The organism is Streptomyces sp. NPDC020845, from assembly GCF_044334165.1.
In the GTDB taxonomy this organism is placed as follows: domain Bacteria; phylum Actinomycetota; class Actinomycetes; order Streptomycetales; family Streptomycetaceae; genus Streptomyces.
On the sequence record NZ_JBIRSJ010000001.1, the window covers coordinates 230687 to 461372 of the forward strand.

Below are 230686 nucleotides of genomic sequence, written 5' to 3' on the forward strand. Positions count from 1 at the left end.
CGGCGCCGCTCTTGAGCACGCCCAGCAGGGCGGTGATCAGCTGCGGGCCGCGCGGCAGAAGCACCGCCACGCGCTCCCCGCGCACCGAGCCCCGGGCGCGCAGCCGCCGGGCGAGCCGGTTGGCGTATGCGTCCAACTCCACGTAGCGCACGTGCCGTTCACCGCTGATCAGCGCGATGGAATCCGGGGTCCGGCGCGCCTGCCGCTCGAACAGGCCGTGCAGGGTGGGTGTGTCCTCGGGGGCGGGCGGCGGGTCGTCCTGGTGTCCCAGCCGGGCCAGGGTGTCGCGGTCGGCGCCGGTGACGGCGGTCAGTTCGCCGAGCGGTGCGCCGGGGGCATCGAGGGCGCGGCGCAGCGTCTGCTCCACGTAGTCCACGAATCGGCGCACGGTGCTCTCGTCGAACAGAGCCGTGTCGTACTCGACCATGAACCGCACGCCGTCGCGGTGATGCGTCAGATAGACACTGAGGTCGAACGGGGCGCGGGCACTCGGCATGTCCAGGAGCGTGGATGTCAGCCGCGGCGGATCGAAGTCCACCTCGCCCTCGTTCTCGTACTCCACCATCACCTGGAAGAGCGGATTGCGGCTGGGGTCGCGCCGCGGGTTCAGGGCGCCGACCAACTCGTCGAAGGGGACGCCGCGGTGTTCGTACGCCGCGGTGCTCCGCTGCCGTACCCGGTGCAGCAGGGTCGGGAAGTCCGGGTCGCCGGTGAGGTCCAGGCGCAGGGCGACGGTGTCGAGGAAGAGACCGACATGGTGTTCGGCGCCGGCCGGCCGGGCGGCGACCGCGGTACCGAGGACCACGTCCTGCTGGCCGCTGAACCGGCCGAGCATCGCGCCGATGGCACTGATGAGCGTCATGAAAAGGGTGGCGCGGTGCGCGGCGGCGAACGTCCGCACCCTGTCGACGAGCTCGGCGTCCAGCTCATGGGTCAGGCTCGCGCCCGCTCCCGATCTCACCGGCGGGCGTGGCCGGTCGGTGGGGAGCGAGAGCTGCGGCACGCCGCTCAGCTCCCGCCGCCAGAACGCGAGGGATTCGGTGAGCTCGGCGGGGTTCCGCCGGTCGTACGGGGGCGCCTCGGCGAGGTGCGGCAGTGCGGGCTCGCCGTGCGGCCAGGAGCGGTAGTGGGCGGCGAGGTCGTGGACCAACACCACCGTGGAGGAAGAGTCGAAGACAATGTGGTGGACCAGCAGGAAGAGCACATGCCGCTCTTCCGACAGGCGCAGCAGCCGGGCCCTGACCAGCGGGCCGGTGTTCAGGTCGAGGAGGCGGCGCCCCTCCGTCTCCAGCGTGGCGCGCAGCGCCTCTTCCTCCGTCGCCCCGCCGTGGTCCTCGACCGGACACTCGAGCCGTGTCCGGTCGAGTGTCTCGCGGTACGGCACTCCGTCGGTGACCCCGAACACCGTCCGCAGCGCGGGATGCCGCTCCGCGACCCGCCGCAGCGCCCACCGCAGCGCCTCGACGTTCAGCGGGCCGTCCAGGCGGATCGCCTTGGGCTCGTGGTACATGCTGGTGCCGGGGTGCAGCTGCTCCAGGAACCAGATGCGGCGCTGCGCCGGCGACAGCGGCATCCGCTCCGGCACCAGCGCGGCCTGCTCCCGTGCCGTGGACTGCTCCCGGCGGCGTACCCGGTCGAGCACCGGCAGCGCCGCCAGCACCTGCTGGGACGGGACACCGAAATCGACGAAACACGAGATCTCGTCCACTCCGGCGGCCACCAGCCGGCGTACCGTCGCGGCGGCGCTGCGCTCGTCGCCGATCAGGGCGCGGGAGTCGCAGTAGCGCTCGTAGGCGCGGCCGAGCAGGAACTCCACGTCCTCCTCGGGGGCGCTGTCCAGGTCGACCTCGAACCCCAGGCTGTTGGTGACCTGGTCGAAGAGGGACAGCGAAGAGCGCAGGTAGGACACGAAGGGGCGGTACGCCTCGGCGCGTGCGCGCTGTGCGTCGTCGCCGAGGTAGGTGTGCACGAGCACCACGACCCGGCCCGCCGCCGGATCGAGGCCGTGCTCGGTGCGGGTGCGCCGGTACAGGGCGATGTTCTCGGCCAGTTGCTCGACGGTCTGCGTCATCAGATTGGTGACCACACCCAGGTCCTCGGCGGCCGCCCGGCGGTAGCTGTCCGGGTTGCCCACCACGGCCACGTACAGGGGAAGCCGCTCCTGGAGCGGACGCGGGTGCAGCCGGACCTCGACCGGCTCGCCGTCGCCCGCGGTCATCGCGAGTGGCCGCCCCGACCACAGCTGCCGCAGGGTCGCCAGCTGCTCGTACATCACCTCGCGGTGTCGGCCGAAGTGCTGCGGGGCGAGCGCGAAGTCGGTGGCGTGCCAGCCACTCGCCAGGCACAGGCCGGCCCTGCCACCGGAAATGTTGTCGACGACCGACCATTCCTCGGCCACCCGGACCGGGTGGTGCAGGGGGAGCACGACCGAGCCGGCATGCAGACGTATCCGGCTGGTCCTGCCGGCGAGCGCGGCGGCGAGGACCGAGGGATTGGGAAAGAGCGCGCCGAAGGAGTTGAAGTGGCGCTCCGGGAACCACAGGGCATGGAAGCCGTGCTGGTCGGCGAACTCAGCCGCCGCCATGATCAGCGCGTACTTGTCGCGTTCGGCGTCCTCGGGGTAGTCGCCGAAGAAGTACAGACTGAAGTCGCATCCCGGGGCGGGCGCGGTGGTGGCGGGGGCCGCCGGCACGGGGCGTGGAGCCGCGGGAGATGCGGGCGGCATCGAGAGCGGGGCCACCCGGGCCGTACGCACAGGGGGCACAGGGGCCGGGGCGGCCTCGGGCGGCTCCGGCGCGGCGGCCGGCACCGTCGGTCCGGCCGCGGCCCCGGCCCCGGCCAGCTGCGCCAGACGTTCGGCCAGTCTGCGCGGTGTGTCGGCCGAGTCGAACAGCTCTCGCACCGGAACGCGTACCCCGTGCCGCTGTTCCAGCTCCGCCGTCATGCCCATCAGGGAGAGTGAGTCCGCGCCGAACTCGAAGAAGGAGTTGTCGGGCGTGACGTCCGCCACGGCCATGCCCAGTTTGTCAGCGGTCAGCGCCCGCACCTCCTCCAGGAGTTCACCCGGGACGACAGGTGCCTTCGAGGCGGAGGGCGGCGGGAGCGTTCGGGGAGCCGGCGCCGGAGCCGGGGTGGGAGCCGGAGCCGGGGTAGGAGCCGGAGCCGGGGTGGGAGCCGGGGCCGCCACCAGGCGTCTTCGTAGCGGGTGCCCTGGCAGCGACACCCGGCCTCCGCCGCGGGTGAGCGCGCGCCAGTCCAGCTCGGCTCCCCTGCGGTAGAGCGAGCCGAGCGCGGTGAGCAGCCCGTGCAGCTGTACGGCCGTCCCGTCGCCGTCACCCTGCCCGCCCGTCCAGCGGGTCTCGGGTGCGCAGTGCCGGCCGAGGCCGGCGAGGGTGTTCCCGGCCCCGATCTCCACGAAGTCCTGATACCCGTGCCCGACGGCCTCGGCCATGGCCAGGTCGAAGCGGACCGGCTGCCGGGCCTGCAGACAGAGGTAGTCCGCGTCGACGGTCCAGCCCGCGCGGCGCACCTCTCCGTCGGCCGCGGTCACCAGCGGGGTGTGCAGCGGACGGTACGCCACGCCCTCGGCATGGGCCCGGAACTCCCGCAGGGCCGGTTCCATCGCCGCCGAGTGGTAGGCCCGGTCGACGGGCAGCGCCCGCCGGCGCAGCCCCTCCTGGTCGAGCAGGCGCGCCGCCTCCTCCAGGGCCTGCCGCGAACCTGAGATCACCTGAGCGCGCGGGCCGTTGACCGCGGCCACGTCGGCCCCGGCGCTCTCGGCGATGCGCCGCGCGGTCCGGGCGTCGGCGCGGACCGCGAGCATGCCGCCCACCGGGCAGGCCCGGTGCATCAGGCGCCCGCGCCACGCGGTGAGCCGCAGCCCGTCCTCCAGCGTCAGCGCGCCCGCCACGTACAGCGCCGCGTACTCTCCGACGCTGTGGCCCAACAGCAGCGCGGGGCGGACGCCGGCGGCGCGCCACACCTCGCCGAGCGCCGCCTGGTGGGCGAACAGGGCGGCCTGGGCCGTCTCGGTGGGCCAGGTCTCGCCGTCGGCCAACGGCTCCGCCAGAAGGAGCGGCAACAGGGTTCCGCCGAACTCGCCGGCGTAGATCTCCTCGCAGCGGTCGAGTACGCGCTGGGCGGCGGGATACGCGGCGTAGAGTCCGCTCGCCATACCGAGGCGTGCGCTGCCCTGCCCAGGGAAGGCAAACGCAACCGGCCCGACGGGGCCCTGTGGCGCCCGCTGTTTCTCCAGCGCGCGGGCGAGCTCTTCGGCCGTCCGGCCGACGGCCGCGGCCCGTGCCGCGCGGTGCGGCCTGCCGAGTGCCATGGTGGCCGCCACATCCGTGGCCGTGAGCTCGGGCTGCTGTCGCAAACGGTCGCGGAGCCGACCGGTGAACTCGTCCAGGGCCTGCGTGTCGCGGGCCGACACCGGCACGAGTACGGGCAGCTCGGGCGCGGCCGTGGGGGTCGCGGGCGGTGTGGGAGGCTCCTCCAGCACGACATGGGCGTTGGTGCCGCCGACCCCGAGGGCGCTGACTCCGGCCCGGCGTGGCACACCGCGCGGTGGCGACCATGGCTTCAGCTCGGTGGCAAGCGTCAACGGGCCGCTTTCCAGGTCGAGTTCGGGGTTGGGACGGGTCAGATGCGGCGTGGGCACCAGGGTGCGGTGCCGCAGCATGAGAACCGTCTTGATCAGCCCTGCCATGCCGGCGCAACTGTCGAGGTGCCCGATGTTCGGCTTCACCGAGCCGACCGCGCAGAAGCCCGTGCGCTCGGTGCCCTCGCCGAGGGCTCGGGCGAGCGCCGCCATTTCCACCGGGTCGCCGAGCCGGGTGCCCGTCCCGTGCGCCTCCACGTACGAGACCGTGTGCGCCGGGACGGCCGCCCTGCGCAACGCCTGGCGCACCACCTCGATCTGCCCCGCGACACCGGGGGCGCTGAAGCCGACCTTGTCCGCGCCGTCGTTGTTGACCGCGGAGCCCAGGATCACCGCGTGCACGGTGTCGCCGTCGGCCAGCGCGCGGTCGAGCCGCTTGAGCAGGACGGCCGCTACGCCGTTGCCGCCGACCGTGCCGTCGGCCTCCGCGTCGAAGGCGCGGCAGCGCCCGGTGGGCGACAGGATCGACCCGGGGTGGCTGCGGTAGCCGGTCTCCTGGGGGAAGTGCACGGCCGCGGCGCCCGCCAGCGCCAGATCGGCGTCCCCGTACAGCACCGCCTGGACCGCGAGGTGCACGGCGACCAGCGAGGTGGAACAGGCCGTCTGCACACCGATGGCGGGGCCGGTGAGCCCGAGCCGGTAGGCGACCCGAGCGGCAAGGAAGTCCGGCTCCCGGCCGATGGCCGTCTGCAGGCCGGTGGCGGGGTCGGCCACGTCGTGGGGCGATCCGGTCGCCGACGGCTGCTGGTGGTCGTAGAGGTTCATGCCCGACCCCGCGAACACCCCGATCCGGGTGCCCGGTTCGGCCGCCGCGTAGCCGCCGTCCTCCAGCGCCTGGTGGCAGCACTCCAGGAACAGCCGGTGTGCGGGGTGTGTCAGCGCGGCTTCTTTGGGGGGCATTCCGAAGAAGTCCGCGTCGAACTCCGACACCCCGTCGAGGACTCCGGCGACGGGCACAAGGTCGGGGGCGCTCAGCACCTCGGGGGGCAGGCCCGCCGCGGCAAGCTCTTCCACGCCGAAGGTCCGGACGCTGTCCACGCCGTCGCGGAGATTGGCCCAGAACTGCTCCGGCGTCTCCGCGCCCGGGAAGCGAAGGGACAACCCGACGACGGCGATGCGCTGATCGGTGGTGTCGGCGGGGCCGACCCCGGTGGACGTGCGTTCGGTCCGCTTTCCGGTGGCGCCGGACAGATGTGCGGCGAGCGCGGCCGCGGTGGGGTGCTCGAAGAACGCGGTCTGGGCGATCGGTGTCCCGAGCCGCTCCTCCAGCCGGGCCCGCAGGCGCACCAGAAGCACGGAGGTCAGACCGAGTTCGTAGAACGGCAGGTCCGCGTCCACCGGACGGCCCAGCACCGCGCCGGTCTCCTCCCGCACCGTCCGCGTGATCGCGTCGGGATCCCTCCCGGCGCGCGGGCCGGTGGCCGTGGCCGCGGTGAATCCGGCGCCCGTCAGCCGGTCCCGGAGCTCGGCGCGGCGCACCTTTCCCGCGGGCGTTCTGGGGAACTCGTCCCGCGGTACGGGCAGGACATGGGCCGCGGCGAGCCGCAGCCGAGCGAACAGCGCCGCCTTCACCTCGGCCGCGATCCGTACGTCCTCGGCGGCGCCGCGGCTCACGAAGAACACGGCGAGCTCCTCCGTGCCCCGCTCCGGGTGCGGGATGCCACAGGCGGCCACCTCCCCCTGCCGGACCCCGGCGACGGCGGTGGCGGCCTCCTCGACCGCATGGCAGTAGACGTTGTGTCCGTTGAGGATGATCAGGTCCTTGCGCCGGCCGGTGATGACGACCTGGCCCGCGTCGAGGAAGGCGAGATCTCCGGTGTCCAGCCAGTCCCGCCCGGCGGGGTAGGCCGCCGCGTCCGCCTCCGGGTTCTTCACATAGCCGGGGGTGAGGCGAGCGGGCGTGTGCACCTGGAGGCGGCCGATGCCGCCCTCGGGAGCGAGTTCGCCGTGATCGTCGACGATGCGCAGTGTGACGCCGTGCGCCGGTGCTCCGGCCGCGACGAACGTGACGCAGTCCTCCTCGGGTGTTGCTTCGTCGGCCCGTATCAGCTGCCCGCCCAGACTGCTCTTGAGCAGGCGGTGCACGGTGCCGGGCCGGTCGAGGCGGCCGTAGGTCACGGCTGTGACCGTCTCGGCCATTCCCCACGCCGGGACGATGTGCCGCTCCTGGATGCCGTACGCGGCTGTGGCGTCGAGGAAGCGGGTCAGTACCGGCAGCGCGATCTGCTCGCCCCCGCAGATCAGGGACTTGACGCGGCTGAGGTCCCAGCTCCCCTCCGGCCGCTCGGCGAGCGTGTCCACGACGAGTTGATAGGCGAAGGTCGGCGCCCAGCTGTGCTGGGCGCGGTGTTCATCGAGGAGATCGAGCCAGCGCCGTGGCTCGGTGAGGACCAGCTCGGTCGGCGCGTGGACGTTGGTGCATCCGGCGAAGACCGCGAGCATGTGGTACAGCAGGAACGCGCCACTGTGGTCGACCGGCAGCCAGTTCACCATGGTGTCGTCCCGGCCGACGTCCAGAGTCCGCCGGGCGCTGGCGGCGAAGTCCGCCAGACCGGCGTGCGTCAACCGTGCGGCCTTGGGCACTCCGGTGCTGCCGGAGGACAGCATCAGCAGGGCGGTGTCGGACGCGGCCGGCTCGATGGGGTCACCCGCGGGCGGGGCGTTGAGACAGTCCCGCGCCACCACGGCGCGCAGCCCCGGAGCGGACTGTGCGAGGTCCGCCGCGCCGGCCGGGTCGGTGAGCACCAGCGGCCGGTCCAACAACTCCCAGGTCTGCAGCAGGCGTTGGAGTGTGGGCGAGGCCGGGGCGGGGTGCTCGGCAATGATGGCGGGGCGGGCGGCGCCGAGCACACAGGCCCAGAAGGCGGGGAAGAAGTCGGCCAGCGGCAGGCCGCACAGCACCACGGCGTCGCCGGGGCGCAGCCCGTGCTCGCGCAGTCCGGTGAGCACTCGCCGGGCCCGCAGCAGCAGTTCGGGGTATGGAAGAGCGGTGCTCGAACCGTCCGCGGCGACGGTGACGACGGCCCCGCCGGGCGCGGAGTCCGCGGCCGTCAGCAGCGCCTGCACGGCGTCGCGCGGATCGTCCTCGCCGCGGTCCGGCTCAGGCCCCCGGCAGATGGCTTGTCCCCGAACGCGGTCCATGCGTTTCCTCTCCCTCGTCATTCCCGTTGTCCGGTTGTCGACGGCTGCGCCGGGCCGGGCCGCGGCGGCCGGCGGTGCACATCAGCAGGACCAGTGCGCCGCACACCGCCATGCCGTGGAAGACGCCCACGACGGCCGGGGCCGGCAGCGTCTCGAGGGCCGCCGCGGCGGCCACCGTCCCCAGCGCGAACCCGGACTGCTCCGCCGTGGCCGACAGCCCGAACAGGCGGCCGCGCTGTCGGTCGGGGGCCGCCTGGAGGCGGGAGGTGTAGACGATCTCGGTCCAGCCGTCCGCGAACCCCGCCGACACGGCCGCCCCCATCAGGGCGAAGGCGGGCAGTCCGAGGAACGCCGCCACAAACGACAGCGACATCGCGCAGGTGCCGAGCGCGAACGCACGCTCGTCCCAGGCCGCCTCGCCCTGCCTGCGCTTGAGCACCAGATGAGCGAGAACGGTGCCCACCGCCCACGCGGCCCAGAACCGGGTCATGAACAGCGCGGGTTCGTCCGGGGCGGCGGAGTGTGCGACCACCGGCAGGGCGACGTTGTGCGAGGCGGACGCCAGCGCGTCGATGCCCCTGAGAAGGATCATGCCAAGGACAAGTGAGCGCACACCTGCCGCTCCGCGCCACAAGCGCAGGCCGCGGCCTGTGCGGACCGGAGATTCGGTGCCCCTGCGGGAGGCCGTGTCCGCCGGTACATCCTTCCCCTCGTCGTCCGTACGCGGCCGCAGCACCAGCAAAGCCGCGGCGGACCAGAGGAAACTCACGGCATTGACGGCGAACGCGGCGGCGTAGCCGCCGAAGGCGATGACCGGCGCGGCCGAGGCGAAGCCCAGCACCGTGGCCAGCGACCTCGCGGTGACCAGCAGGCCGTTGGCGCGGGCACGGGCCTCCTGGCCGACCATGACCGGAACCGCACTGCGCAGGGCCACGGTGAAGAAGGTGTTCCCCGCACCGAGGACCACGACCGCGACGGCGAGCAGCCACAGCGGGGTGGTCGGAGCGGTGAGCACCAGCACGGTCATGGCGGCGCCCTGGGCGACATCCGTCCAGATCATGACCGTCCGGCGGGTGACTCTCCCCGAGAGCGCCCCGGCGGCGAGCCCCGCCAGAAAGCCGGAGAACAGCCGTAACGCCATCGTCGCGCCGACACCGAGCGCGCTGCCGGTCACCTCGTAGGTGAACAGACTCAAGGCGATCAGGTTCAGGTAGTTGCCATAGGCGGACACCGCATACGCGGACACGAGAATGCGGAAGCGTCGATCGGTACGCGCCATTGAGTTCCCCCCGTGGCACTCCGGCATCGAGACGGGCGAGTTCAGGCAGCGGCCGGCTCACGCTCGGGGGTGCGGGCCACGGCCAGCCATACGCAGACCACCAGCGGCAGGACCAGCGCCGCCAGGTTCGTCCCCGTCCATCCCAACTGGGAGAACACCAGGTTGGCCGAGAACGAGGCCATGGCGCCCACACACGCGGTGCTGCCCTCGATGGTGGCCTGGACCCGCCCGCCCTTTCCCTGCGGATAGCAACGGACCGCGTAGGCGCTGCCGGAGACGTACGCCAGATTCCAGCCCACGCCCACGAGCCCCAGTGACACCATGAACGCGGACATCCCCGTGCCAAGCGAACCGATCCCGGCCCCTGTGACCAGCAGGGACGCCCCGAGCATTCCGGTCCAGCGAGGGCCCCACGCGGTGGTCAGCCGGCCGCTGAACAAGGCCGGGGCGAACATCCCCACCATGTGCCACTGGATGACCATCGCCCCTTGGGACAAGGAGTGCCCGGCGTGCTTGCTGCCGATCGGACCGACGGCCATCAGCATGGTCATCACGCCCGTGGACACCGCCAGCAGGCTGAAGGCCCTGCGGAAGTCACTGGTGTGCACGACATCGCGTACGCGCGTGGCTTGGGCCGTTTCCTCCTCCGTATCGGCCGTATCGGAATCCGTATCGGAATCCGCTTCCGTCGGACGAGGCGTTGCCGGTCGTACGGCGAGGATGACAGGCACGACGGCGAACGCCAGACAGGACACCAACAGGTAGGAGCCGGCGAACTCGGCCCCCACGAGGCCACTGCTCTGTGTCGCGGCCCAAGGGCCGACGATCGCCGCTGCCACGCCACCACAGAGAACCGTGCTCAGCGCCCTGGTCCGGGACGCCTTGGGCACCAGGTCTGCCGCGAGGAACCGGAAGTAGCCGCCCGTCGACCGGTACACCCCGACCATGCCCGTACCCGCGCACAAGGTGAAGAAGGAATCCGTCTGGACGGCGAGGGTGGAGACCAGACCACCGGTCACCGCGATGCAGGCGCCCACGGCCAGGACCGATCGGTGTCCGTATCGCGCGGAAAGCATTCCGGTCGCGTACGAGGCGATGGTTCCGGTGACCGTCATCAGGGTGAGTGGCAGCGTCGCCAGGGCGCCGGTCGGTGCCATCTCGAGACCGACGACGGCCGTCAGGGTCAGGTCGACGCTGACGCCCGCGTAATAGAGGAATTGGCAGATCGTGAGAAGGTAGACCGGTCTTCCCAGCCGGCCCGTCTTGTTGGTGGCTGGACGGGCCGCTTCTGCCACGGACTTCCCTGCACTCGTCTCGCTGTCCACTGATTCAGTTCTCTCCGTCATGCGGCCGTATGCGGGATACGGCTGCCATCGCGGGCACTTCTGGCGTGGGGGCCGCTGTGAAGAAAGAAATGGTCACGCCCTGTCCGGCGAGAGGACCACGATGGCCATGTGACGTCCCGTCAGATTTAAGTTCGCGGCCAGGGAGTTCAGTACATCCGCATAGATTCCGCCATTTAGCGCATCAGGTGCCGCAGTGCCCCGTTCGGGCAGGTATGCGAGTACCACATCCGGCGCTTCCTCGCGAGGGGCACTTCCCGGGGAATTTCGCTGCCGAGAGTTGGCGGCGGTCGACCTGAATCGATTGCCGCGGGCCGAAACCAGAAGCGACTCAAATCTTTCGCGGTCGTCTGCGGGTAGATCCAGGGCCTTTACCAGAAGGCGCAGGGTTTCCTTCCGCGGTCTGGCCACTTTCCCGCGTTCAAGGTCGCGGATGGCGCGCACGCTGAGCGTTGAGAAGTCCGCCAGTTCCTGCTGTGTCATTCCGCATGATATTCGATACTCGCGAAGAATCTCCCCGAATTGGGAAGATTTCTCGGATATGCTCACGACATCCCCTTCCATGGACATTGCCCCGCGTCAAGGGGCTAGTGCATTGGATTCAGACAGGCCGATCCCCGGCTTCTGCTCCGTGACAGGGCATCAGCGAGGGCGGGGACATGTGTGAGGTGGGGAAAAAGTCAACATACGCCAGAAAATTTCAGCATGGCGGCGCTTCCGGGGCGCGCGAAACAGTACGCGCCCGGCTAATCCTGCCTTGGGGTGTGGTTTTGTGGCCACCCGTCCCAATGTGCTGTCCCCCGTTCAGATTCGAACGCTCCCCGCGGGTCGCTCTCAGTTGCTCTCAGTTGCTCTGTATTGAGCCACTGACGGTCACACTCTGGTCATGGATCAGTATTATTGAGCGTCGTCCCGAAAGCTAAAGTGCCGCCCGCGGGGGTGTCAAGGGCTTTGGCAATAAGTGCCCGCGCTGGTCAGATCTGTGCGGGGGCAAGCTCCCGCAGCGTGGGTGTTTTCATCTGTTGCGCTCTCAACGACCGCCGCATCATGGCGAACTCGACGACGTGTTCGGCCACCAGCTCAAGGCGTTCGGCCACCTGTGGATCCTGCACCCGGCCATCGACGTCGAACGAAGTGGTCTCCGTATTGATCGTGACCCCGAGCGGAGTGGGCCACCCACGCAGCGCGTGAACGGTTGTCCGTAGCGCGGAGACCGCCGACGCCGACGCCTGCCAACCTCCGGCGACCGATATACAGCCCACGGCTCGCCCCGAGAAGTACGGTCGCCGGTCCGAGCGCAGTTCCTCCATGTAGTCGAGTGCGTTCTTCACCATTCCCGAGATCGAGCCATGGTAGGCGGGCGTGGCGATAATCAGTCCGTCCGCCGACGAGACGGCTTCGATGAGTGCTTTCGCCCGTTCGGACCGTTCTGCCGCCGCGTATTCATACAACGGCATCACCAGGTCGGGCCCACTGATCAGCTTCACTCGCGCGCCTCGGCGGACAGCCGCGGCGAGGGCGATGCGCAGGGCCTTCTCCGCAGTCGAGCCCGCCCTGTTGGACCCGCCGATTCCCACTACCTGAACCGCTTCCGGCACGTTGCCCTCCTTCTCGTCCTGCGCCACAGTTCTCTGACATCCGCCGCCCCGCGGTTTGTTCAGGCCGATACCGTTGCTCGAAGCCGCGCCGCCAGTACCGGACCGATGACCGCAAGCGCCTCGGGCCCGGTCATGGCTCCGTGTGCGACGGGTACGTCGGTCACGTCGATGGCCCCGGCTACGTAGGGGCGCCACGCATCCGGAGTCGGCCATCCGTCCCTTCTGTCCAGCGCGGCGGAGAAGAAGAGCAGATCACCACGGAAGACGCGGGCACTGATCGCCCCGGACAGGGCGACATGGGTGGCGAACACCTGCGGGAGCAGCGCGAGCGCCCGTGCCGGGAGAAGCGAGAGCGGGCTGCCCGGCTCCGCCGCGAGACTGAGAAACCGTTCCTCGTCGATGTTGATGTCGATATCGGGCGAACGGTCATCAACTGCGGCCTGCTCGGTGCCCTCGCCCGCGGCGCCTCTCGACGCCGGCAGCATGCCCACCGAGTCCAGAAGAGCGCCGAGACCGGATGTCTCGTCCGTCAGCTCCTCCGGTGTGACCGGATAGCCGTCGAGTACGGCGACAAGCCCGACCTCATCGCCTTCCGACTGCAGCCGGGCGGCGATCTCCTGCGCCACACCGCCTCCGAAGGACCAGCCGACGAGGTGGTACGGACCGGTGGACCGCACCTTCCGCATCTGCCGGATGTAGGTCTCGGCGATCTCCACGAGGCTGCTGGGGCGCTCGGTCGGGTCGGAGAGCATCGGCGACTGGAGGACGTAGAGCGGAGTGTCGGCGTCCAGATACCTCAGCAGACCCGAATAGACCCAGCCGATGCCGACCGCCGGGTGGATACAGAACACCGGAGGTTTATGACCGTCGGCGCGCAGTGGCAACATCACCGCCAGCGGATCAGCCGCCTCGATGGCGCCCGCACCGACCGTGTCGGAGTCGATGAGCGCGGCCAGCCCGGCGACTGTGGGCGTGTTGAACAGCGTACGGATGCCGAGTTCCACGGCTCGTCCGGTCCGGATGCGGCTGATCAGCCGGGCCGCGAGGAGGGAGTGGCCTCCCAGATCGAAGAAGCTCTCCTCCGCCCCGATGCGATTCGCGTCCACCCCCAGTACCTCGGCGAACAGCTGCGCCAGCCATGCTTCTGTTGGTGTGGCAGCCGTGCGGCTCGATCCGGCCACCGCGTACTCGGGTGCTGGAAGCGCCCGGCGGTCCAGTTTGCCGTTCGGTGTGAGGGGCAGCTGTTCGAGGACCATGACTACGGAGGGCACCATGAACTCCGGCAGCCGCGCGGCCAGCGTGGCCCGCACACTCTTCGCGTCGACTGCCGTGCCTGCTGCCGGCACCACATAGCCCACCAGCCGCTGGTCCCCGGGGCGGTCCTCCCGCGCCACCACCGCGGCCTGGGCCACTTCGGCGCAGGCCATCATCGCGGCCTCCACCTCACCGGGTTCGATACGGAAGCCCCGCACCTTCACCTGATCGTCGGTGCGGCCCATGTACTCCAGCACCCCATCGGCCGACCACCGGGCCAGATCGCCCGTCCGGTACATCCGCGTGCCCGCAGGCCCCCACGGACACGCGACAAAGCGTTCGGCGGACAGCCCGGCCCGCCCCAGATACCCCCGAGCCAGCTGCGCACCGGCGATATACAGCTCGCCCACGACACCCGGCAGCACCGGTCGCAACTCCGCATCCAGCACGAACATCCGCGTATTCGCCACCGGACGACCGATCGGCACCGTCGCCCCATCAGTGTGGAGCGGTGTGGACCGCCAATGCGTCACGTCCACCGATGCTTCCGTCGGCCCGTAGAGGTTGTGGAGCTCGGCACCCAGGGTTGAGTGGAACCTCCTGGCCAGGTCGCCCGACAGAGCCTCACCGCTGCAGAAGACCCGCCGCAGCCCCGTACAGCCTCGCGCCGCGTCATGCTGAAGAAAGACCTCGAGCATCGACGGTACGAAGTGGAGCGTGGTGACCGCCTTCCGCTGGATCAGCGACGCCAGGTAACCCGGGTCTTTGTGCCCCTCCGGCTTGGCCAGGACGAGCGTGGCTCCCACGGCCAGCGGCCAGAAGAACTCCCACACCGAGACGTCGAAGCTCGACGTCGTCTTCTGCAGCACTCGGTCGTCGGAGTCCAGACCGTACTGGTCCTGCATCCACACCAGTCGGTTGACGATGCCTGAATGCGGCACGACCACGCCTTTGGGACGGCCGGTTGAACCCGAGGTGTAGATGACATAAGCGAGGCTCCGCGGGTCGATCTCCCTCGGCGAGGGCAGTCGCACAGCGGCCGGCACCTGCTGTGTGCTCAGCGAGTCATACGTTCCCTCATCGATGACCAGCACTGGCTGGGCGTCTTCGAGGAGGAAGTCGATGCGGTCCTGCGGATAGGACGGGTCGATCGGCATATACGCCGCCCCCGCCTTGTGAATCGCGTAGAGCGCGACAACCAGCTCGACGGAGCGGGGCAGCTTGACCGCGACGATCCGTTCTGGGCCGACCCCTCGGAGGATGAGGCAGCGGGCGAGTTGGTTGGCCCGCTCGTCGAGTTGGCGGTAGGTGAGTGTGTGGTTGTCGTGGATGAGTGCGGTGTGTTCGGGGGTGCGGGCGGCCTGCTTCTCGAACAGTGCGGGCAGGGTGGTGGGCGGGTACGTGCGGGTGGTGTTGTTCCATGCCGCCAGCTGGGCTTGTTGCGCTGCGGGGTCGGTCAGGGGGAGGTCACTCAGGCGGAGCTCGGGTTGGGCGCTGGCGGTGTTCAGGAGCAGGGTGAAGGCTTGTGCGAGGCGGTCTGCGGTGGCTTGGTCGTAGAGGTCTGTTGCGTATTCGAGTGCTCCGTGGATGCCGGTTGGGTGGCCTTGTGGGTCGAAGGTTTCTTCCAGTTCGGCGAACAGGTCGAATTTCGCATTACGTGCGGTGATGGGTTCTGGCGCTGTGCGTATCGGGCCCAGTTCCAGTACGGGGCGTGCGTTGTTCTGGAGGACCAGCATGACCTGGAACAGCGGGTGTCGGCCCGCGGTCCGTGTCGGGTTCAGGTCTTCGACGACTCGCTCGAAGGGCACGTCCTGGTGTTCGTACGCTGCCAGGTCCACTTCGCGTACGCGGTCCAGGAGTTCGGCGAATGTCGGGTTTCCGCTCGTGTCTGTCCGTAGGACCAGGGTGTTCACGAAGAACCCGACCAGGTCCTCCAGGGACTCATCGGTGCGGCCCGCGGTCACCGAGCCCACCGGTACGTCCGTCCCGGCTCCGATGCGGGTCAGCAGGGCCACCAGTGCCGTATGCAGCACCATGAACACGCTCGCGCCCCGCTCCCGGGCCATACGCTCCACCCGCGTATGCACCTCAGCGTCGAGGGACAGTCCGACCGTCGCCCCCCGGAACGACCCCACCGCGGGCCGCGGACGATCAGACGGCAGCGCCAACTCCTCAGGAGCCCCCTCCAAGGCCTTTCGCCAATAGGCCAATTGGGAATTCACTACGCTCGCCGGATCCTCGGATGACCCCAGCAGCTCCTGCTGCCACAACGTGTAGTCCGCGTACTGGGTCGGCATCGCATCCCACCCCGGACGCTCGCCCGAGACTCTGGCTTGGTACGCCTTTCCGAGATCGCGTAGCAACGGCCCCACCGACCAGCCGTCACTGGCGATGTGGTGCAACAGCAGCACCAGCACGCACTCGCCGGATGATGCCTCTTGGAACAGCCAGGCCCGCACCGGAACCTCCGCCGCGAGATCGAAGCAGTACCCTTCTGCTTCCCTCACCGCCCCCTCAAGCTCACCGGCGGCCACTTCGACCACCGACAGTCGCGCCACCGCCTGGCCGATCTCCTGATACGGCTCTCCCGCAAACACCGGATACCGGGTCCGCAGCACCTCATGCCGGCCCGCCACGTCGGCCAGCGCGGCCCGCAGCGCGGCCTCATCCACCGCGCCGTTCAGCCGCATCCGCAGCGGAGTGTTGTACGTCGAGCTCGGCCCCTCCAGCTCCCGCAGAAACCACATCCGCCGCTGTGCGAACGACAACGGCAACCGTTCGGGACGCACCCGCCCACCCACCACCGGACGCCCACCCGAAACCCCCGCACCACCTGTCCCGGAGTCGATGAGCGCGGCCAGGCCGGCGACTGTGGGCGTGTTGAACAGCGTACGGATGCCGAGTTCCACGGCTCGTCCGGTGCGGATGCGGCTGATCAGCCGGGCCGCGAGGAGGGAGTGGCCTCCCAGATCGAAGAAGCTCTCCTCCGCCCCGATGCGATTCGCGTCCACCCCCAGTACCTCGGCGAACACTTCCGCCAGCCATGCTTCTGTTGGTGTGGCAGCCGTGCGGCTCGACCCGGCCACCGCGTACTCCGGTGCTGGAAGCGCCCGCCGGTCCAGCTTTCCGTTCGGCGTCAACGGCAGTCGCTCGAGGACCATGACCACCGACGGCACCATGAACTCCGGCAGCCGGGCGGCCAACGCGCTACGCACGCCCACCCCGTCGACCGCCACCCCCGCTGACGCCACCACGTACCCCACCAGCCGCCGGTCCCCGGGTCGGTCCTCCCGCGCTACCACCGCGGCCTGGACCACTCCGGCGCAGGCCATCAACGCGGCCTCCACCTCGCCCGGCTCGATACGGAAACCCCGCACCTTCACCTGGTCATCGGCTCGACCCACATACTCCAGCACCCCATCGGCCGACCACCGCGCCAGATCGCCCGTCCGGTACATCCGCCCACCCGCGGCCCCCCACGGACACGCCACAAAACGCTCGGCGGACAGTCCAGCCCGCCCCAGATACCCCCGAGCCAGCTGAGCACCCGCGATATACAACTCGCCCACCACACCCGGCAGCACCGGCCGCAACTCCGCATCCAGCACGAACATCCGCGTATTCGCCACCGGACGACCGATCGGGGATGCCGCGTCGGCGCTCTGCGTCCACCAAGTGCTGGCGTACACCGTCGCCTCGGTGGGGCCGTAGGCGTTCATCAGCCGACGGGCCGACAGCGCCTTTCTGATGTGGGTCGCCACCGCTGCGGGCAGCCCCTCACCAGCGAGCACAACGGTCTCCGCCGTCACATCGACATCGGAGTGCGCGATGACACCGGCCAGGGCGGACGGGACGGCGCTGATCAAGCTGACATGGCGATGTGCGTCGGAGCCACGGTCGGCGAGGTCCAACAGGTCGTGCAGGATCTCGATGGTGCCGCCGCATATGAGCGGAGCAAACATCTCGATGACCGATACGTCGAAGTTGAACGACGTGGTGAGCAGCACATGCGCCAGGCCCTCCGCACCGAATTCATCGACGGCCCAGCGCACGAAGTTGGTGGCATTGGCATGGGTGACGACAACGCCCTTGGGGCGGCCGGTGGAACCCGAGGTGTAGATGACGTAGGCAGAGTTGCCCGGCCTCAGCTCGCGCACACGGTGGGCGTCAGTCGGAGTCGTGGTCGGCCGGTCCGCGAGGGCATCGGCGAAGGCCGCGTCGTCCAGAAGCTGGATCGACGCGGACGCTCCGCGTGGGAGAGCCGAGGCTGCGCCCCGTGTCGACAGGATCAGTAATGGCCGAGTGTCTTCGAGGAGGTAGTCGATGCGGTCCTGCGGATAGGACGGGTCGATCGGCACATACGCTGCCCCCGCCTTCAGCACAGCGAACACAGCCACGATCGCCAGCTCGGTACGGGGCAGCGCGAGGGCGACACGGTCCTCCGGACCCACGCCCAGCGAGAGCAGATGATGGGCGAGTTGGTTGGCCCGCTCGTCGAGTTGGCGGTAGGTGAGTGTGTGGTTGTCGTGGATGAGTGCGGTGTGTTCGGGGGTGCGGGCGGCCTGTTCCTCGAACAGTGCGGGCAGGGTGGTGGGCGGGTACGTGCGGGTGGTGTTGTTCCATGCCGCCAGCTGGGCTTGTTGCGCTGCGGGGTCGGTCAGGGGGAGGTCACTCAGGCGGAGCTCGGGTTGGGCGCTGGCGGTGTTCAGGAGCAGGGTGAAGGCTTGTGCGAGGCGGTCTGCGGTGGCTTGGTCGTAGAGGTCTGTTGCGTATTCGAGTGCTCCGTGGATGCCGGTTGGGTGGCCTTGTGGGTCGAAGGTTTCTTCCAGTTCGGCGAACAGGTCGAATTTCGCATTACGTGCGGTGATGGGTTCGGGCGCTGTGCGTATCGGGCCCAGTTCCAGTACGGGGCGTGCGTTGTTCTGGAGGACCAGCATGACCTGGAACAGCGGGTGTCGGCCCGCGGTCCGTGTCGGGTTCAGTTCTTCGACGACTCGCTCGAAGGGCACGTCCTGGTGTTCGTACGCTGCCAGGTCCACCTCGCGTACGCGGTCCAGGAGTTCGGCGAATGTCGGGTTTCCGCTCGTGTCTGTCCGTAGGACCAGGGTGTTCACGAAGAACCCGACCAGGTCCTCCAGGGACTCATCGGTGCGGCCCGCGGTCACCGAGCCCACCGGTACGTCCGTCCCGGCTCCGATGCGGGTCAGCAGGGCCACCAGTGCCGTATGCAGCACCATGAACACGCTCGCGCCCCGCTCCCGGGCCATACGCTCCACCCGCGTATGCACCTCAGCGTCGAGGGACAGTCCGACCGTCGCCCCCCGGAACGACCCCACCGCGGGCCGCGGACGATCAGACGGCAGCGCCAACTCCTCAGGAGCCCCCTCCAACACCGCACGCCAGTAGTCAAGTTGGGTGCTGGTCATACTCGCCGCGTCATTCTGCGAGCCCAGCAGCTCCCGCTGCCACAACGTGTAATCCGCGTACTGCACCGGCAACGCGTCCCACACCGGAGGCTCGCCCGCCACCCTCGCTTGGTAGGCCCTTCCTAGGTCGCGTAGTAACGGCCCCACCGACCAGCCGTCACTGGCGATGTGGTGCAACAGGAACAGCAACACCCCTGTGCCCGACCCCGCCTCCCGGAACAGCCAGGCCCGCACCGGAACCTCCGCCGCGAGATCGAAGCAGTACCCTTCTGCCTCCCTCACCGCCCCCTCAAGCCCACCAACCGCCACCTCTACCACCGACAGTCGCGCCACCGCCTGGCCGATCTCCTGATACGGCTCTCCCGCAAACACCGGATACCGGGTCCGCAGCACCTCATGCCGGCCCGCCACGTCGGCCAGCGCGGCCCGCAGCGCGGCCTCATCCACCGCGCCGTTCAGCCGCATCCGCAGCGGAGTGTTGTACGTCGAGCTCGGCCCCTCCAGCTCCCGCAGAAACCACATCCGCCGCTGCGCGAACGACAACGGCAACCGCTCGGGACGCACCCGCCCACCCACCACCGGACGCCCACCCGAAACCCCCGCACCACCTGTCCCGGAGTCCATCAACAACGCCAGCCCAGCCACCGTCGGCGCGTTGAACAACGCACGGATGCCCAGCTCCACGCCCCGCCCGGCTCGGATACGACTGATCAACCGGGCCGCCAGCAGAGAATGTCCGCCCAGATCGAAGAAGCTCTCCTCCGCCCCGACCCGAGACGCATCGACTCCCAGCACCTCGCCGAACAACCCCGCCAGCCACACCTCCGTCGGTGTCGCAGCCCCCCGGCCCGACCTCGGCGCATACTCCGGCACCGGAAGCGCCCGCCGGTTCAGCTTCCCGTTCGGCGTCAACGGCATCCGCTCCAGCACCATGACCACCGACGGCACCATGAACTCCGGCAAGCGCGCCGCCAACGTGGCACGCACACTCGCCCGGTCGACCACCACCCCCGCCGCCGGCACCACATACCCCACCAGCCGCCGGTCCCCGGGTCGGTCCTCCCGCGCCACCACCGCGGCCTGGACCACTCCGGCGCAGGCCATCAACGCGGCCTCCACCTCACCCGGCTCGATACGGAAACCCCGCACCTTCACCTGATCATCGGCACGACCCACATACTCCAGCACCCCATCGGCCGACCACCGCGCCAGATCGCCCGTCCGGTACATCCGCCCACCCGCGGCCCCCCACGGACACGCCACAAAACGCTCCGCCGACAGCCCGGCCCGCCCCAGATACCCCCGAGCCAGCCCGACTCCGGTCGCGTACAGCTCGCCGGTCTCGCCCTTCGCGACCGGCTGGAGATCGGCGTCGAGGATCAGCACATGCTTGTTGGCGATCGGACGTCCAATGGGGAGCGAGGACGCCTGTGCGTCCTCCGGGGCCACCACATGGCAGGTGGTGAAGCCCATGCTCTCGGCCGGGCCGTAGCCGTTGACGACGCGCAGTCCCGGATATCTGCGGCCGATCTTGGTGACGTGTGCCACGGATGCCGCCTCGCCGCCGGTGAAGGCGATCCGTACGCCGTCGTACGCCTGCGGGTACTCGTCGACGAGGAAGTTGAAGAGGCTCGCGGACAGCTGGAGCATGGTGATCCCGTGCTCGGCCACGGCATCGGCGATGAGTGCGGGTTCCGCCTCGGAGCTGGGCAGCAGGACACAGCGGGCGCCGAAGAGAAGCGCGCCCCACAGTTCGAGGGCGAAGGCGTCCCAGGAGATGGACGAACACTGGAGGAACACCTGCTCGGGACCGAAGTCCGCATAGTCCTGGCCGAGGTAGGTGCCGACGAGCGCCTGGTGCGAGGAGGCGATTCCCTTCGGGGTGCCGGTCGACCCCGAGGTGAACATCACGCAGGCCACGTGTTCGGCCGACGCGGTTCGGCCCAGGTCTGCGTCCGGCTGCGCGTCGAGCGCTGCCCGTACGCCCGGGAGGTCGATCAGGACGACCTCAGGTCCCGCAGCGGGAGGGCCGGACACCAGCGGGGGCAGACCGGCGCGGCTGATCAGCAGCGCGGTCTCCGATGTGGCCAGCGCCGTACGCAGCCGCTCCTCGGGGAAACCGGGGTCCAGCAGGGTGTAGCCGCCGCCGGCCTTGAGGACGGCGAGCAGCGCCACCACCATCTCCAGCGAGCGCTCCAGGTGGATGCCGACCACCGCCCCGGGCCGCACCCCCGACCGCACGAGGTGGCGGGCCAGGCGGTTGGCCCGGCGGTTGAGTTCCGCGTAGGAGAGGGTGTCGCCGCGGTGGATCAGAGCGATGGAGTCGGGCGTCGACCGCGCCTGTTCTTCGAAGAGTTCGTGCAGGGTCTGCTCAAACGGATTCGTCATGGAGGCTTCTCTGCTCGTCATGACCGGGGCGAGCCGCCGGATCGGGCGTGGGCCAGACGTCCTCCCGCCCCACGGCCCGCGGGCTGTATTTCCCGAGCGCGCTGATCAGCAGCCGCAGTTCCAGGGCCAGACAGGCGACGAACCGCTCCAGGCCGCTCTCGGTGTCCTCGTCGACCGCGAGCAGGGCGGCCCGGCCGAGGCCGACCGCGGTGGCGCCGAGCGCGATGGCCTTGACCGCTCGGGTGCCCTCCCATATACGGCCGCTGGCCAGCAGGTCCCCGGCGGGGGACCCGATGCGGTGCAGGCATTCGACCAGTGGCAGTCCGACACCGTCGAGGAAGGCCAGGGGCGCCCAGCCGGTGCCTCCCTCCGCACCGTCGACGGTGACCGCGTCCGCCCCGGCCCGCCACGCCACCGTGGCGGCCTGCGCGACATCCCGGCCGGGGTGGAGCTTCACCCAGATCCGTGCCTGCGGATAGTTGTTGCGCAGCAGCCGGACCTGTTGGCGCAGGATCTCCTCGGTGAACGTGCCGGGGCTGCTGCTGCGCAGATACGACAGCGAGGCGCCCTCGGTATCCCCGCCCGTCGCCGTTTCCGCCGCTGTGGGGCCGGCCGCCCCGGGGCCGAACACCGCGTCGAGCTCATAGTGATCCCTGAGCTGTTCGGCGGTCGAGCGATCCACCACCGTCATCCCACCGAGACCGGGTTTCGCCCCCTGCCCGACCTTCAGCTCGAAGGCCAGCCTGCCGGTCTCGACCAGGGGCTGGGCGGCCGGGTCGCTGTAGACGAGGTTCCACACCTCGGCGTCGGCGTCCTCGGTGCACTGCTGTACGACGACACCTCCGTACCCCTCCGGAACCTCCTGGACGTAGGCGCTGATGCGGGCCAACAGCGATGCGCTGTCCGGGGTCTGCGCGAGTCGGCCGTAGCCGTTGACGGGGACGATGTTCTCGCCGATCACCATTGGCAGTCCCAGCCTGGCGGCCTGGCGGCTCAGCGGTACGCCCAGGTCGCCACTGGCCGCCCGGGTGGAGCCGAAGGCCGTGATGAACACCGGCAGCGGGGAGCGGAACCCTCCGATGGCGCTGTCGAGCGCGACGTCCTGGTAGACGGGCTCGCGGCCGAGCTCGACCAGCTTCTCCAGGCGCTGCGGCATGAAGACGGGAGGTACGAGCCGCAGCGTGTCGAGGGCGTCGTGCCCTCGGCCGGCCGTCTGCCCCGTCGCCTCCTGCCTCGTCGCCTCCTGCCTCGTCGCCTCCTGGCCCGTCGCCCCGAACAGCCGTCGCCCGTACGACGCCCGCGGCGGGAAGGCCGCCTCGCGACCGACGCGGGCACGCTCGCGGATGGCCTCCTCGGGCAGCCCCGGAGCGCTCAGCCGCGTCATGGGGCCATCACCCCGGGCAGTTTCGGGAAGGCGCTGGCCTGCCACACCGAGTGCAGTCCGGCCGCATAGCGCGTCAGGCGCTGAGCGCCGAGGCCGAAACCGGCGCTCTGCGGGATGCCGCCCTCTTTGAACGTCTTGAGATACCACTCGTACTTCGCGGGATTCTCGCCGGTCTCCCGCATCCGTTCGATGACCCGGGTGTAGTCGCCCTCGCGTTCGCTGCCGCTGCACAGTTCGCCGTAGCCCTCGGGAGCCACCAGGTCGAAGTTGCGGAGCCGGCCGGGGAGGGTACGGCTCTCGCGGTCGGGGAAGCCGCGGGAGCCCTTCGGGTAGTCGGTGATGAAGAACGGGCGGGTGTGCTGCCGTGAGATCAGCGCCTCGCCCTCCCAGTCGATCTCCCCGTCGGGATTCTGCTCATGGCCCAGCTTGTGCAGGGTCTCCACCACGTCCATATGCCGGATACTGGGGAACGACTGCTCCAGGAGATCGGTGAGGGCCCCCGGATCGCGTCCCAACTCATCGAGCACATGGGGGAGTTGCTTGATGACGCGCCGCAGCGCGCCGCGTACGACGCCCTGGCAGATCTCCAGCATCTCCTCGCGCGAGGTGTCCGCCGCCTCGACGTCGATCTGGTGGAACTCGGTCAGGTGGCGCAGGGTCGAGGAGGTCGTGAACGGCTCCAGCCGGACGCAGGGCGCGATGTAGAAGATCTTGGGATGGGCCAGCAGGGCGGCTTGTTTATAGAAGATGACGCTGGTCATCAGCTTGTAGCGGCGACCGTAGTAGTCGATGTCGACCTGTTTGGCGCCACGGCAGCCGGGGTCGGTGACCGGGCCGACGACCGGCGGCAGCAGCTCGACGAAGCCTTCGTCGCACAGGTATTCCCGGGCGCCCTGGAGCAGGGCGCTCTGGATGAGCAGCATGTTCCTGGTGGTGGCGGAGGTGAGGTGTTCATGCGGCTGCGGAGGCACGAAGGCCTGTTCCTGTCCGGCCGTGGGCGACGGGTTGAGGGGCATGTTCATTCCTTTGCGGACATGGCGGACTGGGTTGGCTGGACGGGCAGCGATTCCCGTTGCGACGCCGGGCAGTCGAACCTTCTCTGCTCCCCACTGAGGATCCTCGTGGCCAATTACGCGATAGGGACAGCAATTTCAAGAAAGTACCGGCAGCACCGCGCGGCCAAGGGGCAGTTGCAGGGGAAGATTGACCGGCAGATTCAACGCCCTTGACCGGCTGGATCGCACCGCCTAGGGTCACCTCCATGCCTTTTTCCGGCCCGCTTTCCTATGGGCAGATCTCACTGTGGCGCGACATCCAGAGACTTCCTCGATCCCGTTGGCACGAGGTCAACATTTCGGCGGTCTGGGAATTGCCCGAGGGGACCGGTCCGGCAGCCGTCAAGGATGCCCTGAAGGGGCTGGCTCACCACCATCCTTCCCTGCGTACGACATACGACCTCAGCGATCCCAACAATCCCGTTCAGCTGGTTCATGAACCGGATTCACTGTCCGGTCTCAATGTGTCGGAAGAGGCCGCTGACGATATACAGGAGACCGCCCGCCGCATGGCGGCCGCGCCCTTCGACCTGACCCGTGAGTTTGGGTGGCGAGGCCGCGTCATCCGCCGCTCCGGAGTGGCAACGCACCTCGTATTCACGCACCATCACCTGGCGGCGGACAACTGGTCCCAGGGGATCCTCAGGGAGGAATTCCAAAAGGCCCTGGCCGATCCCGGATCCCTATCCGACCGGGCGGATTCCTATAGCTTGATCACCATGGCCGAGGAGCAGCGGGGCGATGCTTTCAAGGCCCGGCGCACCGCGGCCGAACGGCACTGGGAGAAGGTACTCGCCGCCTCGGCCGAGCTCCCGGAGCCCCGCTCCACCTCGACCGAACGCCCATCTCATGTGGTGCAGGGCGCCGTTCGGTCGACAGCGGCGCAGACGGCGGCCCAGCAGCTGGCGGACCGGCTCTCCCTTCCGAAGGCGTCCGTGCTTCTGACCGCCTACACAAGGGCGGTGGCCCGGGTGTGCGGGCTGCCTTCGGTGCCACTTCGGCTCCAGTCGTCGAATCGCGGCAACGCCCGTTGGGGAAGCTATGTGACCTCGATGAACCAATGGGCCGCCGGCTGTCTGGACGCCGACCCGGGCGCCGACTTCGGGGAGCTCGCACAGGCCGTCAACAAAGCCGCGTTCCTGGCGTACCGTATGGGCATTTACGATCCCGATTCGATCCGTCTTATCAAGCAGCGATTCCCCTCCGTCAGTGTCGACCCCGAACCGGTGTGGGCATTCAACTACATGATCCGCCCGGCGGTTGGAGTGGCGGACGCGGAGGAAAGTGATGTGCCGGTGGTGAAGTGGGACCAGCAGGTCTCGGCGATCGGCCCCAAATTCCACACCCGCTTCATCGAAGACGGTTCAGCGGCACTGACCATCTGGCTCCGGGGCAGGCAGGTGGGCGAGGAGCTGGTGTCGGAATTGCTGCTGGGAATTCATGAGGTGCTGGTGTCGGAGGCGCGCGAGCTACGGAACGGGCCACGGACCGGGAAACGGTAACCCCGAGAGGGGGCGAAGCTGCCCTCCAATCTGCCGATGAAACTGCCGATCGGAGATAGGCGACTCAAGTAGCTTGCTGAGCGACAACATATCACCCTCTCACGCATATACCGGTTCACTGCTATGAATGGCATCGAGGTCCCTCAGTGAGTTCTGCTGCGTTCAACTCGGATACCTGCGCCGTGCCCGACGAGCGGTTACTGGCTGCCTGGCTGGATATGACGGAACTCCCTCCCGTCCCACGGCTCGAGGTGGAGGAACCGCGGAGCCAGGGGCTGCGGCAGGCGGTGCGGGTGGTGACCGACGCGCTTCTCGGCCGGCCCGCGCAGGAGGGGCGCCAGGTGCCGTCGGCCGGGGCCATCTATCCGTACGACGTCCTGGTGCTGGTGGACGAGGGTGACCGCCCGGGGGACTCGCCGGGGCCCGCGCTGTTCTGGATGGACCTGCTGCGCCGTACCTGTGTGCGCCTGGGCGGACCGGCCACGCGCCTGGGGCAGCTGCTGCGGCCGGCGGGGCTGCCGGACGGCGGGGAGCCGGTGGCGCATGTCATCCTCCTGGCCCGGCCCTGGTTGTCGATGCGCAAGTACGGCTCGCGCGGCTATCTCTACACGCAGCTGGACACGGGACACGCGGCCACGAACCTGCTCGGTACCGCGCTCCAGGACGGACCGGCCGTGCTGCGGCTGCACGGCCCTCGCGCCGAGATCCGGGCCGCCGTCGCACCCTGGCTGCCCCACCGCGAGGTGCACTCCATCGTCACGATCGGCCGGCCGCACACATTTGGCGAGAGCGGCGACTGGGCGACGTTCCGGATGGCGGGCGACGACGACCCCGCGGGCACCGGCCAACTGGAGGGGGTGTGCTGGTCGGGGCTTTCGGCGGCGGTGTACGACAGCTCGCAGCCGTTCGCCGCGTCCACACTGCTCCACACCGCCGCCCCCGTGGCCACCGGGCTGCGCCCTTCGGCCTCCGGGGGCATCCCGCTCGCACAGTGGCGTGAGGCATCCCGGCGCCGACAGTCCTGTAAGCGGTTCTCCGGGGACACGCCCGAACCGCACGGACTTCTGCGCACGCTGGGGGCACTGGACACCCCGCTTCCGGCCGATCTGGCCGAAGCCACGCCGGATCGGGGAGTGCGCGCGACGCTTCTGCTGCACGACGGGACCACGGCAAAGGCGTGCTCGGAAGCCCTGCGCGGCAGCCGCATCGGCGTGACCGTGCCGGACCGCTTCCGCGATCTGGACCTGCTGGTCCGCTCCTGCATGGGCCAGGCCAACGCACGGGTCGCGGCCGGGTTCGTGCTGTTCCACATCCCCCGCGACGAGCTCTTCTCCGGTGGCCCGCGCGATCTGCGCGACGCCGTGTTCCGCGCCTCGTGCGGCGCGCATCTGCTCTATCTCGGCGCCGGACGGAACTCCGTGGCCATCACCACCATCGGCGGCTACGACCCCGATCTGTGGCGCGAGTTCGCCGGCCTGTCGGCCGGGGACGAGCCCTTGTACCTGCTGGCGCTCGGCGTCGACCAGGCCGGCTCGATCAAACACGACCGCGCCCAAGTCGCGTACGCGCACGGCGAATAGGCCACCCAATCGGACCACGGACTCGGAGGAACGACATGCCCGGGGTGCTGAACCAGGTCTACACCGACCTCCTGACACAGCACGCGGACCGACTCGCCGTCGCCGACACACAGCGTCGGCTGACGTACGCCGAACTCGACACGGCCGCCGCGGAGTTCCGCACCGAGTTCGACGGCTGGTGGAGCGAGGCGGTGGCACGAGGTGGGACACGTCCGCGCGTCGTCATCCTCGCCGCCAACTCGGCCTCGTACGTCGTCGCCTATGTGGGCCTGCTGCGCGCCGGCGCCCTGCCCTTCCTGCTCGACCCCGCCCTGGCCCCGGAGGAGGTCCGTGCCGTCGTCGCCGGCTGCGGCATCGACGCGGTCGTCCACGACCGCCCCCTCCACCCGGGAATCGAACCGTCCGGCTCCGTCACCTCCGGCGGCTACGCGCTCACCCGTACGGCCCCGGGCGTGGGAGAGCCGACGGTGGATCGCCCCGAGCCGCTGGCCTCGACGGAGGTATGCCGCTTCACCTCCGGCTCGACCGGGTCGCCCAGCTGTATCGAATTCTCCGGTACGGCAGTGCACAACGCGGCCCTGTCCTGGCGCGACGCGACCGGTCTCGGCGCCGACGACCGCATTCTGTGCTTCGCCGGGCTCTTCAACGGGCTGGCGTTCAACACCTCGCTGCTGGCGGCCTTCCTCGCGGGCGCGGCGCTGTGGCTGCCGTCCGGTCTGCCCACCTCGGGACAGGTGATCCGCTTCCTGCGGGAGATACGGCCGACCCGGCTCACCGGCTTCCCCGCCCTGTACGAGTCCCTGCTGCGCCGCCCGGAGCCCATCCCCGAACTCGCCGAGCTGAAGGTCGCCCTCTCGTCGGCGGCGCCGCTCAAGCCCACGACGGCCGAGGAGCTGCGCACCCGGCACGGCCTCGCGGTGTGCAACTACTACGGTGTCGCCGAGACAGGGCCGCTGACCTTCGACCCCTTCCCGGCCCCGGCCCACGGCCAGGGCCGACCCCTGCCCGGAGTCGAGTTCGTCTTCGGCGACGGCACCGGCGCGACCGGCGAGATCCGGGTGCGCAGCACCTCCATGGGGTCGCGCTATCTGAACGCGCCCGGCGCCTTCGAGGCACGGCTGGACCGGGACGGCTTCTACGCCACCCACGACCTGGGCAGCCTGCGGGACGGCCGACTCCACCTCTCGGGCCGGGCCGGGTCCCGGCTGAACATCGGGGGGCGCAAGATCGACTCGGTGGAGGTGCGCCGCGTACTGCTCGCGTCCGGTGCCACGGAAGCGGTGGTCTTCGCCGTGGACAAGCGCAACGGCGATCCGATGCTCGCCGCCGTCGTCAGCGGCCCCGAGGGGCTGACCGAGGAGGCGCTGCGCGGCCGGTGCCTGGAACGGCTCGCTTCGTACAAGGTGCCCGAGCGTGTCGTGGTCGTGCCCGAGATCCCGACGACGGGCGTCGGCAAGCCGCGGATGAGCGCGGCGCGCGAGCTGTTCCACAAGGCCACCGATTCCGCTGTCACTTCCTGACTTCCTGAGGGAGATCACCCATGCCCGACGACCAGACCCTCGCCCGCCGCGTCGCCCAACTGGTAGAGGAGGCCAGCGAGGGCACGCTCAGCCCGGATTCCGCGCTCGCCGACGGCAAGACGCTGGCCGAGAAGGGGCTCTCCTCGCTGTCGTATCTGCGCCTGATCGACTCGATCGAGACCGAGTTCGGCATCTACGTCGATCTGGAGGGCGACACCACCTTTATGCAGACGATCCCCGGAATCGTGGAGTACATGGCCGCCGAAGGGATCGCAGGTGCCGCCTGACCAGCGGAGCGCGCCCGGGCCGGGGCTTCGGATCGGCGTGGTCGGCGCGACCGGCCGGCTCGGCTCACGGATCGTGGCCGAATGCGCCCTGCGCGACGTCCCGGTCGTGATGACCGCGCACAGTGGCGCGTGGAAGGCTGAGCAGCCGCCGACCGTGGTGATCGACGCGTCGCGGGGCGAGGTGCTTCCGCGTACGGCCGTGTACTGCCGGGAGACGGGCTCGTCGCTCATCGCCTGTGCCTCCGACATCGGTTCTGACGGCGACCCCCTGTTGGCGGAGCTCGCCGGATCGGTGACGGTGGTCCGCGCGGTCAACCTGTCGCTCGGCCACTGGCTCCAGGACCATCTGCTGGGCGTCGCGGGACGGCTCCTCCGCGCGTCGGCCATGCCGTTGCCATGCGTAAGCCTCCTGGAGCGGCACACCCGCGCCAAGCGGGACCGCCCCAGCGCGTCGGCGCGCTCCTTGGCCGCCACCTGGGAGGCGCACGCGGGTGGGGCGGCCGTGGACGAGGTGGCATCCTTCCGGGCCGGCCATCCGGTCAGCGAACACGCGGTGCAACTCGACTTCGCGCATGAGTCGTTGAGGCTGCACCACGACGTACGAGACCTGTCGGCGGCGGCACCTGGCGCGCTCGCCGTCGCCTCCTGGGCCCATGGCGCCCCTGCCGGTCTGGTCACGGTCAAGCAGGTCTACGACCGACTGTTCTTCGCGTCGACCCATGACACGGACCGCGAGCGACCGCCCGCCGTAGAACCGCCAGCCGTAGAACCGCCCGCCGCAGAATCGCCCGCCACGGAATCGCCCGCAACAGCATCGTCCTTCGCAGAAACGTGAGACATACGTGACCCAGCAAACCCCGGCCACGCTGCCGCCCCTCGCCCGTCGGCTGCGGGCCCATGTCGCCGTCGCGGCACGTTCACTGTCGCTGGGCGGCCATGACGACTTCAACCAGGGGCAGGTCTCCGCCCGGGCGCCCGGCGCGGACTACATGCTGATCAAGGGCGCGCTCAAGGGTTTCGACGAGTGCGTACCCGAAGACGTGATCGTCGCGCCGGTCGATCCCGCCGCACAGGCCCCCGCGCTGGCGCCCCCGGAGCTGGCGCTGCACCAAGCGGTGTACCGGGCGCGTCCCGATGTCAACGCGATCGTGCACAGCCACGCCCCGCACACCCTGGTGTTCGGGGCGACCGACCTGGCCCTGCGTGCCGTATCGCACGAGGGCGCCTATTTCGAGGGCCGGCTGCCCCGTTACACGCTGACCAGCAACACCATCCTCGACATTGCCACGGGGGAGCAGGTGGCCGACGCCCTCGGTGACAACCCGGCGGCACTGCTGCGCAACCACGGTGGCGTGATCGTCGGCAAGTCCATCAGACACGCGACGGTGCACGCGCACACCCTGGAGCGCGCCTGCCGCCTCCAGCTGATGGCCGAGCAGGTACCGGGCGGCTACCACTCCTCCTCACTCGAGGACGTGGACGGTAAACGGGCCTTCATCTACGCCGATCTCTCCGTCCGCTCCTACTGGGACCACGCCGTCGGACAGGTGAACCGCCGCTGGCCGGAAGCCGCCGACTGGCCGTCCCAGGCCGCCCGGGAGGCCGCGTGACCGGCCGCTCAGCCGCCGAGCAGCCCGAGGAGCAGCGGGAACTGTTCGCGCTCGTCGACGAGCTCGCCCGGGAGGAACTGGAGCCGCGGGCCGCCCGGTTCGAGGAGGACGGGCAGTTTCCCGAGGCCCTGGTGCGGCTCCTGGGGAAGCAGGGGCTGATGTCGCTGCCGTTCCCCGAGCAGTGGGGTGGCGGCGGGCAGAGCTACACCGTCTATCTGAGGGTGATCGAGCGGCTTGCCGGCAGCTGGCTGGCCGTCGCGGAGTCCGTCCACCTCCAGGTGCTGGCCTGCCACGGTCTGGCCCGGTTCGGAACGGACGGGCTGCGGGGAGAACTGCTGCCGCGCATGCTCAGCGGCGAACTCCTCGCCGCCAACTGCATGTCGGAGCCGGAAGCCGGCTCCGACCTGGGCGCCATGTCCACCAAGGCGGTCGCGGACGACGGCCACCACGTGATCTCGGGCACCAAGGCCTGGGTGAGCCACGCCGGTGTCGCCGATGTCTACAACGTGTACTGCCGCACCGGAGGATCCGCCCTGAGCGGGCTGTCCTGCTTCCTGGTCGACGCGGACTCCGAGGGCCTGCGCCCCTTGGCCCATGAGCGGAAAATGGGGGTGCGCTCACTGCCCACGGCACAGATCGCGTTCGACGGGGTACGGGTCCCCGACGAGCGCATGATCGGGCGCCGCAACCGGGGCATGCTCGTGGCCGCCCATGTCTTCGACCACGGCCGCCTCGGCATCTCGGCGTGTGCCGTGGGCCTCGCCCAGGCGGCACTCGACCACGCGGCCGCGTACGCCAAGGAACGCACCCAGTTCGGCAAGCCCGTCATCTCCTTCCAGGGCCTCTCCTTCCTGCTCGCCGACATGGCCACGCAGATCGCGGCGGCCCGCGCGCTGCTGTATTCGGTGGCCGCCCTCAAGGACCAGGGCAAACCCATCTCCGCCGAAGCCGCGAAGTGCAAGCTGTTCGCCACGGACACCGCCATGCGGGTCACGACCGACGCGGTCCAGGTGCTCGGCGGCTACGGCTACACCCAGGACTTCCCGGTCGAGCGCTGGATGCGAGAGGCGAAGCTCCTCCAGATCCTCGAGGGGACGAACCAGATCCAGCGAATCGCCATCGCCCAGTCCCTGTGACGACCTGTGAAGACCGCGACCGCCCCCTCCGTATCCTCCACATCTCAGAAGGACCATATGAACGACTTCATGCGCTTCGGCCTCTTCATGTCGCCCCTGCACCCCATCGGCGAAGACCCCAATCTGCTGATGCGCCGCGACCTCGGCTACGCCGAACTGGCCGATGAGCTCAACTACGACGAGCTGTGGGTCGGCGAACACCACTCCAACGGCTGGGCCACCATCGGCTCCCCGGAAATCCTCCTGGCCGCAGCGGCCGAGCGCACCCGGCGAATCAAACTCGCCACCGGTGTCATGGCACTGCCGTACCACCATCCGTACATGGCGGCGGCGCGCGCGGCACAGCTCGACCAGCTGACCCGGGGCCGGTTCATCCTCGGTGTGGGCGCCGGCTCGCTCGCCTCGGACATGCATATGTTGTGCGTCGACCCCGCCGAGGCGCGCCGCCGCACCCAGGAGTCCCTGGAGACCATCGTCGAACTGCTGCGGGGCGAGACGGTGACGCGCGAGACGGACTGGTTCCGGCTCCAGGACGCTCGTATCCAGCACCGCTCCTTCGAACCGGGCGGTTTCGAGATCACCGTCAGCAGCGCCTCGTCGCCCTTCGGTATGCGGCTCGCCGGCCGTCTCGGGGTGAACGCGATGTCGCACGCCGCCCCACCGTGGGGGATGGTGCGCGCCGGGCACAGCCTGGGAATGGACAAACTGGCCGAACAGTGGGGCCACTTGGAGGCCGCGGCGGCCGAGGCAGGCCATACGGCGGACCGGTCGACATGGCGGCTCACCCTGCCCGTGCATGTGGCCGAGACCCGTGAGCAGGCGCTGGAGGACATCTACGCCGGATGGCTGCGGCAGCGCAACGAATACTGGGCGGGGACGCACGGTATGCCCATGGGGCGCAGCGAGGTCGGGGCGCGCAAAGCGTTCGAGGCGACCATCGAGGCCGGGGGGATCATCGCCGGTGGTGTCGAGGACTGCGTGGCCGCGATCCACAAGCTCCGTGACATCACGGGAGGCTTCGGCTGTTTGCTCAACTCGGTGACGGACTGGGCCGGCCCCGAGCGCACCCGCAAGAGCTTCGACCTGTTCGCCCGGTATGTGGCTCCCCGATTCAAGGGCTCCACCAAGGGTCTCCAGGAGTCGCAGTCCTGGGTCGCGTCACAGGCCGCCACGTTCCAGGAGCGGTTCAACGCGGCCCGCACCAAGGCGATGGCCACGAGGGCCGAAGCGCAGAACTGACCGCGGGTGGGACACGATCCGGCGGGCCATGCCATGCGTGGCCCGCCGGATCGTATGGGACTCGGCCCGGTGGGCGGAGTCCGTGTGGTCAGAGAGAGCCGCCGATCAGCAATGTGGTGTCGACCAGACGGTTGGAGAAGCCCCACTCGTTGTCGTACCAGCCGACGACCTTCGCATGCCGACCGCCGATCACCTTGGTCAGACCGGCGTCGAAGATGCAGGAGGCGGGATCGGTGACGATATCGCTGGAGACGATGGGGTCCTCGGTGTAGCTCAGGACGCCGGCGAGCGGACCCTGCGCCGCCTTCGCGAACAGCCCGTTGATCTCCTCCGCGGTCACCTCGCGGCTGAGGGTCAAGGACAGGTCGGTGGCCGAGCCGGTGGGGATCGGGACGCGCATCGCGTAGCCGTCCAGTTTGCCAGCGAGCGCCGGGAGGACCAGCCCGATGGCCTTGGCGGCCCCGGTGCTGGTGGGCACGGTGTTGACGGCGGCGTGGCGGGCGCGGCGCAGGTCGCGGTGCGGACCGTCCAGCAGATTCTGGTCCGAGGTGTACGCGTGGACCGAGGTCATCAACCCGTACTCGATACCGATGGCGTCGTGCAGAACCTTGGCCATGGGGGCAAGGCAGTTGGTGGTGCAGGACGCGTTCGAGACGATGGTGTGACGCTCGGGGTCGTACTGGTCGTGGTTGACGCCGTAGGCCAGCGTCAGATCCTCGTTCTTCGCCGGGGCGGAGATGATGACCTTCTTGGCCCCCGCTTCGATATGGGCGCGGGCGCGGTTGGCGTCCGTGAACACACCCGTCGATTCGATGACGACATCGGCGCCGAGTGCCGCCCAGGGAAGAGCCCCGGGGTCACGCTCGGCCGATACGGCGATCCGCCTTCCCCCGATGAGGATGGCGCCGTCCACGGCGCGGACTTCCTTCCCGAACCGGCCCAATGTGCTGTCGTATGCGAAGAGATGGGCCAGCGTGGCGGTGTCGGTGAGGTCGTTGACCCCCACCACTTCCACATCGGCGCCCTGGTCGAACACCGCACGCAGATAGTTGCGGCCGATGCGGCCGAAACCATTGATGCCCACACGCACTGTCATCCGTGGAACCTCTCCTCAAATGCCGGGCCATGAAACGGGAACGGCGCCATTGCTCGGTCCCTTTCGGACGCACGCACGGGCAGCGATTTTACGCGTACGGCCGGGTTGAGACGGGCAGTTGGACAGGCAGTTTCGGCGGCAGTTTGAGCGGCGGCTCTTCTGTCAGACGTGCAGCCTCCGCGTTTCGGCGACGATGCGGTCGCGGATGCTCCAGTGGTTCCGGCGAATGTATGTGCGCTGCAACCAGCGATCACGGCCGTCGTAGCACGGCTCGAATTCTGATCGGGCGTGCAGGCCTTTCCGGTTGTTGATGAGCAGCGCCTGACCGGGGCGCAGAAAGACCTCATGCGCCACTTCCCGGCAGGTGGACTGAAGCCGCTGAAGCGCCACTTCGGCATCGCGGGAAACGGCGTGCACTCCATTGGCGGAGGAGGCGATTTCGGGGGACCAATCGGGCCCGCTGATGATGGGCACGGGGTCGGAGAGGATTTCGTCCTTTCCGGCCATCCGCGCATAACTTCCGGGAGCGTTCAGCCTGAACAGCGGCTCCCTGAGCAGCTTGAGCGAAGAGGCGTCCAAGGCCCGGCACACATCCCGGGCGTCCGCGTAGTAGGTACCCGCGACACCCTCATGGTCTGCGCGGAGGCAGTTGAGGACGAGGAAGTCCGGGTTGCTCAGGTTGTACGATCCCGCCGTGTCGTACACGATGTCGTTGTGAAAGTTAAGGAAAACGGTTGAGCTGCGATTCGTCTGAGACGTCGCTCCATCTGCGACGGGAATGACATCGTGAATCAGCTGCCCGTTCTTCTCGGTGGTGAATCCGACGGGCTCGCCCAGAATCCCGCTGAGTCCGAGGAGAACCCCTTCCGAAACATATGTGCTTTTCGTTTGGCAAGGTCCGCCGTCATCGGGTGTATCGGGAAGGTCGCGTTCGACTGGTAGATTGCCGACCCGCGCCACGCCAGGGGTGTCCGCATGCCTGCCAAAATCCAGGATGGTCTGCAGGAGATCAATCGGCAGGGCCGCGAATATTTGATGGCAGCGAGCCGTCGCGCGATCCATGTCCCGCGTCGGATCGCCCAGGTCTGCGAGTTGCTGCCCGAGAGATTCCTGCACCCCCTCGGGAATGACGAGGTCTATGAATGTGGGCGTTGACCGGAGGCCCGCATCCGCGTTCTCGGCTGCATTCATGATCTTCCTTGGTCCCCTTGAGCTCGGGCAGGTCCGAGGAGATATACCCATGCCGATACCATCCACACTGTCGGCACAGTGAGTTGCCGGTCGCTTCCGGCACAACACATCCGGCATATCTGGCAAAGAGAGAGGGATGGCCATGCGCGTCGCACTGCACTCGGTTCTCAAGGAGGGCCAGGAGGCCGGCTACGAGGAGGTGCATGCCACGGTTCCGGCGGACCTGCTGGAGGCGTTGGGCCGGGCCGGCATCACCAATTGGCAGATCTGGCGCAGCGGGCGCCATCTGTTCCACCTCGTGGACTGCGAGGACTTCTCCGCCGCGATGGCCGCGCTCGACCAGGACCCGGTCAACCACCGGTGGCAGGCGTTCATCGGCGACTACGTCGACCACTTCGAGACCACGGACGGCTCCCCGGCCGGGCCCGCGGCCGATATGGCGCTCGGGCAGGTGTGGGAGCTGCGGGCGCAGGCCGCGGCCGAGGGGTGAGGGAGGGCCGAACCGGCGGAGCTTACTCATCCGGGGCGCCTCGCGCACGGTTTTCATCACACCTTGAGTGGCCCTGAAAACACTGAACCACCACCTCCGTATGACCGGGTGACCACCGCGCAGGGACGCAGAGGAACCGACAGACCACTCCTCGCGCACCCCCCGGCGCACCCCTACTGGAGGTCAGTGAGTTGAGCCACCGACGTGTGAACAAGCGGACCGTCGTCATAGCCGGCGCCGCCGCGGCCGCCCTCGCGGGAGCGGCGGTGCTGCTTCCCAACGCCAATGCGAGCCCGGACAAGTCGGCCGAGGCCAAGACGTTCTCGTCGCAGGCCGCCGTGAAGCTCGCGACGGGCCTCGCGTCGGACCTGGGCGGCAATGCGGCGGGGTGGTACTACCAGGGCGACACCAAGCAGCTGGTGATGAACGTCCTGAACGAGGACGCGGCGAACGACGTCCGGGCCAAGGGCGCCGTGGCCAAGATCGTCGCGAACAGCTTGACGGAGCTCAAGGCCACCACCAAGACGCTGAGCGACAACGCCTCGATCCCGGGCACGGCCTGGTCGATCGACCCGAAGACCAACAAGGTCCGGGTCCTCGCTGACAGAACCGTCACGGGCACGAAGTGGGCCACGCTGACCAAGGCCGTGGACGGCTTGGCGGGTAAGGCCACCGTCCAGCGCACCAACGGCGAGTTCAAGAAGTTCGACGGGACCGACGAGAACCAGCCCGGGGCCAACGGAGGCGCGGGCCAGGGCGGTGCGGACGACGGGGCCGGTCAGGGCGCGGGCCAGGGCGGTGCGGACGATGGCGCCGGTCAGGGCGCGGGCCAGGGCGGTGTCGACGACGGGGCTGGTCAGGGCGCGGGCCAGGGCGGTGCGGACGATGGCGCCGGTCAGGGCGCGGGTGACGGTCAGGGCGCCGGCGATGGCCAGGGCGCGGGCGGTGCCGGTGAGCAGGCCGGGGCGCTGGACGGCGGCGACGCCATCTTCGGCGGTGGCGCCCGCTGCTCGCTCGGCTTCAACGTCGAGGTCGACGGCGCTCCCGCCTTCCTCACCGCGGGCCACTGCGGCAATATCTCGGAGACCTGGGCCACCGACCAGGCAGGCGCCCAGCAGGTGGGCACCACCGCCGAGTCCCAGTTCCCGGTGAGCGACTTCGCCCTGGTGACCTACGACGACCCGAACACCCAGGCGTCCAGCACGGTGGATCTGCAGGATGGCACCACCCAGCAGATCACCCAGGTCGCCGAGGCGAGCGTCGGGCTTGCGGTGAAGCGCTCCGGCAGTACGACGGGTGTCACCGACGGCACCGTCACCGGTCTGAACGCCACCGTGAACTACGGCAACGGCGACATCGTCAACGGCCTCATCCAGACCGATGTATGCGCCGAGCCCGGTGACAGCGGTGGCGCCATGTTCGCCGAGGACGCGGCCGTGGGCCTGACTTCGGGCGGCAGCGGCGACTGCACGCAGGGCGGCGAGACGTTCTTCCAGCCGGTGAGCACCGCGCTGCAGGCCACGGGCGCCGTCATCGGCGGCGACAACGGTGCCGGCGGCGCGGGTGATGGCGCCGGCCAGGGCGCCGGTGACGGCGCGGGCCAGGGTGACGGCGCCGGCCAGGGCGCCGGCGATGGCGCGGGCCAGGGTGACGGCGCGGGCGCCGGTGACGGTGTCGGCCAGGGTGCCGAGGGCGGCGCGCAGGAAGGTGGCGCGGCGAACGGCGGCGCGGCCGGTGACAACGGCGCGGCCGGCAACGGCGACAACGGTGCGGTCGGCGACGGCAGTGGCGACGCGGTCGGTGACGGCAACGCCGCGAACCACTCGTAACGGCTGACGGCTGATCGTGGCAGGACACGTCCTGCCACCCCCTGACCGAGGTCCCGGGCGCCCACCTGCCCCAGTGCCTGGGACCTCGCACCACCCCCCACCGGGCCGCCGACGACTCAACGCGTCGGCGGCCCGTCTCCGTCGGCACGGAGGGGCTGCAACCCGGCCGCCTCCGCCGCCGAGCGGAGCACGTCTTGCAGCATCGCCGGGGTGAGCCGCCCGGTGAAGGTGTTCTGCTGGCTGACGTGGTAGCAGCCGAACACCCGCAGCGGCGCCCCCGCCCCCTCCGCCCGCAGCGTGGTCCGCGCGCCGTGTGCGAACGACGGGCGCGGGCGGGGCACCTCCCAGCCGGCGGCGGCGAGCGCGGGCAGCGCCGCCTGCCAGCCGAACCCGCCCAGCACCACCACCGAGCGCAACGTCGGGCGCAGCAGCCGCAGTTCCTGGACCAGCCAGGGACGGCAGGTGTCGCGCTCCCCGGTCGTGGGCCGGTTGGCCGGCGGGGCGCAGTGCACGGGCGCGGTGACCCTGACCCCGTGCAGTTCCAGGCCGTCGCCCCGATGGGCCGCCTCGGGCTGGTTGGCCAGGCCGACCGCGTACAGCGCCGCGTACAGGAAGTCCCCGGCCCGGTCGCCGGTGAACATCCGGCCGGTGCGGTTGCCGCCGTGTGCGGCCGGGGCCAGACCGATGATGGCCAGCGCCGCGCCCTCCGGTCCGAACCCCGGCACCGGGCGGGCCCAGTAGTCCCACTCCCGATAGGCCGGGCGCTTGATACGGGCGGCCTCCTCCCGCCACCGCACCAGCCGCGGGCAAGCGCGGCAGCCGCTCACCCGCTCATCGAGCTCGCGCAGCGTGTCCGCACCCGGCGCCTGATACGCGGGGTGTGCGGGATCCTCGGGGTCTTCCGTGGTGTTCAGCCGTGCCCGTCCTTGCGATCCTTGCGATCCTTGCGCAGAAAACGCCGCAGCCGGGTCAGCGGCCAGGTGTTGATCACATCGTCGGGGGTCAGCCAGCCGCGCTGCGCCGTTCCGACACCGTAGCGCAGGGCGTCGATGTCGAGGGTGGAGTGCGCGTCGCTGTCCACCGCGAACTTCGCGCCGTGTTCCCTGGCCCGCAGGATGTTCTCGTCCGACAGGTCCAGCCGGTCCGGGTGCGCGTTGATCTCCAGCGCGGTGCCGGTGCGGGCGCATGCGGCGAACACCTCGTCCAGATCGGCGTCGATGCCCGGCCGCTTCCCGATCAGCCGGGTCGTCGGATGGCCGATGATGTTGACGTTCGGGTTCTCGCAGGCCCGCAGCAGCCGCCGGGTCATCTCGTCCCGCGCCAGGCCGAACTGCGTGTGCACCGAGGCCACGCACAGGTCGAAGCCCTCGAGGAAGTCGTCGGGCCAGTCCACGTCCCCCTGGACGTCGATGTTCAGCTCCACGCCGTGCAGCAGCCGCATCCCGCCGCGCCCCCGCCCCCGGTCCAGATCCCGGATCCGCTCGCGCTGGGCCAGGATCTTCTCGTCGGTCATCTGCTGCATATACAGCTTCGGGGCGTGGTCGGTGACGGCGTAGTACGCGTAACCGCGCCGCCGGGCCGCCGCGATCATCTCCTCCAGCGGTTCGAGGCCGTCGGTGAGGTTCGTATGGGTGTGCAGATCGCCGCGCAGATCCGACTCCGTCAACAGCGGGGGCAGCCGCCCGTTCAAGGCGGCCTCGACCTCGCCGCGGTCCTCCCGCAGCGTCGGCGGGATCCAGTCCATGCCGAGCCTGGCGTACACGTCCTCCTCGCTGCGCGAGGCGATCCGCTCCCCGCTCTTGGCGTCGAAGAGCCCGTACTCGGAGAGCTTGAGGCCGTGGCGCATCGCGATCGCGCGGACGCGGATGTTGTGGGCCTTGGACCCGGTGAAGTACAGCAACCCCGCGCCCCAGGAGTCCAGGGGCAGCACCCGCAGGTCCACCTGGAGCCCCTTGGTGGTGCGGATCGAGGTCTTCTTCTCCCCGTGTGCGATGACCTCGGCGGTGTACGGCAGCCGGGTGAACGCCTCCATGAACGGGATCGATGCGTCCGCCGCGACCAGGATGTCGATGTCGCCGACGGTCTCCTTCATCCGCCGCAGGGACCCCGCGTACTCGCAGGCCTCGCAGCCGGTCACCCGGGACAGCTCGGCAACGATGTCGTCGGCCACGCTCATGGCCACATTCAGCGGGACCCGGTCCCCGGCGGCCTGCATGAGGGCGATGCCATGGAGGATGTTCTCCTCCGTCTTGGGGCCGAAGCCCTTCAGATCGCGCAGCTTGTGGTCGTGGATCGCGTCGGAGAGCTGGTCGATGGACGCGATGTGCAACTCCTCGTACAGCAGCATGGCCTTCTTCGGCCCGAGGGCCGGGATGGCGGTCAGCTGTCGCACCCCGGCCGGGATCGCGGCGCGCACCTCGTCCACGGCGGGCACGCTGCCGGTGCGCAGATACTCCACGACCTTGTCGGCGATCGACTTGCCCACCCCGGGGATCTCCCGCAGGCCCTTCGCGCCGAGCTCGGACACATCGCGTGGATAGCCGCCGATCGCGCGAGCGGCCTTCTCGTAGGCACGCGCCCTGAACGCGTCCCCGCCGGTGATCAGAAGGAGGTCCGCGTACTCCCGAAGCAGCGCCTCGACCTCCTCGTTGGAGCGAGTCACACCGTCAATTCTAGGCGGGACAGCTCGTCGATGGCGCGCCCGGACGTGCCTGGCGCTCGACGACCGGTGGAGGGATCCTGGGGTTCAGGAACGGGGCGGGGGCTCCGGATTCCTCCGGGTGCGCCCCGGCTCTCGTGCGTTTCCCCGGGATGGGGGAGGTCATGGATGTTGGATTCCTGAAGCCGCTGTTCGACCGCCCGGGTCCCTGGGCCTGCGTCTATCTGGACACCTCGCGCGCGACCGAGGACGCGCCCACCCGGCGCAGGCTGCGTGAGCGGTTCGTCTGCGACCAGCTCGCCCGGCAGGGCGCCGACGCCGCCACGCGCGAGGCGCTGGTGCTGCGGCTGGCGGGCGAGCGGGCGGCGCGGCCGTCCGCGGGGCGGGCGCTGTTCGCGGCGGGCGGAGAGGTGGTCCTCGACCTTCCGCTGGCCACTTCGCCACGCGATGTGGACACCTCCTGGTCGCTGCTTCCCCGGGTCGCGCCGCTGACCTCGCTGCGCGGCGAGTGGCCCTCCTGCCTGGTGGCCCGCGTCGACCGCTCCGGAGCCGATCTCGAACTGCTCGACGACGCCGGCCCGCGCCCCGTAGGCCGGGCGAGCGGCGGACCGCCGCAGGGGCGCGGACACCGCTCGGTACCCGCCGACCGGTACGAGTGGCACTACCGGAACCGGGTCGAGAACACCTTGGACCAGACCGCGGACGTCGTCGCCGACGAGCTCGCGCGGCGGTGGCCGGAGAGCGACGCGCGGCTGCTGGTCCTGGCCGGCGACCCGCGTGAGCGCAGGGCCGTGCACGACCGGCTGCCCGAGCCGCTGCGCGCCAGCACGGTGCAGGCGCAGCACGGCAGCAGGGCCGCGGGGAGCTCCCGGGAACTGCTCGAAGCGGAGATCGAGCGCGCCCGCGAGGAATACGTCCGCACCCATCTGGAGGATGTCCTCGACCTCTTCCGCGCCGCGCGGGGCCGCCCGGGGGAGCCGGGGGTGGGCGGGGCCCATGACGGTTCGACGTCCGGTGGCGCGGCGGAGGGGATGCGGGCCGTGGTGGAGGCGGTACGCAGCCATCAGGCGGCCACGCTGCTGATCGGGCAGACGGGGTCGGACGCCCGCCGCGAGGTGTGGGTGGGCCCCGGTGTCGACCAGGTGGCGGTGCAGCGCGCCCAGGCCCGGGCGCTGGGGGTGGCCTCGCCGGAGCCGGCGCGCGCGGACGACGCGCTGGTGCGCGCGGCCGCGGCGGCGGACACCGAGGTGCTGATGGTGCCTGAGGGCATGACGGGACCGTCCGGAGGCCTCGGCGCGGTGCTGCGCTGGCACGGCTGAGCGGGCCGACGGGGGAAGGGGTGGTGCGGGGGCGATTCGGGTGCACGCCCGTGAGGGGTGGTGTGCTGTCACTGGTGATCCAGGCGTGCGCTCGCGCGGCGTGGTGTGCTGTCCAGGGTGGTCCGGCCGTGCGCTCGCGCGGCGCGGCGGTGTTGACATGTCGCATTCACGTCTCTAGCGTCCCCAAGACTGTTAGGAAAGTTGCCTAACCAACGCCCGGCCCTCCAGGGAGACCCCCGTGTTCCTCCGCCTGGCACCACCCCGGCGGCGGGCGACAGCCCGCGTGCGCCCCGTCCTGACCACCGCGCTCGCCGCCGGCGGGCTGCTGCTGGCGCTCTCCCTCCCGGCGGGCGCCTCCCCGCCGCTCCGTACGGCGACGGCCGCCGATCCGGCCCCGCCGCCGGTCACCCGGGTCGGGTCCGCCGCGGGCACGGCCACCGCACTGGCCGGCTTCGCCGTGCAGTCCTCGGCGAAGGTCAGCGACAGCCCCGCCGCCGTCTCGACGCCCGGCTACCCGGCCACCGGCTGGTACTCCATGGCGCCGCGGTCGACGGTGCTCGCGGGTCTGCTGGCCAAGGGCACGTACGCGGATCCGTTCTACTCGACCAACCTCAAGAAGATCCCGGCCGGCGACTTCGCCGTCCCCTGGTGGTACCGCTCCGACTTCACCGTCACCGACCCCGACGCCCGCACCTATCTGGACTTCAGCGGGGTCGTCTCCGCCGCCGACGTGTACGTCAACGGCAAGCAGATCGCCACCAAGGACCAGGTCGCCGGCGCGTACACCCGCCATGAGCTGGACATCACCGACCTGGTGAAGTCCGGCACCAACACGGTGGCCTTCAGGGTCCAGCCCAACGACCCGCGCAAGAACCTCACCATGGGCTGGATCGACTGGCTCCAGCCCCCGCCCGACGAGAACATGGGGCTGGTGCGCGACGTCCTCGTCCGCCGCGGCGGCCCGGTGGCTCTGCGCGGGGCGCATGTGACCACCGAACTGGCCGTGCCCTCGCTGTCCTCCGCCGAACTGACCGTCAAGGCCGAGGCCCGCAACGACTCCGGCGCGCCCGTCACCGCCACCGTCTCCGGGACCGTCGGCTCGGTGTCCTTCAGCCAGTCCGTGGCGCTGGCCGCACACGAGAAGAAGACCGTCACCTTCACGCCCTCGGCCTATCCGCAACTGCGCCTGGACCAGCCCCGGGTGTGGTGGCCGGCCGGGATGGGCGGCCAGCCGCTGTACGACCTCGACCTGACCGCCACCGTCTCGGGCACGGCCTCCGACACCGCCCATGAGACCTTCGGGATCCGGGACGTCAAGGCACCGCTGAACGCCGACGGTGCCCGCCAGTACTCCGTCAACGGCCGCCCGCTGCTGATCAAGGCGGGCGGCTGGTCCCCGGATGTCTTTCTGCGCTGGGACGCCCGCTACGTCGAGGACCGGCTCAAGTACGCCCTCGACCTCGGTCTGAACACCATCCGCCTCGAAGGCCATATCGAGCCGGACGAGTTCTTCGACCTCACCGACCGGTACGGCATTCTCACCCTCCCCGGCTGGGAGTGCTGCGACAAGTGGGAGGGCCAGGTCAACGGCGACGAGACCGGCGACAAGTGGTCCGCCGCCGACTACGCGGTGGCCAAGGACTCCATGGCCGCCGAGGCCGCGCGGCTGCGCGACCACCCCAGCGTCATCTCCTTCCTCATCGGCAGCGACTTCGCGCCGGACGCGACGATCGAGAAGAACTACCTCGACGCCCTGAAGGCCGCCGACTGGCCGAACCCGGTCGTCCCCGCCGCCTCCGCCAAGTCCTCACCGGTCCTCGGCAAGTCCGGGATGAAGATGACCGGCCCCTACGACTGGGTGCCCCCGAACTACTGGTACGCCAAGCGCGAGGGCGGCGCGACCGGATTCAACTCCGAGACCAGCGCCGGGCCGGACATCCCGACCCTCGACACGCTCCGGCGGATGATGTCCCCGAGCGAGCTGGAGACGATGTGGAAGGACCCGAAGGCCAAGCAGTACCACCGCTCGCCGTCGAGCACCTTCGGCGATCTGAAGCTGTTCGGCAACGCGCTCAGCGGCCGCTACGGCCCGCCGACCGGCCTCGAGGACTATGTGCGCAAGGCGCAGCTCGCGCAGTACGAGGCGGTGCGCGCCCAGTACGAGGCGTACGGCCGCAACTTCTCCGACACCTCCAAGCCGGCCACCGGCGTCGTCTACTGGATGCTGGGCAGCGGCTGGACCTCCCTGCACTGGCAGCTCTTCGACCGCTATCTCGACCAGGGCGGGGCCTACTTCGGCGCCAAGAAGGCGAATGAGCCGCTGCACATCCAGTACTCGTACGACTCGCGGACGGTGGTCGTGGTCAACAACCGGCATGACGCGGCCACCGGACTGACCGCACGGGTGAGCCTCTACGACACCAAGGGCGCGCGGAAGTACGACAAGAGCGCCACCGGCCTGACCGCGCCGGCCGACGGCGGCAAGGCCACCGCACTGACCGTGCCCGCCAGTGTCAGCGGCCTGTCGGGCACCTACCTCGCCAAGCTCGTGCTCACCGATGGCGCCGGCAAGGAAGTCAGCCGCAACGTCTACTGGCTGTCCACCGAGCCGGACGTGCTCGACTGGGACAACACCGACTGGTACTACACCCCGACCACCTCCTACGCCGATCTGACCGGGCTCAGCAAGATGGACCAGGCGCCGGTGTCCGCCACCGCGGACACCACCACCGCCCCCGACGGCACCGCGACCACGACCGTGACCCTGCGCAACACCTCGAGCGGCCAGACCCCGGCCCTGCTGGTGGACGCCCATCTGGTGACCGGCGCGGGCGCGCCCGTCCTGCCCGTGCGGTGGACGGACAATCAGGTCAGCCTGTGGCCGGGTGAGTCCACGACGCTCACCGCCACCTACCGAGCGGCGGACCTGGGCGGCTCCGAGCCGTCCGTCCGGGTCTCGGGCTGGAACACCGAGACCCGGACGGTGGCGGCGAAGCGTATGCGCTAGAGCGAATTACCGGCGGGTCCTGCGGGTTTCACAAGATCACAAGCTTGTATGCTATGAGCAGCGCAAAGGAGCCCGCAGCCAGCGGCCCGGTGACGCCCGGCGCCGACGGGCTCCCAGCGTGGACCCGCTGGTGTCCGTACGCTCACGAAAGGGGCTCCACATGCTGTCTACGCAGGATCGTCCCCCGGCGCCCAGTCGCTCCACCGGGCGGTGGCGCCGCTACGCCCGGCTCGCGGCGGCGAATTTCGTGCGCGGCGCCTCGTATGCGTGCGGCACCTCGTTCATCGGCCTGATGACCTGGTGGGTGCAGACCCACTAGCGGTACGCCGAGGGGGATCCCGGCGCCCGTCCGGGCGCCGGGATCCCACAGCTCAGCGCGGGCCCGTCACGGCGTCCGGCTCCAGGAACAGCTCGATGACCGGGACGGGCACATCGGGCTTGCGGACCGGGATCTCCAGGGTGAGGCTCCCCGCCGGAACGCCCTTGGGAGCGACGTTGCCGTTGTCCCAGGCCGGGTCGACGATCGGCCGGCGCACCTCGGAGGCGTCGTTGAGCAGCTGGGCGTAGCGCACCTTGCCCGCCAGGCCCGGCAGGTGGAGGTGGCGGTAGGGCCAGTCGAGGACATGGAGGTAGAGCCGGTCGCCGCGCTGGGTGTAGCGGCAGCCGGTGGGCGCGGTGTACGGGGAGGGACCGGCGCCGTGGATGGACCGGGAGTGCAGCCGCATCCAGGCGCCGATCTCGTGCAGGGTCTCAAGGGCCCGCGGCTCCAGTTCGCCGCGCCCGTTCGGGCCGACGTTGAGCAGCAGGTTGCCGTCCTTGGAGACGGTGTCGACGAGCAGCCGGATCAGCTGGTCGGGGGACTTCCAGTTGAGGTTGTCCCGGTCGTAGCCCCAGCTGCCGTTGAGGGTCTGGCAGGCCTCCCACACCACCGGCCGGCCGTCCTCGTCGGTCAGAGGCTCGCCGGGCTGGTGCTGCTCGGGCGTGGTGAAGTCGCCGGGCAGCTCCAGGCGGTTGTTGATGAGGATGTCCGGCTGGATCCGGCGGATCAGCGCCACCAGCTCCTCCGAGCGCCAGTCGGCCTTGCCCTTGCCGCCGGTGATGGGCTTGCCCTCGCTGATGCGGTTGGCGTACGAGAAGTCGAACCACAGCGTGTCCACCGGACCGTACCGGGTCAGCAACTCCTCGACCTGCCCGTGCAGATAGCGGGCATAGGCCGTGATGTCGCGGTCACCCGGGTCGCCACCGTCCGGCGCGTCCTCGTCCCACTGCGGATGGAGGCGGTCCAGCGGGAACCGGGGGTGGTGCCAGTCGAGCAGCGAGTGGTAGAAGCCCACCCCGAGACCCCGCTCCCGGAACGCCTCGCAGAACGGCCCGACCAGGTCCTTGCCGTACGGGGTGCCGGCCACGGTGTAGTCGGTGAGCGCCGAGTCCCACAGGCAGAAGCCGTCATGGTGCTTGGTGGTGAGCACCGTGTAGCGCATTCCGGCGTGGTGCGCGGCGTCCGCCCAGGCGCCGGGGTCGTACAGATCCGGGTCGAAGTGGTCGTAGTACGCCTGGTACTGCTCGTCGGTCAGCCGCTCACGCTGCTTCACCCACTCATGGCGGGCGGCCAGGGAGTAGATCCCCCAGTGGACGAAGAGCCCGAAGCGCTGCTCTTGGAACTCGGCGAGGCGTCGCTGATGAGGCGTTGGGGACGGGTCGGACGTCGATTCGGTCATCGGTCATCCCTTCGCTGCGAGATACATCGGATGTCGTCAAGGGTGTGAGCAGGCCCTCGATGACTATCTCACGGCGCTCTCTCAGGCTTTGCTGTGGAGGCGTCAACTCCTTGTGGTGAAGGCAAGGCCATAGATAGGATGTCTGCGTGAGTCCGGGGATTCAGCCCGAATCGGACGTGGCCTGCTCGCAGAGGTGCGAGCAGGTGCGGTTGAGCAGGCGGGAGACATGCATCTGGGAGATGCCCAGCTGCTCGGCGATGCGGCTCTGGGTCATATCGCAGAAGAAGCGCATGTAGAGGATCCGCCGCTCCCGCTCGGGCAGTCGGCACAGCCCCGACCGCACGGCCTCCCGGTCCACCACCCGGTCATAGGCGGGCTCCTGCTCGCCGAGGGTGTCCATCAGCGCGTAGCCGTCGTCGGCGCCGGTCAGCGGGGCGTCCAGGGAGAGCGGGGAGAAGCTGTCCAGGGCCGCCACGCCGGTGCGTACGTCCTCCTCGGAGAGGCCGGTGCGATCGGCGATCTCCTCGATGTCGGGCGCGCGGTCGTCCAGCGAGTGGCACAGCTCGCGATGGGCGGCCCGCACCCGGTTGCGCAACTCCTGGACCCTGCGGGGGACGTGCAGCGCCCACAGGTGGTCGCGGAAGTGGCGCTTGATCTCGCCGACCACGGTGGGCACCGCGAAGCTCTCGAACGCCGAGCCGCGCCCCGGGTCGTAGCGGTTGACGGCCTTCACCAGGCCCAGCGCGGCGACCTGCCGCAGATCCTCCAGCGACTCGCCGCGGTTGCGGTACTGCCCGGCCAGCCGGTCGGCCATCGGCATCCATGCCTCCACCACCTGCTGTCGCAGGGCCTCCTTCCGCGGTCCGTCGGGGAGTTCGGCGATCCTCTCGAACTCGGCAGAGGTGTCCGGGGCGTCGTCGTGCGGGTGGGCCGAAGAGCGGGCCTTGGGCTGCACTGCGGCGGTCGTCATGAGACACACCTCCTGCGGGTCGACTGACGGTCTGAGGGACCGTGGACACCGCGCAGGAGTCCGGGACCGAACCGGGGGCGCACCCCGAGCGGACACACTGCTCCCGCGGGGCGTGCCTCCGGTCCGAAGCACGAGTATCCGCCTGCCCGGAGTGCCGGACGGTAAACCGCCGATGACGCTCGCCCGGCTCTCCCGCAAGGGCGGCGACTACCGTATGCAGCTGATGACGGGCACCTTCGGGACCCATGACTTCGAGACCTATGACTTCGAGACCCATGACGAGGACACGCGATGAGCCAACCGGTGTTTCTCGGTATCGACATCGGCACCGGATCCTCCAAGGGGGTGGCGGTCCGCGCCGATGGCCGGGTGCTCGCCCGCGCCACCCGCCCGCACCGCACCGCCACCCCCCGCCCCGGCTGGTTCGAACACGACGCGGAGACCGTGTGGTGGGCCGACTTCATCGGCATCGTCCGGGAACTCCTCGACACCGAGGGCGTGGCCGCGCCGGCGGTGGCCGCGGTCGGAGTCTCCGGTATCGGCCCGTGTCTGCTGCCCGCCGACGCGGCCGGCCGCCCGCTGCGCCCGGCGGTCCTGTACGGGGTCGACACCCGCGCCACCGCCGAGATCGCGGAGCTGATCGCCGAACTCGGCGCGGAGGAGATCCTGGCGCGCGGCGGCTCCCCGCTCACCAGCCAGGCGGTCGGCCCGAAGCTGCGCTGGCTCGCCCGCCACGAACCGGACGTATGGCGGGCGACCCGCCGGTTCTTCATGGCCTCCAGCCTGCTGGTGCACCGGCTGACGGGGGAGTACGTACTGGACCACCACTCGGCCAGCCAGTGCGATCCGCTCTACGACCTCGACGCCCGGCGCTGGAGCGACACCTGGGCGCAGCGAGTCGCCCCCGGCCTTGAACTCCCGGCCCTGGCCTGGCCCGGCGAGGTGGTGGGGACCGTGCACGCGGACGCCGCGGCGGCCACCGGACTGCCCGAGGGGGTGCCGGTCACCGCGGGCACCATCGACGCCTGGGCGGAGGCCGCGAGCGTGGACGCGCTGGCCCCCGGCGACACCATGGTGATGTACGGCTCGACCATGTTCCTCACCGTCATGGGCGAGCGGCCGATGCGCCACCCCGCGCTGTGGGGCACCACCGGAGTGCGCCCGGACAGCTACTGCCTCGCGGCGGGCATGGCCACCTCCGGCAGCCTCACCGACTGGCTGCGCGAGCTCACCGGTTCGGACTTCGCCACGCTGCTGGCCGAGGCGGAGCGGGTGCCGCCCGGTTCGCGGGGCCTGCTGATGCTGCCGTACTTCGCCGGGGAGCGCACCCCGCTGTTCGACCCCCGGGCGCGCGGCACCGTCATCGGGCTGACGCTGGGCCACGGGCGCGCGGAGCTGTACCGGGCGGCGCTCGAGGCCACCGCCTTCGGAGTGCGCCACAACCTCGAGGCGTTCGCCGACGCCGGGGCCCGTATCGACCGTCTGGTCGCGGTGGGCGGTGGCGCCCGGAGTCTGTGGACGGCCATCGTCTCCGCCGCGATCGGCCTGCCGCAGCAGATCCCCGCCGAAACCGTCGGTGCCTGCCTCGGCGACGCGGCGCTCGCGGCCCGGGCCCTCGGCGTCGACACCTCCGGCTGGAACCCGATCGTCGCGACCGTCGAACCGGACGAGGCATGGCGCGCGGTCTACGACCGCCGGTACCCGATGTACCGGGAGCTCTACGACGCGACCCGCCGCATCAGCCACGCCCTGGCCGATGAGACGACGGTCGAGTGAGCCGCGGGAGGCCGTGGCCTCCCGCGGTCAGCTCTCCCGCTCGTCGATACCGGCCATCAGCGCCTGGTGGCTCATCCGCACGTGCTCGCGCATCACGCGCTCCGCACCGTCGCCGTCCTTGGCCAGGATCAGGTTGAGCACGCGGTGGTGCTCGCTGTCCGACTCGGTGAGCCGCCCCGGCCGCGACAGCGAGGTGCGTACCAGGCGGGCGTAGGCCAGCTGGTTCATCAGGGTGCGGTAGTGCGCCTCCAGCTTGCTGTTGTCGGCGCCCTTGACGATCAGGTCGTGGAACTCGTGGACCAGCGCCGCGTACCGCTCGGCGTCGCCCTCCCGGACCGCCTCGTCGGCCGCCCGCATATTGGCCTCGAGCAGTTCCGCCTCATGGACGCCGCCGCGGAAGGCAAGCAGCCGGGCGGCGGCGCCCTCCAGCAGCTCCTTCATCTGGAACAGCTCGGTCAGCTCGCGCCGGGACGGCACGGCCACAAAGGTCCCGACCCGCGGCCGGACCTCCACCAACCCCTCGATCTGCAGCTGCTTGAGCGCTTCGCGGATCGGCGTACGGCTGACCCCGAAGGTCTCGGACAGCGCCATCTCGGACAGGCTGGAGCGGGGCGGCAGCTCTCCGCTGATGATCATCTGCCGCAGCTCTTCGGCGACCCTCGCCTGCATGCTGGTCTGCTGAAGCCGCTTCCCTGTGGGTTGTTGCATGGTACGTGACACTAGATGTGGCCCACGCTTCCCGTCAAAGCCCTGCTCACGACCTGAGGCTCTGCTCACGACCTGAGGCTCTGCTCACGACCTGATGCTCTGCTCACGACCTGAGGATGAAGGGGTCTGCCACGGGCTCCTCGCTCGTATTGATCCACACGCTCTTCAGCCGGGTGTACTCCCGGATGACCTCCGTGCCGTGCTCGGTCCCCATGCCGCTGCTCTTGAAGCCCGCCCGGGGCGACATCGGCGACATCGAGCGATAGGTGTTGACCCACACCGTGCCGGCCTCCAGCCGGGCGGCCATCCGATGGGCGCGGTTGAGGTCCCGGGTCCACACGCCCGCCGCGAGCCCGAACGCGGAGTCGTTGGCGATCGCCAGCGCCTCCTCCTCGGACCCGAACGGCATGACCGTGGCGACCGGGCCGAAGATCTCCTCCTGGCAGACGCGCATCGAGTTGTCGGTGCCGGTGAACACGGTGGGGGAGTAGAAGTACCCGTCGAGGTCCAGCTCGGGCCGCCGCCCGCCGCAGACCACCTTTCCGCCCTCGGCCTGCCCCAGCTCGACATACGACTCGACCTTCGCCAGCTGGTCCGCGATGGCCAGCGGGCCCAGTTCGGTGGTCTCCTCCAGCGGGTCGCCGATCCGGATCGTGGCCGCCCGCGCCGTCACCCGCTCCAGAATCTCGTCGTACACCTCCCGGTGCACCAGCACCCGGCTGCCCGCCACACAGGTCTGGCCGGCGGCCGCGAAGATCCCGGCGATCACGCCCATGGCCGCCGATCCGAGGTCGGCGTCCGGGAAGATGATGTTGGGCGACTTCCCGCCGAGCTCCAAGGTGGACCGTATGAGCCGGTCGGCGCAGGTGCGGGCGATACGGCGGCCGGTCTCGGTGGAACCGGTGAACGTCACCTTCGACACGTCCGGGTGCTCGGTCAGCGGCCCGCCCGCGCCCGCGCCGAAGCCGGTGACCACATTGACCACCCCGGGCGGGAAGCCCGCCCGCTCGAAGAGCGGGGCGAGCGCCAGCAGCGAGGCCGAGGTGTGCTCGGAGGGCTTGACGACCACCGTGTTCCCGGCGGCGAGGGCCGGGGCGAGCTTGGTGGCGGTGAGCAGCAGCGGGGAGTTCCACGGGGTGATGGCGCCGACCACGCCGACGGGTTCGCGCAGCGTGTAGTTGAGCAGGGCGCGGTCGGCGCCGGGGATCACCTCGCCGTGGATCTTGTCGGCCAGTCCGGCGTAGTAGTGGAAGTACTCCGGCAGCCCGGCCATCTGCGCCCGCATCTCGCGCAGCAGCTTGCCGTTGTCGAGGGATTCGGTACGGGCCAGCTCCTCGGAATGTTCGCCGATCAGCTCGGCGAGGGCGCGCAGCAGCCGCCCGCGCCGAGTCTGGCTCAGATCGCGCCAGCGCGGATCCTCGAAGGCGGTACGGGCCGCGGCGACCGCGCGGTCCACATCGGCGGCGGTGCCGTTCGCCGCCTCGTACCAGGGCTTCGCGGTGGCCGGGTTGACGCTGGGGAAGTAGCCGCCGTCGGCGGGGGCGGTCCACTCGCCCGCGATGTAGTGGTCATGGCGCGGCAGGCGGTTCATGAGCTGTGGCACTCCTGTCCGGTGTGGCTGAGGATCACGTCGGTGAGCTCCTGCGGGTACTCCAGCGGCAGCAGATGGCGCGCGCCGGGCACGATCACCGCCCGGCCGCCGGGGATCCGCCCGGCCAGCCGGCGCGACATCTCGGGGGTCGAACCGGGGTCGTCCGACCCGGTCACCGCCAGGGTGGGGGCGCCGATCCGGGACAGCAGCGGCCACAGCCCGGCGTCGGAGCTCGCGAACACGTCGTAGCAGGCGAGGTAGGAGGCCCGGTCGTTGGCGAGCAGGGTGTCGAGCACATCCTGTGCCAGAGCGGGCTCCTGGGCCCGCCAGCCGGCCGAGAACCACCGGTCGACCGCCGCCCAGGCGGACGCCCCGAAGTCGCGCGCGGCCAGCACCCTGCGCCGCGCCACCGCCGCCCGCTCCTCCTCGGTGCGCCCGGCGACCGAGCTGACGAGGGTGAGCGAGGCGGCCAGCTCGGGCCGGACCAGCCCGAGCTGCTGGGCGACCAGGGCGCCCAGCGAGAAGCCGACGATATGCGTGGGGCCGTCCAGCAGCGCCGCGACATCCGCGGCCAGTTCGGCCAGGGACACCCCGGCTGCCGCGGCGGGGGAGGCGCCGTGGCCGCGCAGATCGACCAGGGTCACCCGGTGCCGGGCCGCGAGCCGGGGCAGGCACCGGTCCCACAGATGGCGGTCGAGCCCGACGCCGTGCAGCAGCACCAGGCCGGGTCCGTCGCCGTGTGTCTCATGGCTCAGCGCGACGGGGGCGCCCAGCGCGGCGGGGGCCAGCGGCTGTGCCTCGGGCGGCCGGTCGGGGCCGCCGCCCCCGGACGCGCGATCGACAGCCCGCGCCGTGCCCATGTCGCTCACCGCCCCTTCGCTCGCTGCCCTTTCACTCACCGCTCCGTCGCTCACTGTTCCGTGGACAGAGGGGCCAGCCGGGCCTGCGGACGCCCCTGGGCGGCGGCTGCCAGACCGATGACGATCTCGTCGGCGCGCGGCCCGTCCGGCACCCGGACCTCGATGCTCTGGTGGTGCGAGCGTATGGTCGCGTCGGTGACGTGCTTGAGCGGTATGTCGAAGACGGTGCCCGCCGCGGCCCGCTTCTCCACCGCCGGCAGCAGGGTGGTCGCCTGTGCGGCCCGGCGGAAGTGGTCGCCGAACTTGAGCGTGTGGATGAGCCCGGAGCCGTGCTCGACCTCCCCGTCCAGGCCCACGATCGCGGCCTTCCCGTACGCCTCCACCGGCGCGCCCAGCGCCTCGACCACCCGGGGGGCCAGCAGCTCGCCGAGTTTCGGCGCGACCTCGTCGATCCCGGGCAGCAGATCCGCGACGTAGCCCTGCCCCGCCCAGGGGTTCTCGATGACGGCGACCACCACCGCGGTACGGGCCGGCGGGTCGACCGGGCGGCCGCCCTCGGTGTGGATGTCCTCGGTGAAGGTGATGATCTTGCGGATGTTCACTGGGCGGTCTCCAGATCGGCGAGGCGGACGAGGGGGTCGGTGGCGCGGTCCCCGATCCGCGCGTTCGGGCGGGGGCCGGCCGCGCCGGCCGCGACCACGACGATCTCGTCCGGCCGGGGCGCGTCGGGGACGCGGATATGGCAGGTCTGGTAGTGCGAGCGGGTCGCGGCCGCGGTCTTGTGCCACAGCGGTACGGTCAGCGGCTCGCCGGCCGGGAGCCGGTCGTCGCTGAAGACGATGATCGAGGTGCCCTCGGTCAGTTCGCGGAAGACATTGCCGAAGAACGGTGTGTGGATCAGCGCCCCGCCGTGCTCGATCTCCCCGTCCAGGCCCACGATCGCGGCCTTGCCGAAGGACTCGATACGCCCGACCCCGCCCAGCGCCTCGCTCACCCGGTCGGTGAGCAGCCGTGCGAGACCCGGAGCGATCGCCTCGACCTCGGGCCCCAGATCGGCGACGAAGCCGCGCCCGGCCCAGGGGTTGCGGATCACCGCGGCCGCGGCGGCCCGGCGCACCGGTGTGGCCACCGGGCGGCCGAGCTCCAGCAGCAGCTCATCGGTTACGGTCACCACTTTGCGCAGCCCGGTCAGGCCGTTCGCGGCACTCATGAGGTGAACTCCGGCATGACCTTCTCGGCGAACAGCTCCAGGCTGCGCATTGCCTTGCGGTGCTCAAGACCGGGGTGGGTGGTCCACAGCAGCAGATGCTCGAGACCCACCTCGTCCCGCAGCTCGGCGATCTTCTCCGCGACGTACTCCGGGGTGCCGACCAGCAGATTGCGCCCGTGCAGAAAGTCGAAGGACAGCTCGTGGGCGTCGGTGAGCTCTTCGCCCGCCTCCATCAGATTGGCCAGGCCCCGCCAGTGCATGATCCACCGATAGGTGGTCATCAGCGACTCCTCGAAGTCGGCGCGGGCCTGCTCCATGGTGTCGGCGACATAGACGTCGCGGACCAGGCCGATGCCCTCGCCGAGCGCGTACTCGCGCCCCGAGGCCCGGCTCGCGGTGTCGCGGTAGAGCTCGAAGCGCTCCTTGAGCGCCGAGACCGGCGGCAGCCAGAACATGCCCTGGACGCCGTCGGCCGCGGCGGCCTGGATCGAGCGGGGGCTGTCGATGACCTGCCACAGGGGCGGGTGGGGCCGCTGTAGCGGGAAGGGTGTGACCTGCATCTTGGTGATCACCCCGGCCTCGGTGTAGTCGGGGGTGGCGGGGGAGAGCGGATGGTTCCATTTCACCCCAGGGGCGGGAAACTCGTAAAACTGTCCCTTATGGGAGAAAAACTCTCCGCTCCACGCCTTGCGCAGGATCTCCACGGTCTCCTCGTACAGCGCGCGGTTGCGCTCCTGGTCGCGCGGGTCGGCCAGGGCGTTGAGGTTGAGCGCTTCCCGCCCGTACAGACCGCGTCCGAGGCCCACCTCGACCCGACCGCCGGAGAGCTGGTCGAGCATGGCGATGTCCTCGGCGAGCCGCAGCGGATGCCAGAAGGTGGCGATGCTCGCGGCCTGGCCGATCCTGATGCGCTCGGTGCGGGCGGCGATGTCCGCGCCCATGAGGACCGGGTTCGGGGTGATCTCGATCGCCTCGTGCCCGAAGTGGTGCTCGGTGTACCAGGTGGACCAGAAACCGGCCCGCTCCGCGGCGATGGCGAACTCACGCGCCTCGTCCATGACATGGGAGTAGGAGCCGAGCCGTCCAGGCGCTCCGAGGTTGTGAAATATCGAGAACCGCATCCGATGACCCTCCAGCTCGTGCTGTGCCATGGCAGCGAGGCTAGGAGTCCGGTTCTGGCTCGTCAAGGGCTCGCTTCCAGGCAACAACATTGACCTGTGCATTTCTTGTCCAGCAGCGCCTTCGGGGTTCTTTCTGCTCAAGGTGTTGACACTGGCCTGTGTCGTTCTTAGCGTCCTCTGCCATACAAGAGCTGAGTGAGGGAACCGTCATGACGCGAACTCTTGACCGCACCGCCCGCATCCGCTCCGCCTGGCAGGCCGCATGGGATCAGGGCCGCCTCGAAGCGCTCGACGAACTGCTCAGCCCCGGCTATGTCCGGCGCCGCGGGCCCGCCGCCGCGCCACAGGACCGCGAGCAGTTCAAGGACTCCGTACGCGCCGTCCGACGGGCCTTCCCCGATCTGCGGACCGAGATCGAGGAGATCGTGGAGGACGGTGAACGGCTGGCGATCCGCTGGCGCTCCACCGGCCGTCACACCGGGGACTTCCTCGGCGTGCCGCCCACCGGCCGGCCGGTGGAAGTGTCCGGTGCGACCTTCTCCCGCTTCGACGGGGCCGCGGTGGCCGAGGAGTGGGTCACCTTCGACTCCCGTCAGCTGCTGGAGGCGCTGGGGATCGTCACCACCACCAAAGAAGCCGCGGTCGAAGCCGACCTGGTGCGCGGGGTGCACCGTAAGTTCATCACCGGGGTGACCGTCGTGACCTGCGACGACGACGGAAAGCCCAGGGGGCTCGCGGTCAACGCCTTCGCCAGCATCTCACTGGACCCGCCCATGGTCCTGGTGTGCGTCCAGCGGAGCTCCACCACCCACCCCGCGCTCCACCGCGCCACCCACCTCGGCATCAACATCCTCGCCGCCGACCAGCTGGACGTGGCCAGGACCTTCGCCTCCAAGGCCGACGACAAATTCGCCCCGCACCCCTGGACCCCCGGCGGCCATGGCTCGCCGCTGCTCGACGGGTGCTGCGCCCAGCTGGAGGTGGAGATCGGCGAACGGCTGGAGGCCGGCAGCCACACCGTCTTCACCGGCCGGGTGGTCTTCGCAAGCCACGACGACCTCGCGCCGCTGGTCTACAGCGGCGGAGGGTTCTTCGACATCTCGCAGACGGCGCCCCTGCCGTGGTGAGCCGAGCCGGTCCGCGCCCGCACACCTCTTTGTGTCCCGCCACCCCCCGACGCCCCTCTCCTCCCGTCCCCAGGAGCACCCCATGACGCACGACGCCCCGGCGCCGGTGTACGGCAGCGCTGTCACCAAGGTCGAACCCTTCGGGGTCGACCACATCCCCGACAGCGAACGGCACGGCAAGCCCAGCTCGCAGTTCTTCGTCTGGTTCGCCGCCGGTCTGAACTTCCCCATCATCCTGCTCGGATTCAGCGCGGCCTGGTTCGGGCTGAGCTTCACCGCCGCCGTGGTCGCGATCGTCCTCGGCGCCGCCCTCGGCTCGCTGCTGATGGCCGTGATGTCCAAGATGGGCGTACGGCTCGGTGTGCCGCAGCAGATCCAGGCGCGCGGTCCGCTCGGCTTCTTCGGCAACTTCCTGCCCGTGGCCTACATCAATGTCTTCGCCGGGATCGGGTGGGCGGCGGTCACCGTGATCCTGGGCGGGAAGGCGTTCGCGGAACTGACCCATCTGCCGTTCTGGCTCTGTGCCTTGGCGCTGACCGCCGTCGAACTGGTGGTGTCCGTCTACGGCTACAACATGATCAATTACCTCCAGCGGGTGCTCACTTATGTCCTCACCCCGCTGTTCGCGATGATCACCGTGGTCGCCGTGGTCCGCGGCGGAGGCACCTTCGACGCCGATCCGCACGCCAAGGGGTATATCGGTGGCACGGGCGGCTGGATCACCTTCGGCGGCTGGTTCCTGTCGTTCCTGGTCGCCTGGGCGCCGTTCGCCTCCGACTACTCGCGCTATCTGCCCGACTCGCCCCAGGTGGTGAACCGCACCGCCTGGTACACCGGGCTCGGCAACTTCGTCACCATCTGCTGGCTCGGCATCCTGGGCGTGCTGGTCGGCGGCAGCGCCACCAGTACGGACTCCATCACCGCCCTGCACGAGCTGGCCGGGCCGTTCGCGGTCCCCGCGCTGATCGCCATCACCCTGTCCGCGCTCGCGCAGAACTTCCTCAACGTCTACGGCGGCGCTATCTCCGTCCAGACGCTGAAGGTGCCGGTCACCCGCACCCAGGCGGTCGTGGTGATCTGTCTGCTGGCGTACGGCATCAGTCTGTGGGGCGAGTCCGGGACCGAGGACAAGTTCAAGGTCTTCCTCAACCTCACCGCGTACTTCATCGCCCCCTTCGCTGCCGTGCTGCTGCTCGACTACCACCTGGGAGGGCGCTCCGACCGGGCCCGGATCCCCGAGCTGTACGACCGGAGCCGGGTGCTCGACTGGGGCTTCGTCGCCTGGGCGGGCGGGGTGTTGGCCTCGGTGCCGTTCTGGCAGTCCAGCTTCTACACCGGGCCCTTCTCGGCGGCGTACCCGGGCGCGGGCGACCTGAGCATGTTCGTGGCGGCCGGCGCGTCCGTGGTGCTGTACCTGCTGACCTACCGGCTGCGGCCGCTGTGGGTGCGCGAGGACGCCGCCGCGCCCGGCGCACGCGCGGAGGAACCCGCGGCGGTGGCGGGCTCCTGACGGAGCAACACGGAGCAACACGGAGTAACGGAGTATCCGGCGGCGGGCGGCACTGCTACGGCGGTGCCGCCCGTTCGTGTCCGCGGAGGTGTCACGGCCCGGGGAACCGGGGCCCGCCTCAGCCGCTCGCCCGGTCCGTGGTCTCGTGCAGGGCGGCGCGCAGCCGGTCGCGGGCGCCGACCAGATGTGCGCGCAGGGTGGTGAGGGCGAGCTCGCGATCGCCCCGGCGGGCGGCGTCCAGCAGCGTGGCGTGGTCCTCGGCGGGGGCGTGCAGATCGACGTCCTGGGCGTTGGTGATATCGAGGACGACCGCGAACGTGGGCCGGTACTGCTCCCAGACCGCGATCAGCCGCCGATGCCCGGACAGCTCGTAGAACCGCGAGTGGAAGTCCAGATCGGCCTCGGTGAACAGCCGGGCGTCCGACCGCTCGGCGGCCCGCCGCATACGCTCCACACAGGACCGGGAGTGGGCCCAGTCGCCGTCGCTCGCCTTGTCCATGGCCAGGGTCAGGGCCAGGCTCTCCAGGGAGTCGCGCAGGGTGTAGAGCTCTTCGACGTCCTCGGCGCCCAGGCCGGTGACGTACACGCCGCGCCGCTGGGAGGCGACCAGCCCCTCCGCCTCCAGCCGGCGCAGCGCGTCCCGCACCGGGCCGCGGCTGACGTCGAAGCGCTCGGCGAGCTGGCCCTCGACCAGGTGGGTACCGGGTCGCAGCCGACCGCTGATGACCTGGACCCGCAGCTCGTGGGCGACGCGCTCGCCCAGAGAGTCCTCCCGCTTGATCGCAAGGTTCTCCACCTCGGGCACCTCTCGCTCGCTCCCCAGCCTGTTCGGTCAACGGTTGACGGGCGATCATTATCGCGGACGGCGGCCGTGCCCTCGCCGCGGGCGCCGGGAGCGGGAACACGCGACCCTGAAGAGGGGACCGGGAGCCGGCGGAGGGAAAGGCAGGGCACGCGATGGAACCCGTGGAGGCGCTGGACCGGATCGCGTTCCTCCTGGAGCGCGCCCAGGCCCCGACGTACCGTGTACGCGCCTTCCGTACCGCCGCCGAGGTGGTGTCGCGGCTGCCCGCCGAGGAGGTGGCGCGGCGGGCGGCCACCGGCGCGCTGCGGTCGCTCAAAGGAATCGGACCTACGACCTTCCAGGTGGTCCGGGAGGCGCTGGCCGGAGAGGTGCCCGGCTATCTGGCGAAGCTGGAGGAGGAGTACCAGGGCACAGGGGCGGCCGAGCGGCCGGGGGCCGCGCTGCGGGTGGCCCTGCGCGGCGACTGCCATCTGCATTCGGACTGGTCGGACGGGGGCTCGCCGATCGATCTCATGGCCCGTACCGCGGCCCGCCTCGGCCACGACTGGGCCGTGCTCACGGACCACTCGCCCCGGCTGACCGTGGCCCGCGGGCTGTCCGCGGACCGGCTGCGCGAACAGCTGGAGGTGATCGCGGAGCTGAACGGGCGACTCGCGCCGTTCCGGCTGCTCACCGGCATCGAGGTCGACGTCCTCCTCGACGGCTCCCTGGACCAGGAGCCGGAGCTGCTGGACCGGCTCGACGTGGTGGTGGCCTCGGTCCACTCGAAGCTGCGTATGGACCCCCGCCCCATGACCCGCCGGATGGTCGCGGCGATCAGCAATCCGCTGGTCGATGTGTTGGGGCACTGCACCGGGCGGCTGCTCGACGGGCGCCGCCCGGAGTCGCGGTTCGACGCCGACGAGGTGTTCGGCGCCTGCGCCGCCGCGGGCACCGCCGTGGAGATCAACTGCCGCCCGGAGCGGCTGGACCCGCCGCGCCGACTGCTGCGCCAGGCCGTCCAGGCAGGCGTCTTCTTCTCGATCGACACCGATGCGCACGCCCCGGGCCAGCTCGACTGGCAGATCGACGGATGCGCCCGGGCCGAGGAGTGCGGCGTCCCCCAGGAGCGGGTCGTCAACACCTGGACGGCCGGTCAGCTGCTGACCTGGACCCGTACCCGTCGGCCCCCGAGCCGGGGGCGCTCAGCCCATCACCGCTTATCCGTTCACCGCTCAGCCCTTCACCGCTCAGCCCTTCACCGCGCCCGAGGTCAGCCCCTGGACGATATGGCGGCTGGCGAAGGCGAACAGCACCATGGTCGGCACGATGGTGAGCACGGCCGCAGCGGACATCGAACCCCAGTCGATGTTGAAGCTGGAGATAAAGCCGTTCAGCGCCGTGGGGATGGTCTTGTTGGCGTCGCTGTTCATGAGGGTGACCGACAGGAAGAGCTCGTTCCAGCAGTTCACGAAGTTGAAGATGAACGCGGCCACGATGCCCGGCTTCATCACCGGCAGCAGCACCCGGAAGAGCGCCCCGAAGCGCGAACATCCGTCGATCATGGCCGCTTCCTCCAGCGCGTCCGGGACGTTCTCGAAGAACCCGCGGAGCATCACGGTGCTGAACGGAATACACACCGCGATATAGACGAGGATCAGCCCGAGCCGGTTGTCGACCAGGTTCAGCTGGGTCATCATCGTGTACAGCGGGCCGAGCGCGATGAAGGACGGAATCATCTGCGTGACCAGGGCGGCCATCAGCAGCGCCGTCTTGGTGCGGAATTCGAACCGCGCCAGCACATAGGCCGAGAGCACGGAGATTGCCGTCGCCACCGTGCCCGCGACCGTCGCGACGAGCAGGCTGTTGGTGAGGTAGTCACCGAATTGGGCCTTGCTGAACAGCCCGCTGTAGTTCTCGAAGGAGAAGTCCTTGGGCCAGTAGGCGAGCGGGAAGGCGAAGATGTCGCCGGGCGCCTTGAACGAGGTGATGGTGATCCAGTACAGCGGGAAGACCGTGATGACCAGCCAGATCGTCAGAAACGTGATCCGGGTCGCGCGTCCCGCGAAGGACTCCTTGCGTATCAAGACCTCGCTCCCTTCTTCTCGCGGGTGGCCATGAGGTAGAAGACGGAGAACACGAGGAGCAGCGCGACGACGATGAGCCCGAGCGCCGAGGCCTTTCCGTAGTCCCCTTGCTGGGTGATGGTGATCATCCAGGTGGTCACGATATGAGTCTCGTTGGACGGTCCGCCGCCGGTCATCCCGAAGATGATGTCGGGGAAGTTGAAGATCCAGATGACCCGGAGCAGCACGGTCAGTGCCAAGGTGGCGCGGATATACGGAATGGTGACCTGGAACAGCGTGCGGACCTTGCCCGCGCCGTCGAGTTCGGCCGCCTCGTACAGTTCGTCGGGGATGGACTGCAGCGCCGCCAGGATCATGATGGCGAAGAAGGTGACGCCGTACCAGACATTGGCGATGATGACGGCGGTCATGGCCGTTTTGGGCTCAGCCAGCCATGGAATCGGCTCGTCGATCAGCCCCACCTTTGACAGCAGGTCGTTGACGACGCCGAATTCGCTGTTGAACATCCAGCGGAAGAGAATGCCGATGAGAAATCCGGAGATGGCCCACGGGAAGAAGATCAGCGCCTGGTAGAGGCCCCGGAAGCGGAAGCGCCGGCGCAGCCACAGGGCGATCGCGAAGCCGATCACCAGCTGGGGGACGAGCGAGGCGACCACCCAGATCAGGGTGTTGTCGAGCACGGTGTAGAACACCGGGTCGTTGAAGATCGTCTGGAAGTTCTTGAACCCCACCCATGAGATGTCGGTGAGGTCGTTGAGGTTCCAGTTGCGGAACGCCATCTGACTGCCCGAGATCATCGGGTAGTAGATGAAGACCGCGACGAAGAGGGCGGCCGGAGCCATGAACCCGGCGATGCCCAGGCCCCGGCGGACGGTGAACACCGGTTTACGGGAGCGCGGGTCCGTCGTCTTGAGGGGCGCGGGCCGGGCGCCCCGCCGGGTGGGGCGCCCCGCCTGCTTGGAAGTCGACAGGCTCACGTCTGGCTCTTCCACTTCTTCGTCCAGTACGTGTCCCAGCCGGCCAGCAGCTCCTCGGGCGTCATCTTGCCCAGCAGCATCTTCTGCACCTCGGCGTCGGACTTCTGGACCCACTCGGTCCACCAGGACGCATCACGCGGCTGGGTGACGGTGAGGTAGGTGTCCGGGTTCTCGGTCATCGTCACATAGCTCGCCCAGGGCCCGGTCCGGTAGAAGGAGTCCTCGCCCGCGCCCTTGAGGATCGGCACCAGGCTGTTCTCCTTGGTGAAGGTGGTCGAGGCATCGCCCTGCGAAAGGAACTCGATCAGCTTGATGGCCTCCGCCTTGTGCTTGCTGCCGGCGGCTATGCCCCAGCCCGCGCTCGCCACCGGCTGGATGGCCTTACCGCTGGGGCCGGCCAGCAAGGGGGCCGTGGTCCACTGGCTCTCCTTGATCGACTTCGACTGGCGCACCGTGGCGATGACCTCGGGGTCCTGGAGCAGGAATGCCGTGGAGCCGTTGGAGAAGCCTTCCACCATCTCCGGGTAGCCCCAGGCGACGGACGAGGGCGGCGACGCCTTCTTGAACAGCTTGAGGTAGGTCTTCATGGCGTCGAGCGCCTCGGGCGCCGAGAAGATCGTCTTGCCGTTGGTGAGCTTGAACCCGTTCTCGCGGTCGATCTTGTCCGCGACGTACGCCTCGATGACGGCGACCGCGTTGCTGTTGGCGTTGGCCCCGCCCCGGAACGCATAGCCGTACTGGCGCTTGGAGGGGTTCTGGATCTTGCTCGCCTGGTTCAGCAGCTCGTCCCAGCTGGCCGGGGGCTGCTTGAAGCCCGCCTCCTTGATCAGGTCGGAGCGGTAGAACAGGCTCAGCCCGTAGAAGCCGTAGGGGATGTAGTACGTCCGGCCCTTGGCGTCCTTTGAGTACTTGACGGCGTTGTCGGTGAGGTCCTTCCAGCCGGACCAGCCCTTGAGGTCCTTGCTCATGTCGTAGAGCCAGCCGTTGGTCCCCCACGGCCCGGCGGTGATGTCCCGCACCTCGAGCGCGTCGACGCCGCTGCCGGACTGCAGCATCTGCTGGATCTTCTGATCCGCCTGGTCGGTCGGCGGCGAGATGAGATCGACCTTGATCTTCGGATTCTTCTTCTCGAAGTCCGCGATGAGCTTCTTCAGGACCGCGGTGCGGCTGGGGTTGGTCAGGCTCTCCACCATCTTGAGGTGCACGGAGCCGTCGCTCACCCCGGAGGTGCAGCCCGTCATGGCCGTCATGACCGTGGCGGCGGCCAGGCCGAGGGCGATGACTGCCTTCCTTCTTCTCATCCCTGTCCTCATTCTGTGGAGTTCCGTGGTATTTCCGTGGGAGTTCCGCGGGCGTCGATATGCGCCACGGGTGACGTGGCGGGTCGTGAAGGTGTGTCGTGTGTGTCGCGCGTGGTTTACGGGGCGACGCCCGGTGTGCGGGCCCATTCGGCGAGCTGCGGGACACAGCGCTCGGCGAAGTACTCGAAGTCGGTCGCGGTGTTGTACACATGGGTCGACAGCCGGAAGTAACCGACGCCGCCGAAGCTGGTGAAGGCAGCTTCCACAGCCAGCTCGCGCGCCACCCGGTCGCGTAGCGCGTCGGCCTCCAGGCGGGTGGTGCCCAGCCCCGCCGGCAGCCGCACCAGGCGCATGGCGCCCACCGGCATGCCGACGTCCACGGCCGCGCTCTCGCCCATGACCGCGGCGAAGGCCTCGCCGATGACGCGCTCGGCGTAGTCGGCCAGCTCGCTCATGTACGTACGGGCGCGCTCCCAGCCCCAGGTGGCCTCGATGAAGTCCGTCGCGGCCGACGCCGCCAGATAGCTGGTGGCGTCCACCGTCCCCTGGGTGTCGAACCGGTCGGGGAAGGGATCGGCGGCGCCCCAGGAGTCGATCAGCGGATACAGCTCCTCACGCAGCGGACCCCGGGCGACCAGGGCCGCGGTCCCGCGCGGCGCGCAGCCGAACTTGTGCAGATTGCCGATCCAGAAGTCGCAGTCGAGCCCCGCCATCGGATCGGCGAGCAGACCGGGCACATGCGCCCCGTCCACCATCAGCGGAATGCCCCGGTCCTTGGCCACCGCGGCGATCCGTTCCACCGGCATCCGACGGGCGGTCGCCGAGGTGATGTGGTCCAGCACGATCAGCCCGGTGGCCTCGCTCAGCTCGGCCACCAAGGCCGCGTAGGCCTGCTCCTCATCGGCGTCGAGCGGTACATGCGCGGTACGGATCGTGGCGCCCCGGCGCCGGGCCAGCCGCTCTGCCCCCATGGTCACCGCCCCGTACCCGTGGTCGGTCACCAGGATCTCGGCGCCGGGCCGCAGCGGCACATTCGCGTAGACGACGCTCGCCCCGCCGCTCGCGTTCGGCACCAGCGCCAGATCCTCGGGCGCGACGCGCAGAAACCCGGCCACGGCGGTCCGGGCGGCCGCGACCTTGCCCGGAAGCGTCGCGAACCACAGCACGGGTGACCGGTCCATCTCCTCGCGCAGCCGCTGCTGCTCGTGCTGCGCCACCACCGGAACCGCCCCGAAGGAGCCGTGGTTGAGATGGCGCTCCCCAGGGTGCAGGGACCACGCCTCCGCGGCGGGGCGGCCGTCGGCGAGGAGCAGGGGGCGCGGCGCTGTGCTGACGTCGGTCTCGCTCACGTGACTGGACATCTCCCGGAAATCGGGCCGACACATCAGACGCTTATCGGCGACAGGTCTGATGACTTGGCTGGTGGCTTGGCCCGGGATCCTGGCACGGCAGCAAGGATGAAGGCAATAGGTGTACGTCCCCGATAAGTCATCTGATGACTTGCCGCTGGCTCGGGGGAGAGATCTGATGACTCGATAGGGTGAGAACCTGAGCCACGGCGCCGTTCGCCGAGCCACAGGGCCGTCGCTCCACGGGGACGAGCCACGGGGAAGGGAAGCGATGTCCGCAGTCGACAAGGCATTTCATGGCCTACGGCATATGATCGCCACCGGCCGGCTGGTCGCCGGGCAACGCATTCCGCCCGAGAACGAGCTGTGCGACGAGCTGGGGGTCTCCCGGGGATCCCTCCGCGAGGCGGTGCGTATGCTGGCCGCCCTGGGCGTCATCGAGCCGCGCCACGGCTCGGGGACGTACGTCTCCCAGCTGCGCCCGGAGGACATCGTCGGCAGCCTCTCGCTGACCGTCGACCTGCTGCCCCTTGAGGGGCTGCTGGAGATGTTCGAGATCCGGCGGGTCCTGGAGTCGCACGCCGCGGCGCAGGCGGCCGCGCGGATGACACCCGAGACGATGGCCACGCTCTTCGAGCACATCGAGGCCATGGAGGCCACCGAGGATCCGACCGAGGTGTCCGAGCTCGACCACCGCTTCCACGCCGAGATCGCCCGGGTGGGCGGCAACCCCACGCTCGGCTCGCTGCTCGGGGTGTTCCGCGCGCGCTCCCGCGCTTATCAGGTGTTCACGCTGCCCGAGGGGCCCGGCATCAAGCGCGCCAGCGACGAGGACCACCGGGCGATCGCGGGAGCCATCGCCCGGCGCGACCCGGCGGCCGCCGGAAACGCAGCCGCGGCGCATGTCGCCCACACCGAGAAGTGGCTGCATGCGTTTCTGCCCGGTCGGCCCGATCCGGCCAACACCGAAGGCTCGGACGCGTAGCCGGTTGCACACCGCCCTAGGGCCTGTCGTCAAAGGGGGTGCCCTGCTCTCGATGCCGCAGTGACATCAGCCTCCCCCAGCTACCGCTGGGAGGTGCCCCCTGCGCCAGACGCCGCCCGCGGCCGGACGCCCCCTTTGACGACAGACCCTAGCCGCGCCGCTGACCAGGCATCGAGGGACGAATCGCCCTGCCGTGTAACAACTCCGTCTCGGAAATGCCATGCGGTCGAATGAGCAGGCTTTACTGGTCAGCCGTAGCGAGGACATGTCATACGGGAGACTCGAGCGAGATGGGCCGACACAGCCGCCCCACCCCTGCGCAGCAGGCGCGCGCCAACACGATCAAGGCTGCCGCCGCCCTGGGGGTGGCGGGCACCATCGCCTTCGGTCTCCACTCGTCGGTCGGTGGCGACAAGGCCGTGCAGGCGCGCTCCGACGTCAGCTCCCAGCCGGCCGGGACGCCCGACCCCACGGACCCCGCCGACCCCGCCGGCTCCGACCGGCCGAGCGGTGCGCACCGGTCCACCGACACCGACCGGCCCAGCGACGGGGGCCTCGCCCCCAGCGCCTCCGCCAAGCCGAAGCTCGTACAGGACGGCGGCGGCAGCTCCTCCCGTGACGACACCTCACGGACCCGCGAGCCGTCACACACCCCGGCGACCAGCGCCCCGACGACCGCGCCCACGAGCGACCCCGGTTCCACGGCGCCCTCGACCTCCAAGCCGGACACCGCGAAGCCGTCCTCGCCCAGCCAGGACCCCGCCACCGACCCGGCCACCTCCGGCGACGAGTCCGACGACCAGCAGTCCGGCGGACAGCAGGACACAGGCACCGGGAAGGACGAGGACCACGGGCTGGTGGGCGGTGTGATCGACGGTGTCGGAGACACGGTCGGCGGCGTGCTCGGCGGCCTCCTCGGCGGCTGAGTGTCCCCCGGGGCGCTCCAAGGGGCGGCCCAAGGGACAGTCCACGGGGCGGCCCACGAGATCGCGCGGGCATGGTGCAAATCCGGACAAATATGAAAATATGAGGTAACCGGGTCTGTGAGGGATGTCCGCGTGCACGACAGGACCAGCCGGACGGATTACGAGAGCATACGGCTCGACCGCACGGGTCAGGCCGAGGCTTTCGATGCCATCGGCGACCGCTACGACGAGGCCTTCCCGTACAAGGAAGGGCAGCTCGCCGCGGGACGGTGGCTGATCGACACCCTGCCGGCCGGCTCCCGGGTGCTCGACCTCGGCTGCGGCACCGGCCTGCCGACCGCCCGCCAGCTGGTGGACGCCGGATTCGAGGTGGTCGGCGTCGACCTCTCGTACGGAATGGTGGAGCTCGCGCGGCGCTATGTCCCCGAGGCCACGTTCCACCGGATGGACATCGCCGATCTACGGCCGGACGGCCCCCGGGACCTCGGCCGCTTCGACGCGGTCACGGCCTTCTTCTCCCTGCTGATGCTTCCCCGCGACGAGATCCCGCTCGCCCTGCGGACCGTACGCCACGTCCTGGTGCCCGGCGGTCTGTTCGCCCTGTCGATGGTGGAGGCCGACGTGGACGACTTCTCGATCCCGTTCCTCCACAGCACCATCCGGGTGTCCGGCTATCTCCGGGAGGACCTGCACGCGGTCGTCAAGGCAGCCGGATTCGAGATCGCCCAGGAGACCTCGTACACCTACGCCCCGGAGGCATCGGACGTGCCGCCGGAGGAGCAGATCTTCCTCACCTGTAGGAGGTCCGACTGAGGGCGGCGCCTCATGCGGCCGCCGCGACCCGCACCCACGACCCCGACCGAACCGACAAGCCCATGGCTCACCGCATCCCCTGTGAAGGCCCTGACCGGCCCGCCACCGGGGCCGAGCGGCCGACCGCTCCCCCCGGTCGGGTGGAGCGCGCCGCGCCCACGGACCGCGGGCGGCCGGCCGGCGGCGGCCCGGCGGCGCCCGCCCGGGACGAGGCGGTGCACGGGGCCGGGGCGCACACCGAGCGGCTGCGCTACCTCGACGAGGCGACCCGCCGGATCGCCCGCGGCATGGACCCGGAGGAGACCCTGTGCGAACTGTCCCGGGCCGTCACTCCCGCCTTCGCCGACGCGGCGTTCATCCATCTGTGCGATCCCCTGCCGGCCGGGGACGGGAAGCCCGGCGGGCCCGTGGCACTACGGCCGCACACCACCGGCCCCGGCCCCCGGGCCGCCCAGCCGTGCGCGCCCGCCGCACCCCCGGACCCAACCGACACACAGGACTCCGCGCCGGCCGCCGAACCGGCCCTGGTGTCGGATGCGGACCCCGGGCCCGAGTCCGCGCCGGTGACCGTCACCGGTCGGTTCGCCGAGGTGCTGCTGGCCGGGCGGCCGGTGTTCGGCGACGCACCGGGGATCGCCCCGACGGTGGGACGGCTGCTGTGCGGCACCGCGAGCGGCCACCGGCCCGTACCGTCGGCCCGGTGGCTGATCGTCGCCCCGCTGCGCGGCCGCCACCACGTCATCGGCGCCATCACGCTGCTGCGCGAGCCGGGCCGCCCCGCCTTCACCCCCGACGATCTGCTGGTCGCCTCCCAGCTCGCCACGCACGCCGCCCTCGGCATCGACAAGGCGGTGCGCTACGGACGCGAGGCGTCGGTCGCGGATGTGCTGCAGCGCGCCATGCTCCCCACCTCGCTGCCCGAGGCCACCGGCGTCCGTCTGGCCAGCCGCTATCTGCCCGCCTCGGAGACCGCCCGGGTCGGCGGCGACTGGTACGACGCCATCCCGCTGCCCGGCAACCGCGTCGCGCTGGTGATCGGCGACGTCATGGGCCACTCGATGACCTCCGCCGCGGTCATGGGCCAGCTGCGCACCACCGTGCAGACTCTCGCCGGGCTCGACCTGCCGCCCGAGGAGGTCCTGCACCACCTCGACGAACAGGCCCAGCGCCTGGGCAGCCAGCACATCGCCACCTGCCTCTACGCCATCTACGACCCCATCGCGCACCGGCTGCAAGTGGCCAACGCCGGCCACCCGCCCCCGCTGCTGCTGCACCCGGACGGCCGCGGGGAGGCGCTGCGGGTCCCGCCGGGGGCGCCGATCGGCGTCGGTGGCGTGGTCTTCGAATGCGTCGAGACCCACGCGCCCGCCGGAGCGACCCTGCTGCTGTACACCGACGGCCTGGTCGAGTCCCGCGAGACCGATGTGTGGACCGGGGTGGAGTCGCTGTGTGTCCGGCTGCGTGTCGCCGCGGCCCACGCCCGCGCCCCCATGCCGCCCGAGGACCTGTGCGATCTGGTCCTGGGCCCCCTCGACCCGAGAAACCAGGACGACGATGTGGCGCTGCTCGCCGCCTGCTTCGACGGCATCCCCTGGCACAACGTCGCCTACTGGTTCCTCGACCCCCAGCCGCAGACCCCGCGCCGGGCCCGTCGGCTGGCCCGCAGAACACTGCACCGCTGGAACCTCGACTCCTTGATCGAGTCCACCGAGTTCATGGTCGGCGAGGTGGTGACCAACGCGGTGCGCTACGCCACCCGTCCGCTGTCGCTGCGGCTGCTGCGTACAGACGTGCTCCGCTGCGAGGTGGGCGACGACTCGCCCCAGCTGCCCCGGATGCTCCACGCCCGGCTCGGCGACGAGGGCGGCCGCGGCCTGTTCCTGGTCAACCATCTGGCCGAGCGCTGGGGAGCGACGAGGCTGAGCACGGGCAAGGTGGTCTGGTTCGAGCAGCGCATCCCCGCCGATCAATAGAGCCGACCGATAAAACTCGCAAAGGTGATGTTTTATAGCATTGAGCATGAATCGGATCACTCTGTGAAGGGCTCCCATCTCGTAGGACTCGTAGGACTCGTAGGAGAGGAGTGCTGAGATGACCCGCGCAGTCGGGATCGACCTGGGGACGACGAACTCCGTGGTGTGTGTTCTGGAGGGTGGCGAGCCGACCGTCATCACCAACACCGAGGGCACCCGGACGACCCCTTCCGTGGTGGCCTTCGCCAAGAACGGCGAGGTGCTGGTGGGCGAGGTGGCCAAGCGTCAGGCGGTGACCAATGTGGAGCGCACCGCGCGGTCGGTCAAGCGCCACATGGGGGAGGCGCAGTGGCGCTTCCCGGCCACCGGCGAGGTGGACGGCAAGCGCTACACCGCGCAGGAGATCTCCGCGCGTGTGCTGCAGAAGCTCAAGCGCGACGCGGAGGGCTACCTCGGCGAGGACGTCACGGACGCGGTGGTCACCGTTCCGGCGTACTTCAACGACACCCAGCGCACCGCCACCAAGGAGGCGGGCGAGATCGCCGGCCTGAAGGTGCTGCGGATCATCAACGAGCCGACGGCCGCCGCCCTGGCGTATGGCCTGGACAAGGAGAACGACCAGACCATCCTGGTCTTCGACCTCGGCGGCGGCACCTTCGATGTCTCGCTGCTGGAGATCGGTGAAGGGGTCGTCGAGGTCAAGGCCACCAACGGCGACACCCACCTCGGCGGTGACGACTGGGACCAGCGGATCGTCGACCACCTCGTCACCCGGTTCAAGAGCGGGTACGGGGTCGATCTGGCCAAGGACAAGATGGCGCTCCAACGGCTGCGCGAGACGGCGGAGAAGGCGAAGATCGAGCTGTCCGCCGCGTCCGAGACCACCATCAACCTGCCCTACATCACGGCGTCCGACGAGGGCCCGCTGCACCTGGACGAGAAGCTGACCCGCGCCCAGTTCGAGCAGCTGACCGAGGATCTGCTGAACCGCTGCAAGGGGCCGTTCCACCAGGCGATCAAGGATGCCGGGATCGAGGTGTCCGGTATCGACCATGTGATCATGGTCGGCGGCTCGACCCGGATGCCTGCCGTGACCGGGCTGGTCAGGGAGTTGACCGGCAAGGACCCGCACCGGGGCGTCAACCCGGACGAGGTGGTCGCGGTCGGCGCCTCGCTCCAGGCCGGTGTCCTCAGGGGTGAGGTCAAGGACGTCCTGCTGCTGGACGTCACCCCGCTGTCCCTCGGTATCGAGACCAAGGGCGGCATCATGACCAAGCTGATCGAGCGCAACACGACCATTCCGACCAAGCGCTCGGAGATCTTCACCACGGCCGAGGACAACCAGCCGTCCGTGCAGATCCAGGTCTACCAGGGCGAGCGCGAGATCGCGGCGTACAACAAGAAGCTCGGCATGTTCGAGCTGACCGGCCTGCCGCCGGCCCCGCGCGGCGTGCCGCAGATCGAGGTCGCGTTCGACATCGACGCCAACGGCATCATGCATGTGTCGGCGAAGGACCTCGGCACCGGCAGGGAACAGCGGATGACCGTCACCGGCGGCTCCGCGCTGCCGAAGGACGACATCGACCGGATGATGCGCGAGGCCGAGCGGTACGCGGAGGAGGACCGCCGCAAGCGTGAGGCGGCCGAGACCCGCAACCAGGCCGAATCCCTTGTCTACAACACCGAGAAACTGCTCCGCGAGCAGGCGGACAAGGTGCCGCAGGACGTGCGGCAGGAGACCGAGACGGCCATCTCCGAGCTGAAGGAGACGCTGAAGGGCGAGGACTCCGGCCGGATCCGCGCGGCCACCGACAAGGCCGCCGCGGCCGCGCAGAAGATCGGCACGGCCATGTACGCCCGGGCCGGGGCCCAGGGCGAGACCGCCGGGCCGGCCAGTGGCGCGGGTGGCGACGGCGCGGGCTCGGAGCACGGGGCCGACGACGACGTCGTCGAGGCGGAGATCGTCGACGAGGACCGGCCCAAGGAGGACGGGTCCAAGGAGGACGGGGCCAAGGGGGACAGCGGATGAGCGACCCCCTGCCACCCCGGGACGGCGGCCCGGCGGGTCCGGCCGGCGGCTTATCGGACGGGAGCGGCCGGGTCGAGCCGGGCGGCGGTGCCCTGACGGCCGCCGTGGCGCTGACCGTGGCCACTGGTTCGATGGACGCCATCGCCTTTCTCGCGCTCGGCGAAGTGTTCACCAGCGTGATGACCGCGAACCTCTCGCTGCTCGGCATGTCGGCGGGGACCCGCGACCCCGCGCTCGCCGGCCACGCCGCCGTCGCGGTCGGCGGCTATGTCCTGGGCTCGCTGGTCAGCGGGCGGATCGTCAGGGGGCCCGACAAGAGGCGGCTGGCGCGCCGGGCGCTCGGTGTGGAAGTGCTCGCGCTCGGCGTGCTGTGGGCGCTGTGGGCCGCCGCCGACGGCCACCTCGACGGAGGGTGGCGGCAGGGGCTGCTGGCGCTGGCCGCCGTGGCCATGGGAGGGCAGAGCGCGTTGGTGCGTGCCGTCGCGCCGTCCGGGGTCTCCACCACGTACTTCACCGGCATGCTGACCAGTCTTTTGGCCGACCTCGTCGCCACCGGCCGGGTGCACGGGTCCAGCGTGGCGCTGCTGTCCGCCCTGGTCGCCGGGGCGGTCGGGGGAGGGGTTCTGCTGACCCTGGCGCCGTGGGCCGCGCCCGGGCTGCCGACCGGGCTGGTCGCCGCCGTCTGGCTGGGCTCCCTCGTGGGCCACGCGTGCGGAGAGCGGAGAGCCGGGGGAGTGGCGCGTCAGGGCTGAGTGTCGAGCTGGTCGGCCAGACAGGCCAGGTACAGGGCGAGCGTGGTGCGGTGGTCGCGCAGCGGGCGGCCGCTGATCTGCTCGATCTTGTTCATACGGTAGACGAGGGTGTTGCGGTGGATGTGCAGCGCCGAGGAGGCGCGGACCAAGTTGAAGCCGTTCTCGCACCAGGCCACCACGGTGTCCCGGAGCACCGGCCAGTCCGGCTGCTCGCGCAGGTCCGCGGCGGTGAGCGCCAGCAGCCGGGTGCGGGTGTGCTGGCCGGTGGCCGCGAGCAACTGGTGGGCGCGCAGATCGGAGACGAGGTGCACCGGTAACTCGGGCGCGACCCGGGACCCCAGGCGCAGTGCGTCGCACGCGTCCTGGTACGAGTCGTGCAGACCGCCGACCGAGGTGGCCGGCTCCCCGATCCCGACCCGGGCTTCGAGGCCGTGCTGGACACCCACGAGATCCGTCAGCCGCTGACAGGCCGTCATCACCCGGCTGGCCGACCGCTGTTCCGGCAGCCGGTGCAGCACCCCGATCCACCCCGGTGCCGCCCCCGCGACCACGTCCTGCGGATCGGCGAACACCTCCCGTACGGTGCGCAGCAGCTCCGAGCGGACCAGCGAGGTGTCCGGCACGGGTGGCCCGGCGCGGTGGCGGGCGCCGCTCGTCCCACCGGACGCGGACACCTCGACGACCACCGCGATCCGGCGCAGCCGCAGATCGAAGCCCACCTCGGCGGCGCGGAAGACGACGAAGTCCGGCTCGACGACCGCGGCGTCGTACGTGGCGACATCCGCCAGCAGATCCTCCAGCACCCGCTCCCTGACCACCCGTGAGCGCAGGACGGCCGATTCGCGCAGCAGTATCTCCGTCTGCCGCTTGACCACCAGACCGAAGCGCCGCACCTGGGCGGGCGTACCCGTGATGCCGACCGTGCCCACCGCGTGTCCGTCCATGACCAGCGGCAGTGTCACCCCGGCGCGCACCCCCTTGAGCTCCTGCGCCTGGGTGGCGGTGTGGATGGCGGCCTCCTGAGTGCGCATCACCTCCACGGAGGCCTCGTGGAAGGTGCCGATGCGGCTGCTGTCACCGCTGCCGATGACGACGCCCTCGCTGTCGGTGATGAGGACGTTCAAACCGATGACCGCGGAGGTGTCCCCGGCGATCTCCTGGGCGAGTGAGGGGCTGAGCACGAACTGGATCCTCCGGCCGGTGGGCTGGACGCACCGTACAGCGCCATGGCCCCGGTTCGCCACACATTCATACGGAGTGACCAATGGCCGTGCGGTTCCGCCTCTGTGACAGCTTCGCGGACGGGGCGCCGTCGGACACCACCCACTTTGGCCCGGTCATATGAAGCTCCATAAGATGCCGCGGTGATCATAAAGAAACGCCTGGCGACAGGCGCCTTCGGGCTGCTCGCGGCCGTGGTCTGCGGCGTGTTGTCCCCCGCCGCGGCCGTCGCCGACGACGAACGGGCCCGTGAGTCCCCCAAAGTCGAACTGGTCCTGGACGTCAGCGGCTCGATGCGCGCCCGCGATGTCGACGGCATGACCCGCATGGCCGCTGCCAAGCAGGCGTTCAACGAGGTGATCGACGCCGTGCCCGACGAGGTGCGGCTCGGCATACGCACCCTCGGCGCCACGTACCCCGGCCAGGACCGCAAGACCGGCTGCCTGGACAGCAAGCAGCTCTACCCCGTCGGCCGGGTGGACCGCACCGAGGCCAAGACCGCCGTCGCCACGCTGCGCCCGACCGGCTGGACGCCCATCGGACTCGCCCTGCGCGGCGCCTCCAAGGACCTCGCGGGCGGCGACGCCACCCGCCGGATCGTGCTCATCACCGACGGCGAGGACTCCTGCGGCCAGCCAGACCCGTGCGATGTGGCGCGGGAACTGGCCGCCCAGGGGACCCATCTGGTCGTCGACACGCTCGGGCTGACCCTGGACAGCAAGGTCCGGGACCAGCTCAGCTGCATCGCCGAGGCCACCGGTGGCACCTACACCGCGGTCCAGCACACCGACCAGCTGTCCACCCGCATCAAGCAGCTGGTACGGCGCGCCGCGGACACCCCGGTCCAGACCCCGACCGCGGTCGAGGGCGCCGAGGCGTGCGCCCAGGCCCCCGTTCTCGGCGCGGGCCTCTACAACGACCGGGAGGGCTTCGGCGAGCACCGCTGGTACCGGGTGAAGGTCGCCCCAGGCCAGGAGCTGCGGGCCTCGGCGACCGTGGGCGCCGACCGCGCCGTCGACCCGGACTACGGCGTGATGGTGCGGGCGGTGAACGAGCGCGGCCGCGAGCTGGTGCGCGGCAGCGAGGCGGGCAGTGGCCGCACCGATGTCCTCTCGAGCGGGCTGCGCTATCCGGTGGCCGAGGGCCGCGACGTGGAGGACAGTACGCCGCGCACGATCTGCCTCGAGGTGAGCCAGTCGTTCTCCGCGCCCGCCTCCGTCAAGCGCACCCCCGGCCTCCCCGTCGAACTGGCCGTGAACATCGTCGACGCCGGCGACCCGCCCGGTGACGTGGCCGCCTTCGGCCTCGGCCGCGGCTGGGTGCTGCTGGCCGTGCTCACCGTCACCGGGCTGCTGGTGGGCCTGGTGTGGGGCTGGCTGGCCCGTTGGCGCGTCACCGTCTGGAGGACCAACTGATGCGTGCCCTACGTACCGCGGGCGCCACGTTCGCACTCTGCGCCGCCCTGCTCGCCACCGCCCCCGTGGCGGCCGCCGACGCGTCCCCGAGCGCGAGTGCGGGCACGGACAACGGCGACGAACCCACCGAGGCGGGCACCGGCTTCCGGACCGCCACGGCGATCGAGCAGGGACAGACCGCCACCGCCTCGGCGTCGGTCGGCGACTACCTGTACTGGGTGTTCCCCGCGGCGGCCGGGCAGGTCCCCACCGTCAAGGCCACCGTCAAGCTCCCCGAGGCACAGACCCGGCACGGCAGGACCACCTGGCAGCTCGATGTCTACGACGGGCTGCGCCGCCGCCAGGCCTGCACCTCGGGCAGCCAGACCGCGACCGCGACCCAGCAGGACGCCTCCGTCGACCTCAGCTGCCGGCTGCGCCGAGTGCGGCCCTGGTCCGAGGCCTGGGCCAACGATCCGCTGCCGGGGTCGTATTACGTCCGTCTGACGGTCGTGAACCTGCCGGAACAGGACCTCGGACTGCCCTTCACCACCGAGATCACCGCCTCCACCCGGGACGTCGGCGGCAAGCACGCGGAGGGTGGCGAGCTCTCCCCGCTGACCCCGGCCGTGCGGGCCGGGGCGACCCAGGCACCGGATGCCGAGCCGAGCCCGGACGCGCCCGAGTCGTCCGCCGAGGACACCTCGTCGCACACCGCGGCCGAGCCGAACGGCGGCTGGGGGTCGGGCTGGTGGTCGGACCGCTGGGTGTGGACCGTGATCGGTGGCGCCCTGGGCGCGCTCGCGGGCGTGGGCGGCTACACGCTCACCCGCGGCCGCGGCTTCCGCCGCCCACCGGCGGCCGAGTGAGCAGCGCTGATTCGGCCACTGGCACGGACACTGTCACTGGTGAAACGCCCACTGGCTGAACGGCACGCACCGCCCCTCGCCCCGGCGAGCGGGCGGTGCGCGGGCGGTGCGCGCTGACCGGGCGCCGCCGTGAGCATACGTCGCCGTGAGCGCATGGGACGGGCATCAGTCGCGGATCCCGATCGTGATCGCCGCAAGGACGGCCGCGATCAGCAGCGTCACCACCCCGTAGATCACACGGTGGGAGCGCAGCCCGGGGATCACGGCGTCCACGGCGATCCGGCCCGGCCCGCTCAGCGCGAGCCCCGCCGCCCCCGCCCCGATGAGCAGGGGGAACCCAAAACCGGCGAAGAACCCCAACGGCCATACGACATTCACCGCGTTGGCCATCGTGCCCGCCACCGCGGCGCCCGCGAGCGGCGTGAGCAGGCCCACGGCCAGCCCCAGGCCGCCGAATGTCTCCGTGATTCCGGCCACCACCGCCATGAACTTGGGCGCGGGATAGCCGAACTTCTCAAAGGCCCGGCTCGTGTTCTCGATCCCCGGGCCGCCCCACCAGCCGAACAGATGCTGCGCGCCCCACGCGGCGACGGTCAACCCGACCGCCAGGCGTAGCACCAGCAGCCCCACGTCGTGGGCGACCAGCACATTGGGCAGGGACCGCGGTGAGGACGCGTGGTTTTGGGCAGGGGTGGGGTCGTAGGAAGACATGGCGCCCTCGTCTGGTCGAATGCGAAACTCAGATCACTCAGGCCACTCAGACCAAGCAGACAGGCGCACCGGATCCGGCAACGCGCTCAGTTCAAATATGCCCCCGATGGCGGAAGCCCTCAACTCGGAGGATGCCAGTGGCCGCGGCCCGTCAGGCGCCGTGTCCGTCAGTCGCCGTGGTCATAGACGGTGACCGGGATTCCGCTCGCCACCAACCGCTCGGATATCAGCGGCTCGATCCGCCCCCAGCGCCCACCGGCCAGCCCACACCCGATGCGCGGCATATGGACCGAGGCCCCCAGCTCGGCGGCCTTCGCCGCGACCTCGCCCAGCGCCGCGTCAATCGCCTCGTACCGCACCGGCACCCCCTTGCTGCCCGGGCGCATCCCGCGCTGGCCGACCATATTGGCCACCCACACATACCGGCTCACCTGCACGAACTGGACCGCACCCAGCCCGAAGTCATTGCGCGCCCGCTCGCGGTGCCAGCCCCGGTAAGCCGCCTCCGGCTCCGGCCAGCGCTGCGAGACGGCCAGCACAAAGCCCTTGCCCCAGCCGCCCAGGTCATTGCAGACATGGGCGATGATCTTCTTCCCTTTCCCCTGCGGCGCGGTGGCGTCCCCGCGCACATACTCGATCGCTGCCATAATCCGCAGCTTACGATCCGGCACCGACAGTCCCTTGTGAGAGCGGAGAAGATGACCACGCAGCCCCCCACCGCCGACGAGGAACTCATCCGGGCCGCGGCGCATGTCGCGCGTACGTACTGCCGGGGCGACGACCACACCATGGCCGCCGCCGCGCGCGCCGCCGACGGTCGCATCGTCACGGCGGTCAACGCATACCACTTCACCGGCGGCCCCTGCGCGGAGATGGTGGCCGTCGGGGCCGCGGCGGCCCAGGGCGCCTATGAGCTGGTCAGGATGGTGGCGGTCGGCGACCGGGAGCGCGAGGTGGTCCCGCCGTGCGGCCGCTGCCGCCAGTTCCTGTTCGACTACTTCCCCACGCTCGAAGTCATCGTCGGGACAGTGGACCACCCGCGCACCGTCCCCGTCGCCGAGCTGCTTCCCGTCGCCTACGTCTGGGCGGACCACCAGGGCGACGAGGAAGCCGGCGGCCCGGAATGAGCTGTGCTCACGGCGGTGAGATCACCAACCGGGACGGTACGGCTCGGCCAGCGGCAGTGGCTTCCGGCGGCAGGCGCAGTCCGTGGCGGCCCGGGGTGATCGAACCGAGCACGCTGGGGTGGCGGGCGCCGGTGCAGGCCGGCACCGTGCCGGCCAGCCCATGGGCGGTCAGAAAGCCGAGGACGGCGAAGGCGTACGCCTCCTTGGCCGCCGAGGGGAGCCCCAGTTCGCCCGAGGTGCGCAGCGGGACGTCCCCCAGCGCCCGGCGCAGGGCGGCCAGCAGCGTGGGGTTGCGGGTGCCGCCCCCCGAGGTGATCACCTCGCCGGCTCCGGCGGAGCGCACCGCGTCCGCCACGGTGGCGGCGGTGAGCTCGGTGACGGTGGCGACCACGTCCTCGGCGGGCACCGGGCCCAGGCCCGCGAGCGCGGCCTGGAGATAGGGCAGGTGGAAGAGCTCCTTCCCGGTCGTCTTGGGGGCGGGCCGCGCGTAGTACGGCTCGGCCAGCAGCCGGCCCAGCAGGGGGCCGTGCACCGTGCCGCGCGCCGCCATCGCGCCGTCCTCGTCGTAGTCGAGCCGACCGCCCGTCAGATGGCGCACCGCCGCGTCGATGAGCGCGTTGCCCGGCCCGGTGTCGTACGCGAGGGGTTCCCCGCCGCCGTCCGGCACCACGGTGACATTGGCGATGCCACCGAGGTTCAGCGCCACGCACCCGCCGGGCCGTCCGCGTAGCCACAGCATGTCGACGACGCTCACCAAGGGCGCCCCCTGTCCGCCCGCCGCGATATCGCGGCCGCGCAGATCGGAGACGACGGGGCGGCCGGTGGCCTCGGCGATCCACGCCGGCTGCCCCAGCTGCAGTGTGCCGTACGCCCGGCCGTCCGCCACCCAGTGGTAGACGGTCTGCCCATGCGAGCTGATGAGCTCGGCGCGCCCGTCGCACAGCTCCCGGTCGGCCCGGACGGCGAGGGCGGCGAACGCCTGGCCGATACGAGTGTCGAGCTCGCACACGGCCCCCATGGCCGTCGGCGCCGGTGGCAGCGCGGCGCTCAGCGCCTCGCGCAACTCCTCCTCGTACGGGGTGCTGACCATGCCCAGCGGGGTCAGCACCAGCCGGTCGCCGTCGAGGGTCAGATCGGCGGCCGCGGCGTCGATGGCGTCGTACGAGGTGCCCGACATCAGCCCGATCACCCGCATCGGCCGACCCCCCGCTCGTCACCCCGGCCGTCCCCGCGCCCGTCTTCCGCTCCGTCCGTCCGTGGTGTCCCGCCCTGCTCCGCCCGGTGGCCTTCGCGCAGCGGGCCGCGGTGGTCGTCCCCGCGCAGGGTGAGCAGCGCCAGAAGGCTGATGGCACAGGTCACCGTGGTGTAGTACGCGGGGATGTCCACCTCGCCTGTCCGCTCGATGGTCTTGGTGATGATGAGCCCGGCGCAGCCGGAGAACACGGCGTTCGACAGCGCGTACGCCAGGCCGAGCCCGGTGTAGCGGACCCGGGTCGGGAACATCTCGGCCAGCATGGCCGGACCGGGGCCGGCCATCAGCCCGACCGCGGCCCCGGCAGCGAACACCGCCACCCCCTTGACCAGGTTCGAACGGTCCGTCTCCTGCAACAGGTTCAGCAGCGGGATCGCCGAGACGGTCACCAACGCCGCCCCGGACAGCATCACCGGCCGTCTGCCGATCCGGTCGCTGAGCCACCCGGCCGGGATGATGGAGGCGGCGAAGCCCAGATTGGCCACCACGGTCGCGATCAGCGCCTGCCGGAAGCTGGCGCCCAATGTGCTCTGGAGATACGACGGCAGGACGACGAGGAAGGTGTAACCGGCCGCGGCCCAGCCCATGATGCGCCCGGCGCCCAGGACGATGGCCCGCGCCACCTCGGCCGCGGGCGGCGTCGGCAGTGGCGCCACCGCGCCACCGAACTGCCTATCGGTGCCCCCGGCGTCCCGGAAGGCGGGGGTCTCCTCGAGCCGCAGCCGCAGCCACAAAGCGCCCAGGCCCATCGGCAGCGTCAGTACGAAGGGCAGCCGCCAGCCCCAGTCGTTCAGCGCCTGCTCGCTCAACACCGTGGCCAGCAGCGCGGCCACCCCGGCCCCGCCCAGCAGGCCCAGCGCCACGGTGAAGGACTGCCACGCCCCGTACAGCCCGCGCCGCCCGTCGGGAGCGAACTCCGTCATGATCGAGACCGCGCCGCCGAACTCACCGCCAGCGGACAGACCCTGCAGCACCCTCAGAAAGGTGAGCAGCCACGGCGCGGCCGCGCCCACCGTGTCGTACGTGGGGAGCAGCCCGATCAGCGTGGTGGCCGCGGTCATCAGCAGCACCACGAGGATCAGGACGGGGCGGCGGCCGATCCGGTCCCCGAGGCGGCCGAAGACGGCTGCGCCGATCGGCCGGAAGAAGAAGGCGAGCGCGAAGGACGCATAGGTCTTGACCAGGCCCTCGAGGTCGTTTCCTCCTTCGGGGGTGAAGAAGTTCGCGGCGATGACCGTCGCGAAGTAGCCGTAGACGCCGAACTCGTACCACTCGATGAAGTTGCCCACCGACCCCGCCACCAGGGCGCGGCGCGTCGGGCGGACGGCCTCCCCGGTGGCCCGGGGCGGATCCGGTATGGATACGGTCACCTGTGTTCCCTCCAGCCGTCGCGGTCCTCGCACGGTCAGAAGCCGGTTTCCGTTCCTGATTCCCCGTTTCCCGGTTCTCCACCGGGGCGCCGTCGGTCACATCGCGCCCTGGCGCGGCCTCACTTCTGGGTTTCGCTCCGGTCGCCGGACCACTCGGTGTGGAAGACGCCCTCGCGGTCGGTGCGCAGGTAGGTGTGGGCGCCGAAGAAGTCCCGCAGCCCCTGGATGAGGGCGGCGGGCAGCCGGTCGGCGCGCAGTGCGTCGTAGTAGGCGAGCGCGGAGGAGAACCCGGGCGTGGGAATCCCCTGCTGGGCGGCGGTGGTCACCACGGCCCGCCATGCGTCCTGCGCCTCGCCGAGCTGACGGGCGAACCGCTCGTCGGCGAGCAGCGTGGGCAGCGCGGGGTCGGCCGCGTACGCGCTGCGGATCTCGTCCAGGAACCCGGCCCGGATGATGCAGCCGCCGCGCCAGATCTTGGCCACCGAGCCCAGGTCGATGTCCCAGCCGAACTGGTCGGCCGCGGCCTGGATCATGTTCCAGCCCTGGGCGTACGAGACGATCTTCGACGCGTACAGGGCCTGCTCGACCCGGTCGACCAGCCCGTCGGCGTCCGCCCCGGTCAGGGCGGGCCCCTGCGGCCCCGACAACTGCCGGGCGGCGGCGCGCAGCTCGGTGTGGCCGGACAGCGAGCGTGCGAAGACCGCCTCGGCGATACCGGGGACCGGCGCGCCCACGTCGAGCGCGATCTGCACGGTCCAGCGGCCGGTGCCCTTCTGCTCGGCGGCGTCGGCGACGATGTCGACGAACGGCTTGCCGGTCGCCTGGTCGGTGTGGGCGAGGACCTCGGCGGTGATCTCGATGAGGTAGGAGTTCAGCATGCCGGTGTTCCAGCGGCGGAAGATCTCCGCGAGCTGCGCGGGGGTCTGTCCCGCCGCACGCCGCAGCAGGTCGTACGCCTCGGCGATCAGCTGCATATCGGCGTACTCGATGCCGTTGTGCACCATCTTGACGAAGTGTCCGGCGCCGTCCGCGCCGATGTGGGTGCAGCACGGCTCGCCGTCGACATGTGCGCTGATCTTCTCCAGCATCGGCCCGAGCGCGGCATAAGCCTCCGCCGACCCGCCGGGCATGATGGAGGGCCCGTGCAGCGCGCCCTCCTCGCCGCCGGAGATGCCCGTCCCGACGAAGTGGATGCCGCGCTCGCGCAGCGCGGCCTCGCGGCGGCGGGTGTCCTGGAAGTGGGCGTTGCCGCCGTCGATGACGATGTCCCCGGGGTCAAGCAGCGGCACGAACTCGTCGATCACCGCGTCCGTCGGCTCACCCGCCTTCACCATCACCACCAGCCGCCGGGGCCGTTCCAGCGAGGCCACGAAGTCCGCGGGCTTCTCGGCCGGCACGAACGAGCCCTCGTGCCCGAACTCCTCGATCAGGGAGCGGGTGCGGGTGGGGGTGCGGTTGTGCACCGCGACGGTGTAGCCGTTCCGGGCGAAGTTGCGGGCGAGGTTGCTGCCCATGACGGCGAGCCCGGTGACTCCGATGGAGGCAGACGCTGACGAGGCTGACGCGGAGGGTGCCATTGCTGTTCCTCGATTCCTGGCGGGGGTCCGAGCGACATCGACGGTAGCCGGGCCGCCGGGTGTGCGCAGTGCGACACTCACATCCGGCACATCTCGCGGCGCCCGCGGGGCCGCCGGTGTCCGCCGGCCGGGCCCGTGCCTCCCGCTGGGGAACGGGCACCGCTCAGCCGAGCAGCGCCGCCACCGTGAGCAGCACCGGGGCCGCCAGTAACGTCGACAGCAGGATCGACTCGCGGGCCAGCCTCGTCGCGGTCTGGTAGCGCACGGCGTACGTGAAGAGGTTCTGCGCCGACGGGAGCGCCGAAGTGACGACGGCGGCGAACAGCGCGGCGCCGCCAAGACCGAACACCCCGGCCGCGATGGCCCACGCCACCACCGGCTGCGCGAAGGACTTGAGCGCCACCGACAGCAGCACCGGGCCGCGGTCCTCGCCGCGCCCGGGCAGCGCGCTGCCGGGCAGCGAGAGGCCGAACGCCAGCAGCACACCGGGCACCGCCATCCCGCCCAGCATCGAGACCGGCTCCATGACCGGTCCGGGGATCCGCCAGCCGGCCGCGGCCACCACCACACCGGACAGGGAGCCGACGACGATGGGATTGCGTACCGGCGTGGTGAGCTGCCGCAGCAGCGACGTCCGGCTCTCGCTGCGGCTCAGGTCGATGACCGTCAGGGCGATCGGGGACACGACGAGTTGCTGGAAGAGCAGGACCGGCGCGATCAGGGAAGCGTCCCCGAGGACGTACATGGCGACGGGGATGCCCAGGTTTCCGGCGTTCACATAGCTGGCGCACAGCGCGCCGATCGTCGTGCGGCCGACGCTCCAGCGGCGTACGGCGCCGACGGCGATGAACGTCCCCGCGACGACGAAGGTGCTTAAGCCGGTGACGAGCATCGGGACCGACAGCAGGACGGAGAGGTTGGCCCGGGAGAGCGTGGAGAACAGCAGCGCGGGGCTGGCGACCTGGAAGGCGACCGCGGTGAGCACATCGCGCCCGTGCTCGCCCAGCGAGCCGCGGCGCCCCAGGACGTAACCGGTGACGACGATGCTCGCGATGACGCCGAAACCCGAGATCACCCCGCCCATAAGAATGCACCTTACAAGCGGTTGCCCGCCGGTGGTGCACGACATCCGTGCGAAGGCGCGGTCAGGGGTCTGCGGTCATGAGCTGTCGCGGTCAGGGCCTCGTGGTCAGGCCCTCGTGGTCACGACTGCCGGTATCCGCCGAGGAACCGTCCGATCCTGCTGATGGCCGACTCGAGGTCGTCGACGTGCGGAAGGGTGAGGATGCGGAAGTGGTCGGGGCGCGGCCAGTTGAAGCCGGTGCCCTGCACCACCTGGATCTTCTCGCGCAACAGCAGGTCCAGAACGAACCGCTCGTCGTCGTGGATCCGGTGGACGCCGAGGTCGATCCGCGGAAACGCGTACAGCGCGCCCTTGGGCTTGACGCAGGACACTCCGGGGATCTCGTTGAGCTTCTCCCATGCGCGGTCGCGCTGTTCGTGCAGCCGTCCGCCGGGCAGTACGAGGTCTTCGATGGACTGCCGGCCGCCGAGGGCCGCCTGGATGGCGAACTGCGCGGGGGTGTTGGGGCACAGCCGCATCGAGGCCAGCATGGTCAGCCCCTCCAGGTAGTTCCTGGCGTGCTGCCGGGGGCCGGACACGACCACCCAGCCGGACCTGAACCCGGCCACCCGGTAGGCCTTGGACAGGCCGCTGAAGGTCAGGCACACCAGGTCGGGGGCGAGGACGGCGGGGCTGTGATGGACCTCCCCGTCGTAGAGGATCTTGTCGTAGATCTCGTCGGAGAAGACCATCAGATGGTGGCGGCGCGCCAGGTCGAGGATGCCCTCCATGATCTCGCGCGGATAGACGGCCCCGGTGGGGTTGTTCGGGCTGATGATCACCACGGCCTTCGTGCGGTCGGTGATCTTCGACGCCATGTCGTCGAGGTCCGGGTACCAGTCGGCGGACTCGTCGCACACATAGTGCACGGGTTTGCCGCCCGCCAGGGCGGTGACCGCCGTCCACAGCGGGAAGTCGGGGGCCGGGATGAGGATTTCGTCCCCGTCCTCGACCAGGGCCTGGACGGCCATGGACACCAGCTCGGACACGCCGTTGCCCAGGAAGACGTCGTCCACGCCGAGGTCGTCCAGGCCGCGCTGCTGGTAGTGCTGGACCACGGCCCGGCGGGCGGGGAGGATGCCGCGCGAATCGCTGTAGCCGTGGGCCTGCGGCAGCATGCGGATCATGTCCTGAAGGATTTCCTCCGGGGCCTCGAACCCGAACGCCGCCGGATTGCCCGTGTTGAGGCGCAGCACGCTGTGTCCGGCCTCCTCCAGCGCGTTGGCGTGCTCGATCACCGGCCCCCGGATCTCGTAGCAGACCTCGCTGAGCTTGTTCGACTGCCGGAACTCCATGTGGTGCCCTCCCGTTTCTCATCCGCCTCATCAGCCGACGACGGCTTGCTTTGTTCTACCAAGGCGCCACTTGGAAAGTCCAACTAAATGGCTAGACTGGGGCGCATGCCACGCCGAAGCTATGACCAGTACTGCGCGATCGCGCGGGCCCTCGATGCCGTCGGTGACCGGTGGACGCTGCTGATCGCGCGGGAGTTGCTGGCCGGCCCCCGCAGATACACCGACCTCCACACCGACCTGCCCGGGGTCAGCACGGACATGCTCGCCACCCGGCTGAAGGACATGGAGCGTGACGGCGTACTCGCCCGCCGGAAGCTGCCGCCGCCGGCGTCGGTCTCCGTCTACGAACTCACCCCCCACGGCCGCGCGCTGCTGCCCGTCCTCACCGCCCTCGCCGCCTGGGGCGCGCCCGCGCTGGCCGAACGGCAGCCCACCGACGCCATCCGGGCCCACTGGTTCGCCCTGCCGCTGCTCCACCGGCTCGGGCACCTCGCGGCGGGACATGAAGGGGTCGTCGATGTGGTGCTGGAGGAGGGCGGCTTCCATCTGGTGTTCGGCGCGGCCGAGCCGTCGTACGGGGACGGGCCCGCCGAGCGCCCGGACACCCGGCTCGTCGTGGACGCCGACACCTGCGTCGCCCTCGCCCAGGGCACGCTCACGGTCGCCGACGGCATCGCCGCCGGAGCCGTCGAGCTGACCGGAGCGGGCCCGCTCGCCGACGCGCTGCGCGGCGCCGGTTCCTGACGGCGTATGACGCGCATCACACGCCCGGCCCGGAACTCGACAGCACCCGGATCCGACGACTGATGCGGTGCGGCCACCGCCGTACCGCATAGTCCAGCGAACGGGAGCCGTCCATGCCCGACCGAACGACCGCCGTCACCACGGACGACGGCTCGCCGACCACGGCCGCGGGGGCCGCGGGGCCGCCTCCCGCGGCCGACACCCGTCCCCCGGGGCGGTCGGGGCGAACCCCTCCTCCCCGCTCAGTCTCGGGGCGCTTCTACGCGCGGGCTTCCCTCGTCGCTGCTCGCTCCTTCGTCACTGCGCGGCTCCTCAGTCCAGCCCGCACAGCGCCCCGAGACACGCTCATCCGGTGGACGGGACTGCGTCCGCTGGTGCTGCGGCTGCACTTCTACGCGGGCGTAGTCGTCGCCCCGTTCCTGCTGGTCGCGGCGGTGACCGGGCTGCTGTACGCGGCGTCCTTCGAGGCCGAGAAGATCGTCTACGACCATGAGCTGCGCGTCCCCGTCGGCGAGCGCGAACTCCCCGTCTCCCAGCAGATCGACGCGGCCCGCGCGGCCCACCCCGAGGGCACCATCAGCGCGGTGCGGCCCTCCCCGGAGGCGGGCGCCACGGCCCGGGTGCTGCTCTCCGGCGTCAAGGGTGTCGACCCGGATCACACGCTCGCCGTCTTCGTCGACCCGTACACCGGGAAGGTGCGCGGCGCACTGGAGCAGTACGGTTCCACCGGCGCACTGCCCCTGCGCACCTGGATCGACGAGCTCCACCGGGATCTGCACCTCGGCGAGACCGGCCGTCTCTACAGCGAGTTCGCCGCCAGCTGGCTGTGGGTGATCACCGGTGGCGGGCTGGTGCTGTGGCTCGCCCGCCGGCGCACCAAGCGCCGGCTGCGCGCCATCGCCCTGCCCGACCGCGCCGCCACCGGCCGCCGACGGACCATGTCCTTCCATGGGGCGGTTGGTGTCTGGGCCGCGGTGGGCCTGTTCTTCCTGTCGGCGACGGGCCTGACCTGGTCCACCTACGCCGGCGCGAGCATCGAGGACCTGCGCTCCGCGATCGGCCAGACCACCCCGTCGGTCTCGGCCACGCTGGACGGGCGGGAGCAGGCGGGTGGCGAGCACTCCGGCCACGGCTCCATGCCCGGCATGGACATGGGTGGTGAAGACCCGTCGTCCGCCCGCGATGCGGGCATCGACGCCGTACTGAAGGCCGCCCGGGCCGAGGGGCTGAGCAACCCGGTGGAGATCGTGCCGCCCGCCGACGCGGACGCCGCCTATGTGGTGCGGCAGATCCAGCGCAGCTGGCCGGAGAAACAGGACTCCGTCGCCGTCGACCCGGCCACCGGCGAGGTCACCGACGTACTGCGGTTCGAGGACTACCCGGTGCTGGCCAAACTCACCCGATGGGGCATCGACGCGCACACCGGAAACCTCTTCGGCCTGGTCAACCAGATCGCGCTGGGCGCCCTGGCGCTCGCGCTGATCTTCCTGATCCTGTGGGGCTACCGCATGTGGTGGCAGCGCGGCAGCGCCTCCGCGTTCGGCCGCCCCGTACCGCGCGGCGGCTGGCAACAGGTGCCGCCGTACGTCCTGGTGCCGCTGGCCGCGGCCGTCGCCGTGCTCGGCTACTTCGTCCCGCTGCTCGGCATCCCGCTCGCCGCATTCTGGGCCCTGGACATCGTCCTGGGCGAACTCGCCCACCGGCGTGGCCTGCGCACCTACCGATGAGGTCCGCCATTTTTCTTCCTGTTTCCTCCTGACCGATGAGTTCTCGCGGCCCGGCCGGTCCTAACACACACAGGTACCGGACCCCAGTCGGCAAGGAGAGCCCACCATGCAAAAGATCACGACGTTCCTGTGGTTCGACGACCAGGCCGAGGAGGCGGCCCGCCACTACACGTCCATCTTCGACGACTCCCGGGTGGTGGACATCCAGCGCTACGGGGAGGCGGGGCCGGGGGAGCCGGGCACGGTCATGACCGTCACCTTCGAGCTCGCCGGGCAGAGGTTCATCGCGCTCAACGGCGGACCCCACTTCACCTTCACCGAGGCCATCTCGCTCTCCGTCGACTGCGCGACGCAGGACGAGGTGGATGAGCTGTGGGCGCGGCTCGGTGACGGCGGGGAAGAGGGGCCCTGTGGCTGGCTGAAGGACAAGTACGGGCTGTCGTGGCAGATCGTGCCGAGCAAGCTGACCGAGCTGATGAGCGACCCCGACCCGGCCAAGTCGGCGCGTGTCACCAAGGCCATGCTCGGCATGAAGAAGATCGACATCCAGGGCTTGGTGGACGCCCACGAGCAGTGATCCGAGCAGTAACCCGTCACGTGGGCCGCCACGTGGATATGGCCGCCGTCTCACGGCGGCCATATCCACGTGGCGGCCACATCCGCGTGGCAGCCACATTCGTATCGCCAACCGGTGTTCCATTGGGCCCGGTTGCACCTCTACGCTCGGCCTTGAGGGGATTCTGACACCCAGTCGGACATTCACACGCTTGGAAACGCATGTGTTCGAAGTGGTGCGCAAGTGGATTCGATGGTGTTGTGTGGCGGTGTGGAGGGCACCGTACACATCTGAACACCAGGCATAATCGCAGCTGCGATGGGCGTAGAAAGGGTACGAAGTGGTGGTGAACGCATTGAGTGCGGACAACAGTGTGGGATCGACGATCGAGGCGCTGGAGGCAGAGCGCCCGCGACTTGAGGAACAGCAGGAGGCTCTCAAGAAGGATTTGGAATCCGTCACCAAGCGACTGGAGGCGGTCAGCGGCGCGCTGAACAGCCTTCAAGCGCTCTCCAGCCTGCCGGTACCGCAGCAGGCGCCGGAGAAGCCGGTGGCCGAAACCGCGCCGCCGGCCCCGGAGCCGGTGGCCGAAGAAACCGCGGCCACCGAGGCCACGGCGGCCGAGCCCGCCCCCGAGGCGGCACCGGAACCGGCCGCTGAGCCGGCCCCCGCCGCCGGGGCCACCGCCACCGCCACGCGGAAGGCCGCCATCGGCCGTCAGCGCAGCAAGGGCAAGGCCAAGGCCCCCGCCACCGCGCGGACTTCGAAGACCGCGGCGAAGAAGGCCACGGCCACCAAGAAGACGGCCAAGAAGGCCGCCGCGGCGCCCAAGACTGCGGCGCCCAAGGCCGCGGCGCCCAAGACCGAGCCGGCGGCCGAGCGCTCCGGCGGGCTCTCGGACAACGTGCTGGCCGCACTGCGCAAGGCGGGCCGCCCGCTGCGGGCCGCTGAGGTCAACGAGGCCCTGGGGCGCGACGAGACGCGGACGAACGTCAACTCCGTGCGTAACACTTTGGAGCGACTCCGCAAGGCGGACCGGGCCAAGAGCGCCGGGCGCGGCCTGTACGAGGCCTGACCGAGGCCCAGGGGGTCGGCGCCTGACGGGCGGACACACCGCCCATCCACCGCCCGACAGGCGCCTCCTCGAAGCACCACTGAGAACACCGGCCCCTCCTTGGTGCACCTCTGAGAACACGGGCCCTTCCCTGGTGCACCTCTGAGAGCACCAGCCCGCTCCTCGGCACGCGCCTGAGGATGCCGGCCTAATCGCCCGCCGCACCGTGGGCCGCTCCGGCCACCCGGCCGACCTCGGCCAGACAGGCCGCCGCGTCGCCGGTGAACAGGCGGCGCCCCGCGGCGATACGGCGGTCGCGCGCCGCGCCGGGCGCGGTGAGCGTGTCGAGCAGCCGTACGAGTTCCCCCGCGCCGCGCGCGTGGTCGCTCACGCCCAGCGCCGCCATGTGGCGGACACCCTCCAGCCCATGGCCCGGGATGGGGCGATAGCCGACCACGGGCACCCCGGCGGCCAGCGCCTCCAGGGCGGTCTGCCCGGCGGCGTTGTCCACCACGGCCCGCGACGCGGCGAACAGACCGGGCAGGTCCGGCTCCCAGCCGATGGCCCACACCTCCGGCGACCGCGACAGCTCGCGGCGCAGCCGCTCGTTACGGCCGCACAGCACCACCGGCAGATACCCCGCCGAGGCCAGCAGCCGCGACGTGGCGGCCAGTCGGCTGCCGGTCCCCCACGCACCCGCCGTCAGTGCCACCGGGAGCTTCCCGGACGCGCGGGCCGCGAAGCGGCACCGCCAGTCGGCCGCCCCCGGGGCGGGGGCGAAGAAGCGCCCGGCCACCACCGGACCAGTGGCCACCGCGGGCCGGCCCACGGCCCGCCGCACGGTGTCGGCCGCCTCGGCGGTGACGCACAGATGCAGATCGTTGCCCGGGTGCAGCCACTGCCGGTGCACCGCGAAGTCGGTGACGACGACGGCGCTGGGCACCGGCAGCGCCCCGCCCGCGCGGAGTCGGCCGGTGAGCTGGGCGGCGAGATGGAAGACGGGGACGACCACATCCGGCCGCCATCGCTCGACCAGGTCCAGCAGTCGGCGTTCGGCCAGTGCCGCCAGCGGGGCGCTGCCCGGCCGCGGGCCGGGGCCCGGGCGGAAGAACGCGGCGTAGATTCCCGCGTAGAGGACGGGGAGGTGGCGGATCGCCGCCCGGTATCCGGAGCGCAGCCCCAAGCCGATCCCGGCGGGCAGCAGCGCGAGGACATCGGTCCGGTCCACCCGGTGTCCCCGGGCGTTCAGGCGCCGCGCCAGCTCCCCGGCCACCGCGTCGTGACCGGAGCCCATGCTGGCGCTCACCACGAGGAAACGCCGGCTCACCGGCGCTCCTGGGGACAGCGCCCGGCGCGCTGGGCGTCGGGTGGCGGATACGCGGGAAACATCGTCACCTCCGCTGGTGTGCACGGCTGACGTGTGGCCTGTGCCGATGCGCCGTGCGGTGGGCGCGTGTGGTGCGGCGTCGCGTGTGTGCGTGCGTGGCGTGTGTGGTGCGTGGTGGAGCTGGACGTGGCTAACTGGAGGTAACCGTTCCGCGTGTCGCCAAACCATACGGCGGCCGCGCGCCCCGGCCGGCCGTCACAGGGAGTCGCCATGACCCGCCCCCTCCCGGACACAGGAACCCACCGTGGACCGGCCTGGGACGCGGAGAGCCCCGCTGCCGCGTGGCGCGGCGTCGCGCTGGTGACCGGCGCGTCCTCGGGCATCGGCGCCGCCGTCGCGGACCGGTTGGCCGCCGAGGGCGGCTGGCGGCTGCTGATCAGCGGCCGCCACCAGGAGCGGCTGGACCGCGTGGCGGCCCGGACCTCGGCCACTGCCCTCCCCGCCGACCTGGCCACCGAGGAGGGAAGCGGCCACCTGGTCCGGGAAGCGTTCCACGTGGCCGGGCGGATCGACCTGCTCGTCGCCGGGGCGGGGGTCGGCTGGGCCGGACCGTTCGGCTCGATGCCGCCCGCGGCCATCGACCAGGTGATCTCCGTCGACCTGCTCGCCGCCGTACGCCTCGCGCGCCTGGTGCTGCCGCACATGCTGGCCGAACGGCGCGGCCATATCGTGCTCATCGGATCGGTCGCGGGCAGCGTGGGCGTCAAGGGCGAGGCGGTCTACTCCGCCGCCAAGGCGGCGCTCGGCACCTTCGCCGACGCCCTCCGGTACGAGCTCCACGGGTCCGGCGTACGGGTCACCCACGTCGTCCCGGGCGTGGTGGACACCCCGTTCTTCGCCCGCCGCGGCACCCCGTACACCCGCCGCCGGCCCCGCCCGCTGCCCCCGGCCACGGTCGCCGACGCGGTCTGGGACGCCGTCGCGCGAGGCCGCGACGAGGTCTACGTACCCGCCTGGCTGCGCCTGCCCGCGCTGGTCCGCAGCGCGGCCCCGGCGCTGTACCGCCGACTGGCGTCCCGTTTCGGGTGACGCGGTGCACGACGCGCTGACGGTCCTGCTGGCGCTGTTGTCCGCCCTGGCCAACGGCGCGGCGTCGGTGCTGCAGCGACGCGCCGCGATGGAGCAGGAACAGGAGCAGGAGCTGGAACCGGAACCGGATCAGCGAGCGGGGCGGAGGGCCGGGCAGGCCCTGCTCCGGCTGGCCCGGCTGCTGCGACGCCCGTTCTGGCTGGCCGGCGGGGCGGCGATGGTGGTGTCGGCGGTGGCCCAGGTGGGCGCGCTCGCGGTCGGGCGGCTCTCCGTCGTGCAGCCACTGCTCGTGACCGAGCTGCTGTTCACCCTGGTGGTCGGCAGCCTGGTCTTCCGCCACCGCCCGGACGGCCGGACATGGCTGGCGTTCGTGACGCTCGCCGCCGGGCTGGCGATCTTCCTCGTGGCGGCCGACCCCTCGCACGGCCAGGGCGCCGCGAAGAACGGCCGCTGGCTCCCGGTGGGGCTGCTGGCGGCGCTCGCCGTGGGTGTCCTGACAGCGGCCGCCCGCGCACTGCGCGGCCCCGCCCGTGCCGCCGTCCTGGGCTGCGCCACCGCGGCGTGTTTCGCCTGCACCGCGGCGCTGATCAAGGAGTTCACGGGCCGGTTCTCCGGCGGTGTGGCCGCCGTGTTCACCAGCTGGCCGCTCTACGCGGTGTGCGGCGTCGGGCTGCTGAGCTTCCTGCTGCTGCAGAGCACCCTGCGGGCCGGCACCCTCGCGGCGTCGCAGCCCGCGCTCACCCTCGGCGACGCGCTGATGAGCATCGTGCTGGGCTGGGTGCTGTTCGGCGAGCGCATCGCCCTGGGGCCGCGCATCGTGCCCGAGGCGATCGGCGTCGCCCTGATGGCGGCCGGCATCGTCGGCCTGTCCCACTCACCCGCCGTCGCCGACGGCTGGGACACGGCCACCCGATCGACCCGTGAGTACCCTGCCCGCACGGTACGCAGGACTGAAAGCGGCGGCACGTCGTGACCGGGGCGGCGACCCGGTGTGGCTGGGAGCGGCAGCGGCCTACGGCCACGGCCACGATGGCCCTGGCGATGGCCGCGCATGTGGGCCCCGCCGGCACCTGGCTGCCGGGGGTGCGGCGCTCCCTCTTCCCTGCCCTGGCCGGTCGCGGGCGGCCCGATCACATCGCACTCACCTTCGACGACGGGCCCGACCCCGGGTCCACCCCGCAGTTCCTCGACGCCCTCGACGAGCTCGCCGTACGGGCCACGTTCTTCGTCCTCGGCGACAGCGTTCTGCGCCATCCGCGGACCGCTTACGAAATCTCCCGCCGTGGCCATGAGCTCGCCGTCCACGGCTGGGCGCACAGCCGCCCATGGCTGCCCACGGTCGCCCGGGACCTGCGCGAGGTCGGGGGCGCCGTCCGCGTCGTGCGGCGGGCCACGGGCGTGGTGCCGCGGTGGTACCGGCCGCCGTACGGGGTGCTGACCGGTGGCCGGGTGCTGGCCGCCGCGCGGGCCGGGCTCAGGCCCGTGCTGTGGACGGCGTGGGGCCGCGACTGGACCGCACGGGCCACGCCGGCCTCGGTGCTCGCCACCGTATGCCGCGATCTGCGTGGTGGCGGCACGGTGCTGCTTCACGACTCCGACCGGGCGGCCGAGCCCGGCTGCTGGCGGGCGACACTCGGTGCGCTGCCCGCCCTCGTCCGCGTATGCCGGGACGAGGGCTGGGCGGTGGGTCCGCTCGCCGACCACGGGATCGGCGGCTGAGCAGCGCCCCGGCCGGGGGATACGTCACGCCGAGACTCAGGGCAGGGGCTGCCAGACGACCGTGCCGTGCACGGTCGACAACCCCAGCACCTCACACCCCATCAACCTCGCCGCGCCCAGCACGGCCAGCCGCGCCCGCTCGCTGTCCTCCGAAGGGAACGCCGCCCGGATCTGATGGCCGTACGCCGTCTCGTACGTCACCTCCCAGCCACCCTCGACGGTGGCGAAATGATCCTGCCGCAGGCCGTCGGCCTCGGACACGAAGCCGCCCCGGTCGGCGGTCGGCGCCAGCGCCTCGCGCAGCAGACGCAGCCGCTCCGGGTAGGGCCGCTCGCCCTCTGCCAGCGTGACGTACACATGGACCAGTTCGCGCGCGGAGTCGAACCACGGAGCCAGGTCAAGGTGGCTGCCAGGCATGGCCTCCGAGACGATCCGCCCGGTGATCCACCCCTCCAGGAAGTCGGCGGTGCCGGGCACGTACTCCTCGTAGTCGTCGTCACGCGACCACACCACGACCGGCCACTCGTCCGGCGGCCCCGCGGTGCGCCAGCACAGATGGTGTCCGCTGCCCGTCACCGCCCACGCGATCAGCCCGCCCGGCTCGGGGAAGAGCGGATAGGGGAAGTTCTCGGGGAACATCTCCCGCATGCCGTCGTAGTCCTCGAGCAGATCCGCCGCGAGCCGGACCGGATTGTCCTCGCCGAACGGTGTGCGCAGGCAGATGTGGTCGCAGAACTCGCCACGCCCGTACGTCTCGACGAGCGCCTTGAAGTCCGTGGGCAGCCGCACACCCAGCACGGCCTCGGCCGCCTCCCAGTCGCCGTGGCCGTCCACCGCCTCGGCCGGGGGCGGTACGCGGCGGACGAGTTCGGACAGCGAGGCGTGCGGAAGGATCACGGGCACAGCGTAGACGCCGGTCCGGGGCCGTCTACGATCGCGCTTCGTGGCCATGACCGAGAACCCGATAGTCGCCCCGCTTGCCGACGACGACCCGATGCGGCTCGGGCCCTACCGGCTGCTCGGCGTGGTCGGCGCGGGCGGCATGGGGAAGGTCTACCTGGGGGTGGACGCGGCGGGCCGGACCGCCGCCGTGAAGGCGCTGCGGGCAACGGACGACGTCGATCCCGGGATGCTGGACCGCTTCCGGCGGGAGGCCGAGGTGGCGCGGTCGGTGCGCGGGTCCGGGGTGGCGGCGGTCCTCGGGCACGGGATGTGGGGCGAACGGCCCTGGCTCGCCTCGGAATTCCTGCCGGGGCTGACGCTGACCCGCGCCGTGGACCGGTTCGGGCCGTTCGCGGAGGCGGACGTACGGGCGCTGGGCGCGGCGCTGGCCGGAACACTGGCGGAGATCCACACGGCCGGGCTGGTGCACCGGGACCTGAAGCCGTCGAACGTGGTGCTCACGCGTGGCGGCCCGTACATCATCGACTTCGGCATCGCCCGGCCCGAGCACGGAATGACCCTCACCGGCGCCGGTTCGGCCCCCGCCACGCCCGGCTTCTCCGCCCCCGAGCAGGCGCTCGGCCGGCGCACCGGGCCACCCGGCGATGTCTTCGCGCTGGGCGCCGTGCTCGCGTTCGCCGCCATCGGGCGCCTGCCGTTCGGCGACGGTCACCCGGCGGCCGTCCAGTTCCGCACCGTTCATGAGGAGCCGGACCTGGAGGGCGTACCGCGGGCCCTGCTGGGGGTGGTGACCGACTGTCTGGCCAAGGAGCCCGCACAGCGCCCCGAGCCGCGCGAGGTGGCGCGGCGGTTGCGCACAGAACGGGGCACAGAACGGGGCACAGAACGGGGCGCAGAGCGGGGCGCAGAGCACGCCACTGAACGGGACACGGGACGGGGCGGAGAGCCGGGCAGGGTGCGCCGTACGGGATGGCTCGGGGCGCACCGGCCGCGCCTGGCCCTGCCCCAGCGCCCGCACCGCCCCGCCTGGCGCTCCGGGCCGCTCGCCGCCGAACTCGCCCGCTGCGCGGCGGTCGTCGACGATACGGTCCGCTCCGCCGCCCCCGAGGCGGCCCCGTCCCGGCGCCGGGTGACGGCCGCGGCCGCCTCTGCGGCGGCAGTCACCGTCTGTGCCGTGGGCGGCGGGGCGGGGTGGTGGCTGCTGCGCGGCGACGGCAGTGGCCCCGGCGTCCCCGCCGCCACCCCGTTGGCGCGCTACACGACGGGCACCGCGCCCGCCCCGCTGTGGACCCGAGACGGCCTCGCCACCAACGGCGTCGGCCCGCTCGCGGCCGGCGAGGTCGTGGTGGCCGGAACACCCAAGGGCCTGACCGCCTGGGCCGTGGACACCGGGCAGCGAGCGTGGACCTGGACCGACCGGGGCACGCCGCTGCCTGCCGCGGGCCTGCTGGCGGCGGGCGGTGTCGTGCTCGCCGTCACCGCGGGCGGACGGCTCACCGCCGTGGACGCCCGCGACGGACGGGAACGCTGGTCCCGGGCGGTCGGCGCGACACGGCTCCTGGCCGCCGACGCCGACACGGCGTACGTACTGGACGGCGAACGACGGCTGAGCTCACTGCCGCTGACGGGCGCTCGGGCCCGCTGGACGAGATCGGCGGCGACCGGTACGGCGAAGGGAGCCGTGGCGGCAGTGGCCAGGGGGCGGCTCGTCGTCGCCGGATCCGACGGGACGGTGACCGCGTACCGCACCGACGACCACGGCTCGGTAGCCTGGCATCAGGACACCGCCGCCGAGGTGGCCCTCGTGCCCGCCGTCGCGGGCGACACCGTGTACCTGGGCGGCGCCTCGCTGAGGGCGCTCACCCTCGCGGACGGCACACGGCGCTGGGTCAAGCCCGCGCCCGGCGGCGGCATCTGGGGCTCACCCACCCCGGCCCGGGGCTCCCTGTACGTCGCCTGGCAGGACCAGTTGATCGCGGTCGACGCCCGCAGCGGCGAGCAGACCTGGTCCCTCCTCCCCGGTACGCACGCCCTGCCCACGACCGCGCCCGTGGTCCAGGGCCGGTCCCTCTACCACCCGCTGGGCGCGGACCGGTTCGGCCCGGACGACGGAGTCGTGACCGTCGACCTGCGGAAGGCCGCGGCGGCGTGGTCGCTCGGCGGCGGGGGCGATCAGCCCTGGCGCCTGACCGGCGCGGCCAACCGGGTCTTCCTGACCCACGCCGGCACCCTGCACGCCATGCCGGTCCTGTGACCCGCGAACGCCGACGCGCCGGCCGCCCCGCCGCCGACGCCCCGCCCGTGGACGTTCGCCCATGTGAAACCTCCATGCTTGGACACCCTTAGGCTGCGGTACGTTCAGATAGCGGGGCGTGGCACATCGTGCCGGGAGGGCTGCCGACACATGCACACCTTGCACAACGCGGATCCGCGTCACCTCGGGCCGTATCGGATGCTGGCCCGGCTGGGGGAGACGGAGAGCGGCGTGCGGCTGCTGGGGCGGCGCGTCGGCGCGGGGCCGACCGTGGAGGTCACGCTGGTGCGCGCCGCGCTCGCCGACGACCAGCGGCTGCGCGCCCGGCTGCGCCGCGACGTGGCGGCGTCACGGGCCGCCGCGGGGCGCTGGGTACGCCCCGTCGAGGAGGCCGAACTCGACGCGTCGGCCCCATGGGTGGCCTACCCGTACGTCCCCGCTGTACCGCTCGCCGAAGCCGTCCGCGCCGCGCCCCGAGGGTTCGCGGAGGACGACGTACGTGTTCTGGGCGCCGCGCTCGCCGAGGCGCTGGAGCGGGTCCACGCGGCTGGAATGGTGCACGGCGGCATCTCGGCCGACGCGGTCCTGGTGGCCGGTGACGGTCCCCGGCTGACCGGGTTTCACCACGCCCGCCTGCCGCGGCAGGGAGCCCGCGGCGGGAGGGAGGCTGGCGGGAGAGAGAACGGCAGGGGAGAGGCAGCCGGGGGAGCGGACGCGTACGACAGCGACACCGGCCGGTTCGCCGGGCCGGCCCCCTTCCTGTCACCCGAACAGGCGAGGGGCCGGGCCCCGGTCCCAGCCTCCGATGTGTTCTCGCTGGGCGCGGTCCTCGCCTACGCTGCTTCCGGCCGCCCCCCGTTCGGCGACGACGCGCCGCCGCAGGTGCTGTACCGGATCGCCGCGGAACCGCCGGCCCTCGGTCATCTGTCCGACTCGCTCGCCCGGATCCTGACGGGCTGTCTGGAAAAGGACCCTGCCGGCCGTCCGGAAGCCGCCGCGCTGCGCGCGGCCTTCGGCGGCCCCGACCCGGCCGCGCCACCGCCGCCACCGAGGCTGCCGAGCGCCGTGGTCGCCCGGCTGGCCCGCGAGGCCGCGCGGGCGCTGGTGCTGGAGGAGCCCGGGGCCGCCCCCGCGCCGGCCGCCGAGGCTCCGCCCGGCGCCCGCGATGAACCGGCCGCCGAGGACGAGGCGTTCCCGGACGGCGATGTGTTCACGGCGCCCACGCGCGGCGAGGGCCGCAACCGCGCGTATCCGGTCGCCGATCCGTCACCCTCCCGTACCACGGCCACCTCCCGCCGCGCCGTGCTCACCACCGCCGCCGCGGGGGCCGCCGGGCTGCTGGCCGGGGGCGCGGCGGTGGCCGGGTGGGTGGCGGGCCGTGGCGGGCTGTCCGCGCTGACCGACCCCGGTTCGGCCCGGCGCCCCGCCACCAGCCCGGCGCCCCGCCCCCCTTCCGGCACGGCCCCTCCCGCCCGGTGGCGCTTCGACCTGACCGACGCCACCTCCGTACCGCCCCTGGTGTGGCGCGGCAAACTCGCCATCATCACCAACACCCAGGAGGCGGTCGCCCTGGACCTGCGCACCGGCCGCCCGAGCTGGCGCCGCGACGACCTGGGCACCGACGCCACCCCCGAACCCATCAGCCGCGAACTCGCCCTCGTCACCACCAACGGCAGACTCGTCGCCTTCAACGCCCGCGACGGCCACCAGCGCTGGGTGGAGTCCAAGTACTCCGGCACCGGCCTCACCTTCGACAAGATGCTCTTCGTCGACGCGGACGGCCGCCACGCCTACTTCACCGCGACCGGAACCGCGACGGGAACCGCGACCGGCTCGGGAAGCAGTAACGGAAGCGGTGGCTCCAAGCCCCCCACCTACGTGGTCGCGTACGACACCCGAACCCGCCGCGAGCGGTGGCGGAGCCGGCTGCCCGCCGCGTACGGCGATGACATCGGGGCGTTCCCCACTCGCCGCTCGCTGGTCGGCCTGGGATACCCGGGCGACGAGGTGGAGCTCATCTCGCTGCGGCTGTCCGATGGACGCCAGGAGTGGCGCAGGCGCTTCGACGGCGTCAGCGCGGGGGACAAGGTCGGCATCTCCGCCAGCCGTGGCCTGCTCTACGCCGCGCGCGGGGCCACGCTGCGCGCCGTGGACATCGACTCGGGCAGCCAGCGGTGGTCGCTGGACATCAACAGCTACGCGACGACGAAGTCCCCGCTGGGCCACCCGGTGATCCGCCAGGGGCCGGGCGGAAAGGGCGATGTGCTGTACGTGTCCGACGGCACCAAGCTGGTCTACGCGGTCGACCCGGACCGCGGCACCGAACTGTGGCGGTCCGCGCTGCCCGACGACACCGTGTGGAAGGCGACCCCCGCCCTCTCGGTCACCGACTCCGGCCGTACGGTGCTGGCCGCCGCGGCGGCGGGCGTGTTCGCGCTCGACGCCCGGACGGGCGGGGTGCGGTGGCGGTTCCAGGAGAGCAGCGGCGAACTCCTGGACGAGTACCAGGTCTATCCGGCGAGATCGTCGGCCGTCGTCGCCCACGGCGCGGCCGTGTTCATGCTTCCGGTGGAGTGAAGGGATGACCGTGAACGTGACGGCGGACGAGCCCGCCCTGCCCGTGCGGCCGCTGCTCGGCCACGACCCGGAGTCGTTCGGCCGCTACCGCCTGCTGGCCCGCCTCGGGTCCGGCGGGATGGGAACCGTCTTCCTGGCCCGCTCCGATGGCGGACGGACCGTGGCGCTCAAGGCCATCCACCGCGACCTGGCCGAGGAGAGGGAGTTCCGCGAGCGGTTCCGGCAGGAGCTCCAGGCGGCCCGTTCCCTCGGCGGAGCCGACTTCTTCCCGGCCGTCGTGGACGCCGACACCGACGGGCCGCGGCCGTGGCTGGCCTCCGAATACCTGCTCGGGCCCTCCCTGGCACAGGCCGTGGAGGCCCACGGCCCTTGGCCGTACGCCGCGTTGCGCGCCCTGGGAATCGCGCTCGCCCGGGGGCTGGCCACGGTGCACCGCCAGGGCCTGGTGCACCGCGATCTCAAGCCCTCCAACGTGCTGATCACCGCCGACGGCCCCAAACTGATCGACTTCGGGCTCGCCCGGGCCGTGGGCGCCGAGCGGCTGACCCGTACCGGCCGCCAGATGGGCACCCCCGCCTACATATCGCCCGAACAGGCGCGCCCCGTCGGCGGACAGAGCGTCGGACCGCCCGCCGACGTGTTCGCGCTGGGCGGCCTGCTGGTGTACGCGGCCACCGGAAGGGCGCCGTTCGGCGAGGGCGGGGCCAACGACGTGCTGTACCGCGTGGCGTACGCGGAGCCGGACCTCGCCGGGGTGCCGGAGGAGCTGTGGCCGCTGGTCGTCGGGTGTCTGGCCAAGGACCCCGCGGACCGGCCCGCGGCCGACCGGATCGCACGCGCCCTGACGGACACGGGCACGGGCGACGACGGCGAACGGGAGCGGGACCGGGACCATCCATGGGACGGCGAACGGCAACGGGACGGCGAACGGGAACGGTTCGCCGGTCTGCTCCCGGCGGGCGTCCTGCACGACATCGCGCTGCGCACCGCGACCGTGTGGGATGTGGCGGTACGGCGGCCCGAAGAGCCCCAGGCCCCGCCGTCCGCCACCGCCACTGCCACTGCCCCCGAGGCGACACCGTCCCAGGACGCCCCGCTCCCGGCCCGCCGCAGGCTGGTGCTGGGCGGGCTGGGGGCGCTGGCCGCCGCCGGAGTGGCGGGCGGCGTGTGGTGGGCGGTGGCCGGCCCCGGTGACGACGACACCCGCGGCGAACCCCGGCCCGGCCCCGGCGCCTCCGGCACGGACACCGCGCCGCAGCCGCTGTGGGAGTACCGCGGCCCCCTCGGGGACCTCGGCACGCCGCTGTACCACCGGGGAGTCATCGCCGTACAGGCCGACCCGGGGGCCGGCATCCTCGGCGTGGACGCCCGCCGTGGCACGCTGCGCTGGACCGCGCCCGCGGTGTCCGGGTACACGCCGATGACCTGCGGCGATCTGATCGTCATGAAGGCCACCTACGCCGACGGGGACGACCGGCTGGCGATGGTCGACCCCGCCGACGGCAGGACCTGGTACTCCGACCCGCTGGGGGTGACCTTCCGCTTCACGGACCACCCGATCAGCGCCGGGGACGCCCGTACCGCGTATGTGTTCGGCCACTCGGGCGCGCACCGCGACGGTACGCCGGACAGCCGCCGCCGGTATCTGCTCGCGTACGACATGGTGGCCCGGAAGGTGCGCTGGCGCCGGGAGCTCGAGCGCGGCTCGGCCACCCACCTCCCGGCCGTGGTGGCGGGGGGCCGGCTGGTGCTCGTCGACGACGGTTCGGTGACCGCGTACGACACGGCCGACGGCCGGCGGCGGTGGCGGGTGGCGCTGCCCGGGGACGGTCTGGTCGCGGGTGACGCCGGCGACGAGGTGCCGCGGTGGACGGTGGCGGTGGCACGCGGCACCGTGCTGATGAGCGGGCCCGGGCTGCGCACGATCGATCTGCGCACCGGCCGCGGGGGCTGGCGGCTGGACCCCGACCAACTGCCCTCCGGCACGGGCGACGAGGCGGCGTTCGGCGCCCCCGCCGTGGCGGACGGCGTCGCCTACCTCACGGTCCTGGGCACGCATGTGTTCGCCATCGATCTGGCGTCCCATCATGTGCGGTGGAGGTGGAAGGCGGACACCGACCTCGCCGCGCCGCTCGCCCGCACCGCGGTGGCCGACGGGCTGGTCTTCCCGCCGTCCTCCGACAGCCGTGCCGCCGCGGTCGCGGTGGACCGCCGCACCGGACGGACGCGGTGGACCCTGCGCGACTCGTCCGGCTCCGTACTCGGCACCACGGAGCCGCTGGTGGGCCAGGGTCGGCTCTACGTCGTACGAGGCAAGTCGATCCGGGCGCTGCCGCTGACCTGAAGCCGACGAGCACGGTCCGCGGGCACGGTCCGCGAGCGCGGCGCGCGGGCACGGTCCGCGAGCACGGTGCGCGGGCGCGGTGCGCGGGCCGAACAACATGCCGGAGCCGGTCTTCGGTTGACTTAAACCTTGGTTGATATCGGAGTCTCGGGACGCGGGCGGGCGATCCACCCGCCCCGCCGATCACAAGGACTCCGATATGTCACATACACAGCAAGCTCCCGGCGACGCTCCGCCCACCTCACCCCGGCTGGCGGTCCTCGCCGCCGTGGTCACGCTCGGCTCCATCATGTCGGTGCTGGACACCACGGTGGTGAACGTCGCCATCAACCCGCTGGCCCAGCGGTTCGACGCCCCGCTCCCCACGGTCCAGTGGGTGTCCTCCGGCTACTCCCTGGCCCTGGCCGCGGTGATCCCGGTGACGGCCTGGGCGATCCGGCGGTTCGGCACCAAGCGCGTCTACATGACGGCCATCGCGCTGTTCACCCTGGGCTCCCTGCTGGCCGGAACGGCGTGGTCGATCGAGTCGCTGGTGGCCTTCCGGATGGTGCAGGGGCTGGGCGGCGGCATGATCGTGCCGACCGGGATGACGATCATGATGCAGGCGGCCACCCCGGAGACCATGGGCCGCATCATGAGCATCATGGGGATTCCCATCCTCATCGGCCCCGTGAGCGGACCGGTGCTGGGCGGCTGGCTGGTGGACTCCTTCTCCTGGCGCTGGATGTTCACCATCAATGTGCCCGTCGGCGTCACCGCCCTGGTCGTCGCCGCCCGCGCGCTGCCACGCGCCGTGGGAGCCCCCGGCCAGCGGTTGGACATCCCGGGCCTGCTGATGCTCTCCCCGGGCCTGGCCGCGCTGATCTACGGCCTGTCCACCGGCGCGGAGCACCGGGACTTCGGCGGCGTGGGTGTGGTGCTCCCGGCGGCCGTGGGGGCGGCGCTGGTCGTGGGCTTCGTCGTACGGGCCCGTGTCTCCCCGCATCCGCTGATCGATCTGCGGCTGTACCGCGACCGGGCCTTCGCGGCGGGCGCGGGGACGCTGGGCCTGTTCGTCGTCGGCTACTTCGGCAGCATGCTGCTGCTGCCCATGTACTTCCAGGTGGTGCGGGGCGAGAGCGCCACGGCCTCCGGTCTGCTGGGCGCCCCGCTGGGGCTGGCGGCCGGGGTGACCATGCAGTTCTCCGGGCGGCTCGCGGACAAGGTCGCGCCGCGGTGGCTGGTGGCCGGCGGTGTCACCACGGCGGTGCTCGGCATGGGGCTGTTGACCCTGCAACTGTCGGACACCCTCGCCTACTGGCGGGTGGCCGTTCCGCTCCTGGTGCTGGGCATCGGCGTCGGGACAACCATGATGCCGACGATGGCCGCCGCCACCCGCGGGCTCTCGGCGGACGACGCACCCTCGGCCTCGACGGCCCTTCAGATCACCTCCCAGGTGGCCGCCGCGACCGGTGTGGCCTTCTTCTCCGTCACGCTCTCCATCAACGGCGGCGGGACCACCACCCCCACCCACGCCGGGCCGTTCGCCGACACCTATCTCTGGGCCGTGGTCCTTATGCTGGCCGCCGTCCTCCCCGCCCTGCTCCTCCCGCGCCGCCGCCCCACGGCCCCGGCGGCGGCGAACGCCCCCACCGAGGAGCGCGCTCCGCAACGCACCTGACGCCGTGTCGGCGCGCCCGCGACTTCCGGCGGCCAATCTTAACCCGGTAAATTTCGTTACCGGGTTAAGATATGCTCCCGATTCCCGCCCACGGCGGGTTCCGCTGTCCATCGATCGTCGATTCGGAGCACGTCATGCGCATCGGTGTCGCCCTGCCCACCGACTTCACCCGGCTGTCACAAGAGGTCAACTCCGTCGACACCCTGATCGGCCAGGTGAAGGAGCTGGCCGACGCCGGGCTGTCCGCCGCCTGGTTCACCCAGCGGTTCGACCACGACGCCATCACGGTGGCCGCTCTGGCGGCCCGCGAGGTCCCCGGCATCGACGTCGGCACCGCGGTCGTACCCATCTACCCGCGCCACCCCATCGCGCTGTCCATGCAGGCCCAGACCGCGCAGGCGGCCTCCCACGGGCGCTTCACGCTGGGCGTCGGGCTCTCGACCAAGTCGTTCGTCGAGCAGACCTACGGGCTCGCGCCGCACTCCAGGGTCCGCCATCTGCGCGAACACCTGGAGGCGCTGCGCTCCTTGCTGGAGACCGGATCGGTGGACTTCAACGGCGAGACACTGGTGGCCAAGACCTCGCTGTCGGCCAGTGTGCCGGGCGCCCGGCCGCGGGTGCCGGTGCTGGTCGCGGCAGCCGCCGGGGAGCATGCCCTGCGCGCCGCCGGCGAACTCGCCGACGGCGCGCTGCCGATCATGTCCGGCCCGCGCACCCTGGCCGAGTACACCGTCCCCACCCTCACGCGCCACACCGAGGCCGCCGGCCGCCCGGCGCCCCGGGTGGCCGTGATCGTCTCCGGTGTCGTGACCGCCGACGTGGCAGGCGCCCGCGCCCGCGCCGAGCAGAACATGGCCCCCTACAAGAACCTCCCCGCCTACCGCGCCGCCCTGGACCGCGAAGGCATCGACAACCCCGTCGACCTCGTCGCGATCGGCGACGAGGAGCTGCTGGCGGCCCAAGTGGCCGCGTACTTCGAGGCGGGCGCCACCGAACTCGTCTACACCCAGACCGCGATCGGCTCCCCCGAGGACGAGCGCCGCACCTGGAAACTCCTCGGCGAGCTGGCGGCGCGGGGCTGACCCCGGCCGCCGCACGGAGGTGGCGGGCAGAAAACGCTGGCGGACCCGCGCAACCCCTCGGCATCATGTCCGGATGCTGATCAGGGAAGCCACACCGCGGGACTGGCCCGCCATCTGGCCCTTCTTCCACGAGACCGTCGCCGCGGGGGAGACCTTCACCTATCCGCTCGACCTCAGCGAGGAGCAGGGCCGCGACTGGTGGCTCCTTGAGCCGCCGAACCGTACGGTCGTCGCCGTGGACGAGGCGGGCACGGTCCTCGGCACGGCGAAGATGAACAACAACCACATGGGCAACGGCGCGCACATCGCGAGCGCCAGCTACATGGTCGACCCGGCCCACTCCGGACAGGGCGTGGGCCGGGCGCTGTGCGCGTACTCACTGGACTGGGCCCGGGCGGCGGGCTTCCGCCGGATGCAGTTCAACGCGGTCGTGGAGACCAATGTGCACGCGGTGCGGCTCTACCGGTCGCTCGGCTTCGAGGTGCTGGGCACGCTCCCGGAAGGCTTCCGCCACCCGACGAACGGATACGTGGGGCTGCACATCATGCACCGCGCACTGTGAAGCGCGGGCCTTGGCCCGACGCCGTGCCGCTCAGCCGGCATCCCGCCGCTGCTGGGCCTCGATCCGGCGCAGTACGGACTCCAGATGTGCCTCGGAGGCGGCCCGGGCCGCCTCCGGGTCGCGGGCCTCGATGGCCCGCAGGATGGCCTGGTGCTCCTCGATGGTCGAGCGCCGGCGGGCGGCGGACAGCGGAGAGGAGCGCCGCCCCGGCTCGCCGATCTCGTACACCCGGTCCAGCAGGCGCAGCAGCAGGGGATTGCGGGTGTACTGCGCGATGGCGCGGTGGAAGGTGCGGTCCAGGTCGGTGAACTCCTGTCGCGACGGCTCGCGCCGCATCGCGTCGAGGAGGGCGTGGAGCTGGACGATGTCGGCGGGCGTCGCGCGCGTCGCCGCCCGTGCGGTCACCGACGGTTCGATACATGCGCGCACCTCCATGACCTGGAGGAGTTCGGCCGTGGCGTCGAGGCCCGCGGCCAGGACGTCGCCGCGCGGGGTGGCTCCAGGGTCGAGGACGACGGTGCCCGCGCCGGGGCGGCGGGCGACCAGCCCGCGGGAGGCGAGCGCGCGCAGCGCCTCGCGGACCGAGCCGCGGGAGACCCCGAGGCTCTCCGCGAGCTCCCGCTCGGGGGGAACCCGCGAGCCGGGCGGCAGCTCACCGCTGAGGATCAGCCGCTCCAGACCGACGGCCAGCGCGTCCGGCCTCGACAGGGTGGAGTGCCGCAGTTGCCGCCAGTCCATTTTTTGGTTCTCAGCCTTCTGACGATCCGGTCGGTGGTTCAGGCTCTCATATCGCGAAGAAGCCGGAGCAAGGCGATTTAACCAGGTGGTGACGGTGCGGAAACCAGGCGCCCGGGGCCGCCGCACTAGCGTCACCTGACATCGAACTTGGTCCTACCAATGGACCAATCCGCGTTTCTGCGCCATGCTGGGCCGCACCGCGCCGGCCCGTCTCACCCTCACCTCGTCTCCCCCTCGGTCCCCCTCAGTAAGGCAAGACAGCCATGCGCCCACGCCGCCTGCCCCTGTCTCTTCCACACCGGGCCGCCACCGCCCTCCTCAGCTGCGCGGTGCTCGGCGCCGCCACCGGCTGCGCCTCCCTGGCCACTCCCGCGACCGAGACCGGGCCGGACCGGATGGCCGACACCCGGCCCGTCCGCGACGGCGGCACGCTCACCGTCGCGCTCAAGTCCGACCCGGACAAACTCGACCCGACCCTGGCCAGCACCGCCGTCGGCCGGACCGTGTTCTCCGCCATGTGCGAGAAGCTGTACGACGTCGACCAGGACAACCAGGTCGTACCGCAGCTCGCCGCCGAGCTGCCGAAGACCACCGACCACGGACGCACCGTCACCATCCGGCTCCGCAAGGGCATCCGGTTCGCCGACGGCACACGCCTGGACGCACGGGCCGTCAAGACCTCCCTCGAACGGCACAAAACACTGTCCGGCTCCACCCGCGCGGGCGAACTGAAGCCCGTGACCGGTGTGAGCGCCATCGGGGACGACACGGTCCGGCTGCGGCTGAGCGAGCCGTACGTCCCCCTGCTCTCGCTGCTCGCCGACCGCTCGGGGATGGTGATGTCCCCCAAGGCGCTCAAGACCTACGGCGACCGGTTCGCGAGCCACCCCACCTGCGTCGGCCCGTTCCGCTATGCGGAGCGGGTCGTGGGCGACCGGATCGTGCTGCGGAAGGACCCGTACTACTACGACGCGAAAAAGGTCCACCTCGACCGGGTCGTCTACCGGACCATCACCGACGGCAACGTCCGGATGGCGAATCTGCTCTCCGGCGATATCCAGGTCGGCGACCAGATGGACCCGGTCCAGGTCGGCCGGGCGCTCACCGAGCCGGGGTTGCAACTGTTCCACTCGCCCTCGCTCGGCTACTACGGGCTGACCCTCAACATCGGCAACACCAAGGGCGCCGGGGAGCCGCCGGGCCGTATCGACACCCCGATCGCCCGCGACGTACGGGTGCGCGAGGCATTCGACCTGTCCCTGGACCGGGCGCTGATCAACAAGATCGTCTTCCAGGGGATGTACCGGCCCACCTGCGGCCCGCTCCCCGAGGGCACCCCCTACGCCGCCGCGGCCGACTGCCCCGCCGCCGACCCCGCGAGGGCCGGACGGCTGCTGAAACAGGCCGGGGTGTCCACCCCGGTCAAGGTGCAACTGCAGGTCAGCACCACACCGGAGGACAGCCGACTCGGCCAGGTCGTCCAGGCCATGGCCAAGGAAGCGGGCTTCGAGGTGACCCTGCGGCCGACCGAGTTCGCCACCGGACTGCAACACGCCCGCTCCGGCGACTTCCAGGCGGCCACCACCAACTGGTCCGGCCGGCTCGACCCGGCCGGAAACATCGACGCGTTCGCCGGTACGGGCGGCGCCCAGAACTACGGCGGCCTGTCCGACCCCGCCATCGACAAGCTCATCGCCGACGGACACTCCACCGCCGAGGTGACCGACCGCAAGAAGATCTACGAACGGCTCGTGGCAGCCGTCCGGGACCGGCACACCGTGCTCTATCTCATCCAGCCCAACAACTACGTCTCCGCCACCAAGGACATCGCCGGTCTGCGCGTCCTCGGCGACGGCCTGATCCGCGTCAAGGAAGCGGGCTATACGAAGGGAGACGGCTGATGTCCCGGCTGATGCCCCGCTATCTGCTGCGCCGCGTCGGCGAGTCACTGATCACCCTCTTCCTGGTCAGCATCGTGGTCTTCGCCGGCGTACGGGCCCTGCCCGGCGACACGGCCACCGCCCTGGCCGGAGAGGAGGCCACCCCCGAGGCGATCGCCGAGATCCGCCGTGCCTACGGACTCGACGACAACATCGTGGTCCAGTACCTGCGCTATGTGCGCCACGCCCTCACCGGCGACCTGGGGACCTCCTCCCGTACCGGCCTCCCGGTGCTGGACTCCGTCCTGGACGCCCTGCCCGTCACCCTGGAACTGTCCGCGCTGGCGCTGCTGCTCGCCGTCCTCGTCGGCGTCAGCGCCGGGGTCGTGGCGGCGGTGCGGCGCGGCAGGCCCGAGGAGTGGCTGGTGAACGCCCTGGCGCTGCTCGGGCTTTCGATCCCCGCCTTCTGGCTGGGCATCGTGCTCATCCTCACCTTCGCCATCGCCGTCCCCGTGTTCTCCGCCTCCGGCTTCGTCCCCTTCGGCGTCGACCCGGTGGAAAACCTGCGGCATATGGTGCTCCCGGCCATCGTCCTCGGCTCCGGCCTCGCGGCGGTCGTCATGCGGCAGACCCGCGCCGCCATGCTCGGCTCGCTGTCCGCCGACTACATCCGCACCGCACGCGCCAAGGGCCTCACCCGGCGCCAGGTGATCGGCTCGCACGCGCTGCGCAACAGCCTGGTCACCGTCGTCACCGTCCTCGGCCTGCAACTCGGCCATCTCATCTCGGGCGCGGTGGTCACCGAGCAGATCTTCGTCCTGCCCGGCTTCGGCAAGCTCACCATCGACGCGGTGTTCTCCCGGGACTACGCGATGGTCCAAGGCGTCGTGCTGTTCACCTCCGCCGCCTACATCCTGGTCAACCTGCTGGTCGACCTGGCCTATTCGCTGATCGACCCCCGCATCCGGCTCGGAGGTGCCCGGTGACCGTCGTGGACAACCCGGCCCCCACCGCCCCCGCCACCGGCGAACCCGCCACCGCGCCCGGTGCGCCGCTCTCCCCGCTCCGGCCGCTGCTCCGCAATCCGCTCGCCCTCACCGGTGCCGTCGCCGCCGCGATCCTGGTGCTGATCGCCCTGTTCGCGCCGCTGATCGCGCCGTACGACCCCACCCGGCCCGACTTTGCCACCGCTCTCGACCCGCCGAGCTGGGCACACTGGCTCGGCACCGACGACCTCGGCCGCGACCAGCTCTCCCGGGTCATTCACGGGGTGCGGGCCTCCCTCCAGATCGGGCTGCTCGCGGTGGCGCTGGCCTTTGCCGTCGGCGTGCCCCTCGGCCTCGCCGCGGGCTACTACGGACGCCTCGCCGACTCCGTGGTCTCCCGGCTCACCGACACCCTGCTCGCCTTCCCGTTCCTGGTGCTGGCGGTCGGCCTCGCCACCATCCTCGGACCCTCACTGCTCAATGCCACGATCGCCATCGGGGTGTCCCAGATCCCCGCCGTCATCCGCATCACCCGGGCGGAGACGCTGCGCCTCAAACACCTCGACTACGTCGCCGCGGCCGTCGCCAACGGCGGTGGCGACCGGACCGTGCTCTTCCGGCACATCCTGCCCAACTCCCTGTCGGCGCTCACCGTCCAGGCCACCGTCGGCATCCCCAGCGCCATCATCGGCGAGGCGCTGCTGAGCTTCCTCGGCCTCGGCGTCCAGCCCCCGTCGCCCTCGCTCGGGGTGATGCTCTCCAGCGCCCAGGCGTATATCGCCGCCGCACCCTGGATGGCCGTCTTCCCGGGCCTGGCGATCGTCGCCGCGACCCTCGCGTTCAACCTGCTCGGCGACGGGCTGCGCGACATCCTCGACCCCCGCGGAGACAGCCGATGACCATCCATCCCGCCCCCGCGCTCAGCGTCCGGGACCTGTCCGTCGTCTTCCGTACGCCCGACCGCCCGGTGCACGCGGTCGACGGTCTTTCGTACGACGTGGCCGCCGGCGAAGTCCTGGCCGTCGTCGGCGAGTCCGGCTGCGGCAAGTCCGTGACCTCCACCGCCGTCATGGGTCTGCTGCCGCCGACCGCCGAGGTCACCGGTTCGGTACGGCTCGGCGGCCGGGAACTGGTCGGGGCCACCGACAGGGAACTGCGGGACGTCCGCGGCAAGGAGATCGCGATGATCTTCCAGGAGCCGATGACCTCGCTCAACCCCGTTCTCACCATCGGCCGCCAGGTACGCGAAGTCCTCAGCCGCCACCGGGGGATGAGCCGCCGGGAGGCCCGCGACCACGCCGTCGAACTGCTCGACCTCGTCGGCATCCCCGCCCCCGGCAGCCGCGCCCGCGACTACCCCCACCAGCTCAGCGGCGGTATGCGCCAACGGGTCATGATCGCCATCGCCATCGCCTGCGACCCCGCCGTCCTGATCGCCGACGAACCCACCACCGCCCTCGACGTCACCGTCCAGGCGGGCATCCTGGAGGTCCTGCGGTCCCTGCGGGAGCGGCTCGGCACCGCGATCGTCCTGATCACCCATGACCTGGGCGTGGTCGCCGACATCGCCGACCAGGTGCTGGTGATGTACGCGGGGCGCGCCGTCGAACAGGCCCCCGTGGACGACCTGTTCGCCGATCCGCGCCACCCCTACACCCGCGGCCTCCTGGGCGCCGTGCCCGTCCGCGACCGCCCGGCCGCCCACGAGGGCAGACCACGGCTCCAGGAGATCCCCGGACTCGTCCCGAGCCTTGGCGAACAGCCCGACCGGTGCACCTTCCAGCCCCGCTGCGCGGCCGCCGACCAGCAGTGCGCCACCGCCCGGCCCGCCCTGCGGCCGCTACGGGACGGACACCACGCCGCCTGCTGGCACCCCGTACAGACGCCCACGCCCCACCGGCCCAAGGAGGCCGCCCAGTGAACACCGCAGCCGGCCTCATGACTCACCCCCCTGCTCTCGATATCCAGGGCCTCACCCGCTACTTCACCGGCGGCAACGGCACCGTCAGGGCCGTCGACGGCGTCAGCCTCACCATCGGCCGGGGCGAGATCGTCGGCCTGGTCGGCGAGTCGGGCAGCGGCAAGTCCACCGTGGGACGGTGCGCCGTACGGCTCGACCGGCCCACCGGCGGCACCGTACGGATCAACGGCCGCGACATCACCCGCCTGTCCCGGCGCGCGCTGCGCCCGCTGCGCAAGGACTTCCACCTCGTCTTCCAGGACCCGTCCTCCTCGCTTGACCCCCGGATGACCGTGGGCGCCATCGTCGCCGAACCCCTGCGGCTGCACCGCATCGCCTCCGGCGACGCCCTGCGCGAGCGGGTCGCCGCGCTGCTCGCGCAGGTGGGGCTGCGCCCCGAACACGCCCGGCGGCGCCCGCACGAGCTCTCCGGCGGCCAGCGGCAGCGCGTCTCCATCGCCCGCGCCCTGTCCGTGGACCCGCAGCTGCTGGTGGCCGACGAGCCGACCTCGGCGCTCGACGTCTCCGTCCAGGCGTCCGTGCTCAACCTGCTGGCGGACCTCCAGCGGGACCGGCGGTTCGGGTGTCTGTTCATCACCCACGACCTGGCCGCGGTCGAATACCTCGCCGACCGGATCGCCGTCATGTACCTCGGACAGCTGGTGGAGCAGGCCCCGGCCGCCGAACTGTTCGCCGACCCCAAGCACCCCTACACCCAGGCGCTGCTGTCCGCCGCCCCCGTGCCCGACCCGCCCCGGCAGCGGACCCGAGCCCGGATCCTGCTCAGTGGGGAACTGCCCAGCCCGCTGGACCCGCCGGCGGGCTGCCGCTTCCACACCCGTTGCCCGCTCGCCACCGACCGGTGCCGCACCGAGCCCCCTGCCCTGCGGGAGCTGCCCGGCGGCGCGCGGCAGGTCTCCTGCCACCTGGTGGCCGACGACGGCACCGCCCCGGACGCCTCGGCCCCGGTCCCTGCCCGCTGACCAGGGCCCGCCGATGTAAGCCCGCCTCGCCCGCACCCGCACCCAGGTGGAACGATCAAGCCGTACCGAGACCAGGAGAGCCCCGTCATGTTCACCACCCGCCCCACCCTCCAGGGCACCCACGGCATGGTGTCCTCCACCCACTGGCTGGCCTCCCAGTCCGCCATGGCCGTCCTGGAGGACGGCGGCAACGCCTTCGACGCGGCCGTGGCCGCCGGGTTCGTGCTGCATGTCGTCGAACCGCATCTGAACGGACCGGCCGGCGAGGTGCCGATCATCCTCGCCCCGGCGGGCTCCGCCCCCACCGTCCTGTGCGGACAGGGCCCCGCCCCAGCCGGGGCCACCATCGACCACTACACCTCGCTGGGCCTCGACCTGGTCCCGGGCACCGGCCCGCTCGCCGCGGCCGTGCCCGGCGCGTTCGACGCCTGGATGCTGCTGCTCCGCGACCACGGCACCAAGCAGCTCGCCGAGGTCCTGAAGTACGCGATCGGCTACGCCGAAGGCGGCCATCCCGCCGTCGAACGCGTCGGCGAGACGGTCGAGACCGTACGGGAGCTCTTCGAGACCGAGTGGACCACCTCGGCCGGGCTGTATCTGCCCGGCGGCAAGGCCCCGGCCCCCGGGCGGCTGCTGAAGAACCCCGCCCTCGCCGCGACCTGGCGGCGGCTGCTCGCCGAGGCGGAAGCCGAAGGCCCCGGCCGCGAGGCCCGGATCGACGCGGCCCGCAGGATCTGGCGCGAGGGCTTCATCGCCGAGGCGCTGGCCGAGGCCGCCGCCCGGCCCACCATGGACTCGTCCGGGGAGCGCCACGCCGGCACCCTCACCCGCGACGACCTCGCCGCCTTCTCGGCCGGCTACGAGCCCCCCGCCACCTACGACTGGAACGGCTGGACGGTGTGCAAGGCCGGGCCCTGGAGCCAGGGCCCGGTGTTCCTCCAGCAACTGGCCCTGTTGCCGCCCGGCCTGACCGCCGGCGACTACGGAACCCCCGACTATCTGCACACCCTCATCGAGGGCGGCAAACTGGCCATGGCCGACCGCGAGGCCTGGTACGGCGACGCCGCCGACGTCCCGCTCGACGACCTGTTGTCCGCCCCGTACAACGACGAGCGCCGGGCGCTCATCGGCGAGCGCGCCAGCCACGAGCTGCGGCCGGGGCGGCCCGGCGGCCGCGAGCCGCGCCTGAGCAAGCAGGCCCTGGCCGCGGTCGCGCGCGCGGCGTCGCACGCCCCCGGGCCCGCCACCGCGCCCGGCGCGGGGGAGCCCACCGTCGGCCCCGACGGCACCACCCGCGGCGACACCTGCCACCTCGATGTCGTCGACCGCTGGGGGAACATGGTCGCGGCCACCCCCAGCGGCGGCTGGCTGCAGTCCAACCCCGTGATCCCGGAGCTCGGCTTTCCGCTCGGCACCCGCCTGCAGATGACCTGGCTGGACCCCGGGCTGCCGGCCTCCCTCACCCCCGGCCGCCGCCCCCGCACCACGCTCACCCCCTCCCTCGCCCTGCGCGACGGCACCCCCGTGATGGCCTTCGGCACACCGGGCGGCGATCAGCAGGACCAGTGGAGCACCCACTTCTTCCTCGCCGTCGCCCTGCGCCCGCCCGTCCGTTCCGGGCTCGATCTGCAAGGCGCCATCGACGCGCCCAACTGGCACCAGGAGAGCTTCCCCAGCTCGTTCCACCCGCGAGCGATGGCGGCGGGGAAGGTCGTGATCGAGTCCCGGATCGGCGAGCCGGCCATCGCCGAGCTCCGCCGCCGCGGCCATGACGTCACGGTCGGCGGCGCCTGGACCGAGGGGCGGCTGTGCGCGGTCGCCCGCGACCCCGACACCGGTGTCCTCCTCGCGGCCGCCAACCCGCGCGGCGCCCAGGGGTACGCCGTGGGCCGATGACAGCGGCCCCGGGCCGGGTGAGCGGTGGCCCGGCCCGGGGCAGGAATCCGGCCGGCCCGGGCGAGGAGTGGCCTGGTCGGGGCCGGGAGCGTGCTGGCCGGGCGGGTGTCGGTGGCGTGCCTTACGGTCGTCCCATGACCACGTCCGACGATGTCCGTGCAATCGCGCTGTCGCTCCCCGAGACGACGGAGAAGACCGCCTGGTCCATGCCCACCTTCCGGGTCGCCGGGAAGATGTTCGCCACGCTCCCCGAGGACGAGACCTCGATGGCCGTCAGATGCCCCAAGGAGGAGCGCGACGAGCTGGTCCTCGCCGAGCCGGAGAAGTTCTGGATCGCCTCCCACGAGGCGAGCTTCGCCTGGGTGCGGGTGCGGCTCGCCGCGGTGGACGACAAGGACGAGCTGCGCGACATCCTCGTCGACTCCTGGCAGCAGGCCGCGCCGCCCAGGCTCCTGGAGGAGCGGGCCGGGAAGGCGCGGCGATGAGCCCTCGGCGTGGGCGGGCCGTCAGCCGATGCCGGCCAGGCCCTTCGCGGTCTGCCGGGCCCGGCCGCGGGAGACCCTGAGCGGATCCCAGTCCGGCCCGCGGTCGGGGAGCCGCGACGGGTCTCCCACGACGGCGCCCCGGTGCACCTCTCCCAGCAGCGGGCGGTCCAGCACTTGGGAGGCACATGCCATGCCGCCGGTGGCGGTGCCGCCCACCCCGCTGCCGTACCGGGTGGACTGCCCGACCACATACAGCCCTTCGACGCCGGTGCGCACATCCGGGCGCTTGCCCACGCCGCCCCAGTTGCCAATGCCGTACGGAGTGCCCCCGCTGGCCAGGATGTATCGCTCGTTGGTCAGCGGAGTGGCGGTCTCCAGATGGGTGATGCGGTCCCGGAAGGGGCCGATGACCTTCTCGGCGGTGGCCAGCATCGTGTCGGTGAGCTGCTTCTTCCGCGCCAGATAGGCGGCGTTGCGACGGTAGCGCTCGCCATCGGCCGGGCCCTTGTCCACACCCCAGAACTCAGGGCCGGGCGGGCAGACCGTCATGATCTGGAAGTTGCTGTGACCCGGCGGGCACACATTGGGCGCGCCGGCGTCCTTGACCGAGGCGAAGGAGAAGATCAGCTGAGGAACCTCCCTCATCTGCTCCTCGATCATCCTCGCGTGTGCCCGCTCCAGATCGTCGCTGTCGTGCCACCAGATGTTGGCGTTGGGGATGTCGGGCAGCTCGGTGTCCAGCGCGACGTACAGCGCGGTCAGCGAACACCGCATGGTCGCTTCCCGGGTCTGTCTGACCAGATGGGCGGGGAAGGCCGCCTCCCCGCCGCACAGGTCGAGGACGGTCCGGCGGTAGTCGGCGTTGGAGATCACCACGGGTGCCATGATGCGCTCCCCGTCGGTCAGTTCGACCCCCACCGCCGTGTCGTTCTCGATGAGGATACGAGCCACCGCGGTCCGGGTACGCAGCTCCCCGCCGTGCCCCTCCAGCGCCTCGACCAGGGTGGCCACCAGCACCTGGCCGCCGCCCTCGGGGTAGTAGGCGCCGCGCATGTAGTGGTCCATCAGGCCGGCGTGCACGGAGAAGCCGACGTCGTCGGGCAGCGCCCCGTAGTTTCCGTACTGTGCGGCCAGCAGGGTCCTGGCCTTGGGGGAGAAGCCGCAGTGGTCGAAGACCTTGCCGAGGGACCGCCGACTCCAGCGCGTCACCTCGGGGTTGGCGCGGTAGAGGTCCACGACGGGCTCGCCGAGCACACTCGCCCGGCTCAGCGCGGTCGTGCTCTTGGAGAGATCGATGAATGTGTCGATCCCGGTGGCCTCGCCGGGCAGCGCGCGCTTGAGTCTGTCGCGGTAGTTGTCCCAACCCGAGGGAACATCCAGTGTGGTGGTGGGGGTGATCACCCGGTCGAAGCCGCGCTCGTTGTCCATCGGCCGGAAGCGCACCCGGTCGTCGGCGCCGAGTCCGGAGAGGATGGCCGGAATGATCCCGTCCGTCCCGCAGTCGCCCAGGTAGTGCGTGCCGACGTCGAACTCGTATCTGCGCCGTCTGCGGAAGACGTGTGCGTTTCCGCCCGCCACGTCGTGCTGTTCCAGGACCAGCACCCGGCGGCCGTCGGCGGCGAGATAACCGCCGCACACCAGGCCGCCGATACCGCTGCCGACGATGATCGCGTCATAGCGATCCGGCCGCGCGGTCTGGTGTGAGGTCACATCGGTGGTCATCCCAGTCCCCCTGTACGATGCCGCCTGGACCTCAAGACCAACAGGGGCATATTGGTCCGGTCCAGGACTTAACGACAAGAACCACCTGTTCGTGGGTCAAGTTTGACTGCAATATAGGGCCGGAAGCGCGGGCCAATCGCGGAATCCCATATAAATGTGGGCGGTTGGCCAGACCGAACGGCCGTCGGCCCAGGTGTCGCCTCAGCGGGGTTGGGCGCTCGCTGTCCAGCATGTGGGCCAGGCCGCCGACCGGTTCAGCGCAGGCCGAAGCTGTCCGCCCAGGACATGACGTCCCACGTGGTCACATTGCCGCCGCAGACCACCAGCCCCAGCCGGGCGCCGTCGCCCACCCGCTCCAACACCCGCCGCGCGGCCGGGAGAAGGCAGCCGGCCGCGGGCTCGGCCCAGACCTTCGCGTGCTCGGCGAGGTCGAGCGTGCCCTGCACCGCCTCCGCGTCCGACACCACCAGCACCTCGGTGACCAACGCGGACACATGGTCGTAGGTGAGCTGGGAGACGGACGGCGCGCTGAGCGTGGAGACGATCGAGGAGAGCGCGACCGGCATCGGGCCGCCCGCGGCCAGCGCCTGGGACATGGCCTCGGCCCCTTCGGTCTCCACACCCCAGATCCGCACTCCGGGCCGCCGCGCGTGCAGCGCCGCCGCGACCCCGGCGATCAGCCCGCCGCCGCCGATGCTGACCAGCACATCGGTCAGCTCGGCGGTGTCGGCGGTGTCGTCGGCCAGTTCAAGGCCGACGGTGCCCTGCGCGGCGACCACCACGGGGTCGTCGTAGGGGTGCACCAGCGTCAGGCCCTCGGTCTGCAGCTGCGACATCAACGCGAACGCGCCGCCCATGTCGTCCGTCAGCCGCACCACGGCCCCCGCCTCCTCCGCGATCCGGACGGCGCGTGCGGGCGCCGACCGCGGCATCACGACGGTCGCCTTCACATGCAGGGCGCCGGCCATGACCGCGACCGCGATCCCGTGGTTGCCACCGCTCACCGCCACCACGCCCGCCGCGCGGTCGGCCTCGCTCAGCGACAGGAGCTTCGCCGTCGCCCCGCGCGCCTTGAAGGAGCCGGTGCGCTGCAGCAACTCCAGCTTGGCGGTGACCGGCGCACCGAGCAGAGCGGTGAGGCCCGGGCTCGGTACGGTCGGGGTGCGTACGACATGTCCGGCGATCAGTTCCGCGGCCGACTCGATCGCCTCGATGTCCACGATGCCCATGACGGCAACCACCTTTCCGTGACAGTGCGATCAACACCCTAACCACCCCGCCCGGGCCGTCACGGCGCGTCGCGCAACCCGGTCACCCGCATGGTGATGTTCAGCCGCCCGGTACGCAGCCCGGTGGCCGGGTCGCCGGTGCCCTCGTGGACCTTGGGCACCCCGTGATACACGTACCGCGAGGGGCCGCCGAAGACGAACAGATCGCCGGACGCCAGCTCGATGTCCGTGTACGGCTTGGTGCGGGTCGCGGTGTTGCCGACCCGGAAGACACAGGTGTCGCCGATGCTCAGCGAGACGACCGGGGCGGAGGACTTCTCGTCCTTGTCCTGGTGCATACCGAGTTTGGCCTGGCCGTCATAGAAGTTGATCAGCGCCGTATCGGGGGTGTAGTCGGCCGCGGCCGTCTCCTCCCCCTTGTTCGGGTACGCCTCCGCCAGCGCCCGGCGGCCCAGCTCCACCATCCAGCCGGGGAATTCCGCGGCCCGGGCGCCGTTCACATCGTCGGCCGTACGGCTGTACCGGTACGGCAGCCAGTGCCAGCCGACGCATACGGTCTGTACGGACATGACGCCTCCGCTGGGCAGCCTGGTGCGCCGGATCGGGACGGGCCCCTGGGCCCAGGCCCGGCAGGCGGCGACCAGCTCACGCTGTTGTTCCAGCGTGAGCCAGTCGGGCACATGCACCGCGCCCGGTGCGACCTCCCTGCGGGGGCGTGGGATCAGAGCACTCATGCCCCTCCCTCCCGCTCAGTCCTGGCGCGCTTCCACGCGCGGGCTTCCCTCGTCGCGGCGCGGCTCCTCAGTCCAGCCCGCGCAGCGCGCCAGGACACGCTCATGCGGCCTCGTGGGCCAGCAACTGCTGCTTGCGCTCCAGGCCGCCGGCGTAGCCGGTCAGCGAGCCGTTCGCGCCGATCACGCGGTGGCAGGGGCGCACCACCAGCACCGGGTTCGCGCCGAGCGCCGTGCCCAGGGCGCGCACCGCCGCGCGCGGGGCGCCGATCTGCTCGGCGAGCCGGCCGTAGGTGGTCGTGGTGCCGTACGGGACGGCGTCCAGGGCCTGCCACACCCGCTGCTGGAATGCGGTGCCTCGGGTCACGTACTCGATGTCGAACCGGGTCCGGCCGCCGTCGAAGTACGCGCGCAGCTGGGAGACGATCTCGGCGAACGCCTCCGGGGACCGCTGCCAGCCCTCCTGGACGACCGCGCCGCCCTTCTGGCCGGGCATGGACAGGGAGGCGAGCGCGGTGCCGCCCTTGGCGGTCTTCGACTCCTCGCCCACCAGCAGCAGTTCGCCCAGCGGGCTGTCGACCGTCGTGTAGACCGTCATCGGTCTTTCCTTTCGTGTTCATGCTCGTGTTCATGCTCGTGTTCGTGCTCGTCGTGCTCGTCGTGCTTGTCGTGCTTGTCGTACGTCTTGTGCGTATCGCGCTTGGTGAAGTCGCCGCGGTCCTTGGCGGCGTTCCAGAAGTGGTGCATGGCGTAGCTGCGCCAGGGCCGCCAGCCCTCGGAGTCGACCGCCGCGGCGCCCGTCGCCCGCATTCCGGCCCGTACGGCCACATCCGAGGTCAGCAGCACGTCCGGGTCGCTCAGCGCCCGCATACGGATGTAACCGGCCGTCCAGGGGCCGACGCCGCGCAGGCCCAGGAGCGCCTTTTCGGCCTCGTCCCGGTCGGCGCCGAGGTCGAGCCGGACGGCGCCGTCGGCGAGCGCCGCGCTGACGGCGCGCACGGTGTCGCGGCGCGAGTCCGGCATCCCGAGCTCGCCCAGCGCCGCCTCGGCCAGCCGCTCCGCGCTCGGGAAGAGCCGGGTCAGCCCGCCGCTCGGCGTGCGCAGCGGCTCGCCGTACGCAGCCAGCAGCGCCTCGCCGAGCCTGCGGCCTGCGGCCACCGAGACCTGCTGGCCCAGCACCGCGCGGACCGCCAGCTCATGCGGATCGGCCGCGCCGGGCGCGCGCAGCCCCGGCCGCAGGGTGACCAGCGGGGCGAGCGCGGGGTCCGCGCCCAGCCGCTCGCCGACCGCGTACGGGTCGGCGTCCAGGTCGAACAGGCGGCGCACCCGCTGGGTGGCGGTGGTCAGATCGCGCAGATCGCCCAGGTGCAGCCGGCACTCCAGCCAGCCGCCCGCGCCGGGTGCCTCGCCGACCTCCGCGATCCCGGCGCCGTTCGGCAGCCGCAGGGCGCGCCGGTAGACGCGGGCGCCTCGCTCGCCGGTGATCTCCTCGACGCCCGCGAGGGCGCGGGCGCCCAGATAGTCGAAGACCTCGGCGGAGGCGTACGGGCCGCGGAAGGCGAGCCGCAGCGGTATCCCGGCCGCGCCGTCCTGGGAGCCGACCGGACCGAAGCGCGCGCCCTGCCCGGGGCGGGCGGCGCGCAGCTCGCTGGGTGTGGCGGCGTAGATCTCGCGGATGGTGTCGTTGAACTGCCGCACGCTGGCGAACCCGGCCGCGAAGGCGATCTCGGCGGCCTGCATGGAGGTGGTCTGGAGCAGGATCCGCGCGGTGTGACCGCGCTGGGCCCGCGCGAGCGCGAGCGGGCCCGCGCCCAGCTCGGCGTTGAGCTGGCGCTGCACCTGCCGGGAGCTGTAGCCCAGCCGCCCGGCGAGCCCGGCTACGCCTTCGCGGTCGACGACGCCGTCACCGATCAGCCGCATCGCCCGGCCGACCACATCGGCCCGGGTGTTCCACTCCGCGGACCCGGGCACCGCGTCCGGGCGGCAGCGACGGCAGGCCCGGAAACCGGCGCCCTGGGCCGCGGCCGCGGTCGTGAAGAAGCGGACGTTCTTGCGCTTGGGCGTGTTCGCGGGGCAGCTCGGCCGGCAGTAGATGCCGGTCGTGGAGACGGCGAGGAAGAACTCGCCGTCGAACCGGGAGTCGCGGCTGCACACCGCCTCGTACTTGCTGTCGTCGGTCATCACCCCTCTACTGTGCGACAGGGAGCGGTGCGGTGCTGGCGGGAATCGGACATGGCACCGTGCGTGGCTGCCGGGAGCCGGCGTCTGGCCGGCGAGCAGCAGCCGCGCGTCGACGGGGGGATCCAGCGGCGGGTTGAGACCGTCCGCGAGGCCGTCGTCCCGGGCCCGCAGCAAGGTCTCGGTGAGCCCGTCGAGCAGCTGGGCCTGGGTGTCCTTCTGGATCGCGGCGAGCGAGGGAGCCGAGGCCGCGCGGGCGGCGAAGGCGACGTAGACGCGGCACTCGACGCGGCGTTCCTCGTCCAGCGGCAGCAGTTCGCTCAGGACCTGGGAGAGGTTCTGGGCGCCCCCGCCTTCCAGCCGCAGGGCGCCGATCCGGCGGAGCGTCCGGTCGACGACATGGCGGAAGGCGAACGCCGGATCGGCTGCTCCAGAAGTACGTCATCAACCCGCCGGTGCGGCTGCCGCTGCACATGGGGGTGATGCCCCTGGGCTACGCCTTGCTCGAGACGCGCGGGCGGGCGAGCGGCAAGCCGCGGCGCACCCCGGTCGGGAACGGCAAGGTCGGCATCCGCTGCGCGCGCTCAACGCCGTCGTCGTCAAGGCCATGAGCACCGACCCAGTGGTCGTCCGCGTTCAACTCGACCCCGTCGTACGGTCCGACACCGTGCCCCGCCGCCGCGCGGGTGCACGGGGGTGACCACTCAGCCGACCGGCGCGAGCCCGGCCGTCGGCCGGTAGGCGTAGCAGCGCCGCAGCCAGCGGGCCCGGTCCTCGGGGAGCGGCTGGAACGGCACCCGGCGGTGCAGCACGCGGCGGTTGTCGAAGATGTGGAACCCGCCCTCCTCGACCAGCACCGGAGTCCCCGGCAGGGCGGCAGCGTGGTGCTCGAGGTCCGCCAGCGCCTCGCGCGCCTCGTCGGTGAGGCCGGTGAGCCTGCCGGGGCCGTAGCGCAGCGCGGGGTTGCCGTCCGGGAGGGTCCAGAGCATGGGGACACCGCTGCGGCTCAGCGGCCTGCCGTCGTCGTCGGTGGTGTACGACTCGGGCGCGGTCACCGTGAAGTCGGGGCGCCGCAGCGCCTCGGCCGTCCGGGCCGGCAGCGCCTCGAGGAGGGTGTCGACGGGCAGCAGATCCGTGGGCACCTGCTCGTCGTTGCGCATGCCGATGAAGGACAGGTAGTGGGGGATGGCCTTGGCGGGGTGTGCGTCCGGCCGGTGGTCGAGTACCGAGTCGTCGGTGTGCCAGTCCAGCGGCTGTGCGTAGCCCCAGGAGGTGAGGGTGCGGGCCGATGCCGTGCGCGGCGCCACGTTTCTGATCAGGCGGCCGTCGTTCTCCCACGGGTAGGCGATCGGCGTGAGCCCGAGCAGGCGCAGGATGCCGAAGTGCACCAGGTTGGGCGTCCTCAGGAGCGATTCGTCGCAGAAGCCCTCCCGGGGTGTGGGCACGGGTTCGTGGGGGCCGGGCAGATTGGCCAGGGTGAGCCATGCGGTGGGGGAGTGCCGCCACTGCGCGAGCGCGTCCAGGATCTGCGCGGGCAGATGGTTGCGCAGCTGCTTGGCGCCGTACTCCAGATACAGGTCGAGGCCGGTGTCGGGCACGGCGTCGCCGAGTTCGGTGACCGCGTCCAGGGCGGCCCCCGCCGCGGACTTGGACGAGTCCGGGATGTGCAGGGTGTGGCTACGGCTACGGCTCTTGGTCATGATCTTGACCCTACGAACACCTCGCTCTCACGTTCGTCTTATGTGGAAGATTTGAGCGGATTCTGAGGATGCCGCTCCCCACGGCCGCCGGAGCTTCCCCACGGCCGCCGAAGCCTGCCCACGGCCGTCCGGGCGCGGCGGGGCGGGCGATGTCAGCCCCGTGAACTAACGTGAATCACGGGCGGCTTGCGGGGGGCGGCTCATATGACACCGGGTCTGCGAGCATAGGGGGAATGGTGAACGCGGCTGCTGGGGCAGGGGCGCGCTCGGCGCCGGACGGGGCGGTGCGGGTGCGCATTCTGGGCCCGGTCTCCCTGGAGGCAGACGGGCGCAGAATCGGGCTCGGCCCGCAACAGCGCGTGCTACTCGCCGCGTTGGTGCTGGCGGGCGGACAGGCCGTCAGCAAGAGCCGGCTCATCGAGATGATGTGGACGGGCGAGACGCCGGAAGGTGCCGCCGCGACCTTGCGCACCCATGTGCTGAATCTGCGGCGGCTGCTGGAGCCGACGCGGCGGGCGGGGCTCGGCTTCGAGGTGCTGGTCAGCGCGGGCGGCAGAAGCGAGGCGAGCTACGCGTTACGCCTGCGCGACGGCCAGCTCGACGCGACGCGGTTCGTCGATCTCACCCGGGACGCGCGGCGCGCCATGGCCCACGGGGATGCGCACCGGGCCCTGGCCGAGCTGGACCGGGCGCTCGCCCTGTGGGACGGCACGGCGCTGGGCGAGGTGAGCGAGCAGGACTTCGCCAGACCGGAGGCGACGCGTCTGGAGGAGCTGCGGCTGACGGCCAAGGAGGAGCGGATCGACGCGCTTCTGACGCTGGGCCGGCACGACGAGGCGATCGGCGAGCTCACGGTGCTGATCGGTGAGCACCGCATGCGGGAGCGGCTGTGGTCCCAGCTGATCCTCGCGCTCTACCGGTCGGGCAGACAGGCCGAGGCGCTTGCCGCGTACCGTGAGATCTACCGGATCCTCGACGAGGAGTTGGGGGTGGAGCCGGGGCGGTCGCTGCGCGATCTGCACCAGCGGGTCCTGCTGGCCGACCCGGGTATCGAGCGACGTGCGGAGCCCGCGGCGGCCATGCCCGTGCCGCGGCAGATCCCGGCGGACGTGGCCAGCTTCACCGGCCGCGCGGCGTATCTGCGGCTGCTGGACGCGACGTTGCCCGCGGCGGACCCGGATCCGGCCCAGACCCTGGTGATCTCCTCGGTCACCGGTACGGCGGGCGTCGGCAAGACCACGCTGGCGGTGCACTGGATGCACCGGGTGGCCGGGCGGTTCCCGGACGGCCAGCTCTATGTGAACCTGCGCGGCTATGCCTCCGGATCGCCGGTCACCGCCGACGACGCGCTGAGCCACTTCCTGCGGGCGCTGGGCGTGGCCGCCGTCCGCGTCCCGGAGGACTGCGACGCGAAGGGCGCGCTGTACCGTTCGCTGCTGGCCGGCAAGCGCATGCTGGTGCTGCTGGACAACGCGGCCGAGCTGGAGCAGGTGCGACCGCTGCTGCCGGGCTCCCCGACCTGTCTGGTGGTCGTCACCAGCCGTAACGACCTGCGCGGGCTGACCGCCTTCCACGACGCCCTCCATGTCGACCTCGATGTCTTCAGCGAGGAGGAGGCCATCACCCTGCTGACCCGCACGGTGGGCGAGGAGCGGGTGCGGGCCGAGCCCGAGGCGGCCGCCGAACTGGTCGGGCTGTGCGGCTATCTGCCGCTGGCCCTGAGGGTCTGCGCGGCCAACCTGATCGGCAGCCGCCACCGGCGGATCGCCGATCTGACGCGGGAGTTGCGGGAGGGCAACCGCCTGGCCGCGCTGAACATCGCGGGGGAGCGGCGCCCGGCGGTGCAGGGCGCCTTCGACCTGTCGTACACCGCGCTCCCCGAGGCCGAGCGCGGACTGTTCCGTCTGCTGGGCCTGGTGCCCGGCCCGGATGTGACCGCCGCGGCCGCCGGCGCGCTGATCGGCGCCGAGGAGAAGGAGGCCGAGCGGCTGCTCGACCATCTGGCCGCGCGTCACCTCGTCTCGGCCCATCAGCCGGGCCGCTACCGCCAGCACGACCTGTTGCGGGCCTACGCCCGCGACCGGGCCGACCAGGAGGACGGCGCCGAGGACCGGGACGCCGCCCTGCGCAGGCTGCTGGTGTGGTACCTGTCCACCACCGCCAGGGCGGGACGCCGGCTGTTCGGGCAGTTCTACTCCGGCTTCGTCCCCGACGAGGACGTGCTGAGCGACCCCGTGGTGCGCCCGGTCGAATTCGCCGATCTGCACGAGACCATGACATGGCTGGGCGCCGAGCGCAGCAATCTGCTGTCGGCCATGGACCACGCCGTCGAGTTCGGCCCGTCCGCCTTCACCTGGCAGCTCGCCGACGCCCTGCACGGCCATCTGATGCTCAGCGGGGAGCGCCCGGACTGGGCGCGGGCCGCGCGGGCGGGGCTGCGCGCCGCGGAGCGGGGCGGCAGCCGTTACGGCAGGGCGGCCATGCATGACAGCCTGGGCAATCTCCGCTGGGAGGAGGCCGACTTCGCGGAGGCCGTCGACCACGGCAGCGCGGCCGTGGCCCTGTACGAGGAGATCGGCTACGAGGAGAGCGGGATCGCGAGCGAATGCTGTATCGCCCTGACCATCCTCGGCGCCGCCCAGCGGGAGCTGGGCCGCCTCGACCACAGCCAGCGCTCCCTGACCCGGGCGCTGCGGGTGATCGAAGGCGGGGTGATCGAGGGCGGAGGGAAGCGCCCCCAGGCATCCCCGCTGGCCTACCTGGGCTATGTGCAGGCCGACCGGGGCCGGTTCGACGAGGCCCGTGAGAGGTTCAGCGCGGCCCTCAGCCTCGACCGGGAGACCGGCAGCTTCCTCGCCACGACCCTCGCGCTGCGCGGCCTCGGGCTGGTCCACCGCGTCCGGGGAAGGGCCGGTGAGGCCCGAGCGCACCTGATGGAGACCGTGGACGCTACGGGCACCTGGCCGCGGTTCTCCTACGCCCGGGAGACCGCGCTGGCCGAGTTCGCGGCCCTCTGCCGGGACACCGGCGACTATCAGCGGGCCCTGGAGTACGCGGAACAGGCGCTGCACATCATCCAGCGGACCAAACGCAGCACCTTCGAGGCCGAGGTGCGCAATGTCCTCGCCACGGTGGTGCGCCGGCTCGGCGACCTCCCGGCGGCGGAGGACCACCACCGCGGAGCGCTGGAGGAGGCGCTGCGCACCGGCTGCCGAAGGGAGCAGGCGGCGGCGTACACGGGGCTGGCGGCCGTCCACCGCGAGTTGGGGCGTGACGACGAGGCCCACGCCGAGGCCGAGGCGGCGGCCCGGATCGCCGTCGAGTCCGGCTTCCGGCTCCACGAGGGTGAGGCGCTGACCGTGCTCGGCGCCCTGCATCTGGGCGGCGGCGCGCCCGCCGAGGCGCGGCGGTTCGCGGAGGGCGCCCTCGCGGTCCACCGGGACATCGGATACCGCCTCGGCACGGCCCGCGCCCTGCAGATACTGGGCGACGCGTCGGCCGCCGAGGGCCAACCGCCGGACGCCCACCGGCACCGCGCGGAGGCCGAGCGCATCTGCGCGGACATCGGCGCACCGCCGGGGGAGCGGCTGTGCCCCGTATGACGTCGGCGTTCGCTCCGACGCGGGCCCACCCCCGTGGAGCCCGCGCCGACGCGGTGGTCGTTCCCCCCGTGGGCGACCGTTCCCCAGTGTCGCCGCGGGGCGTGAAAGATGCGTTGAGGCCGCATGGTCTCCCCCGGAGCGGGAAGATTTGGCGTGCACATGACCATCCGCTGCGGAGGGGCATGGAATGAAGACTCCACTGGAGCTGTCGGGGACCGGACACGCCATCGGCTCGCGGATCATACGCAACGCCGATGTCGCCACGTCTCTGGGACTGCCGCAGGACTGGTTCCAGCGGCGCACCGGGATCGTCGAAAGACGTGCCACCGACGCCCACGAGACCGTGGTGACCCTCGCCGGTGAGGCCGTCACCACGGCGCTGAAGGAAGCGCGGCTGGGCCCGGACGACATCGGGCACGAAACCGTACTCCTGCACATCCAGAACGGCCCCACCCATCTGACCCCCTCCGCGGGCGCCGTCCTCAGTGGCCACCTCGGCCTCAAACGCGTCCGAGTGCTGGGCATCGACGGCGCCTGCGCCGAGCCGGTGGCCGCCCTCGAGGTCGCCGAGACCCTGCTCGCCATGGGCCGCTGCCGCCGCGTCATCCTGTCCGCCGCCGCGGACTTCCTCTGGGCCGTCGACCCCAACGACCTCGGCACGGCCGGGCTGTTCGGGGCCGGCGCCGGGGCCGCGATCCTCTCGGCGGAACCGACCCAGGGCACGCCCATGGCCATCCGCGCCATCCGCTGGGAAACCCACTCCGACCAGTGGGAACTGGGCGTGGCGCCGATCCACGCCAAGCACCCGGAGGACTCCGCGGTGAGACTCGAGGTCGGCTACTACACCATGCAGGGCATGGCGCTGGCCCGGTTCGGCAAGAGCACCGTCCCCGGAGTCATCCGCGCCGCCATGAAGGAAGCGGGCTGGCAGCCGGAGGACGTCGATCTCGTGCTCGCCCATCAGCCCAACGTCCGGCTGCTGACGATGGTCTCCCGCGAGCTGGGCTTCCCCGCCTCCGCCGTCCCCACCCCCGTCAGCCACCTCGGCAACATGGGCCCGGCCAGCCTGCTGGTCAACCTCTCCCTGGCCCGGCACGAAGGCAGAATGCCCCCCGGCACCAAGGCCCTGCTCACCACCTTCGGCGTCGGCTTCGCCTGCGGCGCCGCCGCCATCGAGACCTGAGGGGCGGCCATGCCCACGCCACGCCGTGCGGTGGACATCAGCCAGGAGGCGGTGTCCGACCGAGAGGCCCTGAAGCGGTTGATGCGGCCGCTGCACCTGTCCGACGGCTCCCAAGTGCCCTGCGCCCGCATCGGCTCGGGGACCCCGGTCATCTGTCTCCCGATGGTCGCCGAGACCAACTTCGTCTACGCGAGGCAGATTCAGGCCCTCGCGTGCGACCATGAGTTCATCGTCTACGAGCCGAGACTGAGCCGCACCTCACGGGTGGCGGTGGCCGACCGGGCCGAGGAAGTCCAGCTGGTGCTGGACGCCTTGGAGATCGACAGCGCCCATGTGTACGCCTGGAGCGACACCGGGTCCGCGGCCTACCACCTGGCCAAGTCCCGCCCGGACCGCTGCCGTTCCCTGTGCCTGGTCGGCCTGGCCGACCGCTACACCTTCCCCGCGCCGGTGCGGTATCTGGCCAACGTCGCCTACCGCAACCCCGGCGAACGCCTCATCCCGCCGCTGCTCCTGAATCTGCTGCTCGGCTACTACCTCAGCGGCGAGCGCACCCCCGCGGGCTGGGTCCGCCGGGAAGCGCGAGCCATCCCCGGGTTCCTGCGGCTGTTCAAGCACAGCGTGCTGCCGAACCTCATCGAACACCGGCCCGTCGAGGGCGAGATCGCCGTACCCACCCTCGCCCTCTGCGGCGACCGGGACCGACTGCTGACCGTCGACCAGGCCCGCCGAATGGCCGGGCTCATCGGCCCGCACTGCGACTTCAAGGTCGTCCCGGGCGGCGAACACTTCCTTCCCTACGCCACCCCGGAGCCGGTGAACAGCGCCCTCCGCGACTTCTACGCCTCGCTGGACGGCATGGCGGGCCCGGGAGACATGGAAGGAGCGGAAGGCGCGGGCGGTGTAGACAGCGCGGGCGGCGGGCGGGCGGCCCTTCCGGATACCTGAGAGAGGTGACTTCGCCATGCCGGGCACACCGGACGCGGACCTGCTCGACGAGCTGTACCACCCGTCGAACCGGCCGGACCCGTATCCGGTGCTGCACCGGATACGGGAAGCCTCGCCGTTCCGCTTCGCGGGTGGCCGCGGCGTCGTGGTCGCACGGCACCGCGACTGCGCCAGGCTGCTGCACGACCCCCGGCTCAGCGCGGACCGGATCAGCCGGGGCGCGGATGTCATCAGCCGCCGCCCGGTCGTACCGTCCTTCCTGTCGATGGATCCCCCCGACCACACCCGACTGCGCCGGCTGGTGTCCCGGGCCTTCACCCGCAAGGCGGTGACCGCCCTGGCACCGCGCATCCGGCAGATCGCCGAGGAACTGGCCGCGGACCTCGGCGGACCGGACCGGTTCGATCTGATCTCGCAATTCGCCCACCCCCTGCCGTCCCGTGTCATCGGCGAACTGTTGGGCGTGCCCGCCGAGGACCGGGAGAAGATCCAGGACTGGGTCGACCGGCTGACCCGGGTGGCGTTCGACCCGCCGCCCCAGCAGTTCGCGGACCCGGACAACGACCGGCTGGTGCGGGCCACCGCGACCGAGTTCAACCGCTACTTCCACGCCTGGTTCGAGGAGTGCCGCCGCGCCCCGCGCCCGGGCCTGCTCTCCGAGCTCGTACATCTGGAGCACCAGGGCGACCAGCTCACCACCGACGAACTGGTCTCCACCTGCACGCTGCTCCTGACGGCCGGCTACGAGACGACGGTGAGCCTCATCGCCCACTGCTATCTGGCCCTGCTGCGCGACCCCGAGCAGATGGCCGAGGTACGGGCGGACCCCGCCCTCGCCGCGGCGGCCGTCGAGGAGACCCTGCGCTACGACCCTCCGGTCCAGCTCACCAACAGATTCCTGCTGGAACCCATGCGCATCGGTGATGTCGATCTGCCCGCGGGGAGCGAGGTGTGCTTCCAGTTGGGGGCGGCGGGCCGTGATCCGGAGGTGTTCCCGGACCCGGACCGCTTCGACATCCACCGCGGAGCCGACCACCATCTGGCCTTCGGCGCCGGCCCGCACTTCTGCCTGGGCGCGCCGCTGGCCCGGCTGGAAGCCACCACAGCCCTGGAAACACTGGTCTCCCGGCTACCCGGGGCGCGGCTGGAGGAAGACGCGCTCCGCTACAAACAGCACATCACCCTCCGCGGGCCCCGGACCATGATCATCTCGCCTGGCCGGGACCACGCCCCGTGAGGGAGCGGCTGATCGTCATCCATGACCGCTCGTGATCCGTGACCGTTCGTAATCCATGAGCGTGGACCCATTGACCCATCGCGTTCACGAGCCTAGCCTCCATCTTCATATGTAGATGTCGTGCGCATGCGTGAAGCTACTTCGGAGGCAAGGAACCCGTCCATGAGCCAGCCAACCGTCACCGCCTTCTCCGTCTACCCGGTCGCCGGCCGGGACTGCATGGAGCTCAATCTCTCCGGGGCGCACGGCCCCTACTTCACCCGCAACGTGGTCGTCCTCGAGGACTCCGAAGGACGCACGGGCCTGGGCGAGGTGCCGGGCGGCGAGAAGATCACACAGACGCTGCGGGACGCCGCCTCCCTCGTCGTCGGCGCGCGCGTGGGCGACTACAAGCGCGTGCTGCGCGAGATCGGGGCCAGGTTCGCCGACCGCGACTCCGGAGGGCGGGGGCTGCAGACCTTCGATCTGCGCACCACCGTCCACGCCGTCACCGCGGTCGAGTCGGCGCTGCTCGACCTGCTGGGACAGCACCTCGACGTCCCCGTCGCGGCGCTCCTGGGCGACGGACAGCAGCGTGACTCCGTCCGGGTCCTCGGCTATCTGTTCTACGTCGGCGACCCCGACCGCACCGACCTGGAGTACGTCCGCGAGCCGGACGCCGACGAGGAGTGGTACCGCATCCGGCACGAGGAGGCGCTGACTCCCGAGGCGATCGTCCGGCAGGCCGAGGCCACCTACGACCTGTACGGCTTCCGCGACTTCAAGCTCAAGGGCGGGGTCCTGGAGGGCCATGAGGAGGTCAAGGCCATCCGGGCGCTCAAGGAGCGCTTCCCCGAGGCCCGGATCACCCTCGACCCCAACGGCGCCTGGTCACTGCGCGAGGCCATCGAGCTGTGCCGTCCCCTGCTGGGCACCCTCGCCTACGCCGAGGACCCGTGCGGAGCCGAGGGGGGCTACTCGGGCCGCGAGATCCTGGCGGAGTTCCGCCGCGCCACCGGCCTTCCCACGGCGACCAACATGATCGCCACCGACTGGCGGCAGATGACCCACACCCTGGCGCTGCAGTCCGTGTCCATCCCGCTGGCCGACCCGCACTTCTGGACCATGCAGGGCTCCGTACGGGTGGCCCAGCTGTGCCATGAGATGGGGCTGACCTGGGGCTGTCACTCGAACAACCACTTCGACATCTCCCTGGCGATGGTGGCCCACTGCGGCGCGGCCGCGCCGGGTGAGTACAACGCCCTGGACACGCACTGGATCTGGCAGGAAGGGCTGGAACGGCTCACGGTCGAACCGCCCCGGATCGCCGACGGCCGGGTCGCCATCTCCGACCTCCCCGGCCTCGGTATCCGGCTCGACATGGACCGGCTCCTCGCCGCCCACGAGCTCTACCAGGAGAAGGCGCTCGGGGCTCGCGACGACGCGGCCGCGATGCGGTACCTCGTCCCGGACTGGACGTTCGACAACAAGCGCCCCTGCCTCGTGCGCTAGCCGCGCGCCGGCTCGACGTGGCCCGCCCGGATCCTTCGGCACTCCGAAGGACCAGGGCGGCCCCGAGCCGTACGGTGGGACCGGGCCGGCTCCGCCGGGGTACGGTCCGATCACCGGCACCCCAGGAGGAACAGTGGAACCACGCGTCACGGACAACCCGGGGCAGTCGCGCTTTGAGATCTTCGACGGCGAGAGCGGGGAGTTCGCGGGCTTCGCGGCGTATGAGCGCTCCGACGACCGGATCGCGTTCACCCACACCGAGATCGACCCCCGCTTCGAGGGCAGGGGCCTCGGCGGGCGACTGGTGCACGCGGCGCTCGACGCGGCGCGGGAGCGGGGCCTCGCGGTGCTGCCGTACTGCACCTTCGTACGGGGCTGGATCGGCAAGCACCCCGAGTACATCGCCCTGGTGCCCGAGGACCGGCGTCCGCGCTTCCACCTCTGAGCGGAGGTCCCGGCCCCCGTGGCGGACCGGGACCGGGACGGGCTCAGCCCTCGCTGGCCTCGACCGCGTGGCCGCCGAACTGGTTGCGCAGTGCGGCGATCATCTTCATCTGCGGGGAGTCGTCCTGGCGGGACGCGAACCGGGCGAAGAGCGAGGCCGTGATGGCGGGCAGCGGCACGGCGTTGTCGATGGCCGCCTCGACGGTCCAGCGGCCCTCGCCGGAGTCCTCCGCGTAGCCCCGCAGCTTCTCCAGGTGCTCGTCGTCGTCCAGGGCGTTGACCGCGAGGTCCAGCAGCCAGGAGCGGATGACGGTGCCCTCCTGCCAGGAGCGGAAGACCTCGCGGACGTCGGTGACCGAGTCCACGGCCTCCAGCAGCTCCCAGCCCTCGGCGTAGGCCTGCATCATCGCGTACTCGATGCCGTTGTGGACCATCTTGGCGAAGTGTCCGGCGCCGACCTTCCCGGCGTGTACGTAGCCGAAGTCGCCCTCCGGCTTGAGCGCGTCGAAGACGGGCTTGACGACGGCGATGTGCTCGGGGTCGCCGCCCACCATCAGGGCGTAGCCGTATCGCAGACCCCAGACGCCGCCGGAGACGCCCGCGTCGACGAAGCCTATGCCGCGCGCGGCCAGCTCTTCCGCGTGCTTCTCGTCGTCGGTCCAGCGGGAGTTGCCGCCGTCGACCACGATGTCGCCCGGGGAGAGCAGGCCGGCGAGTTCGTCGATGACGGCCTGGGTGGGGCCGCCGGCGGGGACCATGACCCACACCACGCGCGGCCCGTCGAGCGCGCCGACGAGCTCGGCGAGGCCGGCGACGTCGGAGAGGCCGGGGTCGCGGTCATAGCCGATGACGGTGTGGCCCGCGCGGCTGATGCGCTCGCGCATATTGCCGCCCATCTTGCCCAGGCCGATGAGTCCAAGCTGCATCTCAGATCTTCCTTTGCTGGTCGTGGCGCAGCGAGCGGTAGGCGGCGACCAGGGCGGCGGTGGAGGCGTCCAGACCCGGTACGGCGGCGCCCTCGGTGAGCGCCGGCTCGACCCGCTTGGCCAGGACCTTGCCGAGCTCCACGCCCCACTGGTCGAAGGAGTCGATGTTCCAGATCGCGCCCTGGACGAACACCTTGTGCTCGTACAGCGCGATCAGCTGACCCAGCACCGAGGGGGTCAGCTCGGCGGCCAGGATCGTGGTGGTGGGCTTGTTGCCGCAGAAGGTGCGGTGCGCGACCTGCTCCTCGGCGATGCCCTCGGCGCGCACCTCCTCCGCCGTCTTGCCGAACGCCAGCGCCTGGCCCTGGGCGAAGAGATTGGCCATCAGCAGATCGTGCTGGGCGGCCGGCTCGGGGCCGAGCTCCGGCACCGGCCGGGCGAAGCCGATCAGATCGGCCGGGATGAGCTTGGTGCCCTGGTGGAGCAGCTGGTAGTAGGCGTGCTGGCCGTTGGTGCCGGGGGTGCCCCAGACCACCGGGCCGGTCTGCCAGTCGACCGGATTGCCCTCGCGGTCCACCGACTTGCCGTTGGACTCCATGTCCAGCTGCTGCAGATACGCGGTGAACTTCGACAGATAGTGGCTGTACGGCAGCACCGCATGCGACTGGGCGTCGAAGAACCCGCCGTACCACACGCCCAGCAGCCCCAGCAGCAGCGGCGCGTTGGCCTCCGCGGGGGCGGTGCGGAAGTGCTCGTCGACCAGATGGAAACCGTCCAGCAGCTCGCGGAACCGCTCCGGGCCGATGGCGATCATCAGCGACAGGCCGATGGCGGAGTCGAACGAGTAGCGCCCGCCGACCCAGTCCCAGAACTCGAACATGTTGGCCGGGTCGATGCCGAACTCCGCCACCTTCTCCGCGTTGGTGGACAGCGCCACGAAGTGCCTGGCCACCGCCTCCTCGCCGGCGTCGGCGGCGAGACCGGCCAGCAGCCAGCCGCGTGCGGAGGTGGCGTTGGTGATGGTCTCGATCGTGGTGAAGGTCTTCGACGCGACGATGAACAACGTCTCGGCCGGGTCCAGGTCCCGTACGGCCTCGTGCAGATCGGCGCCGTCCACATTGGACACGAAGCGGACGTCCAACTCCCGCGCGCTGTACGGGCGCAGCGCCTCGTACGCCATCGCGGGGCCCAGGTCGGAGCCGCCGATGCCGATGTTCACGACGGTACGGATGCGCTTGCCGGTGGCGCCGGTCCACTCGCCCGAACGGACCCGCCGTGCGAAGGCCGCCATCTTGTCCAGCACCGCGTGCACGGCAGGGACCACGTTCTCGCCGTCGACCTCGATCACCGCATCGCGCGGGGCGCGCAGCGCGGTGTGCAGCACCGCCCGCTTCTCGGTGACATTGATCTTCTCGCCACGGAACATCGCGTCCCGCAGGTCAGCGACGCCACGCGGCTTCGCCAGCTCCCTCAGCAGCCGCAGCGTCTCGTCGGTCACCAGGTGCTTGGAGTAGTCGATATGCAGGTCCCCGACCCGCACCACATAGCGGTCGGCGCGTCCGGCGTCGGCGGCGAACAGATCGCGCAGATGGACCCCCGCGAGCTCCTCGCGGTGCTTGGCGAGCGCGGCCCACTCGGGAAGCCGGTCGAGACGGGCGGGGTCAGACATCCTTCTGCTCCTTCTTCGCGGAGGCTGCGTTCCCGGAGGCCGCGTTCTCAGGGGCCGCGGGCTTCGCGGAGGCTGCGGGCTGATCAGAGACCGCGGGCGCCGGCGCCGGGGCGGTGACCCGGGCGCGCAGGGCGGCGGCGTACGCCTCGTCGGGGTCGAGCCGGCGCAGCTCCTCGGCGATCAGCTCGGCGGTGCTGCGCACCTTCAGCGCGAGGGTGCGGTCGGGCTGACCCGGAATGGACAGCGTGGCCACCGGGCCGTCCGGGCGGTCGATGTGGATGTCCCCGGCGGCGGTGCGCAGCCGGACCCCGGTGACCACCGGGCCGTCGGTGACCACCTGCTCGACCGGCACCTTCAGCCGGTTGGCGAACCAGCGGGCCAGCAGCTCGGCGCTCGGGTTGTCCGCCTCGCTCTCCACCACCGCCGAGATGACCTCCGTACGGGCCTGGTCCAGCGCCGCCGCGAGCATGGCCCGCCACGGGGTGAGCCGGGTCCAGGCCAGGTCGGTGTCGCCGGGCGCGTACGAGGCGGCGCGGGCGGCCAGCTGCTCCAGCGGCTCTTCGACGGCGTAGGTGTCGGTGATCCGCCGCTGTGCGAGCGCGCCCAGCGGGTCCTGCGCGGGCCGGGCCGGGGCGTCGACCGGCCACCAGACCACGACCGGGGCGTCCGGCAGCAGCAGGGGCAGGACCACCGAGTCCGCGTAGTCCGCGAGTTCGCCGTGCAGCCGCAGGACGACGGTCTCGCCGCCCCCGGCGTCGCCGCCGACGCGCACCTCGGCGTCGAGGCGGGCGGTGCGCCGCTCGCGCGGGGAGCGGCCGGGCCGCTTGATGACCGCCAGGATGCGCGAGGGGTGTTCCCGGGAGGCGTCGGCGGCGGCCTTGAGCGCGTCGTAGTGGTTGCCCTCGTCGGTGACGACGACCAGGGTGAGCACCATGCCGACGGCAGGGCTGCCCGCCGCCCGGCGGGCCTCCACCAGGGCCGCGTTGATCTTGCTCGATGTGGTGTTGGTCAGATCGATGTTCATGGCCGGCGCCAGTTCCGTCCGTCTCGTGCGAGCATGTCGTCCGCGGCCTTCGGGCCCCAGGTGCCGGCGGTGTACTGCTCGGGCCGGCCGTGGGTGTCCCAGTAGTCCTCCACGGGATCGAGGATCTTCCAGGACTCCTCGACCTCCTCCGTGCGCGGGAACAGGTTGGCGTCGCCGAGCAGAACGTCGAGGATCAGCCGCTCGTACGCCTCCGGGCTCTCCTCCGTGAACGACTCGCCGTACGCGAAGTCCATCGTCACGTCCCGGATCTCCATGGAGGTGCCGGGCACCTTGGAGCCGAACCTGACCGTGATGCCCTCGTCCGGCTGCACCCGGATGACCAGGGCGTTCTGCCCCAGCTCCTGGGTGTCGGTGGCGTCGAAGGGGGAGTGCGGGGCGCGCTGGAAGACCACCGCGATCTCGGTCACCCGCCGCCCGAGCCGCTTACCGGTCCGCAGATAGAAGGGCACACCGGCCCAGCGGCGGTTGTCGACCTCCAGCTTGAGGGCCGCGTAGGTGTCGGTCCCGGAGTCCGAGGCGATGCCCTCTTCCTCCAGATAGCCCCGCACCAGCTCACCGCCCTGCCAGCCGGCCGCGTACTGCCCGCGCACCGAGTGCGCACCGAGGTCGGCGGGGAGCTTGACCGCCTTGAGGACCTTCAGCTTCTCGGCCACCAGCGACTCGGCGTCGAATCCGGCCGGCTCCTCCATCGCGGTCAGCGCGAGGAGCTGGAGGAGGTGGTTCTGGATGACGTCCCGGGCCGCGCCGATGCCGTCGTAGTAGCCGGCGCGCCCGCCGATGCCGATGTCCTCGGCCATGGTGATCTGCACATGGTCGACATACGACCGGTTCCAGATCGGCTCGAACATCTGGTTGGCGAAGCGCAGCGCCAGGATGTTCTGGACGGTCTCCTTGCCCAGGTAGTGGTCGATGCGGAAGACCTGGTCGGGTGCGAACACCTCGTGGACGACCTGGTTCAGCTCCTCGGCGGAGGCCAGGTCGTGTCCGAAGGGCTTCTCGATGACCGCGCGCCGCCAGGACGCCTCGGGGGCGTCGGACAGCCCGTGCCGCTTGAGCTGCCGCACGACGGTGGGGAAGAACTTCGGCGGTACGGAGAGGTAGAAGGCGAAGTTGCCGCTGGTGCCGCGCGCCGCGTCGAGCTCGTCGACGGTCTCGCGGAGCTGCTTGAACGCCCTGTCGTCGTCGAACTCACCGGGGACGAAGCGCATGCCCTCGGCGAGCTGCCGCCAGACCTCCTCGCGGAACGGGGTCCGGGCGTGTTCCCTGACCGCGTCATGGACGACCTGGGCGAAGTCCTGGTGTTCCCAGTCGCGGCGGGCGAAGCCCACGAGGGAGAAGCCCGGGGGCAGCAGACCGCGGTTGGCCAGGTCGTACACGGCGGGCATCAGCTTCTTGCGCGACAGGTCGCCGGTGACGCCGAAGATGACCAGACCGGACGGGCCCGCGGTGCGCGGCAGGCGGCGGTCCGCCGGGTCGAGCAGCGGGTTGACCCACTGGCCGGCTGTGGTTGCCGACATGGTTGTTCACGCCTCCTTGGGCGCCAGGCGCCGGAGTTCGGCTTCGGTGGAGGTGAGCAGGTCCAGCCAGGCCTGCTCGAACTTCTGGACACCCTCGTCCTCCAGCAGCCGGACCACGTCGTCGTACGAGACGCCCAGCGCGGCCAGTTCGTCGAGGACTCCCTGGGCGTCCTGGTAGGTGCCGCGGACGGTGTCGCCGGTGATCTCGCCGTGGTCGGCGGTGGCCGCCAGAGTGGCCTCGGGCATGGTGTTGACCGTGTCGGGGGCGACCAGTTCGGTGACGTAGAGGGTGTCGGGGAGGGCGGGGTCCTTGACGCCGGTCGAGGCCCACAGAGGACGCTGCCGGTTGGCGCCCGCTTCCTCCAGGGATCGCCACCGCTCGCCGCCGAAGGCCTCCTCGTACGCCTGGTAGGCGAGGCGGGCGTTGGCGAGGGCGGCCCGGCTCTTGAGGGCCTTCGCGGCCTCGGTGCCGAGCTTGTCGAGGCGCTTGTCGATCTCGGTGTCCACACGGGAGACGAAGAAGGACGCCACCGAGTGGATCTCCGACAGGTCCAGACCCGCCGCCCGGGCCTGCTCCAGACCGGCCAGATAGGCGTCGATCACGGCCTTGTAGCGGTCGAGCGAGAAGATCAGGGTGACATTCACGCTGATGCCCGCGCCGATGACCTCGGTGATCGCGGGGAGCCCGGCCTCGGTGGCCGGGATCTTGATCAGGGTGTTGGGGCGGTCGACGAGCCAGGCGAGCTGCTTGGCCTCGGCGACGGTGGCGGCGGTGCGGTGGGCGAGCCGCGGGTCGACCTCGATGGACACCCGGCCGTCCCGGCCGCCGGTGGAGTCGAACACCGGGCGCAGGACGTCCGCGGCGTCCCGTACATCGGCGGTGGTGACCATGCGGATGGCCTCCTCCACGGTCACCCCGCGGGTGGCCAGGTCGCGGAGCTGGTCCTCATAGCCGTCGCCGCCGGAGATCGCCTTCTGGAAGATCGACGGATTGGTGGTGACCCCGACCACATGGCTTCGGTCGATCAGCTCGGCCAGGTTGCCGGAGGCGATGCGCCCCCGCGACAGGTCGTCGAGCCAGATCGCGACGCCTTCGTCGGCCAGCCGCTTGAGTGCATCAGTCATTGTCTATCGGTCCGCTTCTTCCGCTGGATCGCATGCGTATGGGTCCGATCCCTTTATGTTTAGCTATGAAACATTCAACAGAACGAGGGGCCCGCCGCCCCTATTCCGGAGGCCCGTGTGATCTGACGCACTGGAGATCGTTAAGGTGATTCGCAGGGCACAGGGTCGCAGGACACGGGGGAGAACATGGTCACCGAGAACGCCACGGCGGCGCGTGCCGTCAACGCGATGACGGCGAACTGGGCGCGGGAAACGGTGCACGGGCGCGGCACGGTCCTCACCGCGGCCGGCGTCTGGCCGGCCCTCGCCCTGCTCGCCGACGGCGCCGACGGCCCGGCCCGGCGGGAGCTGGAAGAGGCCCTGGGGATCGGCGCGGACACCGCGCTCGCCCAGGGCCGGAATCTGCTCGCCGCGCTGGGCGAGCTGCCGGGTGTCGACGCGGCCCTCGGGCTGTGGACCCGTGAGGAGCTGCCGCTGCGCCCCGAGTGGCTGAGCCGGCTGCCCCTGGAGACCCACGGCGCCCTCACCGGCGATGTGGAGGCCGACCTCGAGCGGATGAACGCCTGGGCGGCGCGCCACACCGACGGCATGATCGATAAGATGCCCCCCGTGGTCGACCCGAACACGCTGCTGGTGCTGGCCACGGCCTTGGTCGTACGGACCACCTGGCGACGGCCGTTCGACCCCTCCGTGACGGTCCCGCGCCACGGCCCCTGGGCCGGGCGCACACTGGCCGGCCTGTTCCGCACCGGCCATCTGTCGGACGAGATCGCCGTCGCGCACACCCCCGACGGCCCGCTGACCGTGCTGCGGGTCGAGGGGGACAGCGGCCTGGACGTGCATCTGCTCCTCGGCGCGGAGGGCGACGCGGGCGGGCAGGTGCTGTCGGCGGGCGTGGCGTCGCTCGGCGGGGCGTACCCGGCGACGGCGGGCGAGGCGCTTTCGCTCGGCGCCCCCGGCCCCGGCCTGACCGTCGAGACCGTGGCGAGCTGGGACGGGGCGCCCGTGCTGCGCGTCGAATCGGTGCCCTTCACCGTGGACGGCGACCACGATCTGCTCGACCACGCGCCGCTGTTCGGGCTCAGCTCCGCGCAGAACGCCTCGCACGGCCACTTCCCGGGGATCAGTGCCGCGCCGCTGGCGATCTCGGCGGCGAAGCAGAGCGCGACGGCGACCTTCGGCGCCCTCGGCTTCCGGGCCGCCGCGGTGACCGCGATGGCCGCGGCGCCCGGCGGTGTGCCGCCGACACCCCCGCACCGGGCGCAACTGGTCCACGCCCGCTTCGACCGGCCCTTCGGCTTTCTCGCGGTGCACCGGGCCTCCGGCCTGGTGCTGATGGCCGGCTGGGTCGGCGAACCGGAAGAGTACCGGGACCGGCTCCTGCCGGGGATGCACATCAGCCGCTGAGCGCCCGCCGGGGTGTGCCTCACTTCCCCGAGGTCGCTTAGGTGCGGGAGGGGTCCGCGCAGGTGGCAGTATCGGGGGATGACGACACGGATCATTGCCGCGTGCGACGGGGCGTCGAAGGGCAACCCCGGGCCCGCTGCCTGGGCATGGGTCATGGCGGGCGCCGACGGCGCGGTGGCGCGGTGGGAGGCCGGGCCACTGGGCACCGCCACCAACAACGTGGCCGAACTGACCGCGCTCATGCGCCTGTTGGAGGCCACCGACCCGGCGGTGCCGCTCGAGGTGCGGATGGACTCGCAGTACGCGATGAAGGCGGTCACCACCTGGCTGCCGGGATGGCGCAGAAAGGGCTGGAAGACCGCCTCGGGCAGCCCGGTGGCCAACCGCGATCTCGTGGTGCGCATCGACGAGCTGCTGGGCGGCCGGGACGTGGAGTTCGTATACGTGGCAGCCCACCAGGTGGGCGGCGACCCGTTCAACGCGGCCGCGGACCAGGCGGCCAGCGACACGGCCCGCTCCCAGCAGGCCATCGGCAGCTCCCTCGGCTCGGCCCTGCCCGAGCCCCAGGCCCCGGCCGGAAACGGCGGCAAGCAGGCGAGCAAGGCGACCAAGGGGACCGGGACCGCGGCGCGGCGGGGGAGCGGCGCCCGCTCGGGTGGCTCCATCACGGCGAAATTCCCCGGCCGGTGCCGCTGCGGAGCCCCGTACGCGAAGGGGGAGACCATCAAGAAGAACCCCGACGGCTGGGGCCACCCCGCCTGCGCCATCGCCGCCGCGGACTGACCGGCGGCCGTCCCCTCCGCGGCCCGCGGGGCCGGTCGCGACTCCTCAGGCGTCCCCCGTCAGGCGTCTCTCGTCCAGGAGCCCAGCACCATCAGCGTCTTGGTGCCGGTGACCTGCCCCGCGCGCCGCAGCCCGTCGATGACCTGCTGCAGATGCTCGATGTCCCGCACCCGGACATGCACCAGCGCGTCGGGATCGCCCGCGATCGTGAAGACCGCCTGGACCTCGGGCACCTCGTACGCGGTGCGGACGATCTCCCCGACAGGAGTGGTGCCCGTATACGACAGCTCCACGAACGCCTCGATGCCCCGGCCCAGTTTGGCGTGATCGACCTGCACCGTGAAGCCCGTGATCACACCGCTCTCCCGCAGCCGGTCCACCCGGCGCTTGACCGCGGCCACCGACAGCCCGACCGCGGGCGCCATTTCGGAGAAGGTGCGCCGCCCGTCCTCGCGGAGCATCCGCAGCAACTGGCGGTCCACATCGTCGATCTCGGTCATCCAGTCCCCCGCTTCGGCTCGATAAAACAGCACCGCACGCGCAAGCAAAACTGTCCGAACAGCCTGCTTGTGGAAATATTTTGCGTCTTACGCCCGACTTCTCACAAGGTCCTTGTGGCGCACGGCCTCGTATTGCTGTCCTGAGCGCGCCCGTCCACCCGTACGCGCCCAGGAGCATCGTCATGACCGTCGACCGCCTGCTGCCCACCCGGGAGGCCGAGGACCTGCTGGACCTCGTCCGCGACATCGCCGACAAGGAACTCTCCCCCCGCGTCGACGGACATGAACGCGCCGAGACCTATCCCGAGGGCCTGTTCGCCCTGCTCGGCGAGGCGGGCCTGCTGGGTCTGCCCTACCCGGAGCAGTACGGCGGGGGCGAGCAGCCCTATGAGGTCTATCTCCAGGCCCTGGAGGAACTGGCCGCGCGCTGGGCGGCCGTCGCCGTCGCGGTGAGCGTCCACACCCTCGCCGCCTTCCCCCTTCTCACCTTCGGCACCGACGCCCAGCGCGGCCGCTGGGCGGACGACATCCTCAGCGGCCGACTCATCGGCGGATACAGCCTCTCCGAACCGCAGGCCGGCTCGGACGCCGCGGCTCTGACCTGCCGGGCCGACAAGGACGCGCACGGCTACCGGATCAACGGCGCCAAGGCCTGGATCACCCATGGCGGCGAAGCCGGGTTCTACGCCCTCTTCGCCCGTACCTCCCCGGGCAGCGACGGCATCTCCTGCTTCCTCGCCCCCGGCCACACCGACGGCCTCACCTTCGGCCGGCCCGAGGAGAAGATGGGCCTGCACGCCATCCCCACCACGGCCGCCTTCTGGGACAACGCCCTGCTCGACCCCGACCGGCTCATCGGACGGGAAGGGCAAGGGCTGCAGATCGCCTTCAGCGCCCTGGACTCCGGCCGGCTGGGCATCGCCGCCTGCGCCACCGGACTGGCCCAGGCCGCCCTGGACGCCGCGGTCGCCTACGCCCATGAACGCACCGCGTTCGGCCGGAAGATCATCGACCACCAGGGGCTCGGTTTCCTGCTGGCGGACATGGCCGCCGCCGTCGACTCCGCGCGCGCCACCTACCTCGACGCCGCCCGCCGCCGCGACGCGGGACGCCCGTACAGCCGGCAGGCCAGCGTGGCCAAGCTCATCGCCACCGACGCCGCCATGAAGGTCACCACCGACGCGGTCCAGGTCTTCGGCGGCTACGGATACACCCGCGACTATCCCGTCGAGCGCTATATGCGCGAGGCCAAGATCATGCAGATATTCGAGGGCACCAACCAGATCCAGCGCCTGGTCATCAGCCGCCGGCTCGCCGACTGACCCGCGCCCTCCGGCCCGCGCCGCCCCCGCCCCCGGGGCGGCGCGATCTGCGGGACGGACCGGCGCGGACTACCGTGGAGGCGATGCCTCTGACCCGGCTCGGCCTCGTCGTTCACCAGGGCCGTCCGGTCGCCGTCGCGGCGGCGCGGACCGCGCGCGAGTGGTGTGCCGCGCACGGTGTCGTCTGCGCCGACCTCGACGTATGGCAGGCGGGGGTGCCGCGGCGCGGCGGCCAGGAAGAGGCCGTGGCCGCGGGCCACCCGGGGGTGGTCATGACCTTCGGCGGCGACGGCACGTTTCTGCGCGGGGCGCGGATCGCCGCCAAGGACGGGGCGTCGGTGCTGGGGGTGAACGTGGGCCGGGTCGGTTTCCTCACCGAGATCACCACCGACCAGGTGGAGGGCGCGCTGGACGCCCTCCACCGGGACCAGACGGTCATCGAGGAGCGGATGGTGCTCACCCTCCGGGCGTCGCGCCCGCTGGATACGCCCACCGGCCTGGAGGAGCCGCTGTGCTACGGGCGCGGCCCCGCGCTGCCCGCGCCGACCGTGCGCCCCGGCGCCACGGACAAGGCCAGCTGGGGGATCCCTCTGGACGTCACCGCGGTCAACGATGTGGTCTTCGAAAAGCTCGCCCGGAACCGGCAGGTGAACCTGGCCGTGTATCTGGCCGGGCAGCTGCTGGCCTGCTACTCGGCCGACGCCGTCATCGTCGCGACCCCCACCGGCTCCACCGCCTACAGCTTCGCCGCCGGAGGCCCCGTCCTGGCTCCCGGGGCCGATGCGATCGTCTTCACCCCGGTCGCCCCGCATATGGCCTTCGACCGCACCGTGATCGCCGACGCCGACGAGATCGTCGCGGTTCGCGTACTGCCCCACTCCGGACGCGTGGCCGTCAGTATCGACGGGGAGCTGCGCGGGGTGCTGGACCCGGGGGACTGGATGGCGGCCTACCGGGCCCCGTACCGCCTGCGCCTGGCGCGGTTGACCCCCCTCCAGTTCTACCGGCGCCTGCGCGGCCGCTTTCAGCTGGCCGACGCCCCGGCGGCCACCGTCGACCAGACCCCGCCCGTCTACCGGCCCGCCACCCCGCCGCCCGAGGACCTGGCCCATCTGCACCGCCCCTGGCCGATTACGGGGTGATTTACCCTGTTATAGGAATATTGGCCGCGATGGGGGCAGGCGCCGCCGGGTACGCGGCCGTGCGGCGGGGCCGCGACGGCAGGGAGGCCTGACATGGTGTTCGACGACGCCGGATACGGGCAGGAGTCGCAGTCCCCGACGGCCTCCTCGCGCTATCTGCCGATCGCGGACCACGGACTGATCGGCGATCTGCGCACCGTCGCCCTCGTGGGGACGAACGGCACGATCGACTGGTACTGCTGCCCGCGCTTCGATGCGCCCAGCGTGTTCGGCTCGATCCTGGACGCGGAACGGGGTGGCTCCTTCGAACTGGCCACCGACGTCCCCGCGCGGACCCGCCAGTTCTACTTCCCCGACACCAATGTGCTGATCACCCGCTTCTCCGCCGCCGACGGCGCGGGGGAGATCCAGGACTTCATGCCCGTCGTCGACGACTCCCGCGACTCCGGGCGGCACCGGCTGATCAGACGGGTGCGCTGCGTACGCGGCACCCTGCCCTTCACCGCACAGGTGGCGCCCCGCTTCGGCTACGGAGCCGAGCCGCACACCGCGCGGATGCAGGGCAACAGGGTGCTCTTCGACTCCCCCTCCCTGTCCCTGGCGCTGACCGCCACCGCGCCCCTGGAGTGCGACGGCCGGGACGTACGGTCGCGCTTCAAACTGCTCGAAGGCGAGTCCGCGGTCTTCGCCCTCGACCGGGTCGACGACGAGGTCGCCCTCCTCGGCTGCGCCCGGCGCGAGGCCGGGGCCGACTTCGAGGCCACGGTCCGCTTCTGGCGCAAATGGCTCAGCGCCTCCCGCTACCACGGGCGCTGGCGGGAGATGGTCCAGCGCTCCCTGCTGACCCTGAAACTGCTCACCTACGCCCCGACCGGCGCCATCGTAGCCGCCCCGACCACCAGCCTGCCGGAGGCCATCGGCCGCGAGCGCAACTGGGACTACCGCTATATGTGGGTCCGGGACGCCGCCTTCTGCGTCTACGCCCTGCTCCGCCTGGGCTTCACCTCGGAGGCCGAGGCTTTCATGGGCTTCCTCTCCGCGCACTGCATCAACAGCGACGGCGACCAAGCCACCGGACCGCTGCAGATCATGTACGGCATCGACGGCAGCCGTGACCTCCCCGAGTTCCAGCTTTCCCATCTGGAAGGCTACTTGGGATCCGCCCCGGTCCGGGTGGGCAACGGCGCCGTGGGCCAGCTCCAGCTGGACATCTACGGAGCGCTCATCGACTCCGTCTATCTGTACGACAAGTGGGGACAGCCCATCAGCAGCGACCACTGGGACGAGGTGGGCTACCTGGTGAACTGGGTCTGCGACCACTGGGACCAGCCTGACGAAGGCATCTGGGAGAGCCGCGCGGGACGGCAGAACTTCCTGTACTCACGCCTCATGTGCTGGGTGGCCATCGAGCGGGCCATCCGCCTGGCCACCCGCCGTGGACTGCCCGCCGACCTTCCCCGCTGGCGGATCAGCCGCGACGCCATCTACCGGCAGATCATGACACGCGGCTGGTCCGCCCGGCGCGGAGCCTTCGCCCAGCGCCTGGACCAGGACATCCTGGACGCCGCGGTGCTGATGATGCCGATGGCCAAGTTCATCTCCCCGGTCGACCCCAAGTGGCTCGCGACCCTCGACGCCCTGTCGCAGGAGCTCGTATCCGACTCCCTGGTCTACCGCTACGACCCGTACCTCAGCCCGGACGGCCTGCCCGGCACCGAGGGCACCTTCTCGATCTGCTCCTTCTGGTACGTCGAGGCCCTCACCCGCGCCGGCCGGCTGGAGGAGGCCCGGCTGGCGTTCGAGAAGATGCTCACCTACTCCAACCACCTGGGCCTGTACGCCGAGGAGATCGGCCCGACCGGCGAACAACTCGGCAACTTCCCGCAGGCCTTCACCCACCTCTCCCTCATCAGCGCCGCCTTCAACCTGGACCGCGCCCTCGGCTGATCACATCAGCCGATCCAGACCACGACCGGAATCCGTATCGCCCGGACGTCGTGGTGGACGCTGTACTCGATGATCACAGGCTCGCCCGCGACCTGGATACTGAAGCGCGTGTCGCGGTCGTCCATCGGGTCGCCGGGGGGCTGCTTGCCCTTGTCGAGCGCACCGCCTGCTTCGAGGGCGAGGGCGGCGATGTAGTTGGCGACCTTCTTGGCCAGGTCCGGAGGCATCGCCACGATGGCCTCGGCCGGGGTCTCCTCGATATACGCGGCCCAGCCCGGCCGGGGACGCTCATGGTTCACCCGCCCGCTCCCTCGAGCCGGGTCATGAGGTCGTCGATGCCGACCAGGTTCCGCCCGGCGGCGGCGTTCGCGCGGCTGCGCTCCGCCAACGGCGCCTTGGCCAGCATCGCGATCTTCCACCACGAGCGCATCACCGAGGGAACGACGGGCTCCTCGGCGGCCAGGACCTCCCCGTAGAAGCGGGCTCGCTGCTCACCGCTCAAGGCTTCACCGATGGCGTTGATGGTGTGCGGGATGGCGGTGACCTTGCGGTCGACGGAGTGGTCGGGCTGTGCGCTCATGCGCACCTCCTCGCGGTCGGGGCCAGGGCCTGCTGATGACAGTACCCGCGGGCGCGCCGTTCGTGAGCCGTTGCCCGGACGCCGTTTCCGCGTGGTCGGCCGCGTGGCCGGCCGTCAGTAGACGGTGAGGCCGTAGGTGCTCAGCACCTCCTGGATGGGCTGGTAGTAGGTGGTGCCGCCGGTGGCGCAGTCCCCGGTGCCTCCGGAGAGAATGCCGATGATCTTGTCGCCCGCGTAGAGCGGACCGCCGCTGTCACCCGGCTCGGCGCAGATATTGGTCTGGATCAGCCCGTAGACGATCTCGCCGTTGCCGTAGTTGATGGTGGCGTTGAGCCCGGTGACCCGGCCGCAGTGGACACCGGTCGTGGCCCCCCGGCGGCAGACCTCCTGGCCGACGTAGGCGGTGGCGGTTCCGGTGATGTCGACGGCGCCGACCGTACCGGGGTGCGGGACGGCCGCGTTGGCGTATCGGACGACGCCGTAGTCGTCGCCGGGGAAGCTGGTGCCCGTCGTCGGGCCGACCGCGGTGGTCAGATCGGCGCCGGTGTACCAAGTCGGCAGGCCGTCAGTGCAGTGGCCGGCGGTGATGAAGTAGTAGGTGGCACCGCTTTGCACATTGACCCCGACGGAACAGCGCCAGCCCGCGGAGGCGTATGCGCCGTCACCGCCCGAGAGGAGCGTCCGCAGCGGTCCGCCGAGCCGTTCGACGGTCACGGCGCCGCCTGAGCGCGCGGCGATACGGTCGAGCCTGGCCAGGTCGTCGCCCCCGGCCGCGGAGCCGACGGACACGCGCAGCGTCCCGGAGCGTTCATCCACGGTCCAGGCGGTCCCCGGGACGTTCAGCGACTCGATGGCCGAGGCCGCCTCGGATACGGAGGCGGGGGACACCTCGGCCGCAGCGGCCGCACTCGTACCGGCTGTCGCGAGGGCAGCCGCGGTGAACAAGCTCGATACCGCGGCCATCAGCCGGGATCTTCTCCAGATACGGCGTGCCGTCTTCACCCGAACCTCCTTGAGAGGACTGTCGGTCAGGCTTGGATTGTGCCCTCGGTCCGGCCGCCGCGTAACCCAACTGCCCAGTCGTTCAAGGGAAAAGGGGCAACGGGAGGCGCGCTACGAGGCGACGGCGGCCGGGGCCAAGCGGCGAGGCAGCCGCCACGTCAGCGGGTGTGCGCCGGTGCCGCCGTCCACCCGCTGGACGGCGGGATCGGTGAGGTCGAGGCGGTAATGGTCCGGTCGGCCCGCCTGGGTCCAGCGGGCGTGGACGCTCTCCACCTCGGCCCAGATGTTCCGGGGGCCGATGCGTTCGACGACGCTGGAGCCGCCGTCGGAGCGGACGATGGCGCAGGACTCCTCGGCCGGGGCGTACAGGGACAGCCGCTCGGCGCCGGCGACCCGTACCAGACCGGGCAGCAGATGGCCGACCGCCAGCCAGAACCCGGCCTCCTCGGGTGGGGCGAGGCGGCTTGGCCGGACGGTGACCGGACCGTCGGGCATCCGGTCGGGCGCGGTGACCAGGTCCACGCCCAGGCCCGGCCGGTGCCCCGAGGCGACCGGTCGCAGCACGGCGGCCAGCGTGTCGCCGGTACGGCGGACCATCGCCTGGGCGGGCCAGCCGACCGCGCCGGTGGTGATCGGCGCCAACAGCCGCCCGCCGTCGGCCAGCTGCTCCAGCAGGGCGGGCGGCAGGCCGCGGACCGCGAACGACAGCAGGACCGCGTCGAAGCGCTCGCCGGGGCGGCCGGCCAGGCCGTCACCCCGTACGACCCGGGGCCGGTGCCCGAGGCGGGCCAGGCGCTCGCGGGCGGCCTCGGCCAGATGCGGGTCGGCCTCGATGGTGGTGACCGCGGTGTCCCCGAGGATTTCGCACAGCGCGGCCGTCACGAGCCCCGGGCCGGTGCCCGACTCCAGCACCCGGTCCCCGGCCGTCAGGCCCAGCGTCTGCAGCCCCTCGACCGCGGTGGTCATGCCGGTGGACATCCCGGTGAACCCGCCGCCGGTCACGATCTGCCCGCGCTCAGCGGCGTCAAGTGGCTCACCGCGGTGCTGGATCAGCACCGAGTCCCCGTCGTGGATCCAGGCCAGCCACTCGTCCCGGTCGCGGTGGTCGGCGCCGTCCAGGAGCTGCCAGGCCCTCGGCTGCCCGGCCGCCGTGGGGCGGCGGACATAGCAGCGGGGGAGCAGGACTTCACGCCGGACCGCGAGCAGGGCCCGCCGTAGGTCCGGGTCGGTCAGTACGCCGTCGGCCGTCAGCCGGTCGACCATCGCAGCCCGGGCCTGGGTCGCCCGCTCCCGCACGGTCAGCTCGGCCGGCGGGGCGGTCGGCTCGCCCCGCTCCAGGTGGATGACGCCGCCCGTGGCGAGGGCGTCCAGACCGGCCGCCACCCGGGCCGCCAGCCGGGCGGGCAGCCGCCGCGCGGCCTCGTCGCGGCTCATCCAGTACGCCGCGCGGATCTCCCCGTCGGGGAAGGTCAGTTGCCCGGCCTGGGCCGGGGCCAGCGGTGGTGCGGCGAAGATCATGCAGGTCACGGCGCGGCCATGCCGGGCGGCAGCCGCCGACGAGGTGTCCACCGCCAGCAGCCGTCCGACCGGAACCGTCAGCCCCAGCTCCTCCGCCAGCTCGCGCGCGGCGGCCTGCGCGGGCGACTCGTCCGCCTCGACCATGCCCCCGGGCAAGTCCAGATGGTCCTTGTAGCTCGGATCGAGCACCAGGACGCGCCCGGAGGTGTCGGTGACCAGCACAGTTGCCGCCATCATCGGCGCCGGCAGCAGCGCGTAGTAGTCGCGCCGGTGCGGCGGCGGACGGTGTCCGTCGCGCAGCACCGCGGTGTGCGAGCCGCGCTCGGCGGCGAGCGCGGCGGCCACGCGACGGCGCAGCAGCGGCGGCAGCAGCTCCAGGGCCTCGCGCTCGGGGAGGAATCGGGCGCTGCGGATCTCACCGTCCTGGGGGACCAGGGCCGACGGGGCGTGATCGCCGGGCAGATGGCCGGCGTAGACGAAGGCCAGGATGGTGCGCCCGTACACGGTGGCGGGCACGCTGTCGACGGCCAGCAGCCGCCCGACTTCCACGGTGAGGCCCAGCTCCTCGCCCAGCTCCCGGACGAGCGCGGAGGCCGGTTCCTCGTCCTCGGCCATGCCGCCGGGCAGATCCCAGCCATCCTTGTAGACCGGGTCGACCAGCAGGATCCGCCCCTGGCCGTCGCGGATCAGCGCGTCGGCGGCCGCAGCCGGGGCCGGATGCTCGGCCAGATAGCGCGCGAGCTGAGGATCCACGAGCGGGGCCCGGCCGTCGCGGGAGGGCGCTGAGGCGGGATCGGACACGGACGACCTCCTGGATCTGGCCGAAGCGGCCCGCCCATTGTGGGATGGGCAAAAGGGCCGCGACAGGGCGCGTGGGTGTGCGCCGACCGCTCCTCGCCACCGTCCCGCGCTCAGCCACCGTCCCGCGCTCAGCCGTCGTCGGTGCGGTGCGCCGTGGTGTGCCTGCCACCGGCCCCGGTAGCGTGGCGCGGATGACGGTGGGCACCACGGCGACCCGGCTGGTCGTCCTGCGAGGCAATAGCGCCTCCGGCAAGTCGAGCGTCGCGGCCGGTCTCCGCGACGGGTTCGGCCGCGGCCTGGCCCTGGTCGGCCAGGACCATCTCCGCCGCGTCGTCCTGCGCGAACACGACCGCCCCGGGGCGGCCAACATCGGGCTGATCGACACCGTCGCCCGCTACGCCCTGGACGCGGGCTACCACGTCGTGGTCGAAGGCATCCTCTACGCCGACCACTACGGCGATATGCTCGCCCGGCTGCGCGCCGACCACCGCGGCCCGACGTATGGCTTCTACCTGGACGTACCGCTCGAGGAAACCCTGGCCCGCCATGCCACCAAGCCCCAGGCGGAGGAGTACGGCGAGGCGGAGATGCGCTCCTGGTACCGGGAGCGCGACCTCCTGCCGGGCGGCATCGAGACGGTCATCGGCGTCCACAGCACCCTCGCCGAGACGGTCGAGCGCATCATGCTCGACACCGGCCTGGCGGGCCTTTCCGAACCGGAGCACTGACCGCACGGGAGCAGCGACCGTACGACTCTCAGTGCGCGAGTTTCAGCCCGGCCACGCAGCCGACGATGCCCAGGAGCAACAGAAGTTTCAGCCAGCCGACGGGCTCGCCGCCGAAGACCATGGCGTAGGTGGCGGTGAGTACCGCGCCGACGCCCACCCAGACCGCGTACCCGGTGCCCACATGCACGGTCCGCAACGCGAGGGACAGACCCGCCATGCTCAGCACCAGACCGATACCGAAGACGACGGTCGGCAGTGGCTGACTGAACCCTTCCGACCTGCTCAGCGCCGTGGCCCACACGGCTTCCAGCACCCCGGAGACCACAAGAACGACCCAGGCCATGACAGACACTCCCCGCGTCGTCTTGTCATGTCTGGGTACGGCGCACCTCGTCCAGGAGCCGGTCGGGCTCTGCCGGCCATTCTCGCACAGCGGCCCCGACGCGCCGGGTTCGCAAAGACACCGGGCAGGACCAGCGGTGTTTCCGGCACCGGTTTGCCGAACCGGCAACGGGACTCGCACCGATGCGGTACGCAACGCACCATCGCAGTACGAGTCGATCAGCAACCCGGAGGAGCCATGTCGCAACCGGACGTCACGCATCGCCTGGTCCCCACGCCCGCGGGCAGGATTCATCTGGTGGAGCAGGGGAGCGGACCGCTGGTCCTGCTGGTGCACGGCTTCCCCGAGTCCTGGTACTCATGGCGCCACCAACTGCCGGTGCTGGCCGCCGCCGGATACCGCGCGGTCGCCATCGACGTCCGCGGCTACGGGCGTTCCTCCAAGCCGGAGAGCGTGGCCGCCTACCGGATGCTCGACCTCATCGAGGACAACGCCGCCGTGGTGCACGCGCTCGGCGAGCAGACGGCCGTGATCGTCGGCCATGACTGGGGCTCGCCCATCGCCGCGAACTCCGCCCTGGTCAGGCCCGATGTCTTCCGCGCGGTCGGGCTGCTGAGCGTCCCCTACGCCCCGCGCGGAGGACCGCGGCCCAGCGAGGTCTTCGCCCGGATGGGCGGGGATGACGAGTTGTACGTCTCGTACTTCCAGGCCCCCGGCCGGGCCGAGGCCGAGATCGAGCCCGATGTGCGCGGCTGGCTCGCCGGTCTCTACGCCGCCCTGTCCGGGGACACCATGCCCGCGCCCGGCTCCCCCGACCCACACTTCATCAGCCCCGGCGGGACGATGCGCGCCAGGTTCCCCGAAGGCCACCTGCCCGCCTGGCTCAGCGAGCACGACCTCGACAGCTACGCCGCTGAGTTCGAACGGACCGGTCTCACCGGACCCCTGAACCGCTACCGCAACATGGACCGGGACTGGGAAGACCTCGCCGACTTCGACGGCGCCCCCCTCACCCAACCGTCGCTGTTCCTCGGCGGCGCCCTGGACGCCTCCACCACCTGGCTGGCCGACGCGATCAAGGCGTACCCCACCACCCTGCCCGGCCTGCGCTCCTGCCACATCCTCGACGGCTGCGGCCACTGGATTCAGCAGGAACGCCATGAGGAGGTCAACCAGCACCTGACCGACTGGCTCGGCTCCCTCCCCGCCTGAACACGGCGGACCGTTCGCAGCGCGCGTCAGCATCGCGTCAGCGTCGTCCGGTTCGCCGTCAGCATCGCGTCAGGACCCGTCCGGGAGCCGGGTGCGGCGGGCGTAGCGTGAACGGCGAGCCCGGGCCGCCTCCCTGTACCGGAGGCGCCCGGCTCAGCCCCCGCACCACCTTGGATCCTCCAGGAGGCATCCCATGGCAGAGCTCCCGTACGACGAAGACCCCGAACCCTGTGAACGGTTCCCGGCCGGGCCCTTGTACGTCCCGGTCCGGCCGGGCCCCTCACGGTGTGCCGCCAGGCTCTTCCGTACGCCCCTCGGCGAGCGTACGGCCGTCGGCTTCACGTCCGAGCGCAGGCTGACCGCGACCCTCGGCCCCGACCAGGCGTGGATCAGGCTCGCCGAGCCCGCGCTGCGCGCGCTCACCGAACCGCTCGGCGTCACCACCCTCACGGTCGACCCGCAGTTCACCGCCCCCGCGCCGACGCCCGGCGGGGACGTCGCCGACGTGCCCCAGAAGGCTCCCGCAGGCCGCTCGCGCGCCGGCGCCTGGGATCCGCGGGCGGTCGGCGCGCTCCGGGTGACCGGCGCCGCCGCCCTCGTCGCGACGCTCTCCTTGTGGATCGGCTGAGGTGCCCACGATGACCACTGTTCACGCCACCGCGACCACCGCCACCTCGGCAGACCTCTCGGTGTGGCCCGCCTCGACCAGCGAACCTCGCCGGGGCGACCTCGCCGTGGGCGGCGTACCGCTCACCGAGATCGCCGACCGCTTCGGCACCCCGGTCTATGTCCTCGACGAGGCCGAGGTCCGCGACCGCTGCCGCACCTACCGGGACGCCTTCCCCGACGCCGAGATCCTGTACGCGGCGAAGGCGTTCTTGTGCCGGGCCCTGGTCCACTGGGTGGACGAGGAGGGCCTGGGCCTCGACGTCTGCTCCGCCGGTGAACTCGAACTCGCCGTCACCACCGGCTTCCCGCCCGAGCGGATCGTGCTGCACGGCAACGCCAAGTCCCCGAGGGACCTGGAGACCGCGCTGCGCCTGGGCGTCGGCCGCATCGTTATCGACAGCCCGTCGGAGATCGCGCGGCTGGCCGCGGCCGTCGGGCCCGACGGCCACCAGAAGGTGATGGTCCGCGTGGTGCCCGGCATCAGCGCGGGCGGCCACGAGAAGATCCGCACCGGAACGGACGACCAGAAGTTCGGCCTGTCCATATCCGACGGCTACGCCCAGCACGCGATCGCCCGGATCCTGGACCAGCCCCAGCTCGAACTGACCGGGTTGCACTGCCACTTGGGGTCGCAGATCACCAGCGTCAAACCGTATCTGTCCGCCGTACGGCGCATGGTGGGGCTCATGGCCCGGCTGCACCAACAACACGGCCTCGTCCTGCCCGAACTGGACCTGGGCGGCGGCCACGGGATCGCCTACCGGCCCGGGGAGGAAGCCCTCGACCTGACCACGCTGGCCAGAAAGGTACGCATGGAGCTCGTCGAGGCGTGCGCGGCGGCCGGGCTCACCGTGCCCCGGCTGTTCATCGAACCGGGCCGTGCCGTCGTGGGCCCGGCGGGCGTCGCCCTGTACCGGGTCCTGTCGGTCAAACACACCGGTGAGCACACATACGTGGCCATCGACGGCGGTATGAGCGACAATCCGCGGCCGTCGCTGTACGGAGTGCGGTATGCGCCGCGCCTGGTCGGCCGGCACAGTACCGCCGCGCCGACCCGGGTCACCGTGGTGGGCCGGCACTGCGAGGCGGGTGACATCCTGGCCACCGCCGTCGAACTCCCCGGCGACATACGCCTCGGAGACCTGCTGGCCGTACCCGTCGCCGGCGCCTACCACCTGTCCATGGCCTCGGCCTACAACATGGTCGGCCGCCCGCCGGTGGCCGCCGTACGGGACGGCCGCGCCCGGCTCCTCGTACGCCGGGAGTCCTTCGAGGACATTCGCCATCGCGACGTGGGCCTCTAGCCCGTGCCGCGACCGGATCCGCCGCCGGGAAGGTTGCGCGCGTGACCTGCCTGGTTACGCCCGAACCGCTGACATCTGCTACTGGCGCCGTTGCCACTCCGCCCGGGTGAGCTCGTACTCGACCTCGCCGTGCTCCGAGCCCTCGATCGCATCCGGCCAGTCGCCGGTGAAGTTCCGGAGGAACGACAGCCCAGCCTTCTCCATCACACGCCGGGACCGCGTGTTCACCGCCATGGTGTTCGCCGTGACCCGCTCCACCCCGAGGTCGGTGAACCCTTTGTCGATCAGGGCCCGGGCTCCCTCCGTGGCATAGCCGCACCCCCAGGCCGCCTTGTTGAGCCGGTAGCCGAGTTCGACCACGGCGGGGCTGTGGTCGTCGAGGGGACGGAACTCGAACCAGCCCAGGAAGGTGTCGGTGGCCTTCTCCTCCACGGCCCAGTAGCCACGGGAGCCGAGGAACGGATAGTCGTGGAGGAGACGGGGCAGGGTCCGCGTCTGGACTGCCTCGCGACTCGTCGGCCGACCGCCGTTGATGAATTGCATGACGTCAGGGTCGTTGTCCAGCGTGAGCAGGTGGTCGACGTCGGCCTCGGTGAACGCGCGGAGCGCGAGCCGTTCGGTCTCCAGGAAGTTGGGCATGGCGCGATCTTCACCATCGGGGGGCCGGCGCGCCACCGAATATCAGGGCGAGACCTTGAGGCTGACGTGGGCGATTCGGCCCGCCGTATCGAAGTCGATGTCGACCGAGTCGCCGCTGGGCAGGTCGGCGGTGATGCGGTCACCGTCGGTCCGCTGTGCCATGCCGTGGTGGTCGAAGTACCCCGCCACGGCGTGGCGAGCCGAGTGACCGATCAGGGACGCCCCGGTGAGCAGCGTCCGTGGCAGGGCGACGGGGTCCAGGGCGGCGCGGGGTATCTGCGGGTCGTCGGGCAGGAAGTAGACCTGCGTGCCGGGACCGGCCGGCATGCCGATATAGCCGGGAGCCCGCACCACACCCATCCCCGTGAAGGCCAGCATCTCGGCGGCGCGCCGGGGATCGGCGAAGCCGGACAGGTCGAGGACTTCCTCGGTGAGCTCGGCGATCCGATGTGCCCTGCCGTACCGCTCGACCCCCTCGGTCAGGGACACCACTTCGGTCCCGCGCAGTCCCGGGTTCGCCCAGCCCCACATCCAGGACTGCTCCTCCATGTCGAAGGTGCCCAGCACGGCGATCCGCATCTCCAGCTCACCCTGCCGATAGGTGCAGGACGGCAGATCCGCGGTCCAGGGACCGTCGGGAACGAACGCGGTCAGGGTTTCCAGCTGTGCCGCGCCCCAGGCCGCGTGCCGCTCGGCTTCCAGCAGGAACGCGTCACTGAATTCACTCACCATGATCGCAAGCCTATGAGACCGCCTCGTCCGGGCCGTGTCCGGGGGCGGTGGGCCGGCCGGTCGTACGTCGTCGTGCAGCGGGAGGGGTCCCGCGTCCGGTGGGTTAGAAAAGCCGCGCGGGAAATGCCCCTTTTGGAGACAGGAGGTTCCATTGATGAGCACCGGTATGTGGCGGAGGGCCGCGACGGCCACGGCGACGCTGACGTTGGCGGGCACCCTGGGGTTCGGCCTGACGGCGACGGAGTCGTATGCCGCCGCCCACGGGCCGTGTTACGACGGGCGGTGCAAGACCACGGTGTCGGCGCCCAGCAGCATCAAGGTCAACAGCCACCGCTTCGGGTTCGGGAAGCTGCGGATCACGCACGTCAGTTCCCGATCCGTGAAGATGTCGGCCACCACCACCGGCGGCGGGCGCCTGAGCGGCAGCACCAGCCCGGGCGGCACCGTCAGGCTCAACAACCTGAAGATCTCGGTGAAGTCGGTCTCCGGCCATAAGGCCAAGCTGGTGCTGACGCCCACGTCCTGAGCCCGTCGCCGGCCCCGGCGCGTTCGTACCGCGCCGGGGTTACGGCTTCTCGGCCGGCGGCTCGGCGATGCCGATGTAGTTCCCGGCCACGGGCCGGATACGGACCGACCACCCCAGAGCTGTGAGGTCGTCCGTGAGTGTTCGGGCGTCGTGGAACACCTTCACGATGCGGTACTGGCTGCCGTCGTCGAGTCGGCGCAGCGCGGCCGGCGCAGGCTGGTTCGCGAGGATGTTCTCCTCCGCGGCAGCGGCGGGGCCATCGTCAATGAAGATCGCTTTGCCGCCCGGCGCGAGCGCGGCGGCCACGGTGTTCCAGAACTCGGGCAACCGCCGCGGCGGAACATGGGAGAGCCAGAAGGCGAAGAACACGGTGTCGTAGCGCCGTGGCGGCCGCCACTCGAACAGGTCGGCCTCGACGAACTGGACGGTGGGGGATGCGGTACGGGCCCGAGCGAGGGCCAGCACTTCGGCTGCCGCGTCGACCGCCGTCACCGACCGCGCCCGCGCCGCGAGCCTCGGGGTCCACTGGCCCGTGCCACAGGCCAACTCCAGCACATCCCCGGCGATCGGGAGCTCATCGACGACGGTCAGCAACTTCCGCAGCTCTTCGCGCTCCACGTAGGGCCGATCGTATTGGGCCGCGCCTGCCCTGTAGTAGGCCCTTTGCTCTGCCAGCAGGGCGTTGTCGTCCATATGCATGTCCCTCTCGTCCGGGGCTTGGTCGCCACGGACACTGTCGGCCTTCACCTTTGGGCAAGGTCAAGCGTCACGAGAGGTTGGGGGAGGACGGCGCGACCGTACGGTACAGGCCCACCGTCGCCAGCTGCGGTGTGGCGCGCGCGGCCAGGACGCGGATCCGGACCCGGTCGGTGCGCACCGGTGCGTTCAGTACCAGGATCCGGCTGTAGCCGACGGTCGTACCGCTCGCCGCCTGCACCCATCCGGTGCCGTCCCAGGTGTCCACCGCGAACTCCTCGACCCGCTGGCCCCGGGTGATGTTCTCGCGGAGCAGGATCTGGTCGAAGCTCTGCGCCCGGGGCAGGTCCAGGACCACACTGCCCGTGGTGGCCTGGCCCGCCGGGGACCAGCCGGTGGACAGGTCCTCGTCGGACAGCGCGGCGCCCGTCGCGTCCTTTCCGGGCGCCAGCAGGTTGGTGCGGTAGGTCTCGCGGACGGCCGTGCCGAAGGAGGTGAGCGAGGCGAGGTCGGCGTCGGCGATCCGCCCGTCCGTGCCGGGCGGCGCGTTGAGCAGCATCACGGCGTTGCGTCCGACGGATCGCCGGTACTTGTCGACCAGCTCGGCCGCTGACTGCGGCCGCTCGCCGGGATGGTAGAACCAGCCGGGCCTGATCGAGGAGTCCGCCTCGGCCGGGAACCACTGGAGATAGCGCACATCGGACCGGCCGAGCACCGCCCGGGAACCGATGTCCTCGGCCCATGCGCCACCGGGGATCAGCCCCTCGTTGTGCGCCGTGTCCGGGTCGCCCGTCGCCGGTACGACGCTCCACTCGCCGGTCCGCGCCACGCCCGCCTCATTGCCCACCCACCGGGTGCCCTGCGGCCCGGCGAAGACCACGGTGTCCGGCGACAGCGCCTTGATCATCGCGAACCAGGTGGTGAAGTCGTACTTCTCGCTGATCCCGGAACCGGCCCATGGATTGGCGCCGTCCAGCCACAGCTCGTCGATCGGCCCGTACTGGGTGAACAGTTCGTAGAGCTGGTTCAGGTAGTAGGCGTTGTAGTCGTCCTCGACGACCTCGAACGTCGGCAGGGTGCCCCGCGCCACCGCGCGGGCCCGGTCGTCGCCGGGGACCAGGGTCGGGATCGTACGCGCCGTGGGTGTGCTGGAGTTGCCGTACCGGCCCTGGCCGGCCGGGCTCGCGGGCGCGTCCTCCAGCGTGGCCTTCTCGGCGGTCGAGCGCGAGTCGGCCGGTTTGGCCTTGATCGCCGGGATGTAGGTGTCCTTGTGCCACGCCCGGGGCAGTTCGGCCCCGTCGGACGGCGACAGATAGACCCCCACCCGCAGCCCCGCCGCACGGGCCGCGCGGACGTACGTGCCGAGGATGTCCCCGCCCTGCCGTTCGCAGCCCGCCTCCCGGGCCCGCCAGTACGCGGAGGGGTCGGTGTCACGCTTCTGTTCGGCCGCGGCGCGGGCGGCGGCGGTCTCCCCGGCCTGGTCGCAGCCCGCGGTGCTGACCCACCAAGGGCTGGCGATCACGGAGTGGTTGCTGTAGCGGGTGGGGTAGAGCACAAAGCCGTCGTGGTGCTTGGCGGTGAAGATGACCTGCTTGGCCCCCATCGCCCGGTACGCACGCATCCACTGGTCCACATCGACGTTCGACGGGGCGAAGCGTGACTCCTTCTCCATGCCCGAGCCCCACTCGCGGTCGGTGAAGGTGTTCATCCCGAAGTGGGTGAAGCCGACGATGCCGCGCTGCTGCCAGGCCACCTGGGACGGGCGCGGCACGATGTTCGCGGCCTTCTCGACGATCCGCGCCGGACTGTCGCACTCCTCCACGGCCATGACCGGCGCCGGCGTCACAGGCTCCTGACACCCCGTTGCGCCGCTTTCCTCTTTGGCCGCGGCAGCCGTGGCGGTCGCGGGCGGCAGGGCCGTCACCCCGGTCAGTGCCGCGATCGCGGCGGCGATCATGGCGCGGTGCAGACCGCTTCTCCTCGAGCGTCGGAACAGATTCATCGGATGTGTTCGCCTCTCGATGCCGTGACACCGGTCATGGCCGACGAGAGTAGTAAGCGTGTTCGCCGCTGGGAAGTGGGTAACAACCCTCATGCCGATGGACACAGTGATCCAACGAATGCGCGCCGCGCGCGGACGCCGCCGCTGGGCCGTCTGCCTTCTGGCCGCCCTGGCCCTGTTCGTACCGCCGGCCCTGCCGGCCTCGGCGCACACCCCCGTGTCCGCCGCTGCCGCCCCCACCGCGACCACACCGGAGGTGATACCGGCGCTGACGGGGTGGACCGCCGGATCCGGCACCCTCCAGTTGCGGCAGGGCTCCCGTATCGTCGTGCCCGCGGCCAAACGGGCCCCGGTCAAACAGGCCCCGGCTGAACGGGCCCAGGCCAAAAGCGCCCAGACCGACGCGGCCACCTTCGCCGACGACCTGGCCGCCGCCACCGGCCTCAAACTGCCCGTGGTCACCGGGGGAGAGCCCCGCGCCGGCGATCTGGTCCTGCGCCTCGACCCCGGCGCCCGAGAACTCGGCGCGGAGGGATACGAACTTCTCGTCTCCGACACCGTCCGGATCACCGGAGCGACCGACGACGGGCTGTTCCTCGGCACCCGCACCGTGCTGCAGATGCTCCACGGCCAGACCACAATGCCGCGCGGCCGGACGGTCGACGTCCCCCAATACCCCGAACGCGGCGTGGGAGTGTGCGCCTGCTACATCCACATCTCGATGCCCTGGTTCGAGCGGCTGATGCGGGAGATGTCGTATCTGAAGCTCAACCAGCTGTGGATCGAGGCGAAAGTCGCCAGCGACGACTACCCGAAGACCAAGTTCTGGGGCTACTACACCAAGGACGAGATACGACAGCTCTCGGCCATGGCGAAGAAGTACCACATCACCCTCGTACCCGAGATCAACTCACCCGGACACATCGACCCCTATCTGCAGAACCACCCCGAACTGCAACTCACCGACTCCTCCGGCACCAAGTCGCCCTCGCGGCTGGACATCACCCGGCCCGAGGCCTACGCCTTCTACACCGGGCTCCTCGACGAGGCCCTGACCGTCTGGGACACCCCGTACTGGCACATGGGCGCCGACGAGTACATGCTCGGCTCCGACTACGCCGCCTACCCGCAGATAGCCGCCTACGCGAAGGCGAGATACGGCGCGTCGGCCACCCCCCAGGACGCGTTCATCGACTTCGTCAACCGCGTGAACGCCCATGTGCGGGCCGACGGCAGAACCCTGCGGATCTGGAACGACGGACTGACCGGCGATAACACCATCCCCCTCGACAAGAACATCGACGTCGAGCACTGGACCCCCGAGGCCAAGCAGCCGCCCTCCGCGCTCCTCGCCCAGGGCCACCAGGTCATGAACTCCGCCTACTCCCTCTATCTGATCCGCGGCGGCTCGAAAATGAGAACCCAGGCCCTGTACGACAGCGACTGGACACCCCTGCGCTTCGAGGGGGAGACACTGACCGGCGCCCAGCCGCAGGTCAGCGGCGCCAAGATCACCATGTGGCCCGACTTCGCGTCCGAACAGACCGAGAACGAGGTCGAGGCCGACGCGTTCATGCCGCTGCGCTTCATCTCCCAGGCCACCTGGGGCAGTCCCAAATCCGCAGCGACCTACACCGGCTTCGCCGACCTCGCCGACCGGCTCGGCCACGCCCCCGGCTGGAACAACGTGACACGCCTCCCGCTGAAGGACGGCACCTACGCCCTCACCCTCCCCGACTCGACCAAGCGGCTGACCGCGTCGGGCACCACGCAGGGAGCCCCGGCCGAACTGGCGGCCGACCCCGACGCGACCTGGGCGCTCTCGGCCACCCCCGACGGCTACTACCGCATCCGCGCGGTCCGCGGTGGCACCACCACCGGCAACTGCCTCGACATGGTCAGCGGCAGACGCTACCTCGGCGCACCACTGGAGGCGGGCGCCACCATCACCCAGCAGACCTGCTCGGACAACACCCGCACCCAGCGCTGGCAGCTGACCACCAAAGGCGACACGGTGACCCTGGTCAACGCCATCTCCCAACTCGCCCTCGCCCAGAACACTGACGGCCTGGCCGTCCAGATGCCCCCGGACACCCAGCCACCGACCGCGCTGCGCCCGGTGGCCAGGTAGGGGGAGCGCCGCACTCACGGTGGCGCCGTGCAGCACACGGTCGTTGGTCTGCTGCACGGCGCCGCGCCTCATGAGGAGTCAGTCGGGCAAGGGCACGCGGATGACGGGGTCGAAGGGGTGCTTGTTGAAACCGGTCCGCAGATTGCGGCAGCCCGGCGCCGTGCACATGAAGAACTCCTCGACGCTCTTCCGGCCTGTGCGGTTCTTGAGCCAGACCTTCTCCTCGGCGGTGAGGCGACGGTGCTGCTCATCGGATTGGCAGGTGTAGCAGTACATCTTGGGGTCAGGCACGACACCTCCTGAAAGCGGCAAACAGGCCGACGTGAGCCTATGAAGCATGTTGGGCCACGGAAAGTGCACAACCGGACAACTCGGCGTGCTCGCCAAGGATTAGCCGATGTGGACCGCGGCGACGCCCTCGGCGGGCAGGGTGAGGGCGAAGCGGGCGACATCGGTTCCGTGGTCTGCCTTGAGTTCGAGGGGCCGGCTCACGACGTCGCTCGCGTGCTCGATGTCACGCAGCTGCCGGCGGGTCGGATACTCCGGCGAGCCGAGCTCGATCCACTCCTGGTACGGGTTGGTGTGGTCCTCGTCGATCCGCCGGACCCGTGCCCGGGCCCCGGGCCGTACGCCGCGCAGAGTGACGGTGAGGGTCGCGGGCTGGGCCGGGACGGGGGCGCTGCCGTCGCCGGTGGCGAGCGCGTGGTTGTAGAGCAGAACATCAACACCGCCACCGCCACTGCCGCCACCGTGTGCGCTGCCGGTGACGGCGATGCCGCCCACCGTGGCCGGGGCGTTGGACAGGGTCAGGGGCGCGCGGCGGTCGCCCACCGTGTGCAGGAGCTGGAGCAGGCGGTAGGCGGGCTTCTTGACGCCGTGGATGGTCTGCAGCCCGAACCCGCCGTGGAACGGCTTGTCGGCCTGGCCGAGCTCTTCGAAGATGTCGGTGAACGACCAGTAGGCCAGGGCGTCGACGACCCCAGTGGTCTCGATGATCGTGCGGAGGAAACTCGCCGCCGCGTCGGACCGGTCCAGGGCGGGGTTGCCGAGGTCGGCGGCGACGTTGGTCTCGGAGATGTGGAGCGGCATGCCGGACGGCGTGTCGGCGCGGTTCTGCCGGAAGAACGACGCCGGGCCCTGTGGCCCCGTCCCCGTGTCGGTCTCGTAGCCGTGGGCGCTGCCGAAGTCGACCGGGACACCCTTCGCGGTGGCCCACTGCATGAACTCGCGGTAGTACTTCACCCCCGGCGAACGGGGCGGGCCGAAGGTCACCTGTCCGGCGGAGGTGGCCGGGCTCGCACGGCTCGAGTCGGCACCCGATCCGCGGCCTTCGGGCCGCCCGCCCGCGGCCGCGTGGCTGTTCAGGGATGTGGCACCCAATCTGACCAGGACCTTCGAGGTGCCCGCGACCATCGACAACGAATGCAACCTCGCCGCCCTCGGCGCGCTGGCGTTCGGTGCGGCACGCGGGCGGCGCCACGTGATCTATCTGAAACTGGTCACCGGAATGGGCGCCGGGCTCATCGTCAACGGGCAGCTCGTGCGCGGAGCGAACGGCCTGGCCGGCGAGTTGTCCCATCTCCATGTCGACTCGGCCGGCCCCATGTGCCGCTGCGGAGCCCGTGGATGCCTCGGCGTGGTCGCCACCACCGACCACGTCCTGGAAGCCGCCCGCCCGCTGTTCGGCCCGGACGTGAACATCTACGACACCTTCGGCCTCGCCGCGCAGGGCGAGGCGACCGTCCGCCGTGTCCTCGACGACTTCGGCCGCCTCGTCGGACGCCACCTCGCCCCCGCCTGCGTCATGCTCAACCCCGAGTTGATCGTCGTGGACGGCACACTCGGCCCCGCCGCCGCTCCCGTCATGGAGGGCCTTCACGACGGGTTGCGCCGACACATGCCCGACGGGGCCTATCGCGCGCTGACCCTCACCCTCGGCCGGCTCGCCGAAAACGCCGAACTCCTCGGAGCCGCGCATCTCGCACGAGCCCCGATATAGCCGCCGACCAGCCGTACGAGTGGGCGATCAGCCCGGGCTCGCGATCAACAGCCTCGCCCCCTGCGTCCGGTCGGATGACGGCCCGGTCTCCACGAGGAGTTCCCCCGGTTCGACGGCAAGGCCGAGGTCCCGGGTGACGGAGCCGAGGGTGTCGGCGTCGATCTCGAACACGGCGTCGGCCTCGTCCCCGGGACCCAGTTCGAGGCGGGCGAATCCACGCAGCTCGCGTATGCGGGGCCACGAGGACCCGCCCGACAGCCGCCGTACGTAGAGCTGGACCGTCTCACGCACCGGCCGCTCCCCGGTGTTGCGTACGCTGACCCGGCAGGTGAGGGCGGGATCGTCCGGGGTCACGCGGGCGCGTGACAGCCGTGGTGGCGCGTAGGCGACGGTGGTGTACGACAGACCGTGGCCGAAGGCGTATCGGGCGGTGGCGGGCTGGTCCGCATAGCCGCGGTAGCCGTGATCCTTGGCGTTGTAGAACACGGGCAGTTGGGCGGCCGAGGTCGGCACCGACACCGGCAGCCGCCCCTCGGGTTCCGCCGCGCCGAACAACACGTCGGCGACGGCCCGGCCGCCCCACGGGCCCGGGTACCAGGCACTCAGCACGGCGCCCGCGGTGCCGGGAAGGTCGGGCACGGCGTGCGGACGGCCCTGTACGAGCACCACGACGACCGGCACGCCCGTGGCCGCCACCGCGTCCATAAGCGCCAACTGCCCCTCGGGAAGGCGTAGATCGGCCAGATCGACGCCCTCTCCGCAGGTCATGTCCACTGGGTTGGCGGAGGTGACGACGGCCGCGCCGTTGGAGTCGAAGACGGTGTCGCCCGACCGGGCGCTCGACCCGCCCAGGACGAGCACCGCGATGTCCGCCGCTGCCGCCACCGCGGTCGCTTCCGGGAGACCGGAGAGGTCGCCGCCCACCAGCTCACACCCCCGCGCATAGGTGACCTCGGTGTCCGGCGGTGCGGCCGACCGGATGCCGTCCAGCACCGTGACGTGGTGGGAGCCGGGCCGCTGCGGCGCGGTGTAGTCGCCGATCTGCTGGGCGATCGAGTCGGCGTTCGGGCCGAGGACGGCGATCCGGCGGGGCGATGGTGCGATCGGCAGGACCCCTCCGTCGTTGGCGAGCAGCGTGATCGACGCGCGGGCGATGCGCTCACTCAGCTCGCTCGGACCGGAGCGCTGGTCCCCAGGCGCTTCGGCATGCGCGGAAGGCTGGTCGAAGAGGCCCAGGCGGAACTTCAGGGCCAGGACCCGGGTCACGGCGGTGTCCAGGGTCCGCTCCGCGACGAGCCCCCGCTCGACCGCCTCGGCAAGCCGCGGATAGCAGGCGTCCCAGAGGCTCAGATCGCATCCGGCGTTCAGGGCCAGGGCACCCGCGGCCACCGGGTCTCCCGCGAGCCGGACCAGACGGTCGACGGCGCAGCCGTCCGCCATGACGATCCCCTCGAACCGCCATTGATCCCGCAGGAGTTCGGTCAGCAGCGTCGGGTTGGCGACACAGGGCAGGCCGTCGAATTCGTTGTAGGCCGCCATCACCCCGGCGGCGCCGGCCCGTACGCCCGCCCGGGCCGCCGCCAGATGGATCTCGTGCAACTCGCGGGCGCTCAGCTCGGTGGCCGCGCTGTTGCGCCCGCCGACGGTGGCCCCCTGGCCGGCGAAGTGCTTGAGCACGACGGCGACCCCGGCGGTGCGCATGCCCCGTACCAACGCCTCGGTGAGCCGGGCCGCCAGATACGGGTCCTCGCCGAAGCACTCCTCCGCACGGCCCCAGCGCGGGTCGCGCACCAGGTCGAGGGCCGAGACGAGCGCCACATGGCCGCCCCGTGCCCGTAGTTCCGCGCCGGCGGCGGCCGACGCGGCCTCGTAGAGCTCGGGGTCCCAGGTGGCGCCGACGGCGAGGTTGACCGGCAACACGGTGCCGTCCAGCGCCTGGTGGCCGTGCGGGACCTCCTCGACGAGCAGCACCGGAATCCCCAGCCGGGTGTTCTCCATGACGTGACGCTGCACCGCGTCGGCCACCCGGGCCCCGTCCGCCGCCGTGATGCCGTCGGCGAAGCCGACACCGGACCACGCATCGGCCCGCTGCAGCCCGTACAGGGCTCCCATGCCGTCGTACGTGGCGACCTCGGCGTGGAAGGCGTCGGTGAGCCGGTGGCCGTCGGCCGTGCGCTCATAGGCGTCCCAGCCGTACATGCGCTGGTTGACCTGGCCGACCTTCTCGGTGAGCGTCATACGCGCCAGCAGGTCGCGGACCCGCTCCGGCACCGGTGCGGACGGGTCGCGGTAGAGGTGATCGGTCACTTTCAGCTCCAGCACTTCAGCTCAAGGACGCAGACACCGTACGGGGCGAGTGTGACACCCGCGGTCGGCGCGCCGGACGTGAGGTCGTGCAGTGTGCCGTCGGCGACGGGGCGGACGGTGAGCTCTGCGGAGCTCTGGCTGACCAGCCAGACGAAGCGGCGCCCGTCCTGGTGGACGAGGACGTCCGCACCGACGTACGGGCTGTCGACCGTCACCGGGCGCCGGACCCCGGCCACGTCGGCGAGCGCCGCGTACAGCCGGTGGGTCTCCTCCGGGTTGACGCGGGCGGTACGGGCGGCCATGTGCTCCAGGGGGTAGGTGGCCAGGACGGTGCGGCCGCGTCCGGTGTCGCGCACCAGGAGGGCGGGCCGGCCGTGTGCGTCGACCGCGACGACACGGGCATCGCGGGGGAGGACCGGCAGATACGCCCGGCTGTCCTCGTTGCCCGCGACGGGGAAGCGCAGGGTGTCTCCCGCGGTCAGCCCGCCGAAGTCGTCGGTGAAGGTCATCTCCAGGACATCGTCCTCGATGGGTTCGGCGACACCGTAGGAGAGCTGGAGCTCGACGCCGAACAGCCCGTCCAGGTCGTCGAACCACGGGCCGCGGGTGCCGGGGTGTTCGCCGGAGCAGAACGAGAGATAGACGGTGGCGCCCTCGTGGGCGCGGTGTTCGAGCTCACGCCGGGTGCGTGTGGTGAGCTGACGGGTGGCCGGCAGCAGATACAGGGCCGCGTCGCCGGGCAGGCCGTCGGCCTCCCGGGTGAAGCCCACCGGCAGGTCGGCGGCGCGGGCGGCGACATAGCTCTGGTGCAGGGAAGTGAAGATCAGCGGTCGGTCGGCGGGCCTGCTGTAGGGGTAGCCGCGCTCCAGGAAGGCGGGCACGACCAGCGCCGCTCCTGCGTCGGCGCGTCGGCAGCGCGTGAAGTCCACCGCCCCCAACACCTTGGCGAACTCGGCGAGTTCGAGCAGCGGAGCTTTCGGGGCCCCGGTGCTGTCGGTGATGCCGAAGTGCATCTCGAAGGGGTGGTGGTCGTACGGCGAGCGGTCCCACAGATCGTCGTAGTCGGTGTTGTTCCAGGCGACCCAGCCCGTCGCTCCGCCGAGCAGCGAGTTGTGCAGGGTCTGCCGGTAGTGGACCGCCGCGTTCTCGGCGGACACCGTGTCCGTGGAGAGGCCGAACTCCTCCAGGACGACGGGGTGTCCGGTGACCGAGGCCAGTTCGCATTCGAAGGCGGCGCGCAGATGCTGACGGGGCCGGTCGGTGTCGGAGCGGTACACATGCGGGCCGACGAAGTCGATGTACTCGGCGGTTTCGAGCAGCGAGAAGCCGTTGTCGCGGCCGGTGACCTCGATGCCCCACGCGCCGTCGCCGAGGGAGACGGGCTGGGTGCCACCGGCGGCCCGTACGGCGTTGCACATGGCCTGCGCCCAGGCGGTCACCACCTCGGAGGAGGGCGGATCCACCTGGTAGACGCGGCCGTATCCCGGCATCTCATTGGTGATGAGCCAGCCCGTGACCGCCGGGTGGTCCTTGAAGCGGCGGGTCATCTGGGATACGAACCACGCCTGGCGGCCGACCATCCACACGTCCTCGTACAGATCGCGGCCCCCGCGCCAGGCCGGGTCCCAGTTCTCGCCCGACATGTGTCCGACGATGAAGGTGGGCACCGTCCCCATGCCCGTCTCGCTGTGGGCGTCGAGGAAGTCACGGAAGTGTTCGCACAGGGCCTCGTCGATGCGGTGCGGTTGCGGATGGAAATCGGGCCAGTAGAAGAACGACCGGGTCATGGTCAGGCCGTGCTCGTGCAGCACCCGCAGTTCCGCGCGGACCGTCTTGGGATCGTAGTCGCGCCACATCAGGGGCCCGCCGGTGCGGGACCAGAAGTTGGCGCCGAGCCAGGGCAGGACGGCGGGGTGGTGGGTGAGCTGGGCGCTGTGGCGTCGCATGGTCCTTCTCGGATCTCGTGGTGCGGTGTGGGGGATGCTCGTGGATCTGTCGGGTGTCAGTGGCGCCGAGGGCATCAGGAGGAAGAGACGGGGGAGACGGGGACGGGCCCGGTGGACTCGCGGACGACCAGACGCGGTCGGTCGTCGAGCACGGACTCCTCGACGTCCTCGCCGCAGCGGGCCAGGAGCAGCCGGGCGGCGGCCGCGCCGACCCGCTGCACCTGCTGGTCGACCGTGGTCAGCCGCGGGTGCAGCCAGCGGCCGAGCGGCAGGTTGTCATAGCCGACCACCGACAGGTCGTCGGGGACGCGCAGACCGTCGCGCTGGGCGGCGCCGATGCCGCATACCGCCATGGAGTCGTTGGCGTAGACGATCGCCGTGGCACGGTCGGGGGTGTCCAGCAGCGCCCGGGTCGCGGCCACGGCGGACACCTCGGTGAAGTCGGTGTGCAGCACCGCGTACGGCCGCAGACCGGCCGCCTTGAGCGCCGTCTCGAAGAAACCGCGCCGCAGCCGGGTGTGCTGGAGATCGGCGGGGCCCGCCACATAGGCGATGCGCCGGTGTCCGAGGTCGAGAAGGTGGCGGACGACCTCCTCGACGGCGGCGCCCTGGTGGCCGAGGCCGACGCTCGGCACCCCGCCGGCCCGGTCGGGCGGACCGAGCAGTACGGCGGGCAGGCCGAGGCGGGCCAGCAGTGCGGGGCGCGGGTCGTTTGTGCGCGCGTCCGTCAGCACGGCTCCGTCGACCCGGCCTTCGGCCGTGAGCTGCCGGTAGAGGGCGTTCTCCTCCTGTGCTCCGGCGACCAGATGCAGCAGCAGACCGTAGCCGCGGGGCGCCAGTTCGCCCTCGATACCGGTGATCAGCTCGCTGAAGTGCGGGTCGGCGCCGAGCACATCGGTGGGGCGCCGTACGACGAGCGCGAGGGTGCGGGTGCGGGCGTTGCGCAGGGCGGCCGCGGGGGCGCTCGGCGACCAGCCGAGCTCTCCCGCGGTGTCCAGGATGCGCTGCCTGGTCGGCTCCGACAGCCGGCCCTTGCCGTGGAATGCCTGGGACACGGCCGCCGTCGACACCCCGGCGGCGGCCGCCACCGCCTTGATGGTGGGCCGACGGCCCTGCTTCCCGGTGGGCGCGTTCCCGGTGGCCGCGTTCCCGGTGGGCGCGCTCACATCTTCACCGCGCCGCTGATGAGCGCCTGCTGCATACGCTTCTGCAGCACCGTGTAGACGATCCATACGGGGATGAGGGTCAGTACGGTGCCCGCGGTGAGGACACCGTAGTCGGTGCCGGTGATCGCCTTGAGTGTGGGCAGGGCCGACTGGACGGTGCGCTGGTCGGGGTCGGGGCCGATGATGACGAGCGAGTACAGGTACTCGTTCCAGAACGTCAGGAAGTTCAGGAGGATCACGGTGGCGATGCCGGGCAGACACATCGGCGTGTAGATGTGGCGCAGCACCGTGTAGGTCGACGCTCCGTCGATCCGGGCGGCCTCCTCCATCTCCCTCGGGATGGTGCGCATGAACTGCACCAGGATCACCACCGACAGCGGCATCGCGGTCGCGGGCAGGAAGAGGACCATGAAGAGCTGCGTATGGAACAGCCCGGTGGCCGCGGCGAGCAGGAACGTGGGAAAGAGCGCGGCGAACGTCGGGATCAGAAAGCCGAGCGAGAACACCTTCTCCATCGCCGAGGCCAGCCGCCCGGTCGACCGGGCGAGCGCGAACGACGCGGGCAGCGCAAGCAGCAGGGTCAGCGCCAGGGAAAGGACCGTCACCAGCGCCGAGTTGACGATGGCCTGGCCCAGGGATGCGCTGTCGTACGCCGTCCGGAAGTTGTCGAAGCCGAGCGAGTCCGGCAGCGCGAAGGGATGGGCGAAGATCTCCTCGTTGCTCTTGAACGCGGAGGCGAGGAAGTAGTAGAGCGGCACGATCAGCAGCACCGCGTAGGTCCACACCAGAAGGTGTGCGGGCAGCCAGCGTTTGCTGAGTTTCATGGTGACCGCTCCGATCAGTAGTTCTGGCGAAACGCACGGCGGATGGCGAGCAGCCCGACGAGCCCGGCCAGAAAGAGGATGACGCCGACGGTCTGGCTGTAACCCAGGTCGGCCGCGATGAACGCCTTCTGGTACACGAGGAACGACAGCGTTGTCGACGAGCTGCCGGGACCGCCCTGGGTGAGCAGCAGAACGTGCTGTGCCGAGCCGAAGAGGGTCCACAGGAACTGCAGCATGGCGACGACGCCGACGTAGTCGCGGATCACGGGGAAGTGGATGCGCCACATGGTCCGCCAGTGTCCGGCCCCGTCCAGCTGCGCCGCCTCGCCGAGTTCGTCCGGGACGCTGTCGAGCCGGGCGGCGAACAGGACGGCGGTGAAGCCGATCCCGCTCCATATGTCCAGGGCGATGAGACAGGCCAGGGCCGTCGACGGTGAGGCGAGCCAGGCATCGGTGAGCGAACCGAGCCCCGCGGACTGCAGTGCGCCGTTGACCAGCCCGTCCGGGGACAGCGCCGCGTAGAACACCATGGCCTTGGCGGGGGTGGAGATCAGACCGGGGATGAACAGCAGATAGCGGATGACACGGTGCCCGGGGGGCTTCTGCGCGACGTAGTAGCCCAGCATATAGGCGCATACGATCATGATCGGCAGCGCCACGGCCAGCTGGACGGCGGTGTTGTTCACCGCGTCCCAGAACACAGGGTCGTCGAAGACCGTGCGGACGTTGTCGAGACCGGCGAAGGACACCGGCTGAAGCATCCCCGGCCAGTGCAGGGCGGCGATCACAAAGATGGCGATCACCGGACCGATCATGAAGATCGCGTACCAGATCAGCGCGGGGACGGCGAGGATCGTGCCGCCCTGCCGGGCGTTGCGCGAACCGGTTGTGGCGGAGGGCGGAGCGGGGTGGCGGATCGTGGCCCCGCCCGGGGTCGACGTCAGCGTCGTCATGAGGTGGCTTCCGTGAGGTGGGCTTAAGGAACTGAGTGAGCGGGCGGGCGGGTCACGCGGAGCGGTACGCGGTTTCGAGTGCGGCTCGGACCTTCGCGGCGCTGGTGCCTCGGGTGAAGGATGTGCTGGTCGCGGTGATCAGCGGCTGGGTGGCGGCGGGCGGGACGTATACGTCGGGCAGCAGCACCTGGCTCACCCTGGAGCCCAGCCGCTGCGCGGCGGCGACCAGGGGGAAGTCCGTGCTGACGGTGTCGGAGCGCAGCGCCATGTCTCGGCCGCTCTCCTTGATGAACCGGGAGACGGTGTCGGGGTGGTACATGAAGCGCAGGAACTTCTCGACGGCGTCGATCTTCTTGACACCGTTCGGGCTGATCCAGAACCCGATCAGGGTGTACGTCCGCAGGATGGTGGGTTTGTCGTGCGCGGCGCCGTCGGTCAGTGGCCAGCCGCCGACCTCGGTGTGCCGGGCCACCTCCTCGTCCACCTTCGCCAGCGCCGAAGACATCGCCGACTCGATGGCCGCGGACTGTGTGTTGAACTGCGTGGTCATCAAGTCCGAGGTGAGGCCCTGCGCCTTGTCGGCGAAGACGCCCGCGTCCCGCAGCGTTACGAAGTAGTCGATCCCCTCCCGGGCGCCCCGGCTGCCGAAGTCCCCGGTGGAGTAGGCGTGCCGGGCCTCGTCCTCGGTCAGAAAGGTCTGAATGATCTGGGCCAGCAGCTTCTGCCCCGTCCAGTCGTTGCCACCGACGGTCACGGGCGCGATCCCCTTGGCGCGCAGCTTGCGGGACGCGGCGATCAGCTCGTCACCCGTGGTGGGTATCGCGTCGACGCCCGCCCGGTCCAGCAGCGCCCTGTTGTAGGCGATCGGCCAGTTGGTGGCGAAGTAGGGGAAGGCCCGCAGCCTGCCCTTGGCGTCGGTCCACGCGGCCAGGGCCTCCGGGCGCACCCGCTCGCGCAGCCCCCAGTCGTTCATATAGCCCTTGACGTCGACGGTGGCGCCGACGTCCGTCCAAGCCAGCGTCTTGTCATAGAGGTTGACCATCACCACGTCCGGCTCCTTGCGGGCCAGCCGTGAGGTCTCGTAGACCTGCGCGAGGTCGTCGCCGTTGATGAGGTTCTTGACCTTGAGCCCCGGATTCTCCCTGCGGAAACGGTCCAGGGACGCGAGGTAGGTGGGCGATCCCGGTGCGGTGGTGCCCAGCTGGCTGTGCACGACGAGCGTGTCGGGATCGGAGTCCGCCGCGGCCACCAGGGAGCAGCCGGACAGGGCAGGCAGGACGGTCGTGGCGGCGAGGCCGGAACCGGCGGCGAGGAGGCCGCGCCTAGTCAGCGGTGAGTGCACTGCGGGGTGTCTCCAACCAGGCGGTTAACGAGTGGTTAATCGATTTACCTCGAGGGTGTGAGGAATGTAGGAGCCGCTTCGCCTCCGGTCAAGCCTTTGGATGTGGCATCTTCCTCGGGCGTGGCCCGCGTGACGCAGTGCACACTCCGTAAAATGCGCATGGCAGATGCAACATTGCTAGGGTGTGGGCGTGAGGCTGACCAGGTACACGGATCTCGCGCTTCGGGCAGTGATGCGCCTGGCCGTCGTGGACGGCGAGGAACTGCTGACCACGAGGCTCATCGCCGATTCCATGAACGTCCCCTATACGCATATGGCGAAGACGATCGCCCATCTGCAACACCTGGGGGTCGTCGAGGCGCGGCGCGGGCGCAACGGCGGGCTGATGCTCACCGACGCGGGCCGGAGCACGCGGGTGGGTGAGCTGATCCGGGTGCTGGAGGGGGACCGTGAGGCCGTGGTGTGCGAGGGGGAGGCCCCCTGCCCGCTGGCCGGTGCCTGTCGATTGCGGCGGGCGCTGCGTGAGGCGCAGGAGGCGTTCTACGCCTCGCTGGACCATGTGACCGTGGCCGATCTGGTGGCCTCGCCGACGGGGCCGGTACTGCTGACGCTGGGTACCGCCCCGGGGTGACCGGCCACGGCCACCGGCCTCGGTGTCCGATGTGGTTCACCACGCCATGCGTGGTGTCTTCGCGGCCAAAAATGCGAATCTTAAATGCAGATTAGAGGTGTGTGTCTGATGCTTTCAACGCAGGCGGTCCCGGTCGTGCGGGCGACGCTTCCCGCGGTGGGGGCCTCCCTGAACACGATCACGGAGCGGTTCTACCAGCGGATGTTCGAGGAGCGTCCGGAGCTGCTGCGGCATCTGTTCAACCGGGCCAACCAGGTCAGCGGCGCGCAGCGCGAGGCGCTGGCCGGTTCGGTGGCCGCCTTCGCCACCCTGCTGGTCGAACGTCCCGACGAACGTCCCGACGCCATCTTGTCGCGCATCGCGCACAAGCACGTCTCGCTGGGCATCACCGCCGACAAGTACACCCTGGTCGGCCGCCATCTGCTGGCAGCGATCGCCGAGGTCCTCGGCGACGCCGTCACCCCCCAGGTCGCCGCGGCCTGGGACGAGGTCTATTGGCTGATGGCCAACTCCCTGATCGCCTTGGAAGCCCGTCTGTACGCGCAGGCGTCGGTCCAAGACGGCGATGTGTGGCGGCAGATGGAAGTAGCCGAGCGCCACCAGGAGTCCCCCGACGCCGTCTCCCTGGTCCTGCGCCGCCCCGACGCCCTGCCCGCCACCGCCTTCCTGCCGGGGCAATACGTCAGCGTCCGCGTCGAACTGCCGGACGGCGGCCACCAGATCCGCCAGTACAGCCTGTCCACCGCCCCCGGACAGAAGACCTGGCGCATCACCGTCAAGCGTGAGAAGTCCGCCGATGGCACCGCCCCCGACGGCGAGGTCTCCTCCTGGCTCCACGCCCATGCCCGCCCCGGACGCACCCTCGAGGTGTCCATGCCCGCCGGTGATCTCGTCCTGCCCGACGCCGACACTCCGCTCCTCCTCGCCTCCGCCGGCATCGGCATCACCCCCATGCTCTCGATGCTCGACCACCTCGCCCTGGCCGGCTCCGCCCGCCCGGTCACCGTCATCCACGCCGACCGCACACCTGCCGACCACGTTCACCGCGACGAGCAGGCCGAACTCGTGGACCGCCTGCCCAATGCCACTCTGCACCTGTGGTACGAGAACAACGCCCACCAGCACCCCGCCCCCAACGTGTCACCCGGCCGGGCCACCCTCGACAACCTCACCCTGCCGAAGGACACCACCGCCTACCTGTGCGGCCCGCTGCCCTTCATGCGCGCGGTACGAGGCGATCTGCTCCACCAGGGGCTGCGCCCCTCCGCCGTCCACTACGAGGTCTTCGGCCCCGACCTCTGGCTCGGCAAGTAGCAGACCAGCACACTTCACGCCGCACACTTCACGCCTCTGACCAGCGGTGACGCTGAACCGCGCCCGGATTACTAGGATTGCCACGAGCACGGAGTGGGTCGGTCCAGCAGCGGAGGCATTGGCGGCATGAACAGGTCAGACGAGCCCACCCCTGACTCGCTCGACGAGGCGGCAGAGACCTTCCTGCAGCTGCGACCCCGTCTGTTCGGCATCGCCTACCGCATCCTGGGCAGCGTGGACGAGGCGGAGGACGTCGTCCAGGACGCCTGGCTGCGCTGGCAGGGCACCGACCGGAGTGTCGTGGAGAATCCCGGGGCCTTTCTGGCGACGGCGACCACCCGGCTGGCCATCAATGTGGCCCAGTCGGCGCGGGTGCGGCGCGAGTCGCATGTGGGCTCGTGGCTGCCCGAGCCGATCGACACCAGCATGGATCCGCACGTCGGTGCCGAGCGCGGCGAGGCCCTTGAGCTGGCCGTGCTGTTCCTCCTGGAGAAACTGAACCCCGTGGAGCGGGCGGCCTATGTGCTGCGCGAGGCATTCGAGTACCCGTACGACCAGATCGCGAACATTCTGCAGCTGAGCCAGGCCAACACCCGGCAGATCGTCAGCCGGTCCCGTAAGCGACTGTCGGCCGAGCGCCGTGAGCCAATCGACACGGCGGAGCTCCGGCGCCTGCTGGAAGCCTTCCTCGCCGCCGCGGCGACCGGCGACATCGACGCCCTTGAGGAGCTGCTGTCGGCCGACGTCGTCGCCCACGCGGACGGCAACGGCATGCGGGGAGTGGCACGGGTCGCGGTCACGGGAGCCCTGCGTGTGGCCAGGATCAGCACATTCGCCAAGAAGTTCATCCCCTGGGACGAGTACCGCATCGTCGAGGTCAATGGCCTTCCCGCTCTGCTGACCGCCAAGGAGGGTGTCGCCACCGCGCTGGTGACCATCACGGTGGGACCGGACGGGATCGACGGGTTCTACTGGATCTTGACGCCGGAGAAGCTCCGGGCGTACGAGCGGTCGTCCCACCGAGCTGTTCCGCGCCAGCAGTAGCGCAAGCCGTAGCGGCGGCCGGGCCAACTGCCGCTCGGGCGTCGCCACCAGGCTGGCACGCAGTGCTAAGCAACTGTCGCCCCCTGCGCATGACATTCGCTCGGCCCGATCGGCAGGATCTTCCATATCGGGCCGATGGTGTCGGCCCGGGAAGAAAGGGGCGAACCTGATATGAGGCAGCAGATGCGGCTTGGGCTGGGCGCGGGGGCCATGGCGGTCGCCGGCGCGTTTCTCCTGGCGCCGACGGCGGGCGCCAGCCCCGCCGCACCGGACCACGCGCGCGGTGCCGCGACCGCTGCGGCGGCGTGCCCCGCGCCGCTGCACGCGTACCAGTACACGAACTACACCGGTGGCTACAAGAAGTTCTGCAAGTCGGACATGAAGCTTTCCGACAACCGGTTCAACAATGGGGGAAAGGTCAACGACCATATCCGCTCGGTGAAGAACCTCACCCGCGGCTGCTACTGGACCCTGTGGACGGACTACTGGAACCGCGGCCGGAAAACCCAGATGGATCCGTGGAGCTGGGACGCCAATCTGGCCAACAACCGGGTCGGGTACAAGACCAGCTCGCTCTACAAGTGGTGTAACTGACACCTGATTTCCGCCGGGGTGCCCCACGTGCCACGCAATGTGGGGCTCCCCGGCTCCCCAGGGAGCTGATGTGATGCACGCTCGCCCGGCCGCCGTGGCAGCCGTGGCCGCCGTGTGCCTGGTCGCCACCGGCTGCTCCAGCGGCGAAGCCGACCCAGCGGGCAGCAGCCCCGCGCAGCACACGTCCCGGCCCCCGGCCCCCACACGGGAGGTGAGAAACCTCGTCCTTCCCTTCGACGCCTACACCCTCGACAGCCCTCAGGTGGCACGCATCGCGGTGGCGCAGGACCGTCTGATCGGATCCTGCATGGCGCGCAGCGGATTCCACTGGCTCCGGCTGCCCGAGCGTCGCACCGAGTCCTGGCCGAACCGCGGTCGGTACGGACTGATCGAAGCGGAGCCCGCGAAGCGGTACGGATACCACCCCCTGCCCGATCCCCGCTCCGAGGCCGCCGAGGCATGGATCGCCCGGCGCGAGCAGGGACTTACCCCGAAGGAGCGGACAGCCGCCTACGGCAGGGACGGCACGTCGGGCTGCGAGAAGGAGGCGCACAGCGAGCTGCTGCGCAACGTGCCCAAAGTCGACTTCGGCCGCTTGGACCGGATCTCGGCCGACACCTACGAGCGCGCCAAACGCCATCCGGACGTGGTGAAGGCGTTCGCCCGCTGGAGCGCCTGTATGCGTGCCGAGGGCTTCCACTACCCGGACCCGATGGCCGCCAACAACGACCCCCGGTGGACGGGGGATTCCCCCTCGCAAGTCGAAATCGCCACGGCCCGGGCCGATGTCGCCTGCAAGCGCCGCACATCGTTGGTGCGCATCTGGTGGCGAACCGAGGCCGACTACCAGGCACAGCAGATCCGGCAGCACGCGAAGTGGTTCGCCCAGATCCGTCTCGCGCGGACGCGATACCTGACGAACGTCGACGCTCACGACGACGCCTGACGACTGAGACCGACTTCGCGAGAGCCGACTTCGGACAGATCACGCTCACGCGTCCGGCAGCACTCCGGGCCGGAACTTCTCAACGCCGACCACACGGTGGACGTGGTACGGCTCGATGTAGACCGCCACTCTCACCTCGCCGGGGGCCAGCCAGGGAAACGTCTCCGTGCCGAGGTACTTCTGCGCGAGCCGGTCCATGACCCGCACGGCCGGCTCTCCCGCCACGAAGCGGACCGCGCGCCCCCGGATCTCCACCCGGTGGTACGGGTTCTCGGTGTCCATGCAGCACAGCGACACCCGGGGGTCACGCCGCAGGTTCTCCTCCTTGATGCGGCCGACCGAGGTGTTGATGACTACCAGGCCGTCCTCCAGGTCGGCCCACATCGGTGTCAGCTGCGGCGAACCGTCCGCGTTCAAGGTGGCCATCTGCCAGAACCTGGGCTCCTGAAGCCAAGCGCGTGTGATCTCGTCCAGTGCGGCTGCCATGCGATCGCTCCTTACTCAACTGCTCAAGCGATTCAACGCATTGGTGATCACCAGGGTTCCGGACAGGGCGCGGCGCGGTCGCTTCACACGGGCCGCGCAGCCACCCGCGCCGTCGCCGTTCACATACGGCGACGGCGCGGGTGGCCGTGGTCGCTCCGCCGACAGGCCCGCCCGGCTATGGGCACGGCGCCACATCAGCCTCCGCCTCTCATGGCGACCTCCGCAACAGCACCTGGCACGTCGTCAACCCCACCGGCTGTATTGCGGTTCCGCTGGAAGACAACAGGTTCCACGTGTACAACTCCACCAACGAATACGCTCTCGCTTACGAGAACGCCAACTGCACCGGTCCCGTCATCGACGTGATCCCGCCCGGCGGTCGCTCCGCGGGAGGCGCCATCGCCATTCTGGGCCGAGCCGTCTGGGTCGACTGATGAACACCAGGTCCGGCTTCTGAACCAGGCCCGGCCGGGCGGTTTGAGGTCAGGCGCGGATCGCCGCGCGGATCGCCTTGGCCTTCTCCTCGGTGAACACACCGCTCTCCAGAAGGGAGAGGGTGGACAGGGCGCTACCGCCCGAACCCCAGCTGTGTCGGTCGGCAGGCGCCCGCCGATGGCCAACGGGCGGTACAGGGCATCGGGGCCGCGGCGCTGAGCCCGGCCTCGCTGGCGCTGCTCGCCGCCGCGTATCCGGTTCCGCAGGAACGGGTCAAGGCGATCGGGTTGTGGGCCGGATTCAGCGGAATCGGCCTGGCTGCCGGACCGCTGGCCGGTGGCATTCTGGTGGATGCCTTCGGCTGGCCCGCCATCTTCCTCGTCAATGTGCCCATTGGCGCCGTCCTGCTGCTTGCCGGACTGCGCGTCCTGAGCGAGTCCCGTAATCCGAGCGCGCCGGCGATCGACATCCCGGGGACGGTCCTGTCCGTCCTGGGCGTGGGGGCGCTGGCCTACGGGCTGATCGAGGGCGGTTCCCGTGGCTGGACCTCGCCGTTGATCCTTGGCAACTTCACCGCCGCGGTGGTGATCCTCGCCGTCTTCGTCGCCGTCGAAGCACGCAGCGCGACGCCGATGCTGCCGTTGCGGCTGTTCCGGCAGCAACTGTTCACGGTGTCCAACACGGCCATGGTCGTGGTGGGTTTCGCGCTCATGGGTTCGTCCTTCTTCTTCTCCCAGTTCTTCGTGTACGTCCAGGGCAGTTCGATTCTGCGCGCCGGCCTGCAGGCCCTGCCCGCCTCCCTCGCCATGGTGATCGTCAGCCCGTATGCGGGCCGCCTCGCCGCGAAGTACGGCTTCCGGATCGTGGTCACCACGGGCCTGGCCCTGGCCGGTCTTGGGCTGCTGGCGCTGGGCTTTGTGCACGCGGACACCGGCTACGGGAATGTGTGGTGGCGGCTGGCGGTCGTCGGCATCGGTTTCGCTCTCACCATGTCCCCGCTCACCGGCGCCGCCATCCAGGCGGTCAGCCCGCGGGAGGGCGGCCTCGCGTCGGGCATCAGCAGCACCACCCGGCAGATCGGCGCGGTGCTCGGCGTGGCCGTGCTCGGAGCCATCGTGCGCACCCGGGAGTCCGGTGGCGCGTCCTTCGAGGCCGGCCTCAACAGCGCCTTCGTCGCGGCGGGCGCCGTCACCTTGGCCAGTGCGGTGTTCACCGGTCTTTGGCTGCTGAAGTCCGAGCCAAGCCCTGTGCCCAGTCCGACAGCAGGGCGAAGTCCTCTGCCGTCAGACCGGTCCGAGGGTCGACACGGTGGAGCAGAGCCTGACCCGCGTGGTGTTCTCGAGTCCACACGCGATCCGCGTCCGTGATCTCGTCGTCGACCCACGCGAACGGCCGGCCCCGCGCCCAGGCGACGATCGAGGGAGTCTTCCAGAACACACCGTTCTCCGGCTCGGTCCGCGGTTCGGGCCAGGGGATGAACGGCAGGGTGGGCAGGCCCAAGAGGGGGGCGAGGAAGTCGTTGGCCTCCTCTTCCCATGTCGTCGCCCAGACCAGGTCATACGGGAGCGAGGCCAGCGCCGGCCCGTGGTCCGGGTTGAGCCAGACCCGCAGTGGCCTGACCTGTTTGTCGGGCAGTCCCCACTCGTTGAGCCGACGCCGCTCGGCAGCGTGCCACCGCGGTGTCAGCAGCCGGTGCGTCTCGTAGCCTTCGGGACGCCTGTGCGGCCTCGCCGCGTACGGATTCAGCGGTCCGTCGACATCCACCAGCAGCACCGGCCGCACCAGCCCACCCCCCCCGTGAGGTCGTCCCCGCACGCTATCGGCCGATACCGGGGAGCCACCAGCGGTTTCGAGGGCCGCCGCCTGGCCGGGTGAGCGGCCCGGCGGCCGTGCGTCACGGATTCGGGACGGTGTCGGTGTCGGTGTCGTCGGCGAGGGCCGCGGCCCACAGAGCGGCCGCGAGGCGGACGACGGGTTCGGCCGGCGGCTGGGGAAGCCGGGCCAGAAGCAGACGCCGCAGCTCCTGCGGCCCGCCGCGCACCGGGAGGATCCGTACGCCGGGCGGCGCCGCGTGGGCCAGTGCGCAGGACACGGTGGTCAGCCCGCAGCCCGCGGCCACCAGATGGAGCTTCGCCAGCCAGTCGCGGGCGGTGTGCACGATCTCGGGCCGCTCGTCCAGGCCCGGCCACACCCCCATGAGCCGGTCCGCGCCGGACGACGAACCGGCGATCCACCGCTGTCCGCGCAGATCGGCCACATCGACGAAATCCCCGCGGGCCAGCGGGTGCGCCGCGGGCACGGCCAGGCAGAGGGCGCGCTCGGTGAGCGTCTGCAACTCCAACGGGGGCGACTCGTCGTCCGGTGCGCGAAACGGCGGCGCCGACGACAGCAGTGCGAGATCGATGCTGCCAGCCCGCAGGGCGCGCACCAGCGCCGGGGTGCCGCCTTCGCGGCTGACGACATGCACACCCGGATCGCTGCGCCGCAGCGCGGCCAGGGCGTGCGGCACCAGGGTCGTGCCAGCGCTGGGCACCCAGCCGAGGCGGGCGGTGCCGCCCTGTTCCGGCAGGCCGGACAGCTCGCGGGCGGTCGCGTCGATCGCGTCGAGCACGACGGTGGCGCGGCGCATGACGACCCGCCCGGCCGCGGTCAGCCGCACCCCGCCGCGCCGCCGTTCCAGCAGTTCCGCGCCCGCGACCCGCTCGATCGAGGCGATCTGCCGGGACACCGCCGACTGTGTGTACCCCAGCGACGCCGCGGCCGCGGTGAACGTCCCCTGCTCGGCCACCGCGCGGAACACCCGCAGCGCGGTCAGCGAAACATCCGTGAAGTCCATGACGTTTACGCATATTACCCGTGCGAAAGTTTCGTTGGACTCATGAACCGGGGCGTTCCTACCGTTGCGGCATGAACGCTCCCCGCATCGCCCTCGTCACGGGCGCCAACCAGGGCCTCGGACAGCCAGGCCCAACCGCCCTCCCAGGCGGCCGAGGCCGTGCTCGACCTCGTGTTCGCCGAGCACGTCGACCCCGCCCTGTACGGCGAGCGATTCCTCGCCCCAACTGACGTTTCTTGACAGGGAGTTCACCGATGACCGCCATCACCACGCCCTTCGGCTTCTCCAGTACGGCCGCAGAGGTCGCGCAGGGCATTGACCTCACCGGCCGCCGCGCGCTGGTCACCGGCGCATCCTCCGGTCTCGGCACGGAAACGGCCCGCGCCCTGGCCGGTACGGGGGCGGCCGTCACCCTGGCCGTACGCGAGGTGGCGGCGGGCGAGCGCGTCGCCAAGGACATCGCCGAAGCGACCGGAAACCAGGACCTGCACGTCGCCCACCTGGACCTCGCCGATCCGGCGTCCATCACCGCCTTCACCACGGCCTGGCAGGGCCCGCTGCACATCCTGGTCAACAACGCCGGTGTCATGGCCTGCCCCGAGCAGTACACCGGACAGGGCTGGGAGTGGCAGTTCGCCACCAACCACCTCGGCCACTTCGCCCTTGCCACGGGCCTGCACGACGCGCTCGCCGCCGATGGCGCCGCCCGTATCGTCGCCGTCAGCTCCACCGGCCATCAGCAGTCCCCGATCGTGTGGGACGACATCCACTTCGCCTTCCGCCGCTACGACCCATGGCTCGCCTACGGCCAGTCCAAGACCGCCAACGTCCTCTTCGCGGTGGAGGCCACCCGCCGCTGGGCCGCCGACAACATCACCGCCAATGCCCTGATGCCCGGCGCCATCCACACCAACCTCCAGCGCCACATCGGTGACCGCGGCAGCGGCAGGGTCCCGGCCGAGCTCATCAAGACGGTCGAGCAGGGCGCCGCCACGTCCGTATTCCTGGCCACCTCACCCCTGCTGGAAGGCATCGGCGGCCGCTACTTCTCCGACTGCAACGAGACCGAGATCGTCGACCGCCGCACCGGCGCCCTGCACGGCGTGGCCCGCTATGCCATCGACCCGGACAACGCCCGGCGGCTGTGGACGCTCTCGCAGGAGCAGCTCGCGGCCGCGAGCTGAACCGCCGGGCGCCCGGCCCGCTGCTGTTCCTGAGCGAGTAATCAGCCTCTGACCAGGCAGAAAGGATGCCCGGCCGGATCGGTGAGGACCCGCCACCGATCCGCATTCGGCTGGTGGTCCGGTTTGCCCGCGCCCAGTTCCAGCAGCCGGGCCTCGGCCTCGTCCAGGTCGTCGACCGCGAAGTCGAGGTGGAACTGCTGGGGAACGGTCTGATCGGGCCAGCGCGGAGCCCGATAGTCGTCGACGCGCTGAAAGCCGATGAAGAGCCCGTCCTCAGACGTGAGACCAGCGAAGTCGGCGTCGGATTTCGGGTGCGGTTCGAGCCCGGTGGCCTGCTGATAGAACGCCGCCAGAGCCAGCGGATCAGGGCAGTCGAGTGTTACCGCGCACAACTTCATCTGCAGGGACATGGCACCTCCGGCCGATCCGTGGACTTCCGCCATGCACACCCTAGAGACGGCCACCTCCCCCGCAGACGGTGATTTACGCCCGAAGGGTCAGTGCACCCGCAGCACGGTCTTGCCGCGCAGCCCCGCGACCTCGACGCCGTCGAGGAGGGCTCGCGGTGCCTCCTCCAGAGGGAGCTCCGCGCCGATGACGGGCCGGATGGCGCCCGCCGTGACGAGCCTTGTGAGCTCGGCCAGCCGCTCGGGCTTGCGGTCGAGGCGGTAGTTCGCGGTGCGGATGCGCTCGTCGGCGAGGAGTCGTTCGTCGAGGCCGAAGGCGGTCGAGAGCAGCGCGCCGCCGTCCCGTACGGCGCCGGCCACGCCGCTGGTGAGGGAGCGGTCGCCGACGAGGTCGAGGATCGCGTCGAAGCCTTCGGGCTCGAGCCCGCGCAGCGCCTGGGGCAGGGGCTCCGCGCCGCGGACGACGATGTCGCTGGCGCCGAGCTCTCGCACCTGTTCGGCGAGTTGGGCGGATGCCGTTGCGATGACCCGGAGCCCGCGAGCCGCGGCGGCCTGCACCACGAAGGTGCCGACGCCGCCCGTCGCGCCGATGACGAGCAGCGTGCCGTGCTCGGGCACCCGCGCATGGTCGATCGCACCCAGCGCGGTCATGCCGGAGGTCGGCAGCGCGGCGGCCACATGGCTCGGTAGCTCGTCGGGGACGGCCGTCAGCGCGCCGAACGCGGGCGCCGCCTGCACAACACAGACCTCCGCGAAGGTGCCGCACCGCAGCGGCCGGCTCCAGAACTGGCCGAAGACGCGATCTCCCACCCGGAATTCCGTGACGCCGTCGCCGATCGCGATCACGGTGCCGGCACCGTCCATGCCGAGCGTGAGGGGAAACCGGTACTCCCCGATCGCCGCCAGCGCCCCGGAGGCGATGGCCATGTCCAGCGGGCTGATCGCCGCCGCCTCGATGGCGACCTGCACCTGACCGCTGCCGGGCTCGGGCACGGGCAGCTTCTTGAGCTCCGGGGTGTCACCGAAGCGTTCGATGCCGATTGCTCGCATGGTTCTCTCCATTCCGCCGCGGGCCACCCGCCCTGCGACCGCCCCAGCGTGCGGTCAGGACGAGGCCCGTAGGAACGACCGATCCGGCACCGACTATGAACAGAAAAGCATCAATGGCGATGCTCAACAGGTCATAGTGTGGGGTCATGGCAGTGGAGTCCCGGCCCTTGCGGTACTTCGTCGCGGTAGCGGAGGAACGCAGCTTCAGGCGCGCCGCAGAACGGCTCGGCATGGCCGCCCCCGCGCTGTCGCGTGCGATCCGCAACCTCGAGGCCGAGCTCGGCGTGCGCCTCTTCGAGCGCTCCACGCGCGTGGTGGAGCTGACCGAACCCGGCGCCGTACTGCTGGCTCAGGTGGCCCCCGCCCTCGAAGCACTCGACGCGGCGGTCCGCCGCGCCCAACGGGCCTCGGCGCCGAATCGCAGTGTGCTGCTGGCCGTCAAGGCAGATGCCGACGGGGGACTGCTGGAGGACGTACTCGCCGCGACGGCCGCCGAACCCGATGCCGAGCCCGTCGCCGTGCGCCTGTGCGGCTGGCGGGAGCATGCGCGGCTGCTGCGTACGGGGGAGGCTGACGCGGCGCTGATGTTCGAGCCGTACGATTCGGGCGGCATCGACGCGGATGTCGTCGCGGTCGAGCCCCGTGTAGCGGCGCTGCCCGTGGATCACGCCCTCGCCGGTGCCGCCCGGGTACGGCTCGCCGACCTCGGCATCGGCCTTGGGGAAGTCGACGAACGGGCGGAGCGCGACATCGGTGAGCAGGGTGTGCACGATCTCGCGCAACTGCTCGCGCTCATCGGCCTCGGCGTGACCATGACCGTGCTCCCCAGGTCAGTCGCCGCCAGATATCCCCGACAGGGCGTGGCCTACGTCCCCATCGAGGACTGCCCTCCCGCCGCACTGGTCATCGCCTGGCCGGAACGCTCCCGCAACCGTGGTGTGGCCGCGCTGGTGCGCGCGGCGGTGGCCGTCGCCGAGTCGCGGGGGATGGGCGCGGCTGTAGAGGCGCCGGGGTAGCGCTGTGTTCTGATGCGTCGTAGCGGCCGACGGCCGCCGCTACGGGTCACGCTTCCGGGCGGGTGCGCCGGGCGTACGCGCGGGCGGCGCGGGCGCGGTCGCCGCAGCGGGTGGAGCACCAATGGCGGCGCCCGTGGCGCAGCAGGTAGCGGTTGCAGGGGGTGGAGCCGCAGCCGGTGAGGCGGTCGGCGTCGGGGCCGGTGAGGAGGTCGGCCGCGTTGGCCGCGAGGGCCGCGAGGGCGCGGTCGAGGATTTCGTTGGTGGGGCACGGGGCCGCGCGGTAGGGGCCGTTCTTCTCGTCCCAGTACAGCAGCGCGGCCGTGGGAGCTTTGCTCAGCGCGTCGTTGACGGCGGACAGCGCCGCGGGCAGGGCGGGCAGCCCGGCGACGCGGGCGGCGAACAGCGATCTGAGGTGTTCGCGCAGGGAGCGCAGCTGCGCCGCGCACATCTCCTGCACCCCGGCGTCAGCCGGTGCGAGGCCGCGTTCGGTCAACCATCGATTCGTGGCACCGGGGGTGCCGAGGAGATCGATGAAGTGCCCTCCGGGCAGCGCGATGGCGCTGTTGGCGAAGTCGAGGGCGAGGTATTCCTCCGCCCCCGGCGCGGGCGGTGGCACGGATTCGGCGGTCGGGGTCTCGCTCATGGCTGTCATGGTACGGCTTGTGTTCATCCGTGAGACACGGCTATCGTCCCTCACGGATAAGTCGCTCTACATCCGTGAGGTTTTGATGCCTGGCACCCCTATGCCCACTGAGCAGATCCCCGTCCGTGTCTTCGGCGGCCCGACGGCCCTTTTCGAATACGGGGGCCTGCGGTTCCTGACCGACCCCACCTTCGACGAGCCCCGCGACTACCACGTGCCGGGCGGGCAGCTGACCAAGACGGCGCCCTCCTCCGCCGCGCCGGCCGACCTCGGCCGTATCGACGTGGTCCTGCTCTCCCACGACGAACACCCCGACAACCTCGACGACTCCGGCCGGGCCCTGCTCGCCGACGTCCCGCTGACCCTGACCACGCCCGGGGGCGGGCAGCGCCTGGGGGAGGGGGCCAAGGGGCTGGCCGACTGGGAGTCGATCGAGCTGGACCGTCCCGGCGGCGGCACGATCACCATCACGGGCGTGCCCGCCGTCCACGGGCCCGGCGCGCGCGAGGACGTCGAGCCGATCACCGGCCAGGTCGTCGGATTCGTGCTGACCGGGGAGGGCCTTCCCACGGTCTACGTCAGCGGCGACAACGCCTCGCTCGACCTGGTCGAGGACATCGCCGAACGGCTCGGCCCGGTGGACACCGCCATCCTGTTCGCCGGGGCTCCCCGCTTCTCCGTCCTCTTCGACGGCGCGCTGATCGTCCTCGACAGCGCGCAGGCGGCTCAAGCCGCTCGGATCCTCGGTGCCCGCCGGGTGGTGCCCGTCCACTACGACAGCTGGGCGCACTTCACCGAGGGCCGTGACGAACTGATCGCCGCCTTTACGGACGCCGGGCTGCTCGACCGCCTGGACCTGGGCGACCGGGGCTGACCACGCGGCCGGGCGGGCCGTTGGCTTGTCGCCGTCCGGGTCGCGCCTAGCGAAAGAACTCTCTTGTGACGACTACCGTGCCCGCTCGGGTCGAGGATCTGCCGCGGTCTCAGGCGCAGCGCCGCGTCCTGACCGTCCTGATTGCCGCTCAGGTGTTCAGCGGCGCCGGGCTGGCGGCGGGGGTGACCGTCGGTGCCCTGCTCGCGCAGGACATGCTCGGCTCCACCAGTCTTGCCGGTCTGCTCGGCGCCCTGTCCACCGCCGGTTCCGCGCTGGCGGCCGTCGCGGTCGGCCGTATCTCTCAAGCGCGCGGACGCCGCCCCGGTCTTGCCGCCGGGTACCTGGCCGGTGCCATCGGCAGTGCGGGCGTCATCGTCGCCGCCGTCGTCGGGAGCTCCGTGCTGCTGTTCGCCGCGATGTTCGTCTATGGCGCCGGTGCGGCTACGAATCTGCTGGCCCGCTACGCCGGTGCCGACCTGGCGGATCCTGCGTACCGCGCCCGCGCGGTGTCCACCGTGCTGGTCGCCACCACCCTGGGCGGCGTGGTCGGCCCCAATCTCGCAGCGCCTGCCGGTGACCTTGCGCACGCCCTCGGCATCCCCCGCCTGACCGGGCTGTTCCTTCTCTCGGGTGCCGCCTACGCGCTGGCCGCCCTGGTTCTGGCCGTATGGCTGCGTCCCGACCCGCTGCTGCTGGCCCGCACGCTGGAGGCGGAGCGTGCCGCCGCGGCGGTCGCGCGCCCGGACGATGTCGGCGGTCGGGCACGGCCGGCGGCCGGACGGCGCCGCTCCGGCGTCCTGGTGGGTGCGCTGGTCATGGTGGTCACCCAGCTGGTCATGGTCGCGATCATGACGATGACGCCGGTCCAGATGCACGACCACGGCCACGGCGCCGCCGCCTCCGGCCTCGTCATCTCGATCCACATCGGGGCGATGTATCTGCCCGCACCCCTGTCCGGCTGGCTCGTCGACCGATACGGCCGGCTCACGGTCGCCGCCGCTGCCGCGCTGGTCCTGCTGGCCGCCGGGATCGTCGCCGCCAACGCCCCTGTCGGTTCCGCCGCCGTGTTCGCGGTGGCCCTCGCGTTGCTGGGTGTGGGCTGGAGTCTCGGCCTCGTCAGCAGCACCGCGATCATCACGGATGCCGTTCCCCTGGCCACCCGTGCCAGGACCCAGGGGTTGGTCGACGTCTCCATCGCCATCGCGGGCGCCACGGGCGGTTTGGCCTCCGGCCTGGTCGTCGCAGGCGCCGGCTATCCCGTCCTGGCCGTCGGCGGCGGCATCCTGGCGTTGGCCATCGTGCCGACGGTCGTCGTCGCGGCGCGCAGCCGATGAGCGACGGCCCCCTGCATCCATCTGTCCGGCGTTGCCGGTGGCGCCCAGAACCAGGACGGAGCCGCCGGGCCGGCCGCGCCGAGAAACGCGGCCAGGTCGAGCGCGCCCTCGCCACCGCTCTCCCGGGCGCGCCCCGCACACTGATCGCCGGCACAACGCAGCCCACGGTCGGTTCAGGGCAGGCGAATGTTGTCGTACCTGGTGTTCCGCTCCCCGCTGGCGTACACGCGCGGGGAGGTGAACACCCCGACCAGGTCCTCGTCGACAATGGTCCTGCGGGGAAGGTTCAGCCCGTAGTGCTCGCCCATCAGCCGGTACACATCCCGCATGGGCGGGACGTGCAGCCCCCACTCGTCCGGCTCGTCGGGGAAGTCGGGGTCCGGGTCGACGCCGCCGAGCCTGATCGCGGCGATCATCCGCTGGGTGAGGGGATGATCCGCCCTGACCAACTCGTGGACCTCGCCGTCGAAGTAGCTCCAGTCCAGCTCTCCGTCCACGATGACGTGGATGGTGGGCGGGTCCATGGTGGTGTCCATGATGTTCAGCCATGTGCGGCCCGCCCACAGATGCCGCACATGGTCGGGGTGGCGCATATAGAAGCCATCGCCGCCCCCGCACAAGGCAAAGGCCCACCCCGCGTGCTCGCCCAACCTGGCCCAGTCCGGGATGTTCGTGGACAGGCGCACCGCCGTGTTGAACACGTCAGGGGACATGATGCCGAGGTCGGGATCCGCCCCCAGCATCGCCGCCAGCTCCTCAACACTCACGCCTTTGACCATCTCCAGGTGGAAACCCCAGGAGGTGAGGTCTTCCTGTATCCACTCGAAGCCGAATCCGTCATCGCTCATGATCGGGAGTGTGGCAGCGGCGTCTGACAACCTGGCCCCGGCAGGTCCCTACGACCGCGTCGGCCAGATCAGCGCCTGGGCGACGATGACTCTCTCACCGTTGAAGGTGACGGCGGGACCTTCGTGCAGTTCGTAGCCGAGGCCAATCATTTCGCTCACGCGCTGGCAGAACGTGGCGTCGTCCGGTCCGGTCAGGACTCGGTAGATGGGCAATCCGTCCGGTGGTGTGCTCATGAGACGAAGAATTCCACAAGCGCCCGCCCACGCTCGTTCGGGTCCCGCCTCGGGACCCGAACGTCGGGCCCTACCCCGGTGGCCTCACTTCCACGGGTCGGTGAACGACCGGCCGGGCACCGGCTTGGCGATGAGCGCTACGGAGATGAAGAAGTTGACCTGGCCGATCGCGAACATCAGCGTGGCGAGCGCCTTGGCGTCGTAGTGCTCGGCCGCCTGCGCATACAGGTCGTCGGAAACCCGCTCGCCATCCGCGGACGGCTGGAGCACGGCTTCCACAAGGGCCAGCGCGGCACGCTCGGCACCCGTGAAGTACGGCGAGTCCTGCCAGGACGCCACCGACGTGATCCGCTCCTCCGATTCCCCGGCCTTGCGCAGGAAGCCCGTGTGCAGAACGGTCAGGTAGGTGCTGCCGACGATCTGACCAGCACGCAGCTGGACCAGGCTGATCGTGGAGCGCGGTACCGAACCGTTGCCCGTGAGCTTGAACAGCGCCGCCGACGCCTCCGCCAGTTCGGGGACGAGCTTCGCGGGGTCCTCGGACATCCGCGGAGCCATCGGGACCTCGGCCGTGATCGAACGTGTTTCCATCGCTGTCTCCTTAGGGATTTCGTGTTGCTCTCACTGCCCTGACGGAGCGCGACGGGGAAATGTGACCGGCGGAGGAAAGTTGTTTTTGGCCGGTGAGGTGTCCCCTCTATGCCTGGTCGGAGCGGAGGGCGGCTGCCCGGAGCAGGGCGTCCCGGCAGGCGAGGACGGCGGGGTGCTGGCTGCGGCCACGACGTACGACGGTGAAGACGCGGCGGGTGCGCTGACCGCGGGGGAGTCGTTGCAGGGTGACGGTCGGAGGTTGGCCGCTCCAGACGAGGTCGGGGAGGAAGGCCGCGGCGTGTTTCTGCTCGACGAGGCGGAGGTGGAGCAGCAGATCGGTGGTCTCGAACCGTACGTCGGGTTCGAAGCCGGCGTTGCGGCACAGGGTCATGGCCCAATGCCGCGCGGCTGTGCCCTCGGGTTCCATCACCCAGGGGTGGTCCGCCAGTGAACGCAGCGCCGCCAGCGGGGTGCCGGTGTCCGGGCCGTCGGTGTCCGGGCCGTCGGTGTCCTCGGCCGGCTCCGGCAGTGCGAGGTGCAGGGGGTCCTCGAGCAGGTCTTCCTGTTCGAGTTCGGCGGGCCGCGGGTTGGGGTTGCCGGGGTATTCCTCGGCGAGGACCAGGTCGAAGTCGCGGGCTTGCAGGGCGGGCAGGGCCTTCTCCGGCTCCATATGCGTGACATGGACGCGCAGGTGCGGGTGCAGATCGCGCAGAAGGCTCAGCGCGCTCGGGACCAGGGCCAGGGCGGCCGTCTGGAACGAGGCGATGCGCAGGGTGCCGGTCAGCTCGGTGAGGGAGGTGGCGATATCGGCCTCCGCGCGCTCCAGGCGTTCGAGGACCGCTTCGGTGTGGGCGACCAGGATCTCGGCCTGCTCGGTCAGCCGCACCCGCCGACCGACCGGCTCCAGCAGCGGGACGCCGGCTTCGGCTTCCAGCTGGGAGAGCTGCTGGGAGACGGAAGAGGGCGCGTAGGACAGGGCTGTGGCGACGGCCGCCAGGGTGCCGCGGTGCTTGAGTTCGCGCAGCAGGCGCAGTCGGTGCAGATCGAACATCGACGGCCCACTCATTTTCTTAATGGTCGGTTTTTCCGATGAGTATACGTTGAAAACATTCGCTGGACCGATCCTAGGGGGATATCGGACCCTGATCGTGTGCTTGAGAACCTTTCCTCCTCCCGTGCGCTGCCGTGGTTCGTACGGCCCAGTGCCCGTACCTGGCGGTGTGATCCCGCGCCCGCCGAGGTGCGGGGCTTCCATGCCGCGCTGCCCGACCACGCACCCACCCCGCTGACCGAACTCCCGCAGCTGGCCTCCGAGTTGGGGGTCGGCCGGGTCTTCGTCAAGGACGAGTCATGCCGTCTGGGGCTGCCCGCCTTCAAGGCGTTGGGCGCGTCCTGGGCGGTCCACCGCACCCTGGCCGAGCGGGCCGCGAGCGGTCGAGCATCGGGTCCGGTCACCCTGGTGACCGCCACCGACGGCAACCACGGCCGCGCGGTGGCCCGTACGGCACACCTGCTCGGGCAGCACGCCCACGTCTTCGTTCCGCAGGGTGTGCATCCGCAGGCCGTGGCGGCCATCGCCGCCGAGCGGGCCGAGGTCACCGAGGTCGAGGGGGCGTACGACGAGGCCGTACGCCTGGCGGCCCGGGCCGCCGCCGCACCGGACGCGGTCCTGGTCCAGGACACCGCCTGGCCGGGCTATGAGCAGATCCCGGGATGGATCGTCGAGGGCTACTCCACCCTCTGCGCCGAGATCGACGAGCAGTTGGCGGCACAGGGCATCGTCGACGGACCCGACCTCGTCTCCATCCCGGTGGGCGTGGGCTCGCTGGCCCAGGCCGTGATCACCCACTACCGCAGCCGTCCCTCGGGGCGGGCTCCGGCGCTGCTGTCGGTGGAGCCGGAGGCCGCGCCCTGCGTCCTCGAAAGCCTCATCCGCGGTGCACCCGTCGGCGTCACCACCGGCGAGACCACCATGGCCGGACTGAACTGCGGCACCCCGTCCAGCATCGCCTGGCCCTATCTCAACGGCGGGCTGGACGCCGCGGTCGCCATCCCCGACGCCGACAGCGCCCACGCCGCCGCCCGCCTCGCCGCCCTCGGCGTTTCCTCGGGCCCCTGCGGGGCCGCGACGCTCGCCGGCCTGCGCGCGGTGCTCACCGGCGCGGGCATCGGAGAACGCCGTACGGCGCTGGGGCTGGCCGCGACCTCGGTCGTCGTACTGCTGAGCACCGAGGGCACGGCCGCCAACCCGCACTCCACCACCGCTTCCGCCAACCACCCGGAGACAAGCCATGACAAGCCCGAAGATCACGATCAACGGTGACCGCCTGTGGCAGTCCCTCATGGACCTCGCCGAGATCGGCGCGTACGACGACGAGCGCACCGCTCTGCGCGGCGTCAACCGCCTCGCCCTGACCGACGCCGACGCGGCCGGCCGCCGCCGCGTCGTCGGCTGGATGGAAGAGGCCGGACTGGCCGTCCGTATCGACCGGATGGGCAACATTTACGGCCGCCGCGAGGGCACCGACCCGACCGCGGCCCCGGTCCTGACCGGCTCGCATATCGACAGCGTCGCCACCGCCGGCGCCTTCGACGGCTGCCTCGGCGTCCTGGGCGGCATCGAGGTCGTCCGCACCCTCAACGAACGCGGCATCACCACCCGCCGCCCGATCGAGGTCGGCATCTTCACCGAGGAGGAGGGTGTCCGCTTCGGCACCGACATGCTCGGCAGCGCCGTCGCCGCCGGCCGCCTCACCCTGGAGTACGCCCACGCCCTGACCGACCGCGACGGTCACACCCTCGGCGCCGAACTCATCCGCACCGGCTTCGCCGGCCCCACCGACGTACGCCTCGCCCCGCCCCACGCCTACGTCGAATGTCACATCGAACAGGGCCCCGTCCTCGCCGAGCACGACGTCCCGGTCGGTGTCGTCACCGGCGTGCAGGGCATCTCCTGGCAGGAGATCACCATCCACGGCCGCGCCGCCCACGCCGGCACCACCCCCACCCATCTGCGCGCCGACGCCGGCCTCGCCGCCGCGCAGATCATCGTCCACCTGCGGTCCCTGGTCGACTCCGGCGAGTACGGCGAGCTGCGCGCCACCGTCGGCCATCTGATCGTCCACCCGGACCTGACCAACATCGTCCCGGCCCGCGCCGAGATGACCGTCGATCTGCGCAACCCTGACGACGCTCAGATGGCCCGCGCCGAGGAAGCCCTGGCCGTGTTCCTGCGCGACCTGGAGAACAGCCGGCCGGGCCTGTCGCTGACCACCCGGCGGATGGCCAAGACCGCCTACGTGCCCTTCGACGACGGCGTGCAGAAGGTCATCGCCCAGGCCGCCGACGACCACGGCCTGGAGCACATCTCCCTGCTCTCCGGCGCCGGCCACGACGCCCAGGAGATCGCCGCGCTCTGCCCCACCGCCATGATCTTCGTACGCGGCGAGTACGACGGCATCAGCCACAACCCCCGCGAGTACTCCACGCCCGAGGCATGCGCCCACGGCGTCGACGTGCTGGCCACCACCCTCCTGCGCCTGGCCGACCAGGACTGACCGCCACGGCGGCCCACACCGTACAGAGCCCACGGCCGATCAACACACCGCCACCCCCCCCACGTACCACCCGCCCCTGACCCCGGGGTGGCATCGACACGCCGGAAGGCCCTCATGCTCCCCGAGACCCCCTCAACTCCGCCGGCTTCAGCGGCTCCCGACGTCCTGGACCCGGACCCCGGCCGCCTGCTGGCCAGGCTGATCTCCATCGACTCCGTCAACCCGGACCTCGTCCCCGGCGGGGCCGGCGAGACCGTCATCGCCGATCTCTGCAGCCAATGGCTGGCCGCCCGCGGCTTCGAGGTACACAGCCTCGAAAAGCGCCCCGGACGGCCCTCACTCGTCGCGATCGCCCGCGGCACGGGTGGCGGTCGTTCGCTCATGCTGGGCGGTCACCTCGACACCGTCAGCCTCGCCGACTACGACGGCGACCCGCTCGACCCGCGGGTCCACGACGGCAAGATGCACGGCCGCGGCGCCTTCGACATGAAGGGCGGCATCGCCGCCATGATGGTCGCCGCCGCACGCGCCACCGCCCAGGGCCCGCTGCGCGGCGACGTGATCGTCGCCTGCGTCGCCGACGAGGAGCACGGCAGCCACGGCACCGCGGAGGTGCTGGAGTCCTTCACCGCCGACGCGGCGATCGTCACCGAGCCGAGCCATCTCCAACTGACCCTCGCCCACAAGGGCTTCGCCTGGTACGACGTGGAGATCGAAGGCCGTGCCGCCCACGGTTCGCGCCCCGAGCTCGGCATCGACGCCATCGCCAAGGCCGGCCACTTCCTGGTCGCGCTGGAGGAACTGGGACAGCGCCTCGCGCAGGGCCCGGCACACCCCCTCCTGGGCGCCGGCACCGTCCACGCCTCCGTCGTCCACGGCGGCCAGGAACCCTCCACCTACCCGGCGCACTGCCGTATCACCCTGGAGCGCCGCACTGTCCCCGGCGAGAGCGCCGACGCCGTCGAGCGGGAACTGACCGCTGTCCTCGACCACCTCGCCGCCACCGTTCCCGACTTCCACTACCGGCTGACCCCCGGCCTGCACCGCGAACCCTTCCAAGCCGACCCCGACGCGCCCATCGTCCGCACCCTCACCCGCCACGCCGAACAGGCCCTCGGCCATCCGCCCGTGGTGCGCGCCGAGCCGTTCTGGACCGACTGCGCCCTGCTGGACCGCGCGGGCATCCCCTGCCTGCTCTTCGGTGTCGACGGCGCGGGCGCCCACGCGGCCACCGAGTACGTCGACCTCGCCTCGCTGGACCGCCTCACCGACATCCTCACCCACACCATCGCCGACTTCTGCTCCTGAGCCCCGGCTCCTGGGCGGTGACGGGGAGGACGAGGAGGACCAGCCCGGCCGCCGGGGCCAGCGCGAGGGGAAGCAGCAGTCCTGTGCCTGCCAGGTACCCGGTGGCGACGACGAGTTGGCGATGTGCCGGGGCGCGGTGCCGACGCAGTCCGTAGAGCCAGCCGGAGAGCAGTCCGCTGAGGCTGGCGGCGGCGCTGATCGGCGCGGCCGCCTCGGGCATGCCGTAGCAGCGTCCGTTCGGTGCTCTCGGTGCTCGGTGTTCTCAGTGCTTTCAGTGGTGTGCCCGCGGGCGGGCCGGGGTGCCGTGCGGCGCCGGGCGGCCAGGGCGCCTCCTCCGCTCAGGATCAGGGCCGCGGCGATGGCGGTGCCGTTGGAGCCGGTGCGGGCGTGTACCGGCCAGACCAGGCCGAGGCCGGTCATGGCGATGCCGACGCGGCCCACGGCGGCGGCAAGGAAGAAAGCGGCGGCACCGGGGATACGCAGCAGCGGACGGTAGCCGGACGCGTCGGACGGCATGAGGAGTCCTTCGTCGCCGCCGGGCGGGGCGGGCCATCTCAGGTCGCCGGCGCCTGGCACCCCGCCGGGGCGCGAAGAAAACAGTGCGAAGAAGAACACTGCGAAGAAAAAAATTGGTGCGACCCGTGGCCCGCCAAGGACGTCCACGACTGCGGAAGGACGGGACACGTGCCCTCGCCGCCACCCCGAACACCAGGCGGAGGAGAAATACCGGGCCCGGGCCAAGTCGGGACCGAGCGACCGGAATGACGGTAACAGGACGTGAGGGTTCACCGGACCCTGGTCCGGTGAACCCTCACCGCACGCCCTGGTATGGCCGGTTACGTCGAGGAAGCGGGGGTGGGAGCCGGAGCGGGCAAGGCCGCTCCCGAGTGCCGGGAGCGGCCTTTCTCGTGGCGAGCCTGCGTGGCGAGCCCGGCCGAGGTGACGGCGCCGCGCGGCAGGGCGCTATCAGTCGAGGATCGCGGTGGCTTCGATCTCGACGAGATGGTCGGGTATGTCCAGTGCCGCAACGCCCAGCAGCGTGGCCGGCGGGGTCGGGGTGACCCCCAGCTTCACGGCCGCCCCAGCGATCCCCTCCAGGAGCGCGGGCATCTTGTCGGGCGTCCAGTCGACGACGTAGACGGTCAGTTTCGCCACATCGTCGAAGGAGCCGCCGACCCCCGCGAGGGCGGTGCCGATGTTGAGGTAGCACTGCTCGACCTGCGCGGCGAGGTCGCCTTCGCCGACCGTGTTCCCCTCGGCGTCCCAGGCGACCTGCCCGGCGATGAAGACCTGCTTCGACCCGGATGCGATCGACACCTGCCGGTAGACATCGATCTCGGGCAGTCCGTCGGGGTTCACCAGAGTGATGGCCATGCTGCCAGTCTCCTCGCTTGCTCTCTTGTGGTTACTCAGGAACTGTAGGAGAGTGGCCGCTGACATGGAAGAACGCACTTTTCGGTGACTGAGGAACCTTATGGTGACCAAGCAGTTCAAGGGCAGCTCGCTCGACGAAGCGGACCTGAGGCGCGCGGATTCCCTGGCGCGGGAGATCTTCTCGGACGTCGCCAACAAATGGGCGTTCCTGATCATCGAGATGCTCGGTGAGCGCACCCTGCGCTTCAGCGAGCTGCGGAACGAGGTCGAGGGCATCAGCCACAAGATGCTCACCCAGAACCTGCGCATGCTGGAGCACAACGGCCTGGTCGAGCGGACGGTGTACCCCACCGTCCCGCCGCGGGTCGAGTACACCCTCACCGAACCGGGCCGAGCCCTACGGGCGACGGTCGATGCGATGTGTGCCTGGACTCACCAGTACCTCGGCCACATTGAGACCGCCCGCCACCGCTTTGACGGCTGACGGGCGGTCACGACGCATCCCGGGGCGCCTTCGAGGCGCCCTCTGGGGCGGCTCTAGCTGAGCTCGACGAGCAGGTCACCGCCCTCGACCTGCTGGACCCGGCTGATCGCGAGACGGGACACCTTCCCCGCCTTGGGGGCGGTGATGGTGGCCTCCATCTTCATCGCCTCGATGGTGGCCACGGTGGCACCGGCCTCGACCGTGTCCCCTTCGGCGACCGTGAGCGTGACGACGCCGGCGAAGGGGGCCGCGACATGGCCGGGGTTGGCCTTGTCGGCCTTCTGTGTCGCCGGGATGTCGGACGCCACGGAGGTGTCCCGCACCTGGATCGGCCGCAGTTGGCCGTTGAGCGAGGACATCACGGTACGCATCCCGCGTTCGTCGGCCTCGCCGATCGCTTCGAGTTCGATGAGCAGCCGGACACCGGGCTCGAGGTCCACCGCGTACTCCTTGCCCGGGCGCAGCCCGTAGAAGAAGTCCTTGCTGGCCAGCAGGCTGGTGTCGCCGTAGTTCTGGCGGTGGGTGGCGAAGTCCTTGGTCGGCCCGGGGAACAGCAGCCGGTTCAGTGTCGCGCGCCGGTCCTTCTCCAGAAGTTCACGGTCCTCGGCGGACAGCCCGGGGGTCGGCTTGGGGTCCGGGCGGCCCTGCAGCGCCTTGGTGCGGAACGGCTCCGGCCAGCCGCCGGGCGGGGTGCCAAGATCGCCGCGGAGAAAGCCGATGACCGAGTCGGGGATGTCGTACTTGTTCGGCTCGGCCTCGAAGTCCTCCGGCGCCACGCCGGCCCCGACCAGGTGCAGTGCGAGGTCGCCGACCACCTTCGACGAGGGGGTGACCTTCACCAGGTGGCCGAGCATCCGGTCGGCGGCGGCGTACATCGCCTCGACCTCCTCGAAGCGGTCGCCGAGGCCGAGCGCGATGGCCTGGGTGCGCAGATTGGACAGCTGTCCGCCGGGGATCTCGTGGTGGTAGACGCGTCCGGTCGGCGAGGCCAGACCGGCCTCGAACGGGGCGTAGACGGCGCGTACGGTCTCCCAGTACGGCTCAAGGTCGCCGACGGCCTGGAGGTCGAGTCCGGTGGGCCGGTCGGAGTGGTCGGTGGCGGCCACGATCGCCGACAGCGACGGCTGGCTGGTGGTGCCCGCCATGGAGGCCACCGCCCCGTCCACCGCGTCCGCACCGGCCTGGATCGCCGCGAGATAGGTGGCGAGCTGGCCGCCGGCGGTGTCGTGGGTGTGCAGGTGCACCGGCAGGTCGAACTCCCGGCGCAGCGCGGACACCAGCTTGGCCGCGGCCGGGGCGCGCAGCAGCCCGGCCATGTCCTTGACGGCCAGGATGTGCGCGCCGGCGGCCACGATCTGCTCGGCCAGCCTCAGGTAGTAGTCAAGTGTGTACAGCTTCTCCGACGGGTCGGAGAGATCGGCGGTGTAGCAGAGCGCGACCTCGGCGATCGCGGTGCCGGTGTTCCGTACGGCGTCGATGGCGGGGCGCATCTGCCCGACGTCGTTGAGGGCGTCGAAGATCCGGAAGATGTCGATACCGGTGTTCGTGGCCTCTTCGACGAAGGCGTCGGTCACCTCGGTCGGGTACGGGGTGTAGCCGACGGTGTTGCGGCCGCGCAGCAGCATCTGCAGGCAGATGTTCGGTACCGCCTCGCGCAGCTGGGCCAGGCGCTCCCAGGGGTCCTCGGCGAGGAAGCGGAGTGCGACGTCGTAGGTGGCGCCGCCCCAGCACTCCAGCGACAGCAGCTTCGGCAGCGTCCGCGCCACCACCGGGGCCACCGCGAGCAGGTCCTTCGTCCGTACACGAGTGGCCAGCAGCGACTGATGCGCGTCACGGAAGGTGGTGTCGGTCACCCCGATGGTCGGCGAGTCGCGCAGCCACCGCGCGAAGCCCTCCGGACCGAGTTCGGTGAGCCTCTGCCGGGAGCCGACAGGCGGTTCGGTGGCGGGGGTCAGCGGCAGCTTGGTGGTCGGGTCGAGCAGCGCAGGCCGCTCGCCGTGGGGCCTGTTCACCGTGACGTTGGCGAGGTAGGTGAGCAGCTTCGTACCGCGGTCGGCCGAATGCCGTGCGGTCAGCAGATGCGGCCGCTGCTCGATGAACGACGTCGTGACCCGCCCGGCCCTGAAGTCCGGATCGTCCAGCACGGCCTGGAGGAACGGGATGTTCGTGGCCACCCCGCGGATGCGGAACTCGGCCACGGCACGCCGGGCGCGGCCGACCGCGGTGTCGAAGTCCCGGCCCCGGCAGGTCAGCTTGACCAGCATCGAGTCGAAGTGCGCGCTGATCTCCGTACCGGCGTGGGCGGTGCCGCCGTCCAGGCGGATGCCCGAGCCGCCCGGCGAGCGGTACGCGCTGATCATGCCGACGTCCGGGCGGAAACCGTTGGCCGGATCCTCGGTGGTGATCCGGCACTGCAACGCGGCACCGCGCAGCGTGACGGTCTCTTGCGACAGCCCGAGATCGGCCAGCGTCTGGCCGGAGGCGATCCTCAGCTGGGCCTGCACCAGGTCGACGTCGGTGACCTCCTCGGTCACCGTGTGCTCGACCTGGATCCGCGGGTTCATCTCGATGAACACGTGGTTCCCGGCACGGTCGAGCAGGAACTCCACCGTGCCCGCGTTGCGGTACCCGATCTGCCGGGCGAACTTCACCGCGTCGTCGCAGATCCGTGTGCGGAGCGCCGGGTCGAGATTGGGCGCGGGCGCCAGCTCGATCACCTTCTGGTGCCGGCGCTGCACCGAACAGTCACGCTCGAAGAGGTGCATGATGTTGCCCTGCGCGTCGGCGAGGATCTGCACCTCGATATGGCGGGGCTCGACGACGGCCTTCTCCAGGAAGACGGTCGGGTCGCCGAACGCGGAGGCGGCCTCGCGGGATGCCGCCTCGATGGACTCGCGCAGCGTCCCCCGGTCCTCGACCCGCCGCATACCGCGTCCGCCACCGCCGGCCACGGCCTTGACGAACACCGGGAAGCCGAGCTCCTCCGCGGCTTGGACCAGCTCGTCCACATCGGTGGAGGGCTGTGAGGAGCCGAGCACGGGGACACCGGCCGCACGGGCCGCGGCCACCGCCCGCGCCTTGTTCCCGGTCAGCTCCAGGATCTGCGCGTCAGGGCCGACAAACGTGATGCCCGCCTCCTCGCACGCACGCGCGAGGTCGGGGTTCTCGGAGAGGAATCCGTACCCGGGGTAGACCGCGTCCGCGCCGGCCGCTCGCGCCGCGCGGACGATCTCCTCCACGGACAGATAGGCCCGTACCGGATGCCCCGGTTCACCGATCTCGTACGCCTCATCGGCCTTCAGCCGGTGCAACGAGTTGCGGTCTTCGTACGGGAACACGGCGACGGTCTTCGCGCCCAGCTCATAGCCGGCTCGGAACGCCCGAATCGCGATTTCACCACGGTTGGCAACGAGGATCTTCTGGAACATCGCTGTCCCCCTTGTTCGGTCGGGCCGTCGATCGGCTCTTCGTCGCACCCTGGAAGCCATGTGAACGTTAGTGGCACCAGGTGCCAATGAAAAGGGAGGCGGCGCGCTCGATTGCAGGGAATATGCGTTACAGAGGCGATGAAATCGGGTGAAATCTGGGCACGCCGACGGGCCTGAATCGACCGTCATTCGCCCCGCATGTGGCACCCGGTGCCGCCGGAGGTGTTCCCATGGGCGCTCGCCGCTAGCTCTGGGAAGCGCGAGTGTCCTGCGGTTCCGAAGGGGAGAGGAGGTAGGAATGGAGCTGATCGAGCAGTCCGGCGATGCCCTCCTGGTCGGCCCGGTAGCGGACCAGCTTGCCGGTACGCGTTGACTGGAGCAGACCTCCGCGTCGGAGGACGGCAAGGTGCTCGGAGGTGGTCGACGGACCGAGTCCGGCACGCTCGGCCACCTCGCCGACCGTCAGCTCCTCCCCGTCCGCGAAGTGCGAATAGAGCTTCTGACGCGTCGTGCTGGCCAGTGCCTTGAGAAAGACCTGAAGGTCGTCGTCCGGTATGGCGGCCTCGGGGCGCACCGCCTGTGCCGTACCGGAGTCCGCTCGCGGAGACAGCCGGTCGTCGGCCACCTGGGGGAGTTCGTCCAGGGCTCGGTATCGGCGGGGAGCGCGGAGAGCGCGGTGCAGGTCGAACTCGGTCGGCGGGATGTCCAGGGCCGTGCAGACCTCGCGGACGACGGCCCGTTCGCTGTCGTCGAAGTAGCCATCGGCACAGCCGATGACGATGCCGATCTGGATGACGGCTCGTGCCTCCGCGGGCTTCCTCCGCGCCTTGCCGATCTCCTTCATGGCGCTCACCTTGCCGAGGGGGAAGTCCTCGGTGAGCTTGTCGAGGTGTTCCTCGAAGCGGTGGTGCAGATCGTCCGGCGGGAAGTGCTGGAGCACGTCGTTGGTGGTGATGAGCTGGGCGACGCGTTGTCGCTCGGACGGGTCGATCGTGCCGTCCGCCGCCGCCACCAGGGCGCACATCGCCATGCTCGCGTCCCGGAAGGCCCCGCTCTGCAACTCGTTCTTCTTCGCCGTGAGCTGGGCCTGCATCGTCTGGGCCGAGTCCTTGATGCGGTCCCACAGCGCCATCCGTATCTCCTTGCCAGTACTTCCGCCATATGAGGAAGAAACAGAATCTACAGGTATGTAGAGAGCTACCGGAAAGGAAGCCGTAGCGGAGGGTGAGTCGATCGTAGCCGGATGTCCAGGGCCGGCGTCGGTACGGCCCGGCGCGGACCGTCAGAGGCGGGGGAGGATGGCCGGCATCAGATCCTGGAGATTGCCGCCGGTGTGCCGTCAGGGCCAGGACGACCGGGGGAGGAGGCGTAGCGGGGGCGCGTGTACGCCCCCTCCGGTTCCTGGCTGCTCCTTGGGTCACGCGGTCATGTCGACGTTGCCGTCGGCGCCGCCGATGGCGGTGTGGCCCTCGGTCGGCTCAGTCGTCCTCTTCCTCGTCCTCGAAGGCGTCGCCGATCTCGTCCACGACCTCGGCGGCCACGATGCCACCGACGACACCGACCGCGACCCCGGCCGCGACGCCCGCGACCACCGCGCCAGTGCTTGGCCCTGAGCGGTGATGCCCGTCGTGCCCGTGGCTGTCGTGTCCGTATCCGCCGTATCCGTCGTGGTGGGCATAACCCTGCCCGTAGGGCGCGCCGTGCCGGCCGTGCGACGCGTGGCTGTCGACCAGCTGCCGGACCCAGGCGTCGACCTCCGCGTTCCAGTCGCGGTGTTCGACTCCATCGTGGCTGACGGTGAAGCGGTTGAGCGCGTCGTGGCCGCCGGAGAAGAGCCCGCCGCGCTTGTCGGCCTCCAGGATCACCTCCATGCCGCCGGGGTGGGCGAGGAAGGTGACCTCGATCTCGTTGACCGCGTGCGCGTACTGCGGGGCGGGGGCGAGCTCGATCTCCTGGTAGAACGGCAGCGTCTGGCCGGTGCCGCCGATGTGGCCCAGCTCCAGATCGGCCGACTTGAAGCCGAAGCCGAGCTGTCCGAACGCCTCCAGGACGGCTTCCTGGGCGGGCAGTGGGTCCACGGTCAGCTGGTCCAGGTCGCCCTTGTCCTTGGCGCCCTTCACCTCGAGCTCGGTGCGCACACCCATGACGACGCCAAGCGGCTGCCCGTACAGCTCGGTGACGGGGGTCTCCCACGGGATCTGGACGGAGAACGGCACGCTGCGGTGCTCTCCCTCGGTGAGCCGGAACCCGCCGCCGACCGTGAAGCGGTCGAAGGTGACGACGCCCTCGTGCTCCCCGTCCTCGTGCTCGGCCTCGACCCGGGCCACCAGTTCCAGGGTGATCTGCTCGATCTCGAAGTCCGAGGATCCGCCCTTGAGATGGACCTGCCCGCTCAGCGGACCACCGGGACGCACCGGCCCGCCCTCCAGGACCGTGTCCACGGTGGGGCCGCCGACACCGAGCGAGCCGAGCAGTCGCTTGAACACCATCGCGGCGTTCACTCCTTCGTACATGTTGTGTTCTGATCTACACGCATGTAGAAGCATAGAGGCGATCCGCCTCGACGAGGCCGCATCCCGGCGCCTGCTCGTGGAAAGTCCGAAAAGTTGCTCCAGGTAGGCCACTCGGCCGTCGCCGGCGAGACGTCAGGCCGCGTCCAGGGCGGCCAGTTCGGTGGCAATGGCATGCAACTGCTCGACGGAGACCCGCGCGACGGGCGGGCGGCGCGGCCAGGCCGATCAGCGAGATCGTGGCCATGAACTGAAGGTTCTCCGAATCGGTGACGCCCGGGATATGGCGGCTCAGGATCTCCGCGGCGGCCGGGTCGGCGGTGAGGATGTGTACGGGGGTGCGCACCGAAAGCCGGCTGCCCGGGAAGTCCCCGACCGGCCGTGCCAGTTCCAGCAGGCCTGTGGGAGGAAGTCACCGCGCCGCATGGCGACCGGGTCGCCGCCCACGACCGTCCACACGCCTTCACCCTCGACCACGAACCGGAAGGCATGCTGGGTGTGCCGGTGGACCGGCGCGTCCTCATGCGGATTGAGGTACTGGATCGCCGCCCACAGTGTCGGCGTCGCGAACGGCCTGCCGCCCAGGCCCGGGTTGGCCAGAGCGATCGCCCGGCGCTCGCCGCCGCGCCCGACCGGGACCAGCGCTCCGGCCTGCTCGGCGGCGGGGAGGAGATCCCGCCAGCGCTATAGATGGGGAAGGGCCCGTGACGCCGGGCTCGACGGCATGAGATCGCCGATCTCGGTCCACAGCGGAATCAGGAGCGCTGCTCCAGCAGGAAGGGCCGCTCCGGGTGAGCGAGGCGGCGCGAAGGCTGGGAGTGTCCGTTTCGACGGCGCATCGACTGCTCGCGATGCTGGTCCACCGGGGATTCGCGGAGCAGCGGCCGGACCGGAGCTACGAGGCAGGGGACGTTCTGCGCCCGGCCACGGCCGCCGAGGCGCCCGTGGCGCTGCTAGGCAGGTGGCCCTTCCGCATATGGAGGCGCTGGCCGAACGGGCGCAGGAGTCGGTAAACCTCACCGTCCTGGCGGGCACCGAGGCCCGGTTCATCGCCACGGCGGAGTCGGCCCAGGTGCTGCGCGCGGGCAGCAGGGCCGGGCGCGCTGCCGGCCCACCTCACCTCGGGCGGCAAGGCGCTCCTGGCCGCCATGCCGCCGGACGAGGTGACCGCGCTGTACGAGGCGGTGGGAGAGGTGGATCTGCCACGTCTGCGGCGTGAGCTCGCGCTCGTCCGCAAACGTGGCTTCGCCATCAACGACCAGAAGACCGAGGCCGGACTCACCGCGGTCGCCGTCGAGATCCGGGACACCGCCGGGCGGGGCGTGGCGTCGGTCGCGCTCGCGATGCCCAGCGTGCGGTTCAGCAGGGAAGGGCTGCCGGAGTGGATCAGCGCACTGCGGACCGCCGCGGCGGCGGTCACCAGGGTCCTGGCCGGTGGATCGGTCCGTCACGGAAAGGTCAGGGTCTGAGCGAGCAGCGTCACGAGGACGAGCACCGTGGGGAACAGCGCGAGGAACATGGCGAAGGTGTAGCCCATGATGTCGCGCGCCTTCAGACCGAGGATGGCGAGGGTGGGCAGCATCCAGAACGGCTGGAGCAGATTGGCGCTGGCCTCGCCGAGGTCGTACACCACGACCATCCATCCTTGGTTCACATGGAGTTCGTTGGCCGCCCCGAGGACGTAGGGCGCCTCGACCACCCACTTGCCACCGCCGCTGGGTACGAACACCCCGAGCACACAGCTGTAGACGCCGATGAGGGCCGGGTAGAGGTATTCGTTCGACACCGACACCAGCCAGTCGGCGATGGTCTGGTGCAGGCCGGTGAAGGCGATCATCCCGAAGATGCCGCCGTACAAGGGGAATTGCAGCAACACGCCCGAGGCGGCAGGTGCTCCCTCCCGGAAGGCGCGGGCGAGGTGTACGGGCCGCCAGTGCAGGATGAGGGCCAGCAGGATCAGAATCAGGTTGACGGTGTTCAGATCGAGCGCGTTGAGCGCATTGCCCTTGGCCTGGGTGAAGTGGCGGACCAGATACCACAGGCCCAGTACGAAGAGCGCGATCGTGAAGGTTGGACTGAACTCGACCCACTCGCCGGGGCGGCTGCGCCGGGAGTCCGGGCTCTTCGTACGGAGCGCGGGACCGAGGTCGATACCAAGGCGCTCCGCGGTCATCGCACGCTCCGGTGACGGGGCCAGGAACCACGCCATGGTGACCGCGACCACGAAGACGACCAACGTGGCCACGATGCCCTGCCAGAGGAAGATGGTGTCGGTCAGCGGAATGACCCCGCTGCCACCACGCCCCTCGGCGATGATCTTCTGCACGGCGGCGGGGCTGGACACCGCGCTGGCCACCTGCAGCGCGGCCGATCCCGACAGGCCCTGGGCCCACACGGTGCCAAGACCGAGGAAGGCCATGGCCCCGATGGCGCGGTAGTCGACTCCGGGCAGTCGGCGGGCGATCTCCTTGGCGAGGATGGCGGTGAAGACGAGGCTGAAGGCCCAGTTCACATACGAGGTGGCCATGGCGACGGCGGCGGTGAACGGGATGGCGCCGCGCGGGGTTTTGGGCGCGGCGGCCAGCCGGGCGATCAGGCGGGCGACCGGCGGTGAGACCGCGACCGCGTAGCCCGCGATGACGATGATCGCCATCTGCAGGGTGAACTCGATAAGTGACCAGAAACCCTTGCCCCATGCGTCCACGAGGCCGAAGCCGCTGGTCGCTTCCGGGTCGCTCGGCTTGCCGAGCAGACTCTCCCCGGAGGCGAGCCCCAGGGCGAGGACCACGAAAGTGCCGATCAGGACGAAGCCTAGGGCGTCGGGCAGCCACTTCTCGGAGAAGCGGGTGAACCGCAACGCCAGCCGGGCAAGCCAGGTTTCCTCGCGGCTCGCCTCTGCTTCCGACGTCTTGAGGGGGTCCGTGGGCATACGCATCTCCTGATCGCGGGGCAGAGTGCGCAAGATCCTCATGGGGGGCCGGTGAACGAGGCAATGGGGAGATCGCACACCGGTTGCCGCCACACCATGTGGAGCCTCCCTATCGATCACCGGCAAGGACAGAAAGAAAAACTGGCACTAGACAGGACTGGACATGTATGGCTAGCTTCCAGACATGCCTAAACAGGTCCTCAAGCATCAGCGCATCGCCCGCGTTCTGGCCCGTGAGATCCACAGCGGCGTTCTGGAACCGGGCAGCAGGCTGCCCGGCGAACACGCGCTCACCCGGCGCTTCGCGGTCAGCCGGACCACGGTCCGCCAGGCGTTGGACGAGCTCAGCAAACAAGGGCTGATCTCCACACACGCGGGCGTCGGCTCGTTCGTCGCCTTTGACGGCAGCCTGCTGGACAACAGCTTGGGATGGACCAGAGCCCTGGCCGGCCAGGGCGCCCGGATCACCACGGAGGTGCTCCGTCTCGAAGCGGTGCGCGATGCCGGACTGGCGGCGGAACTGGGGCTGGAGAGCAGCGAGTTCATGGCGCTTGACCGGCTGCGCGTGCTGCCGGAGGGCACTCCTGTCTCGCTGGAGCGCAGCAGGGTTCCGCTGGTCCCGTCGCTGGGCGACGTCCCGGTCCGTGGGCTTCTCGACGACTCGCTGACCAAGACCCTGGCCGCGGCCGGACTGCAAGCCACACATGGCGACGAGTGGGCGTCCGTGAGGCCCCTGGCCGCCGAAGAGGCGACACTGCTCCGCCGCCCGGAGGGAGAGGTCTGGCTCAACACCCGCCGGGTCAGCCGCGGAGCGGATGGCCGGATCGTCGAGCAGGTGACCAGCCTGCTGGACCCCGGCCGTTTCCAACTGCACCTCGGCTTCGGCGAACCGCCCCAGTGAGCCGGCCCGTGCTCCACGGCGCGCCCGACGTACCCCGCACACCGACAGAAAGCCCCGTATGAACCACCAGCACGACCGCGCGCTCGGCGCCCTGTACGGCCTGGCCATGGGTGACGCCCTGGGCATGCCCACCCAGATCATGTCCCGGCGGTCGATCACCGCCCGGTTCTCCACCGTCACCGGCTTTGAAGCCGGTCCGGCGGACAACCCGGTGAGTGCCGGAATGCCCGCCGGTTCGGTCACGGACGACACCGATCAGGCCCTCATCGTCGGCCGGCTGCTGACCGAGGACGGCGGACGCGTCGACCCGCGGCGGCTCGCGCATGAACTCCTGGAGTGGGAGCGTGCCATGAAGGCCAAGGGCTCCTTCGATCTGCTCGGTCCCTCCACCAAGGCCGCCTTGGAGGCCGTGTCCCGCGGCGTACCGCCGGAGGAGGCGGGCAAGTCCGGGGCCACCAACGGCGCGGCCATGCGGATCACCCCGGTCGGCGTCGCCTTCCCCGCCACACCGCTGGAGCCCTTCATCGACCGGGTGGCGGCGGCCTGCCAGGTCACCCATGACACCGGCATCGGCATCGCCTCCGCGGCCGCCGTGGCGGCGGCTGTGAGCCGGGGCATCGACGGCGGAGACCTGGAGGACGCCTTCGCCGCGGCGGTCACGGCGGCCGAGGCCGGGGCCGAGCGGGGCCACTGGGTCGCCGGTGCCGATATCGCCGCCCGCATCGGCTGGGCCGTGGACCTGGTCCGCGGTCTGCCCGAGGACCAGGCCCTGGACCGCGTCTGTGACCTGGTCGGCACCAGCGTAGCCAGCCAGGAGTCGGTCCCCGCGGCCTTCGCCGTACTGGCGCTCGCCGAGGGCTCCCCCTGGCGGGCGTGTCTGCTGGCGGCCAACCTCGGCGGTGACTGCGACACCATCGGCGCCATCGCGGGCGCCATCGCCGGTGCCATCAGCGGGGCCTCGGGCCTGCCCGCCGAAGCCCTCGCCACCCTGCGCTCGGTCAATGGCCTCGACCTGGAACCGCTGGCCACCGCCCTGCTCACGCTGCGCGCGGCCACCGCCGAGTGAACACGCGCCCGGCCCAATGAACACGCGCTCGCCCATCCACCCGCACCGGAGCGCCCCCCGTACAGAAAGACAGGTACCACCATGGCGGCTTCAGAGAACGACCGCGTCGGCTCCGTGGAGACCCGTGGCATCGAGCCGGTTCCGGACACCGAGCGCCACGGCCACGCCGGACAGATGTTCTGGACCTGGTTCGCCGCGAACATCAGCATCCTCGGCCTGCCGCTCGGCGCGGCTCTGGTCAGCTTCCGCGGCCTGAACATCTGGCAGGCGGCGATCGTGGCCGTGCTCGGGTCCTTCGGCTCCTTCGCCCTGGTGGGCGCGCTCAGCATCGCCGGCAAGCGCGGCGGGGCGCCCGCCCTCACGCTGTCCCGGGCGGTGTTCGGGGTCCGTGGCAACGCAGGCCCCACGCTGGTCACCTGGATGAGTCGGCTCGGCTGGGAGACCATCAACACCACCACGGCCGCCTTCGCCCTGCTGGCGCTGCTCGACGTCGCCTTCGGCATCCGGCGGAACACCGTGCTCACAGTGGTCTGTCTGCTGGTCTTCATCGGCTGCACCCTGCTGATCAGCGGCCTCGGACATGCCACCATCATGTGGATCAACAGATGGGCCAGCTATGTCTTCGGCCTGCTCAACCTGGTGGTGATCGGTTTTCTCGCAGCCACCGTCGACTGGGGCAAGGTGGGCCACGCGCCGGCCGGTCCGGTGAGCGCGATGGTCGTGGGCGTCGGCATGATCGCCGCCGGGACCGGGATCGGCTGGGCCAACACCGGCGCCGACTACGCCCGTTATCTGCCCCGGCGGATCCCCGGCGGGCGGCTCGTGGCCGCGTCCGCGTTCGGCGCCGGTATTCCGCTGGTCGTGCTGATCTCGCTGGGCTCACTGCTCGCGGCGGGTGAGCCGGACCTCGCCTCCGCCTCCGATCCGGTCTCGGCCATCAACGCGATGCTGCCCACCTGGATGTCCATCCCGTATCTGATCGCCGCCTTCGGCGGGCTGCTGCTCTCCAACCACCTGTCCGTCTACTCGGCCGGACTCACCATGATCACCCTGGGCATACGGGTCCGACGCACCCTCGCCGTCGGCCTGGACGTGATCGTCACCTTCGCGGGCGGGATCTACTTCATCCTGATCGCCAAGGACTTCTACGGCCCGTTCATCACCTTCCTCACCCTTCTCGCCGTGCCGATCAACGCCTGGGTGGGCGTCTTCGCCGTCGACCTCATCGTCCGCCGGTCGTATGACAGCGTGGCCCTGATGGACGTCGGGCGCTCCAGCCGCTACTGGTTCCGGGGCGGGGTCGCCTGGGCCGCGATGATCGCCTGGGCGCTGGCCATCGTGGTGGGCCTGCTGTTCACGGAGGCGAGCACCAGCCCGACCGACGTATGGTTCTCCGGGCCGCTCGCACACAGCTGGATCGGCTCCAACGGTCTTGGGTGGGTCGTGACGCTGACCCTCGCGGCCGCCGTCTACGCGCTGCTGCGCAGGCTGGACGGCACCGTCCGCCAGGAGGCCGCCGGACAGCGTTCCCAGCAGCAGGTCTTCTCCGCCCCGGCCACGCGGGAGATCTCATGAACGGGTTCATGAACCCCGGCGCCCGGGACGGCGTCCCCGGCGAGCCCACGGGCGGCCGGCTGGTCCTGGCCGGCAACGCCATCGTCGACCTGGTGATGCGCGTGCCCGCGCTGCCCGAACGCGGCGGTGACACCGTGTCCCAGGACACCAACCTCACCACGGGCGGCGGATTCAACGTCCTCACCGCCGCCCGTCGGCTGGGCCTGCCGACTCTGTACGCGGGCGCCCACGGCACAGGGCCGTTCGGCGACCGGGTGCGGGCGGACCTCGCCAGGGAAGGCATCGAGATGGTGCTGGATCGGGTCGCGGAGGCGGACACCGGATTCTGCGTCGCCTTCGTCGACGACGGAGGCGAGCGCACCTTCGCCACCAGCCTCGGCGCGGAGGCCCGGCTGACAGAGGCCGACGCCACGGCCGTGCTCGCCGCGCTGCGCCCCGGCGACATGGTTCAGATCTCCGGATACGGGCTCGCCTACCCGGTCAACGGCCCGATCCTGGCGTCGCTCGTCGCGCGGCTGCCGGAGCACACCCGGGTCTGCCTCGACCCGGGCCCCCTGGTCGACCAGATTCCGCAGGAGGTGCTGGCACCCGTCCTGGCGCGCTGCGACTGGGTCAGCTGCAACCAGCGCGAGGGAAGGCTGCTGACCGGCCTGGCCGACGCCCACGAGGGCGCGGCCGCACTCGCCGCCCGGCTGGGCCCCCGTACCGGGGTGCTGCTGCGGGCCGACGCGGCCGGCTGCTGGCTGGTCCCGCTCGGCGGCGAGCCGCTGCACCTCCCCGGCCGCCGCGTGACCGCGGTCGACAGCAACGGCGCGGGCGACGCACATACGGGAGCCTTCCTGGCCTTCCTCGGCCATGGGCTCGACCCGATCGCCGCCGCACAGGGCGCGAACGCAGCGGCCGCCTTCGCGGTCACCCGGCACGGCCCCGCCACCGGACCGACCGTCGACGAGCTCTTCGATTTCCTCGACGGCGATCCGCCCGCCGCGCTGCTGTCCGCGGCGCTCCGGCGGTAACGCGGCGTCCTTCTGGAAGCGGTGCCTCAGGCCACGGCCGTCATCGGGCGACCGCGGTAGGCGAAAGTGTTCCAGAGCTGGACGAGCAGGCGCATGAGAAGGGCCTCGAGTACGGCGACTGCGGCCTTGGTGAGGAGGGTGGTGAACAGCTGCGGCATGAAAGCAGCCTTTCTTGTGCATGCTTCACTTACCGCTCCTTTGTGCGGTCCCGGAGCTTCGTACGCATGGAGTACAAGGGGCCGTCAGGTGAACCCTCGGTGTCATTCCGGTGCCCGTGTCGGAGCGCACACGAGCGGTGAGGAAGTGCCACGCGGCGGGCAGTACGACGGGGGCCGCCGCCGCTGCCAGTCCGATCGTCCAGCCCGCCGGGCCCAGGGGCCGGCTGCCGAAGAAGTGGCTGAGGCCGGGGAGCGCGACCACCAGGCCGAGGGCCACGAGGGATCCGACGGCGGCGAGGGCGACCACGGGATCACGGCCCGCGTCGGCGAGAGTCTGCAGCAGCTGGGAGGCGACGAGCGCGACCAGGGAGACGGTGTCGGCGCGGGCCCTGGTGCCGGTCGCCCGGGCGACGGCCCATGCGCAGCCCGCGGCGAGCGCCGTGAGGGTGGCGCGCAGGCGGATGTGCCGGGTGAGGGCTCTGCCCAGGGACACCTCGGGCCCTTCCGCGAGCAGTTTCTCGGCCCTGCCCGCCGGAGGACGGGCGGCGATGGCCATGGCCGGCAGCATGTCCGTGAGGAGATTGACGAGGAGCAACTGGCGCGCGTTGAGCGCGCTTCGTCCGGTGAACATGGAGGTCGCCAGCACGAAGGCGATCTCCCCGAGGTTGCCGCCGAGCAGGATGCCCAGCGCCTTGCGGACCGAGGCCCACATGGCGCGGCCCTCCACGATGGCATCGACGACGGTCTCGATGCGGTCGTCGGTGACCACCACATCGGCGGCGGTGCGCGCCGCGGGGGTCGCCCGGGAGCCGATGGCGATGCCGACGTCGGCGAGCCGGATGGCGGGGGCGTCGTTGGCGCCGTCGCCGGTCACGGCCACCACCCGGCCGGCCGAGCGCAGCGTGGTGACGATGCGCACCTTGTGGGCGGGGGTGACCCGGGCGAAGACCGAGATCCGCGGCAGCGCCTCGGTGAGGGCGGCGTCGTCGAGGGCGTCCATCTCCACTCCGGTCATCATCCGCAGCCCCTCGTCCGGCTGCAGCTCACCGGCGATCGCGGCGGCGGTGCTGGGGTGGTCCCCGGTCAGCATGACGACCCGTACGCCGGCCCGGGTCAGCCGGTGGACGCTCTCGGCGGCGGTGGCCCGTACCGGGTCCGCAAGACCCAGCAGGCCCAGCAGCTGCAGCCCCTTGATGTCCGTGTCGTCGAGGGCCGGGGGAGTGGCGGCGACGGTGTCCGGGCCGATGCGTTCGGCGACCACCAGCACCCGCAGGCCGCGGCGCGCCAGACGGTCGATGTCCCGGTCGACCGCCTCCCGCAGCCTCTCGGTGAACGGCATGGTGGTGTCGTTCCGCCTGACCTGTACGCAACGGGTCAAGACGACCTCGGGCGCGCCCTTGACCACCAGCCGGGTCCGGTCCTCGGCCCGGCCGAGCACGGCGTGATATCCGCGCCCCGGTTCGAACGGCAGCTCCGCCAGCCGCTGCCAGCCGTCCGCCGCCTCCCGCCCCTCCGGGGCCGGGGCGGCGCCGACCCGCTCGGCCCCGGAGGCGATGGCACGGTCCGTGGGGTGGGTGAGCGCCGACGTCGGGCCGACGGGGCCCGCGAGGGCCGCGGTGGCGACGATCCGCCGCAGCCGCGGGGTGAGCGCGTCGAGCGTGCGCCTCTCGAGGCCGTCGGACACCTGCTGGAGGCTGATTCTGCCTTCGGTGAGCGTGCCGGTCTTGTCGAAGCACAGCACATCGGTGCGGCCGAGCGCTTCGATGGTGGGGGCGCTGCGCACCAGGGTGTTACGGGTGGACAGCCGACGGGCCGCGGCCAGTTCCGCGACGGTGGCGACGAAGGGCAGACCTTCGGGTACGGCGGCGACGCACAGGCTGACCGCCGAGCCCAGGGCCGTGCCCATGGGCCGCCTGCGGGTGAGGTCGGCGAGGAACAGCGCGACACCCGAGGCGATGGACAGGGGCAGGAACCAGTGGCCCAGAGTGTTCAGGCGGTGTTCCACACCGCTTTCCGGGAGCGCGCCCGCCGGGGCTGCCTGAGCGGCACTGCCGGCCTCGGTGGCGGTTCCGGTGGCGACGACGACGGCGAGTGCGCTGCCTGCCGCCACCGTCGTGCCCTGGTGCAGCATGGAGTGGCGGTCCGCGACCGCCCTCGCCGCGGTCGGGGCGGGCGTTTTCAGCACGAGCTGGGATTCGCCGGTGAGGCTTGATTCGTCCACCTCCAGGCCCGTCGCCTCGAGCACCCGGCAGTCGGCGGGGACCGCGTCACCGGCGCGCAGCTCGATGACATCGCCGCTCACCAGGTGGTCGGCGGATGTCTCGGCGAGGCCGGGTCGGCCCGCCCTGCGCAGCCGGGCCCGGGCCGAGGTCGCCTCGACAAGCCGCTCCGCCGCACGGTCGGCGCCCAGCCGCTGGGCTCCGCCCACCAGCGCGTCGACGGCGAGCACGACACCGATGAGCACCGCGTCCAGTACGGAGCCGAGCGCCGCCGAGATGCCGCCGCCGATCGCGAGGACGGGCGTGAGCGGATTGGCCAGCTCCTCGGCGACCCTCCCGATGAGGGTGACGGCCGCGGTCGGCCGCTCGTGCCCGTCGAACCGACGGCGCCGCCCGGCCTCGGCCTCGTCGAGCCCCCGGGACGATGTGTCGAGCCGGGCAATCACCTGACGTACCGTCATGGCATGCCAGGGCGTCCGCTCGACCGCGGCGGGGGCGGGATGGCTGCGCAGCGCCCATCCCGCCCAGACACCCGTCCCGATCCCGGCGATGGCCGTACCGTCGCTCACGACACGGGCCCGCGCCCAGGCGCCACGCCGGGGAAGGGCCAGGGCCAACGTCGCACCCGCGAGAGCGCCGACCGCTTCGATACGGACACACAGCCGACTCAGCCTGCGGGCGTCCGGAACAGCGGTCAGCAGCAGATGCGCCACATCGGGCGGCGCGGCGACATCCGCGTCCCACGCCACCCGGCGCAGACCACCGGACACCCCGATGCCCAGATCGGCCTGGGCCAGGGCGCGTCCGGTACGGGTGGCGACCACGGCGACACCGCGGCCCTCGCCCTGAAGGGAGCGGACCAGAGCGGCCGTACGGGTGCCGCCGGTGGGCACGGCCTCGTCCAGTCCGAAGCGGCGGTGCAGGCCTGGCGGACCGCCCGCGAGTACCACCCGGCCGCATTCGCGCGCCGCCCGCACCAGATGCTCGGCGAGCGGCTGCAACTGCGGCACCAGGCCCGCGACCGCGACGGGGCGGCCGTCCCGGACGACCAGCAGCACCCGCGCGCCCTGCTCGGCCCACTCCTCGGCCAGGGCAGCCGCCTCCCCGGGCAGTTCCGCTTCCGCGTCCCCGGGCAGTTCCGCTTCCGCCGCCCCAAGCAACTCCGCTTCCGCGTCCTGGCGCTCGGTGAGCGGCCGCAGTGCCCAGCCACCCTGTTCCAGGGGCTGTGCCGAGTCGGTGCCGTCGATCAGCTCGTGGATCACGGCGTGGATCTCATCGAGGTCCGGACCCACGGCCGCGGTCCCGCCAGGCGCCAGGGGCGCCACCGTGCCGACCGTCCATGTACCGGTGGCCAGCACACGGGCGTCGAGGACGACCGTGTCGATGCGGTCGAGCCGACGCAGCGCCTCCGGGCGCAGCACGAGGGCTCCCCGATCGGAGGCGCACTGCCCTACCGTGGCGGCGAAGGTCTCAAGGCCGGACCAGGCAGCTCTCGGGATACCCGCGATCATCGAGGCCAGCGCCCGGTCATGGCTGCGGGTCAGGGCCCCCGTGACGCCGTAACCCGCCACTGCCGCCGGGACAGCCGCATGCGCATACCGCCCGGCCGGCCCCTGCGGCAGCGGCATCGGCCGCTCATGGGCCGGAGCGGCATCGTGGCGGTACGCCCCGTCGCGCCCGCCCAGCCGCAGCGCCCAGTCCTGCCACGCCTGGCGCCGGGCCTTCGTCTCCGTGTACCGGACGGCGGCCAGCAGACCGGATACGACGGGGCCCAGCGGGCGGAACGTCAGCGTCGTGGTGATCAGGTTCGCCGTCGCCCAGCCGACGTCGGCAGCCGCCGCGCCCAGCTTGCGGGCGGCGGCGTCATGCAGCCGCGGAGTGGCCTCCGTGAGCTCGAGCAGGGCCGGTACGACCGGTGGCAGACCCGGGATCCTGGCGATCCGCCCCACCACCGCCACGCCGAAGGCCACCAGACTCCCGGCGACCTGGACCGCGGCACCGACCTGCGCCTCGGGGCCACCGGGGAAACCGACCGCGCGCGGGATCCGCACCCTGTCGGCGCCGGCCTTGCCCCCGCCCTCTCCACGGCCCGTCTCCCGGGCGGCGGCCTCGGCCTCCGCCTCGGCTTCCGTAACGAGGCGGACGACGGATTCCAGGTCGCTTCCGTCCGGTTCGCGGCCGACGAACACGCAGCCGAGCGTCCCGTTCACCTCCGCCCGGCCCACTCCGCGCACCTCACCCAGCCGGGCCTCCAGCCCACGCGCGAGCTCGGCTGCTCCGGGCCGTCGCACGTACCGGACCTCGATCTGCACCCCGCCAGGGACCTGCCACATACGACGCGTCCGCGGCGTCAGTATCCGCCCGAGTGCCGAGAGCACTACGGGAGTTGCCGCCACCGCCCCCGCGGCACTCCGGACGGTCCCGGAAAGCAGGCTTACGATCACATGGCCTCCACCACTGGTGGCCACTGACACGGCACCGTCCCGACGGGCGGCGCCCCTCATCCCCTCAGTATGTGCACATCCCCGCTCCGGCGTCCTGCCGGAGCCCCGGCGGTATCGATCTCCTCCGGAGCACACTTGCCCGCGTATACGGCCTTCAGCCGTGCGGCGACCATCAGGACGGCATCGCGCTCCGTTTCCTCGGGAGCGTTGTGTCCATGCATGGGCGTCACCAACCAGGAGGGGCCCAACAGCGCCGCGCGCTGCCTACGTTCCCATGTTCACCCGCGGGCTGGATCGTCACCAGCGGTCAACAAGTGTGCCGGCGGCCGGCACCCCTACAAGCGCACCATTCCGGTAGGAACCCTTCCGCGTCGTCGGTCGCTCCTAGTGGGCGAGGGGGCAGACGACATGGGGGATTCCTTTGAGCGATGACGCACTTGCGCACCCTGACCGCATCAGAGCGAGCCACTGGATGGCCGTATTGGCGCGGCAATTCCCCGAGCTGCGGGCGGAGCTGGCACCCTCCCCGCACCGCCCCGGGCTCGGGCGGCGGCGCGGGGGCGCCGACCGGCACGGGCCCTCGGCGCCGTTGCGCATGCGGGTCTGCGACACCGTACGGGACATCACCGACGGTGTGGTGGAGCTCGAGGAGGCCGTCCACGACCGGCTGGGGCTGCCGCCCGCCGGCAAGGGATCGGTCGAGGTCAGGCTGGGCCGCCTGGCGGGGCTGCTGGACCGGGTCGAGACCGACCCGGTGCTGATGCGGCATCTGCTGGACGAGGTCGGCGGAATGGCGCGACGCTGCTCCGACGCGCTCGGGGACGCCGAGCCCGTGGTGCGGCTGCGCGGCAGATGTCCGCTGTGCGCGTCGGTCTCGCTGCGGGCCTTTCCGCTGCGCGGGGCGGTGCTGTGCATCAACCCCGGCTGCCGGTGTCCGCAACCGGACTGCGGCTGCGATGAGGACCGGACACATCGGCACTCCTGGCCGGAGGCCGAGTGGGGAGAGCTCGTCGGGCGGGGCGGGATGGCCCTGGAGGAGATCACCGCCGCCCTGGACGGCCGGTCCACCGCCGGGGCGGTGGGCCGATGAGGACCGCTCGGGCACCCGAGGACGCGCTGGTGACCGCCGACCTGGCCGCCCTGGAGGTGGGTGTCACCCCGGCCACCATCCGTAAGTGGGTGCAACTGGAACGGCTGCGGCCCGCGGGTCGCCAGGGCAAGGCGTTCCTCTACCGGCTGGAGGATGTGTTCGCGGCCGAACGTGCCGCCCGGCGACGCATGTGACCTGCGGGCCCCTTGGTCATATAGCGATAAGTGACGACAAGTGGTTGTGCGCGGGCCCGAGTTGCGTCACACTTGGCGACAGCGGCGGAGCTGTGCCCGGGAAACGGGCCACGGTCCCGCCGCTTTTCGCTGTGCGCAGCCCCTGACAACAGCAAGGAGTGCGCGCATGACCGAGCCCTTGGTGATCTTCCCTGACGTCGAACGCCTCGTCGTCGAGCATCTGAAGAACCGCCCCGAACTGGCCGGGGTCCTCGTGGACAACCGGACCCCGCCCGACTTCGACGGAACCCAGAAGGCCGTTCTGGTCTCCCGCGCGGGCGGCGTCTGGGTGGAGGACATCCACCTGGACCAGCCGCTGGTCGACCTCGAGGTGTACGGCCCCGACAAACCCACCGCCCACACCGTGGCCACGGCCGCCCGCACGGCGCTGTTCACCGTACGCGGCACCACGTTCGGCACCGCCTTTGTCACCGACATCACCGAGGTGGACGGCCCCCGCTGGCTGCCCGACCACCTCCACGCCGCGGCCAGCCGCTATCTGTCCACGGCCCGGCTCTCCATCCGCCCGGCGTAGTCGGCCGCTTGCCGCTCTTCCACATCTCGTCACAAGGAGCCACGCATGCCCGGAATGAACCCCAACGAGATCCGTGTAGCGGGGACCGGCCGCATCCTGACCGCCCCGCTCGGAACCACCGTCCCGGCCGACGTGTCCACGGCGTGGGCGTCGGCCTGGAAGGACCTCGGGTACACCAGCACCGACGGCATCAAGTTCAACAAGAAGGACAAGATCGACCCGGTGGACACCTGGCAGTCGGTCAGCCCGGCCCGCTTCGTCTACTCCGACCGCGACCTGACCGTGAAGTTCCAGCTGCTCCAGCTCAACGAGGACACCCTGCCGTTCTTCTTCGGCGGCGACGCGGTGACGGAGACCGCGGCCGGCTCCAAGGTGTACCGCTATGAACTCGACGCCGAGCCGAAGAAGGACGAGCGGATGCTCGGCGTGGAGTTCGCGGACGGTGATGTCATCAAGTACCGCTTCATCATCCGCAGGGGCCAGGTCACCGAGACCGAAGAACTCCAGCTCACCCGCACGGCCGCGGTCCGCCTCGGCGTCACCTTCACCGCGCTGGCCGTGGACAACGACACCCCGCTGGCCACCTGGCTGATGAACGACCCGGCGTTCGCCGGGTCCTGACCCCATTATCCCTGTCGCGAAGGAGCCGTCGTCCATGCCCCCGTTCAATGTCAACGCCGCTCGCGCCCAGCGCCTGGAAGCCCTGGGCCAGACCTGGGACTTCGAGGTCGACGGGGAGACTTTCTCCCTGCCCACCGAGATCCCCCGCCGCTCTGCGCACGCACTCGCCGAGCTCAAGGACAACGACCTGGACGGGCTGCTCGCCCTGCTCATGGGCGAGGAGAGCTACAAGCGGCTGTGCGAACACGAGGTGAGCGTGCAGGACATCGCCGCGATCCTCGAGGCGTACGGCCAGGACACCGGGCTCGGCGTGGGGGAAGGCTGAGCCTCGGCGCGCTCGTGGAGGAGCACGCCGAGGCGCTGGAGGCCGATCTGCTGCGGTACTACGGCGTCGATCTGCTCGACTGGCACCGGGAGACGCTGTCCTCACGGCGGCTGTCGGTCCTGGTCCGCCATCTGCCGCCGGAATCGGCGTTCGTACGGGCCCGCGAGGGCGAGGCCGCGGAGTGGCGGCTGACGGACCATCTGCTGGCGGCGGTGGTCGACCACCTCGCGATCGCCAACTGGATGTACGCGTCCGTCAACCGCGACGAGTACGCGGACCCGCCGGAGGCGCCGGTACCGGTGCCCCGGCCGGGCGCGGGGGCCGCGGGTGCGTCGGGCGGGCAGCCCGACGACTCGGGGCCGACCGCGTCGGAGCTGGCGCGATTCTTCGGCTGACCTGCGGGAGGGACGATGGGCGACATCGTGCGGGACCTGCTCGGATCGGTGCAGGACCTGCGGAAGACCCTGGACAAGAAGCTCAACGAGTGGAACGTCGAGCGCGCCTGGGTGAAGCACGCGATCACCGGCTTGAACTCCGAGGCCAACGCCCTGAAGGCAGAGGTCACCGGTATCACCACGGCCGCCAAGGGGGCGTCTGCCGAAGTCACCGGCGCATCCTTCGGCTTCAAGCTGTTCAACGCCGAGAAGACGCTGTTCGACATGCAGGAGATGCGCGACAAGGCCCGCGGCCTGGACCCGGAATCGCTCAAGGCGGCCATCAAGGCCGTGGAGCAGCGGGTGGCGGCGACGCGTAGCTCTCTCGCCCGTACGATCCTCCGCGTCCGGGGGGAACTGACCGCCCTCAAGTCGGCGACCGAGACGGCTGTCGCCGGCGCGAAACACGCCGCCGAACGAGCCGCCGGCAAGGCGGAGGCCGCCGAGGAGAAGGCGGAACACGCCGAGGCACGGGCTCAGCGCGCACTGGGGCAACAGCGCAGCGCCGCGACGGCGGCAGGCAGACCAACCGGCCGGGAGCGAGCCGTGGATGTGCGCAACATCCGCGAGGCGGAGCAGGCCATCCGCGCCTTGGAAGGACGAATCAACCGACTCGTACAGGCTCTGGAATGACAGGGCCGGAAGGGTGACCGATGTCGCTCCTGCAAGCGCTCAACAGATCCCTCTCCGGCTTCCGCGGCCTGCGCAGCACCGTGGGCCAGACGGACACCAGTGTCTCCAAGTTCGCCCGGACCGCGACCCAGGCCGGCGGCGCCGTCGGCCGTATCAAGGACGACGTCGACAAGTCGGCCAACTCCATGCGCACCCTGCAGCGAGAAGCCAACGCCGCCGAGCGCAGCGTCGCCAAGAGCGGCCGTTCCATGTCCACCGCGGGCCGCAGCGCGGCGACCGGCGGGGGGCTGATGGGGCGGATGAAGACGGGGCTCCAGGGGGTGACCACGGCCCAGAAGGGCCTGAACACCGCTATGAAGTCGAATGTCTTCGGGGCCATTATGGCGCTGCTGATGCCGCTGATCATGAAGCTCGTCGACATGGCCATGCAGTCCAAGACGGTCCAGCGCATCGTCCAGGCGGCCTTCAAAATCGTTGGCCAGGTCATCGGCAGCACGATGCGGGTGGCGAAACAGGTGGTGCAGGCGACCTGGAATGCCATCAAAGTGGCGTTCACGGTCGTGCTGAAGGTCATCTGGACCGTGGTGAAGACCTACTTCAACATCTACAAGACCATCATCACCACGGTCATCCACGCCATCATGGCCGTGATCCGCCCCCTGCTGTCCTTCTTCTCGGAGAAGATCCCCGCCGCGTTCCGGGCCACCAGGAACGGCATCCAGCGCGCGTTCAGCGGGCTGGCGGGGATCGTACGGGGTGCGTTCAGTGCCGTGCTCGGCGCCGTGCGGGGGCCGCTGAACGGGGTGATCGGGCTGGTCAACCAGGCGATCGGGGCGCTGAACCGGGTCAAGGTTTCGGTTCCCTCGTGGGTGCCGGGGATCGGTGGCAAGTCGTTCGGGGTGAACCTGCCCACCATCCCCACACTCGCCCAGGGCGGCATCGTGCTGCCCCGCCCCGGGGGCACCCTCGCACTGCTCGCCGAGGCTGGGCAGGCCGAGGCTGTGTTGCCGCTGAACCGGCTGAACACCCTGCTGGCCCGCACCGGGCCCGTACCCGGGCTCGCCATGGCGGGCAAACCGGGTGGCGGGTTCGTCATCGAGCACTACTACGAGGCCCCGGGCGCCAGCGCCCGGCAGACCGCCGAGGATCTGATGTTCCTGATGAAGGCCAGGGGGTGACATGGTGAGCGAGACCACCACCGCCGCCGAGCCGGGACCGCTGATCACCGCCGATGGGCAGGTGCAGTGGGCCGGGCTGCTGATGGGTCCCGGCACCGACTACTGGATCGCCGCCGAGGGGCTGACCGGCTGGGAGGAGTTGCCCGCCCTGGACTCCTCCGACGCCGACCGCCCGGTCGGCCACGGCGGTTGGCCGGGTTCGCAGTGGGCGCAGGCCCGTACGGTCACCGCGCAGGTGTGGTTCGCGCCGGACCCGGACTCCGGGCCCGAGGGCGCACGGGAGGCCCTGCGCGCGCTGCGCGTGGCCACTGCCGTGCGCGACGAGGAGGAATGGCTCGCGGTGCGGCTGCACGGCGAGACGCTGGCCGTGCGGGCCCGGGTCACCCAGCGCGTCGTCCCCACCGACCGGCAGTTCGCGGCGAGCCGCCTGGCGAAGATGACGCTCCAGTGGAAGGCCGGCGATCCGCGCCGTTACGAGGCGGTGGGGCGGCGGGACACCGTCGGGCTCCCGCAGCGGGAACCGGGCCTGACCTGGCCACTCGTCTGGCCGCTTGCCTGGGGCGCGCCCGGTGCCACGGGCGACCTCACCGTGGAGAACGACGGCAGCGCCCCCGCCCATCCGGTGATCACCTTCACCGGCCCGTGCACCCGGCCGCGCCTGGCCAACCGGGCCGGCGGCGACTGGCTGGAGTACGCGATCACCCTGGCCCCGGACGATGAACTCGTCGTGGACACCGCCGAGGGGACCGTGATGTTCAACGGCACCGCGTCGCGCCGCCACACCGCCGTGCCGGGAAGCGCTCCGGAGGAGTCGTTCACCTTGCCGCCCGGCACCTCGCAGCTGTCCTTCCGGGCCGCGTCGGGAGGCGCGGGCGCCACCGCCACGATCGGCTGGCGGCGCGCGGAGTGGTGAGCCACGGCACCGCCACGGCCCGGCCACCCCACGCGCATGGACAACACCACACACCACACACCCACACGAGAAACACAGAAGTCCTGTGATCACCATGGGAGCCGTCCTATGACCGTTCGTTCCGCCTGGCATCTGCCCACCGGCCAGACCCGCGAGGACACCCGGCTCGCCGTCGGCCTCGGCATGGCGTCCGCCGGGCCGCTGCTGACCCGCGCCGGGTGTGTGTGCGGCGGGCTGCAGCTCACCGGCACCGCCGCCACCAGCATGCAGGCCAAACTCTCTCCCGGGCAGGTGTGGATCGCGGGCACGTCCACCGGTTCGCAGGGTGGCTACCCGGTCACCGTCGACTCCGACACCCTGCTGACCGTCGCCGACGGGCACGCCAGCCTGCCGCGCGTGGACGCGCTGGTCGTACGGGTCTACGACAACGACTACGACGGCCTCGGCAAGTACGAGGCCACCCTGGAGCTCCTTCAGGGCACCCCGGCCGGTTCCCCCACCGCCCCGGCCGTGCCCAAGAACGCCGAACTCCTCTACGAGATCGCCGTTCCCGCCGGGGCGTCCGCCGCCAAGGGCATCACCTGGGCCTCCGCCATCACCGACCGCCGCCGCTACACCGCGGCGCTGGGCGGGATCGTTCCCGCGGCGGGCGGGGCGCCGCACAACGGGGCGTATGTCGGGCAGTACCGTGACGTGGGCGGCCGGCTGGAGCGCTGGGACGGCGCCCAGTGGACGAAGTTCATTCCGAACGCGGTGCTGATGCACACCGCGGACTGGGGCGGCACCACCTCCACCTCGTATGTCGAGGTCCTTCCCATCGACACCACCGTCCCCCTCGTCGCCACCTTCACCGCCCCGCCCTCGCGGTGGGTGTCCCTCACCTTCGGTGCCTTCACGGCGGCCGACGGGGACACCACCGCGTACATCTCCTTCAGGATCAGGCTGCAGAGCGGCACCGAAGTGCTCGCCCCCTCCGACGACCGCGCGGCGATCCTCGTCGGGACGGCCAGGGCATCCATCTCCACCTGCTTCCCGGTGGGCAACCTCACCCCCGGCGCCGTCTACACCGCGACCGCCGCCTACCGGTCCTCCGTCGCCGGCACGCGCGCGCACTTCGACAACCGTTTCATCCGCATCGACCCCGTGGCGTGAGTGCCGTGGACGCCCGCTACCGCGCCGTGTTCACCGATCTGCGCACCGACCAGGCCATCGATGTGCTGCCCCTGCAAGGCGTGGAGTACGACGACTACCTCGGCAAACCCGGATCGCTCAGCGCGACCCTGCCGGTGCCCGATGCCCGGATGGCCCGGCGCGTCCGGGAACTGGTGGAGGGGCGAACCGCCGTCTATCTGGAGCGCGGGGACGAGGTGTGCTGGGGCGGCATCGTATGGACCCTGACCCCGGCCACCGACGACCGGGGCAGCACGACGGTCGGGCTTCAGGCGGCCACCTTCGACTCGTACGCGGGCCGCCGCTACATCCGCGCGAACCTGAACTTCTCCGCGGTCGACCAACTGGAGATCGTCCGTGGGCTGTGGGAGTACATGCAGGGGGCCGAGGGCGGCCGGATCGGGGTGGAATACGAGACGACGGCGCCGACCGTGTCCCGCACGGTGGCCTACCGCGACGGGGACGAGACCCTGGTGGAGGAGGCGATCGGGCAACTGGCGGCGATGGAGCCCGGCTTCGAGTACCGGATCGCGGTGTACCGGGATCCGGTGACGGGACGGCGGGTGAAGCTGCTCCAGCTCGGCTCGCCGAAGATCCAGGTGGGCAGCCAGCCCGTGATGCTGGACCTGCCGGGCGATGTGCTGTCGTACGCCTTCCCCCGCGACGCCACGCGCGGCGGGACGACCACACGGGCCAGGGGCGGTACCCCGGAGGGCGGGGCGAGCGGTCCGGTCCTGTCCGGGGAGCAGGTGGCGCAGGACCTGATCGCGGCCGGGTTCCCCCGGCTGGACACCACCTCCGACCACAGCAACGTCACCGACAAGGCGACGCTCGACGCGTTCGCCCGCTCCGAGCTCGCCGCCCTGCGCGGCCCGGTGGTCATCCCCTCGGTCCGGATCCGTCTCGGCTCCGACACCACGCCCGCGCTGCTGGGCACGACCGTGCGGCTGCGGATCAAGGACGTGTGGTTCTCCGAGGGCCTGGACGCCCGCTATCGCGTGGTCGGCACCAAGGTCACCGCCCCCGAGCGGGGACGCCCGGAGACCGCCGATCTGTATCTGGAGGAGGCTGACTGATGGCGAACCTGCCCGAGGACATCGTGGACCGGATCAGGGCCCTGGAACGGCAGGTCCACCGGCTCACCACCTACGTCAACAGCAAACCCGGCACGATGCCGGCCACACTGGCGGCAGCGGAGCCGCCACCACCTCCCGCCCAGGAGGATCCCGCGGACGAGCCGCCGCCACCTGGTCCTGTGTCAGGGAACCCGTGACTGTGATGTGCGTTGCCGCCGGTCGTCGTCGCCCCGACGTGCCGTGACGGCGACGAGGGCGAACTGGTCGCCGATGCATTTACGGGCGCCGCCACCGAACACGGTGACCGGGACCTCCGGTCCCCGCTCGGCCGGCTTCCAGCGGTCGGGGTCGAAGGTTTCCGGAGGTCGGGCCCCGGGAAGCGGCTGTGGCGGAAGGCCGGCTGGATCAGCCGACGCTGTCGGCGGTGTTCCCCGCTCGGGCAACTGGCGAGGCCCTGCCCGCCCGCTTCGCGCAGCCTCTCGTAGAGGGGCCCGCCCTTGTCGAAGACCCGGTGGAACGCCGCCAGGTGTCCCACGACAGGTATCGCACCGGGTGCCTGAACCACCGCGGAACCGCTGCCCGTGTCACCATCTCCCATTGGTTCCCATTGCTGAGGTCTACGGTTGCCCGCCGAGGTCGTGTTCGGCGGTGGCCGCCGCCCCACGTCCCCGTGGGCGCCTGGCCAGCAACCGGACGGCCGCGGCGACCGGGGCGAGCGCCACCCGCAGGCCACGGGCGGCCGAGGGGTTGACCGTGCCGATGTCGCGGATCCGCACCCGCGGGGCGTCAGGACGCAGCGCCCGACGGACCGACTCGGCGGCGGCCAGCCCCGACCGGACCGCGCCTTCCATACCGGCCACGCCCGGCGGGGCGGCGCAGAAGTCCCCGGCGATGTGCAGATTGGCCAGTGCGGTCGAGCTCACCGGTCGGTACTGGTCGGAGCCCGGCCCGGGGGCGAAGAACGGCTCCGCGAAGTGCGGTTGATAGCAGACGTGCTCGATGTCGTCCCAGGTGAGCACCGGCAGATAGCCCATCAGCTCCTCCACCAGCACCTTGACCGCCTCGGCTTCGGACAGCTCCGCGAGCCGCGCGACACGGCCGACCACGCAGTTGAGGAGGGTGGTGCGGTGTCCTTCCCAGACCTGACCGACGTCGATCAGGGTGATGGCATGACGCGAGCCGACCAGGCGTATGTGCTCGTCCGGCAGCCCCGGCAACCGCCGCCGCAGATATACGTGCAGCGCCCCGAGCGGACGGGAGCGCAGCTCGTTGACCCCATGAGACGGTCGCAGCGCACCGGTGACGGCGGGGCCGAGCCGTGACAGACGCCCGTGTGGGATCGCCAGCACCAGGTGTCCGTTGACCTCCTCGATCACGGTGTCCCCGTCGCACACCGTGATGGTGTCCAGACGATCGCCGGCCACGGAGGCCTCGAGCAGTTCCACACCGGTGCGGACCTCGACGCCATCGGCTTCCAGGCGCCGTCGGAAGGGGCCGATGAACCAGGTGTGCAGATCGCCCTTCGGCATCCGTATGCGACCGGGCTGCCCGGAGAACGCGGCGATGCTGCCGCGGAAGGCCGCCGCCGACGAGGCCCGGCTCTCCGCGGCGCTGGACGCGACGAACAGGTGCTCGATGTCGGCGATGGCCGTGTCGGTCAGATACCAGCGGCTGTGGAGAAAGTCGTGGAAGGATTCGTCGTGGCCCTCGTACCGCTGGGCGAGCAGATCGATCAGCCCGTAGTAGAACAGCAGCCGGTCGGCGGCCGGCGTGACCCCCGACCGGATGTCCTTGACGAAGTCCCTCAGCGTGAAGAGCGACCGGAAGGTGCGGAAGGTGGGGAACTCACTCGGCATCAACTGGTAGAAGTTGTCGCACTCGCGCAGGTTGTCAACGATGCCCAGCTCCTCGACGAGGCGGAGCGCATTGCCGTACCAGGCGGGGAAGATATGCACTCCGTGGTCCTCGACCCGGTTGTCGATCACTCGCGATCCGGCCATTCCGCCGAGTTCCGGTGCGGCTTCCAGCAGCCGCACCGGCACTCCGAGCCTGCGGATGGTCCACGCCGCCGTCATCCCGGCGAGGCCGCCCCCGATCACGGTCACACTCGTCATCGCCACTCCGTTCCGTCGGCGTCAAATGTTCCGTCGGTGCGGGCCGATCCGCCCATACCGGCCCGGTAGGCCGACATGGCCATGACCGGATAGACAAGGCGCAGCAGGGTGTCCCGCCAGTACAGGCCGTCGTGGTGGACGACCCAGGTGTGCCACGGTTCGGCCCAGTCACCGTCGGCCTGCTGGGTGCGGATCAGGAAGTCGAGGCCCGCGCGTACCGGCTCGCTGTCGGCGCGGCCGGCGGCGATCAGCGCCAGCAGCGCCCAGGCCGTCTGCGAGGGGGTGCTGTCGCCGGTCCCGATCCACGCCGGATCGTGCAGCGCGCGGATGTCCTCCCCCCAACCGCCGTCGTCCTGCTGGTGCGCGACGATCCAGGCGCACGCCCGGCTCACGGTCGGGTCGGTGCCCGGAACCCCGCACGCGGTGAGCCCGGTGACCGCGGCGCTCGTACCGTGCAGGTGGTAGCAGGCCCACCAGCCGGGCCACGATCCGTCCGGACGCTGGTTGCGGCGCAGCCATGCGATGCCGCGGCGGGCGGCGGGAGTGTGGGCCCTGCCATCGGCGCCCAGCGCCTCCAGCACATGCCCGGTGATATCGGCGGACGGCGCTTCGAGGAATCCGATCCGGGCGAGTGCGTCGCGTCCCGGCAGCTGCCAGCGCATCGGTTCGAAGGCCGTCCAGCCGCCGTCCTTGCTCTGCTGGGACAGCATCCACCGGCAGGCGCGCGCACAGGCGTCGTCGACGGCCGGGTTGGTGCCGCGCGGGTGGAGCCGGCGCAGCGCGGCCACCGCGAAGGAAGTGTCGTCGGTGTCGGGGTTGGCGTTGTTGTCGAACTCGTACGGCCATCCGCCGGGGACCGGGTCCTTGGTCAGCACGGCCCAGTCGCCCAGTTCGGTGACCTGGTTGGTGAGCAGCCAACGCACCGCCTGCTCGGCGGCGGACCGCGCGGCGGGGTCGCCCGTCATGGCGGCCGCGGACATGGCGAGGGCGGTGTCCATGACCACCGAGGTCCACATCTCCAGCCGACGCTGCCCGTTCCTGGTGACCACGTACCGGTCGAGCGCCGCCATCGCCGACTCGACGACCGGATGGTCCTGCCGGTAGCCGACGGCGTCCAGGCCCACCACGACATTCGCGGTCTGCGGCCAGTTGCCGCCCCAGCTGCCGTCCCGCTCCTGGGCGCGGACGAGCCACTTGGCGGCCTTGCGGATCGCCCGGCGGCGCAGGAAGCCGATCGGATGGCGGGCGTACCAATGGCTGAGCGTGGTCGCGATCCGCACCGCGGGGGGCCTCGGCAGCTGCCGGGCGGTGGCCACGGGCCGGGCGAACAGCTCTTTGATGTCGAATCCGGCCGGGGTGACCGGGCGGTGCGCCATGAACAGGCTGTTGGCGACGACGACGCCGCGGGCGGCGGCGCCGATCTGGTAGATGTTCCCGGGAAATCTGCTGGGCAGCAGGATGAGCTCCGGCGGGATGAGCGGGATGTCGCGCCACGGCCACAGCCCGATGAGGGCCAGCCACGCGAGCATCGTCGGATTGTCGACCGCCTCGACGCCGCCGTTGCCACGAATCGACTCGGCCGCCGCGCGCATCGCCGGTTCGTCGGGGTCATGACCGGCGAGTCGCAGCGCGACATAGCAGAAGACGGACAGCAGGAGTTCGTCCGGTCCCTTGTGATAGCTCGCCCAGCCGCCCGTGGCCGACTGCTCGGCGAGGATCGTCTTCGCGGCGGCGGTGGTCACAGCGTCATCCGACAACCGCAGAAAATGTTGCAGTATGACCTCGGCGGCCTCGCCGATCAGGCTGGTCTCGAACTCCCCCTTCCAATAGCCGGCGGGGTCCTGGCGTCGCCGGAGCGCGCCGACGGCCAGGGCCAGGGAGCGTTCGATATTTTCGGTGAATTCGGTGAATTCGATGGCGTCAGTGGTCATCGCTGCCTTTCTCTCGTGATTCCGCGGACAGCCGTGCGGATGGGTTTGGGGCACACTTCGCCGCGGACGCGATTTTCAACTGGCGGATGAACATGAAGAGCGGGAAGCTCACGCACAGCGCCAGCAGCGGGGCGCCGATGATGTACGCCCAGACGTACCGGATCCCGAGCCGCCGCGCTTCGACGACCATGAATCCCGCGAGCGCGATCCATACGAGCGTCAGATCCGCGTAGATGAGCCGGGACGCCGCATTGGTCATCGCGTCGCGCAGAAAGTCCCCCAGGACCCCGAACGGGCCGTCCTCACGGTGTTTCAGTACGTAGTCGACGATCAGCGAAGTCATGACCAGGAAGCCGCCGATGGTGAACAGCCCGTAGAACAGGCACAGTGCGCGGTCCCTGTCACGCACGTCAGCCGACCACGTCGTAGCGGTAGTCGTCGAGGTCGAAGCGTCTGGCGCGCCGAGCGGCCTCGTACGTCGTGGCCGGCCGGACGGCCGGTGCGTCGCCGCGCCCGTCGAAGTAGTAACTGTTCGACCCCCTGCATCTGTCGCTGGCGAAGATGGTGTTCCGCTGCCGGCGGAGCGTTTCCTCAAACGATCTGTCATGTTTCTCCGGCCGGATCGCCACCTCCGTGGCGCGCCGTCGCCGGGCCTCCTTGATCACTCGCAGCGCATGCGTGACTTGGTAGTCGATCGCGCCGAACCAGGACCCACCGGTGAAGGAGTACGGTCCGACGATGAACCACAGATTCGGGAAGCCCTTCACCGAACTTCCCTCATAGGCCTGAAAACGCTCGGTCCGCCAGAACTCCCGGATATCACGGCCGTCGGTGCCGTGCATCGGGAAGGGCGGCAGATTCTCCAGGACATGGAATCCGGTGGCCAGCACCAGCGCATCGAGTGCTCGCTCCCCGCCGTCCACCGTGCGGATACCGGTCTCGGTGATCCGCTCGATGCCTTCGGTGATGAGCTCGACATCGTCGCGGGTGAAGGAACGCCAATATCCCTTGGCGAACGACGGTCGCTTGCAGCCCAGCGCATAAGCGGGCGTGAGCTTTTCCCGTAACAAGCGGTCTCCTCTGACCTGGCTGCGCAGATAGAGCCGGGACACCGCCTCCCCGGCCCGTACCAGAAAGGGAAACTGGCGGTGGTGAACCATGGCGATCACAAAGCTGAGCTCGGTCACGGCATCCGTGAGCAGCCGTACCGTCCGCTGCGTCCACGGAGCGGTCCGAAACAGCCGGCGGACGGCCGCGGGCAGCGCGAAGTCCGGTTTCGGGAACAGCCATATCGGGGTGCGCTGGTAGACATGGAGCCGCGCCACCCGAGGCGCGATCTCCGGAATCACCTGCACCGCCGACGCCCCGGTGCCGATCACGCCCACGCGTCGGCCGGCCAGGTCCAAGGACGGATCCCATGCCGCGGTGTGCACGACATCGCCCTTGAACCGGTCCAGTCCCTCGATATCGGGCGCCTTCGGCCGGGTGAGCCACCCGGTGGCACAGATGATGAACCGCGCCGTGATCGAGGTGCCGTCCCCCAGGAAGAGCTGCCACAGGTGCTCCGACGCGTGGTACTCGGCCCGTACGACCTTCGCCTTCAACCGCAGATGGGTCCGGATCCCGTACTTGTGGACGCAGTGGTCCGCGTACGCCTTCAGCTCCGCTCCGGGAGGAAAGACCCGAGACCACGACGGGACCGGCTCGAAGGCGAAGGAGTAGGAGAACGCGGTGATGTCCACGGCCACGCCGGGATATCTGTTGGCATGCCAGGTGCCGCCGACACCGTCCTGCTCGTCCACCACCACGAAGTCGTCGATACCGGCCCGCCGCAGTCCGATCGCCGCGCCGATACCGGCGAACCCCGCGCCGATCACCACCACTTCGTGCTCCGGTGCCACCGGTGTTCCCCTCCGGGCGGTCATCGGGCGAGGCCGATCGCCAGCAGGGCCCCGAAGACGAGCAGCAGCAGACAGGTGTGCTCCAGCGCCGCGATCAAATCGGCTCCGCGCGCCCCGGTCACCACCCGGCGCAGCGGAAACACGGCGAACGGAGCGGCGGCGAACACCAGCAGCGACCAGGGCCGTGCCATGGCCAGCGCCGGCCCCGACGCGAAGGCGGCACCGACGCAGAACACATAGAGCATGCGGGTCCGCCGGTCGCCCAGCCGCACCGCCAAGGTGATCTTCCCCGCCGCGGCATCGGTCGGGATGTCCCTGAGGTTGTTCGTCACCAGCAGCGCACACACGAGCAGCCCGACGGGGACCGCCGCGCCGAGCGCGAGCAGCGGCACCCGGCCGAGCTGGATATAGGCCGTGGCGCATACGGCGATGACCCCGTGGAACAGGAACACGCTCACCTCGCCGAGCCCGCGGTACCCATAAGGCCGGGAGCCGCCGGTGTAGAACCAGCCGCCCAGCGCGCAGAACGCCGTCAGCGCCAGCAGCCACCACGAGATCGTCACGGCCATGAGCACCCCGGCCAGGGCCGCCAGGGCATACAGCACCATGCCGCTGCGCAGCACCTGCCGCGGCGCCGCCTGCCCGGATCCGACCAGCCGAACGGGTCCCACCCGGTGGGTGTCGGCTCCCCGGATGCCATCGCTGTAGTCGTTGAGGAAGTTTGTGCCGATGACGAAACAGAGCGCGAACACCACGGTCAGGGCGGCACGCCACCAGCTGACCCGGCCGAGCGAATGGGCGATCGCCGTTCCCACCGCGATCGGCGCGAAGGTCGCGGGCAGGGTCTTCAGCCGCGCGCCGATCAGCCAGTTCCGTACGGCGCTCCGGGGCGGCCGCCGCTGAGCGGTCACCATTTGGTCCCCACACCCAGAAAGAGAACGGCGGTGGATTTGGTGCGGACCATACGGACCTCCTCGCGCCGCCGCGTCAGGAAGCGGATCCCGTCCCCGAAGTGCGGTCGCAGACCGAGCAGTTCGAGCTCCACGCCATGCGCTCGCGCGACGTGGATCAGCCGCGCCCGGTTGACGAAGAGGCGGTGATCGTGGGTGCCACGCGGCGGTCGGCCCGGAACGGGCAGGTTCTCGGCGATCGTGATGGACACCAGCCGGGCCACCCTGGTGTCGGCGATGGTGTCGACGATCAAGGTGCCCCCGGGGCGCAGGACCCGGCACAGCTCACCCACCACCGCGAAGGGGTCCGGTACGTGTTCGAGGCACTGCCCCGCCGTGACCACGTCGAACGACTCGTCGGCGAAGGGGAGCACGGCGATATCGGCCCGGGCGACCGCGTGGAAGCCATGGTGGCGGGCCTCGCAGAGCGAAGCGGCCGACAGGTCCACGCCGATCACGCGGTATCCCTTGCCGACCAGATGCGGGCCGAACAGGCCACCCCCACAGGCGACATCGAGGAGCAGGGCCTGTTTGTTCTGGGGTACGGGGACGAAACCGGCCCGGGCGCGGGCGATCCAACCGAGCGGGGCAAGCGGTCCTCGAGGGTCCCACCATCGATCGGCGAGACCGTCGTAGTCGGTGATGAAATTCCTTCGGAGCCCTGACACGACCACCATCCGGGAGGGTGCAGGCTAAGCCTGCCGGAGCCTTGGCATGACATGTTCGGCGAACAATTCGAGCGAGCCGCGTGCGAGTTCGGGATCGATGTCCGAGAAATAGAACTGGATACTGGCCGTCTCGAAGCCCCCGCACGCCGCGTGATAGTCGAGCAGCATCGTGGTGATCTCGTCGGGTGAGCCGACGAGCGCGGAGCCGCGCTCATGGAGCCGGTCGAAGTCGTCCTGACGCAGCTTTTCGATCATCTTCTCGTAGCCGGGATAATCGGTGCTCCGGACTCCGGTGGTCCATTCGCTCGCGGCCTCCGCCAGCATTCGCAGATAGCGATTGATCGGTTCGCGAGCGAGGGAGCGCGCCGTTTCGCCGTCGGCCGTGCACAGCATATGGAACGCGAGCATGACGCGACCGTCGCCGGGGTGCCCGGCCTCCTTCCACGCGTTCCGGTAGACATCGAGGTTGTCACGGAGCGAATGGGGAACCACCGGCTGGGCCATGATGCCGTACCCGAGCTCACCGGCGAGCCGGAAGCTCTCCTTCGAGGACAGGGCGGCGATCCACAGCGGCGGATGGGGCCGTTGCGTAGGCCGGGGGAGGGATGTGGTCGGCGGGAAGTGGTGGAACCTTCCGTGGTGGGCGACCTCCTCCTCGGCCAGCAGCTCCCGGACGACCCGTATGCCTTCGTCGAAGCGACCCCGGCTCTCATCCATGTCCACGCCGAACCGCTGGAACTCATGGGGCAGAAAGGCCCGCGCGAACCCTATCTCGGCACGGCCCCCCGAGATGGCGTCCAGCATTCCGATCTCGCCGGCCAGCTTGAGCGGATGATTGAAGGCGGGCAGCACCGCACCCGTGATCAGTTTCAGCCGACGGCTGCGCTGGGCGGCAGCGGAGAGAAAGACGATCGGGTTCGGGGAGTATCCGCCATATCTGCGGAAATAGTGCTCGACGATCCGCACATGCTGAAACCCGAGCCGGTCGCCGAGTTCGACGAAGTCGAGGCAGCGCGCGTAATACTCGGCGGCGCCCCGGTCGCGTTCGTCGACATCGGGGAAGAAAGCCAGGCCAACGTCGATCATTTCACCCCTCCGGGTGCGCCGGGTGTGCGTTTCCTCGCCGCGATCAGGCCGTGCGGAGTCCAGGTCTTCCCGGGCAGTCGCACCACCTCGCAGAACCCCGCGTCGGCCAGCCACTCTTCGTACTGCGCCCAGTGGTAGATCACGCTGTTTCCCGTCGGCAGCGTGGCGAAGTAGACGTTGTCGAGTGCGGCGTACAGCGGGCCGTCCCCGGTGTCGTCGGACATGGCGCTGAAAATCAGCACCCGCCCGCCGTCCGGCAGCGCCTCATAGGCCTTGCGCAGCAGCGAGCGGTTCTCCTCGGGCGACCAGATGACGAGCTGGTTGGCGAACAGCAGACAGTCGTGTCCCGTCGGGAAGGGATCGGCGAACATATCGCCCTCGACGACGCCGACGCGATCACTCAGACCCTGGAGCTGGATCTTGTGCTGCGCGATGGCCGCCGTCCCGGGCAGATCGAAGACGGTGAACGCGACGCCGGGGTTGGCCATGGCCAGCGCGATCGAGTTGACACCGTCACCGCCGCCGATGTCGAGGACGTTTCCGACCCCGGAGAGGTCGGCGTTCTCCACCAGGATCGGATTCGACAGCGTCGACCAGGACTTCATACAGCGGTAGAAGAGCTGCGACAGCTGGGGGTGGCCGGTCAGCCGCCGGTACAGATCGTCCCCGTCGCCCGGGATGTGGCGCAGCCCGACATTGGTGTTCTGCCGGAGCGAAGCTACGAAATCGAGGGCGGCGGGGCCGGTGACCTTCTGCTGGAACTCGGCAAGGTCCTCGAAGATGTCCCAGGTGCCCTCCTGGAACAGCTCCTCGACCAGTTCACCGTTGCGGTACCGGCCGTCCGTCCGGACGGTCAGGCCGAGGGCGGTCGTTCCGAGCAGCAGGATCTGCACCGGCCGCGCATCCAGGCCCAGCTCCTTTGCCACCTGCGACGGGGACAGCGCGGGGCGCCGTCGCAGCAGCCTGAACAGCCCCAGCTCACAGCCGGCGTGCAGCATCTGGAACGCGCCCGCGCCGAACAGGATGCCGACCAGGTCGTCCTTCGTCAGTGGGCTCTTGGCGGTCACCGATCATCCCTCTCAGGTCACACGGGACATGTCGACGGGCAGTTGCTCATAGCCGCGGCTCTCGACGAGGGCGCGCAGCCGGTCGAGGCCGTCCCAGACGTCGACGAAGCGGGTGTACAGCGGGGCGAACCCGATCCGCAGCCGATCCGGGGGACGGAAGTCGCAGATCACCTTCTTCTCCGAGCGAAGGCCACGGGAGATACGGGACGCCTCGGGGTGCGCCAGCGCGATATGTGAACCACGCCGGGCCGGGTCGCGCGGAGAGGCGAGCCGGAAGCCGTGCGGCGCCAGCCACTCCTCCGCCAACTCGACGGCGTATGAGCCCAGTTGGACGGACTTCTCGCGTAGCCGGCTGATCGGCACCCGCTCGATGACGTCCAGCGCGGGCTGGATCGCGGCCAGGGAGAGCAGCGGGGGAGTGCCGACCAGGAAGCGGTCGATGTCGCCCACCGGGTCGTACACCTCACCCATCCGGAACTGGTCGCGCTGTCCGAACCATCCCCAGATCGGCTGCCGCAGTTGTCGTTGGAGGTCCTTCCGCACATAGAGAAAGGCGGGTGATCCCGGCCCACCGTTCAGGTACTTGTACGTGGAGCCCACGGCGAGGTCCGCCTGGGCCGCCCCGAGTCGCACCGGAATCACACCGGCGGCGTGGCTGAGGTCCCACAGGACGAGTGCCCCGGCGCGCTCGGCTGCGCCGTTCACGGCCGCCATGTCGAGAAGCGCCCCGGAACGGTACGAGACGAGCGACAGCACCACCAGGGCCACGTCGTCGCTCAGCGCCCGGCGCAATACGTCCAGGTCGAGCCCCTGATCGGGATCGGAGCGCAAGGTCACCAGGCGGAGCCGCCGCTGCTCGGCCAGGCCCTGCAGGGTGTAGCGGTTGGTGGGGAAGTCGTCGATGTCGGCCACGATCGTCCGGCGCCCCGGCCTGGCGTCCAGCGCCGCGGCGGCCAGCTTGTAGAGATTCACCGATGTCGAGTCGGAGATCACCACCTCGCCCGGTCGGGCGCCCAGTGTGTGGGCCGCGAGCCGGTCGCCGAGTTGCCGGCTCCAGTTGATCCAGGTTTCCCAGGAGCACACCAGCCCCGCACCCCAGCCGTCGTGCACCACCTGCCCCAGAAAACCGGCGGTGGCGGTCGGCAGTCGGCCGAGTGAGTTGCCGTCGAGATAGATCGTCTCCGGCTCGGGGCAGACGAACTCGTGCCGAAACGCCCGCAGTGGGTCGGCGGCGTCGAGGTCCGCGGCCGTGTCGCGTGCCACCTTGGTCTCTATGCTCATGCCGTCGTACCTCCCTCACTCACCGGTGGACCTGATCGACCAGAGCTCAGGGAAGAACCGGTGTTCCGCGATGGCGGCGAGCCACGGTGACCCCTCGGTCCCGCCGGTGCCCGGCCTGTTCCCCAGCAGCCGTTGCACCGTCACCAGGTGGGTGTAGCGCCAGCGCGCGAACAAGTCGGCCGTGTCCATCAGCGCCTCCGCGAGCAGAAACAGATCGGGATGGCGGCCAGGCTGCTCGTAGATGAGCCGCCAGGCGGCGGCAACCCTTTCGTCCGGCTGGTACGGCAGCGAAAAGTCGCGGTTGGCGTGGACCGACGGGATGTCCAGGCCGCGCCTGGCCAGATGGCGGATGGCCTCGTCGTACAGGCTCGGCTCATGCAACTGGGCCAGCACCTCGCTGTATCTCGACGTGTTCTGGTGGGGCCCGAGGAGTTGGGGGTTCTTGTTGCCGAGCAGGAACTCGAGCCGGCGGTACATCACGGACTGAAACCCGGACGCGGGGCCGAGCGCGTCCCGGAACGAGGCGAACTCCCCGGGGGTGAGTGCGCCGAGGGCGTCCCAGCAGGACAGCAGCAGCTGTTGTACGCGCCGGGCGCGACGCAGCGTCCACAGCACCTCGTCGAGCCGGTCCGCCGCGAGGTGGTCGCGGGCCGTGCTGAACTCCGTATGGCAGAGTTTGAACAGCAGTTCCTTGACCTGGCTCAGGATGATGAAGCCGGGCTCGGTTTCGGCGCCGGTCCGGGGATGCTGCAGCGACAGCAGGGTGTCCATGCGGGCGTACGCCGCATAGGGCGTCTCGCCGTCGCTTGCGGGCTGGTGGCCGTTCGGGCGCACGCTATCCCTCCTCGATGTCATCGATGCGCGTCAGTACGGCCTTGCCGAGTGCGGTGTGCGGATTCCCCAGGTCGTAGGGGAGATCGAAGTGGTTGCGCGTCGGGCATACGAGCTCGGTGACCGTGTTGTGCCGCCGCAGCAAGGCCGTCATGGTGTCGTGCTGGCGGATGAACTCCCCCGTCTCACCCGCGCCGCGGGCGATGACGATCGGCGGAAGCCGCTCGGGCAGATGATGGATCGGGCTGTTGCGCAGCGCGGCATCGGCATCCAGCCCCAGGGCGTCATTCACATACGTATGGCGCAGCGGCTCCAGGTCATAGATACCGCTCAGCAAAGTGGCGCCCGCGATCCGCCGTGCGTCGTCCCGGATGAGCGCCATCGCCACGAGGTGTGCGCCCGCGGAGCTTCCGCTGAGATGGATCCGCCGTGGATCGATTCCGAAGCGAGGGGCGTTGGCGTGGAGCCATGCCACGGCCTCACACACCATCGTGACGATCTCATCCAGGGAGTAAGCGGGCGCCAACCCGTACCCGAGCGCCGCGAAGGCGATGCCCTCGGCGATGAAGTCCGGGGCCGCGAAGGCTGACTGCTCCTTCGTGACCTCCTGCCAGTAGCCGCCGTGTACGAACACCTCGAGAGCCGATGCGCCGCCCTCCACGGGGAACAGGTCGAGCCGGGCTTCGGGAGACGCGCCGTAGCGGAGGTCGGTGAGCGGGGTGTGCTCGTTGTGCGCGGCGGCGCTGAGGGTGGCGTACTCGTTCAGGTAGAACGGCAGGCTCGGGACGACGGAGCTGGGCGAATACTCCCGGTTGAGATCCGAGCGGCTGAAGCCCAGGTAGCTGCTGCCGTTGCTCATGCGCCGACCCCGTGTTCCGTGCATGCGCGCTGAAACAGCTCGACGAACAGTGGCTCTATGGCGTCCCTGCTGGGCTTGTAATGACTGCCGAAGCGCCGGTGATACTCCTCGAACCATTCCTTCCGGTCTTTGAGGAACAGAATGTCGTGCAAGGCCATGGGCCGGATCGCCACCAGCGGCACCGGTGAGCGATTGACCGGAAACCCGGGATTCCTGGCGGCCGGCTCCTCGCACAGAGGGTGGAACTGACCGATCATCATGCCTCGACGCACCGCCGTCGACTTGACGGCCCGATGTGCTTCATCGAGCAGATGGCACTCGGTCGGCGCCAGATCGGGCATGGCCACGAGCAGGCTCCGTAACGCCGGGTTCGAGCCTTCCCACTCGATCAGATCGAACTCGTCGAGCGCATGGCGGACCATATCGATGACGGTCCCGACGACGGGGGCCGACCCCACCGTTCGCACCCGCATCTCCAACGACCCCGCCCGCAGCGACGGCGCCACGAACGGGCACACGGCCCCGCCTCGTCCGAGACGATCGTTCGGTTGGGCGATGTATCCGTTCAGCCAGTCGTGGATCAGCGCCTTCGTCGTGCCATACGACGGAAGGGCCTCCGAGTCGGAACGAACGCTGCCGGACCGAGCGGTGCCGGACCGAGCGGTGCCGGACCGAGCGGTGCCGGGCTGTGCCCGCAGTGCGGGGTGCTGGGATGCGAGCCGGTCGACCAGGTTACGCAGATAGCGCCCGATGATCGGCGCTCGATGGGCAAAGGACGGATGTGACTCCACAGCGCGCAGGGCGTCCGTCACATGCCGCTGTGCCACATCCGCAGCCCGGCTGATCGCTCCGGACTCATGCATGAGGGAAAGAATTTCCTGACACCGGTCGGCGGAGAGTGGCTGCTCGCGCAATGTCGGAAGCATGCGATCCGGAAAATCCTCGATGGCATAGATCACCGGGAGTGTGTACACGCCGTTGAGCAGATCTTTCGCGACTTGCTTTCCGGTTTCCTCGCTGCAGATGTCGAGGATGTCGTCCCAGATCTGAAACGCCATGCCGAGGTTGTGACCGAAACTCTCCAACGCGTCCTGGACGTCGTTGTTCGCATTGCACTGCAGTGCGCCCATCGTGGTGGCCGTCCGCATCAGGCGCGCGGTCTTTCCCGAGACGGCGGTGAGATAGTCCTCTTCGGTGCGAAGAGGATCGAAGAGCTGACTGGACTCGAGCATCTGCCCCACGCATACGTCGATCAGCGTTTCAGCCATGGACATCATGCGCGAAGCGCCGAGGGAGGCTGCGGCCTGCATACAGCGGGCGAGGAGGTAGTCGCCGGTGAGCAGTGCGATGGCGTCCCCGTATTTCGCGTTCGTGGTGGACCGCCCGCGCCTGATCTGCGCATCGTCGATCAGATCGTCGTGGTGAAGAGTCGCGATGTGCAGGATCTCGACGGCGGCAGCCGCATCGATCACGCGGTGGTGCGTGGCCGCGCCGGTCTCACCTTCGAGGAGATACGAGGAGAGCAGAACAAGAGTGGGCCGCAGAAGGCGACCCGTATGCTCCACGGCATACATGATCGGGTCCTGAATTTTATGATGTGGCGGCGCTACCAAAGCGCGTAGTCGCTCTCTGACCTGCGCCAAGTCTTTCTGTAGCTGTTCTTGAACCTGAGCGAGTCTGTCGTCGAGCGGATATTCTTCTGCGATCAGAGCCGGAGTGTCCATCATCGATACTTCCTTCAGCTGCGACACCGTGGAAGTCGTGCCACGGGCCAGCGGGCATCGACAAGACCGCGCCAGGGTGTGGTGATCGTGGTGCGGGAAATCAAAGAAAGCGTTTTGGCAGGATTGTTGCGGCTGTGTGCGGCTGTGCGCCCCCCTGTGCGACCCACGGCAAGAATTCTCCGCCCCGGAGTTGCGGGCTGTCATTGACCGTCGGCGCACAGACCTTTGGCATTCCGCGCAACGGCGTCCGCAAAGGCGGACGCAGCGCGTCGGCGTGAGCGCGTCGTTCCGTATTCCGTGGCGTCCAGGGTGTTGTCGGCCCGAGCATCCTCGGGAT

192 protein-coding genes, 6 pseudogenes and 1 riboswitch (1 of these 199 only partly in view) are annotated in these 230686 nt (G+C 70.9%); of the genes and pseudogenes, 98 read left to right on the plus strand and 100 right to left on the minus strand.

What is annotated here, in order from left to right:
• The 8 genes from ACH4U7_RS00850 to ACH4U7_RS00885 all read right to left on the minus strand — a co-directional run.
• A protein-coding gene (locus ACH4U7_RS00850) for an amino acid adenylation domain-containing protein (RefSeq protein ID WP_398525890.1) crosses the window boundary here: on the minus strand, positions 1-7801 show its 5' portion. Its footprint begins 2891 nt before the window's first position; only the first 7801 of its 10692 coding nucleotides appear in the window; it begins with the start codon at positions 7799-7801; its stop codon lies beyond the left edge, outside the window.
• Positions 7761-9080, minus strand: coding sequence for an MFS transporter (locus ACH4U7_RS00855; RefSeq protein WP_398525891.1), 1320 nt, complete (start codon positions 9078-9080; stop codon positions 7761-7763). Before ACH4U7_RS00855 ends, ACH4U7_RS00850 begins: the two co-directional genes overlap by 41 nt.
• Positions 9081-9121: 41 nt before the next feature.
• Positions 9122-10375 carry an MFS transporter gene (locus tag ACH4U7_RS00860; RefSeq protein WP_398525892.1) on the minus strand — a complete coding sequence of 418 codons (1254 nt, stop codon included), beginning with the start codon at positions 10373-10375 and terminating at the stop codon, positions 9122-9124.
• 123 nt (positions 10376-10498) lie between these two features.
• A complete protein-coding gene (locus ACH4U7_RS00865; protein WP_398525893.1) occupies positions 10499-10972 on the minus strand; it encodes a helix-turn-helix transcriptional regulator in 474 nt (157 codons plus the stop codon).
• Positions 10973-11397: 425 nt separating this feature from the next.
• Positions 11398-12048, minus strand: a complete 651-nt coding sequence (locus ACH4U7_RS00870; protein WP_398525894.1) for an NADPH-dependent FMN reductase — start codon at positions 12046-12048, stop codon at positions 11398-11400.
• 32 nt (positions 12049-12080) lie between these two features.
• Positions 12081-21089: an amino acid adenylation domain-containing protein gene (locus ACH4U7_RS00875; protein WP_398525895.1), complete on the minus strand. Its 9009-nt coding sequence runs from the start codon at positions 21087-21089 to the stop codon at positions 12081-12083.
• On the minus strand, positions 21073-22473 hold the full coding sequence (locus ACH4U7_RS00880; protein WP_398525896.1) for a glutamate synthase-related protein: 1401 nt from the start codon (positions 22471-22473) through the stop codon (positions 21073-21075). Before ACH4U7_RS00880 ends, ACH4U7_RS00875 begins: the two co-directional genes overlap by 17 nt.
• The gene (locus ACH4U7_RS00885; protein ID WP_398525897.1) at positions 22470-23489 is read right to left on the minus strand and encodes an asparagine synthetase A; all 1020 of its coding nucleotides are present in this window, start codon (positions 23487-23489) and stop codon (positions 22470-22472) included. The genes ACH4U7_RS00880 and ACH4U7_RS00885 overlap by 4 nt, the downstream gene beginning before the upstream one ends.
• 245 nt (positions 23490-23734) lie before the next feature.
• On the opposite strand from ACH4U7_RS00885, the gene ACH4U7_RS00890 reads away from it, so the two are divergent.
• The 8 genes from ACH4U7_RS00890 (at position 23735) to ACH4U7_RS00925 (ending at position 32402) form a co-directional block, all read left to right on the plus strand.
• Positions 23735-25030: a condensation domain-containing protein gene (locus tag ACH4U7_RS00890; RefSeq protein ID WP_398525898.1), complete on the plus strand. Its 1296-nt coding sequence runs from the start codon at positions 23735-23737 to the stop codon at positions 25028-25030.
• Positions 25031-25176: 146 nt separating this feature from the next.
• Positions 25177-26610, plus strand: a complete 1434-nt coding sequence (locus tag ACH4U7_RS00895; protein ID WP_398525899.1) for a hypothetical protein — start codon at positions 25177-25179, stop codon at positions 26608-26610.
• Between the two features lie 35 nt (positions 26611-26645).
• On the plus strand, positions 26646-28130 hold the full coding sequence (locus ACH4U7_RS00900) for a class I adenylate-forming enzyme family protein (RefSeq protein ID WP_398525900.1): 1485 nt from the start codon (positions 26646-26648) through the stop codon (positions 28128-28130).
• 20 nt (positions 28131-28150) lie between these two features.
• Positions 28151-28417 (plus strand): acyl carrier protein, encoded by a 267-nt coding sequence (locus ACH4U7_RS00905; protein ID WP_398525901.1) that lies wholly within the window; start codon positions 28151-28153, stop codon positions 28415-28417.
• A complete protein-coding gene (locus tag ACH4U7_RS00910) occupies positions 28407-29252 on the plus strand; it encodes a dihydrodipicolinate reductase C-terminal domain-containing protein (protein WP_398525902.1) in 846 nt (281 codons plus the stop codon). Before ACH4U7_RS00905 ends, ACH4U7_RS00910 begins: the two co-directional genes overlap by 11 nt.
• Positions 29253-29259: 7 nt before the next feature.
• Entirely contained in the window at positions 29260-30027 is a 768-nt protein-coding gene (locus tag ACH4U7_RS00915; RefSeq protein WP_398525903.1) for a class II aldolase/adducin family protein, read from the plus strand.
• Entirely contained in the window at positions 30024-31163 is a 1140-nt protein-coding gene (locus tag ACH4U7_RS00920; protein ID WP_398525904.1) for an acyl-CoA dehydrogenase family protein, read from the plus strand. Before ACH4U7_RS00915 ends, ACH4U7_RS00920 begins: the two co-directional genes overlap by 4 nt.
• 57 nt (positions 31164-31220) lie before the next feature.
• Positions 31221-32402 (plus strand): LLM class flavin-dependent oxidoreductase, encoded by a 1182-nt coding sequence (locus ACH4U7_RS00925; RefSeq protein ID WP_398525905.1) that lies wholly within the window; start codon positions 31221-31223, stop codon positions 32400-32402.
• Positions 32403-32490: 88 nt separating this feature from the next.
• Here the strand turns inward: ACH4U7_RS00925 and gap are convergent, their stop codons facing one another.
• Positions 32491-33498 (minus strand): type I glyceraldehyde-3-phosphate dehydrogenase, encoded by a 1008-nt coding sequence (gene gap, locus ACH4U7_RS00930; RefSeq protein WP_398525906.1) that lies wholly within the window; start codon positions 33496-33498, stop codon positions 32491-32493.
• Positions 33499-33660: 162 nt separating this feature from the next.
• Positions 33661-34689, minus strand: coding sequence for a TauD/TfdA family dioxygenase (locus tag ACH4U7_RS00935; protein ID WP_398525907.1), 1029 nt, complete (start codon positions 34687-34689; stop codon positions 33661-33663).
• A gap of 136 nt (positions 34690-34825) precedes the next feature.
• Here ACH4U7_RS00935 and ACH4U7_RS00940 point away from each other — a divergent pair, with 136 nt between their 5' ends.
• Positions 34826-35179 (plus strand): L-rhamnose mutarotase, encoded by a 354-nt coding sequence (locus ACH4U7_RS00940; protein WP_398525908.1) that lies wholly within the window; start codon positions 34826-34828, stop codon positions 35177-35179.
• Between the two features lie 176 nt (positions 35180-35355).
• Positions 35356-37008, plus strand: coding sequence for a S1 family peptidase (locus ACH4U7_RS00945; RefSeq protein ID WP_398526428.1), 1653 nt, complete (start codon positions 35356-35358; stop codon positions 37006-37008).
• A 116-nt stretch (positions 37009-37124) separates the two neighbouring features.
• Here the strand turns inward: ACH4U7_RS00945 and ACH4U7_RS00950 are convergent, their stop codons facing one another.
• Together ACH4U7_RS00950 and polX are read right to left on the minus strand one after the other, a co-directional pair.
• A complete protein-coding gene (locus ACH4U7_RS00950; protein WP_398526429.1) occupies positions 37125-37922 on the minus strand; it encodes a uracil-DNA glycosylase in 798 nt (265 codons plus the stop codon).
• The gene (gene polX / locus ACH4U7_RS00955; protein ID WP_398525909.1) at positions 37919-39670 is read right to left on the minus strand and encodes a DNA polymerase/3'-5' exonuclease PolX; all 1752 of its coding nucleotides are present in this window, start codon (positions 39668-39670) and stop codon (positions 37919-37921) included. The genes ACH4U7_RS00950 and polX overlap by 4 nt, the downstream gene beginning before the upstream one ends.
• A 161-nt stretch (positions 39671-39831) precedes the next feature.
• On the opposite strand from polX, the gene ACH4U7_RS00960 reads away from it, so the two are divergent.
• The 3 genes from ACH4U7_RS00960 (at position 39832) to ACH4U7_RS00970 (ending at position 44312) form a co-directional block, all read left to right on the plus strand.
• Entirely contained in the window at positions 39832-40986 is a 1155-nt protein-coding gene (locus ACH4U7_RS00960; RefSeq protein WP_398525910.1) for a hypothetical protein, read from the plus strand.
• A gap of 238 nt (positions 40987-41224) precedes the next feature.
• Complete coding sequence (locus ACH4U7_RS00965; protein WP_398525911.1) at positions 41225-43993, plus strand: glycosyl hydrolase 2 galactose-binding domain-containing protein; 2769 nt, start codon at positions 41225-41227, stop codon at positions 43991-43993.
• A gap of 160 nt (positions 43994-44153) precedes the next feature.
• A complete protein-coding gene (locus ACH4U7_RS00970; RefSeq protein ID WP_014173534.1) occupies positions 44154-44312 on the plus strand; it encodes a hypothetical protein in 159 nt (52 codons plus the stop codon).
• A gap of 52 nt (positions 44313-44364) precedes the next feature.
• Here ACH4U7_RS00970 and ACH4U7_RS00975 read toward each other — a convergent pair whose 3' ends face one another.
• Together ACH4U7_RS00975 and ACH4U7_RS00980 are read right to left on the minus strand one after the other, a co-directional pair.
• The gene (locus ACH4U7_RS00975) at positions 44365-45711 is read right to left on the minus strand and encodes an alpha-L-fucosidase (RefSeq protein ID WP_398525912.1); all 1347 of its coding nucleotides are present in this window, start codon (positions 45709-45711) and stop codon (positions 44365-44367) included.
• A 160-nt stretch (positions 45712-45871) separates the two neighbouring features.
• Positions 45872-46681 carry a SigB/SigF/SigG family RNA polymerase sigma factor gene (locus tag ACH4U7_RS00980; RefSeq protein WP_398525913.1) on the minus strand — a complete coding sequence of 270 codons (810 nt, stop codon included), beginning with the start codon at positions 46679-46681 and terminating at the stop codon, positions 45872-45874.
• Positions 46682-46853: 172 nt separating this feature from the next.
• Between ACH4U7_RS00980 and ACH4U7_RS00985 the strand changes: the two genes are divergently transcribed.
• A complete protein-coding gene (locus ACH4U7_RS00985; RefSeq protein ID WP_398525914.1) occupies positions 46854-46976 on the plus strand; it encodes a hypothetical protein in 123 nt (40 codons plus the stop codon).
• Positions 46973-48457 carry an FGGY-family carbohydrate kinase gene (locus tag ACH4U7_RS00990; RefSeq protein ID WP_398525915.1) on the plus strand — a complete coding sequence of 495 codons (1485 nt, stop codon included), beginning with the start codon at positions 46973-46975 and terminating at the stop codon, positions 48455-48457. Before ACH4U7_RS00985 ends, ACH4U7_RS00990 begins: the two co-directional genes overlap by 4 nt.
• A 27-nt stretch (positions 48458-48484) precedes the next feature.
• Here the strand turns inward: ACH4U7_RS00990 and ACH4U7_RS00995 are convergent, their stop codons facing one another.
• The 6 genes from ACH4U7_RS00995 to ACH4U7_RS01020 form a co-directional block, all read right to left on the minus strand.
• A complete protein-coding gene (locus ACH4U7_RS00995) occupies positions 48485-49165 on the minus strand; it encodes a GntR family transcriptional regulator (RefSeq protein ID WP_398525916.1) in 681 nt (226 codons plus the stop codon).
• Positions 49166-49268: 103 nt separating this feature from the next.
• The gene (locus ACH4U7_RS01000) at positions 49269-50756 is read right to left on the minus strand and encodes an aldehyde dehydrogenase (RefSeq protein WP_398525917.1); all 1488 of its coding nucleotides are present in this window, start codon (positions 50754-50756) and stop codon (positions 49269-49271) included.
• Positions 50753-51655, minus strand: a complete 903-nt coding sequence (locus tag ACH4U7_RS01005; RefSeq protein ID WP_398525918.1) for an alpha/beta fold hydrolase — start codon at positions 51653-51655, stop codon at positions 50753-50755. Before ACH4U7_RS01005 ends, ACH4U7_RS01000 begins: the two co-directional genes overlap by 4 nt.
• A gap of 11 nt (positions 51656-51666) precedes the next feature.
• Positions 51667-52218 carry an amino acid synthesis family protein gene (locus tag ACH4U7_RS01010; protein ID WP_398525919.1) on the minus strand — a complete coding sequence of 184 codons (552 nt, stop codon included), beginning with the start codon at positions 52216-52218 and terminating at the stop codon, positions 51667-51669.
• Positions 52215-52826 (minus strand): amino acid synthesis family protein, encoded by a 612-nt coding sequence (locus tag ACH4U7_RS01015; RefSeq protein WP_385616683.1) that lies wholly within the window; start codon positions 52824-52826, stop codon positions 52215-52217. The genes ACH4U7_RS01010 and ACH4U7_RS01015 overlap by 4 nt, the downstream gene beginning before the upstream one ends.
• Complete coding sequence (locus tag ACH4U7_RS01020; RefSeq protein WP_256981466.1) at positions 52823-53977, minus strand: LLM class flavin-dependent oxidoreductase; 1155 nt, start codon at positions 53975-53977, stop codon at positions 52823-52825. Before ACH4U7_RS01020 ends, ACH4U7_RS01015 begins: the two co-directional genes overlap by 4 nt.
• Positions 53978-54156: 179 nt before the next feature.
• Between ACH4U7_RS01020 and ACH4U7_RS01025 the strand changes: the two genes are divergently transcribed.
• Both ACH4U7_RS01025 and ACH4U7_RS01030 read left to right on the plus strand, forming a co-directional pair.
• Entirely contained in the window at positions 54157-55074 is a 918-nt protein-coding gene (locus tag ACH4U7_RS01025) for a flavin reductase (RefSeq protein WP_398525920.1), read from the plus strand.
• Between the two features lie 82 nt (positions 55075-55156).
• A complete protein-coding gene (locus tag ACH4U7_RS01030) occupies positions 55157-56584 on the plus strand; it encodes a purine-cytosine permease family protein (protein ID WP_398525921.1) in 1428 nt (475 codons plus the stop codon).
• A 118-nt stretch (positions 56585-56702) separates the two neighbouring features.
• Here ACH4U7_RS01030 and ACH4U7_RS01035 read toward each other — a convergent pair whose 3' ends face one another.
• Complete coding sequence (locus tag ACH4U7_RS01035) at positions 56703-57380, minus strand: GntR family transcriptional regulator (protein ID WP_398525922.1); 678 nt, start codon at positions 57378-57380, stop codon at positions 56703-56705.
• A 161-nt stretch (positions 57381-57541) separates the two neighbouring features.
• Here ACH4U7_RS01035 and ACH4U7_RS01040 point away from each other — a divergent pair.
• Positions 57542-58567: pseudogene (locus ACH4U7_RS01040) on the plus strand (PHP domain-containing protein); the annotation flags it as partial.
• A gap of 51 nt (positions 58568-58618) precedes the next feature.
• Here the strand turns inward: ACH4U7_RS01040 and ACH4U7_RS01045 are convergent.
• From ACH4U7_RS01045 to ACH4U7_RS01060, 4 genes are all read right to left on the minus strand, one after another.
• The gene (locus tag ACH4U7_RS01045; protein WP_398525923.1) at positions 58619-59455 is read right to left on the minus strand and encodes a carbohydrate ABC transporter permease; all 837 of its coding nucleotides are present in this window, start codon (positions 59453-59455) and stop codon (positions 58619-58621) included.
• Positions 59452-60432 carry a carbohydrate ABC transporter permease gene (locus ACH4U7_RS01050; protein ID WP_385616671.1) on the minus strand — a complete coding sequence of 327 codons (981 nt, stop codon included), beginning with the start codon at positions 60430-60432 and terminating at the stop codon, positions 59452-59454. The genes ACH4U7_RS01045 and ACH4U7_RS01050 overlap by 4 nt, the downstream gene beginning before the upstream one ends.
• On the minus strand, positions 60429-61733 hold the full coding sequence (locus ACH4U7_RS01055; protein WP_398525924.1) for an ABC transporter substrate-binding protein: 1305 nt from the start codon (positions 61731-61733) through the stop codon (positions 60429-60431). Before ACH4U7_RS01055 ends, ACH4U7_RS01050 begins: the two co-directional genes overlap by 4 nt.
• Before the next feature lie 116 nt (positions 61734-61849).
• On the minus strand, positions 61850-63082 hold the full coding sequence (locus ACH4U7_RS01060; RefSeq protein WP_398525925.1) for an aminotransferase class V-fold PLP-dependent enzyme: 1233 nt from the start codon (positions 63080-63082) through the stop codon (positions 61850-61852).
• 271 nt (positions 63083-63353) lie between these two features.
• Here ACH4U7_RS01060 and ACH4U7_RS01065 point away from each other — a divergent pair, with 271 nt between their 5' ends.
• The 6 genes from ACH4U7_RS01065 (at position 63354) to ACH4U7_RS01090 (ending at position 70560) form a co-directional block, all read left to right on the plus strand.
• Entirely contained in the window at positions 63354-64067 is a 714-nt protein-coding gene (locus ACH4U7_RS01065) for a FadR/GntR family transcriptional regulator (protein ID WP_398525926.1), read from the plus strand.
• Between the two features lie 290 nt (positions 64068-64357).
• Positions 64358-64993 (plus strand): extensin, encoded by a 636-nt coding sequence (locus ACH4U7_RS01070; protein ID WP_398525927.1) that lies wholly within the window; start codon positions 64358-64360, stop codon positions 64991-64993.
• Between the two features lie 132 nt (positions 64994-65125).
• Positions 65126-65806 carry a class I SAM-dependent DNA methyltransferase gene (locus ACH4U7_RS01075; protein WP_398525928.1) on the plus strand — a complete coding sequence of 227 codons (681 nt, stop codon included), beginning with the start codon at positions 65126-65128 and terminating at the stop codon, positions 65804-65806.
• Positions 65807-65868: 62 nt separating this feature from the next.
• Positions 65869-67779: a SpoIIE family protein phosphatase gene (locus tag ACH4U7_RS01080; RefSeq protein ID WP_398525929.1), complete on the plus strand. Its 1911-nt coding sequence runs from the start codon at positions 65869-65871 to the stop codon at positions 67777-67779.
• A 118-nt stretch (positions 67780-67897) separates the two neighbouring features.
• Entirely contained in the window at positions 67898-69808 is a 1911-nt protein-coding gene (dnaK, locus tag ACH4U7_RS01085; protein ID WP_398525930.1) for a molecular chaperone DnaK, read from the plus strand.
• Positions 69805-70560 (plus strand): YoaK family protein, encoded by a 756-nt coding sequence (locus ACH4U7_RS01090; RefSeq protein ID WP_398525931.1) that lies wholly within the window; start codon positions 69805-69807, stop codon positions 70558-70560. Before dnaK ends, ACH4U7_RS01090 begins: the two co-directional genes overlap by 4 nt.
• On the opposite strand, the gene ACH4U7_RS01095 is transcribed toward ACH4U7_RS01090, so the two are convergent.
• On the minus strand, positions 70551-71741 hold the full coding sequence (locus tag ACH4U7_RS01095; RefSeq protein WP_398525932.1) for a CdaR family transcriptional regulator: 1191 nt from the start codon (positions 71739-71741) through the stop codon (positions 70551-70553). The two genes, ACH4U7_RS01090 and ACH4U7_RS01095, sit on opposite strands and share 10 nt — an antisense overlap.
• A 183-nt stretch (positions 71742-71924) precedes the next feature.
• Here ACH4U7_RS01095 and ACH4U7_RS01100 point away from each other — a divergent pair, with 183 nt between their 5' ends.
• Positions 71925-73196 (plus strand): VWA domain-containing protein, encoded by a 1272-nt coding sequence (locus tag ACH4U7_RS01100; RefSeq protein ID WP_398525933.1) that lies wholly within the window; start codon positions 71925-71927, stop codon positions 73194-73196.
• Positions 73196-74044: a hypothetical protein gene (locus tag ACH4U7_RS01105; RefSeq protein WP_398525934.1), complete on the plus strand. Its 849-nt coding sequence runs from the start codon at positions 73196-73198 to the stop codon at positions 74042-74044. Before ACH4U7_RS01100 ends, ACH4U7_RS01105 begins: the two co-directional genes overlap by 1 nt.
• Positions 74045-74209: 165 nt before the next feature.
• Here the strand turns inward: ACH4U7_RS01105 and ACH4U7_RS01110 are convergent, their stop codons facing one another.
• Both ACH4U7_RS01110 and ACH4U7_RS01115 read right to left on the minus strand, forming a co-directional pair.
• Positions 74210-74755 carry a DoxX family protein gene (locus ACH4U7_RS01110; RefSeq protein ID WP_398525935.1) on the minus strand — a complete coding sequence of 182 codons (546 nt, stop codon included), beginning with the start codon at positions 74753-74755 and terminating at the stop codon, positions 74210-74212.
• A 167-nt stretch (positions 74756-74922) separates the two neighbouring features.
• Positions 74923-75402 (minus strand): macro domain-containing protein, encoded by a 480-nt coding sequence (locus tag ACH4U7_RS01115; RefSeq protein WP_398525936.1) that lies wholly within the window; start codon positions 75400-75402, stop codon positions 74923-74925.
• 51 nt (positions 75403-75453) lie between these two features.
• On the opposite strand from ACH4U7_RS01115, the gene ACH4U7_RS01120 reads away from it, so the two are divergent.
• Positions 75454-75882, plus strand: a complete 429-nt coding sequence (locus ACH4U7_RS01120) for a cytidine deaminase (protein ID WP_398525937.1) — start codon at positions 75454-75456, stop codon at positions 75880-75882.
• Positions 75883-75889: 7 nt separating this feature from the next.
• On the opposite strand, the gene ACH4U7_RS01125 is transcribed toward ACH4U7_RS01120, so the two are convergent.
• The 5 genes from ACH4U7_RS01125 to ACH4U7_RS01145 form a co-directional block, all read right to left on the minus strand.
• On the minus strand, positions 75890-77077 hold the full coding sequence (locus tag ACH4U7_RS01125; protein ID WP_398525938.1) for an anhydro-N-acetylmuramic acid kinase: 1188 nt from the start codon (positions 77075-77077) through the stop codon (positions 75890-75892).
• Complete coding sequence (locus tag ACH4U7_RS01130) at positions 77068-78504, minus strand: MFS transporter (RefSeq protein WP_398525939.1); 1437 nt, start codon at positions 78502-78504, stop codon at positions 77068-77070. Before ACH4U7_RS01130 ends, ACH4U7_RS01125 begins: the two co-directional genes overlap by 10 nt.
• A 119-nt stretch (positions 78505-78623) precedes the next feature.
• Positions 78624-80081, minus strand: a complete 1458-nt coding sequence (gene gndA / locus ACH4U7_RS01135) for an NADP-dependent phosphogluconate dehydrogenase (protein ID WP_398525940.1) — start codon at positions 80079-80081, stop codon at positions 78624-78626.
• Between the two features lie 163 nt (positions 80082-80244).
• Complete coding sequence (locus ACH4U7_RS01140) at positions 80245-81165, minus strand: AEC family transporter (protein ID WP_398525941.1); 921 nt, start codon at positions 81163-81165, stop codon at positions 80245-80247.
• 119 nt (positions 81166-81284) lie between these two features.
• Positions 81285-82499, minus strand: a complete 1215-nt coding sequence (locus ACH4U7_RS01145; RefSeq protein WP_385616633.1) for a pyridoxal phosphate-dependent aminotransferase — start codon at positions 82497-82499, stop codon at positions 81285-81287.
• A gap of 87 nt (positions 82500-82586) precedes the next feature.
• Here ACH4U7_RS01145 and ACH4U7_RS01150 point away from each other — a divergent pair, with 87 nt between their 5' ends.
• The 4 genes from ACH4U7_RS01150 to ACH4U7_RS01165 all read left to right on the plus strand — a co-directional run bounded on the left by ACH4U7_RS01150 (position 82587) and on the right by ACH4U7_RS01165 (position 86601).
• Positions 82587-83243: a winged helix-turn-helix transcriptional regulator gene (locus ACH4U7_RS01150; RefSeq protein ID WP_398525942.1), complete on the plus strand. Its 657-nt coding sequence runs from the start codon at positions 82587-82589 to the stop codon at positions 83241-83243.
• Positions 83244-83356: 113 nt separating this feature from the next.
• A complete protein-coding gene (locus ACH4U7_RS01155; RefSeq protein WP_398525943.1) occupies positions 83357-84970 on the plus strand; it encodes a PepSY-associated TM helix domain-containing protein in 1614 nt (537 codons plus the stop codon).
• A 106-nt stretch (positions 84971-85076) separates the two neighbouring features.
• Positions 85077-85547: a VOC family protein gene (locus tag ACH4U7_RS01160; protein ID WP_398525944.1), complete on the plus strand. Its 471-nt coding sequence runs from the start codon at positions 85077-85079 to the stop codon at positions 85545-85547.
• Positions 85548-85872: 325 nt separating this feature from the next.
• Positions 85873-86601: a prephenate dehydrogenase gene (locus tag ACH4U7_RS01165; RefSeq protein WP_398525945.1), complete on the plus strand. Its 729-nt coding sequence runs from the start codon at positions 85873-85875 to the stop codon at positions 86599-86601.
• 187 nt (positions 86602-86788) lie between these two features.
• Here ACH4U7_RS01165 and ACH4U7_RS01170 read toward each other — a convergent pair whose 3' ends face one another.
• Entirely contained in the window at positions 86789-87907 is a 1119-nt protein-coding gene (locus ACH4U7_RS01170) for a galactosyldiacylglycerol synthase (protein WP_398525946.1), read from the minus strand.
• 270 nt (positions 87908-88177) lie between these two features.
• Between ACH4U7_RS01170 and ACH4U7_RS01175 the strand changes: the two genes are divergently transcribed.
• From ACH4U7_RS01175 to ACH4U7_RS01185, 3 genes are read left to right on the plus strand one after another with little or no spacing between them, the layout of a single operon-like run.
• Positions 88178-88996 carry an SDR family NAD(P)-dependent oxidoreductase gene (locus ACH4U7_RS01175; protein WP_398525947.1) on the plus strand — a complete coding sequence of 273 codons (819 nt, stop codon included), beginning with the start codon at positions 88178-88180 and terminating at the stop codon, positions 88994-88996.
• Positions 88997-89000: 4 nt separating this feature from the next.
• Positions 89001-89969, plus strand: coding sequence for a DMT family transporter (locus ACH4U7_RS01180; protein WP_398525948.1), 969 nt, complete (start codon positions 89001-89003; stop codon positions 89967-89969).
• Positions 89970-90025: 56 nt separating this feature from the next.
• Positions 90026-90715 (plus strand): polysaccharide deacetylase family protein, encoded by a 690-nt coding sequence (locus ACH4U7_RS01185; RefSeq protein WP_398526430.1) that lies wholly within the window; start codon positions 90026-90028, stop codon positions 90713-90715.
• A 36-nt stretch (positions 90716-90751) separates the two neighbouring features.
• Here ACH4U7_RS01185 and ACH4U7_RS01190 read toward each other — a convergent pair whose 3' ends face one another.
• Complete coding sequence (locus tag ACH4U7_RS01190) at positions 90752-91612, minus strand: SMI1/KNR4 family protein (protein ID WP_398525949.1); 861 nt, start codon at positions 91610-91612, stop codon at positions 90752-90754.
• Positions 91613-91664: 52 nt separating this feature from the next.
• On the opposite strand from ACH4U7_RS01190, the gene ACH4U7_RS01195 reads away from it, so the two are divergent.
• From ACH4U7_RS01195 to ACH4U7_RS01220, 6 genes are all read left to right on the plus strand, one after another.
• Positions 91665-93872 (plus strand): PQQ-binding-like beta-propeller repeat protein, encoded by a 2208-nt coding sequence (locus ACH4U7_RS01195; protein ID WP_398526431.1) that lies wholly within the window; start codon positions 91665-91667, stop codon positions 93870-93872.
• 150 nt (positions 93873-94022) lie between these two features.
• Positions 94023-96449, plus strand: coding sequence for a PQQ-binding-like beta-propeller repeat protein (locus ACH4U7_RS01200; protein WP_398525950.1), 2427 nt, complete (start codon positions 94023-94025; stop codon positions 96447-96449).
• A 4-nt stretch (positions 96450-96453) separates the two neighbouring features.
• Positions 96454-98793: a PQQ-binding-like beta-propeller repeat protein gene (locus ACH4U7_RS01205; protein WP_398525951.1), complete on the plus strand. Its 2340-nt coding sequence runs from the start codon at positions 96454-96456 to the stop codon at positions 98791-98793.
• A gap of 199 nt (positions 98794-98992) precedes the next feature.
• Positions 98993-100453, plus strand: a complete 1461-nt coding sequence (locus ACH4U7_RS01210) for a DHA2 family efflux MFS transporter permease subunit (RefSeq protein ID WP_398525952.1) — start codon at positions 98993-98995, stop codon at positions 100451-100453.
• Positions 100454-100587: 134 nt separating this feature from the next.
• Positions 100588-101535: a TIGR03564 family F420-dependent LLM class oxidoreductase gene (locus ACH4U7_RS01215; RefSeq protein ID WP_398525953.1), complete on the plus strand. Its 948-nt coding sequence runs from the start codon at positions 100588-100590 to the stop codon at positions 101533-101535.
• Between the two features lie 73 nt (positions 101536-101608).
• Entirely contained in the window at positions 101609-102097 is a 489-nt protein-coding gene (locus tag ACH4U7_RS01220) for a GNAT family N-acetyltransferase (protein ID WP_398525954.1), read from the plus strand.
• A gap of 30 nt (positions 102098-102127) precedes the next feature.
• On the opposite strand, the gene ACH4U7_RS01225 is transcribed toward ACH4U7_RS01220, so the two are convergent.
• Positions 102128-102835, minus strand: a complete 708-nt coding sequence (locus tag ACH4U7_RS01225; protein WP_089505567.1) for a FadR/GntR family transcriptional regulator — start codon at positions 102833-102835, stop codon at positions 102128-102130.
• Positions 102836-103098: 263 nt separating this feature from the next.
• On the opposite strand from ACH4U7_RS01225, the gene ACH4U7_RS01230 reads away from it, so the two are divergent.
• The 7 genes from ACH4U7_RS01230 to ACH4U7_RS01260 all read left to right on the plus strand — a co-directional run bounded on the left by ACH4U7_RS01230 (position 103099) and on the right by ACH4U7_RS01260 (position 111025).
• The gene (locus tag ACH4U7_RS01230) at positions 103099-104736 is read left to right on the plus strand and encodes an ABC transporter substrate-binding protein (protein ID WP_398525955.1); all 1638 of its coding nucleotides are present in this window, start codon (positions 103099-103101) and stop codon (positions 104734-104736) included.
• A gap of 11 nt (positions 104737-104747) precedes the next feature.
• On the plus strand, positions 104748-105701 hold the full coding sequence (locus ACH4U7_RS01235; RefSeq protein WP_398526432.1) for an ABC transporter permease: 954 nt from the start codon (positions 104748-104750) through the stop codon (positions 105699-105701).
• A complete protein-coding gene (locus tag ACH4U7_RS01240) occupies positions 105698-106600 on the plus strand; it encodes an ABC transporter permease (RefSeq protein ID WP_398525956.1) in 903 nt (300 codons plus the stop codon). Before ACH4U7_RS01235 ends, ACH4U7_RS01240 begins: the two co-directional genes overlap by 4 nt.
• Positions 106597-107622 carry an ABC transporter ATP-binding protein gene (locus ACH4U7_RS01245; protein ID WP_398525957.1) on the plus strand — a complete coding sequence of 342 codons (1026 nt, stop codon included), beginning with the start codon at positions 106597-106599 and terminating at the stop codon, positions 107620-107622. The genes ACH4U7_RS01240 and ACH4U7_RS01245 overlap by 4 nt, the downstream gene beginning before the upstream one ends.
• Before the next feature lie 17 nt (positions 107623-107639).
• Positions 107640-108644, plus strand: a complete 1005-nt coding sequence (locus ACH4U7_RS01250) for an ABC transporter ATP-binding protein (RefSeq protein ID WP_398526433.1) — start codon at positions 107640-107642, stop codon at positions 108642-108644.
• An 87-nt stretch (positions 108645-108731) separates the two neighbouring features.
• A complete protein-coding gene (locus ACH4U7_RS01255; RefSeq protein WP_398525958.1) occupies positions 108732-110540 on the plus strand; it encodes a gamma-glutamyltransferase family protein in 1809 nt (602 codons plus the stop codon).
• A 134-nt stretch (positions 110541-110674) separates the two neighbouring features.
• A complete protein-coding gene (locus tag ACH4U7_RS01260; protein WP_398525959.1) occupies positions 110675-111025 on the plus strand; it encodes an MmcQ/YjbR family DNA-binding protein in 351 nt (116 codons plus the stop codon).
• A gap of 21 nt (positions 111026-111046) precedes the next feature.
• On the opposite strand, the gene ACH4U7_RS01265 is transcribed toward ACH4U7_RS01260, so the two are convergent.
• The 7 genes and pseudogenes from ACH4U7_RS01265 to ACH4U7_RS01295 all read right to left on the minus strand — a co-directional run bounded on the left by ACH4U7_RS01265 (position 111047) and on the right by ACH4U7_RS01295 (position 118585).
• Positions 111047-112747 (minus strand): phytoene desaturase family protein, encoded by a 1701-nt coding sequence (locus ACH4U7_RS01265; RefSeq protein WP_398525960.1) that lies wholly within the window; start codon positions 112745-112747, stop codon positions 111047-111049.
• 254 nt (positions 112748-113001) lie between these two features.
• Entirely contained in the window at positions 113002-113976 is a 975-nt protein-coding gene (locus ACH4U7_RS01270) for a threonine/serine dehydratase (RefSeq protein WP_398525961.1), read from the minus strand.
• Between the two features lie 59 nt (positions 113977-114035).
• The gene (locus ACH4U7_RS01275; RefSeq protein ID WP_398525962.1) at positions 114036-114710 is read right to left on the minus strand and encodes an alpha-ketoglutarate-dependent dioxygenase AlkB family protein; all 675 of its coding nucleotides are present in this window, start codon (positions 114708-114710) and stop codon (positions 114036-114038) included.
• A gap of 100 nt (positions 114711-114810) precedes the next feature.
• Positions 114811-115305: a methylated-DNA--[protein]-cysteine S-methyltransferase gene (locus tag ACH4U7_RS01280; RefSeq protein WP_398525963.1), complete on the minus strand. Its 495-nt coding sequence runs from the start codon at positions 115303-115305 to the stop codon at positions 114811-114813.
• Positions 115302-116888 (minus strand): AlkA N-terminal domain-containing protein, encoded by a 1587-nt coding sequence (locus ACH4U7_RS01285; RefSeq protein ID WP_398525964.1) that lies wholly within the window; start codon positions 116886-116888, stop codon positions 115302-115304. Before ACH4U7_RS01285 ends, ACH4U7_RS01280 begins: the two co-directional genes overlap by 4 nt.
• Before the next feature lie 156 nt (positions 116889-117044).
• Positions 117045-117260: pseudogene (locus tag ACH4U7_RS01290) on the minus strand (TetR family transcriptional regulator C-terminal domain-containing protein); the annotation flags it as partial.
• A 329-nt stretch (positions 117261-117589) separates the two neighbouring features.
• On the minus strand, positions 117590-118585 hold the full coding sequence (locus ACH4U7_RS01295; RefSeq protein ID WP_398525965.1) for a TauD/TfdA family dioxygenase: 996 nt from the start codon (positions 118583-118585) through the stop codon (positions 117590-117592).
• Positions 118586-118818: 233 nt separating this feature from the next.
• On the opposite strand from ACH4U7_RS01295, the gene ACH4U7_RS01300 reads away from it, so the two are divergent.
• From ACH4U7_RS01300 to ACH4U7_RS01325, 6 genes are all read left to right on the plus strand, one after another.
• A complete protein-coding gene (locus tag ACH4U7_RS01300; protein WP_398525966.1) occupies positions 118819-122187 on the plus strand; it encodes an AfsR/SARP family transcriptional regulator in 3369 nt (1122 codons plus the stop codon).
• Positions 122188-122374: 187 nt separating this feature from the next.
• On the plus strand, positions 122375-123370 hold the full coding sequence (locus ACH4U7_RS01305) for a 3-oxoacyl-ACP synthase III family protein (RefSeq protein WP_398525967.1): 996 nt from the start codon (positions 122375-122377) through the stop codon (positions 123368-123370).
• A gap of 9 nt (positions 123371-123379) precedes the next feature.
• Complete coding sequence (locus tag ACH4U7_RS01310) at positions 123380-124318, plus strand: alpha/beta fold hydrolase (RefSeq protein WP_398525968.1); 939 nt, start codon at positions 123380-123382, stop codon at positions 124316-124318.
• Positions 124319-124334: 16 nt separating this feature from the next.
• The gene (locus tag ACH4U7_RS01315) at positions 124335-125555 is read left to right on the plus strand and encodes a cytochrome P450 (RefSeq protein ID WP_398525969.1); all 1221 of its coding nucleotides are present in this window, start codon (positions 124335-124337) and stop codon (positions 125553-125555) included.
• A 162-nt stretch (positions 125556-125717) separates the two neighbouring features.
• The gene (locus ACH4U7_RS01320) at positions 125718-127046 is read left to right on the plus strand and encodes an enolase C-terminal domain-like protein (RefSeq protein ID WP_398525970.1); all 1329 of its coding nucleotides are present in this window, start codon (positions 125718-125720) and stop codon (positions 127044-127046) included.
• 133 nt (positions 127047-127179) lie between these two features.
• Positions 127180-127491, plus strand: a complete 312-nt coding sequence (locus ACH4U7_RS01325) for a GNAT family N-acetyltransferase (RefSeq protein WP_398525971.1) — start codon at positions 127180-127182, stop codon at positions 127489-127491.
• Between the two features lie 43 nt (positions 127492-127534).
• Here ACH4U7_RS01325 and gnd read toward each other — a convergent pair whose 3' ends face one another.
• From gnd to tal, 5 genes are read right to left on the minus strand one after another with little or no spacing between them, the layout of a single operon-like run.
• A complete protein-coding gene (gnd, locus tag ACH4U7_RS01330) occupies positions 127535-128416 on the minus strand; it encodes a phosphogluconate dehydrogenase (NAD(+)-dependent, decarboxylating) (protein ID WP_398525972.1) in 882 nt (293 codons plus the stop codon).
• A gap of 1 nt (position 128417) precedes the next feature.
• Positions 128418-130085, minus strand: a complete 1668-nt coding sequence (gene pgi, locus ACH4U7_RS01335) for a glucose-6-phosphate isomerase (RefSeq protein WP_398525973.1) — start codon at positions 130083-130085, stop codon at positions 128418-128420.
• Entirely contained in the window at positions 130078-131109 is a 1032-nt protein-coding gene (gene opcA, locus ACH4U7_RS01340; protein ID WP_398525974.1) for a glucose-6-phosphate dehydrogenase assembly protein OpcA, read from the minus strand. Before opcA ends, pgi begins: the two co-directional genes overlap by 8 nt.
• Positions 131106-132647, minus strand: a complete 1542-nt coding sequence (gene zwf, locus ACH4U7_RS01345; protein WP_398525975.1) for a glucose-6-phosphate dehydrogenase — start codon at positions 132645-132647, stop codon at positions 131106-131108. The genes opcA and zwf overlap by 4 nt, the downstream gene beginning before the upstream one ends.
• A 6-nt stretch (positions 132648-132653) precedes the next feature.
• The gene (gene tal / locus ACH4U7_RS01350) at positions 132654-133772 is read right to left on the minus strand and encodes a transaldolase (RefSeq protein WP_398525976.1); all 1119 of its coding nucleotides are present in this window, start codon (positions 133770-133772) and stop codon (positions 132654-132656) included.
• A gap of 186 nt (positions 133773-133958) precedes the next feature.
• Here tal and ACH4U7_RS01355 point away from each other — a divergent pair, with 186 nt between their 5' ends.
• Positions 133959-135179 (plus strand): serpin family protein, encoded by a 1221-nt coding sequence (locus ACH4U7_RS01355; protein WP_398525977.1) that lies wholly within the window; start codon positions 133959-133961, stop codon positions 135177-135179.
• 78 nt (positions 135180-135257) lie between these two features.
• Complete coding sequence (locus tag ACH4U7_RS01360; protein WP_398525978.1) at positions 135258-135962, plus strand: ribonuclease H; 705 nt, start codon at positions 135258-135260, stop codon at positions 135960-135962.
• A 59-nt stretch (positions 135963-136021) separates the two neighbouring features.
• On the opposite strand, the gene ACH4U7_RS01365 is transcribed toward ACH4U7_RS01360, so the two are convergent.
• Positions 136022-136462, minus strand: a complete 441-nt coding sequence (locus ACH4U7_RS01365; protein ID WP_398525979.1) for an Lrp/AsnC family transcriptional regulator — start codon at positions 136460-136462, stop codon at positions 136022-136024.
• Positions 136463-136644: 182 nt separating this feature from the next.
• On the opposite strand from ACH4U7_RS01365, the gene ACH4U7_RS01370 reads away from it, so the two are divergent.
• From ACH4U7_RS01370 to ACH4U7_RS01380, 3 genes are all read left to right on the plus strand, one after another.
• Positions 136645-137784: an acyl-CoA dehydrogenase family protein gene (locus tag ACH4U7_RS01370; protein ID WP_398525980.1), complete on the plus strand. Its 1140-nt coding sequence runs from the start codon at positions 136645-136647 to the stop codon at positions 137782-137784.
• Between the two features lie 83 nt (positions 137785-137867).
• Entirely contained in the window at positions 137868-138926 is a 1059-nt protein-coding gene (locus ACH4U7_RS01375; protein WP_398525981.1) for an NAD(+)/NADH kinase, read from the plus strand.
• Between the two features lie 93 nt (positions 138927-139019).
• Positions 139020-140873, plus strand: coding sequence for a glycoside hydrolase family 15 protein (locus ACH4U7_RS01380; protein WP_398525982.1), 1854 nt, complete (start codon positions 139020-139022; stop codon positions 140871-140873).
• Positions 140874-140878: 5 nt separating this feature from the next.
• Here ACH4U7_RS01380 and ACH4U7_RS01385 read toward each other — a convergent pair whose 3' ends face one another.
• From ACH4U7_RS01385 to ACH4U7_RS01400, 4 genes are all read right to left on the minus strand, one after another.
• Positions 140879-141172, minus strand: a complete 294-nt coding sequence (locus ACH4U7_RS01385; RefSeq protein ID WP_398525983.1) for a hypothetical protein — start codon at positions 141170-141172, stop codon at positions 140879-140881.
• Positions 141169-141453 (minus strand): hypothetical protein, encoded by a 285-nt coding sequence (locus ACH4U7_RS01390; RefSeq protein WP_398525984.1) that lies wholly within the window; start codon positions 141451-141453, stop codon positions 141169-141171. The genes ACH4U7_RS01385 and ACH4U7_RS01390 overlap by 4 nt, the downstream gene beginning before the upstream one ends.
• 114 nt (positions 141454-141567) lie before the next feature.
• The gene (locus ACH4U7_RS01395; RefSeq protein WP_398526434.1) at positions 141568-142416 is read right to left on the minus strand and encodes a S1 family peptidase; all 849 of its coding nucleotides are present in this window, start codon (positions 142414-142416) and stop codon (positions 141568-141570) included.
• Between the two features lie 150 nt (positions 142417-142566).
• Positions 142567-144774 carry an NUDIX domain-containing protein gene (locus tag ACH4U7_RS01400; RefSeq protein WP_398525985.1) on the minus strand — a complete coding sequence of 736 codons (2208 nt, stop codon included), beginning with the start codon at positions 144772-144774 and terminating at the stop codon, positions 142567-142569.
• Positions 144775-144965: 191 nt separating this feature from the next.
• On the opposite strand from ACH4U7_RS01400, the gene ACH4U7_RS01405 reads away from it, so the two are divergent.
• Positions 144966-145502: a kinase gene (locus tag ACH4U7_RS01405; RefSeq protein ID WP_398525986.1), complete on the plus strand. Its 537-nt coding sequence runs from the start codon at positions 144966-144968 to the stop codon at positions 145500-145502.
• Between the two features lie 28 nt (positions 145503-145530).
• Here the strand turns inward: ACH4U7_RS01405 and ACH4U7_RS01410 are convergent, their stop codons facing one another.
• Complete coding sequence (locus ACH4U7_RS01410) at positions 145531-145845, minus strand: DMT family transporter (protein WP_398525987.1); 315 nt, start codon at positions 145843-145845, stop codon at positions 145531-145533.
• An 11-nt stretch (positions 145846-145856) separates the two neighbouring features.
• A riboswitch (guanidine-III (ykkC-III) riboswitch) is annotated at positions 145857-145927 on the minus strand.
• Positions 145928-146082: 155 nt separating this feature from the next.
• Here ACH4U7_RS01410 and ACH4U7_RS01415 point away from each other — a divergent pair.
• From ACH4U7_RS01415 to lysA, 3 genes are all read left to right on the plus strand, one after another.
• Positions 146083-147057, plus strand: coding sequence for an alpha/beta fold hydrolase (locus tag ACH4U7_RS01415; protein WP_398525988.1), 975 nt, complete (start codon positions 146083-146085; stop codon positions 147055-147057).
• A 193-nt stretch (positions 147058-147250) separates the two neighbouring features.
• A complete protein-coding gene (locus tag ACH4U7_RS01420; protein WP_398525989.1) occupies positions 147251-147685 on the plus strand; it encodes an SAV_915 family protein in 435 nt (144 codons plus the stop codon).
• 10 nt (positions 147686-147695) lie between these two features.
• A complete protein-coding gene (lysA, locus tag ACH4U7_RS01425) occupies positions 147696-149030 on the plus strand; it encodes a diaminopimelate decarboxylase (RefSeq protein ID WP_398525990.1) in 1335 nt (444 codons plus the stop codon).
• 78 nt (positions 149031-149108) lie between these two features.
• On the opposite strand, the gene ACH4U7_RS01430 is transcribed toward lysA, so the two are convergent.
• Positions 149109-149669 carry a GNAT family N-acetyltransferase gene (locus ACH4U7_RS01430; protein WP_398525991.1) on the minus strand — a complete coding sequence of 187 codons (561 nt, stop codon included), beginning with the start codon at positions 149667-149669 and terminating at the stop codon, positions 149109-149111.
• A 42-nt stretch (positions 149670-149711) separates the two neighbouring features.
• Positions 149712-150401, minus strand: a complete 690-nt coding sequence (locus ACH4U7_RS01435) for a DUF6882 domain-containing protein (RefSeq protein ID WP_398525992.1) — start codon at positions 150399-150401, stop codon at positions 149712-149714.
• Between the two features lie 154 nt (positions 150402-150555).
• Between ACH4U7_RS01435 and ACH4U7_RS01440 the strand changes: the two genes are divergently transcribed.
• Positions 150556-150927 carry a hypothetical protein gene (locus ACH4U7_RS01440; protein WP_398525993.1) on the plus strand — a complete coding sequence of 124 codons (372 nt, stop codon included), beginning with the start codon at positions 150556-150558 and terminating at the stop codon, positions 150925-150927.
• A 39-nt stretch (positions 150928-150966) separates the two neighbouring features.
• Here ACH4U7_RS01440 and ACH4U7_RS01445 read toward each other — a convergent pair whose 3' ends face one another.
• Both ACH4U7_RS01445 and ACH4U7_RS01450 read right to left on the minus strand, forming a co-directional pair.
• Complete coding sequence (locus tag ACH4U7_RS01445) at positions 150967-151620, minus strand: class I SAM-dependent methyltransferase (protein WP_398525994.1); 654 nt, start codon at positions 151618-151620, stop codon at positions 150967-150969.
• A 73-nt stretch (positions 151621-151693) separates the two neighbouring features.
• The gene (locus ACH4U7_RS01450; RefSeq protein WP_398526435.1) at positions 151694-153580 is read right to left on the minus strand and encodes an alpha-L-fucosidase; all 1887 of its coding nucleotides are present in this window, start codon (positions 153578-153580) and stop codon (positions 151694-151696) included.
• A gap of 142 nt (positions 153581-153722) precedes the next feature.
• On the opposite strand from ACH4U7_RS01450, the gene ACH4U7_RS01455 reads away from it, so the two are divergent.
• Positions 153723-155756: a family 20 glycosylhydrolase gene (locus ACH4U7_RS01455; protein ID WP_398525995.1), complete on the plus strand. Its 2034-nt coding sequence runs from the start codon at positions 153723-153725 to the stop codon at positions 155754-155756.
• 78 nt (positions 155757-155834) lie between these two features.
• Here the strand turns inward: ACH4U7_RS01455 and ACH4U7_RS01460 are convergent, their stop codons facing one another.
• Both ACH4U7_RS01460 and ACH4U7_RS01465 read right to left on the minus strand, forming a co-directional pair.
• Positions 155835-156047, minus strand: a complete 213-nt coding sequence (locus ACH4U7_RS01460) for a hypothetical protein (RefSeq protein ID WP_398525996.1) — start codon at positions 156045-156047, stop codon at positions 155835-155837.
• Between the two features lie 99 nt (positions 156048-156146).
• On the minus strand, positions 156147-157136 hold the full coding sequence (locus ACH4U7_RS01465; protein ID WP_398525997.1) for a hypothetical protein: 990 nt from the start codon (positions 157134-157136) through the stop codon (positions 156147-156149).
• On the opposite strand from ACH4U7_RS01465, the gene ACH4U7_RS01470 reads away from it, so the two are divergent.
• Positions 157126-157755: an ROK family protein gene (locus ACH4U7_RS01470; protein ID WP_398525998.1), complete on the plus strand. Its 630-nt coding sequence runs from the start codon at positions 157126-157128 to the stop codon at positions 157753-157755. The two genes, ACH4U7_RS01465 and ACH4U7_RS01470, sit on opposite strands and share 11 nt — an antisense overlap.
• Positions 157756-157782: 27 nt before the next feature.
• Here ACH4U7_RS01470 and ACH4U7_RS01475 read toward each other — a convergent pair whose 3' ends face one another.
• From ACH4U7_RS01475 to ACH4U7_RS01500, 6 genes are all read right to left on the minus strand, one after another.
• Positions 157783-160062 carry a glycoside hydrolase family 3 N-terminal domain-containing protein gene (locus ACH4U7_RS01475; protein WP_398525999.1) on the minus strand — a complete coding sequence of 760 codons (2280 nt, stop codon included), beginning with the start codon at positions 160060-160062 and terminating at the stop codon, positions 157783-157785.
• A gap of 2 nt (positions 160063-160064) precedes the next feature.
• A complete protein-coding gene (locus ACH4U7_RS01480) occupies positions 160065-162008 on the minus strand; it encodes a cellulase family glycosylhydrolase (protein WP_398526000.1) in 1944 nt (647 codons plus the stop codon).
• Positions 162009-162082: 74 nt separating this feature from the next.
• Positions 162083-163174: a LacI family DNA-binding transcriptional regulator gene (locus tag ACH4U7_RS01485; protein WP_398526001.1), complete on the minus strand. Its 1092-nt coding sequence runs from the start codon at positions 163172-163174 to the stop codon at positions 162083-162085.
• Positions 163171-163998, minus strand: a complete 828-nt coding sequence (locus ACH4U7_RS01490; protein ID WP_385609775.1) for a carbohydrate ABC transporter permease — start codon at positions 163996-163998, stop codon at positions 163171-163173. The genes ACH4U7_RS01485 and ACH4U7_RS01490 overlap by 4 nt, the downstream gene beginning before the upstream one ends.
• 14 nt (positions 163999-164012) lie before the next feature.
• Positions 164013-164951, minus strand: coding sequence for a carbohydrate ABC transporter permease (locus tag ACH4U7_RS01495; RefSeq protein ID WP_398526002.1), 939 nt, complete (start codon positions 164949-164951; stop codon positions 164013-164015).
• 52 nt (positions 164952-165003) lie between these two features.
• The gene (locus tag ACH4U7_RS01500; RefSeq protein WP_398526003.1) at positions 165004-166293 is read right to left on the minus strand and encodes an ABC transporter substrate-binding protein; all 1290 of its coding nucleotides are present in this window, start codon (positions 166291-166293) and stop codon (positions 165004-165006) included.
• A gap of 190 nt (positions 166294-166483) precedes the next feature.
• Between ACH4U7_RS01500 and ACH4U7_RS01505 the strand changes: the two genes are divergently transcribed.
• The 5 genes from ACH4U7_RS01505 to ACH4U7_RS01525 all read left to right on the plus strand — a co-directional run bounded on the left by ACH4U7_RS01505 (position 166484) and on the right by ACH4U7_RS01525 (position 170822).
• Positions 166484-166924 carry an RrF2 family transcriptional regulator gene (locus ACH4U7_RS01505; protein WP_385609770.1) on the plus strand — a complete coding sequence of 147 codons (441 nt, stop codon included), beginning with the start codon at positions 166484-166486 and terminating at the stop codon, positions 166922-166924.
• 108 nt (positions 166925-167032) lie between these two features.
• Positions 167033-168238 carry a globin domain-containing protein gene (locus ACH4U7_RS01510; RefSeq protein WP_398526004.1) on the plus strand — a complete coding sequence of 402 codons (1206 nt, stop codon included), beginning with the start codon at positions 167033-167035 and terminating at the stop codon, positions 168236-168238.
• A gap of 126 nt (positions 168239-168364) precedes the next feature.
• Complete coding sequence (locus ACH4U7_RS01515) at positions 168365-169282, plus strand: sigma-70 family RNA polymerase sigma factor (RefSeq protein ID WP_398526005.1); 918 nt, start codon at positions 168365-168367, stop codon at positions 169280-169282.
• A gap of 171 nt (positions 169283-169453) precedes the next feature.
• Entirely contained in the window at positions 169454-169876 is a 423-nt protein-coding gene (locus ACH4U7_RS01520; protein WP_398526006.1) for a hypothetical protein, read from the plus strand.
• 73 nt (positions 169877-169949) lie between these two features.
• On the plus strand, positions 169950-170822 hold the full coding sequence (locus ACH4U7_RS01525) for a hypothetical protein (protein ID WP_398526007.1): 873 nt from the start codon (positions 169950-169952) through the stop codon (positions 170820-170822).
• 45 nt (positions 170823-170867) lie between these two features.
• Here the strand turns inward: ACH4U7_RS01525 and ACH4U7_RS01530 are convergent, their stop codons facing one another.
• Positions 170868-171308 carry a PPOX class F420-dependent oxidoreductase gene (locus tag ACH4U7_RS01530; RefSeq protein ID WP_398526008.1) on the minus strand — a complete coding sequence of 147 codons (441 nt, stop codon included), beginning with the start codon at positions 171306-171308 and terminating at the stop codon, positions 170868-170870.
• A 140-nt stretch (positions 171309-171448) separates the two neighbouring features.
• On the opposite strand from ACH4U7_RS01530, the gene ACH4U7_RS01535 reads away from it, so the two are divergent.
• Positions 171449-171742 carry a hypothetical protein gene (locus tag ACH4U7_RS01535; RefSeq protein WP_398526009.1) on the plus strand — a complete coding sequence of 98 codons (294 nt, stop codon included), beginning with the start codon at positions 171449-171451 and terminating at the stop codon, positions 171740-171742.
• Positions 171743-171928: 186 nt separating this feature from the next.
• Positions 171929-173008: pseudogene (locus ACH4U7_RS01540) on the plus strand (MFS transporter); the annotation flags it as partial.
• Here ACH4U7_RS01540 and ACH4U7_RS01545 read toward each other — a convergent pair.
• Both ACH4U7_RS01545 and ACH4U7_RS01550 read right to left on the minus strand, forming a co-directional pair.
• Complete coding sequence (locus tag ACH4U7_RS01545; RefSeq protein WP_398526436.1) at positions 172953-173528, minus strand: hypothetical protein; 576 nt, start codon at positions 173526-173528, stop codon at positions 172953-172955. The pseudogene ACH4U7_RS01540 and the gene ACH4U7_RS01545 sit on opposite strands and share 56 nt — an antisense overlap.
• 109 nt (positions 173529-173637) lie before the next feature.
• A complete protein-coding gene (locus tag ACH4U7_RS01550) occupies positions 173638-174579 on the minus strand; it encodes a LysR family transcriptional regulator (protein WP_398526010.1) in 942 nt (313 codons plus the stop codon).
• 254 nt (positions 174580-174833) lie between these two features.
• Here ACH4U7_RS01550 and ACH4U7_RS01555 point away from each other — a divergent pair, with 254 nt between their 5' ends.
• Complete coding sequence (locus ACH4U7_RS01555) at positions 174834-175763, plus strand: SDR family NAD(P)-dependent oxidoreductase (protein ID WP_398526011.1); 930 nt, start codon at positions 174834-174836, stop codon at positions 175761-175763.
• A gap of 41 nt (positions 175764-175804) precedes the next feature.
• Here ACH4U7_RS01555 and ACH4U7_RS01560 read toward each other — a convergent pair whose 3' ends face one another.
• Positions 175805-176173, minus strand: coding sequence for a VOC family protein (locus tag ACH4U7_RS01560; protein ID WP_398526012.1), 369 nt, complete (start codon positions 176171-176173; stop codon positions 175805-175807).
• 87 nt (positions 176174-176260) lie between these two features.
• Entirely contained in the window at positions 176261-177220 is a 960-nt protein-coding gene (locus ACH4U7_RS01565) for an NADP-dependent oxidoreductase (protein WP_398526013.1), read from the minus strand.
• A gap of 146 nt (positions 177221-177366) precedes the next feature.
• Here ACH4U7_RS01565 and ACH4U7_RS01570 point away from each other — a divergent pair, with 146 nt between their 5' ends.
• Positions 177367-178236, plus strand: a complete 870-nt coding sequence (locus ACH4U7_RS01570) for a LysR family transcriptional regulator (protein ID WP_398526014.1) — start codon at positions 177367-177369, stop codon at positions 178234-178236.
• A 46-nt stretch (positions 178237-178282) separates the two neighbouring features.
• On the opposite strand, the gene ACH4U7_RS01575 is transcribed toward ACH4U7_RS01570, so the two are convergent.
• Complete coding sequence (locus ACH4U7_RS01575; protein WP_398526015.1) at positions 178283-178879, minus strand: CGNR zinc finger domain-containing protein; 597 nt, start codon at positions 178877-178879, stop codon at positions 178283-178285.
• 85 nt (positions 178880-178964) lie between these two features.
• On the opposite strand from ACH4U7_RS01575, the gene ACH4U7_RS01580 reads away from it, so the two are divergent.
• Together ACH4U7_RS01580 and ACH4U7_RS01585 are read left to right on the plus strand one after the other, a co-directional pair.
• Positions 178965-179753: an MBL fold metallo-hydrolase gene (locus ACH4U7_RS01580; protein ID WP_398526016.1), complete on the plus strand. Its 789-nt coding sequence runs from the start codon at positions 178965-178967 to the stop codon at positions 179751-179753.
• 65 nt (positions 179754-179818) lie between these two features.
• Positions 179819-181087 carry an MFS transporter gene (locus tag ACH4U7_RS01585; RefSeq protein ID WP_398526017.1) on the plus strand — a complete coding sequence of 423 codons (1269 nt, stop codon included), beginning with the start codon at positions 179819-179821 and terminating at the stop codon, positions 181085-181087.
• Positions 181088-181260: 173 nt separating this feature from the next.
• On the opposite strand, the gene ACH4U7_RS01590 is transcribed toward ACH4U7_RS01585, so the two are convergent.
• From ACH4U7_RS01590 to ACH4U7_RS01605, 4 genes are all read right to left on the minus strand, one after another.
• Positions 181261-181935 carry a hypothetical protein gene (locus tag ACH4U7_RS01590; protein WP_398526018.1) on the minus strand — a complete coding sequence of 225 codons (675 nt, stop codon included), beginning with the start codon at positions 181933-181935 and terminating at the stop codon, positions 181261-181263.
• A 48-nt stretch (positions 181936-181983) separates the two neighbouring features.
• On the minus strand, positions 181984-182169 hold the full coding sequence (locus ACH4U7_RS01595) for a DUF1737 domain-containing protein (protein ID WP_089505624.1): 186 nt from the start codon (positions 182167-182169) through the stop codon (positions 181984-181986).
• Positions 182170-182253: 84 nt separating this feature from the next.
• Positions 182254-182760: a carboxymuconolactone decarboxylase family protein gene (locus tag ACH4U7_RS01600; protein WP_398526019.1), complete on the minus strand. Its 507-nt coding sequence runs from the start codon at positions 182758-182760 to the stop codon at positions 182254-182256.
• Between the two features lie 106 nt (positions 182761-182866).
• A complete protein-coding gene (locus ACH4U7_RS01605) occupies positions 182867-183811 on the minus strand; it encodes a LysR family transcriptional regulator (protein ID WP_398526437.1) in 945 nt (314 codons plus the stop codon).
• Positions 183812-183910: 99 nt separating this feature from the next.
• On the opposite strand from ACH4U7_RS01605, the gene ACH4U7_RS01610 reads away from it, so the two are divergent.
• The 3 genes from ACH4U7_RS01610 (at position 183911) to ACH4U7_RS01620 (ending at position 187625) form a co-directional block, all read left to right on the plus strand.
• The gene (locus tag ACH4U7_RS01610; protein ID WP_398526020.1) at positions 183911-185083 is read left to right on the plus strand and encodes a diaminopropionate ammonia-lyase; all 1173 of its coding nucleotides are present in this window, start codon (positions 183911-183913) and stop codon (positions 185081-185083) included.
• The gene (locus tag ACH4U7_RS01615; RefSeq protein WP_398526021.1) at positions 185052-186317 is read left to right on the plus strand and encodes a M20 family metallo-hydrolase; all 1266 of its coding nucleotides are present in this window, start codon (positions 185052-185054) and stop codon (positions 186315-186317) included. The genes ACH4U7_RS01610 and ACH4U7_RS01615 overlap by 32 nt, the downstream gene beginning before the upstream one ends.
• 114 nt (positions 186318-186431) lie before the next feature.
• On the plus strand, positions 186432-187625 hold the full coding sequence (locus ACH4U7_RS01620; RefSeq protein WP_398526022.1) for an ArgE/DapE family deacylase: 1194 nt from the start codon (positions 186432-186434) through the stop codon (positions 187623-187625).
• On the opposite strand, the gene ACH4U7_RS01625 is transcribed toward ACH4U7_RS01620, so the two are convergent.
• Both ACH4U7_RS01625 and ACH4U7_RS01630 read right to left on the minus strand, forming a co-directional pair.
• The gene (locus tag ACH4U7_RS01625) at positions 187594-187845 is read right to left on the minus strand and encodes a hypothetical protein (RefSeq protein WP_398526023.1); all 252 of its coding nucleotides are present in this window, start codon (positions 187843-187845) and stop codon (positions 187594-187596) included. The two genes, ACH4U7_RS01620 and ACH4U7_RS01625, sit on opposite strands and share 32 nt — an antisense overlap.
• Positions 187846-188591: 746 nt before the next feature.
• Positions 188592-188999, minus strand: coding sequence for a RidA family protein (locus tag ACH4U7_RS01630; RefSeq protein ID WP_398526024.1), 408 nt, complete (start codon positions 188997-188999; stop codon positions 188592-188594).
• A 100-nt stretch (positions 189000-189099) separates the two neighbouring features.
• Between ACH4U7_RS01630 and ACH4U7_RS01635 the strand changes: the two genes are divergently transcribed.
• Positions 189100-189483, plus strand: coding sequence for a winged helix-turn-helix transcriptional regulator (locus ACH4U7_RS01635; protein WP_385609727.1), 384 nt, complete (start codon positions 189100-189102; stop codon positions 189481-189483).
• 53 nt (positions 189484-189536) lie between these two features.
• On the opposite strand, the gene ACH4U7_RS01640 is transcribed toward ACH4U7_RS01635, so the two are convergent.
• The 5 genes and pseudogenes from ACH4U7_RS01640 to ACH4U7_RS01660 form a co-directional block, all read right to left on the minus strand.
• Positions 189537-192911 carry a pyruvate carboxylase gene (locus ACH4U7_RS01640; RefSeq protein WP_398526025.1) on the minus strand — a complete coding sequence of 1125 codons (3375 nt, stop codon included), beginning with the start codon at positions 192909-192911 and terminating at the stop codon, positions 189537-189539.
• Positions 192912-193155: 244 nt separating this feature from the next.
• On the minus strand, positions 193156-193536 hold the full coding sequence (locus ACH4U7_RS01645; RefSeq protein ID WP_398526438.1) for an ArsR/SmtB family transcription factor: 381 nt from the start codon (positions 193534-193536) through the stop codon (positions 193156-193158).
• A 54-nt stretch (positions 193537-193590) separates the two neighbouring features.
• Positions 193591-194043, minus strand: a pseudogene (locus ACH4U7_RS01650) (tellurite resistance TerB family protein); the annotation flags it as partial.
• 346 nt (positions 194044-194389) lie between these two features.
• Positions 194390-195400, minus strand: coding sequence for a sporulation protein (locus ACH4U7_RS01655; protein WP_398526026.1), 1011 nt, complete (start codon positions 195398-195400; stop codon positions 194390-194392).
• Between the two features lie 381 nt (positions 195401-195781).
• Positions 195782-196291: pseudogene (locus tag ACH4U7_RS01660) on the minus strand (cupin domain-containing protein); the annotation flags it as partial.
• Here ACH4U7_RS01660 and ACH4U7_RS01665 point away from each other — a divergent pair.
• Together ACH4U7_RS01665 and ACH4U7_RS01670 are read left to right on the plus strand one after the other, a co-directional pair.
• On the plus strand, positions 196240-196434 hold the full coding sequence (locus tag ACH4U7_RS01665; RefSeq protein WP_398526027.1) for a helix-turn-helix domain-containing protein: 195 nt from the start codon (positions 196240-196242) through the stop codon (positions 196432-196434). The pseudogene ACH4U7_RS01660 and the gene ACH4U7_RS01665 overlap by 52 nt on opposite strands.
• Positions 196435-196524: 90 nt before the next feature.
• Positions 196525-196890, plus strand: a complete 366-nt coding sequence (locus ACH4U7_RS01670) for an IclR family transcriptional regulator C-terminal domain-containing protein (protein ID WP_398526439.1) — start codon at positions 196525-196527, stop codon at positions 196888-196890.
• Here ACH4U7_RS01670 and ACH4U7_RS01675 read toward each other — a convergent pair.
• On the minus strand, positions 196869-198350 hold the full coding sequence (locus tag ACH4U7_RS01675; RefSeq protein WP_398526028.1) for a short-chain fatty acid transporter: 1482 nt from the start codon (positions 198348-198350) through the stop codon (positions 196869-196871). The two genes, ACH4U7_RS01670 and ACH4U7_RS01675, sit on opposite strands and share 22 nt — an antisense overlap.
• Before the next feature lie 184 nt (positions 198351-198534).
• On the opposite strand from ACH4U7_RS01675, the gene ACH4U7_RS01680 reads away from it, so the two are divergent.
• From ACH4U7_RS01680 to ACH4U7_RS01695, 4 genes are all read left to right on the plus strand, one after another.
• Positions 198535-199251 (plus strand): GntR family transcriptional regulator, encoded by a 717-nt coding sequence (locus tag ACH4U7_RS01680; RefSeq protein ID WP_398526029.1) that lies wholly within the window; start codon positions 198535-198537, stop codon positions 199249-199251.
• A 58-nt stretch (positions 199252-199309) separates the two neighbouring features.
• Entirely contained in the window at positions 199310-200317 is a 1008-nt protein-coding gene (locus tag ACH4U7_RS01685) for an ADP-ribosylglycohydrolase family protein (protein WP_398526030.1), read from the plus strand.
• An 81-nt stretch (positions 200318-200398) separates the two neighbouring features.
• Positions 200399-201892, plus strand: a complete 1494-nt coding sequence (locus tag ACH4U7_RS01690) for a purine-cytosine permease family protein (RefSeq protein WP_398526031.1) — start codon at positions 200399-200401, stop codon at positions 201890-201892.
• The gene (locus tag ACH4U7_RS01695) at positions 201889-202908 is read left to right on the plus strand and encodes a PfkB family carbohydrate kinase (protein ID WP_398526032.1); all 1020 of its coding nucleotides are present in this window, start codon (positions 201889-201891) and stop codon (positions 202906-202908) included. The genes ACH4U7_RS01690 and ACH4U7_RS01695 overlap by 4 nt, the downstream gene beginning before the upstream one ends.
• 26 nt (positions 202909-202934) lie before the next feature.
• Here ACH4U7_RS01695 and ACH4U7_RS01700 read toward each other — a convergent pair whose 3' ends face one another.
• Entirely contained in the window at positions 202935-203066 is a 132-nt protein-coding gene (locus ACH4U7_RS01700) for a hypothetical protein (protein WP_398526033.1), read from the minus strand.
• 25 nt (positions 203067-203091) lie between these two features.
• The gene (locus ACH4U7_RS01705) at positions 203092-207618 is read right to left on the minus strand and encodes an HAD-IC family P-type ATPase (RefSeq protein WP_398526034.1); all 4527 of its coding nucleotides are present in this window, start codon (positions 207616-207618) and stop codon (positions 203092-203094) included.
• Between the two features lie 583 nt (positions 207619-208201).
• Here ACH4U7_RS01705 and ACH4U7_RS01710 point away from each other — a divergent pair.
• From ACH4U7_RS01710 to ACH4U7_RS01765, 12 genes are all read left to right on the plus strand, one after another.
• Positions 208202-208819 (plus strand): hypothetical protein, encoded by a 618-nt coding sequence (locus ACH4U7_RS01710; protein WP_398526035.1) that lies wholly within the window; start codon positions 208202-208204, stop codon positions 208817-208819.
• Positions 208816-209013 (plus strand): hypothetical protein, encoded by a 198-nt coding sequence (locus tag ACH4U7_RS01715; protein WP_398526036.1) that lies wholly within the window; start codon positions 208816-208818, stop codon positions 209011-209013. Before ACH4U7_RS01710 ends, ACH4U7_RS01715 begins: the two co-directional genes overlap by 4 nt.
• 166 nt (positions 209014-209179) lie before the next feature.
• Entirely contained in the window at positions 209180-209587 is a 408-nt protein-coding gene (locus ACH4U7_RS01720; protein WP_014172832.1) for a hypothetical protein, read from the plus strand.
• Positions 209588-209632: 45 nt separating this feature from the next.
• A complete protein-coding gene (locus tag ACH4U7_RS01725) occupies positions 209633-210208 on the plus strand; it encodes a phage tail protein (protein WP_398526037.1) in 576 nt (191 codons plus the stop codon).
• Between the two features lie 34 nt (positions 210209-210242).
• Positions 210243-210533, plus strand: a complete 291-nt coding sequence (locus ACH4U7_RS01730) for a hypothetical protein (protein WP_089505644.1) — start codon at positions 210243-210245, stop codon at positions 210531-210533.
• 14 nt (positions 210534-210547) lie between these two features.
• Entirely contained in the window at positions 210548-210928 is a 381-nt protein-coding gene (locus ACH4U7_RS01735) for a hypothetical protein (RefSeq protein WP_398526038.1), read from the plus strand.
• 15 nt (positions 210929-210943) lie between these two features.
• Positions 210944-211600, plus strand: coding sequence for a hypothetical protein (locus ACH4U7_RS01740; protein ID WP_398526039.1), 657 nt, complete (start codon positions 210944-210946; stop codon positions 211598-211600).
• A gap of 20 nt (positions 211601-211620) precedes the next feature.
• Positions 211621-212778 (plus strand): hypothetical protein, encoded by a 1158-nt coding sequence (locus ACH4U7_RS01745; protein ID WP_398526040.1) that lies wholly within the window; start codon positions 211621-211623, stop codon positions 212776-212778.
• 1 nt (position 212779) lies between these two features.
• On the plus strand, positions 212780-213691 hold the full coding sequence (locus ACH4U7_RS01750) for a phage distal tail protein (RefSeq protein WP_398526041.1): 912 nt from the start codon (positions 212780-212782) through the stop codon (positions 213689-213691).
• A gap of 108 nt (positions 213692-213799) precedes the next feature.
• Positions 213800-214843: a hypothetical protein gene (locus ACH4U7_RS01755; RefSeq protein ID WP_398526042.1), complete on the plus strand. Its 1044-nt coding sequence runs from the start codon at positions 213800-213802 to the stop codon at positions 214841-214843.
• Positions 214840-215937, plus strand: coding sequence for a hypothetical protein (locus ACH4U7_RS01760; protein ID WP_398526043.1), 1098 nt, complete (start codon positions 214840-214842; stop codon positions 215935-215937). The genes ACH4U7_RS01755 and ACH4U7_RS01760 overlap by 4 nt, the downstream gene beginning before the upstream one ends.
• Positions 215937-216134 carry a hypothetical protein gene (locus tag ACH4U7_RS01765; RefSeq protein ID WP_398526044.1) on the plus strand — a complete coding sequence of 66 codons (198 nt, stop codon included), beginning with the start codon at positions 215937-215939 and terminating at the stop codon, positions 216132-216134. Before ACH4U7_RS01760 ends, ACH4U7_RS01765 begins: the two co-directional genes overlap by 1 nt.
• Here the strand turns inward: ACH4U7_RS01765 and ACH4U7_RS01770 are convergent.
• The 14 genes and pseudogenes from ACH4U7_RS01770 to ACH4U7_RS01835 all read right to left on the minus strand — a co-directional run bounded on the left by ACH4U7_RS01770 (position 216120) and on the right by ACH4U7_RS01835 (position 230376).
• A complete protein-coding gene (locus ACH4U7_RS01770) occupies positions 216120-216380 on the minus strand; it encodes a cytochrome P450 (RefSeq protein WP_398526045.1) in 261 nt (86 codons plus the stop codon). The two genes, ACH4U7_RS01765 and ACH4U7_RS01770, sit on opposite strands and share 15 nt — an antisense overlap.
• Positions 216308-216535: pseudogene (locus ACH4U7_RS01775) on the minus strand (cytochrome P450); the annotation flags it as partial. The gene ACH4U7_RS01770 and the pseudogene ACH4U7_RS01775, both read right to left, overlap by 73 nt.
• Before the next feature lie 19 nt (positions 216536-216554).
• Positions 216555-218051, minus strand: coding sequence for an FAD-dependent oxidoreductase (locus ACH4U7_RS01780; protein ID WP_398526046.1), 1497 nt, complete (start codon positions 218049-218051; stop codon positions 216555-216557).
• Positions 218048-219982, minus strand: a complete 1935-nt coding sequence (gene shc, locus ACH4U7_RS01785; RefSeq protein ID WP_398526047.1) for a squalene--hopene cyclase — start codon at positions 219980-219982, stop codon at positions 218048-218050. Before shc ends, ACH4U7_RS01780 begins: the two co-directional genes overlap by 4 nt.
• Positions 219972-220391, minus strand: a complete 420-nt coding sequence (locus ACH4U7_RS01790) for a DUF2834 domain-containing protein (protein ID WP_398526048.1) — start codon at positions 220389-220391, stop codon at positions 219972-219974. The genes shc and ACH4U7_RS01790 overlap by 11 nt, the downstream gene beginning before the upstream one ends.
• A 1-nt stretch (position 220392) precedes the next feature.
• Positions 220393-221883 carry a flavin-containing monooxygenase gene (locus tag ACH4U7_RS01795; protein ID WP_398526049.1) on the minus strand — a complete coding sequence of 497 codons (1491 nt, stop codon included), beginning with the start codon at positions 221881-221883 and terminating at the stop codon, positions 220393-220395.
• 20 nt (positions 221884-221903) lie between these two features.
• Complete coding sequence (locus tag ACH4U7_RS01800) at positions 221904-222797, minus strand: 1,4-dihydroxy-2-naphthoate polyprenyltransferase (protein ID WP_398526050.1); 894 nt, start codon at positions 222795-222797, stop codon at positions 221904-221906.
• Positions 222791-223510 carry a methyltransferase domain-containing protein gene (locus tag ACH4U7_RS01805; protein WP_398526051.1) on the minus strand — a complete coding sequence of 240 codons (720 nt, stop codon included), beginning with the start codon at positions 223508-223510 and terminating at the stop codon, positions 222791-222793. The genes ACH4U7_RS01800 and ACH4U7_RS01805 overlap by 7 nt, the downstream gene beginning before the upstream one ends.
• 15 nt (positions 223511-223525) lie before the next feature.
• On the minus strand, positions 223526-224587 hold the full coding sequence (locus tag ACH4U7_RS01810; RefSeq protein WP_398526052.1) for an LLM class flavin-dependent oxidoreductase: 1062 nt from the start codon (positions 224585-224587) through the stop codon (positions 223526-223528).
• Complete coding sequence (locus ACH4U7_RS01815; RefSeq protein WP_398526053.1) at positions 224584-225654, minus strand: methyltransferase; 1071 nt, start codon at positions 225652-225654, stop codon at positions 224584-224586. The genes ACH4U7_RS01810 and ACH4U7_RS01815 overlap by 4 nt, the downstream gene beginning before the upstream one ends.
• Before the next feature lie 12 nt (positions 225655-225666).
• The gene (gene kynU / locus ACH4U7_RS01820) at positions 225667-226935 is read right to left on the minus strand and encodes a kynureninase (protein ID WP_398526054.1); all 1269 of its coding nucleotides are present in this window, start codon (positions 226933-226935) and stop codon (positions 225667-225669) included.
• Between the two features lie 15 nt (positions 226936-226950).
• Complete coding sequence (locus tag ACH4U7_RS01825; protein WP_398526055.1) at positions 226951-227769, minus strand: tryptophan 2,3-dioxygenase; 819 nt, start codon at positions 227767-227769, stop codon at positions 226951-226953.
• A 1-nt stretch (position 227770) separates the two neighbouring features.
• Positions 227771-228625 (minus strand): alpha/beta hydrolase, encoded by an 855-nt coding sequence (locus ACH4U7_RS01830; RefSeq protein ID WP_398526056.1) that lies wholly within the window; start codon positions 228623-228625, stop codon positions 227771-227773.
• The gene (locus ACH4U7_RS01835; RefSeq protein ID WP_398526057.1) at positions 228622-230376 is read right to left on the minus strand and encodes a polyprenyl synthetase family protein; all 1755 of its coding nucleotides are present in this window, start codon (positions 230374-230376) and stop codon (positions 228622-228624) included. Before ACH4U7_RS01835 ends, ACH4U7_RS01830 begins: the two co-directional genes overlap by 4 nt.
• Positions 230377-230686: the final 310 nt, after the last annotated feature.

Excerpts from the sequence above, each read along its gene's own strand:
- ACH4U7_RS00855 (WP_398525891.1), bottom strand. The coding sequence starts at position 9,080 with ATGGCGCGTACCGATCGACGCTTCCGCATTCTCGTGTCCGCGTATGCG.
- ACH4U7_RS00875 (WP_398525895.1), bottom strand. The coding sequence starts at position 21,089 with ATGACGAATCCGTTTGAGCAGACCCTGCACGAACTCTTCGAAGAACAG.
- ACH4U7_RS00880 (WP_398525896.1), bottom strand. The coding sequence starts at position 22,473 with ATGACGCGGCTGAGCGCTCCGGGGCTGCCCGAGGAGGCCATCCGCGAG.
- ACH4U7_RS00885 (WP_398525897.1), bottom strand. The coding sequence starts at position 23,489 with ATGCCCCTCAACCCGTCGCCCACGGCCGGACAGGAACAGGCCTTCGTG.
- ACH4U7_RS00890 (WP_398525898.1), top strand. The coding sequence starts at position 23,735 with ATGCCTTTTTCCGGCCCGCTTTCCTATGGGCAGATCTCACTGTGGCGC.
- ACH4U7_RS00900 (WP_398525900.1), top strand. The coding sequence starts at position 26,646 with ATGCCCGGGGTGCTGAACCAGGTCTACACCGACCTCCTGACACAGCAC.
- ACH4U7_RS00905 (WP_398525901.1), top strand. The coding sequence starts at position 28,151 with ATGCCCGACGACCAGACCCTCGCCCGCCGCGTCGCCCAACTGGTAGAG.
- ACH4U7_RS00925 (WP_398525905.1), top strand. The coding sequence starts at position 31,221 with ATGAACGACTTCATGCGCTTCGGCCTCTTCATGTCGCCCCTGCACCCC.
- gap (WP_398525906.1), bottom strand. The coding sequence starts at position 33,498 with ATGACAGTGCGTGTGGGCATCAATGGTTTCGGCCGCATCGGCCGCAAC.
- ACH4U7_RS00935 (WP_398525907.1), bottom strand. The coding sequence starts at position 34,689 with ATGAATGCAGCCGAGAACGCGGATGCGGGCCTCCGGTCAACGCCCACA.
- ACH4U7_RS00940 (WP_398525908.1), top strand. The coding sequence starts at position 34,826 with ATGGCCATGCGCGTCGCACTGCACTCGGTTCTCAAGGAGGGCCAGGAG.
- ACH4U7_RS00960 (WP_398525910.1), top strand. The coding sequence starts at position 39,832 with ATGGATGTTGGATTCCTGAAGCCGCTGTTCGACCGCCCGGGTCCCTGG.
- ACH4U7_RS00970 (WP_014173534.1), top strand. The coding sequence starts at position 44,154 with ATGCTGTCTACGCAGGATCGTCCCCCGGCGCCCAGTCGCTCCACCGGG.
- ACH4U7_RS00975 (WP_398525912.1), bottom strand. The coding sequence starts at position 45,711 with ATGACCGAATCGACGTCCGACCCGTCCCCAACGCCTCATCAGCGACGC.
- ACH4U7_RS00980 (WP_398525913.1), bottom strand. The coding sequence starts at position 46,681 with ATGACGACCGCCGCAGTGCAGCCCAAGGCCCGCTCTTCGGCCCACCCG.
- ACH4U7_RS00985 (WP_398525914.1), top strand. The coding sequence starts at position 46,854 with ATGACGCTCGCCCGGCTCTCCCGCAAGGGCGGCGACTACCGTATGCAG.
- ACH4U7_RS00990 (WP_398525915.1), top strand. The coding sequence starts at position 46,973 with ATGAGCCAACCGGTGTTTCTCGGTATCGACATCGGCACCGGATCCTCC.
- ACH4U7_RS00995 (WP_398525916.1), bottom strand. The coding sequence starts at position 49,165 with ATGCAACAACCCACAGGGAAGCGGCTTCAGCAGACCAGCATGCAGGCG.
- ACH4U7_RS01000 (WP_398525917.1), bottom strand. The coding sequence starts at position 50,756 with ATGAACCGCCTGCCGCGCCATGACCACTACATCGCGGGCGAGTGGACC.
- ACH4U7_RS01015 (WP_385616683.1), bottom strand. The coding sequence starts at position 52,826 with ATGAGTGCCGCGAACGGCCTGACCGGGCTGCGCAAAGTGGTGACCGTA.
- ACH4U7_RS01020 (WP_256981466.1), bottom strand. The coding sequence starts at position 53,977 with ATGGCACAGCACGAGCTGGAGGGTCATCGGATGCGGTTCTCGATATTT.
- ACH4U7_RS01025 (WP_398525920.1), top strand. The coding sequence starts at position 54,157 with ATGACGCGAACTCTTGACCGCACCGCCCGCATCCGCTCCGCCTGGCAG.
- ACH4U7_RS01030 (WP_398525921.1), top strand. The coding sequence starts at position 55,157 with ATGACGCACGACGCCCCGGCGCCGGTGTACGGCAGCGCTGTCACCAAG.
- ACH4U7_RS01055 (WP_398525924.1), bottom strand. The coding sequence starts at position 61,733 with ATGAGAAGAAGGAAGGCAGTCATCGCCCTCGGCCTGGCCGCCGCCACG.
- ACH4U7_RS01065 (WP_398525926.1), top strand. The coding sequence starts at position 63,354 with ATGTCCGCAGTCGACAAGGCATTTCATGGCCTACGGCATATGATCGCC.
- ACH4U7_RS01070 (WP_398525927.1), top strand. The coding sequence starts at position 64,358 with ATGGGCCGACACAGCCGCCCCACCCCTGCGCAGCAGGCGCGCGCCAAC.
- ACH4U7_RS01080 (WP_398525929.1), top strand. The coding sequence starts at position 65,869 with ATGGCTCACCGCATCCCCTGTGAAGGCCCTGACCGGCCCGCCACCGGG.
- dnaK (WP_398525930.1), top strand. The coding sequence starts at position 67,898 with ATGACCCGCGCAGTCGGGATCGACCTGGGGACGACGAACTCCGTGGTG.
- ACH4U7_RS01090 (WP_398525931.1), top strand. The coding sequence starts at position 69,805 with ATGAGCGACCCCCTGCCACCCCGGGACGGCGGCCCGGCGGGTCCGGCC.
- ACH4U7_RS01105 (WP_398525934.1), top strand. The coding sequence starts at position 73,196 with ATGCGTGCCCTACGTACCGCGGGCGCCACGTTCGCACTCTGCGCCGCC.
- ACH4U7_RS01110 (WP_398525935.1), bottom strand. The coding sequence starts at position 74,755 with ATGTCTTCCTACGACCCCACCCCTGCCCAAAACCACGCGTCCTCACCG.
- ACH4U7_RS01115 (WP_398525936.1), bottom strand. The coding sequence starts at position 75,402 with ATGGCAGCGATCGAGTATGTGCGCGGGGACGCCACCGCGCCGCAGGGG.
- ACH4U7_RS01120 (WP_398525937.1), top strand. The coding sequence starts at position 75,454 with ATGACCACGCAGCCCCCCACCGCCGACGAGGAACTCATCCGGGCCGCG.
- ACH4U7_RS01125 (WP_398525938.1), bottom strand. The coding sequence starts at position 77,077 with ATGCGGGTGATCGGGCTGATGTCGGGCACCTCGTACGACGCCATCGAC.
- gndA (WP_398525940.1), bottom strand. The coding sequence starts at position 80,081 with ATGGCACCCTCCGCGTCAGCCTCGTCAGCGTCTGCCTCCATCGGAGTC.
- ACH4U7_RS01140 (WP_398525941.1), bottom strand. The coding sequence starts at position 81,165 with ATGGGCGGGGTGATCTCGGGTTTCGGCGTCATCGCGAGCATCGTCGTC.
- ACH4U7_RS01145 (WP_385616633.1), bottom strand. The coding sequence starts at position 82,499 with ATGGAGTTCCGGCAGTCGAACAAGCTCAGCGAGGTCTGCTACGAGATC.
- ACH4U7_RS01150 (WP_398525942.1), top strand. The coding sequence starts at position 82,587 with ATGGCTAGACTGGGGCGCATGCCACGCCGAAGCTATGACCAGTACTGC.
- ACH4U7_RS01155 (WP_398525943.1), top strand. The coding sequence starts at position 83,357 with ATGCCCGACCGAACGACCGCCGTCACCACGGACGACGGCTCGCCGACC.
- ACH4U7_RS01160 (WP_398525944.1), top strand. The coding sequence starts at position 85,077 with ATGCAAAAGATCACGACGTTCCTGTGGTTCGACGACCAGGCCGAGGAG.
- ACH4U7_RS01175 (WP_398525947.1), top strand. The coding sequence starts at position 88,178 with ATGACCCGCCCCCTCCCGGACACAGGAACCCACCGTGGACCGGCCTGG.
- ACH4U7_RS01185 (WP_398526430.1), top strand. The coding sequence starts at position 90,026 with ATGGCCCTGGCGATGGCCGCGCATGTGGGCCCCGCCGGCACCTGGCTG.
- ACH4U7_RS01195 (WP_398526431.1), top strand. The coding sequence starts at position 91,665 with ATGACCGAGAACCCGATAGTCGCCCCGCTTGCCGACGACGACCCGATG.
- ACH4U7_RS01200 (WP_398525950.1), top strand. The coding sequence starts at position 94,023 with ATGCACACCTTGCACAACGCGGATCCGCGTCACCTCGGGCCGTATCGG.
- ACH4U7_RS01205 (WP_398525951.1), top strand. The coding sequence starts at position 96,454 with ATGACCGTGAACGTGACGGCGGACGAGCCCGCCCTGCCCGTGCGGCCG.
- ACH4U7_RS01210 (WP_398525952.1), top strand. The coding sequence starts at position 98,993 with ATGTCACATACACAGCAAGCTCCCGGCGACGCTCCGCCCACCTCACCC.
- ACH4U7_RS01215 (WP_398525953.1), top strand. The coding sequence starts at position 100,588 with ATGCGCATCGGTGTCGCCCTGCCCACCGACTTCACCCGGCTGTCACAA.
- ACH4U7_RS01220 (WP_398525954.1), top strand. The coding sequence starts at position 101,609 with ATGCTGATCAGGGAAGCCACACCGCGGGACTGGCCCGCCATCTGGCCC.
- ACH4U7_RS01225 (WP_089505567.1), bottom strand. The coding sequence starts at position 102,835 with ATGGACTGGCGGCAACTGCGGCACTCCACCCTGTCGAGGCCGGACGCG.
- ACH4U7_RS01230 (WP_398525955.1), top strand. The coding sequence starts at position 103,099 with ATGCGCCCACGCCGCCTGCCCCTGTCTCTTCCACACCGGGCCGCCACC.
- ACH4U7_RS01235 (WP_398526432.1), top strand. The coding sequence starts at position 104,748 with ATGCCCCGCTATCTGCTGCGCCGCGTCGGCGAGTCACTGATCACCCTC.
- ACH4U7_RS01245 (WP_398525957.1), top strand. The coding sequence starts at position 106,597 with ATGACCATCCATCCCGCCCCCGCGCTCAGCGTCCGGGACCTGTCCGTC.
- ACH4U7_RS01250 (WP_398526433.1), top strand. The coding sequence starts at position 107,640 with ATGACTCACCCCCCTGCTCTCGATATCCAGGGCCTCACCCGCTACTTC.
- ACH4U7_RS01255 (WP_398525958.1), top strand. The coding sequence starts at position 108,732 with ATGTTCACCACCCGCCCCACCCTCCAGGGCACCCACGGCATGGTGTCC.
- ACH4U7_RS01260 (WP_398525959.1), top strand. The coding sequence starts at position 110,675 with ATGACCACGTCCGACGATGTCCGTGCAATCGCGCTGTCGCTCCCCGAG.
- ACH4U7_RS01265 (WP_398525960.1), bottom strand. The coding sequence starts at position 112,747 with ATGACCACCGATGTGACCTCACACCAGACCGCGCGGCCGGATCGCTAT.
- ACH4U7_RS01270 (WP_398525961.1), bottom strand. The coding sequence starts at position 113,976 with ATGGGCATCGTGGACATCGAGGCGATCGAGTCGGCCGCGGAACTGATC.
- ACH4U7_RS01275 (WP_398525962.1), bottom strand. The coding sequence starts at position 114,710 with ATGAGTGCTCTGATCCCACGCCCCCGCAGGGAGGTCGCACCGGGCGCG.
- ACH4U7_RS01280 (WP_398525963.1), bottom strand. The coding sequence starts at position 115,305 with ATGACGGTCTACACGACGGTCGACAGCCCGCTGGGCGAACTGCTGCTG.
- ACH4U7_RS01285 (WP_398525964.1), bottom strand. The coding sequence starts at position 116,888 with ATGACCGACGACAGCAAGTACGAGGCGGTGTGCAGCCGCGACTCCCGG.
- ACH4U7_RS01295 (WP_398525965.1), bottom strand. The coding sequence starts at position 118,585 with ATGACCAAGAGCCGTAGCCGTAGCCACACCCTGCACATCCCGGACTCG.
- ACH4U7_RS01300 (WP_398525966.1), top strand. The coding sequence starts at position 118,819 with ATGGTGAACGCGGCTGCTGGGGCAGGGGCGCGCTCGGCGCCGGACGGG.
- ACH4U7_RS01305 (WP_398525967.1), top strand. The coding sequence starts at position 122,375 with ATGAAGACTCCACTGGAGCTGTCGGGGACCGGACACGCCATCGGCTCG.
- ACH4U7_RS01310 (WP_398525968.1), top strand. The coding sequence starts at position 123,380 with ATGCCCACGCCACGCCGTGCGGTGGACATCAGCCAGGAGGCGGTGTCC.
- ACH4U7_RS01315 (WP_398525969.1), top strand. The coding sequence starts at position 124,335 with ATGCCGGGCACACCGGACGCGGACCTGCTCGACGAGCTGTACCACCCG.
- ACH4U7_RS01320 (WP_398525970.1), top strand. The coding sequence starts at position 125,718 with ATGAGCCAGCCAACCGTCACCGCCTTCTCCGTCTACCCGGTCGCCGGC.
- gnd (WP_398525972.1), bottom strand. The coding sequence starts at position 128,416 with ATGCAGCTTGGACTCATCGGCCTGGGCAAGATGGGCGGCAATATGCGC.
- pgi (WP_398525973.1), bottom strand. The coding sequence starts at position 130,085 with ATGTCTGACCCCGCCCGTCTCGACCGGCTTCCCGAGTGGGCCGCGCTC.
- opcA (WP_398525974.1), bottom strand. The coding sequence starts at position 131,109 with ATGAACATCGATCTGACCAACACCACATCGAGCAAGATCAACGCGGCC.
- zwf (WP_398525975.1), bottom strand. The coding sequence starts at position 132,647 with ATGTCGGCAACCACAGCCGGCCAGTGGGTCAACCCGCTGCTCGACCCG.
- tal (WP_398525976.1), bottom strand. The coding sequence starts at position 133,772 with ATGACTGATGCACTCAAGCGGCTGGCCGACGAAGGCGTCGCGATCTGG.
- ACH4U7_RS01355 (WP_398525977.1), top strand. The coding sequence starts at position 133,959 with ATGGTCACCGAGAACGCCACGGCGGCGCGTGCCGTCAACGCGATGACG.
- ACH4U7_RS01360 (WP_398525978.1), top strand. The coding sequence starts at position 135,258 with ATGACGACACGGATCATTGCCGCGTGCGACGGGGCGTCGAAGGGCAAC.
- ACH4U7_RS01365 (WP_398525979.1), bottom strand. The coding sequence starts at position 136,462 with ATGACCGAGATCGACGATGTGGACCGCCAGTTGCTGCGGATGCTCCGC.
- ACH4U7_RS01370 (WP_398525980.1), top strand. The coding sequence starts at position 136,645 with ATGACCGTCGACCGCCTGCTGCCCACCCGGGAGGCCGAGGACCTGCTG.
- ACH4U7_RS01375 (WP_398525981.1), top strand. The coding sequence starts at position 137,868 with ATGCCTCTGACCCGGCTCGGCCTCGTCGTTCACCAGGGCCGTCCGGTC.
- ACH4U7_RS01380 (WP_398525982.1), top strand. The coding sequence starts at position 139,020 with ATGGTGTTCGACGACGCCGGATACGGGCAGGAGTCGCAGTCCCCGACG.
- ACH4U7_RS01390 (WP_398525984.1), bottom strand. The coding sequence starts at position 141,453 with ATGAGCGCACAGCCCGACCACTCCGTCGACCGCAAGGTCACCGCCATC.
- ACH4U7_RS01395 (WP_398526434.1), bottom strand. The coding sequence starts at position 142,416 with ATGGCCGCGGTATCGAGCTTGTTCACCGCGGCTGCCCTCGCGACAGCC.
- ACH4U7_RS01405 (WP_398525986.1), top strand. The coding sequence starts at position 144,966 with ATGACGGTGGGCACCACGGCGACCCGGCTGGTCGTCCTGCGAGGCAAT.
- ACH4U7_RS01410 (WP_398525987.1), bottom strand. The coding sequence starts at position 145,845 with ATGGCCTGGGTCGTTCTTGTGGTCTCCGGGGTGCTGGAAGCCGTGTGG.
- ACH4U7_RS01415 (WP_398525988.1), top strand. The coding sequence starts at position 146,083 with ATGTCGCAACCGGACGTCACGCATCGCCTGGTCCCCACGCCCGCGGGC.
- ACH4U7_RS01420 (WP_398525989.1), top strand. The coding sequence starts at position 147,251 with ATGGCAGAGCTCCCGTACGACGAAGACCCCGAACCCTGTGAACGGTTC.
- lysA (WP_398525990.1), top strand. The coding sequence starts at position 147,696 with ATGACCACTGTTCACGCCACCGCGACCACCGCCACCTCGGCAGACCTC.
- ACH4U7_RS01430 (WP_398525991.1), bottom strand. The coding sequence starts at position 149,669 with ATGCCCAACTTCCTGGAGACCGAACGGCTCGCGCTCCGCGCGTTCACC.
- ACH4U7_RS01435 (WP_398525992.1), bottom strand. The coding sequence starts at position 150,401 with ATGGTGAGTGAATTCAGTGACGCGTTCCTGCTGGAAGCCGAGCGGCAC.
- ACH4U7_RS01440 (WP_398525993.1), top strand. The coding sequence starts at position 150,556 with ATGAGCACCGGTATGTGGCGGAGGGCCGCGACGGCCACGGCGACGCTG.
- ACH4U7_RS01445 (WP_398525994.1), bottom strand. The coding sequence starts at position 151,620 with ATGGACGACAACGCCCTGCTGGCAGAGCAAAGGGCCTACTACAGGGCA.
- ACH4U7_RS01450 (WP_398526435.1), bottom strand. The coding sequence starts at position 153,580 with ATGATCGCCGCCGCGATCGCGGCACTGACCGGGGTGACGGCCCTGCCG.
- ACH4U7_RS01455 (WP_398525995.1), top strand. The coding sequence starts at position 153,723 with ATGGACACAGTGATCCAACGAATGCGCGCCGCGCGCGGACGCCGCCGC.
- ACH4U7_RS01480 (WP_398526000.1), bottom strand. The coding sequence starts at position 162,008 with ATGCGACGCCACAGCGCCCAGCTCACCCACCACCCCGCCGTCCTGCCC.
- ACH4U7_RS01490 (WP_385609775.1), bottom strand. The coding sequence starts at position 163,998 with ATGAAACTCAGCAAACGCTGGCTGCCCGCACACCTTCTGGTGTGGACC.
- ACH4U7_RS01495 (WP_398526002.1), bottom strand. The coding sequence starts at position 164,951 with ATGACGACGCTGACGTCGACCCCGGGCGGGGCCACGATCCGCCACCCC.
- ACH4U7_RS01510 (WP_398526004.1), top strand. The coding sequence starts at position 167,033 with ATGCTTTCAACGCAGGCGGTCCCGGTCGTGCGGGCGACGCTTCCCGCG.
- ACH4U7_RS01515 (WP_398526005.1), top strand. The coding sequence starts at position 168,365 with ATGAACAGGTCAGACGAGCCCACCCCTGACTCGCTCGACGAGGCGGCA.
- ACH4U7_RS01520 (WP_398526006.1), top strand. The coding sequence starts at position 169,454 with ATGAGGCAGCAGATGCGGCTTGGGCTGGGCGCGGGGGCCATGGCGGTC.
- ACH4U7_RS01525 (WP_398526007.1), top strand. The coding sequence starts at position 169,950 with ATGCACGCTCGCCCGGCCGCCGTGGCAGCCGTGGCCGCCGTGTGCCTG.
- ACH4U7_RS01530 (WP_398526008.1), bottom strand. The coding sequence starts at position 171,308 with ATGGCAGCCGCACTGGACGAGATCACACGCGCTTGGCTTCAGGAGCCC.
- ACH4U7_RS01550 (WP_398526010.1), bottom strand. The coding sequence starts at position 174,579 with ATGGACTTCACGGATGTTTCGCTGACCGCGCTGCGGGTGTTCCGCGCG.
- ACH4U7_RS01555 (WP_398526011.1), top strand. The coding sequence starts at position 174,834 with ATGACCGCCATCACCACGCCCTTCGGCTTCTCCAGTACGGCCGCAGAG.
- ACH4U7_RS01560 (WP_398526012.1), bottom strand. The coding sequence starts at position 176,173 with ATGTCCCTGCAGATGAAGTTGTGCGCGGTAACACTCGACTGCCCTGAT.
- ACH4U7_RS01565 (WP_398526013.1), bottom strand. The coding sequence starts at position 177,220 with ATGCGAGCAATCGGCATCGAACGCTTCGGTGACACCCCGGAGCTCAAG.
- ACH4U7_RS01570 (WP_398526014.1), top strand. The coding sequence starts at position 177,367 with ATGGCAGTGGAGTCCCGGCCCTTGCGGTACTTCGTCGCGGTAGCGGAG.
- ACH4U7_RS01575 (WP_398526015.1), bottom strand. The coding sequence starts at position 178,879 with ATGAGCGAGACCCCGACCGCCGAATCCGTGCCACCGCCCGCGCCGGGG.
- ACH4U7_RS01580 (WP_398526016.1), top strand. The coding sequence starts at position 178,965 with ATGCCTGGCACCCCTATGCCCACTGAGCAGATCCCCGTCCGTGTCTTC.
- ACH4U7_RS01590 (WP_398526018.1), bottom strand. The coding sequence starts at position 181,935 with ATGAGCGATGACGGATTCGGCTTCGAGTGGATACAGGAAGACCTCACC.
- ACH4U7_RS01595 (WP_089505624.1), bottom strand. The coding sequence starts at position 182,169 with ATGAGCACACCACCGGACGGATTGCCCATCTACCGAGTCCTGACCGGA.
- ACH4U7_RS01600 (WP_398526019.1), bottom strand. The coding sequence starts at position 182,760 with ATGGAAACACGTTCGATCACGGCCGAGGTCCCGATGGCTCCGCGGATG.
- ACH4U7_RS01605 (WP_398526437.1), bottom strand. The coding sequence starts at position 183,811 with ATGTTCGATCTGCACCGACTGCGCCTGCTGCGCGAACTCAAGCACCGC.
- ACH4U7_RS01615 (WP_398526021.1), top strand. The coding sequence starts at position 185,052 with ATGACAAGCCCGAAGATCACGATCAACGGTGACCGCCTGTGGCAGTCC.
- ACH4U7_RS01620 (WP_398526022.1), top strand. The coding sequence starts at position 186,432 with ATGCTCCCCGAGACCCCCTCAACTCCGCCGGCTTCAGCGGCTCCCGAC.
- ACH4U7_RS01625 (WP_398526023.1), bottom strand. The coding sequence starts at position 187,845 with ATGCCCGAGGCGGCCGCGCCGATCAGCGCCGCCGCCAGCCTCAGCGGA.
- ACH4U7_RS01630 (WP_398526024.1), bottom strand. The coding sequence starts at position 188,999 with ATGGCCATCACTCTGGTGAACCCCGACGGACTGCCCGAGATCGATGTC.
- ACH4U7_RS01635 (WP_385609727.1), top strand. The coding sequence starts at position 189,100 with ATGGTGACCAAGCAGTTCAAGGGCAGCTCGCTCGACGAAGCGGACCTG.
- ACH4U7_RS01640 (WP_398526025.1), bottom strand. The coding sequence starts at position 192,911 with ATGTTCCAGAAGATCCTCGTTGCCAACCGTGGTGAAATCGCGATTCGG.
- ACH4U7_RS01655 (WP_398526026.1), bottom strand. The coding sequence starts at position 195,400 with ATGGTGTTCAAGCGACTGCTCGGCTCGCTCGGTGTCGGCGGCCCCACC.
- ACH4U7_RS01675 (WP_398526028.1), bottom strand. The coding sequence starts at position 198,350 with ATGCCCACGGACCCCCTCAAGACGTCGGAAGCAGAGGCGAGCCGCGAG.
- ACH4U7_RS01680 (WP_398526029.1), top strand. The coding sequence starts at position 198,535 with ATGCCTAAACAGGTCCTCAAGCATCAGCGCATCGCCCGCGTTCTGGCC.
- ACH4U7_RS01685 (WP_398526030.1), top strand. The coding sequence starts at position 199,310 with ATGAACCACCAGCACGACCGCGCGCTCGGCGCCCTGTACGGCCTGGCC.
- ACH4U7_RS01690 (WP_398526031.1), top strand. The coding sequence starts at position 200,399 with ATGGCGGCTTCAGAGAACGACCGCGTCGGCTCCGTGGAGACCCGTGGC.
- ACH4U7_RS01695 (WP_398526032.1), top strand. The coding sequence starts at position 201,889 with ATGAACGGGTTCATGAACCCCGGCGCCCGGGACGGCGTCCCCGGCGAG.
- ACH4U7_RS01700 (WP_398526033.1), bottom strand. The coding sequence starts at position 203,066 with ATGCCGCAGCTGTTCACCACCCTCCTCACCAAGGCCGCAGTCGCCGTA.
- ACH4U7_RS01705 (WP_398526034.1), bottom strand. The coding sequence starts at position 207,618 with ATGTGGCAGGTCCCTGGCGGGGTGCAGATCGAGGTCCGGTACGTGCGA.
- ACH4U7_RS01710 (WP_398526035.1), top strand. The coding sequence starts at position 208,202 with ATGGCCGTATTGGCGCGGCAATTCCCCGAGCTGCGGGCGGAGCTGGCA.
- ACH4U7_RS01715 (WP_398526036.1), top strand. The coding sequence starts at position 208,816 with ATGAGGACCGCTCGGGCACCCGAGGACGCGCTGGTGACCGCCGACCTG.
- ACH4U7_RS01720 (WP_014172832.1), top strand. The coding sequence starts at position 209,180 with ATGACCGAGCCCTTGGTGATCTTCCCTGACGTCGAACGCCTCGTCGTC.
- ACH4U7_RS01725 (WP_398526037.1), top strand. The coding sequence starts at position 209,633 with ATGCCCGGAATGAACCCCAACGAGATCCGTGTAGCGGGGACCGGCCGC.
- ACH4U7_RS01730 (WP_089505644.1), top strand. The coding sequence starts at position 210,243 with ATGCCCCCGTTCAATGTCAACGCCGCTCGCGCCCAGCGCCTGGAAGCC.
- ACH4U7_RS01740 (WP_398526039.1), top strand. The coding sequence starts at position 210,944 with ATGGGCGACATCGTGCGGGACCTGCTCGGATCGGTGCAGGACCTGCGG.
- ACH4U7_RS01745 (WP_398526040.1), top strand. The coding sequence starts at position 211,621 with ATGTCGCTCCTGCAAGCGCTCAACAGATCCCTCTCCGGCTTCCGCGGC.
- ACH4U7_RS01750 (WP_398526041.1), top strand. The coding sequence starts at position 212,780 with ATGGTGAGCGAGACCACCACCGCCGCCGAGCCGGGACCGCTGATCACC.
- ACH4U7_RS01755 (WP_398526042.1), top strand. The coding sequence starts at position 213,800 with ATGACCGTTCGTTCCGCCTGGCATCTGCCCACCGGCCAGACCCGCGAG.
- ACH4U7_RS01765 (WP_398526044.1), top strand. The coding sequence starts at position 215,937 with ATGGCGAACCTGCCCGAGGACATCGTGGACCGGATCAGGGCCCTGGAA.
- ACH4U7_RS01780 (WP_398526046.1), bottom strand. The coding sequence starts at position 218,051 with ATGACGAGTGTGACCGTGATCGGGGGCGGCCTCGCCGGGATGACGGCG.
- shc (WP_398526047.1), bottom strand. The coding sequence starts at position 219,982 with ATGACCACTGACGCCATCGAATTCACCGAATTCACCGAAAATATCGAA.
- ACH4U7_RS01800 (WP_398526050.1), bottom strand. The coding sequence starts at position 222,797 with ATGGTGACCGCTCAGCGGCGGCCGCCCCGGAGCGCCGTACGGAACTGG.
- ACH4U7_RS01805 (WP_398526051.1), bottom strand. The coding sequence starts at position 223,510 with ATGGTGGTCGTGTCAGGGCTCCGAAGGAATTTCATCACCGACTACGAC.
- ACH4U7_RS01810 (WP_398526052.1), bottom strand. The coding sequence starts at position 224,587 with ATGATCGACGTTGGCCTGGCTTTCTTCCCCGATGTCGACGAACGCGAC.
- kynU (WP_398526054.1), bottom strand. The coding sequence starts at position 226,935 with ATGAGCATAGAGACCAAGGTGGCACGCGACACGGCCGCGGACCTCGAC.
- ACH4U7_RS01830 (WP_398526056.1), bottom strand. The coding sequence starts at position 228,625 with ATGAGCAACGGCAGCAGCTACCTGGGCTTCAGCCGCTCGGATCTCAAC.